The following is a 230,686-nucleotide window of genomic DNA, read 5'->3' as shown; positions in this document are numbered from 1 at the left end:
TTCCCCTGAGATAAAATCTTTATCAATGTTGATAGGAAGCTGATCGTTGTATCTTGTATCTCCCTGAGAAGTAGCATCCAAAGGGTATAGCTTCAGATACTGCTCATAGTAGTTGGAAGCAATAGAGTCCAGGTTGCTGGGCGTTACTTTCGTAAGGGGAGAATCCGATTTTTTGCATGAAGCAAGACCGATCATCAATCCTAGTCCTAGAATACCTTTTGATAAAATGTTTTTCATTTTCAGAATCTTTATGAAAACAAAAATAAGTATTATTGGGGTATTCAGACTTATGGTATGAATTGATTTTGAAAAAATTATTTTTAAAATCCTTTCAACTTTGAATCAATTTTTTATCTTTGTCTAAAACGTTTAACAATCATATTATTACAGCTCTTTTTTAAGAAATAATGAAAGGGATTTTAAAAATTTACCATCCGGAGGAGACGCTAAAATACAATATCAGAAATACTTATTGTAAAGCCATCTACAGCAATCAACAACATTTTTTAGAGGTTGAAGTTATTACGGATGACAGTTTGGATCACGTAGACGATGATTCACTACAGTACAAGTTTCCGCAGCTTTCACTTGAAGTTTTCGATTTGCCTATTGAATCGACGGAAATAGAAGGAAAAACTATCAAAATCAATGACTCTGATGAAGAAACCTACACAGAAGTAGATCTTTTCGATGACGAAGATGCTTATATCTACGACAACGAGCTTCTTTTCGAAAGAAATGACGAAGGAGAGCTTCAGGTCATCTGGAAGGGCACCATTGATGATTTCTATACCGGATCCGATACACCGATTCCTTTTAGATTAAAATGCGAATTCAAGCAGGATGATATTGAGGTAGACGAGGATTAACAGAAGCCTTGTTCCTTTTTTACTATCGAATTTCTTTTCAAAATTATTTTTGGAAAGAAATTTGCTATTGGTAAATAATAACAAATTTTAAGTTGTTTTTAAGCAATTTTTAAGAGTTCAATTCATAATATTCTATTACATTTGTCGTTGAAACTTTAATAAAATTCACATTTAATGCTGTTAACGGAACTTTCTCAGATTTTATTTGCACAAATCGCCACACCTGCAGTTGCTGCAGACAACTTAGAGTTCTCATTCTGGAAAATCATGTTCCATGGGGGTGCATTCGCTAAAATAGTGATGGCCATTGTGTTGCTGTTGGGGATATTTTCTCTCTATCTGTTTTTTGAAAGGTTTTTCTTTATCAAAAGACTCACTTCAAAAACGGATTCCAACTTCATGAACAATATCGAAGACTTTATAAAAGCTGGAAAAATAGAGGCTGCGGCAGATTATTGCAAAACGCAGAACTCTCCGGAGGGAAGAATTTTAGAAAAAGGAATTTCAAGATTGGGGCGTCCTGTTTCTGATATCGTAAGTGCCATGGAATCGCAAGCTCAGGTAGAGGTAGCTAATATGGAGAAAAATCTGAACCTTCTCGCTGTAGTACCAAGTATCGCACCGATGTTAGGTCTTTTGGGTACAGTAATCGGGATGATTATTGCTTTCTTTAATCTATCCCACGCAACAGGATCTTTCTCTCCAAAAACACTTTCAGAAGGTATTTATACTGCTTTGGGACAGACTGCGGTAGGTTTGGCAGTAGCAATTCCTGCTAATTTCTGCTACAACATCCTTTTGACAAGGATTGATAAGTTTGTACTGAAAGCTCAGAATATGTCAGGAGAATTTTTAGACCTTATCAATAAACCTTTATAAAATTTCTTACGATGAAAATTCAGAGAAGAAATAAAGCAAACCCGGAATTCAGTTTAGCAGCGATGACAGACGTTATCCTGTTGATGCTGATCTTCTTTATGATCACCTCTTCTGCCGCCAATCAAAGCGCCATTGATGTGAATCTGCCGAAAGCCGGAGCGGTTGACGATAATATACCCAATCCTGTTACGGTAAGTATCAAGCCGGATGGCTCATTCTTTGTAGATGATAACCCTGCTAATAAAGGAGAACTGGAGAAGATTATTGTTGATAAATTAGCCAGTCAGACGAATAAATCTTTCACGATCAGAGCCGACGAAAATACATTACATAAAGATGTTGTTTTTGTCATGGAAATCGCTGAAAAACATAAATTTAACATTGCTATTGCAACGGTTAAAGATAAATAACAGATCCGGATTTCCGGAAAGAATTACTTTTTAAGATGAAAAGCTATACAGCAAACAGAAACGACGAAAACAAAGATAGGATAAAGAGCGCTGTGCTTTCTATTCTTATCTGGGCTGCCGTTTTGCTTTTTGTTTTTTTATATAAATTAAAACCTGAACTGGATAAAGAACCTGAAGTGGTAACGACTATGTTGGTAAACTTCGGGGATAACAGAAACGGTAAGGGTATTGAAGAGCCTGCTGAGCAGCCAGGAAGTTTTGCTGCAGCTACAGAAGAAGTGACGCCAGAACCAGCAGAAACACCCGTTCCGGAAACAAAAACTGTGGTAAAACCAGAACCTATTCCTACTCCCGCACCAAAGAAAACAGAAGTTAAGGAGAAGGTTATTACCGGAAACAATTCAAAAGCAACAGTTCCTAAAAAGGAAGATTCAAAAAAAGCTGAGAAAAAAGAAGCAACAAGCGCGAGTGCTTCAAAAAATACCAAAAAATCAGGTGCTGCTACGGCCAATTCAAAAACTGGAAACGGGGATGGAAAAGGAAATGCTGCTATTGGAAACCTGATTAAAGGAAGAGGAACAAAAGCAGGAAGCCAGGGGACAGGAGAAGGTATAGGAAATGCAGGAGATCCTTTAGGTGGAGATGGAAACGGAGACAGTAAAGTTGGAATTGATAGAAAGCTCGTTGGCTATATTCCAGGAACAATGGGAAGAGGAGGGGCTCAACCTTCTCACAGCTGTACTGTAAGCGGATCGATTACCATTGCTTATACGGTAGATAAAGCAGGAAATGTGGTGTCTGCAAGAAGAGCCGGAGGGGTTTCAGACCCTTGTGTATCTTCCACGTCCGTGGCCTGGGTGAAGAAATATGTAAAGGCAGAGAAAGCCAATACATCATCAACCGGAAGTTATAAAATTACATTCTAAAATACAAAAGCACTTTATTCAAGTGCTTTTTTTAATTCATTTATTCTGTTGATAATCGGAAGGGCAAAAATACCGCTGGTCTGTAGATACAGCTCATAAAATGTCTTTGCTTTATCCTGAAAATCTTTATTTTGATCATGTCTGCTGTTGAAGTAAAAAAGGTTTCCAAGCATTTCATAATAATCTTTGTGATCCCTTTCCTGTCTTTCGTTAACGATAGCAATTATTTCTTCTTTGGTCTTAGAAGAGACTTCTGTGAAACTTATCTTGAAAATATCTCTCATTAAAGTATCAAAATCCAGTTCTTTCTGCATTAAGCTTTCTTCAGGTTTATCCAGGATCAGTTTTTCTAACGCCTGAGTCAATTGGCGAATAAGTCTTAAAGTAAATTCTTTATCTGTAATCATAATGATTTAAAGTTTTAAGTTTAGTGTTTAAAGTTAATAGCATCGGTTTCAACCAGCAGCTTTTAATTAAGCAAAGAACAAATAAGCCAAGGCAATTGCAGTGATAACACCGACTAAATCAGCCAGAAGCATAGCAATTACCGTGTATCTTGTATTCTTAACAGCAACGGCGCCAAAATAAACCGCGATCACGTAGAACGTCGTATCTGAGCTTCCCTGAAGTACAGCCGCCAGTTTCCCCTGGAAACTATCAGCCCCAAATGTTGACATCGTATCCACCATCATCCCTCTTGCTCCTGAACCGGATAAAGGTTTGATTAAAGCTGTTGGAAGTCCATCAACAAATCTTGGATCCATATTGGCCACGTTGGCCACCCATTTCATTCCGTCAATGATCACATCAAAAACACCAGAAGTTCTTAATAAGGAAATGGCAATCAACATTCCAACCAGATAAGGGATAATCTTGACGCAGGTGGTAAACCCTTCTTTTGCTCCTTCAATAAAGGCATCAAAAACATTGATTTTTTTATAAACAGCTCCAAGTACTATGGCAAGGAAAATAAAGAGAATAAGCCCATTGCTTAATATCTTACTGAAGTCATCCAGTTCATCTTTGCTTAGCTGTACAAGATATACCACTAGTAAAGCAATAACGGCTGAAATTCCTCCTACATAAGCGATAACAACAGGGCGAAGCAGATTGATCTTCTGGTATAAAGAAACAATAATCATTGCAGCCAATGTAGCCGCAAAAGTAGCAATCATACAGGGCAGAAATATATCAGTAGGGGTCTTTGAACCCATGGATGCTCTGATCGCAATAATGGATACAGGAATTAAGGTCATCCCTCCGGCATGGAGACATAAAAACATAATCTGCGAATTGCTGGCGGTATCTTTATTGGGATTTAAGCTCTGTAAACTTTCCATTGCTTTTAGCCCAAAAGGAGTCGCTGCATTATCCAATCCCAGAAGGTTGGCACTGAAATTCATCAGCATATGTCCGAATGCGGGATGGTTTTTAGGGATGTCAGGAAATAATTTGGAGAAAAACGGCTGGATCAGGCGGCTTAGAAGATTGATTCCTCCTGCTTTTTCAGCAATACTCATGAATCCCATGAAAAGCGTCATGATTCCGATAAGTCCAATACAGATCTTTACCGCTGTTTCTGATGTTCCGATCACTCCATCAGCCTCCTGAACGCGATAAACGCTTACGTTTTGTTTTAAAGAATCTGTTTTGTAATGAATTCTGCTGTCTGCAAAATCATTTTTTTTCATCAGGCTGTCTCTGATAACAGGAGAGAGGCTGTTCATCGGTTGAGATACAACCTTCACGGTATCACCACCTTTTCCCACAACCATATCATTGAAAATAGTTTTGTAGTGAGCTGATGAAACGTATTTTATACTGGCAATGGCAATGGCAATAATAATAAAAGCCGACCAAATTCTGCTGAGAACCATCTGATTGATTTAATTGTTTAAACTTATCAAAAATACTTTAAACTACAAAAGTCACAAAAGAATTAAACACTTAAGTTTTCATAAGTAAAATATTATACAGCAGAGAAGAGCATTTAAGTTTTTGAAAATCTATAATTTTCTGCTTATGTGTACTTTTTTATTCAGTATCCTATTAAACTTACTTAAGTGTTCTAAAGTGTTATTCTAAATAAAACTTTGTGGCTGAAAAAAATAGATCTACTCTTCTAAATATACAAGATGCCCCTCAAAATTGTCATCCAAATTCTTCAGAACTTTGGCATCATTCATTTTTTTGACCAATGCCTCTACAAAAAAGCTTTTTTCAAAAAACTGGCGGTGAATGCCTGGCAGGATCTCCATGAAATAGTCCATTCCGATTTTATTGTTGTGGAGGTCCATTTTTGTTTCCAAAGGCTCATTTGGGAATAGTTCTTCATGCATATCCGTAATTCTTTTGCAAAAATCAAGTGCTTTTTTGGGAGAAGAAATCTTGCAGCAGTACATCATAATGAAGCAGCACCACAGAGCATGTCTGAAAGCATTCCCAATTCCATTATTGGAGGCTGTTTGTGGGAATTTTTTCTGTGCAATGGTAAATGCTTTTACAGTAGCGTGAAAACTCAATAGGGCAAAAAGAGGATGGGGAAGGATAAGTGATAAAAGACGCATAATCTTTTTAAAACTCATACTTCTGATGGTATTGAAAAATATCTTAAAAGTCCTCATAAATAAAAATCTCTCCCTAATTAGAGAGAGATTGTATTGTTTTTGTTACAGATACTACGCTTTTACAGTTAATAAATTGACTGTTTTAGCAACCGTATCCTGAATTTCAGTTCTTTTTACGATGAAATCTACAAATCCTTTTTCCTGTAAGAATTCTGATGTCTGGAATCCTTCCGGTAAGTCTCTACCGATCGTTTCACGGATTACTCTTGGTCCGGCGAAACCGATTAGTGCTCCCGGTTCTGCCATGATGATATCAGCGGTCATTGCAAAAGAAGCTGTGATTCCTCCGAATGTAGGGTCACAAAGGTAAGCGATGTATAAAAGTCCTGCTTCAGAAAGCTGAGCTAACTTAGCCTGAACTTTTGCTAGCTGCATCAAAGAGTAGGTTGCTTCCTGCATTCTTGCTCCTCCGGACTGACAGATAATCATATATGGAAGTTTATTAGCAATACAGTAATCTACTGCTCTTCTGATCTTTTCTCCCATTACAGATCCTAAAGATCCACCAATAAAAGCAAAATCCATACAAGAAACCACCATTTCTGTACCCTTTACAGTTCCTACAGCATTTCTGATAGAGTCTGTAAGTTTTGTCTTCGCTTTTACTTCTTTTAAACGGTCTTTGTAAGGTTTTGTATCTTTAAAGTTTAAGATATCAATACTTTCAACATTAGCATCCAGTTCGGTAAATTTACCACCGTCAAAAAGGATGTCAAAAAATTCCGAACTTCCTATTCTTACATGAAATCCGTCTTCAGGAGAAACATAGTTATTTCTCTTTAGTTCATCATGTTCCACAACTTTTCCGGATGGAGTCTGATGCCATAGACCTTTGGGAACGTCCTTTTTTTCATCAGTAGAAGTGGTAATGTTTTTTGCTTTTCTTTTAAACCAGTCGAATGCCATTTTTGCTTGTATTAATGTATAAATGTAAAATGTACCAATGTAAATGTATTTCTTATGAATACTTTTTACATCGGTACAAATGTACAGTTCTTATTTTAAAGTATTTACGTTATTTAAATCTTCAAATGCTTTCACCAATCTTGTAGAGAATGTGTCTTCACCTTTTCTTACCCAAACTCTTGGGTCATAGAATTTCTTGTTAGGTTTTTCCTCTCCTTCAGGGTTTCCGATTTGAGTTCTTAAATACTCAATATTGTTTACCATATAATCTCTAACGCCTTCTGTATATGCAAACTGAAGGTCAGTATCGATATTCATTTTAATTACTCCGTAGTCGATAGCCTCTCTGATCTCTTCTAAAGTAGATCCTGAACCTCCATGGAATACAAAATTAACAGGTTTCGCTGCCGTTCCGAATTTTTCCTGAACATATTTCTGAGAATTGTCAAGGATTTTCGGTGTAAGAACTACGTTTCCTGGCTTGTAAACTCCGTGTACGTTACCGAATGCTGCAGCAATAGTAAAGTTATCAGAAATAGCTTTTAATTTTTCATAAGTATACGCTATATCTTCAGGCTGAGTATATAATTTAGAGTTATCAACGTCTGAGTTGTCAACACCATCTTCTTCACCACCAGTAACTCCGATTTCTACTTCAAGAGTCATCTGAAGTTTTGCCATTCTTTCGAAATATTGAGCTGAAATCTCAAGATTTTCTTCTAAAGATTCCTCAGAAAGGTCCAGCATGTGAGAAGAGTAAAGAGATTTTCCTGTCTGCTTGAAGAATTCTTCGTTAGCATCCATCAATCCGTCGATCCAAGGAAGTAATTTCTTTGCACAGTGGTCTGTGTGTAGAATTACTGTTGCTCCGTACGCTTCAGCAAGAGTGTGAATATGTTTTGCACCAGCGATAGATCCTAAGATGGCAGCTTTTTGTCCGTCATTGTTTAATCCTTTCCCTGCGTTGAATGCACCTCCACCATTTGAAAACTGAATAATTACAGGAGCGTTCAATTTCGCTGCAGTTTCCATCACAGCATTGATGTTGCTTGATCCAATTACGTTTACTGCAGGTAATGCAAATTTGTTTTCTTTAGCATACTGAAAGATATCAGTAACTAGCTGACCTGTGGCAACTCCTGCCGGAAAAATTCTGCTCATGTTTTACTTTTTATTATAAATTTATTAGGTGTTTTAATTTTGTGTAAAGGTAATCATTTTTAAGAAATTACTAATTTCTTTTATCCCTGCCCCAAAGTAGCTTCTGACGGATGGTTTCATAGAAACTCAAACCGTTGGGCTGTACCAGAAGAAGCTGGAATCCTGCCTTTTTGATAATAATTTCCTTATCAGTTTCGATATGGATCAATCGGGAATCCAAAGAAAGGGAGTATTGAGGTACGCGGCTTTCTACCTTGAATTTTATTTCTACTTTATCATTTACTACTAATGGCCTCACATTCAAATTGTGAGGGGCAATAGGAGTGATGACAAAATTTTCGTTGTTCGGAGAAATGATCGGTCCACCACAACTCAAAGAGTAGGCGGTAGAACCGGTAGGTGTTGAAATGATCACACCATCACCCCAGAATACATTCAAAAACTCATCATTGATATAAGAATCCACCGTAATCATGGAGGTAGTTTCTTTTCTGGAAACAGTGACATCGTTCAATGCATAAGGAAAAAAACCTTCCAGATTGGGAGATACGACTTCAATGACAGAACGGCGGCTTGTTTTTACATCTCCTTTTAAGATGGCATCCAGTTCTTTAAAGGCTTCTTCTTTCGTGAAAAAGGCTAAAAATCCAAGTCTTCCCGTATTCACTCCTACAACAGGAATTTCAAGATCTTCAATGAATGTTAATGAGTTTACGATCGTTCCGTCTCCGCCAAAAGTGAAAAACAGATCTACTTCTTTATCCAGAAGATCCTGTTTACAGTTGAATGTTTCGAAGATTTTTGAAAACTGAAGTGCTTCAGCCATTTCATCATATAGAACAGATTTTACATCTCTGGCTTCAAGTTCAGAGATAAACTTGCTTAAATATAAAAAAGTATCAAGATCTTTTTTCTGAGAATATATGGCTGCCTTCATGTTATATTTCTATGAATTTTTGTAAAAAACCAAAACGGTCTTTAAACAGATCGGACTTCTCATCAGAATAATATTTTTCAACAATTCTGTAGTCGTACCGATCAAAAGTTGAGTCTATCGAGGCCAGATTTTCACTACTGATTTTTATGGTCACATGGATCACCTCATCAGACATGAAACTTATAAACCCACCGTAGAATTTAGCATTATTGGTTTCTACAATACTGGCAATTTCCGTCATTGAATATTTTCTGGCGGGAGTTTCTACAGTAAGAATAGCTCCTGATTCTGAAAATAGAGGATAACGGGAAAGGTCCTGAAAGATATCTTCACAGGTAATATATCCCAGATATTTTTCATTCTTATTAATCACCGGAATCACGTTGGAACTGAATGTATAAAACAGACGGATACTGTCCATAATATTATTGTCTTCCAAAATAGCAAACCGCTCAATCTGGCGCTCCAGGTCCTTCAGGGTTCCGCCCTCTTCTTCATACAGAAAGTCCATTGCAATGGCTCCGTAGAAGTGATGGGATTTTTTGATGAAAACATGGGAATATCCGAAATCTTCCAATATGTTTCTGGCCGACTCTATAGAGTCAGACAGGCTAAAACACGGAAAGTCTTTAGAGATATAGTCCTTGATAAACATTGTGCTAATTTATAAAAAATTAAATGAATCTTTTTCTGAAAACACCACTTTTTTTAAGATGAAACAAAAAAAATGCCATCAAAATTTGATAGTAAAGAAAAAAAAAGTACCTTTGTCGCCTTTCATTTTTACTTTTTATTAGATTTATTTCAAACTGCACTGTCTACTAAGGACATATGCAGTTTTTTTATTTTAAGGCTTTTGCAAATTCCCACATCACAATTCCAGCACATACACTTACATTCAGAGAGTGTTTGGTTCCAAGCTGCGGAATTTCTAAGAACACATCAATATTAGGCAGTACTTCATCACTGATTCCTTCTACTTCGTTTCCTAAAATCAGGGCATATTTCTTCGATCTGTCAATCGTAAAATCAGTAATAAGCTTGCTGCTGGTCGTCTGCTCAATTCCGATGATTTCGTACCCTTTGCTTTTCAGATCAGCAATCGCCGTATTGGTATCTGATTCATGAGACCAGTCTACACTTTCCGTAGCTCCCAGTGCCGCTTTATGAATTTCACGATGAGGAGGCTGGGGGGTAATTCCGCAAAGAATGATTTTTTCAATTAAAAAGGCATCTGCCGTTCTGAAAGCTGCACCTACATTGTGCATACTTCTGATATTGTCTAAAATGATGACCAACGGAATTTTTTCAACCTTCTTAAATGTTTCTACATCTATTCTGTTAAGTTCTTCCAGTTTTAGTTTCTGTACCAATTGTATTATTTTGTTGAGATTAATTTTCCTTCTTTATAGACCTCGGTCTTTTCTATGCTTCCGTCTTCACGGTAATGAACCCTGTTGCCATTTCTTTTGTCGTTGACAAGCTCCGTCTCACGTTGTAGTTTTCCAGATGGATAAAACGCTTTCCATTTTCCGGTAGCAAGACCATTGTCATACTGCCCGATATCTTTCAATGATTTTCCATCTTCATGAAAGGTTTTGCTTTCACCCTGTAATTTATTGAATTTATAATTCGAAATTTCAGTTACTTTACCTGCAGGAGAATAAAAAGTAGCCGTAAGACTGTTATCATAAACATTCTTTTCTCCATTTCTAAAAGCTTCTTTAGAGGTGAGTACTCCGTTCTTATCAAAATAGGACCATTCTTTTACTTTGAATCCCTTTTTGTATTCCCCTTTTGACTGTACTTTTCCGCTGTCATAATAAAAAACGGCATCGCCATCCACTTTCCCTTTTTTCCATTCCACGGTATTTTTTACTTGTCCGTTATCATAGAATTCTTTACAAGATCCCTCTTGTAATCCGTCTTTATATCCACAAGGTTTCTGTGCCATAACGATAACAGAAGCGGAAAAGAACAATAGAAACATGTACTTCATAGCTATTTTTATTTCAAAAATAGTAAAATACTTATATTTGACTCAAAAATATACTATGAAAAAATTATTCACATTATTCATACTGATGTTGGGATTTGTGTACCTGGGAGCACAAAATACGTATTATCCTCAAGCTTTTTTTGATAAAAAAATGGCCCGTGATATGCTTGGGTTCGGGAATTCTACCATTGAAGGGGTGGCTTCTACCAAGCAGAAAACAGCCCTGGGTATTAAACCTTTGCTGGGAGAAAAACATTATGCAAAGCAAGGAACAGTAATCATGCTCTTTCCGGTGACTCCTTATTTTGAAGAGTTTTATGACATGAGAAGGAAATATGAGAACAAAAAAAATACGGTGTATATGTCTGAAGAGGCTTTTAAATATAGAGTAGAGGCATTAACGGATGACCGCGGCAGATTTAAGTTTGAAAAACTGAAACCCGGCAAATATTATATTGAAACGATTATCAATTTTACAGCGACAGCAAGTTACCAGAAGCAGACAGGGACCACAGATACTTATAATGGGATGGGAGGATATATGTATTCCTCTCCTATATATAATACATTTTTCTACGGGTATTCTGCGGCCAACAGGGAAAGCAAGTTTGTAGAAATAAAACAAGACGGAGAATTAAAAGAAATCAAGCTTTAAAAGCTTGATTTTTTATTTTCTGTTCATAATCTGATGTACATTTTTTTCAATATTCTGTGCTAATGCTTCCATAGGAATATCGTTTTCATCATTATTGAAAGGGTCTTCAATTTCTTCCGCAATAAGCTCAAGACTCATCAATACATAATAGACAAAAACGGTAAGTGGGATCATAAAAAGGCCGATGGTAATTACATAAGCAATAGGCAGTGCAAAAACGTACAGGATAATAAATTTCTTGATGAAAGAGGAATAAGAATAGGGAATCGGTGTATTTTTGATTCTCTCACAACCTCCACATACATCCAGAAACCCTGACAGCTGAGTGTCTAAATACAGCATTTCAATTTCTGAAATCTTACCTTCCTTCTTTAATAAGTTCAATTTATGGCTCATCAGAATAATCATTTCACTCGGACCATGATTTTTCAAAGAATTCTCTATTTCAGAATAATCTTCATCCAAAGCCAGCCTTGTAGATTCTTTAGAAAGATGTTTGGCTAAAAAGTGAGGAAAAAACTTTAAATATCGTGCAATTTGTTCTGCATCCTGACGATTGTCCCCCAAAATGGTATTGATCTTTATAGCAAAATTTCGGGTATCATTTACCAGTTTCCCCCAAAGTTTACGGCCTTCCCACCATCTGTCATAGGCCGTATTGGTTCTGAAAACCAGTAAAAGAGAAAGAACAAAACCCAGCAGAGAATGTATCATTCCCACATTGCTGATTCCGGATTTTGAAGTAAGATGGAAATATCCTACCTCCAGATACTGAATGCCCGAGGAATACAATCCTACAAGAACCATACTCGGAAAAAGAATTTTTAAGGTATCGCTTTTGTGTAAACTGAAAAGGATTTTAATGAAATGTTTGGTATTGTAGGCTCTCATAAGTTGACTTATTACTACAAATATAAATTTTTCATCTGAGCTCTGCTAATAAAGTAAGGAAGTGTGAAGCTGGGCGATGGGAAGTTATTGAAGCTGAAGAAGAGGTCTAAGTTTCCATAAAAATCTTTTTATGAAATAATCTGTAGACGTCCAGCATCCCTCTTCCAGTTTCCAGCCTTTTAATCTTAATTTTCCCAGGTTTCAAAAAAAGACTATTTTTAGTTCGCACTAAATATAAAATACATGATCCTCGAAAACGTAGATATTGTAAATGATATCAGTAAAGAAGATTTTCAGAAGAACTATTTTAAAAAACAGAAACCTCTTTTAATCAAAAATTTCGCCAGCCGATGGGATGCTTTTGAAAAGTGGAATCTGTCATATATCCGGGAGAGAGCAGGAGATCAGGAGGTTCCGTTGTACAACAATAAGCCTGCTGATGCTGCGAAAAGCTCAGATGCTCCGGTCACCCGTATGAAAATGAAGGAGTATATTGATACTATAAAAAGTAAGCCTTCAGATCTGCGAATCTTCTTTTACATCATCACAGACAAACTTCCTGAGCTGCTGAAAAATTTCACCTATCCGGATTTGGGAATGAAGTTTTTCAAAAGACTGCCTACTTTATTCTTCGGGGGAAGTGAAGCTCATGTTTTAATGCATTATGATGTGGATCTGGGTGATTTTATGCATATCCATTTTGAAGGAAAAAAAAGAATACTGCTATTTGATCAGAAGCAGTCTCCGTTTTTATATAAAGTTCCCTTATCGGTTCATACCATTTATGAACTGGATTATGAGAATCCGGATTATGAAAAGTTTCCCGCACTGAAATATGCGAAAGGGTATGAAATTTTCATGGAACATGGTGATGCGCTCTTTATTCCTGGGGCATTCTGGCACTTCAACAGATATCTGGAGCCCGGTTTTTCACTCTCTTTAAGAGCCCTTCCCAATAAGCCAAATGTCTTTGCTAATATGCTGTATCACGTCTTTATTATGAGATATACTGATAAGATAATGCGTAAGCTTTTCAAAGCCAAATGGATCAATTACAAGCAGAAATGGGCCCATAAAAAGAGCTCAGAAGCTTTGGAGAAACACCTGAAAACAGAAAAATAAAATGGAAGGGGAGAAGGAAGCTTGGGGAGGGAAGCCTCTTTACAGCTTAGTATTACTGGATTTCATTTTTATTTAAAAGATAACCATTACTTAAAACGACCCATCGAAACTTCCATCTTCGTGCTTCCTGCTTATTTATTAATAAGCCCAAAGATTGTGGCATCTACAAATTTTCCTTTTTCAAAAAAGAAATCCTTTAAAGTTCCTTCTTTGCTGAAATTTAAAGAAGATAACAGTCTTTCAGAAGAGATATTGGAGGGATCAATGAACGCATCTATACGGTGTAGCCTCATTGTTTCAAATCCATAGGTCAGAATCGGGAGAATGGCTTCTTTCATATAGGATTGCTGCCAGAATTTGGGATTCAATTCATAGCCGACTTCCGCCCTGAAGTGTTCTCTGTACCAGTTGTGGTAACCGCAGGTTCCGATGACTTTTCCAGTAGATTTCAGTTCCAGAGCCCATCTGAAACCTTTTCCTTTTTCAAATTCACTGTTAAAATGCTGAATAATACGTCGGGAATCCTCTTCTGTTTTAAAAGTATCCAGATCATAATATTCCATCACTTCATCCAGAGAAAAATACTCGAACAAATCTTGGGTATCATCAAAAGTAAGCTGACGTAAAATAAGCCTTTCAGTTTCTAAAACAGGAAATTCCATGAATAATGTGATTTGATGGTGAAAATACGATTAATTGCTGATAAAGGAAAGTATAAAAGATTAACTGATAAACAATTCTCATACCCTGAATTTATTTTTCTAAATTTGGGGCTCATTTTTTACTATGGCAAAAGCAGCGAAGAAAGAAACCCCATTAATGACGCAGTACAATACCATCAAGGCGAAATACCCTGATGCGCTATTATTATTCAGGGTTGGGGATTTTTATGAAACTTTTGGGCAGGATGCTGTCAGAACTTCTCAGATTCTGGGGATTGTGCTTACCAAAAGAGCCAATGGTGATGGGCATATAGAGCTGGCTGGGTTTCCACATCACTCTGTAGATTCTTATCTTCCAAAATTGGTAAGGGCAGGCATGAGGGTCGCGATCTGTGATCAACTTGAAGATCCAAAAACAGTGAAGGGGATTGTAAAAAGAGGCGTTACGGAGTTGGTTACACCCGGTGTTACCTTCAATGACCAGGTTTTAAATTCAAAAAAGAATAACTTCCTTCTTTCTTTACACAAAGAAAAAGAGAAATATGGAATGGCCTTAGTAGATATTTCTACAGGAGAGTTTCTGGTAAGTGAAGGAACTTTGGAAAAACTGTTGCATATTGTCAATACTTTTGATCCCAGTGAGATTATTTTCCAGAGAAGTACACAGATTCCGGAGCAGATAAAAAATAAAAATGCTTTCAAACTGGAAGACTGGGCTTTCCAATATAATTTTGCCTACGAAAAATTAACGAATCACTTTAAAACCAATTCTTTAAAAGGATTTGGGGTAGAAAGCCTTCCACTGGCGATCACTGCAGCAGGGGCTATTTTTGCTTATCTGGTGGAGGATACTCACCATAACCTGCTTTCCCATATCACAAAACTTCAGATCATTCCGCAGGAAGATTATCTGATGATGGATAATTTTACCCTGAGAAACCTGGAAATCGTTTATCCAAGCAATCCACAAGGAAAATCTCTGCTGGATATCATTGACAAAACGTCTACTCCGATGGGAGGGAGATTATTGAGGAGAAGAATTATTCTTCCTTTAAAATCAGTGGATGAGATTATGAGAAGGCTTTCTTTGATTGATTTCTTAAACGAAAATGAACCTCTGAAATATGAGATCTGCCAGCTTTTGAAATCGATTTCGGATCTTGACAGATTAATGGGAAAACTGGCTGCAGAAAAAATTTCACCCAAAGAATTGGGATATCTGCGTCAAAGTTTGATTAATATCCATAAAATCAAAGCGTTATTGCATCCTCATGCAGGAGTGCTGGCGTGGCTGGAACCGCTATTTGATCTGGAAGAATTAATTAAATTCCTGGAAAACCACCTTAATGAAGAACTTCCGGTAAACATTGCCAAAGGAAACATTATTAAAGCTGGTATTTCTGAAGAGCTGGACAGGTTGAGAAACCTGCAGAGTAAAGGACGTGGGTTTCTGGATGATATGTGCCAGAGAGAGATTGAAAGAACGGGAATTTCAAGTCTTAAAATTGATTTTAATAATGTTTTCGGATACTATATTGAAGTTCGAAACACCCATAAAGATAAAGTTCCGGATGACTGGGTAAGAAAGCAGACCTTGGTAAATGCTGAAAGATATATTACCGAAGAGTTAAAGGAATATGAAAACCAGATTCTGGGAGCCGAAGAAAAAATCGGCGTTCTGGAAACTTCATTGTACAGGAATTTATGTGCAGAAACGATGATTTATATCGATCAGATTCAAGGGAACTCTAATATCATTGCACAACTTGATGTGGCTGCCGGTTTGTCTGAACTGGCTGTTTCTGAGAGTTATACAAGGCCTGTTTTGAATGACGGCTATGCGATTGATCTAAAAGAAGCCAGACATCCGATCATTGAGAATGCCCTTCCGTTGGGAGAAAAGTACATTCCGAATGATATTTTCCTGGATAAAGATTCTCAGCAAATCATTATGGTTACAGGTCCGAACATGGCCGGTAAATCGGCAATTCTGCGGCAAACAGCCATTGTATGTCTTTTGGCTCAGATCGGAAGTTTTGTGCCTGCAAAGCATGCTGAAATCGGAATGCTGGATAAGATTTTTACAAGGGTAGGAGCCACAGATAATATTTCTGCAGGAGAATCTACTTTCATGGTAGAAATGAATGAAGCGGCCAACATTCTGAATAACATTTCAGAACGAAGCCTGATTTTACTGGATGAAATCGGCCGTGGAACTTCCACTTATGACGGGGTTTCTATCGCGTGGGCTATTGCAGAATATCTTCATCAGCATCCAACGCAGGCAAAGACTCTATTTGCAACCCACTATCATGAGCTGAATGAAATGACCATCAACTTTGAAAGGGTGAAAAATTTCCACGTTTCTATCCAGGAAAACAAAGGAAATATCATTTTCCTGAGAAAACTGGTGCCAGGAGGAAGTGAGCACAGTTTCGGTATTCATGTTGCAAAACTAGCCGGAATGCCTTCCAAAGTGGTGAACAGAGCGAATGAAATTCTTAAAACACTTGAAGCGAGCAGAACCCAGGGAGGAAATACTTCTGAGAGTATCAAAAGAGTGACTGAGGAAAATATGCAGCTCTCTTTCTTCCAGCTGGATGATCCTGTTCTGGAGAATATCCGTGAGGAACTGACGAAAATAGATATCAATACTTTGACACCGATTGAGGCTTTGATGAAGCTGAACGCGATAAAAAAAATGATTGGAAAATAACCAATCATTTTTTTTGTTATAAAATTAAAGCTTAATTAACAGCAAAATCCATCCTGCATCCCGGGAACTCCAGATCTTTCCTCTCCGGTATTAGGATCTGTACAGCTTATTACTCTTGGGCAGATAGGTCTGTTGGCTCCTCCGCTGATCTCTTTCAGCTCATTTTTACTAAGCTTTCTTTTCTGATTTTTTGAATTTTTCATAATAATTTGAATTTGGTCTCACTAAGATAAGGAAAAATATAATTCAAAATATTGTGAGTCAAATTGTTATGTTTTTTTGTGTAGAAATGATTTCACAAAAAAAGATTGAGGGGTTTCCTCAATCCTTATTTTATCTAACAAGATTACGTGATATTAACAGCAGTATCCGTCTCTACCTACAGGTCCGATAACATATTGGTCATCACCTATTTTGCATAATCCTTCAGGACAAACGATAGGTCCGTTACCTCCGTTGATTTCCTTCAATTCACTTTTTGTCAGTTTTCTTTTCTGAATGTTTGATTTTTTCATGGTAGTTTTAGTTTGATTAGTTTTTTAGTATTAATTTTTGATTAGCAGCAAAATCCATCTCGTCCCACAAGCCCGGGTACCATCTCTCCTGAGTCAGGGAGTGTACAGAATCCGCGGAGACATCTGGGAGGAAGTGCTCCACCATTAATTTCTTTTAACTCAGTTTTGGTTAATTTTCTTTTTTGAATGATTGATTTTTTCATGGTAATTTTAGTTTTGATTCAGAGCTAATATACAAAATCATCCATATAATTCCATGGATTGGGAAAAATTTAACATAGGTGTTAATGAAAACAAAAAGAGAGCATTAAGCTCTCTTTTCTATTATAAATGATTGTATTCGTAAGTATTCAATTCGCTGTTCGTTACCCCTGTGCCGGTCTTATTATAATAAGTTTTGACATTTTTAGTAGGATAATTGCTGGTATTGTATTCGTAAGTAGACTTAAAGATATCCCATTCAGCACTTCCTGAGCCGTTGTTATAATTAAGGAGATTATTATAGCTTAGGATATTGTGGGTAGATCCGTTTTCATCTTCGGTATCAATAATTTTTAAAAATCCTGTTATATTTTTAAAAGGAATGTTCTTAGTATCGTATTGGATAGGCTGTAAAGATCCCGTTGCACTATGAAATCCTCCGGTGTTAGCAGGAACTGATGCTGTTTCTGTCCAGCTGCTCAGTGAGCCGTCTGCATTTAATGTTGCCATTTTCGTACCGGTTCTCATAGCAGGAGACCCTGTAAAGTTTGCAGTATAAGTAATTTTTACACTATTGCTGGAAAGATAGGTATAATTGGTTTCTACTGTAGAAACAGTTCCGGATGAAAGATTATTTTCAACATATATTTTTTTGCTCAATCTGCTGTTTCCATCATAGGTATAATTGGTTTTATAGCTGGTGCTTGAACCGGTAGTTACCTGCTGGGTAATCAGATCTCCTGAATAACTGAATAGGGTAACTTCACTATTGGTGATGTTTTTAATCTGAGAGATTTTTGAGCCATTGTAAGTATACGTTGAAGTGTCTCCGTCAGCAACCATTTTTGTAACTAAGACCGGACTGTTATCATTGTTGTTCCCGTTATTGTTAGATGATTCGTTATCATCATTACTGCTAGAGCAGGATGCCAAAAAGAAAATTGGCAGAAGTAAATAAGCTTTTTTCATGGTTTTAATTTAAGGCAGTAAAAATATCAAAAAAATGAATTGCTGATGAAAATAAATTGTTTATTTGTAAATGATTTATAAAATCTGTAATTTCCGTTCTTGTATGTAATTGAATAATAGTATTTTATTAATTTTGAATATGAAAAAATTATTAATGGTATTAGCCATATTCCTGTTTTGTACGGTTTTCAATGCCCAGCAGACTGAAGTTTCAGTGGTGAAATATGAAAATCTGGAAAAACGAATTCAGGAAGAGAAAGATAAACTTCTTGTGGTCAACTTTTGGTCAACCACCTGTGGCCCTTGTGTAAAGGAGATGCCCCACTTTATGGAGATCAATCATCAATATGCCGCAAATCCTAAATTTAAAATGATCCTAGTTTCTCTGGATAGGCTTGCAGATAAAGAAAGAGTTTTGAAATTCATTAAGAATAAAAATCTTACGGCTGAAGTACTTCTGCTGGATGATATCAAAAGAATGAATACCTGGATCCCAAAGTTTGAGAAAGACTGGGATGGAAATATTCCGGTAACGCTGTTTTATAAAAATGGGGAGAAAATTCATTTTAATGATGGTGAAATGAGCAAAGAAGATCTTGAAAAAACAATTAAAGAAAATCTACAATAAATAATCTATTATGAAAAACCTGAAAATTGTAATGACCGCATTCATTGTTGGGCTTGGGCTACTGAGCTTTACGACAACGGATCACGATAAAGGCAAAAATAAAAAAGAGAATGTCTCATCTGTAAAAGGCTATGAAGTAGGAGATGAAGCTGCTGATTTTAAGCTTAAGAATATTGATGGGAAAATGGTCTCTCTGAGCGATTTTAAAAGTGCAAAAGGATTCATTGTGGTATTTACCTGCAACCACTGTCCTTATGCAAAAAAATATGAAGACAGAATCATTGAGCTGGATAAAAAATACAAAGCTCAGGGATATCCGGTCATTGCCATTAATCCTAATGATCCTAATGCACAGCCGGAAGACGGTTATCAGCAGATGATCGAAAGAGCTAAGCAGAAAGGCTTTACTTTTCCGTATTTGGTAGATGAAGGGCAGAAAATTTATCCACAGTATGGAGCCACAAAGACTCCGCATGTTTTTGTATTGAAAAAGGAAAACGGAAAGAATATTGTAAAATATATTGGCGCTATCGACAACAATTATGATAATCCGAATGATGTATCAGAATATTATGTTCAGGATGCTGTAAATGCTTTAATAAAAGGAGATGCTGTAAAAATGACAAAAACAGTAGCCATCGGATGTACAATCAAAGTAAAGAAATAATATATTTGCTTGCCTACAATAAGATCGGTGTTCTTAGAATACCGATTTTTTATGCCTTAAAACCAATTTGAAATGAAATTACAGTTCAGCCTGAAGTATTTCCTTCTGACCCTTCTTATTTTTCTTGTAGAAATCTTAATCGCTACAAAACTGAGCGGGATTTTCTTTGTCAGAGCCTATCTTGGAGATGTGATTGTGGTGATGCTTATGTACACCTTTGTGAAGAGTTTTGTAAAAGTAAATGACCAGAAGCTGATCCTTGGAATTCTGATTTTTTCATTTCTGGTAGAATTTGCCCAGTATTTCCATATTGCAGAAAAACTAGGCTTCCGTCCTGGAAGCCTAATGTATATTGTCATTGGAAATTCTTTTTCGTGGATTGATAATTTGTGTTATGCCGTAGGCTGCCTAATTCTCTATGTTTTTGTAAGGACGACAAACAATGATGGCTTAACCTCGACCCCTAATACCTAATTCCTGCAACCTAAAACCTTCTCTCTATCTCCCAAAACTATCATATTTATCTTCCGCATACTTGGTAAAGCGGTTCAGTAAAGCCACATTGTCCTTTTCCATAGGAGAAAGATCATTGTCTACATTGCTGGAAACAGGAATATACCAATCTGTCTGCTCAAAGAAGTTTCTGTAGGTTTCTTTTTTAAAAGAATAGCCATGCCTTGCAAATACAGAATTTTTGATGATTTCAAGATCAAGTTTTCTTAAGTTTTTAAGATCTTTTTCTGTCAGCTTCTGCTTGGATGCATTCAGTTTGAATATCGCTTCTGAAGCGATGCGGTTTTTAGAGGTTTTATAGCTTTCTGTTTTTCCGGTTTCTTCATCCTTGTACTTTTCTGTAAACTCTTTAGGGTTTGACCAATCTACCAGATCAGAATCTTTATCCAGCATAAAGTTAGGATTATAAACAAACTCTTTTTTTGTCAGTTTAAGTGTTTTTGAAGGTGCTTTTACCGATGTTTTATTGAAGGCATCCCACTTTCCGGTTAAGCTGTCACCTTTCAGTTTTACCTCGAACCTTCCGTCTGTTTTGTCATTTCCAGGTTCATCCAGGACAAAAGAGACTGCAGCTTCATTGAAAACTCCTTTAAATGGGCGCTGATTGCCATTCACAATACTTTGTCCGTAAACGCTGTCCTTTGTGATTCTGTTGATCTTCAAAGAAATTCTTTTATAATTATTGACATCATACTCCGAACCGTCCGTTTCGTCAACGACCTTTTCCATTCCGGCAAATTCACCGGTATAAATTCCATAGTATTCTTTATGAACTTCAGGAACGACAACAGAATCTTTTTTTGCGGTTAGAGAATCTTTTCCCGATTCATTGGTCTTCCCATCTTTTTTGCAGCTTACCAAAGAAACTGCCAATAAAGAAATAAGAGTGTAATTTAGAATTTTCATATCTGTTTTTTTGTGATTAAATATTCAATAATAAGGAGGTTGGGAACCCAGCCCAGCCATGCAATGATCTGATAGACATCCATAGGATTGGGATGAAATAAATATACAATAATTACTTTCCACATTCTCAGCGTAATAGCAGATAATGTAAAAGCAAAACTCCGCCACATCCATTGCTTGTGTTCTTTAAACCTTCTCTGCCTTGCCAGCTGATACGCTTTAAACGTTGAAAACCACCATAAAAAGCCCAAAATAATAAATGAAACCTTCGATAGAATGCCTCCGTTGGCAAATATTCCCATATAAATTCCGGATGGTGCCGCACAGATCAGAATGAGAAAAATATACACTTTTCCCATATTCCGGTGGAAGTTTTTTAAACCAAAATTCCGTCTGAGAATAGCCAGAAACCCTGAAAGAAGTACAAAAATACTCGTATAGACATGAGTATAGAAAAACGCAAGATATTCTGGCCTATCTACAACTTCCGTCTGTTTGATCATCAGAAAACTTGCTTCAGGATTAAAAGGAATATATTCTAACGTGATTTTCAGCATCAGCCAAAAGAAGTATCCGAATCCTATGATGAGAAGGATTTTAAATAAATAAGAAATATTTTTTTTAGTCGAGAGCATCTCGATTAGTCAAAATTGATAACGAAAGGAAGGGTAAACCAAATCATTACGGGGTTCCCCTTATATTCTCCGGGCTTCCATTGGGTTTTCATAGATTTCATCACTCTTTCTACCTCATGATTAAGAGATTCATTTTCTCCGGTTACGATAATAGTTTCAATATAACCTTTAGCATTGACAGAAAATTTTGCTTTTGAACTTGTTCTGCTTTTAGCCCCTTTTATTTTGTTAGAATTAATTTTTTGAGATACCTCTCGCATAAATACTGAAAGGCCGCCAGGATATTCTGCAGGTTTACTTTGTTCTGGATTATGTTGATCTCCGGAATGATTCTCCACAGGTTGTGTTTTATTTTCTTCTGTTTGAGCAAATGTAAGCCCAAATCCAAGACATAAAATGAGTGCTAGTATTTTTTTCATGTGTTTAGTTTTTAGTGTTTTTTACAAGCTGTTGAGATCCTGTGCAATCAGCCATCCTTCACTCCAGCATGCCTGGAAATTAAACCCTCCCGTTACAGCATCTATATTGAGAACCTCGCCTGCAATATAAAAATTAGGAAGCAGTTTTGAAGACATGTTTTTAAAGTTAATTTCCTTTAAATCAACACCTCCGGCTGTTACAAATTCATCTTTAAAAGTAGATTTTCCGGTAACCTGAAACTTTTTTTGGCAAAGGTTTTCAATGATTTTCTGCATTTCCTTTCCGGAAATATTCGCAACCTGTTTGTTGAGGTCAACTTTTGAAATTTCTAAAATCTTTTGCCAGAATCTGTTTGTAATATCAAAGATTTTGGACTGTCCGATAGTCTTTTTAGGATTGCTTTGTTTGAAATGAGTAAAGATTTCTTCTGCTTCATCCGTTTCTATGGAAATAAAATTAACTTCAATTTCAAAGTTATATTTAAGCTTTGCAAGGCTTATTGCTTCCCATGCAGAAATTTTCAGAACAGCAGGTCCTGAAAGCCCCCAGTGGGTAATAAGTAACGGTCCGCTTTCTTCAGTTTTCAGCTTTGGAATGGAAATTCCTGCGTTTTCAAAACTTGTTCCCGGAAGATCTTTCAGTAAATCATCTTTAATATTAAAAGTAAAAAGGGAAGGGACAAGATCTATAATCTTATGTCCCAGATTCTCAACCATTTTCAACGATTTTGGAGAACTTCCGGTAGTATACACGATATAATCTGCCTCAAAGTCTCCTAAAGAGGTCTTTACAATATATTTTTCATCCTTTTTTTCAATCTCTTTTACCGAACATTTTGTTTGTACAGAGACATTTTTCTTTTGGGTCTCATTCAAAAAAGTATTGATGATGGTCTGTGAAGAATTGCTTTCAGGGAAAGTTCTGTTGTCGTTTTCAATTTTCAAGGGAACATTACGCTGGTCAAACCATTCCATCGTGTCACCAGGCTGAAATTTGCTGAAAACACTCAGCAGTTCCTTGTTTCCACGAGGATAAAACTGAACAAGTTCTCTTGGATCAAAGCAGGCGTGGGTTACATTACAGCGTCCGCCTCCGGAAATTTTAACCTTCTGAAGAACATCAGAGTTCTGCTCTAAAATCGTAATTGTATATTTTTTTTCGTCAAGATTGGATGCACAGAAAAAGCCTGCAGCACCGCCTCCGATAATAATGATCTGTTTCATGTCTATGTAATCCTATGCGGAAGATTATTTTTTCAAAAGTACAATTTTTATAAACCATCTTATTTGAGTATTTTTGAAGATTATAATTTAATCATACCAAAAACGATTTTCAAATGATTTTCTACCATAAATTTGAAGTGCGATGGAGCGATCTTGATGCCAACAAGCACTTAGCCAATTCATCATATGTACAATATTGTGCGCAAGCCAGAATGGCTTTTATGACTAAAGAGAAAATGGGAGTTACCCAGCTAAGCAGATGGGGAATTGGTCCGGTGATCCTGCACGAAAGATATTCTTTCTTCAAAGAGATTTATGCAGATCAGATCGTAATCGTAAGTGTAGAGATTGACGGATGCTCGGAAGATTCTTCTATTTACCGTTTCGTTCACAAATTCTATACTCCAGATGGGTTGCACTGTGCTACAGCAGAAGCCACAGGAGTATGGATCGATATGATGCTTAGAAAAATGACCACTCCGCCGGATGACGTCGTGGAAGCAATGAATAAGTATAAAAGCCCGGAAACCGTTGTATTGTCGAAAGAAGATTTCAAAAAGTTTCCTTTCCACCCACACAATATTGACCCGTCAGAAATTAATATATAAATGATGAACGATGATTGATCGTTTATCAATTGTCACTATAAATAAAAATCATGTTTGAAGATAAATCACAGGAGCTTACGCCCATTTCGAAATTAGGAGAATTCGGTCTTATTAAACATCTGACAGAACATTTTCCGCTATCCAATGAATCTTCGGAACTTGGTGTAGGAGATGATGCAGCAATTATTAATCCGGATAATAAAAAAGTAATTCTTACGACAGATGTGCTGGCGGAGGGAGTACATTTTAATTTAGGATATGTTCCTTTAAAACATTTAGGATATAAGGCTGTGGTCGTAAACCTCAGTGATATTGCTGCAATGAATGCGACGCCTACCCAGATATTGGTTTCCCTTGCGGTTTCAAACCGTTTTCCGGTGGAAGCTTTGGAAGAAATCTATTCCGGGATTCAGGCTGCTTGTTCAAGATATAAAGTTGATCTGGTAGGAGGAGACACTACAAGTTCCAACTCAGGACTGGTAATGAGCATTACGGCTGTAGGAATTGAAAATGAAGAAAACATCGTAAAAAGAAGTGGAGCAAAGCCAAATGATCTTCTTGTGGTAACAGGAGATTTGGGTGGAGCATACATGGGCTTACAGATTCTGGAAAGAGAACATGCTGTATACCTTGCCGACCCTAATATGCAGCCGGAAATGGAAGGCTACGATTATATTCTGGAAAGACAGCTGAAGCCTGAAGCAAGAACAGATGTTAAAAATATTTTGGAGGAACTGGATGTTAAACCCACTTCAATGATCGATATTTCAGATGGCCTGGCTTCTGAAATCCTTCACCTTTCAGATCAGTCAAAAGTAGGATTCAGATTGTATGAGGAAAAAGTTCCATTGGACAACCTTACGATCTCTACTGCAGATGAAATGAATTTGAATCCGGTAATGACTGCTTTAAGTGGTGGTGAAGATTATGAACTTTTGTTCACTATTTCACCCAATGATTTTGATAAAATTAGAAACCATCCTGATTTTTCCATCATCGGATATGCGGTAGAAAATGAAGAAGGAAACTTTATGGTAGCAAGAGGATCTAACCAGCTTGTGGCTCTTACAGCTCAGGGATGGGATGCTTTTTTAGGCCAGTAAAATGTATACATTTACCGTATTACCAGTTTTAGTTATTATTACATTCATAATCGTAACTCTTTATAAACATTACATCAAAAAACGGAATCAGAATCTGAAAGAATCATTTGTTTTTGTTTTTTTCTTTGTAACAGTCTGGAGTTTGATTTATTATTTTGTTTTTAGCTAGAAACAGACTGATAATCATAAGAATGACTTAAAAATCAGTCTGCTGAAATTGAAAAATTATATTTAATTTTAAATATTGTAAGAAAACCGTAGTATTTTTTGCTGCGGTTTTTGTTTATAGTTAATTACTTTATTATATAGTGATGATTACACCAGAAAAAGAAATCCCGGTTCACCATCTTACTTCTGAAAAATTTCAGATGAGTACGCTAAGTGCGGCAGGTCCTGAAAACTTTCATGATGTTCACAGGCATAATTTTTTTGAGATTATCTGGTTTAGAAAGGTGTATGAAAACAGCCGTTTAGAGTTGGATTTTGAAAGCTATACCCTTGAGAACAATCAAATCTGCATCATTGCTCCAGGGCAGGCATTCAATATGAAATTAGAAGGAGAGGAGGGATATGCCATGGCAATAAGCAGGGAAATTTTCAACGAGGCCTGTAATATAGAATCGGTACTTACGGGAGGAGAGCTTCCCTTTTTTTTAAATCCCCAAAATGAAAATACCTGCAGCACAATTATAGCATTAATGGAGCAGGAATATAAAACAAAAGCAAGAACAGAACTCTTAAAGGCTTACCTGAAAGCATTTTGTATCATCATCGGAGAACAAATTAATCCTCAGGAACCTTTACAGAATGACCGTCAACGCATTCAGGAACTGATAGGACTTATTGAGAGACATTATATCGTACATAAAGAAACCAATTTCTATGCTGGCCATTTAAAGATAAGCAGCCATCATCTTAATGACATTGTGCGCCTTTTGAGAGGTACAACTGTAAAAAAAATGATTTCCCAGCGCCTTATCCTGGAGGCCAAAAGAGAACTTAGCTTTGGAGCGCTCACGGTGAAGGAAATTGCTTTTAAACTTGGCTTTAACGATACTTCATATTTTTCAAGATTTTTCAAGAAACATACTGGCCAAAATCCCGACTATTTTAAGAATAATGAAAAAAAGTAATCTTCAATATTTACTATAATGATAAGCTTAAACTAATGTTTTTTATTTATTATTGTACATAAATCTTCAATTTGTGCTATCCTTCCTTCAGTTCTTTTATTGAAAAACTAAGCTTTTTACAGCAACTTTGCAGCTGAAAAATCGCCCGTGAGGGCTTATGTTATTTATGAAGAAGAATTTGAATATTGTAGTGTTTATTTTAGCACTGCTCAACACATTGGAGTCGCTAAGTATAGATCTTTATCTTCCCGCTTTCCCAAGTATGGCCCAAATCTTTAATACCGATATCGGGCATATCCAGATATCCATTTCGGTGTTCTTTGCCGGGTTTGCTTTCGGGCAGCTGCTGTGGGGGCCTTTGTCCGATAAAAAAGGACGTAAACCTATGCTGTATTGCGGGCTTTTACTTTTTATTATAGGAACAGCAGCCATCTATTTTACCTCAGATATTTATGTTTTATGGGCAATGCGTTTTCTGCAGGCGTTCGGAGGAAGTGCCGGAATCGTTATTGGCAGGGCTATCATTATTGATCTTTACGATAAACAGAAATCGGTAACGATCTTTTCCCAGCAGTCTCAGATCAGTGGTATCGCTCCCATTGTCGCACCGCTATTGGGAAGTGTTTTCCTAAAATTCTGGGGCTGGAACAGTTCTTTCGCTTTTTTATGCATCATGGGGCTGATAACGCTTTTCATGGTTTACAAATATGTACCGGAAACCAATAGCAGAATTAATCTTCCGGATGATGAACTGTTGGATGAAAAAGGATTAAAAGATCAGCTGAAAATGATCATTTCCAACAAAGATTTTATCAACAGTACAATGGTAGGAAGTCTTGCTTTCGCATCCCTTATTATTTATATTTCGAATGCACCATTTCTATTTATGGAAATCCATGGTTTCTCAAGCGGTGTGTTCAGTTTTATATTTGCTTTTAACTCCCTGGCCTTGATAACGGCGGCGTATATTACCCCTAAGCTGATCAAAAGAATAAGCAACTCAACGCTTTTATTTACGGCTACCATTGTACTGCTGGTGGTGTGTTCTCTCCATATTCTGATTGCTGCAGAAAACGTCTCTGTAGCCCTGGAAATTGCAATGCTTTATCTGTCATTACTGGCCATCGGTATTTTGTTTCCTATCACATCAGCCCATGCGCTATCTCCATTTAAAGAAGGAAGAGGAACAGCGGCTGCATTACTTGGATTCATGCAGTTGATGGTTACATTCTTAATGTCAGGGCTGATAGGTCTTTTAGAAGCAGACTCTATCATTCCGATGGTGGTGACCCGTTCTGCAATGGCATTAATTGCGGTGTGGTTCGGATACCGTATTTTTAAAGCTCAAAAAGCAACCGCTTAAGTATCTGTTCTGATACAACAAAATAGGGTCTTGAAAAACTAATCCTCTTATTTGATCCTGTTGTCATACTATCCGGACACTTAATCAAGTAATTTTTGTAAAAAAACACCAAAGGGTTCTCTTTGCATAAAATTTAAAATATGAAAAGAACCCTTTCGACAGTTTTATGCTGTTTAATGCCATTAGGGTATTGGGTAAGTGCACAATCCGGACTCTCTGCGGAACTGAAAACAGAATATATTCCGGGCTCAAACTATATCCGCCCTGAAGACAGCACAAAGACGAATTCTAAAAGTGATTTTAAAAGGATTGATCTTAATCTGAGTATTCCGTTATCTGTAAAAAAAGATACTAATGGGAAAGTAAGATCGTGGTCAATGCTGCTGAGCGGGTCTTATGCAAAGATGACACACAAAAATTACGAAACCCAATTATTTCCGGATCAGATGCTGAATGCGCAAGTCGGAATACAGCACATGAGACCTTTGGGCAAAAAATGGAGTATGATGATGACTGCATCCGTGGGAGTTTATACAGACCTTGAAAGAGTCAATTTTGATGATGTACTGGGACAGGGAGGAGTTTTGTTTATCAGACATTTTAACCCTAATCTTTCTTTGGGTGGAGGCCCGGTACTTACTACTGCTTTTGGAGTTCCTATGATTTTACCCTGGATTTATCTTGACTGGAAAACGAATGGAAAAATTAAATTCAGTCTCAATTTCCCGCAAGGTATGGAAGCCGGTTATCTGTTTTCAGACAAATTTGCTTTAAAAGCTGTTGTAGATCTCAACGGGATGACTGTAGAGAGAAATGTAGGCGGAAAATCAATGTTGCTGGGTTACCAGCAGATTACCGCAGGACTTAGACCGGAATTGAAAATCAATGACAGACTTACGTTACGCCTCACAGGGGGAACAGCAATACTGAGAAGCTTCAGCGAAAATGACCGAAAGATCAAAAGTATTTTCAGAGACAAAAAAGTAGCAGATCCAAGATTTGCAAGTACATTCTACGCTGCAGTATCACTGCGCTGGAATCTGCCATAAAAAAATGCCGGAGGCAGGGAATTTGATAACTCCCGGCTTCCGGCTTCTCTCTTTACAGCTACTTGCTGATCAGTTTCTTATATACCACCTGATTAAGCAATTCTTCTTTTCGGGTACGGGAAATAGGAAGCTCAATTTTATTAATGAAAAGCCGCCCTCCGGAGATCATATCGATATGGGTGATATTGATGAGGTATGACTTGTGAATCCTGAAAAAGTGATCTGAAGGAAGCGATTCTTCAATAGCCTTCATCGTTTGATGGATAATCAGCGATTTATCTTTAAAATGAAGCTTAGTATAATTCTGCATACTTTCAATGTAAAGAATATCTACCCAGGAAACCTTAATAAAGGAATCGGACTGCCTCACGTATAGAAAAGGATCATCCAGTGAAGTATTCTTTTTCAGTTTTTCACTGATGATAAACTGCTGTTGTGCCCTATTTACTGCCTGATAAAAACGGTTAAAAGCAATAGGCTTTAAAAGATAATCTGCTACCTGCAGACGGAATCCTTCCAAAGCATATTCGGAATAAGCTGTGGTAAGAATACACAAAGGCGGATTTTCAAGCTGTTCCAGGAACTCCAGACCGGAAAGATAAGGCATATTGATATCCAGAAAAAGGAGGTCTATTTCACTCTCCTTTACTTTGGTGTCAGCTTCCAGGGCTGTGGCACATGTTCCTTCAACCGATAAAAAGTCAATCTGATCAGCCAGTTCTTTAAGATGGAATCTTGCCAGAGGTTCATCATCTATAATCAGGCATTTCATTTTAGGAATAATATTACTCATGATGGTCAGATAGCGTTAGTCGTAAAGTTATTTTAAAGATATGATTATCCGTTTCAATTTTCAGATCATGGGAATCCGGATATTGTAGTTTTAATCGTTTTTTTACATTTTGAAGACCAATTCCTCCTGTTCCGTCTTTCTTTTTATAGGTTGCCATATCTGAATAGGAATTTTCAACATAGAAATAGAGATGGTTGTCTTTCTCTTTACAGGAGATTTTTATATACCCTTTATGACCGGGCAGCCTGCAGACGTATTTAAATGCATTTTCGATAAAAGGAACGAGAAGCAATGGCGCAATAAAGGCTTTCCTATTACCGATTTCCCAGTTTGCTTTCACATCAAGCTCATTTCCCCATCTCAGTTTTTCTACTTCAACAAGGTTTTGAAGATATTCAACATCTTTATCCAAAGGAACCATGGCTTGGTTACAGTGATACAGCTGATACCGGAGAATATCCGAAAATTTCATCAACAGAAAATCTGCAAGCTGCGTATCCGTTTTCATCAGAATATGAATATGGTTCAGAATATTAAATACCACATGAGGGTTGATCTGATCCTGCAAAAGCTTAAGCTGGTTTTCCAGGTGAGCCTGCTGAAGGAGAATATGATCACGTTCTATTCTTCCGTGTTCTTTATAAAACTTGATACCGCATGCGGCTCCATTGATCAGGAATGAAGCGGGCAAAGACATATAAAATCCCTGCCACAGGAAAGGAAGTTGATCTGAAAAACTCTTCGGAAGCTGATTTTTAGGAGCAACTTCAAGATAAGTGAAAACAATAGCGAAAATCAGGCTTAATATAAAAATAACCATCACTGCCTGGGTCAGAAACCGCTTCATTTTTTTTTCCCGTAAAGCTTTTGGAAGAAGTTTATTGGTTAAAAAATGGGTAAATGTAAAAGAAAAGCTCACAATGATAACAGCTTGAATCATTGCGAGATAGTTTTCTGTGGTGGTCTGAAAATTACACCATAATACAATAGCGAGAACAAGCCAGAAAATAAAAGTAAATATATATTCTTTTAAAATAAAAGATTTTGTCATGGAACTGGAAATAGGTTGATAAAAAAATTAGAAACTGCAGGGAAAACAGTTTCTAACAGGTAAAGATAATTTAAGTTTTTTAGAACAGGAAATAACCTATTCCGAGGGAAAAACTATGGGGTTTGGACTTAAATTCTTTACTAATGCTTGTAAGGCCGGTCTCATATCTCAGATCTACCGTGAAATTTTTATAGTCTAATCCTACACCTCCCGTAACTCCAATATTGGATTTGTCAAACTTTTTAAAACCTTCCTGAAGAGCCTGAGAAGTAGATAAATTATTATTAAAAGCATAGCTGTAAACTCCTCCTGCAAATACCCTTACATTGAAATCATTGGCTTTAATGAATTTGTATCCTACCATTACAGGGATATCAATAGCGTTCCATGAAAGTTTTGAAGAGCTTCCGTCTTGGGACTCGAATGATGTTTTCCTTTTGTTGAAGAGTGCTTCTCCTTGTACATACAGGCTTCCCAGGTCTACTCTTGTCATTACTCCTGCCTGATAACCGAAGCCGTATTTCCCTTCCAAGGAAGAAGATTCCGTTGAGGTTTTTGTAAAATTTGTTCCTCCCTTTATTCCGATGTGAAAAGCTGGGGTTTGCTGTGCTTTCATCTCTACGGTGCAGGAAATGCACAATAATAGAGAGCTCAAGGCTAAAAATTGCTGCTTCATAAATTAAGTGTTGTTAAAAATCTGATGCAAAACAACAATTATGAAGCAGGGGGTGAAATTTTATTTGATGAACGGCAGAGATGCTTTGACAAGGTTCTGTTTTCGGATGAAAAATAAAAGCCGGAAGTAGGTATTACTTCCGGCTTTCTATTACTAATAAGGTTGTTCTTCACAGATAGAAGGAGGATTGCATCCACCTCCGCCTCCGCCAGGATTTCCACCTCCTCCTACAGCGATGCATTGTCCCGGACTTCCGTCTTCATACATTTCACAGGCATTTCCCCAGGCACACTGGCAGTCATCCTGACAATTATAGGAATTTCCTCCCATATGACAGCCTCCGCCTCCGCTTCCCAGAATTGCAGATAAGTCTTTTCTCAAAAGTTTTTTCATTTTTTTCATGATTAAATTTGGTATTAAATGTTATAGTTTAAAATTGTACATCCTTGTAAATATAATAAAAATGTCTTAATTGATTGTAAATGAATTATATCTATAGTGTTTTTTTATACTAAAATAAGCCACTTCAAGAGTGGCTTATTGATAGTGAGATAGATGGTCTGCTCTGTTTTAGAAACTGAAATCCTTTTGATACAGCAGATATTCTTTTTTGAAAAGAGGGATAGTCCCTTCATACCTGAGAGGCGCTATTCCAAAACCATAAAACATATCTGCCTGAATTTTGCCTTTTACAGAAAATACTCCTTTTCTTTCAGGAATAAATGTCAATCCTAAAGATGAAAGGGCAGAAGCTCTTCCTCTTAACCCGGAATTGGCAATAGGAACAGAAATAAACAGCAGTCCTACGGCTCCTTTAGCCTCTAAACCTGCTTCAGCAGATAAGTTTCCTTCCACTCCGGTGATGGCGGGATCTGATTTCTTTTGAAGATTAATATTCAGTGCCGGATTTTTGCTTACCAGGAAGTTGGCATTTCCTTCAAGATCCAAAAGCTGTCCCTGCACCTTTCCTGTTGCCTGCACTCCAAGAAATGGTCCCGCAGAAAGGGTAGGGCTTAAAATAAGACCAGTAGGTCCCAAGACAATAGGAACGATAGGAATATTCAGATAATCTGTCGTGCTGGCTGTATAGCCCAGGCTTCCTACAATAGTTGCAGAGCTCTGAAGCTTGAGGTCATCCATGATGAGGTTGACATAAAAATCAGATAAATGGCCCCACGAAAAAGTGATATGATAATCAATTTTTGGAGTAAATCCGCCTTTTACATTTACGCTGGAAGTTCCTGCTGAGGATAAGGGAAATGAAAAGGTTTTATCAAAATCGAAACGGTTGAAAGCAACTACTTTTTGATTTTGGAGGTTCCTGGCTTCAATAGAAAGTATTTTACGATTGATCTCCTGAGAAACCAAACCTTCTACGGGAACGTAATTCACCATTTTTCCATTGATATTAATGGGCGCTTTATCTGATGGATCATACACTCCGCTGAGGGTTCCACTATAGATAAATTCTTCAAGTTTTGCGCTGGAAGTTTGTACGGTGAAGCCGTTATTTGATTTGGAAACAGAGCTCACTTTTGAAAGGATGGTGCTCACCTGATCACCTTCTACTTTTGTACCTACAATAATAGTTCCGGCTGAAATACTGTCTGTTTGTGGAGTTGTACGGCTAAATGTAATTCCTCCTTCATTATGAACAGAAATTGCGTTCACCGATTCATCATTCAGAATGATAACATTTTTCTGTAAAGTCAGTTTTCCTAATGTCTTCATAGGAACAGACTCTGCGGGATTTTCAACAGGAGCATCCAGGGGATCATCCTGAGAACAAGACGTTAAAAGAAGCAAGCAGAAAATAGAAAAAAGAATAGAAAAATAAAATTTTCTGCTGATTTTGAAGGGGCTAGATTTCATTTTCATAAACAGTGATTTTAAGTTTCTATCTAAATTAGATGAATTATTTAACGCTCCCAAAAGAATTACATTAAATTACTGTCAATAACATAATGATTTTCAGGGAGATTTACATTTTGTCCGGGTAATCGTGAATATGAATTTCCAAGATATAGGAAATGAAAAACCCGCTGCAATGAGAGCGGGTTTGTATAGATTATTTTTTTAAAATCAATGCTAAAGGAATAGAAACAGTAGAAGATACCGGTTTTCCTTTATCTTCTGCCGGCTTCCACTTGCCTTTGTCTTTTATACGGTAAAAAGCGGCTTCAATGAATGCATTTACATCTTCATTATTTCCTTTTACGTTGGGGTCAAGAGCATTTCCTTTGGAGTCTACAACAAAAGTGATTGTTGCTTTGTAGGCATCTGAAGAAAAGTTGAGAAAGTCAAGATCCACTGCTTCATTTAAAAGCTTTTGGAAAGCGGCTTTACCTTTATCGTATTCAGCTTCTTTAGTAACCTTTCCTTTTGCAGGTGGATCTGCAGCGATCATTTTCTTATCCTCAACTGAAGCTTTTTCCAAAGCATCCTTGTAGGCTGCAATTTTATCCTCGGTCAGAAGCCATTCTTTCTTGGTTTTTAAATCATTAGGCTTAGGATATTTGTTATACAGAGCCGTTTTCTTTCTTTCATAGCGGGAATCTGCCCTTTGAAATTCAGAAATCTGGGCGCTGCCGAAAATAAAAGTGAAAATGAATGCTGATGCTAAGACCTTTTTCATGATTTATTAAGCTTTTACAATATTAATAATTACTTCAGTTGCTTTTTCCATACTTTCCAATGCTACATACTCGTATGGTCCGTGGAAGTTGATTCCTCCTGCGAAAATATTCGGACATGGAAGCCCCATATAAGAAAGCTGTGCACCGTCTGTTCCTCCTCTGATCGCTTTGATCTTAGGCTCAATACCAGCTTCAGTCATTGCTTTTGCAGCAAGATCTACAATGTGCATTTTACCTTCAAACTGCTGCTTCATATTTCTGTATTGTTCTTTGATCTCCACTTCAGCGGTTCCTTCACCATGCTTCTGGTTGAATTCAGCGATTTTCCCTTCCATGAATTTCTTTCTGGCTTCAAATTTCTCTGCATCATGATCACGGATGATGTATTGAAGTTTTGCTTCAGAGATGTCAGCTGTAATATCCATTAAATGATAGAATCCATCAAAACCTTTTGTCGTTGCAGGAGTTTCGTTGGCAGGAAGTGTTTGAGCAAATTCAGCTGCTAAAAGAGCTGCATTGATCATTTTTCCATATGCATAACCTGGGTGAACGCTCAATCCGTGGATTTTTACTACAGCACCTGCTGCATTGAAGTTTTCATATTCCAGTTCTCCAACTTCTCCACCATCCATGGTATAAGCCCACTCTGCACCAAATTTAGCGACATCAAATTTATGAGCGCCTCTTCCGATTTCTTCATCCGGAGTAAATCCTATAGCGATTCTTCCATGTTTGATCTCTGGATGAGCGATAAGGTACTCAGCAGCAGTTACAATCTCTGCACAACCTGCCTTATCATCAGCACCAAGAAGAGTTGTTCCGTCAGTAGTAATTAAGGTTTGCCCGATGTATTTTTTTAAGCTTTCAAATCTTGAAGGGGATAATGTGAATCCTGTCGCCTGGTTCAAAAGAAGATCATTTCCATCATAGTTTTCCCAAACCTGAGGCTGTACATTTTCTCCACTGAAATCCGGTGAAGTATCATAGTGTGAAATAAATCCGATAGTAGGCCTGTCATCATTTTCAAGGTTAGAAGGAACATATCCCATAATATAACCATGCTCATCAATTGAAACATTTTCCAGACCGATAGTCTTCAGTTCTTCAGTAATATAGTTGGCAATATCCCACTGGCGCGGAGTAGAAGGTGTTGCTTCACTTTCTGCATCGCTGGTTGAATATATTTTTACATAGCTAAGAAAACGGTTCAGTAATTTCTCTTTCCACATTGGGTTGAATTCTATTGTACTCATCAGATTTATCATAAATTTTAACAAAGTTAGCAAATTTGATGCTCAGAATACATTATTTGAGAGTTAATATCAGTTATTGAAATTATAAATCAGATATAAAACTTTGAAAATCAAAATAGTGTTAGATTTGTATGTACAGTATACTAAGTAGTTTAGTTTTATTATATTTGAGAAAATCAAAAAGTAACAATGTTTCTTACCGAATGTCCTAGAGATGCGATGCAGGGATGGGGAGAATTTATCCCTACCGATAAAAAAATCGATTATATCAACTCCTTGATGGATGTTGGCTTTGATGTGCTGGATTGTCTGAGTTTTGTTTCTCCAAAAGCAATTCCACAGATGGCTGACTCTGATGAAGTGGCTGAAAATATTGATAAATCACGTTCCAAAACGAAAGTTTCTGCAATTATCGGAAACTACAGAGGTGCCGAAAAAGCACTGAAACACCAATCCGTAGATATTCTGGGCTTTCCGTTTTCTATTTCTGAAACCTTTCAGCATAGAAATACCAATAAAAGTCAGGAAGAAGCTTTTGAGGAGATTATTAAAATGCTTGAGCTGACAAGAGGCGAGGGAAAACAACTGAATATCTATTTTTCCATGGCTTTCGGGAATCCTTATGGCGAAATGTGGAAATGGGAAGATGTAGACCAGTGGGCACAAAGATTCTCTGATATCGGTGTGAAAGACATTTTATTGTCAGATACAACCGGTGTGGCAACTCCGGAAACCATTGCTCTTTTGTTCGAAAAGATACCTTCAAAATACCCTGAAATCAACTTCGGAGGACATTTTCATAACCGTTATGAAGATTCTTACTCGAAATTAAAAGCGGCTTATGATAAAGGTTGCCGAAGATTTGACAGTGCTATCAAAGGAATTGGCGGCTGTCCTATGGCTAAAGATGATCTGGTAGGAAACATGCCTACCGAGCAGGTGATCAACTTTATGAGTGTTGAAAAAGCAGACCATAAGCTGAACCTCCTGAACTTTGAAAGTTCTTATAACAAGGCGAAGGATATTTTTCATTTTTAAATAGTTATAAAGAATAAAAAAATCAATAGGAGCGGGCTTTAGCCCGCTTTACTATATTAAGATACACATGGCTTTAGCCAAAAGATAATTAAATTAATCCCCAAAATCAACAAAATGTCTCCAATCATCTCACCCTCCGAATTAAAGAACCTTTCCACAGAAAATCTTATCATTCTTGATGCAAGAACAGGAAAAGAGGTAAGGCAAAACTATCTTGAAAAGCATATTAAAGGAGCAAGATTTATTGATCTGGATAAAGATCTGGCTGAGATAGGAGAAGATGCTGCTTTTGGTGGAAGACATCCGCTTCCTTCCGTAGAAAAGTTTGCTGAAACATTGTCAAACCTTGGGATCGCTGAAAACTCTCACGTCGTTGTGTATGACGATAAAAATGCTTCGAATGCTGCGGCAAGAGCATGGTGGATGTTAAGATCTTTCGGCCTTGCAAATGTTCAGGTTCTTGATGGCGGAATGCAGGCAGCCGAAAAAAATAACTTTGAATTTTCTTCAGGAGAAGAAGTCTTTAATAAGGCTGTTTTGATTGAAAAAAATCAGTGGAATCTTCCGATTTCGAGCCTGGAAATTGTTGAAAATGAATTGAAAAACGACTCTTCTACGGTCATTGATGTAAGAGATGCCTATCGATACAGAGGTGAGTCTGAACCAATAGATCTTGTTGCGGGACATATTCCGGGAGCGATCAATATTCCTTTTTCTGAAAACCTTGATGAAAACGGTAATTTTCTGAGTCCGGTAGTTTTAAAAGAAAAATACAGTCAGTTATTAGAAAATAACCCTGAGCATCTGATTATTCACTGTGGGTCAGGCGTTACAGCGTGTCACACTATTTTGGCTCTGGATTATGCAGGTTTTCCAATGCCGGATTTGTACGTAGGATCCTGGAGTGAGTGGAGCAGGAGAGAAGGGAAAGAAATAGCAAAAGATATTTAAAAAACAAAACCCCCGAAAGAATTCTTTCGGGGGTTTATATTGTTAAGAGTAATTAAAGCATTCCCAGCTCAAACTTCGCTTCTTCACTCATCATATCCTTATTCCAGCTCGGTTCGAAAGTAAGCTCTAAATCTACACTTTTTACAAGCTCTACTTCTGCCACTTTATCTTTTACTTCCTGTGGTAGCGTTTCTGCAACAGGACAGTTGGGAGTCGTAAGTGTCATTATAATTTTTACGTCAGCATCATCGGAGATCTGGACATCATAAATCAGTCCTAATTCGTAAATATCTACCGGAATTTCGGGGTCATATACGGTTTTTAGTACACCAATGATTTCCTCACCAATGTCAGCAATTTGATCGTCTGTAAATTTCATTTTTTAATCTAGATTGATATTCCTTTTCAACAAATCCTCCTGACGCATGCGTCGGAAAATATTTGCCAAAGTTAAGACATCTTTTTCACAATAGTCAACAATTCTCTGCAAGTCTTTTTCTATGTAGTAAATTGATGAAACCATTGAGCCGTCAATATCATCTTTCGGAGTTGGAATGCCAAAGACATGAGCCAGTAATTCCAGTGATACAAAACTCTTATAATCCCCGAACTTCCACAGTTCCATAGTGTCTATATGAGGAATCTCCCAGGGCTTTTTTCCAAACATCTGAAACGGAGCCGGGGGCTGCATTCCGTTGATAAGGTATCGTCTGGCAATCCAGGGGAAATCAAATTCCTTCCCGTTGTGAGCACACAGAATGACATTATAGAGTCTGGGACTGTTGAAAATTTCTCCAAATTCCTGAAGCATCTTCTTTTCATCATGTCCGGAAAAGCTTTTTATTTTTAAAGTATCATTCTTTTCAATCATCCCGATGGTGATGCAGATGATTTTTCCAAACTCGGCCATAATACCGGCACGTTCATAAAATTCTTCTGCCGAGACCTCTTCTTTTCTCTGGAATCTGGTCTTCTTGTCCCACAGATATTGCTCTGTTTCGGATAACTCGTCCCAGGATCCTGACTGTGGAACCGTCTCAATATCAAGGAATAAAACTCTTTCTAAGGGTATGGTCTGTATCATATGTGTTTTTGTTGGTATCTATCCTACCTGCATTCCGTTTTTTGTAGGCAATGAAGGAGCTAAAAGAGTTACATCTTTTTTATCATCACCATACAATCCTAAAACAAGACATTCGCTGAAGAAGTTGGCAATCTGCTTTTTAGGGAAATTAACCACGGCTAAAATCTGTTTTCCTATCAGTTCCTCTTTTTCATAAAGAGAAGTAATTTGTGCCGATGATTTTCTGATTCCCAGATCTCCAAAGTCTATTTCCAACTGGTAAGATGGGTTTCTTGCTTTTTCAAAATCATTCACTGAAATTATCGTTCCGCATCTGATGTCTATTTTTTCAAAATCGGCCCAGGAAATGTCTGGTTTTACTGTCATGGTAATTCGTTGATTAAATGTTCTACTTCTATTTTCTGCTCTGCATATTTTTGTTGTAATACTGACCCTTCACCCATTCTTTTGTAATATTCCAACGCTTTTCCGCCGAAGAATTTTTTATGAAAATCTGAAACCTCCGGAATCTGTGGAAATACTTTGTGAAAAAGCATCTCATAATACGCCTGAAATTCTCTTTCATTTTTGTCTTCAATGACCTGTCCGGGAGCTTTTTGTCTTACATGAAGCATTTCGTGTGCCATCATATTAAGGACAAGGTTCAGGTCAAAATCAAATAAATTTCTTGGGATCATTACCGTTTGCGGCCCACCCAGCTCACCTTCTGCCGTAAGAAGCATCGAGGTGGGAGACAGCTCTTCCCTGAATCCAAATCCTGCAAAGTTCTCATGTTCAAGATCAAAAGAATGGATCATATATTTTGCAGCATCCAAAATCTGGTTATGCTCTTTGTAAGCCTCAAGGTGTAAGTTGATCTGCTCGAAATTCATCTGAAATATGTTTAATAACAAATGTATTAAAATATTGAGAATACTAAGACAGTTTGCCCCAAAGGATTAGGATGTCGGAGTGAAAATATTTTTATACGTCACCTTTTGTCGCTTCTGCGATGGATATTTGCTTCAAGAAAAACACAGAAAATGAAACTAGTCTTAAAAACGAAGGGTGGAAATATTCTTGCCGCAAACCACCTAAAAAAATAAGGCTAAAACCTGAAGATATTCTACTAAAAAGAACTTCAGATCTCAATCTATTTTAACCTACACAAAATTACACAAAATGAATAATATGGAAAATGATGCTACAGGCGCTCCTGTAGAAAATACACCTTCACAAACGCTTTTCAGATTTGTAAGTCTAAGAAACCCGGAATTATCTGATGATACGAAACAAGATAAGAGATTCATTGTTATTCCTCAGGATTTAAAAAATAATAATGCTTTTTATGTTCCGGTTGTTAATGGAACCGGTTCGAAACAAAAGCTTCTGCAAACCTGCGCTGCTAGTTATGTAAATAATCCGGAACGAATTTCAACAGACTCAAACAGCCAAAATAGTTTAGAGGGTTTTAAAAGAACATATAAGGCTTACTATACATTTGGAACCTGGTTAGCAAAAAATAAAAATACATGCACCTATGAGGAGGTTATCGCCAAAAGAGGAGTATTAACTGATCCACAGGCAGCTCCTGTAGGACCTATCCTGATTGGTTTATGGAATAATTTAATTTATCAGGTGGTGACCCAAAAAGATTTTTATATCAAGGAAATAGTTATGCAACAGCTGTTGGCTTATCATATTCTTTCTGTATCCAATAAAGAGGAAATGAAAACAGCCCTTGAAGCAAGAGTTGTTTTGCCTAAAGAGCTTATGATGGAAGATGAGACTATCTCTGCGCCACAAGCTGTTTCAAGAATTGTGGCTGACGGTCCTAAAGAAACATTTCCTACAGAAGAAATGAAAAAGCAGCAACTTGTTTCCGCCGCAAAGATTAAGCTGGAAAAATACAGTGCTTTAAAGAAAAATCTTTCTACTATTGAAAGATTGTATAAAACAGAATATCAAAAAGAATACACGGTAAAAGAAGAAATTCACCAAAATGAAATTACTTCGATTATTGAGGAATATAAAAGAGAGCTCGCTGCTCATAAAGAAAATTATTGCCAGGTAAGGAATTCAGAGGTAAAATATGATCCAGCAGATCCTTGTCAGCAAATTTCGAGTATTCCCGCACCGATATTCCCAAAGTTTAATCTTCAGTTCAGACCCGAAATAGAAGCAGACTCTTTATTAAGAGCAATAAAACCCGAAAATTTAGATGCCTTATTTGATGTTCTGGGATATGATTTTCAGACAGATTCAGATAAAGCTCGTTCTGCAGAGCCAAATTCTTTGAATCTCAACGATTTATTAGAAGGTAGAAGCACTTTTTCGGAGATTGATTCTTTATTGAAAGAAGCCGTTGAAAAATCTAATAATATTATTGTTGAAAATACCAATACGGAAAGTGAAACATATACCAGTATAGGAGGGGTTTTGATTCCTATGGCAAGAACAGTGGCGGTTCCTTTTACCTATCAGATCTGTCCAAAGTATGTTCATCAAGGATTTACCTTTGATATAGCACTTACGGTTCCAGATTCATCATGGGAGGTCAATAATATCTCTTATGACCTGACTCCTGCTGACGGTTCTGCAAACATCAATGGTGATTATTATGTAAAATCCAGATCAGGAAATATTATTTTTCTAAATGATCTTTGTATGCCGGGGTTGGATTTTAATACCATTCAGGATGCTTCTTTAAGTGCTAAAATTATGTTCACGAATGGAAAGCTTGCCAATATTTATGTCAGTAAATTACAAGCCAGAAGTTGTTTTTCTGATAACTTTTTACTTGAAGTGGATGAAGAAGAACCCGTAGATACTGAAGATGGAAATAACTTTATTCCATCAGGATTCGGATTTAAACAAATTGGTATTGCAGATTATTTGAAAGTAGAGCAGACTACACATGCCTATGTTGAAGGTGAAGTCGCTAACATTGAGAATATCATGGCAAGAGAATATCGTGAGAAATCTACAAGAAGATTAAGAAGAAGTGAAAATACTACGACTACATCTTCTGATACTGAAAGAGAGCAGCTTACTGATACTACGACAGCTACCCGTTTTGAAATGCAGAATGAGATCGCGAAAATGATGCAGGAAGCATCAGACAGCAATACTCAGTTTGGGGTAAATGCCAGCTATGCCGGAGGTAATTATAATATCAATACAAGTATGGGACTAGGCAATGCCAGTCATAGTTCCAGAGATGAAAGTACCAGACAAGCTGTGACTCAAGCTCAGGATATTACATCGAGGGCTATGGATAGAATTGTCACAAAAGTGCATGAAGAAAGAATCGAGAAAATTATTGAAGAGTTTGAAGAAAACAATTCTCATGGTTTTGATAATAAAAAAGGAGATAAACATGTAGTAGGAGTTTACAGATGGGTGGATAAGCTAATGAAAAATCAGATCTACGATTATGGGAAACGTATGATGTTTGAATTCATGATTCCTGAGCCAGCAAAACTGCATTTGCTGGGAATGGCAAAAAGCAAGTTTGTAAAACCTGAAGATCCGAGGATTTCTGAGACAATGCCAATGAAAGATTTCAGTGCGCTTTCAAATGAGGCAACTTTGAAATACTGGATCAGCAAATACAATGTGGAAATCGAAAAATTTTTGCAAAATAGCATTAAAGTAACCAAAGGTTTTGCATATGGTAGAGATAAAACCCCGGATATGAGCGAGACGGCGGGAGCGTCGAGCGCAATCGGATTACAGGATGTCGTGAAAATTCCGGAGGGATATATCAGTACAGAATATTCAATCAGTGGTGGTGGAAAAGAGTATGTCAGTTCATTATTGAATATTAATATAGCTGATCAGCGCATTGTTAATGGCATTACAACACCAGGTTTTAGCAAAACGGGAAGTTTTGTGGGATACACAGGAGATGTATCAGTAAGTATCTCTACAGACCGATTTTATTCTTTTGAAACATCACTTTCTATTACCTGTATTCTGACAGAAGATGCTAAAAAGCAATGGCAGCTGAAAACTTTTAAAGCGATTATTGATGCCTATGAAGTTGCTTTAGTAGAATATAATAATGCTGTTTCCGAAGAAGAAAATAAAGCAGTTGCGATTAAAGATTCAAATCCAAACTTCTACAGACAGATTGAAAACACAATCCTTCGAAAAAACTGTATTTCTTATATGGCAGACAGAGCCACAAATTCTATCCATGGTTTTGGCCTGTCCGGTTTGACACAAGGAAGTTCATTCACAGATTATGAAACCCGGTTGTCTAAAGATCTTGATAAGTATACCGCTTTTGTAAAATTCATGGAGCAGGCGTTTGAATGGGAAAATCTATCCTATTATCTGTATCCTTACTATTGGGGCAGCAAGCAAAACTGGTCAGATTTATATAAAGCGGAGAATACGGATCCTGTTTTTAAAGCATTTTTACAAAGTGGTATGGCCAGAGTGGTTGCCACAGTACGCCCTGGTTTTGAGGCTGCTGTACAATTCTATTTGGGCACTGGAAAAATATGGAATGGTGGAGAAGTTCCTGTCATCGGAGATGACCTTTATTTATCTATCGTAGATGAAATGAAGCAGCCAAAAGGAAAAAAACATGGAAAAGCATGGATCACACGACTTCCAACAACGTTAAATATTCTTCAGGCTGAAAGTATTGGACTGAAAGTCGCTCATGCATTGCCATTTACCATTGAAAATCCAGCTGACTTTGAAGTGCCTTCCGATGTAATTACTGAGGATAGATTCAACTTTGAATCCAATGATAATCTTCTTGGAGTAGAATCGCTTGAAGGACAGAAAGTTATTTCAGGAGACTGGAAATAAAATAGTTATTAACCTAAAAAATTTAAAAAAATGCCAATTATAGGAAAAATTATACGTGTAAATGAATTACCTCCCATTGGAGAAAGGGAAACTAATGCTATTTATCAGGTAGCAGCTCCTGGTTCCCTATCTTACACAGATTATGCCGTGGATGAAAACGGTGATTTAAAAACCCATGCCGTTGTAGATGGAACCATTCCTCTTGAATTAGCTGATAATCATGTTAGTATTTCAAATGCTGATCTTTTAGCAGAAGGAATAGCAAGCCAGTCTCAATTTAATCTTAATACAAGGGAAAAATTAGCTAAGAAATTAGAAATTCCTCTCACAGACGGAAACGCTCAGGACTACCCTAAAATTATAGGTTTGAATGATAGTGGAAATGTTGCCAAGCTTCCTGCAGGTGATTTGGGAAAAAATATGATGAATGCCAACCTGTCAAACAGTTCAGCAAGAAGTCATACTCTTAATGCTTCATTTTCTATCAATACTTTAGGAAACCCATACGTATTATCCGGTTTGCCAAATAAGAATTCTGATATCGCCAATTTTCAAAAAGTTGTAGTCCAAAATACTAGTGGCTTACATGCGGTGATAGACAGTAAAAATCTACTATTAGAAATACCGAACCAATTGACTGAAGCTGAAAGATCAGCATGGAAAACGAAAATGAACGGAGGCTGGAGTACGGATACCATGAGTGTGGCGGTTATATCACCACCAATTGTGGATAAAACAGACCGTCCATTTTGGATCAACCTGAAGGGAGCAAACCTAAACCTTCCTTCCACTAGCTTTAAAGTGGAGTTATGTACCCAGGATAGTGTTTCTGCTGATACAGCTACTATTGTCGCTGCAATCCCGGGCTCACAAGTTCAGCTATATACGAACGGCATTGACCTGACCTTCTATTATAACTTTAAGAATATTCCAATAGGAGAATATAAAATAAGGTTGTGGAATGGTGTAGCCTGGTATTTGACAAGCTTTACCATCCGTGTGGTTAGTCAGATACAGCGTATCCCTCTGAATAACATTGTTTGGGAACAGAAAATATATAATAATGCGGTATCACCTGTAATTACACAAGCGGGAGCTGCTGTAAGCTACAGTTCTGACGGTAATGTAAAAGCACTTGCCGATGATTCTACTTTTATCGCGGCCAGAAAAACAAATCAATTGATTGGGGCAGATGAAGATTTTTATATGAGTGTTGAAATTACAGGTAAGACTGCAACAATTAGTGGTCCTAATGGTTTTGGAACGATGACCCACTTTGTAGGATTAGTAAATGCTGCCAATGGGCTAGATCTCTTAAATCAAACGGTTGCCAATATTAGACTGGTACAGTCTTACTGGTATCCTATGGGTAAGATATTCCCTGACAATTCAGCTGAAGCAGTAACTACTGCGGAACCGACTTATGCTCTTAATGCAACATTTATAAGACGTGGAGGAAGCTGGACAATTATTGTAAACTTCAATAATAAAACGGTTACCTATACCAAAACAGGGTATACAGGCCCGGTTGCCTTTGGAATGTACAATATGAATACAGCGGGAAATACTGGCGTAAGCGCCAATATTGTTGAACTGTATAAACTATAATATTTACCAAGCTTTGAGATAAATTCAATATAAAAGGCAGAGCCTGAAAATTCTGCCTTTTCATCAAGCAGTGTCTATGAACTGATAGGCACTGTTATTTAACCCAACAAAATTTTAAAACAATGAAAGAAAAATTATTAATACCTGAACAGGTACAGCAACTTTTAAACGAAATTAATACAACAAATTTAAACCTGGGGGAAATCCAGATCTCTGAACATCCTTTACTTCCATCTTTTAACCGATTTATTCGAATCAATAAAATGGTGGTAGACACAGAGCTTCCAAGAACTTATCTTTTTTATCAGCAGGTTTTAAGAGATAAAGAAACCCATGAGATTGAACCTTCAAACCTTCCCACTCCGGAATGGATGATTGGAGAAGAAGAATGGTCAAGCCTGAGAGATAAAAACTTTAACAGAATATTTGTTCCTGTAGTAGATGAAGAAACACAGAACCCTGTTCTGGATGAGTTAGGAAATCCTAAAACCTCTATTATCAAAGTGAATACCCATCATTACATGCTTTGGCTTGTTAAGAATAATAAAATAGGTTTTCTGGATCTTCTGAAAAGTTATTTACAGGAATTTGTTGAGATGAAAAGCAACGAACTCAACAAACTGTCTTAATTACAGATTATTTTGATGAATTCATTAACTGTTCTACTGGCAGGGCCTTAAAGCCCTGCCTTTATTCACCTTAAAAATCACAAAATGAGTTTAGAAATTTTAAATAACCCTCTATTGAGGAACATCACGGATTTCTCTCTTGGGAATGAGAATCCTGGTTCTTCCGGGACAATTTTTCCGAATCAGGAATCTCCTCCGGAATTAAAGCAAAAAACTTCAAGGCAAATTGCCAATACTTACTATGGAGGGAAACCAGTTGTAGACGGTAATGGATTTCAGATATATTCGGATGATCCTGTATTTGGAGGAAATATCGAAGAAGTTGTTGTGTACAAAAGCAGATTCAGCCAGACCATAGCAGGAATTGATGTTGTTCTTTTTGCCAGTAAAAACGGAGCATTTCTTCTTCAGCGCTATATGGAAGCCTTACCCAATAGCAATGAGCTGATCCTTTTCTTAGAAATTGATGACCGCTATAATCACAATACAGTCATGCGTGCAGTAGCAGGAGCTGGGCTTGCGAATAAAAAGGATATGCCTTTTGCAGACATTCTCAGTTTTACAAGAAAACATGAAGCAACAGTTACTCCTAAATCGCTCAAATCCCTTATTGAAAAAGGTATTTACAGAAATAAAGTAGATTTTATAAGCTGGTTTCTGGGTCTGAAAGATAAAAGTATCGGAGAAATATTCAGTTTTTTTAAGCAGGAAGCCTTAGAAGGAGCTTCAACGTTTTTTACAAAAGGAATTGCCGAAAATATTGTCAAACTAAGAATTTCAGAAAACGGATGGAATCCCAATCCGAAAGAAGGAGAGTATGATCCCACCTTTATTCCGGAAGTCTTTTACAAAGAAATAAAAGATTTCTATGAGCACAAAGCTTCTCAGAACCCTTATGAAAATCTTGCAGGCCAGAAAAAACTCAATGCCAAAATTGTAAAATCATTTTTTGAAAGCATCAATGAAGCAAAGGATGATTTTAATAGTCTGCTGAGCAACGCTGAAACTTTCTTTCCTGCTTTTATCTATAAAAGAATCAATAAATCCCTAACTTTCTTTTTTAACCAGATCGACAAGCTGGAGAAATTTATTGCAGACCCACTTACCGGAATGCAGCATATTGTTTACCGAAATTATCAGATTGCCAATGCTTTTCTGTGTGGTATTTATAACAGTCTGGTTGATATTATTGCCGGAATTTTCTCTATCATCGGCTTTATCTTCAAAGCAGTCGCTGCAATGGATAAAGTGAATGACAGAAAAGTGGAATATGGGGAAATGTTCCTTGAACTGATGGAAGACCTGCTGGAAGGCATTCTGACTTTTGATTATTTGGAGTTTTTTAAGCAATGTATTACTTTTCAGCTCGAAACCATTGTCCGTCTGGTAAAATGGGTAGAAGAAAAACTCCCTCAGATCACACTGGAAAAAGGGGCTTATTACTATGGGTATATCATTGGGATTATCATCGATATTATTGTGGAAACACTTCTTACAGGAGGAACGGCGGCAGTAGCCAGGCTTGCCAAATCCGTAGAAAGCTTTATCCTGAATCCACTGGAAAAGATCACCAAGGCAATTACAAAAGCGGAGAACGCTCTCAACAGAATTATAGAATTTATTGGAATGATTCTTCGTGAATTTAAGAAAGGATCAAAAGAAATTTTTTCTAAATTAGGAAAGATTTTAGATGAGGTCTTTGGTTTTGGCGAAGAGGTTGCTGATCATGGTTTGTCTCCTGCAGAGAAAACAGTGAAGGATAAGCAGAAGAGGATACAGGAGAAGCTTGATAGCCAAAACAAAAGCTTAGATGAAAAATGGAATCAGCAAGCGCATAAACAAAATAAAAAGAGGCTTAATGATTTTAAAGAAAAATGGGAAGGAACTTCAATTAAAAATATTCCAAAATCTGAAATAACAAATATTTTAAGAGGATATACGGAACAAGCTAATAGAATAGCTAAAAGTATTGATGAAAATGAAATTTTGGTTATAGTATTAGATGATAACGAGTTCAATTTGATTTGTCAAATGGAATATGGAGATAGCTTAGACAAGGCTAATAGAACTATTGCTTTTGCTGATGGATTAGATATGTATTTTAGAGAGTCTAGATCAATAGATGAATTTTTAGGAGATATAATTCATGAAGGAACACATGCAATTGAAAACTATGAAAAACGAAGAATGATTATCCAAGGTTTGTCAAGAGAAGAAGCAGAAAAACGTTTTGGAAATGTTGCGGCAAAAGAAAAAAGAGCATATTTTCATGAAAGAGCTTTTCAAAAAGCGCTTGGAATAAAGATAAGCTTTATAAGAATAGATGATATGCTTAGACATATTTTTACACTTTATGAAAAATATTAATTATGAATATAGCTATAGAAAAATTATTAAATGAGCTGACTTCTTATGGTGAGCATCCTCTAAGGATTATCATTTTAAAACAAGCAGAGAATAGTCTAGGAATAAATAAGATGATTTCTCTTATAACAAAATTAATGCAGTGGCATAAGAAAGTAATACTATGGTCAAAGAAATCAATAGATAGTCCAAATGAAGATATCTACAATAAAGATTACTATCAACCAATCTCTGCAATGATTGAAAATTATAAAGGCTTATTTGAAAACTGTCCTGAGCTTTCCGAACTTTATGAGCTTAAAAATGATAAAATATATTTTAACTCTTCTCTAACTGATGAAGAAAAGCAGGAAATTTTAGACTATGTAGATGAAAACTATAAGATTGTCCGACATAGTTATGGTAGGAAATCATAATATTTACTGCTTTACATAAACCGCGCCCGCCTTTTAAAGGTGGGCGCGGTTGTTAAACTAAAAAATAAATTAAGGATGTTCATTTCTCGCTTTGATGACCAGATTTACCAAATCTGAGCCTCCGCTTGCAAAATTATCGCTTGGGTTATGAGCACTTTGAGTGGCTACAGCGTATGGGGAACCGTCCCAATATCCCCAGAAAGGACCGCCGCTTTGTCCAGGCCATATATCTGCTTTGTGGCTCATGCTTTCGTTGTCATCTGCACTCCAGAAGTCTCCGTCCAACGCGATACCTGTTTGGTAAGTGGGTCTTTGGGTTCCTGTAAGGTCTCCCGGATATCCTGCGTGAGTCCAGTAAGCACCTCCATCCCAAGAATCGGAATATGATTTTGAACCTAGCCAGCCTGTGCTGTTTCCGATGGGTCTATCTAAGACAATTACTACATAATCATATTGTATCTCTGTAGAGTCGATACTAGGACCTGCTACTTTATACTTGTAATACGTTAATGTACCCCAGGCAGTTCCATAAGGAGCGCTTCCGTTGTAATACATAGGTGTGAATTTCAGCCATCCCGTTGTATTATTAGGCTGCCAGTCTACAATATGAGAGCAGGTAAGAAGGTGTCTGGGTCCGATCATTACGCCGCTTCCTGATCCTAAAGAACTTTCTACTCTGCCCACACATCTCCATGGATAGGCTGTAGAATTATATACTTTTCTTTGATCTGCACCGAAAATAGTTCTTGCATTTTCAGAAGTCAGGAAAGAATCTCTGTCAATAAATTTAGGTTTACGGTCTCTTTTGGGTTCCAGTTTGGGACTGTATTCAAAATCAGCATGGGTAGGGTAGAAATGGTCAGTTTCCAAAGATCTGTTTTCTGCTGTTTTTTCATCCATAGGCATTCCTATTGTTTTCATCCCTTTAGGAAAAGTTCTTCCGTTAATGGTTTCCATAGCAGGAAGCTGGCTGAATAATTTTTCAATTGCTGCCGGTTTTTCAGTTAGTTTTGCTTTAACAGCTCTAAGTCTTAAAACTTCTTCTGCTGTCATTGGGTTGTTGTTTTCGATTTTAGACATGATTATTATTTTTAATTTGGTATATTCCTACTCTTTTGATGGCTTTTCGGATTCCGCCGGTAGTGGTTTTATGATTAAGTGAATATTTTTTGTGAAAATTCTGCCGTGATGCTTTCCGTTTGGTTGATCTGATCGGCTCCCATTGCTGCTAATGCGATAGCAACCTGCTTATCCAGGATTTTTCGGACGATATTTCCATTGGTCGCACGCAATATTTTGCAGAAGTGATACGTGAAATACCCTCGTATCTGACCGCTGATATTTCCTTCCATAGAAACCTGATTGTCTTTCGCTGCAGCCCATAACGTGTGATTCATTCCGGCAACAGGGATCAATGCTTTAGTCAGAACAGTTGATTTTTTTGAACTTTTGGAAGATTCCATTTCACTGGCATACGTCAGATAAAATTCATCCTCAAGCATTGGCGGAATATAACGGGCAGTTTCATTAAGGAGGTCTGCTTCCAGTCCCAGATCCATTTTTCGGGTTCCCGTTCCGGAATAACAGCAGTCGAAGATGACTTCCATATTCACTCCAGGTTTTAGCTTGCTGAGAACGGTTTTAAAATCATCATCACGAATGACCCCATTATTGGCATAGTCGTGCGGACAAATAGCTTCATCCAGACCATCCAGTTCCAGATCTGACCCGATATTAGCCACTCGGGTTCCGTGTCCTGAATAATAAAAAACAAGAGAATCTCCTTTTACACTGGTACTGATGATCGATTTCAGATAGTTTAATATATTCGCTCTTGTGGCATTTTGATTGGTCAGAATTTTAATCTTTGCTGGACTAAAACCACAGATCACCAATGTGTTGGCCATATCCCTCGCGTCATTTACGCAGCCATTAAGATCTGGTCCTCCATATCCGATAGGTGCATAATCATTGATTCCTACGATGAGTGCTTTTTTCATTGTATTAGTTTTAAAATAATCCCTACTCTGTTTCGGCTTTTCGGGTTCTGCCTCCTTTGTTTTTCTATGACAAAATTCCGTCATTCTACAGAACAAAAACAGAGGATAAAACCGTATTTTGAGAAAGGTAAAAGCCCCTTTTTTGATTCTGTATGAGTGTGTTACGTCATAAAAAATCCGGCAGCTTGAAAAGCTGCCGGATGGGTAAGTAAGATGTAAGGATGTTTGTTTTATGAGATAGAATAAGATCAGAAAATTGAAATATTCTATCAACACAGATCGTGTTTCAAAGCAAATAGCACCAGACCGGCTCTGTTTTTTATATCCAGTTTTACAAAAACGGAATCTCTGTAGCCATCAATTGTTTTGGGGCTGAGGCACATCTTGTCTGCTATTTCTTTATAAGTAAGTTCACTGCAGGCCCATCTTATAAACTCTTTCTCCCTGTCTTTCAGTTCCGAAAGTAAAGAGGCGGTTTTTATTTCTTCTGTTTTTACTTTCAGAAGTTTCTGGGCCACAAAATCAGTATAAAAACTCCCTTTTTCAAATACAGTGTCGATTGCCTGAAAGAGGATAGAAGGCTGCATGTCTTTGAGTAAGTATCCTTTAGCTCCTGCCTTTAGCATTTTAATCAATGTTTTTTCATCATCATCCATTGTCAAAGCAATCACTTTGATGTCAGGATAGTGCTCACTAAGCCATTCTGTGGTTTCTATGCCGTTTTTATAAGGCATGTTGACATCCATCAACACGACATCCGGCAATTCGGACGCTTTTTCTATGCCAGCAATAAAATCTTCTCCGTTAGGATGATTCATGATCACCCTATATTGAGGATTTTCTGAGATCATATTTTCCAATGCTTTGGAAATTAAAGTATGATCATCCACGATGGCTATGGGAATGGTTTTCATAATAAATTTTTGTGATAGGTTATCAAAGTTTGTGTTCCTTTGTTCAGTTCTGATTGTATAGACAGTTCAGCATGAATAAGCTTGGCCCTCAATTTCATGTTTTTCAATCCTGAACCGTCCTGAATGTTGCTTGTATCAAAGCCTTTTCCATTGTCTGAGATACTAATGTGTAATTTTTCACAGTCATCTTCCATTTGTATAGAAACATTTTTGGCTTTTGAATGTTTCAAAACGTTATTGATACTTTCCTGGATGATTCTGAAGAGGATCAGCCCATGTTTCGGCGAAATATCAATATCCTGTTTCTGAGTGACGAATTCTATTTTTAATAATTTCAGTTTTTTGATCCTTTGAACCTCTCTTTCTATGGATTCTGCCAGTCCGAAATGAATGATTTGTTCGGTAATCAATGTTTTAGACAAGTTTCTTATATCCTGTATACATTCGCCTAAAAGGTCATTCAGTTCCATCAGATCTTCTTTTTCCGTGTTTTTTAACTTGGTAATCAGTTGATTTTGTCGTAACCTCACCACAGAAAGTTTTTGCCCAAGATCATCATGCAATTCCTGCCCGATATAATTGAGGGTCTGTTCCTTCATTTCTACCTGAGAAGTGGCCAGTTCTTTTTCAAACCGCAGATCTTTTTCCTTTTGCTCTATCAGCAGTGTTGTTTTTTTCTTGATAAAAACAGCATAAATGAAGATCATTGTAAGAACAACGATGAATAAAGTAATGGTAAAGATGATGACCAAGTTATTCTCTTCCATATCTAAGAAGCATTTATCTGTTTCTGTCTTGTTTGTTCCAAATTAAACCCAATATAAGTATGCTGTTGCTGATCAAATTCAACATAAATAAAATGAAGAAATAAATACTCTCCGAAACCGTAGTCCTGAAAAAGAAAATGGGAATACTTCCGATAAAAAAGATCAGTAAAGCCACTGAAATCCAGAAGGGTAAGTAATTTTTGATTTCTAGTATTTTATCTGAATTAAAGGTTTGATACAGGAACAAAATAATTGAAAATAGCAGCAGCAGAATATCTACATACAGCATATTAAAAGAAAAATGATGAAGCAGATCATCTTCCGTGTAAAACATTACCGCAATATTGAGGACAAAAAGCACCAGAATAAGCATCTGTATCTTTTTGAGTAACGGAACATACAACAAATGATAATAATACAGTAAGTATAAAAAAAATACGACCATCAAAAAACCAATGACATAGAATATATCCGTAGGCAGACTCTTCAGCGCAAAGTAGAAATAACAGAAAATATCAATCAGGGAAAACAACAGATATCCGATGATAAAAAACAAATTTTCCTTTCCCGTTTTTCTATATTTTATAATCATTAAAATTATGACTACAATAGAGATGACCATAGATATCTGTTTTCCTATTTCAATATTCCAGTTCATAGTTTTATTTTTTTATGGCATTGTTCCAGACAACGTTTTTGGCGGCGGAGCCAGATTGGTCATATTCATAGATTCTATAGAAGGTACATCTGTATTTTCCTCGGATGTCGCGGATGTTGCGGATCTCGACATGGCATTGTCTCTTTTTTTCTTTTGGGCAGTAGGGGCCAAAAATATGGTTTGATAGCCTGCATATTCAGGTTTTGCCATTCTGTTTTTAGGATGATTCAAAGGATATTTTCCCATGTAAATCCTGATTCCCGGATTTTTTAAATTTTGTTTCTTGGCATTTTCTTTTACGTATTTAATATAGCCTTCCATATCTTCCAGCGAAAACCAATACCATCGGGAATCGGGCTCACCATTCCTGTATTTGGTGAGAGCTTCATGATTGGTTCTCGTGTATTCATCAAAAAGAACCCGGCCTTCACGATAGCTGATCAGTTTCTTTTTATAACTGTTACTAACGGGTTCTTTAGGAGGTTCGGAGCAGCGGGTACAGCTTAGTAAACAAAAAGCGATAACAAATGCTGCACAAAGCGGGCTTAAGATTTTAGTAAAAAAGGAAGTTTTCATTTTTATGGTTTTTAATTTTATTGAACAAAATTAGCGAACGGCATAACTATAGAAAAGAGGGAAAACACTGTTTTTTATCCTTTAATAAATTTACGACTTTTTGATATTCAGAGGGATATGAATCGTCAATTTGTTTTCCTTATCAGAAAAATCCCAATTGTACCCCTCAAAATAGAAAAATCTGTGTCTGAGTTTATTCTTAAGGTTTCCCGAAATTGAGGTTGAAATAAAACTCAAAAACAGAAGCATGAAAATCACAATAGTGGGCTATAAAAAAGAAGAAAGACTCTCGCAGGGAGTGGCCAATGATGAAGATACAGAACTGATTAATTTTTTAATACATAAAGGCTTAGATGTTGTTCCCACCATCTGGAATGATAAAAATGTTGATTGGAGCAGTTTAGATGTCGTTGTCATCAAATCTCCCTGGGATTATCACAATCACTTACATGAATTCCTGAACTGGCTGGACAACCTTGAAAAATTAGGGGTAAAAGTGTTAAACCCTGTTGAGATCATTCAATGGAACAGTGATAAACATTATCTGAAAGATCTTGCAGAAAAACAACTTCCTGTTATCCCTGCTGAATATATTGAAAAAGGGTCCGGATTTGACAACCGTTTCTTTGCATATTTCAATACGGATAAGCTGGTTGTAAAACCCTGCGTAAGTGCAGGAGCACAAAATACAATCACGGTAAGCAAAGATAATTTCAATGAACGTTCTATAGAAATTGAAACCCTTTTGAAAGAGCAGGATTATATGGTACAGCAATTTGTAGATGAGATCAAAAACGGAGAATGGTCTTTCCTGTTTTTTAATGGAAAATATAGCCATTGTTCATTAAAAATGCCTAAAAAAGGAGATTTCAGAGTGCAGCATTATCATGGAGGAAGTATCAGTTATCCTGTTCCGGATCCCTTACACATAGAACAAGCTGGTTCCTATTTGAAAAGCCTGCCACAAGCGACCCTGTATGCAAGAGTAGATGGCGTTGTGATCAATAATTCATTTCAATTAATGGAATTGGAGTTGATAGAGCCGTATTTATTTCTGAATGGAGATCACCGTTTATTGGAAAATTACTACGAGGCGTTAATGGCTCTGGTTTCTTAAAATATTTCATCTGTCACCTCAAGTTCGGGGTGATTTTATTTTGAAGACTATTTTATGATTTCAAATTTAACAACAGGAATGATAGGGGTATCATCTGCCGGATCTGTACTGCTGGAAAAAAACAACCCTTCTTTTGTTGCCTTCAGAATAAAGCCGTTTTTGGGAAAAGTTGCATTGGGATTATTACTTTTTACGGTATAGATTATATTTCCGGATGTGATATTTTCATTCATTTCACATCTGATTTCTTTAATGATAAAGTTGGTTACAGTCTTTTCCTGTTTGTTGGGCTTCTGAATATTAGTAATGATCGTGGAATGAAGCGGATCTATAATTATTTCGGATGGAATTGCCATTTCAAAATTGTTCTTGGTTAACACAATTTTATCTGAAGTAAGTTTCATCTTTTGCATGCATTGCTTGCTGATGTCTTTCTGCCCTTTTAAATCTTGTGCTGAGAACGGGATGCATGTGATAAATAAGAATAAAATAATATACCTGAAATGAGGAAAAAGATAGTCCATAACGGTTTTGTTTTTAGTTAAAGTATATTCAAGATAATCTCTCTGTTTAGTTGGCAATAATATGAAATTAAAATAAAAACAGGACCGGAAACCTCTTTCCGGTCCTGTTAAACAAGATTAAGTGTAAAATTTAGCCTTCAAAGGCAAAAAAGGATAATTCAAATGTGTACAGATTTTTATTGATCTTAATCTACGTTTAGGGGAATTGATAGCAGTGGTATTTTATTTTTATAAGCCATAATAGCTGTTTTGCTTCGATGGAAAAGAGCTTCCACAAGGTTGTATTTATAGGGAACCATGGTCAAAAGATCTGGGCTCGTCAATCTGATTTCCTCTTCAATAGCTTTGATCACCTCGATGGATTGAATCATTTTAAAGCTGTATTTAATATCATCCAGATCATGCCCCGAATTCAGATCGACATCATGGATCACCTCAGCAAAATCTTCCAGCCTTTCACTTACGTTGAATACCTCTACCTCAGCATTAAATTCATTAATGAAATAATAAATGTCATTCATCGCAGACCAGGTCATATTTTTATGATTGTCATAAGCAAAGAGAATTTTCCTGATTCCCGTGTATTCTATATGATCAGGAACAATTAATATCGGTTTTTGTATTCTATGGATAGCCCTTGTTACACTATTGCCCAAAAGCCTTTGTTCAAGGGTCTTTTCTGTCATTCCCATAACAATAAAATCACCCCCGTGAAGCTGTATACAGTTTTCCAGTTCTTCAATGAAATTACCGGAAGCCAGATGATGGTCAGTTTCTATAGTGTATAGCGCCTTAAGTTCAGTGGCTTTATCTTCAAGTTTTTTCTGATTTTTAAAAGTCTGGGAATAGAAAAAATCTGCTGAAGCCTGAGCATTCAAAGCATGAATAGAAATAGTCTGTAGATTAAACAGTACGATTCTGTATTTATTTTCTTTAGCCATAGAAGCTGCATAATGAGTAGCATTTTCAGCTTCAGGGGAAAAATCTGTGCAGACAATTATTGTTTTCATTGTACCGGATTTAATACTGCAAAACTAGGAGAGACCGTTGAGGTCTTATGATAAAAATAATGTGATGTTGCATAAAATGATGATGAAATGTCTTTTTCAGGTGATGAAACGTTAGCCTTCATTCTAAGTCTTCTATTTTACGTTTCAGGGATAGTTTTGGCGGTCTCGGCCAAAATAGGGAACACTCATATAAAATCTATTTCTATATTTACATTCATAAAATCCCGGATATGAATAGGATTTCTACCATCAGGAAAAATATAGTGCGGAATAAGAAGATTCTTTCTACCATGAAGAGAAGGCTCGTGATCTGGGCGGTAGCAGTGGTCACTTTCTGTGTTTTTTCTTATCTTATTGACCCATTCGATCCCGTTTGGAAAGGATATCTGGAAGCTCCGCTGCAAATGATCCTGGAAGATGCCACATGGATTATCTTTTTTTCCATCATTATTTCAGAGGTAAGTATATTTATAGACAGGACCCTTAATAAACTGCTTCCCTGGAGAGACAGAACCATAAAACGACTGCTCATTCAGTGTTTACTGCAGATCGTAGGAAGTGTTATGATTGTGATTATTATTAATGCCATTGTAGACTGTACTTCATTGCAATTACCTGAGATGGATTCCCGCAAAGAATATACGCTTTTGGGGCAGTGGATTGCAACCAATATTGTAATATCTTTGATTATCAGCGCATTTAATACCGTGGATTATTTACTGGAAAACTGGAAAAAAACAGCTGTTGAAGCAGCTCAGCATAAGCTGAGGGCATCCAAACATAAGCAAGTAGCTATGGCGGCAGAGCTTCAGGCGCTCAAGCTTCAGATAGATCCCCATTTTATTTTCAATAACTTAAGTGTATTGTCAGAACTCATTCTGGAAGATCAGCAGCTAGGCTATGACTACTCGGAGAATTTTGCAAGAGTATACCGATACTTACTGGTCAACTCCAAAAAAGACATCATTGCAGTGGAAGAGGAGCTGAAATTTTTAGAATCCTATATCTTTCTGATTGAAAAAAGAATAGGTGAAGGAGTGGTGTTTACAATAGATGTTCAGGAAAAATACAAATCGATGTATACCCTTCCATTGTCTTTGCAGCTGCTGGTTGAAAATGCCATTAAGCATAATCAGACATCAAAGGCAAATCCTTTGGAAATAGAGGTTTACACCAATCCTGAAGGAGAGCTGGTGGTATCCAATACATTCCTGCCTTTGATCAATAAGCCCGATTCCTCTGGAGTGGGGCTTACCAATATCATTGCACGGTACGAAATTTTAGGATATCCTAAGCCTGTTATTGAAAAAACTGAAAATAAATTTATTGTAAAACTTCCATTGATATGAAGATTAATAAAATTTTAATAGTTGAGGATGAAAGGCCCAATGCCGATAGGTTGAAAAGACTGTTGCTGAAGTTAAGACCCCATATCGAAATTCTGTCTGTAGAAGATTCAATTACCTCAACGGTACATTGGCTGGAAAATAATGTGGTTCCGGATATTATTATGATGGATGTGCGCCTGGCAGATGGACTTAGCTTTGAAATATTTAATAAACATGAAATTAAAAGTGCTGTTATATTCACCACGGCATACGATGAATATGCAGTACAGGCATTTAAATACAACAGTGTAGATTACCTTCTGAAACCTATTGAAGAAGAAGAGTTGGATGCGGCTTTAAAACGCTATGAAACCTTTATGGATACTGTTCCGGTATTGGGAACAGCTATTGAAGGACTGCTGAATTATATCCAACCCAAAGATTACAGGAAACGTTTTCTGATTACTCACCGGGACGGATATAAAACCGTATTGGCAGAAGACATCTTATACTTTTATACTGAATTGGGAATCAGTAAAGCGATGCTGACTACCGGAGTGGTGGAAAACCTTCCCCAAACGTTGGAAGAACTGGAAAAACAGTTAGACCCGAAATTCTTTTTCCGCGCCAACAGACAGTTTATCATTCACATTGATTCTGTAAAACAAATTTTCAATCATTTTAATGGAAAACTGAAGTTGGAACTCAGAAAACAACCAGATATAGACGTGATTGTAAGCAGAGAAAAAGCCTCCATTTTCAAATCCTGGATGGATTATTAGTCAACAAAATAAGATAGAGTACATGAAGTTGCCTTTTCAGAGGGCAACTTTTATTGTTCTATAAGATCCATTATAAAAAATGATCTCCTCATAAAGTTTGAGGAGATCAGAAATATACATGTAAAAAGCAGATCAGTAAATTTACTTTTTTATGATTTAGCCTTTTAGCAATCTAGCCTTACAAAGGAATAGCATAACCCAAAGAAACAGTAAAACCTCTGTTTTTCACATCAACTCCTTTTTCATCAGAAATATTGCTTAATCCCAAGTTATACCTTCCGTCGATAATCATTTTACCAGGACCAGCCGGAATTGCTATACCGGCACCCATTTGTACACCGAAATCTATAGTCTTGGTTTTCCCATAGACCGCCTTTATTTTATCACTTTTCCCCATCAGGAAGCCAATAGAAGGACCTGCATTTACATACACCGGACCAAAACTGTATTTAGCCAATACCGGAACCTCAATATAATTGAAATTGTAAGTTTCGTTTCCGAAGCTGTTTTTAAACTTGGTTCCCTTGCTGATAAAGTTAACTTCTGGCTGTATGGAAAAATTTTTCACGCCTGTCTGTATATTTACCCCTAAACCTGCCTGGAAGGATATTTTGGATTTTTCTCCATTCACATTTTTAATAGACTGGTTGGCAAAGTTGATCCCCGCTTTAGGAATCAGTTCTATACCGGACTCTTTTTTCGTTTCCTTTGTCTGTTGTGCCTGTACTCCCAAACCGAATACAAGAGCGGTGATTGCTAAAAACTTTTTCATTTGATAAAAATTTAAATTAATAACTTATTTTTTGTTGTATTGATACTGCGAAATTATGCCCGTAAATACCCTGAGCCGAGAGTTTTAAATGTGAACCGTATAAATTTGAATCTCAACCGTATTTTTGAAATATTCAACCGAAAAAGAGTTTTTTTTATCGTTTTTATACGCTGAAATGCATGTTTTCTTTTCATTTTTAGTATGATACGCTTCACCTGCGATTAACGACACTTCACCCAACTTCTGAATGAATATCACTATAAGATGAAGTTATTTTGCTGCTGTAAAATTTAAAAACCAATGTTATGAATTACAGAAAAGGATATCTGGTACTTTCACTTACAGCTGCAGCGATATTGTACTCGTGTGGTTCGGGGAATGGCCAGGAAAATGCCCAGCAGATGCAGCAGGCTTTTCCAACAGATTTTATTCAGGTGAAATCCGGAGATGCAGATGTATCTACGGGATACCCTGGAAGCATAGAGGGGCAGGACAATGTAGATATTAAGGCACAGGTGACAGGTTATCTGGAGGCAGTATATATCAAAGAAGGACAGTATGTAAGTAAAGGACAGACCCTTTTCAGAATAAATCCATCGGTGTACAATGAGCAGGTAAATACCAATGCCGCAGCTTTGAAGTCAGCTTTGGCAGCCCAGGAAACAGCAAGACTTGAAGTTGAAAAACTAAAACCGTTGGTAGAAGGAAAAGTAGTTTCAGATATGCAGCTGAAAACAGCTCAGGCGAGTTACAAAGCGGCATCAGCACAGGTAGCTCAGGCACAGTCTTCTTTAGGATCATCAAAAATCAATGCCAACTTTACGTACATCAAGGCACCCGTTAGCGGATACATAGGAAGAATTCCGAATAGAGTAGGAAACCTCATCAGTCCGTCGGATGCATCTCCGTTGACAACACTTTCAAGCATAAACAGTGTCAATGTTTATTTCTCGATGAATGAGGCAGATTTTATTGCACACAGCAAAGCAGCAACTTCAGGAAATGCAGCAGAAGATGTAGAGCTTATCCTTGCAGATGGTTCCACCTATTCTCTTAAAGGAAAATTGGAAAACGCCAGTGGAAACTTCGATAGAAATACCGGAAGTATTCAGATGAAAGCTGTTTTCCAAAACCCGGATAAATTATTGAGATCCGGAGGAACAGCAAGAGTAATGATTCATAATGCACTGAACGGAGTGATCAAGATTCCAAAAGGATCCGTGAAAGACATTCAGGACAGGTTCTTTGTCTATAAACTGAACGGTAAAGACAAGGTGAAAATGACCCAGATTACCATTTCAGGAAGTACATCTCAGGATTACTTTGTAAAAGAAGGAGTGAATGCGGGAGATAAGATTGCCATCAACAGGATTGATGCTCTTACAGATGGTGCACAGGTTGCTGCCCAAACAGTTCCTTTGAAATAGTTGTATAACCATTCATAGAAAATTCAAAAATGTTAAAAAAGATAATAGACCGTCCGGTACTGGCGACAGTAATATCCCTTATCATTGTTATTTTAGGGATTATAGGATTAAACCAGCTGGCGGTAACCAGATTTCCGGATATTTCTCCACCTACAATCACTGTTTCAGGATCTTATCCGGGAGGGAATAGTGAGACTGTCATCCGTTCCGTGGTAACTCCGCTGGAAGAACAGATCAACGGAGTGGAAGATATGGAATATATGAAGTCTACTGCAAGTAATGACGGTACCTTCTCTATCTCCATTATATTCAAACAGGGGGTGAATGCCGATCAGGCAGCCGTAAATGTGCAGAACAGAGTACAGCAGGCCACTCCGATACTTCCGCAGGAGGTAGTGAGAATGGGGCTTACCACATCCAAACAGCAGAACAGTATGGTATTGATTTTCAATATTTATACTGAAGATAATAAACAATATGATGAAACCTTCCTGCAGAACTATGCAAATATCAACCTTATTCCACAGGTCAAAAGGGTAAAAGGAGTAGGACAGGCCATGGTTTTTGGATTGAAAGATTATTCCATGAGAATATGGCTTAATCCTCAGAAAATGTCTTCCTATGGACTTGAACCGGCCGATGTTTCCAGAGCAATAGCCGACCACAGTTTGGAATCTGCTCCGGGTAAATTGGGGGAAGAGTCAGATGCAGCCCTGGAATATGTTATTAGGTATAAAGGGAAAAAGAACAAGCCGGAACAATATGAGAATATCATTGTTAAAAATACCGGAAGTCAGGTCATCAGACTTAAAGACGTGGCCCGCGTAGAATTCGGGGCTATTTCGAACACAGGAGATAACCTTTCCAATGGGAAAAATGCGGTGACGGTAGCGATCATGCAAACCACAGGATCCAATGCCAATCAGATTGAAATAGGAGTAAACAAAGCCCTTGTTCAACTGTCAAAATCGTTCCCTCCGGGAATTAAATTTACGAATGTAATGAGTACCAAAGAAAGATTGGATGAAGCGACAGGACAGGTGAAATCTACCCTCATCGAAGCTTTTATTCTGGTATTTATCGTAGTATTTATCTTTTTACAGGATTTTAGATCTACCATTATTCCGGCAGTAGCTGTTCCGGTCGCCATTATTGGTACCTTCTTCTTCCTTTTGGTCTTAGGATTTACCATCAATGTACTGACGCTTTTTGCCCTTGTACTGGCGATCGGTATTGTAGTGGATGATGCCATTGTAGTCGTGGAAGCCGTCCACAGTAATATGGAAGGAACAGACCTTTCAGGACGAGAGGCTACCCACAAAGCGATGAGTGAGATCACAGGAGCGGTTATTTCCATTACATTGGTGATGTCGGCGGTATTTATTCCTATCGGATTTATGTCCGGTTCGGCAGGGTTATTCTATAAGCAGTTTGCCTATACATTGGCCATCGCAATTATTATTTCAGCGGTTAATGCACTGACTTTAACTCCGGCTTTATGTGCTGTATTTTTGAAAAACAACCACGCAGGAGAAGGTAAAAAACCGAAAGGATTCGGGCAAAGATTTGCGGTAGCATTCAATGCAGGGTTTAGTAATATGACCAATCGCTATGCGAAAGGAGTTCGTTTTTTAATCGGACGAAAATGGATTGCAGGAGGATTGGTGATCGCTATTATCGGTGTTGCAGGATGGCTGATGTCAAGCACGCCTAAAAGCTTTGTACCGATGGAAGATGATGGATTCTTCATGTATACCTTAAGTATGCCTCCGGGAACGGCATTGACAAAAACTACGGAAGTTTCCAATAAGATCAATGAAATCTTAAAAGGAGTAGATGCCGTGAAGGAAAATACATCAATTACAGGATACAATCTTCTTAGTAACAGTGCAGGACCGGCTTACGCGATGGGATTTGTTAAGCTGAAACCTAAAAAAGAAAGAGGTGAAGTTCAGGATATCCAGGCGGTTGTAGATATGGCCAATGAAAAGTTGGGTGTCATCAAGGAAGGAAGTGTAATGACCTTCAGAATGCCTCCGGTAGAAGGATATGGAATGACGAATGATGCCGAAATTGTACTTCAGGACCGTATGGGTAGAGATCCTCAGGTTCTTAAAGCCAAAGCAGACGAACTGATCGGTCAGCTGATGAAGGTTCCGGAAGTGGGATTCGCCTACACGATGTTCAGAGCAGATTACCCTCAGATGGAGCTTGAAGTGAATGAAGATAAAGCAAAACAGCTGGGAGTAAGTATTTCAAACCTATTGGGAACTGTTCAGACCTATTTCTCAGGAGACCAGTCTCAGAATTTCTCAAGATTCGGAAAGTTCTACAGAGTCAATATTAAAGCGGACGGAGTTTTCAGAATGGATGAGCAGGCATTCAATGATATTTTCGTAAAGAATGACAAAGGAAATATGGTACCAGTGAATACACTGATCACTTTGAAAAAAGTCTACGGTCCGGAATCCGTTCAGCGTTATAATCTTTACAACTCATTAAATATCAACGTGTCTCCAAAACCAGGAGTAAGTAACGGAGAATTAATGGGTAAGCTGGAGCAGACATTAAGCAAACTACCTTCTGACTACAGTTACGAATGGACTGGATTGAGTTTGGAAGAGAAATCTGCAGGAAATCAAACGATTGCCATCTTTGGATTATGCTTACTATTCGTATACCTGCTGCTGGCAGCACAATATGAAAGTTATATTCTTCCTCTGGCCGTAATGCTTTCCATTCCGACAGGTATTGTAGGGGCATTCTTAGGAATAAAAGCAATTGGACTGGATAATAATATCTATGTACAGGTAGGATTGATCATGCTTATTGGTCTCTTGGCCAAGAATGCCATCCTTATTGTAGAGTTTGCCATTCAAAGGAGAAAATCAGGACTTTCGATTCTGGATTCTGCACTGGAAGGAGCAAAAGCAAGATTACGTCCGATCATCATGACTTCACTGGCCTTTATTGTAGGGATGATTCCGCTGATGATTTCCACAGGAGGGATGGCTTCAGGAAACAAATCCATCAGTACAAGTGCGGCAATGGGAATGCTGAGTGGAGTGGTTTTAGGAGTTTTTGTAATTCCTGTACTATACATGTTCTTTCAGTATCTGGATGAGAAATTCTCTGCCAAAAAGAAGTATAATACGACAGAAAATCAATTGACAAATGAGAATATTTAATATAAAGAATTTCCTTATTTCAGGCGCAATGGCATCACTGCTGATGTCTTGTGCCGTAGGGAAAAAATATACAAGAACAGATCTTCAGGTTCCCGAAACATACAAAGAATCTGTACAGGTAACGGGAGATACAGTAGTGCTGCCGTGGAAGACCTTTTTCAAAGATCCTAAACTGATAGGATTAATAGATAAAGCCCTTTCCAGAAATAACGAAGTAAATGTAGCGCTGAAAAATATAGAACAGCTGGATCTGATTTATAAGCAAGCCAAGCTGGGATTGATGCCAACACTGGATTTCACTGCGGGAGCCAACAGAAGCTGGGCTTCTCCCAATACGCTTAACGGCTCTCTTAACGAACAGTTTGTAGGGACAAAATACATAGATGATTTTAGTGCTGCGTTGAAACTTTCCTGGGAAGTAGATATTTGGGGGAAAGCTAAAATGCAAAAGGAGTCTGCTGCTGCAGAATATTTTGGTCAAAAAGAAAACTTAAATGCCATCAAAAGCAGAATTGTTGTTCAGGTAGCACAGGCTTATTACAACCTTATAAGTCTGGATGAACAGCTGAAAATCGCTGAACAGAATATTGAATTGAGTGATAATACTCTTAGAATGATGAACCTTCAGTTTAAGGCAGGACAGATTAATTCATTGGCCATTCAGCAGTCAGAAGCACAAAAGAAAACAGCTGAACTGCTGATTCCTTTGGCGAAACAGAATATTTCTATCCAGGAAAATGCTTTGAGTATTCTTTGCGGAGGATATCCAACCCAGATAGAAAGAGAAGGAAATCTGAAAACAATGATTCCTGAAAATAAGCTGTCAGAAGGCTTACCGGCACAACTGCTGAGCCGAAGACCGGATCTGAAAGTGGCAGAATTTAACGTAATCAGTTTAAATTCTAAAACCGGACTGGCAAAAGCAGCAATGTACCCAAGTATCAGTCTGAGTCCGCAGATAGGCGTGAATTCCAACAAATTCAGCTCGTGGTTTGATATTCCGGGATCCATTACCAAAGCAATAGCTGCGAATTTAGCGGCTCCGATTTTTCAGAAAAAACAACTGAGAACAGCTTACGAAACTGCTTTGATTGAACAGGAAAAAGCAGGCATCAATTTTAAACAATCTGTAATGACTGCTGTGGGAGAAGTTTCGGATGCGATGGCGAAGTCTAAAGGTTCTTCGGAAAGGCTTCAGCTTTTAGACCAGAGAACAGCCATTCTGGACAAAGGAATCAATGATGCGCTTAAGCTGTATAAAAGCGGTATGGCCACCTATCTTGAAGTAATCACAGCGCAGAATAATAAACTTCAGAATGATCTGGAATCCATTAATGTAACCCTTGAAAGACTAAATGCTGAGGTAGACCTCTACAGAGCACTTGGCGGAGGAGTACAGTAAAATGTAAATGATAAATAATAAAAGGAAGCTATGTGATGTAGCTTCCTTTTTGTTATTGCTGAGGGTAAATAAAATAAAATTTTCACATCAGGTCCGGAATTTGCAGAGAAGTGATGAAATTTTATCTCCATAAGATCAATTGGTTATGAAAAAAAAACATCTTTTTTTCAAGAAATCATGCAAGATTTTTAGAAAGAGAGATTTATATAGATGAGTACTCGAAAATAATTAATGTTTAACGAAAAAGTAATGCAATGAAAAAATTGACAGTACCCCGATTTTTTATAACAGTTTTAATGGTTTTAGCAGGATTTGCCCTATCCGCATGCAATGATAATGAAGGTCCGGATATTCCACCTGTAAAAATGGAAAATTTACCAGGAAATTATAAAGGAAAGCTGGTTATAGTACAGGGAAATAGCAAAAGAGAAGGAGTAAAAGAGTTTAAAGTAAAAAAAGATACCATCTCATTCGCTGAATTTCCTATCGAAGAAATTGTAAAAACAGTAGTGAAAAACCCGGTAAAAGCGGAAGCTGCATTAAAAGCAATGGCAAAAGTGAAGTATGATCTAAAATATGCAGCAGTGATCAATACAGCGAATAATGTAATTGAGCTGACTTTAGCACCAAAAGCTTTGGAACTTCAGATTCCTGTAGATGGTGTTAATAAAAAGACGGTTGTAGAATTCGTCTCTAAGCAAAAAGGATATTATGTAGGACTGGATCAATCGCTGAGGTTTGCTGTCACAGCAGAAAAGATTACCGTAGATGGTACGTTGATTACACCATATGAGGTTATTAATTATAATTTTCCTTTCTGTATAAAAAATTAATTAATAGATATTATCATCAATGGATTGCACTTTATTAATAAGATGCAATCTATTTTTGCTTGACAGTTTTATAACATCCACTGGATACGGCGGCAGCATATATGGAAGAAAGTAAAGAACAGATTTTGGTAAAGCATCTCCTGAAGAAGGAGGAAGCTGCCTGGAAAGAGCTTTTTGGAGCTTATTCCAGAAATCTGTCCTATGTATGCTCTCGTTATGTAGCGGAGAAAGAAGATGTTCATGATGTACTCCAAAACAGTTTTATCAAAATGTTCCGGTCGATAGAATCTTTTGAGTACAGAGGAAGTGGTTCTTTAAAAGCCTGGATGACTCGTATCACCATCAATGAATCGTTGAAGCATATAAAACAGAAGGGCGATTTTAAATCTGCTGTTGAAGTAGATGATCTTCCGGACATTCCCAATGAAGAAGAACCGGATTTTGAAGAGATTCCGCGTGATGATATTATGATGATGATCAAAGCTCTTCCTGAAGGGTACAGAACTGTTTTTAACCTGTATGTGTTTGAGAAAAAAAGCCATAAAGAGATTGCCGGGCTGCTGGGGATTGCAGAAAACTCTTCTGCATCTCAGTTTCACCGTGCAAAAGGACTGCTTGTTCAGAAAATAAAAGAATTTAAAATGTCAAAAAAAGCACAATATGAATAACGAGTGGCTAAATAACCTGCGAAGCAGAATGGATGACCATGAAGAGGACGTTCCGGAAGGGTTGTGGGATGACATCAAAGATGAATTATTCTCCGGGGAAGAAAAGAACAGCATTCCCGGATTTATTCCAGAAATTCATGAAGGGGGAGTGAAGAAAAAAGAAAAGATAGCCGGTGCAGGAAGAAAATCTTTATTCTATCGTATAGGAGGTATTGCTGCTGCTATTGCATTGTTGTTTTTACTGACGAAAATAGGACCACAGAATGACACAGATACAGAGAAAACCTTGTCTCAGAAGCCGGAAGATGTGGAAAAAGCAAAAGGAAGCAATTCTTTAAAACCTATAGAAACTGAGAGTATTTCAAGCAGTGAAGTGAAATCAGGGCCAGATGCTTTTTTAGCCGACAATATGCTGGATGCAAAAGTTCCGCAGAAAATTTTAACCCAAAGATATTCTAATAGCCGAGAAGGAAATGAAGCCGGAAATAATCAGAATGTTCAGGATCTCTTCAGGCTTTCGACAGGAGCAGAGTCTTTTCAGCAGGAAAATAAGATGGCTCAGAAAACAGCTCCTACTGAGGATACAGTAAAAGAAGCGGTTGGAGAAAAGGAAACCGATGCGACTCCTTTTCAACAGGAGAAACCAAAGGAAGTATATGCTGAAAACGCCAAGCGTAATACTGGGAAATCCCGTGATAAAAAGTCCTGGATGCTGAGTATGCTTACAGGAAATGTTGCTTCCAACTCTGCAGAACAGCAGTTTCCGGGGTATGCTTCGATGACGGGAAAAGCAATGAATGTTGAGCAGTTGTGGAGTACTGCCGAATATAATGACGATCCTCTGACAGCAATATTCCTGGCGAACCAGAGTCAGCCGGTAGAAGCGAGAATCAGGCATAAAATACCTGTGACATTCGGATTATCCCTTTACTACAATTTGGGGAAAAGATGGGGAATAGGGACAGGTCTGAATTACACGAAACTGGCTTCTGAGCTGCATTCGGGAAGTGATAACAACTATATAAAAGGAGACCAGACCGTTCATTATATAGGAATTCCTGTTCAGGTCAACTACAATGTTATTCAGAAAGGAAGATTTACAGGATATGTTACGGGAGGAGCACTCATAGAGAAACCCGTATCAGGAAGCATCACAACGACTTATGTTGTCAACGATGAAATAAAAGAATCCTCGAAGGAAAGTCTGGACCACAAACCCTTACAGTTTTCTGTCAATACAGCAGTAGGATTTCAGCTGAAGATCATTGATAAAGTTGGAGTTTATGCAGAGCCGGGAATAGGATATCATTTTAAGGAAGAAGAAGCTCCCAATACAATTTATAAAGAGAAACCGCTTCATTTTAATATGAAATTCGGAATCAGAGTGCTGTTGGATTGAATGTAGATGATTTTATTATAACACCAAACTTAATAATCTATATATGAAAACAAAGCTAATTTTTTTAGTGGTTTTATTATTCACTATTTTGAATGTAAAAGCACAATGTACCCCTACACTTACCAGCCCGAGATTAGGGCAAAAATACCCTGGAACGATTTTATTCTGTGATACGGAAGATGAGATACTTTCCATTACACAGACTTACGCCAGTTACCAATGGTATAAACAGGAATGGACCTGGCAGACCCCCAATAACAACCCTTGGGTGCTCATTCCGGGGGCTACCTCACAACAGCTAACCATCAATGGGAATGATCAGCTGAATTATTTTAAAGTAGTGGTTACAGAGGGAGACTGTACGGCAGAAAGTACTGCAGCAATGGCAGATGGTTTTGTATATGGTCTTCCGGCTATGATGACGACTTATACTCCCGGAACGTATGAGGAAAATGGAGGAATAGTGAATGTATGCAACGGTGCTTCTGTACAGTTTGACAATATCTTTCCTGTAGTATATGGCAAGCATACCTGGTTCAGATGTGTCCCAGGCAGTAATCCTCCGGTTGCGGGAGATACCTGCATTATTCCTGGCGTAATAGGAGATACCTATGTAGCAACAACTTCAGGGAAATATGGATTTTATGCCTGTACAGAATACTGCCCGGATCAATGTCAGATGTTAGACCCCTTCGCTTTTGTAGAGGTGAATTTTGGAAACTGGGAATTCTGCAGCAATCTGGGAACAGGAGAGACAAAAATTAAAGATAACAATCTGAAAATCTACCCGAATCCTACCGCACAGCACCTTTATATTGGGAAAGAATCCGATAAAGTTTATAAAGAAGTTACCATTATAGACATGTCCGGAAAGCTGGTTTTGAAGAAAAATGACCACCGATATAATCAGGCGATTGATGTGAGCCAGTTGGTGCCGGGAAATTATATCATTATTTCCAAAAGCGCAGATGGAAGTGAATACAAAAATAGATTTATAAAGAAATAGGATTATAGAATCTGAAGATGTTTAAAGATTGATTGTGGGAAGGAAGAATGGATGTCAAAGGAGGATGTTCCTTGTATTGAAGAAGGACTAAAGTATTTTTATTCTGGTACTTTACACTCAATAGATAAAGTTCATCCTTGTTAATCTAAGACGGTCATAATTACCCCCAAAGGAGCCCTCTTTTTGGCATCCGTCTTCCTGACTTACATTTTTTTATGCAAAATTCAGATAAAGAATCTTTTCGTTAGTTTTAATAATGGTTGGATCGGTACAAATAAATTTGTACCGATTTTTTATTTCACCCCATTGAAATCAGCTTTCCATGGAAAATTTTGATAGGATTTCTTGACTAAAAATACCTGCCTGTTCTCGTCAATAAAATAAAATTTTAGAAATTTTCAGAAAAATAATTTGATAAAAAAACATATAAATGATAAAAATTGTAACTTTGTTTTGTTGAAAACTTATAACAAAAATATTGGTCACATCCTTATCCTGTGCTTGGTGCTTTTCTTAGTGCCGACTTTGAGTTTTGGCTGTACCAAGAAAAATGTAAAAAAGGATGAAACCTTAGGTTATAAGTGTCAAACCAGAACATTTTCCGATAAATTCTGCTGCCAGCCTGGTTTTTGTAAAAAAGACAGAGACCATAATGACTGCAATGGCAAATGCAAACACAATTCTTGCCGATGCGGAACCGTGATCTCATTAACAGGGCTTCCTGTGATGTCCGATCTAAAAATTAAAAATCATTTTATAGAAGAAAAGAAACTTAAATTTAGTTTCAGCCAAACCTATTATTCTTCAGGTTTTTCTTCCATCTGGCAACCTCCCAAAATAGGGTAACTCCTGGTTTAGCAGCCAGAAATACGTCTTGTCGAAAGCAAAATTTTTGTTTTCGGACAATCTATTGTACTCCAATTCTTAATTTTTAAAAATCAAAAAGTGAAATCAATATCAAAAATATTGGTGGTAATCACGGTATTACTATCATACACCCTAAGTTTTGCACAGATAAAAAATGTAAAGACATCAACCATAAAAGTATATGGCAACTGCGACATGTGTAAAACCAATATCGAAAAAGCAGGTAATCTAAAGAACATTTCATCCGTGGTATGGAATGAAGATACCAAAATGGCTACGCTGAACTATGACATTAAAAAAACGAATGAAGATGAAATCCTCAAGCGCATTGCTTTGGCCGGTTATGACAGCGAAAAATTCTTAGCTCCGGATGATGCCTACAATAAATTAGCAGGCTGCTGCCAATACAAAAGAGAGCTAAAACCTGCCCGCGTGGATAAAGATCAGGGAATGGATATGAATAATGATCATAGCAAAATGAGCCAGCCCAATAGCTCTGAAAACAAGAATGCTTCCCAGCTTAGTGCGGTTTTCGACAATTATTTTGCCTTAAAAGATGCTCTTGTAAATACTGATGCAGCAACCTCATCTGCAAAAGCCACCTCTTTGGTAAAAGCGATCCAGAATGTTGAAATGAGTAAGCTTTCCAATGAAGAACACACCGTTTGGATGAAGGTTTTAAAAGAACTTACAACACAGGCAGAAAAGATGACAGCCATTAAAGATATCTCAAAACAGAGAGACACTTTTGCGCTTCTGTCTGAAAATATCTATGCCCTTACTAAAGTTTCAAAACAGGACAAACCTGTTTATTATCAGCATTGTCCAATGTTTAATAATGGAAAAGGAGCGAACTGGCTTAGTAAAGAAGAAGCGATCAAAAATCCGTTTTACGGTTCCAAAATGCTTACCTGTGGAAGTACTCAGGAAACGATTAACAACAAATAATAAAGAACTTAATAAGTAAATATCAATACAATGAAAAATATAATCTTATCAATCATCATATCAACAAGTGCCGCATTAACAGTAGTTTCCTGCAAAAAGTCTCCAAATAAAAACAGTGAACTAAAGACGCAGGACAGCACATCCATATCTGAAACAAAGACATTACCATTACACGATTCAGCTGCTTCTACTGAACCCGTAAGCGCCCCTGTTCAGAAAGCTGAAACGGTTAAAACAGAGGCTCAATCCCAAAGCTTTACCATTGACCCTATTATTAAAGACTATTTAGCCCTTAAAAATGCATTAATAGCCGATAATGACAAAGGGGCGTCCAATGCAGGAAAGCAATTGCTGAATACCTTAAAGAATGTAGATGTTAAAAACATTCCTTCCGGAAAGCAAAAAGAATATAAAGAAATAGCAGATGACGCCAGAGAAAATGCTGAACATATCAGTGATAATGCAGGAAAGATTGACCATCAGCGAGAGCATCTGGCTTTTTTAAGTAAAGATGTTTCAGACCTTGTTACCTTATTTGGAAGCTCACAAAAGCTGTATCAGGATCATTGCCCAATGTTTAATGACGGTAAAGGAGCGATATGGATCAGTGAAACCAAAGCGATTAAAAATCCATACTATGGAAATCAGATGCTAAACTGTGGTTCTGTGAAAAAAGAGTTCTGAAAATGAAACAAATACTAAAAAGAATTTTGGTATTTGTTCTGTTCATTTTTATTGCAATACAACTGTATCAGCCTGCCCTAAATCTAGATAAAGGGGAGGCTGTTACAAAAGATTTTACAAGGGTTTATAAAATGCCGGATGAAGTAGAAACTTTGTTTCGGCATTCATGCTATGACTGTCATAGTAACAATACCGAGTACGCCTGGTACGATTACATACAGCCCGGAAGAACACTTGTAGAAAATCACATTAAAGAGGCAAAAGATGACCTGAATTTCAGCGAATGGGATACCTATTCAAGCCGAAAGCAGGAAAGATTGCTGAATTCAATAAAAGAACAGATTGTAAACAGAAAAATGCCATTGTCATCATATACTCTAATGCACAGAAAAGCAAAGCTGAGTGATGACGAAATTAAAAAGATAACCGATTGGTTAAACGCACAGAACAAAGTTTATGAATAAAAATAGTACAATGAATATACCTCATAATATCACGATAAGACTACTTCAGGCAGTTTTGATCCTCTTCTGCTGGCAGGGTATTTTTGCACAAAAAGTAGTACGATATGAGTTGTATGTAAAAGATACCCTGGTCAATTATGCCGGGAAGGAAAAAAGAGCCATATCCCGTCAACGGACAGATCCCAATGCCTACTCTTACCTTTACAGAAGGAGATACCGCAGAGATTGTGGTGCACAATCAGTTGAAGGAGAGTACATCATTACACTGGCATGGAATATTTTTACCCAATAAAGAAGATGGAGTGCCATGGCTCACCCAAAAACCTATAAAGGCAGGGGCCACCTATACCTATCGTTTCCCAATTATTCAGCATGGAACACACTGGTACCATTCACATTCCGGGCTTCAGGAACAGATTGGGATGTATGGAAGTTTCATCATGAAAAAAAGAGACGATGACAAAACTTTCAGAAAAGGAATTGATGACCTGCCGACAGTTCCCATTATTTTAAGCGAATGGACCAATCTGAACCCTGACAATATCAACAGGATGCTGCATAACGCCAATGACTGGGCTGCCATTAAGAAAAATGCGACACAGTCTTATGTAGAAGCCATTAAAGAAGGACATCTTAAAACAAAGCTTACCAATGAGTGGAAACGTATGCTGGCAATGGATGTAAGTGATGTGTATTATGATAAAGTGTTAATCAATGGAAACAACAGCACAGATTTAAAAATCGTAGATGGTAAAAAACTGAAAGCGGGAGATAAAGTACGGCTAAGAATATCAAACGGCGGCGCTTCCTCCTATTTTTGGTTACGCTATGCCGGAGGTAAAATTACCGTTGTTGCCAATGATGGTAATGACGTGGAACCTGTAGAAGTAGATAGGCTGATTATTGCTGTTTCTGAAACCTATGATATTGTGGTAACAATTCCTCAGGATGGTGTTGCCTATGAATTTTTAGCCACCACAGAAGACAGAACCCAGTCCGCAAGCTACTTCGTAGGGAATGGTATAAAACAGCTCATTTCTCCTCTTCCCAAACTTAAATATTTTGAAGGAATGAAAATGATGAATGATATGATGAAAATGAACGGGGATCTCAATGATATGGGCATGAAAATGAGCCTCAACCAAATGGATATGAATGTGGTCATGTATCCTGAGATCACCGGAGACGGCAGTAAGAAGGTAGATCACAGTCAGCACAATATGAATGCAGATAAAGGAATGGATAAGGAAATGAACATGGACAGCAACAGGTATAATGCCAATGCTTTAGGCAGCATCAAGACCTTGAATTATGCCATGCTTCAGTCTCCTTATAATACTGAACTTCCCAAAAATGCTCCGGTAAAAGAATTAAAATTTACCCTCACCGGAAATATGAACCGTTATGTATGGAGCATGGACAATAAAATCTTATCAGAAACCGATAAAATTCCTGTAAAGAAGGGAGAGATATTGCGGATTACCATCTATAATAATTCCATGATGAGACATCCGATGCATTTACATGGCTTTGATTTCAGAGTGATTAACGGCAAAGGAGAGAAGTCTCCCCTGAAAAATGTACTGGATGTGATGCCAATGGAAACCGATACGATCGAATTTCTGGCCAATGAAGAAGGTGACTGGTTCTTCCATTGCCACATTCTGTATCATATGATGGCTGGAATGAACAGGGTTTTTGCGGTGGATGATTATAAAAATCCTTATTTACCAGACAAAAAAGAAGCGTATAATATGCTTCAGAAAGAAAGCAATATGCCCCATTTCATGATTCAGAACGATTTTGCAACCAATGGAAATGATGGAGATGCCATGCTTCAGAATGCAAGATGGAACCTCTCTACAGAATGGCGTTTGGGATACAATGATATGCATGGATATGAAGTAGAAACCCACCTGGGAAGATACATCGGAAAAATGCAGTGGTTCATGCCGTTTGTGGGATTTGATTTCCGTTATAGAAAAATGGGAATGGATGAACAGGAGAAAAATATCTTTGGCCAAAAGAACGAAAAAGACACCCGAAGAGCGGTCAGCTTAGGTTTTATATACACCCTTCCGATGTTGGTCAACTTTCAGGCAGAAGTATATCATGATGGGATCGTTCGTTTACAGTTGATGAGAGAAGATATTCCAATATCAAAACGATTGAGAGGAGGCTTTATGGTGAATACCGACAAAGAATACATGACCGAACTAAAGTATATTCTTAATAAAAATGTAAGTATTCGTGCCCACTATGACAGTGATATGGGATGGGGAGCCGGAATTTCTTTAGCGTATTAAATGATTTTTATAAGAAAAGATTCACAATTATTCAATTACAGGAAGCAGCTATAAACAAGCTGCTTCTTTCTTTTAAACTATAGGATGAATATTCTCTAGCAGGATGTTTTGTTCTTCATATGACTTTTTTCATACGGATAAGATAGAGTATCGCGATGTTTTTATATTGATAACTGAATGTAAGCTTGTTACGGTTTGAAGGGAAAATTATATATAAATAACTATTAATTATAATTAGAACAATTAAAAATAAAACCCTTTTTCGTTTGGGAATTTACAAAGGAACCTCTAATTTTGCGCTTTATAATTATAAATAATGAAATTGTATCAGCGTATTTTTATCTTTCTCATTTTTACCCTTACAATTTCCCTCGTCAAAGCACAGGATACTGGCTTTTCGGTTCAGGGAGTTGTACAGGATCACACAAAGCAGGGATTAAATGGAGTAAACATTTTTGTTGAAAACACAAAAATAAAAGCAAAAACCGATCAAAATGGAAATTTCAAAATTAGTTACAAGAAAGGAGAAGCTACATTAGTATTCAGTCTGGATGGCTACAAAAAGCTCAAAAAGAAAATAAACTTCGGTGGCGAAGAATCTCCGGTAAATATTCAGTTAGCTGAGGATCATGCGGCTGTACAAGAAGTTATAGTACACGGCAAAGGTAAAGTAAAAGCACTGCAAGACGGTGCTTTTACTGTTAATGCTATAGATGTTGCTAAATTGGCCAATACCACGGCAGATCTTAATCAGGTTCTGAACAGAACCACTGGGATTAAAGTCCGTCAGCAGGGTGGTATAGGTTCCGATTATAACTTCTCTATCAACGGAATGTCTGGAAAAGCTGTGAAATTCTTTATAGATGGTGTTCCTTTGGAAATGCTAGGAAAAGGAGTGGATCTGAGTACATTGCCTGTAAATATGGCCGACCGTGTAGAGATCTACAAAGGGGTTGTTCCCATCCATTTAAGTACGGATGCTATGGGGGGAGCGGTCAATATTATTACGCCGGGAAGCAGCAAAAATTACCTGGATGCAAGTATAAGTCTAGGTTCTTTTAATACACAGCGTATCAATCTGAATGGACAGTTTAAAGATGATAAGACCGGAATTATCCTGCGTATCAACAGTTTTTATAACCATTCCGATAACAATTATCTGATGAAGGATATGAAAATTTGGAATTCTGCCAAAAATGAATATGAGTTAAGAGACCTGAAACGTTTTAATGACAGATATCAATCTGTTTTTGGAATGGCTGAGGTAGGATTAGAAAACAAAAGCTGGGCAGATTCTTTCTTTGTAGGGATGTCACAATCGGTTTTTGATAAACAGATACAGACCGGTTCCAATCAGGAAGTAGTTTATGGCGGGGTAAAGCAAAACGGAGAAGCTAATAATTACTTTATGAAGTATAAAAAAGCGAACCTGTTCAATGATCATCTTGATGTGAATGTGTATGCAGGTTTCTCAAAAAGCGTTCAGAAAGCTACAGATACCCTTATGCGTAAATACAGTTGGGATAACACTTTTGTGCCTTCTGCAACAAGTGAAAAAGGGGGACGGACTATCATCATGCAGCATGAAGACCGTCTTTACTCACAGGTAGGGGCTACTTACAAAATAGTTGAGCACCACAAGCTTATCTTCAATTATGTACTTGACTATCTTAAGAATACCACATTCAATCAACTTGAAGAGGAAAAAAAGAATGTACCTCCGGCGAAGATGACCAAACAGATCTTGTCTATGGCTTATCAACAGGAGTTTTTCAATAAGCATTGGACTAATATTTTCTTTGCTAAATACTATCAGGTAGGACTTCAGAAAATGGTTTTCGATCCGGTGACCAGAACAGATAATCCGGCAAAGGATCATTTTAGCAGTTGGGGGTATGGTTTTGCTACTACGGTGAAAATTACAAAAGGATTGGGGATAAAAGGATCATTCGAACGTTCTTATCGTTTGGTAGAACCACAGGAAATTTTCGGAGATGGTGTTGCTGTAACCAGTAATATGAATCTGAAGCCTGAAACCAGCAATAATGTAAATGTAGGGTTTTACTATGGCCACCATTGGGGGGAACACGCTTTCCGTGTAGAAGGGGCAGGATACATTCGGGATACAAAGGATTTTATCTATACCGTTCCTAATTTATATAACAGTACTTTCAAATATGAAAACCTGTCCAATATCTTTACTCGCGGACTGGAAGGAGAGATGAGTTACCAATATAAAAGACTCCTGAATGTGCTAATGAATGTAAGCTACAACAAAGCCTCTGACAATACAAAATTTGCCAACAACAGTGATGATGTAGTTTCCGCTACTTACAAAAAAGATGTTCCCAACCAGCCTTGGTTATTTGGGAATGTAAATGTAAGCATTGGTAAAGACGACTGGTTTCAGAAAGACAGCCGGATAGAACTTTACTACGGACTACAGATGACAGAGTGGTTCTACAAAAACTGGAAATCTTATGGAAACCCACGAAACATTCCGATTATTCCACGACAAACCCTTCATAACATAGGGATAAGTTATTCCATGAAGAACGGGAGATATAATTTGGCGTTCGATGTAAGCAACGTTGGAGATGCACTGGCATATGACAACTTCAAACTTCAGAAGCAGGGACGTGCTTTCTATATAAAATTCAGATACCTACTTAAGTAAAAGATCATGACACAATATTTCAAAAACAGTATATTTTTAATACTTGCATGTTTAACCATCATGAGCTGTGAACGAGAACCCGGTTTAGGCGACTCTGAAAGCGGTGAAAAAGACTATAAATACTTTTTACTTTCCGCTTTGGGAAGCTGGCCCAATACTGTGCATTATATGACAGCTACCAACGACCTTACAAAAGGTGAAATGGATATTACCAAAGAAGGAGATGAGATTAACTCCAAAGGAACCTACTCCTACATTGTAAAAAATGGTTTTATCTACAACTATAAAACCGATCAGGGGATCTTCAAAAAATTTAAATATACACAGGATAGGCTGACGACTGTAAAAGAAGTGCCTTATACCTATATCAGTGATATTTCCAGCTATGTTTGGATAGATGATAATACGTTGGTTATCGTTGGAGAAACAGGGGATGGCCAGCATATACGTTATACGGTTTTCAATACTGCCGACCTTAGTATTATCCGTCAGGGTGAGATCGAAGGATTTCAGCCTTTTCCAAATATTTATAATTTCTATTCGGTGGGTGCTATGACCTATATGGATGGGCAGATCTATCTGCAGTACAGCTTCCGCGATGGTAAATGGCTCACTCCTGAATATTACAATTTTGCGGTAATAGATTATAAAACCTTCAAAGTAAAAAATTCTATAACGGATAGCCGAAGTTCTGGTATAGCCAATGGTTCTCCTTATTTCAAAACTACTTTTACAAAAGATAAAGAAGCTTTTTATTATACATGTTTTCCACGTGTAGGAGCCGGAACAAGTGATATTTATCTTTTCAGAGCTCTCAAAGGAGCAACTTCACCTGATGCAGGATATCAGATCAATCTTACCAATGTAGTTGGCGGTAAGCCTCTGGAAACCGTTATAGAATATATTGGGAACAATAAAATGGTAGTTCTGTACCGAGATCCGGCATTAGGAGGCAGTTACAATGGTCGATATGCTATTGTAGATATCGAAACCAAGCAGCTGGTGCGGGTTCTGGACGAACTGCCGGGAGATGAACCTTATGAACAAGGCATGTTTGTTCAGGATAAAAAGCTATATATTGCTGTAAATACCAATAAAGTAGGAAACTATGTATGGATTTACGATCCGCAGACTGATAAAGTAACTAAAGGAATGAAGCTTCCTAACAGTATTTCCGGGTTTGCCCGTTTCGATAAATTATATGACTAATCACAGCCTATAAACTTCGTAGAAAATATAGAATATTTATTTGATTAAAAAAGCGGTTCTCAAAATTTTTGAGAACCGCTTTTTGTTGCTTAATGCATTGTTGTTCATTTGTTTAAAAGAAAGCCTTGTCAAGGTTATAAACCTTGACAAGGATCTACTACAATAATCTGCTCTTTTAAAACTTATAATTGAATGACAGCGTTACCACCCGGCTGTCCAGATTGTATTTTTGTCGGATTGTAGAGCTGAAGTTATTCCCTGTTACCCGGTAATTATTGGTCTTCAATAAGTCCGTCACTGCAAGTTTTACGGTTGCTTTATCCTTTAATAATGTTTTAGAAACCCCTAGTGTCAGGTCAAAGTAAGCATCGCGGATAAACAAGCCAATGTTAGATTTCGAAAAATACTGTGCATTAGCCTCTGCTTTCACTCCTTTTGCAATAGTAAAGCTGTTTTGTGCGTTTAGGGTAAATGCCAGTTGTGAACTGTTGACCGAGTAATTCTGATAATTACCCTTATATTCATTGTTGAATACATTCAGCATAGAGGTCAGCGACCACCATTTGAAAAGCTTTGTAGTGGCGGTAATATTGGCACCATATACATAAGACTTGTTTAGATTGTCCTGAGTTTTTACGAGTATTCCTGTGTCCGGCTGGTAATTGTATACCTCTGTCATTACATCATTTGTAACACTAAAATAGGCCGATGCAATAATGTATTTCCCCCAGGTATATCCCAATTCTGTTGCGTGTGTAAATTCCGGATTCAGATTCGGGTTTCCTTGCCAGTAGTTGAAAGGATCATCATAAAAACGGAACGGATTCAGGTCGAAGTGGCTTGGTCTGTTGATTCTTTTACTGTACGAAGCATAAAATCCATGCTGATCATTCACCTGGTATTTGATGGATGCACTCGGGAAAAGGTTGGTGTAATTTCTTTTTCGCTGTTCCTGGGAAGTTTTCTGGTTGATATCCGTATGGGTCATTTCCGTTCTCAACCCCAGCTGGAATGTCCATTTCGTCAGATTAAGTTTATAGTTGGCGTACAATGCATGTATTTGCTCTTTGTATGCATATTCATTACTTGCTTTATCATCATTGATCCATTCGTCACCCTGCTGTATAAAATACTCCGAAGGATTGTTATTAGACTTTATAGTAGATTTCAACCCTGTTTCCAGATTATGCTTATCGCTAAAAGGCAGGGTAAAATCTACCTTAGCATTGAAGACTTTCAGACGGGATGCAATGCTGCCTCTTCTATTGTTGAATTTCTCTGTTCCCAGATTCACCAATGCATCTGAAATCTGATTCTGGCGGGAAGAGAAACGTGAAGTTTCGTATTCCAGATCCACATCTACCTTATAATCCTTATCGTTGAAGATGTGGGTACCCTTTAAATTGTAGGTATAGTCGTACCAGTTTTCCTTGCTTTTATTATCTGAGAGTACATGAGCAAACAGATTATCTATGGGCTGAAATATTCTGTTTTCCCCTTTCGAAAAATCTTCATATCGCCCTATTTTAGCATCGAATAAAGCACCAATCGTTGTTTTGTCACTCAAAGCATAATCAGCCCCGAATTTAAAATTATTAGAAGTTAAAGGCTCATTGGTTACTGAATTTTGATCAGTTCTCCGAGTCATTTGCTGAGGTTGTTTCTCATCGAAGAAAATCTGACTGAAGTCCCTTCTTTCTTCCTCGCCACGGAAAGTATAACTGTAGTCTCCGTGTAGAGAGAGTTTGTTGTGAGTATAGTTCAGGCTTAATCCTGTATTTACTCTGCTTTTACGGCCTCTTCCTCCGTTTAGATAATAGTTACCACTCAGTCCTTCCGATGAGCTCTTTTTCAGTATAATATTAATGATTCCGGCATTTCCCGCAGCATCATATTTGGAGGAAGGGTTGGCTATAATTTCAATATTTTTTACCAGTGTGGAATTGGTAGAGCGCAACAGATTGGCCAGCTCCTTTGCTGACAGCGAACTGAGCTTCCCGTTGATCATTACACTTACTCCTTTTTTGCCCCGTAAAGAAAGTTCTCCTTCCTGCGAAACGACCACACCAGGTGTTTTGCCCAGCAATTCCAAAACAGTAGTACCATCAGATAATACACTATTCTCTACATTAAAAATCATTTTATCAGCTTTTTGCTGAAAAACGGCTTTACTCCCCTTTACTACAATGCCGCTAATCTCTGAGATTTTATCTGTCTGCAAAGAATCGTTCTGGCTCTCTGTCTGTCCGTAGGCATTCAGGCTCGCCATTAAAGGGAGCCATATATAGTGTTTCTTCATGATAATAGATTTAGGTTGTTGGTTTTTTTTTATTTTTTCTGCCCCACCAGATCATAAATCCGGTTATGGGCAATGAGGCGCAGAATAAACTCATGATAAATGCCAATATTTTTCCAGGCATTCCGAAAAAAGCTCCCACGTGCAGATCGTACGTAGCGTCTGTCGCTCTTTCAGCCATAGGTTTGTCTTTGTGTGGGTGGTTAAATAAAAGCTTCCCTGAATGCTCATCAAAAATCATCATGGAAGACTCAGCATACGTGAATTCTTTATCCTTGATCCAGATGCTTAAATTATCGTGTTTGTGATCTGCTTCCGCATGGTCTTCAAGATCAATTCCAAAAGAATAAGCTTTCGGATAATGAGTTTTTACCTGTTCTATGATACGGTCTATGGTCGTTACGGTCTCCACAGATTCCGGAGCGGTTGTTTTATATTGACTGTAGTCTGGTGTAGCAGAGGAAAACCCGTTGAGTAATGCATATAGCCACATTTGGGTAATACGGAACGAATACATAATACCGGTAATCGCTACTATAATTGCAAGAAAGGAGGCATAAAAGCCAAGGATATTGTGTACATCATAATTCTTGCGTCGCCAGCCTTTTACCTTTTCCCAACGGAACCATAGACGTTGTTTACGCATTTTTTTATTTTTCGGCCACCATAGGATAATCCCGGTAATCAGCATTATTACAAAGATTATCGTGGATACCCCCACAATAGTCCCTCCAATTTTATTACTCAGCAACAGGGAACGGTGCAAAATCATACAGATAAAGAAAGGATTGTTTTTTACATCGTATATGGCGAGAACCTTTCCTGTGTATTGGTTTACATAAACGTTTTTATAAATAATGAAGGTATTGAAGTGATTCCAGCCATCGGGATTCGTTTTAATCAGTCCAAACTGATAGGAGCGGGCAGGGTCTATAGGAATGGTTACTTCATCTGTTTTTACGATTTCATTTTTCAGCTGGGCATTCACCAGATCTTTTAACTCGCGTATAGGAATAGGCTTCTTATGCTGAATATCTTTTTCTCCGTGAAAAGTATTTTCTTTACGCAGGGCAGCGGTAATATCTTCATTGAAAACAAAAAATGCACCCGACAGAGAAACTACCAACACAATGATACCTGAAAACAATCCGAGCCATAAATGAGCTTTCAGAATATATTTTTTGAAGGTACCTTTGGATTTCTTGGTGGCGGTCTGCTTCATTTTTATCTCTATTTAGTCTTATTAAAAATAAATAAGCTGCAAATATAACTTTATTTATACTAATTCTAAACAGCGAGATGGTTTTATTTCTCCTTTAAAACCTGATTTTTATTAGGATGTATGCTATAGGAAATAAAGAGGAGACCGTAAAAGAGGATTTCATTGGGTAGATAATTACTGGGAAGGAATATTTTTTCCTGACTTGAAAGTGATAGAATATTTTGCATAATGTTTCGTCCAAAAATAATTTGGAATAAGTCTCTTATACCGGCCTGATAGCTCTGAAAATCAACTCTCAATGCTCTTTTATTGATATCTTTTTAAATATACTTATTTCTATAGAAAATCATTAGTGTAACTCTCAGATTTTCAAAATAATATATTGATTATTTTTACTTCAAAAACATATCATGCTGATCAAAATTTATGGAAGTGCCATTCACGGAGTGGCTGCCCAGACCATAACAATTGAAGTGAATGTAGATACCGGTGGAGTAGGATACCATCTGGTAGGTCTTCCCGATAATGCTATTAAGGAAAGTAGTTATAGAATCTCTGCCGCCTTAAAAAATGTAGGATATAAAATTCCTGGGAAAAAAATTACAATTAATATGGCTCCTGCAGATCTCCGGAAAGAAGGTTCTGCGTATGACCTGAGTATTGCAATCGGCATTTTAACGGCTTCAGATCAGATCCAGGCAGAAAACATTAAAGACTATATTATTATGGGGGAGCTTTCTCTCGATGGAGATCTGCAGCCTATTAAAGGCGTTTTACCAATTGCTATTCAGGCCAAAGAAGAAGGTTTTAAAGGTATTATTCTTCCAAGGCAAAATGCCAGAGAAGCGGCCATTGTAAGTGATCTTGAAGTATATGGTATCGAGAATATCAGAGAGGTCATTGACTTTTTTAATGAAGGAAAGCCTCTGGACAGAGTTATATTGGATACGAGAAAGGAATTTCAGGAGAAAATCAACGACTTTCCTTTTGACTTCTCTGAAGTTAAAGGTCAGGAAGCTGCCAAAAGAGCGATGGAAGTAGCTGCTGCAGGTGGCCATAATATCATTCTGATCGGCCCTCCCGGAAGCGGAAAGACGATGTTGGCTAAAAGAGTTCCCGGTATTTTACCGCCATTGACATTGAGAGAAGCACTAGAAACAACCAAAATTCATTCTGTAGCAGGAAAGATAGGAACTGAAGCCTCATTAATGACTGTTCGTCCCTTCAGATCACCACACCACACGATTTCTGACGTTGCTTTAGTAGGAGGGGGAAGCTACCCACAGCCTGGAGAAATTTCTCTTGCTCATAACGGGGTGCTATTTTTGGACGAAATGCCTGAATTTAAACGGACAGTGCTGGAAGTAATGAGACAGCCTTTAGAAGACAGGGAAGTCACTATTTCAAGAGCCCGGTTTACCGTAAACTATCCGGCAAGTTTTATGCTCGTCGCTTCAATGAATCCCAGTCCGAGCGGATTCTTTCCTGATGATCCTAATAATACGTCCTCTGTTTATGAAATGCAGCGGTATATGAATAAAATTTCGGGACCTCTTCTGGATAGAATTGATATTCATATCGAAGTTCAGAAAGTAGAATTTGAACAGCTTTCTGAAAAAAGGAAAGGAGAAAACAGCAAAGACATTAGAGAACGTGTATTGAAAGCAAGAGACATTCAGAATAAACGATATCAGGACCTGAATATCAGCAGCAATGCTCAGATAGGCCCCAAAGAAATTGAAGCATTTTGCAGCCTGGATGAAGCTTCTTTCAATCTCATAAAATTAGCAATGGAGAAACTAAACCTTTCGGCAAGAGCGTATGACAGAATCCTGAAAGTGTCCAGAACCATTGCAGATCTTGAAGAATCTCAAAACATCCTTTCTTCTCATATTTCCGAAGCCATACAGTATCGAAGTCTTGACCGGGAGTTTTGGAATGGTTGATCCGGACTTCTATTTCTGAAATTATCTATGTAGTTATTTCAAGATCTGTTTTAAGATTGATTAAAAAAGGATGGTTGTAAACTTTTGGAATCCATTGAAACTGATCGTTCACCTTATTAATATACCCAATACCTGGCCATGGAAGATGAGCAGAGCAGATAAGTGTTCTGTTATGATAACAATTTTCCAGAACCTTTTTACGGGTTTCTACACCTGTTTCAAAATCAACATCCCACTGCGTTCCCCAGTCAGGTTTTGCAATAAGCAGGGGAGAATGGAAGACATCTACTACATTGGTGATTGAAATATCTCCATCATTTACGGTATAAATAATATGTCCTGGAGCAGCCTGTGTCTGAATACATGAGAACAAAAGATCTCCCATCTCAAATGTTGTAAGTCGGCTCCCAATGATGGAAAGGATTTTTCTCACCAATGGAATACTTGGTTTTCCTCCTTCCGGGTTTTTGCTTTTCTGAAAATCGGGTTCATTAGTTATCCAGAAATCGAATTCCTGACGTGAAATATAATAATTCGCATTTGGGAATATCATCTCATCATTCTTAGAAAGAATTCCTCCAATGTGATCCCTGTGGGCGTGTGTAATCAGAATATCCGTTATAGATTCAGGTGCAAATCCAGCTGCCGCAAGGCTGTGCAGCAGTTGCCCTGCATTTTCTTCATCATAAAACCCTTCTCCGGTATCTATTAAAATAATGCGGTCGGCTTTCTTGACAAGCATTACATTAATGGGTGCTTCATAATAAGAATCCGATAAATAAAGATTTCGGAGCTCATTTTTTACCTTGTTTTGAGGAATGCCGGGTGCTAAAATTGGCTGATGGTAACCAATACCAAAATACCCGTCAGAAAGTATAAAAATATCCAGCTCATGACATGGAAGATGTATAAATCCATGCTCTCTCTTCAGTTCGTGATCCATATTAAAATGAAGTGTTTTTTTCTTTCTTGCAAATTTAAAGATTATTCCCATACCTTGATCGATAGGTGGATGGATATTGAATGTTATAGTTGTAATTGGCTAAAATTCAATATTTTATTCTATAATGTTAATTCGCGATTGTGGCAAATAATAGTAATTATGTAACACTTGGTATTGTTTATTATGTTAAGTTTGATTACCAAATTATTTAAAATATTACATTATGAAAATAAAATTCTTAAACACTGTGTAGAGGGTAGGTCTAACTTCTGAAGAATAATGAAAATATATTCTTCCTACTTTTCGATTGCAATAAATAACGTTTTTTAAGTTGTTTACGGTTCTGCTTACTAAGCGGATCAATTTAAAGTCATTGTAAATCAGGTTTTTAATAATCTATTATGAAAACACATTTAGTCAATAAACTGTGCCTATAGCTTGTGCCCGGATGTTTCGTCTTTTCTTATAGTTTAAAATCAGATTCACAGAGAAAGAAATTTGTTGATTACAAAATTTTTAACCAAATCACATCATTAAAATGTCAAATACAATTTCCTCACTTGAAAACTTATCCATAGGTGCTGCTGTATTGCTGTCAGCTGAAGACAGAGAAAAGCTGTTAAATGGATTTAATAAAACCGGTTGGGACTATCACCATGAAGAAACACTGGAGTCTCTTTTCCGGAAACAGGCAATGCTTCATCCCGATAAGCTTGCCGTTATTTATGAGGATCGGGAGATCACTTATAGAGAGTTAGACCGAAGAAGTAACCAGGTTGCCAATACATTATTGAGCCAGGGCATCAAAGAAGGAAAGTATGTTCCTATCTGGCTGGACCGTTCCTTAGAATGGATTGTTGCAGTGCTTGGTGTTATTAAAACCGGAGCAGCTTATGTCCCAATAGATCCAGCCTATCCTGTTAAAAGGGTAGAATATATACTTTCAGATACCGCTTCCGATATAATCATTACCAATCAAAATCTTCAGGGTCTTTTATCTGAAAAAGAAAAGGTAAAAGTATTTGATTTGAGCAGTATGGATCATCTTAACAATTTGCCCTCAGAATATCCGGAAACGAACATTCACCAGAATGATTTGGCGTATACAATTTATACTTCCGGTTCAACGGGAAAGCCAAAAGGAGTAATGGTAAGCCATCAGGCGATACAGCATTTGGTAACATGGCATAATCATCATTTCCATGTAGATCACAGTTCAAAGTTGACCCTTGTTGCAGGATTGGCATTTGACATATCGGTATGGGAGACCTGGTCGGCACTGACCTCCGGAGCAACTCTTTTTATAGCGGGTGATGAAGATAGGACGGATACTCACGCGCTGGTAGATTACTATAGGAGAAATCAGATTACACACGGTTTTGTACCATCTGTTCTGGCTCCGTCTGTGGTCAATTGTACCCGAAACTATAATGATCTGAAATTAAAATATCTTTTTACTGGTGGTGAAAAGCTAAAACCAGTGCTGACTTCTGAATTAAGTTACGAATTGGTAGATTATTATGGTCCCACCGAATGCACAGTATATGCTACTTTCAAAAAAGTGAAAGATACGAATGGTAAATATATTTCCTCAATAGGTAAACCCATTGCCAATGCCAAAGCCTATATTGTAAACGAAAATATGGAATTGTTACCATTGGGAGCGGTCGGAGAGCTGTGTATCGGCGGAAATCTTTTAGCGAAAGGATATCTTAATAATGAAGAACTCACAAATTCTAAATTCATTACCAATCCTTTTAATGAAACAGAAAAATTATATCGTACCGGAGATCTGGCGAAATGGCAGCCGGATGGCAATATTGAATTTTTAGGAAGAATAGATAATCAGGTGAAAATTCGTGGATTCCGGGTTGAGTTGGGAGAAATAGAACGTACATTGGTTCAGCAGGATGATATCATGGAAGCCATAGTCATCAGTAAAGAAACAGAAGGAAGTACTCAATTTCTTATTGCTTTTATTGTCCTGAAACCAGAAGCTGAAAAAGATATAGCATCAGTCCGGAATACCTTGAAAGAAGAACTTCCGGGTTATATGATCCCTGCACAGATTATTTTTATAGATAAATTTCCGGTAACGGCAAATGGCAAAACAGATACTCAGTCGCTGAGAGATCTTGCCGATAAAGAAGCTAAAGAACGTATTTCATTTGAGCCGCCAACCAATGAGACTGAAAGAATTATAGTAGATGTTTGGGCTTCAGCACTAGAACGTCCTGTGATTAACATCACAGATCATTTTTTTGATATTGGAGGAAATTCCTTGCTGGTGGCAACCGTTGCTGTCACATTACAAAGAAAGCTTGATGTAAAAGTATACCTCAGGGATATTTATCAATATCCGGTATTACAGCAGCTATCGGAAGTTCTTATAGAAAGAGCCAGAGAAACCAGGGAAGCTGCTCCCGTGGAAGATATGGAACCGTATGTCGAACTGCAGAAAGATGTTTATCTTGCTCCGGGAACTGTTTTTGCAGGAGGATTTGATCCTAAACAGATAGAGAACCCAACGACAATATTTCTAACCGGAGTTACAGGATTTGTAGGAATTCATCTTTTACAGGAACTTCTGGATACAACAATTGCTGATATTTATTGCCTCGTAAGAGCTCAGGATGAATTTTACGCGATGGAAAAGATTGATAGATGTTTTAAACAATACCATATTCCTCAAAAAGAAGAGCAGAAGTCAAGAATTATCCCTGTAATTGGAGATTTAGCATTGCCTTCATTAGGATTGTCAGAAGAGACATTCAGAAAATTAGCAAAGCAAACCGATCTGATTTACCATTCAGGAAGTTCAGTAAACTTTATTGAGCCTTATTCTTATATGAAAGCCCCGAATGTAGAAGGATTAAGAGAAATCATAAAACTGGCAGGAGCGGAAAGAACAAAATGTCTTGCTTTATTATCTACCATTTCAGTGTATAGCTGGGGACATCTTTTTACGGGGAAAACGGTGATGCTTGAATCCGATGATATCGAACAGAACCTGATGTCAGTAAGTAAAGACATCGGCTATGTAAGAAGCAAGTGGGTAATGGAGGCAGTTGCAGATTTAGCAGCAAAAGAAGGACTGCCATTGATTACTTATCGTCTTGGCTATGCCATGTGCCATAGCGAAACGGGAGCCAGTGCATCCTATCAATGGTGGTCCGGACTGGTGAAAAACTGCATAGAATTCAAATCTTATCCGGCATTGACGGACCTTAGAGAAGGTCTTACCACAGTAGATTATATGACGAAGTCTATGGCTCATATTACAAAGAATAAAGAAGCAATAGGTAAAAAATTCAACCTGATTGCCCGTCCGGAAACCAATCTTACATTGGAAGATTTCTTTGGACTTATGAAAAAATACTATCCTTTCACGCTGAAAGATCTTCCTTATAAAGAATGGAGAAAACAATGGGAAGATGACAGCAAAAATAGGTTGTATCCACTGACGAGTCTTTTCAGGGACAATATGCACGAAGGGTTATCTACTGTAGAGCTTTATCAGAATACCTATATATGGGATTGTTCCAATGTCATTCAGTTTCTGGAAGGCTCAGATATTCAGGAACCTGTATTTGATAAAAAAATATTGGATTCCTACTTAAAATACCTCGGAATTCAGGTTGAATAATATTGATTTAAAAAGCCCAAACAGATTCTGCTTGGGCTTTTCTATTGAAAAATGAATTTTATCCGGATCTGGTTATGGGGGCGTACAAATTTTTAATAGAATAAATGAAGCGTCAAGTTTTGTCGTAATACAAACTGATATTTGTCTCGTAATAAAATGAGGTAACTCCTCTGTTTCCTTATCAACTGAAAGTAAAGAATAATAAATGAATAATTTTATTGTATTGTCTAAAGATTTTGCGGCCAATGAAAGTGCCGTGATTGATCTTAAATCCTGGGGTTTTATAAATCCATTAGGAGCACTCACGTTTCAGAATAAAACAGGACTGTCAGCCAGATTTCTTTGGCAGGGAGATATCATCTCGGGTAACAGAGAAAAAACAGGCTATTTTAAAGAAGTAACCAATGATTTAGGCGTAAAAGTAAGCCATTATGAAGGTTTTATAACCATTACCAATGGTGGCGGAAAACAATATTTGGAAGGGGAATTAAAAGTATAAGAAGGCAATTTTCATTTCCGGAAATCATTATATTTTACCATAAAAAAAGCCAGACATTATGAATGTCTGGCTTTTTCTTTATCTAAAGGTTAATTTTAATTCACCGTTACCTTCACTACATTCTGAACAGAAGGAACCGGATAGTGATTTCCAACTTTGGAAACAGACATATTCTCAGCCTGCGGAGTTCCACCAAACAAAGCCTGGTGATTTCCAGCTCCCGGATATTGGTCAATCCCCGTCCCTGAATCAAATAAAGAGGTTTTTGAGGTAATATCCCCTTTAGTATTCGCGTCAATACTTTGCTCGTTGGCATAGAACCAGTCATTGGAAAAACCAAACATTGTTGCATAGGCAATTTTATCACCCGGATCAGCATTAAAGCTTGTTGTCACTTTACTTCCCGGTGTTACAGGAGCACTCCCCGCAACATAAACACCTTTTACATTCGGTAAAGATTTAAGACTGTTTTGAAGCTTTGCTACATTTCCAAATTGGGCAATGTCTTTCAGTCCCATTCCGCTGTCTGTTTTTCCTAGTTCATAAATAGGATTTTTATCTCCACGGTATACCACGACCAATGCAGGAGAAAGACCAGTCATAATTCCTGTGTTGGCATTCAGTTTAGTCATCATCTTGCTGATATTCCCCATTTGAGCAATATCTGTGATTTCAGGATTGGATAAAGCATTAGGGGTAAAGAAAGGAGCACTGTTCAGCAGCTGAGAACCATTGTAATTGGAAACCGCCCATACTCCCGGAGAAAAAGGAGTCTCGTTGGCTGTTCCGCCAGAAGTATTGGTGATCGTAAGGGTGAATTCAGAAGAAACGTCATTGTAAGACAGATTAAGTTTCATAAGCTGAGCTGCATTTACATTAGCAACCGGCATGATGGGCTTACTTTCCGTTTGCCCGGTTATATCATCTTTCGTTCCGTTGTCCCATAATCGTACGCTTGAAGAAACATCACCGGTAATAGCATTTCCATTGTTGTCAAACAATTTGATACCCGGCTGTTGGGAGGCAAAAAACCAGTCTTTTGAAGCTCCATACATGGTGGCAAACATTAAAGCTTGTGTTTTTCCGGCACTGAATTTAACAGAAACAGATTGTCCCGGCAGAATAATAGGCGGAGTTCCTGTTCCCTGAAAACTCCCGCTTTCTACAAAATCTTTAGGAGTTACAACGTTTTCAAAAGTAATGGTTCTTTGAAAACCCATATCCATCATCACGTCGTTATCCGAATCATTGCATGAAGAAAGAGTAAATGCAGCTAGAGTAGCTGCCGCTAAAACTGATGTTCTGAAAATAAACTTGTTCATAAAAGTAATTTTTTATAGTTATAATTGATATCTGTAACTATAGTCGGCTACTTTTTGAGATCCTGACAAAAAAGAATAAATATTTTTTACCAGATAAAATAATAGGTAAGTTTTGGAGTCATGCAAAAAGGGTTTTACATCAGGAAAAAGGTAGATGTTTTTCAGTTTTTACTTCATATCAATGAGCAAACTTATTGTATGGGCTAAAGATTTTGTGGGGAGTACAGATAGGTTTTTTATATCCCCTTTTTTCCATCCAGAATCATCTGAATCATTTTTATCTTTCTGTTTTCTCTGGTCTCTGGCTTTTTGGCTTCTTCAATCCAGCGGATGTATTCCTTTTTGTGGGTATAACTCATCTTGTCAAATAAAGCTTTTGCTTCGGGGCTTTCATTAAAAACAGAAACAATATCATCGGCAACCTCGACCACTCTTTCTTCTTTATCTTCAGTAAGAGAAACAGAGACATGATCTCCGAAAGTTTTACCAAGCTGTTTTCTGACTTCCTGCGTAAGACCGAGAATGTGGCAGTCCGATTTCATTTTGGCAAGACTTCCACGGTATTCAACTTTACCGTCAAACAGGGCTTTAATTTTTACCTGACCTTTTTTATTAAAAAGTTCTTCCGTAGAAAAAGGAAATTCCACAAACGCAGCATCCATCTCTCCGTTTTGCTGTATAACAGCTGTGAATTTGATAGTTTGAGACTTCATGATGAGAAATTTTAAGAGTCAAAAATAAAAAAAACCGTGAAAGTAAATTTCACGGTTTTAAAAATAAATCAGATAAGATTATTTTTTATTGATTTTCTTAGGGGTTGTAGTAGTACCCGAGTTTTTAGTTTTTGTATCAGCTGGAGTGTTTTCACCTCTTACAAGCTTCAATTCGTCAACTAATCTTCTTGCACCTGCATACTTATCGATTGTCCAAAGAACAAAACGAACGTCTACGTTGATTGTTTTCTGCCATTCAGGCTCGAATACGATATCACCGCTTAATGCTTCACTGTTTCCATCGAAAGCGATACCGATAAGGTTACCGTCTCCATCAATTACCGGAGAACCAGAGTTACCACCCGTAATATCATTGTTAGAAAGGAAGTTTACAGGCATATATCCTGCAGCATCAGCATACTGTCCGAAGTCTTTAAGGTTATAAAGGTCGATCACTCTTTGAGGAAGGTCAAACTCTTCATCACCTTTCTTGTATTTTCCAACAAGACCAGTCATGTCTGTATAATAGTTATCCGTAATACCGAAATAGTTTCTGTCATTTCTGATAGGAAGCTTATCTACAGTACCGTAAGTTAATCTCATCGTAGAGTTAGCATCCGGATAGAATTTTTTCTCAGGCATAGCTTTCATTAGACCAGCTAAGAACATACGGTTCTTTTTAGCAAAATTATCATCTACCTGAACATATCTTTCAGTACTCATCTTTTGATCAGCAGCAATTCCGTTAGCTGCTTTCCAAAGTGGATCAGCATCAAGCTTCAATGCATCTGGGTTCAATAAGAAGTTCGTTGCAGAAGTTTTGTTGGCAAAAATTGAAGAATACGCCAGGTTAGAAACTGTTTTAGCATCAAGACCTAAAATAGTCGCAGAAGCAATGTCTTTATTGGTAACTCTTGTTTGGTATAAGTTAACCATAGAAGTAAGCATTTCTCCTTCTAAAGATGGATTAATGTTTTCATAAGCTGCTTTAATAGCCGCTTCAGTTTTAGCTTTCATAGCCAGTCTGCCTTGCATATCCTGAGCAGCATAAGTCTTAAGGACAGATCCTACTTGCAGTGCAAGTGATATATATTTTGCATTTCTTGAGAACTGAGAAGCGTAGTTTCTTTCAACATTTCTTTCAGAAACCTGCTTGTAGTACATTGCAATATCTTCAAGAATTCCATCATAAGCTTCATTACCAGCTGTCATAGACCATTTTCTGAAAATGTCTTCAGTTTTTTGCTTGTCAGTAATGGTTCCGTTTTTATCTACTGCATCAATAGTACCTTGTCTGTTTTTCCAGTAGTTTGCTACTGAAGCATATTGAGAAGCATAGTTAAGCTGAGTTGCTTTATCCTTGTCCATGTATTTCTTCATTACATCCATAGCAAGTTTAGAAGCTTCCACCCAAGCCGGGTAATCTTTGTTGACCATCTGCTGAATTCCGTAAGAAGTCAGGTAACGGTTTGTTCTTCCAGGGTATCCAAGGATCATTGAGAAGTCACCAGGCTTAATTCCTTTAAGAGAAACAGGAAGGAAGTGCTTAGGCTTCAAAGGAGTATTGCTTGGAGAATATTCAGCAGGGTTTCCTGCAGCATCAGCATACACTCTGAAAACTGTAAAGTCTGCAGTATGTCTTGGCCATTCCCAGTTATCTGTATCTCCTCCGAATTTTCCTAATGATGAAGGTGGAGCACCTACCAATCTGATGTCTTTATAATCCTGATATACGAAATAGTAGAATTCATTTCCGTTGAAGAAATCTTTTACCACTACAGTATATTTTCCGTTTTCAGAGTTTTCTGTCTGGATTGCTTTAGTCTCAGCATCAATAACAGCTTTTCTCTCTGCTCCGGTCATATTGTTGTTTAGTTTAGAAGTGATCCTTTGAGTAGCATCATCCATTCTCACTAAAAATCTTACGTAAAGATCCTTTGCATTGAACTCGTCTTTCTGTTTCATTGCCCAGAAACCGTTCTTCAAATAATCTTTTTCTGGTGTAGAAGCAGCAGCAACAGCACCGTAACCACAGTGGTGGTTAGTAAATATAAGTCCTTTATCAGAAACAATCTCACCTGTACAGAAACCACCGAAACTTACGATAGCATCCTTTAAGCTTGAATTGTTTACCGAATAAATTTCTTCAGGCGTAAGGTGTAGACCCTCTTTTTGCATATCAACACCGTTAAGTCTTTTGATGAGCATAAGCAGCCACATCCCCTCATCCGCCCTCATCTGAGCAAAGCCCAATAAGAAAGTGAATAGTAGAAATAGTCTTTTCATTTTATAAAATAATTTTTGTGTCGCTAATTTACTAATTTTTACGAGATTCTGTCCCGGATTGGTATGAAAATGGGAGGATAACCTCTATGAAAAAGATACTATTACCCCTTTTTGCCGTTTTACTTTTAGGAGTTGTTTTAAATTGCTCCACAATACCGGATAAAAATCCATCCCTTCAAAGGCAATGGATGTTGGTTTCTTTTGATGGTTTTTCAAAAGATCAATTGATAGCCAATAAAGCCGAAATGAATCTGACAGGCAGTATGGATAATGGTAAAATTCAAGCGAGTGTCTATATGGGGTGTAATCAAATGTCTTTTGTATCTGAATTTAAAAAAGGAGGAAAAATGAAAATCTCAAAAGGAGTAAGCACCATGAAAGCTTGTCAGGATATGAATCTTGAAACCTCTTTTCAGAAAAAAATTGAAACCATGACCAGATATTCGGTAGAAGGGCATTTTCTCACTTTATCCGATGATAAGGGAGCCTCAATGAAATTTGTAGCAGCCGATTGGGATTAATGATTTCCGTTTTACAATATAAAAGTCCGCCAGAGCGGACTTTTTTGTTTAAAAAATCTAGTTTGGTTATCAGCTTTTTGAGGGTTACTAGTTCTGAAGATTATTAGTTTTTGAGAATAGTTTTTTTAAGTGCTCGTCTATATTGAGGTTAGTTCAATAAATTTTTTATTTGTGTTTCTAGAATTTATGATAGGCATGCCTGTGGGTCTGTTGGGAATAGTTTTTTTGAAATAGTCAAAATTCAGGATGTTGGAACAACGTTTTCCAAAAGTTTAAATTCAGATATTGGTTTTACATTCCTGCTTTTTACTTCAAGCCCCTGTTTAGAAAACAGGCCTGCGGCTAAAACGGAGAATCAACATGCGGAATTGCAAAAAATGAGAGAATAGATAGATTTTTTTTTCATAGATCGTTGTTTTTAAAGTGTTAGTTTTCAGTGTTATAATGTGGGTATCTTGGGAAGACTAAATTACGATCTATCTTAATCAAATGAAAGGAAAATAGACCAACGGCAGAAATAATCGACCAATGGCATTTTATGAATTATTTGTTGAATGTCCGGTTAGGTTTTTAAGGATTGAAAAAAGAAAGATTATCCTTATATGTCCGGCCTATAGGAAGCTTTATATGATGGGCAAGCTCTATTTCATGACAGTTTTTCCCGCGGATGAGGTGACGTGGTACAGCATAGCTTCTGTGTATTCTGACAAAAGAATCGAAAAAGCTTTTTTGAAGGAGATTTCCCAGAGAATTTAAAATACAGTGATTTTTTTCAAGGGTGATGATCCGGGTATAGTCTTTTAGAGCTTCCAGGTACAGAATATCTTTCATTTTGATTTGAAAAATATTTCCACCCTCTTTTATTTTGATGCAATTTTCTCCTACCATAGCATCATAGCACTCACATTTTTCTTTGACTTCAAAAAAATCGAAAAGCTTCTGTATGGAATAATGAAAGCGCTCGGCAGTAAGAGGTTTGGTGATAAAATCTAATGTATTGACCTCAAAAACCCGGGCAGCCAATTCAGGATGAGAACTTACAAAGATACAGGCGGGGATCTTATGAGCCAGCTTCCGAAATTCAAGCCCGGTCATTCCCTGTAAATTGGTTTCGGTGATCAGAAGATCTATAGGGAGATCAAGATATGGAACCGCTTTTTCTGCAGAATCAAAAGAGGCGACAATCTCAATATTTTGATATTGTCTGATGTAATGCTGAAGAACCAGCCTGTCCAGTTCATCATTATCAATAATCATACATCTAATATGGCTAATCATGATATTCCGGATATTATTTTTAATTTAAATGTTTAAAAATTAGAAATTTATTATATAAAGTTATTGATTTTTGCATAATCTTCCTAGTGTAAACTTAAATTTATATTAAAATATGTTATTAAATAAAAATTGATTTTGTTTTTTTTCTGAAAAATATTAACTTGTAAAAATCATAAACATAGACCGAACTTAATGTTAGAAAAGAAAGAACATAACTATGAGAAAGCTGTCTTGGTGGGTGTTATTACCCAAAATCAGGACGAAGATAAACTGACAGAGTATTTAGATGAACTTGAGTTTTTAGCTTTCACAGCAGGAGCAACCGTAGAAAAACGTTTTACTCAAAAACTGACTCAGCCTGACTCCAAAACTTTTATCGGAAGTGGAAAGGCTATTGAAATAAAAGAATATGTAAAAGAAAACGAGATAGGGACTGTAATCTTCGATGATGAACTCTCTCCTTCACAGCTTAAAAACCTGGAAAGAGATATGGAGGTTAAAATTTTGGACCGTACCAATCTTATTCTTGATATTTTTGCCCAAAGAGCACAGACTTCTTATGCAAGAACTCAGGTGGAACTGGCACAATATCAATATCTTTTACCACGATTGACAAGAATGTGGACCCACCTTGAGCGTCAGAAAGGGGGGATTGGAATGAGAGGTCCCGGTGAAACGGAAATTGAGACTGACCGTCGTATTATCCGTGACAGAATTACATTGCTGAAAGAAAAGCTGAAGACGATTGACAAGCAGATGGCTACTCAGCGTAACAACCGTGGAAAAGTGGTTCGTGCAGCTTTAGTAGGGTATACCAACGTGGGTAAATCTACCCTGATGAATTCTCTTTCAAAATCTGAGGTTTTTGCAGAAAATAAATTATTTGCAACATTGGATACGACTGTAAGAAAAGTAGTTATCGGAAATTTACCATTCCTGCTTACAGACACCGTAGGATTTATTAGAAAATTGCCAACTCAGCTGGTGGAATCGTTCAAATCTACTTTGGATGAGGTTCGTGAAGCTGATCTTTTGATTCATGTGGTGGATATTTCTCACGAAAGCTTTGAAGACCATATAGAATCGGTAAATCATATTCTGATGGAAATCAATGCTCACCAGAAACCTATGATTATGGTTTTCAATAAGATTGATGATTTCAGCTATGAGAAAAAAGATGACGATGATCTTACGCCATCCACTCGTAAAAATATCTCCCTGGAAGAATGGACAAAAACGTGGATGGGGAAATCAAAATATCCAACGGTTTTCATTTCTGCCTTAACGAAGGAAAATTTCCCGGAAATGAAGAAAATGATCTATGACGAGGTGATGAAAATTCATATTTCCAGATTTCCATACAACGATTTCCTTTTCGAATATTTCGATAACGACGAAGAAGACGAAAGCAACAATTAATGAAATATCAATTTTTCCTTTTATTCATTCTATTTTCGGTTTTTGGCTTCGGTCAGAAATCAAAAATAGACTTAAAAGCTATTGAGAAAAGTCTCCAAAATTCTGACTCTCCTTATAATTACGAGAAGCTTATTTTTAAGTATAAAGGATATCCGAAGTCTTTGGATAGTATAGAGTCACAATATCTTTATTATGGAAGGAATTTCAGAAAAGATAAAGTAACCACATCGGAAGATAGTTTTAAAAACCTTGTAGATGCTTTTAAGCAGAATAATTTTGCTGACTGTATCAAGCAAGGGAAAGCTTTGTATAATAAAGATCCAACAAATCTGGATATCCTGCTGATCCTTCTCAGGGCTTATGACTCTGTAAAAGACGGCAACAATTTTATACATCATCTCAATCAGTTCCGTGCGATTACTGAAGGCATAAAAAGTTCAGGGGACGGGAAATCTGAGAAGACGGCTTATATCGTTAATTCCGTAGGGGATGAGTACATTCTGCTGAACATTCTGAACATAGGACAGGATTACAAAAGAAACTCAAAAACGGTTAAAGATGGTATGTTTGATATCTGGGAAAAAGATGATACAAAGATTTACATAAAAATACTCTATTGGGAACTCACCAATTAATCTCAAAATAAAAACACTTAGTGGAATTATATTATTCATTTTCAGCGTTAATCGTATTAGCATCAATATTTGCATATCTCAATTACAGGTTTTTAAAACTTCCAAGTACCATCGGAATTATGGTGATCGCAATTGTGGTTTCTATTTTTCTGGTAATGTTCGGAGAAACAGTGCTTCCGAGAACTTTCGGACACCTGCACAACTTGATGGACAGCATCGACTTTACGGAGGTTTTGATGGGTGCAATGCTTAATTTTCTTCTTTTTGCGGGAGGAATTCATATTAATATTAACGACCTGAAAGAACAATTCAGACCTGTTGTTATATTTTCCACAGCAGGTGTTGTGATTTCTACTTTTGTGGTAGGATTTGGAATGTTTTATCTGCTTCCTTATGTGGGTGTTAAGCTTCCTTTTATCTACTGTCTTGTTTTTGGAGCCTTGATTTCACCTACTGATCCGGTAGCCGTTCTGAGTGTTTTAAAACAGGCTAATGTATCCAAATCACTGGAAACAAAAGTAGCCGGAGAGTCTCTCTTCAATGACGGTATGGCGGTTGTTGTCTTTACAGTGATCTTACAGCTTGCGGTAGGAAAAGAAGTGGATCTGAGTGTTGAAACCATAGGATTGCTTCTGCTTAAAGAAGCAGGAGGAGGTCTTTTACTGGGAGTTTTGCTTGGATGGGTTACCTCAAGGCTTATGCGTGAAGTGGATGATTATATTATTTCCGTATTGGTGACACTTTCTGTTGTGATGGGAGGGTATCTTATTGCCCGCCAAATGCATATTTCAGGGCCATTAACAATGGTGGCGGCCGGACTATTCATGGGGAACTTCAACAGAAGTTTTAAAATGAAATCGGTCACTCAGGATTATCTGATTAAGTTCTGGGAACTGATTGATGAAATTCTGAATGCTGTATTATTCCTGTTCATCGGATTTGAACTTTTGATGATTAAGGATCTGAAACATTTTATGGTACCTGGTTTACTGGCAATTATTGTCGTTCTTTTGGCAAGGTTTATTTCCATCTGGGGCCCTACAAAATTTACCTCTCTGAGAAAAAGTTTCAGCCCACAGACTGTAAAAGTTCTGGTTTGGGGAGGGATTCGTGGAGGAGTTTCTATTGCGCTGGCAATGTCTATTCCTAAAAGCGAATACAGTGAGATTATTTTAAGTATTACCTACTGTGTAGTGGTTTTCTCTATTATTGTTCAGGGGCTTACTATTGCTAAAGTGGCTAATCCTAACAAGATTGCAAAAGAAGAAGAAGAGCAGGAGCAGGAAAGCCTTGCGGTAGAGGAGAAAGCTTAGACGTAACAATCGTTCAGAAATATGAGTATTGTCAAAGAAATACAGGAAGCATTAGCTGTTCTATCCATTCCTGAAAAGGCAGAATTCTTTCCAAGATTTTTTAAAACCGGAAAAGGAGAATATGGAGAAGGAGATCTGTTTCTGGGCGTAAAAGTTCCGGATCAGCGCTCTGTAGCCAAAGAATATTATTCGAAAATCAATTTAAAAGAACTCAGTACTTTACTTTCTTCAAAATACCATGAACATAGGCTGACGGCTCTTTTTATGCTGATTTCAAAGTTTGAAAAAACAAAAGATAAAGCTGTAAAAGAAGAAGTGGTCGCTTTCTATCTTAATCATCTTCCTTATGTCAACAACTGGGATCTGGTAGACTCCACCTGCTATAAAATTTTGGGCAGGTATACTTTTGAAAACCAGAAAGAAAACCTTCTCAGAGAACTTTCGGAATCTGAAGAAATGTGGCATAAGAGAATAGCCGTTGTGGGGACAATGCATTACATAAAAAAAGGGTCGTTTGATCTTACTAAGGAATTCGTAACCAGAAATCTGAAACATCCTCATGATCTGATGCATAAAGCCAATGGTTGGTTATTAAGGGAAATGGGAAATAAAAATGAAGGAGTACTGATCAGCTATCTGAATCAGTATTACAAAGAAATGCCCAGAACCTGCCTTCGGTACGCAATTGAAAAGCTGGACGAAGATCTTCGTCAGGACTATTTGAAAGGACGTATTTAAAAAAGAATAAAGCTAAAAGAGCTGTGTGTAGTTTCCTGTCTTGAAAAAGTACCGGAAAACAGCTATTTATGCTCGAAAAATCAAAGATGATAAGGATTTAAGGCCAAAATTGAGTAATTTTGTGGCTTTAAAACCAATCATGAAAAATTTTCTCAGATTATTTCTTCTATTTTTTCCTTTGCTATTCCTTACAAGCTGTTTCGATATCCTTGATAAAGTGAATGTAAAGGCCGACGGAACAGGGGAATATACTATTATTCTTAACGCCAGTAAAAGCAAAACAAGGCTGGCATCCATCTCCAAAATGGAAACCATCAACGGCAAAAAGGTTCCGAAAAAGGCTGAAATTGAGAATAAGATCAATGAAGCTGCAAAAATTTTCAAAGGGACTCCCGGAATCAGCAATGTGAAAACATCCATGGATTTTGATAATTATATCATTAAGCTGAGCTGTAATTTCAAAAAGATTGAAAATATCAATGCCGGCCTGGAAAAACTGAAAGTTCAGAATATATTGGGAAAAATGGTTCCAACACAAGTGTACAGCCAGAATCTTGAAAAAAAGATGTTGACAAGGAATAAAGTCAATACCTTCAAAGCAGACTACGACAAGATGAGCAAGGCAGATAAGGAGGTTTTTAACGATGCAAAATATACTTCCATTATGCAGTTCGAAAGTACAGTGAAATCACAAACGAATAACACGTATGTACTTTCTCCCAACAAAAAAGCACTCAAACTGGAGGCTGATATCCTGGATCTGATCCTTCAGAAAAAACAAATACAAAACACAATTCTTTTTCAATAAATTTCTAAACTATCGTCATGAAATCTATCTTATTAAAAACACAAAAAATTATTTTTGTACTCTTTGGGTTTACACTGGTTTTTGCCCAAAATAGTATGAAAATCCCGTCTGATGCCGTATTTTATATGGAAGTCAACGGAAAACAGCTTAACAATAAAATCAATTGGAATAAACTGAATCCTTTGCTGCATGAACTTAGCAAAAAGAGCAAAGAAACCCTTTCATGGACAGATTATTCCAAAACAGGAATCAAATACGATGCTGTTCAATACCATTATGCAAGTTTTAATGACTCCATTAAGACCTACAATACCCATTTTATCATTGATAATAAAGAGAAATTTCAGGAATTCGTTAATTCTGTGAAGAAAAAAGGACAGGAAGTTTCTAAGAAGCCCAACTATTCCTACGTTGATATCAATGATGATGTTTTTGTAGCCTGGAACGGCAGCCGTGCAGTGCTTAGTATGATAAGCTATACCAAACCCTACAAAGATCTTTGGGCAACGGAACCTGTTATAGATAGTGCTGTCGTAGCTGTTGATACCGTTTATGCAGAGGCAGGAGATACCGCTTATACCGATGAGCCGGAAAAACCTTTTGATTATAAAGAAGAAATTAAAAGCCTGAAGGAAGATGTTAAATATCTGAAAGAAAGCATTAAAGATAATAACAACGAGATCGCAAGAATCCAGAAAGATATCAAATACCTGCAGAAGCATCACAAATATCCACAGGAAAAGGAAAATGCAGAGCAACATGAGGATGAAAATATGCCTGATGAAGGATATGAAGATGATGGGAAAGCCTTCCAGAAAGAGCAGGATTCTATCCACAGAGAAAACTTCAAGATCGTTAAAAAGAACGCAGAAGATCGTTTTGACCAATACTTCAGTTCAAATTTAGAAATAGAAGTTCCTAAAGAAATGCTGGCTTTCAGAGATGGCAATTCCGATGTTTTTGTCTACACAGACTACGGAAGAATTGTAAATGAAGGAATTTATGGCAAGATGGCGAAGTTCTACAGTTATGGACAGTTCTTCAAAAATATGTACAACTCTAACTATGCGTATAATCTGTATTTTGATAAAGATAAAGTAAGGCTGGTTAACAATTATCAGCACAAAAATGCTGATATTCAAAAGAATATCTCAGCTATTTATAAAGGCAAGAAAAACAAAAAATTGCTGGAACTGATCAATGAAAAAAGCGTTGGCTATTATGCAATGAACGTCAATGGAGCGAAATGTTTTGACATGATGTACAGCCTTCTTCAGAACTCCGGAGAAAATGAGTACAAAAAAGAAATGGAACTGATCATGGAAACCATGAAAATCGTTTTGGATGAAGAAGCCATTACCAAAATAGCACCAGGAAACGGAATCTTTGTTTTAAACGAGCTGAAATCCAAAAAAGTAGAATACACCGATTACGAATACGATGCTGATTTCAATGAAAAAGAAGTAAAGAAAACCAAAGATATTGCTGTCCCTAACTTCACTTTTGCTTTTGCAACGGAGAACGAAGGATATTGGAACCGTATTTTTGATGTGCTTGCTACCAATAAAAAACTGGCTAAAAGATTCTCTAAAAAAGGAAACGTCTATACATTTAAAGAAGAGAAAAACGGAGGATATATTGATCAACTATTCTTTACCGTAAAAGACGGTGTGGTGTATCTGATGAGTTCTGCTGATAATATGTTGCCTGTCAGCCAGTCTGATATTTCCAGAAAATGGGCGAAAGATTCTGCGAAGTATCCTTTATCCGGAAGATTGGATATTCAGAAACTTTTAACAGGCTTAGATAAAGAGTTCAAAAGTCCTAAAGAAAGAAAAACATTAGAGGCAATCAGAAAAAATGTAGGCGAATTATATTATAAAACTGAAGTAAAAGGAGAAAGTATCCAGACTGAAATGAATTATAATATTAAAGATTCTTCTGAAAACAGCCTGATGTATTTCTTTGATGTATTCGAGCAGGTTTTTAAAACAAAAGAAAAAGAAGAGAAGCCACAAATTTTATAAATGAAGAAAAAGAAAATTATTGTCCCGTTACTTTTATTGCTCGCAGTTGCAGTATATTTTGTGGTTTTTCATAAAGATAAGAACCTCAGATATATTCCTGAGAATGCAGATGCGGTTGTTTTAATTGATATCAAGAAAGTAACGGGGCAATATCTTTTCAGTTGGATAACCCATCCTTCACATTGGTCCGGAAGCAAAACAAAGGGTAAAAGCTCCGGGTCATTGAAAGATGCAGGAATCAGAATCCCGGATTTTTTACAGATCTTCCATATAAAAGACAGTAAGTTTTCAGAATGGTACACTCTAATAGAGCTTAAAGATCCACAGAAATTCATTGCTTTTTTAAAGAAGCAAAAATTTACAGATAAAGGGAACAACTGTTTTCAGAAGGACCAGATTTTCATTATGCTAAATGGAGGGCATTGTATTGCAGGAACTTCTGACCACGCTTTTGAATCCATTCAAAAAAAACTTCTGCAAACTTCTTCACATCGTGTTTGGAATGCAGATCAGCTTATTGATAATACATTGGGGAGCCTTTCTTTCATTTCAGGACAGAATATTCAAAACTTTTCGATTGAATTACATGATGATGAGATTGAAATAAAAAATAATGCAAATCAGGAAATCTTTAATTTCATGGCTTCTAAACTTCAAAAGGAAAGCCACTTCCTGACATTGGAATTAGATAAAGAAAACATCAGGAACTTCACGCGGTTTTTCAATAAAAGCATTGCGGATTCCTCACAGGCATCTTACATTCAAGCAACGGTAGATCTTGAACGTGTTAATGACACCATTATCAGTTATGAATATGATGATAATTTCAATGAAGTTGAAAAGAAGACCTTTCAAAAGATAACACAGCCTAATTATATCATCGATATCCAATCTAGAAACCCTGCACAGACATGGGAATACTTTCAGTCTAAAAAGTGGATTAATACAGAAAATCAATTCACTGCAATTCCCTTCCAACCCAATGAAATCAGCCAAAATAATAGTGGAGTTGCCATAAAATCGACCAGAAACCCCGTGATGTTATCGGCTCAATTCAACGAAAACTATATTTTCATCAGAAACAATGCTCTGCTGTATTCTTCTTTGAAAACGCTGAATAATACTGAAAAAAAGATCATTTCCGACATAGATTATGTGCTGTATGGGAATAAGTCGAAGGATTATTGGGTAAAAATAAAAGCCAGGAAAGGAGAATTACCCTTAATTTTACGGTGGTAAGCATAGAAACCGAAAAATAAATACCTATTAATGGCTCCATCAGACATTGCATTGCTCAAAACATGCACACATTATTTTTTACATTTTGTATTTCCAGTCTTTATTGCACTGGTTTTTTATCCTAAAAACTGGAAGAAAGTATATCTTATCCTATTGGCGACAATGCTGGTAGATTTGGATCACCTTTTTGCCAATCCTATTTTTGATCCTTCAAGAGGAAGCATCGGTTTTCATTTTTTACATTCATATTATGCCATTGCGGTGTATTTTTTGATGTTGTTTTTTAAAGGAAATATCAGAATTATAGGAATCGGGCTTCTGTTTCATATGTTGACAGATTTTCAGGACTTTACCTTCTGGCCTCATTAAAATATTATTAATATTTTCTTTTGATATTTAAAATTTCATAGATTTTTTGTATTTTGTAGTCACTTATGAGACCTAAAGAATTCTTACATTATACTTATATTTTCCCTGTCCTTGCGGTAGGTTACTACTTTTCCGGATTGATGGGCGGAGGAGTTCTTTATGATATCATTGCCGGTATTTTATTGATCGGGAGTGTTTTATCGGCAGTACATCATGCCGAAGTAGTGGCTCATAAAGTAGGAGAACCTTTCGGAACCATTATTCTGGCTCTTTGTATCACCATTATTGAAGTCGCGCTTATCATCTCGCTCATGGTTGCCGGCGGAGATCAGGCGATCACGCTGGCCAGAGATACAGTCTTTGCCGCTGTCATGCTTATTCTAAACGGAATTCTGGGAATATGTATTCTTGTAGGCGGTGTTAAATATCATGAGCAGTTCTTCGCAAGAACCTCTGCAACTACTTATCTGGTAAGTATTGTTTCCATCCTGGTGCTTACCCTTGTTCTTCCCAATTTTACGTCAAGTGTAAACGGTCCTTTCTATAACGAAGCACAGCTTATTTTTATATCCATTGCCTGTCTGGTGATCTACGGAATTTTCCTGATGGTACAAACGGTGCGCCACAGAAGCTATTTTATCATTCCTGATGAACATCCTGAAGAACATTATATCCCGTCACTGACAAAAACTCTGATCAGTTTTGCCTTCTTGGTCGTTTGTCTGATTATTGTCGTATTAATGGCAAAAGGACTTTCCGATACTATTGAAGGGATGGTACAAAGTGTAGGAGCTCCTAAATCTTTGGTTGGGGTAATTATTGCCGCCGTAGTTCTGCTTCCTGAAGGGGTAGCTGCGATTCGTGCCGCAAGAGCCAATCAGATCCAGTCTAGTTTAAATCTGGCATTAGGTTCAGCTCTGGCAAGTATCGGATTGAGTATTCCTGCTGTTTCTGTAGTGTGTATTATGTATGATATTCCACTGGTACTGGGCTTAGACAAAAAAGACATTATCCTTCTTTCTTTATCAGTCTTTATTGTAATGCTTTCATTGAGCCGCGGAAAGACCAATATCCTTTACGGAACGGTTCTATTAGTGAATCTGGCAGCCTATATCTTTACGGTAATCGTTCCTTAGAAAGATGTAATGATACAATCGCATTTGCACTTATTTACAAAATAAATCCTCTAAATTTAGAATCCCGGAACTCGCTAAAGTCTTCTTGCCAATTCCATCTTGAAAGCCATTAGTTTTGCTATGTTTTCGGATTTGTAAATCGCCATATCGGCATTTTCTCCGACGAAGTTTTCTTCAATCGTCGTTCGCCAAAGCTCAAGCCATCTATCAAAATGTTTCTGCTCCATAGCTTGTATCTCATTGATGGGGAAATGTACCCCCATCGGGTTGCCTTTATAGGTCATCTGCCCAAAAAGGATAGACTCCCAAAAAGAATACATTTTAGGAAGATGTTGGTCCCAATCTACTTTAGCAACATCATTAAAGAAAAAACCTATGGTTTCATCTTTAACGACTTTATTGTAAAATGCATTGACTAGGTCTTCAATATCTTCTCGTGATTCAAGCTTTTTCATAATTCAAAGTTAGTATAAATCATATAAAAAAATCCAGTCTCAAAATTGATAAATTTCATATAAACAGCATTTTAGAGCAAAATATAGGATAATCAGATGGAAAATTGGGAAACATTAAAATTTGATTAATTCGCAAAAAAGTGGCTTAAAAAAGTTCATTTTTTGTAAATTTAATTATTAAACACTAAAAAATTATTAAAATGATTAAAAAAATCAATTCTTTTTGGTTTCTCTTATTGATGTTTTCGGTGTCATGTTCAAGAGATGAAGTGAGTGCAATTAATGATGATTCAGCAAAGGTAAATTCTGCTGAAGTAAAGAAAGTACAGCTGACAGAGGCTGAGATGCTGCAGAAAGGCTGGAAAATTGGAGATGAGTTTAAATTGCTGGATAATAATAGTCTGGTTGTAAACAGGTTGGACAATGAAGAGCATGAAATTCCTTTCAAGCCTAACCATTTGAAAGACATGGGATATGATATCAATTATTCCGGAGAAAGAACGAGGTTAAAAAATGTTTTTGCATACAATGGCCAGATCCCGGATGGAATTATCTTTAATCCCGATCTTTCTGTAGATGGAGATACCCGGAATACAGCTCCTAATCCTAATGTTTCCATTGTTTTGGGAACTCCTGAGGTAACGATAAAAACAGACGGAATAGATTTGCCGGATAATGCTTATACTACGGAAGCTATTAATAATGGAGACCGTGAAAGCGAAATTACAGTATCCTATTCTTACAAAAAGGGATATTCTACCTCGTGGAAACGTACTGTTTCAGGATCATTTGAAGTGGCGGCATCCGTATCTGTTGATATTCCGTTGGTTGCAAAAGCTTCAGCAAGCACTAAAGTTGTTGTAGGAGGAGATACAACGGAAGGTACGGAAAATTCTGAAGAGATTACTGAAACCAGTACTTATAAGACTATTGTTCCGGCGCACTCTAAAAAGACCATCTCTATCCTGACGAAATTAAAAGGATCTTCTGTAGAATACTTTGTACCCATGAAATTGAATGGAAAATTGCAAGCCAACTTTTCTTCTCCGGTCAACGGCCATTATTATTGGGCTTTTCCTATTGAAGACTTTCCTAATTTTCTTTCTGATATACACGGAGAGTCGGGGACTGTAAAATCTGTCAGCAATGTAAGTGTTACTGTCATAGAATCGCCTGCACAAACGATATAAAGTCACTATAATCAATATTGCATAAACAGTAGGAATCCAGAGATTTCTGCTGTTTTTGTATAGGTTATTTTAAGTAAAAACCTCATAAAGGTCTGTGGGAAAATAATCTGTCATCTGAATGATGAATGTTAAAGAAATGATGACTAAAAAACATAACTTTGCTTTTTTAAATAGTATAAAACAGAAGGGGAGAGCTGATCATCAATCGGCTTGTTTGCAGAGAAAAATCATTATATAACAGAGTCAAAATGATTAAAAAATGACAGGAGGATTCAGAAAAAAAATCCGCCAGAAAAATGCGGAAAACAGTGGTTTTGGAACCAATGCATCCGGAAGATTTATCAATAAAGACGGCCTTCCGAATGTTCAGAGAAGAGGAGTGAATGTTTTCAACAGGCTCAGCTGGTATCATACCATGCTGAATCTCTCTTCATTTCGTTTTATTTCCTATCTGGTCATTGCTTACATTGTGATCAACATTATTTTTGCCATGATCTACTACCTGATCGGGGTGGAGCATCTTACCGGAATTGATAAAAGTGATCCGTTGAATGAATTTATTGATGTCTTTTTCTTCAGCTCCCAGACCTTTACAACAGTTGGATATGGAAGAATAGCTCCTGTAGGTTTTTTAGCCAGTCTTGTGGCTACTTTTGAAGCTTTTCTGGGATTGCTTACCTTTGCCATTGCAACAGGACTTTTTTACGGACGTTTTTCAAGACCGAGAGCATACCTGAGATTTTCTGATATAGCTGTTATTGCTCCTTTTCAGGAATCTTCAGCATTAATGTTCAGGCTTGCTCCTTATAAAAATAATGCATTGACAGATGCTGATGTGATTTTGTCGGCGGCTATTGAAGTAATAGAAAATGGGACTGCTAAAAGTAATTTTTACAGACTAGAAACTCAATTAAATAAGATTAATACCCTGGCACTCAACTGGACCGTTGTGCATAAAATTGACGAAAATTCTCCATTTTATGGCTTTTCTGAAGACGATTTTAAAAATACGGATATTGAGCTTATTGTACAGGTACGGGCGTTTGATGAAGTGTTCTCAAATACGGTGGTTCAAAGGTCTTCGTACACTACAGGTGAGATTATTTATGGAGCCAGATTTATCCCGATGTATTATCCAAGCAGAGAAAATATCACGACTGTTTTGGATCTGGATAAAATCAATGAATACAAGAAAGAAGAACTTCCGGATGCCGTGAGAAATAAAGAATAAATGAATTTAGATTTTTATAAAAAACAAGCAATACAAAAACAGAAAGAGCACAAGAAGTTTCTGGACGGATTAAAGAAAAAACCGCCCAAAAACCTTGATTATATTGTACAGGAAACCCATGAGGAAGTTTTTGATGAAATAGACTGTTTACAATGTGCCAATTGCTGCAAAACAACCGGTCCGTTGTATACTGAAAAGGACGTTGAACGTATTGCCAAGCATCTCCGCATGAAGTCTGCAGACTTTGAAGCCAAGTTTCTAAGGGTAGATGAAGATAATGACAAAGTATTACAGAATCTTCCCTGCTTTTTCCTGAACACTGATAATACCTGCTCTATCTATGAAGTGAGACCTAAAGCCTGCCGGGAATACCCTCATACAGACCGTAAGAAGATTTATCAGATTAATAATCTGATGCTGAAAAATACGGTAATCTGCCCCGCAGCATTTGAATTTGTAGAAAAAATGATGAAAAATATAGCAAAATAATTTTTTGTGAAATCCTCTTAAATAATTATAAAGTACGTTAAATAAGCTTTTTACACATAATTTTATAAATGATGCCTCGTTTAAGTTAAACAATCATTTAAATATTACATTATGAAAAAGTTATTTTTAACGGCAGCGTTTACATTAGTCGGAGTAATCGCAGTATCAGCACAATCTACACCACAAAAGCCAGCTGATACCTCCACTAATAAACCAACGACAACTCAAACTCAACAACCGAATACACAGACTACAAGTCCTTCGGATCCAAAGAATCAACAGGAAAAAACACCTGCTACTACAATGGAGACTTCTCCCGCAGTTGATCCATCGGTAAGTACAACCCCTACGGATGCAACTAAGCCTGCAGATGCTCCTAAAGAAGGAAAGAAAGACAAAAAGAAGAAGAAGTAAAAGCACGTTAGCAAACACTAGTCGGAATCCTGAAATCTTGTATTTCAGGATTTTTTCTGTTCTGTTTCTTTTACTTTGAACTGAACAATTGCATGAATCAAATCCAGCGGAAGATCTTCGGTAATCGGAAACTGTACAGCTCCTTTTGAAAATTTATAATTCCTTTCCTCAAAATCTTTCTCAAAATTACTGATGCCCTCAGCCCCCGGATAGAACCCAATATGCTTTTTATACCCCGCAAAGTAAACTAAAGGTTTTCCTTTATACCTGAAAGCAGGCATCTGGTATCCGATATACTCTTCCAGATCCGGAACCTGTGAGTGAATGGCTTGTCTCAGCTCAAGCAGTTTTCCCTGTACTTCTATGGGGAACAGAAGAATGTATTCATCAATATTTTTAAAAGTGTTTTTCATGACATAAAAATAAAAAAAAAGCGCTGCATATAGCAGCGCTTTCTCCTTTCACTTTTTACTTTTTTCCCATTATCCCGGGAACAGGCTTTATCAAAAAAGGTCGGGAATTTTTCCCAACCTTTATTTTTTTCTGTTACACAACTCCTTGAGCCAACATTGCTTCTGCTACCTTTACGAAGCCGGCAATATTTGCACCCTTTACGTAGTTTACATAACCGTCTTCGTCTTTTCCGTAGTCTCTACAAGCTTTGTGGATACCGATCATGATTTCCTTTAATCTTGCGTCAACTTCTTCAGAAGTCCAGTTAAGACGGATAGAGTTCTGAGTCATTTCTAATCCTGATGTAGCAACACCTCCAGCATTGGAAGCCTTACCAGGAGAGAATAATACTTTATTGTCTAAGAAATAGTTGATGGCATCCAGTGTAGAAGGCATATTGGCCGCTTCAGTTACACAAACACATCCGTTTTCAACTAGTTTTCTTGCATCATCTAAATCTAATTCGTTTTGAGTTGCAGAAGGGAACGCAACATCACACTTCACATCCCAAGGACGTTTTCCAGCGTGGAACTCAGCAGATGGATATTTTTTAGCATAATCTTCAGCTCTGTTATTTCCTGAAGATCTAAGCTCTAATAAATAATCAATCTTTTCTCCGCTGATACCATCTTTATCGTAGATATATCCGTCAGGACCAGAAACCGTTACTACTTTAGCCCCTAGTTCAGTTGCTTTTTTGATAACTCCCCAAGCTACGTTTCCGAAACCTGATACAGTTACTATTTTCCCTTGGAAATTTTGTCCGATAGTTTTAAGCATCTGCTCAGCGAAGTATACAACACCGTATCCTGTAGCTTCAGGACGGATTAATGAACCTCCGTAAGCAAGACCTTTTCCTGTAAGAACTCCAGTAAATTCGTTTCTGATTTTCTTGTACTGTCCGAATAAATATCCGATTTCTCTTGCTCCAACACCGATATCTCCTGCAGGTACATCTGTTTCAGGACCGATGTGCTTACATAGTTCTGTCATGAAAGCCTGGCAGAAACGCATTACTTCCATATCAGATTTTCCTTGTGGATCAAAATCTGAACCTCCTTTACCACCTCCCATTGGAAGAGTTGTCAGAGAGTTTTTGAATACTTGTTCGAAAGCTAAGAACTTAAGAACCGATAAGTTTACAGTAGGGTGGAAACGAATTCCTCCTTTGTATGGACCAATTGCAGAGTTCATCTGAATTCTGAAACCTCTGTTAACCTGAATTTCTCCTTTGTCATCAACCCATGGAACTCTGAAAATAATAATTCTTTCAGCTTCAGCCATTCTTTCAAGCAGCTTCATTCCGGTATATTCTTTTTTAGTAGCAATGAACGGAATTACAGTTACGGCAACTTCTTTTACGGCCTGTAAGAACTCTGGTTCGTTAGGATTTTTTGCTTCAATTTTTGCAATAAACTCTTGGATTTTCTGGTCAATATTATATTGTTCCATATATTAAGGTTGAATATTATTGTCAACAAATTTAATTTTTTTTTCAAGATTCACAACACTATATTTTAAGATTGTTAAAAATTAAATAATAATGTTCCATAATATTATTAAATTGATAATTTGTGTTTAAATTTTATTAAAAATGAAATGTTATGTATGAAATAATGCAATATTAAGAAATCATTAATTCTTAAATTGCCACAAATTGCCTCCCGGAAAATGATTTTACTTTCCCTAAAAGTTCCAATTCTAAAATTATTGGTAAGATTTTGTGAGGAGAGACATCCATTTTCTGTGACAAATCGTCCAGAGAAATCTGAGGATGTTCTCTTATGGATTGATATATTAAATATTGATTATCAGATAATTGTATTGTGGTCTCGCTGTAAGGAAATAACTCTTCAATTTTTTCTTTAGGACCATTAAATCCGAGTAAGCCGATAAGATCTTTTATGGTAGAAATGGCTGTCGCTTTGTTATGGAAAATCAATTGATTACACCCCTGGCTGCAGAGGTCTGTGATTTTTCCCGGTAGGGCAAAAACATCCCGATTGTAGTCATTGGCAAAAGCTGCTGTACTTACAGAACCACCGCCAAAACCGGTTTCCACGACAATAGTGGATGGTGATATTCCTGCCACAATTCTGTTTCTCTGGATGAAGTTTTCGCGGTCTGGTTTTCTGGAAGAACTGAACTCTGTTACTAATGCTCCTCCTTCCTGAAGAATTTTCTCTGAAAGCTTTCTGTTTTTTGCCGGATATAAATATTGAAAACCATGGGCAAGGACTGCTACGGTAGGTTTTTGGTGATGAATAGACTGCTCATGAACCTCTTTGTCCACTCCTAATGCCAAGCCGCTTACCGATATGTATTTTGAAGACTGCGTAGCCTCAAAAAAGTCCCCAATAAACTGTTGACCATAGGCTGTCATATTTCTGGACCCTACTATGCTTATTGTGGAAAGAGTATCATCAAGGCTTCCTTTTTGGTAAAGTATAGCTGGAGCATCCGTACATTCATTAAGGAGAGACGGAGTTTCATTAAGGTGTCTTAGCTTGATTTGGATATTATGCTTTTCGCAAAATTTTAATTCTTCTTCTGCGAATTTCAAATGATCCTTGCTGCCAATATCCGAAACCGTTTTTTGTCCTATTCCTTCCAGTTGTTTATACTCTTTCTTTGCTCTTTTCCATGTTTCCTGAGCACTTCCGAAAGTACGCACCAGTCTGTTAAAATGGATGTCGCCAATCTGGCTGCATTCGCGGAGTGCGATGGCGTAAAAATATTCTTCGGAGATCATGTATGTGTTTTTTCAAATGTAGTGAAATAAGCTTTATCTTTTTCTTAATTCCTCCAAATGATCCCAGATATCATCTCTTTTCTTGTAAGGAAGCTCCATGAAATCTTCCGGGTGATTTTCCTTGTATTCCTGCCACAGTTTATCATCCTTTTCGTTATAATAATTAGGAAATTCCCAAATAAATTTTTTCTTCTTTTCGCCCACATTTCTAAAGGAAAATGCAATAATACTTCCTACTACAGCTCCGGAAAGATGGGCCTGCCATGAGATTTTACTCGGCTCCTGCATGTTATAAAATAGCTCTTCTGGCAACATTCCCCAGATTAAACTTCCATAATACAGTACCACAAGCATTGAAATGGTCAGAAGTTTTGTGTTCCATTTGAATACACCGCTGAAAAAGAGGAAAAATGCAAGAACATATACCACACCACTGGCTCCGATGGTACAGGTGTACATATATTCGCCGGTGAGAATGTCAATAGGAGGAAGTAGCCATACCAAAAGTCCTGTTGCCAGCCAGCCGATAATGAAAACCTTGTTCGCGACTAAAGGATAAAACTGATAGAGCAGAAACATCAATGCCGCTATCGGGATTGAATTTCCTATAATATGATCGATATTTCCGTGTAAAAGGGGAGAGGTAACTATACCCAGCAATCCTTCTGGTAAAAGCGGAATGATGGCTCCAAAACAGCTTTGAAAAAAGCCCTGCATTTGTAAAAAATACCCTAACCACATTGCAGATAACATCAGCAATGGGTATATAACCGCTCTTTTGGAAATTACATTTTTAAACATGAGGATTCTACGTCAAATCAAAAGCCAATGATAAATTTCGGAAAATTTGTCGATGAATATGGATCTATCAAACTGATTTTAAGACAAAAGGTATCAAATTTATTTTTCAAACTTATTATTTTGGCATTGATTTTATAGAAATATAGGATTGAGAAGTAATTCAACTGTAAGGAAATTGGATTCTTTAAAGCAGAATTTACCTTTAAAAAAAAATATATTAATATTTTTGTACTGAAAATTATTTAGAGTAATGAAGAAGTTTTTATTGATTCTTTCCATTTTTATGGGAATTTATGCAAGTGCACAAGAAGAATTGAAAAAAGATTCCGTAGTGGTAGACACAGTAAAATACTGGTCGGTTGTAGGAAAAAATACATTAATGATCAACCAGGCTGCCTTTTCAAATTGGGTAGGAGGGGGAGCCAACAACGTGGGATGGCTTGCCGGAGTCAATTACAATCTGACCTATGAAAAGGATAATGATCTTTGGGAGAATATTATTATACTGGGCTACGGGCAGAATGATACGAAGGGATTGGGAATAAGAAAAACCCAGGATGTTATCAATGTTTCTACCAATTATGGGCGGAAGTTTTCAAAAAGTTGGTATTTCTCTGGAGGGGCCGGGCTTCAGTCACAGTTTGCCGCAGGGTATGAAGACGGAAATAATCCTGAAGCAAAGAAAATATCGAATTTTATGGCGCCAGGTTATGTGAATGTCGGTATGGGTATCACGTACAGGCCTAATGATGATCTTACGGTCACTTTACGTCCTACCAACGCCAGGTGGACTTTTGTATTGGATAAAGACCTTCAGACAGCAGGAAGTTATGGTTTGAAAAGCGATGGTGATACTTCCTTATTACAATTCGGTTTTTTGGGAACGGCAATATATAAACTGAAAATAATGGAAGATATCTACTTAACGAATACAGCTTCTGTCTTTTCAAATTATCTTGACCGCCCGGACAGATTGGTTCTTGCGTATGGAGCACTATTGAACCTGAAAGTAAACAAATATATCTCATCCAATGTGACATTAGATTTGTTGTACGATCACAATCAGATAGAAAAAACGCAGCTGAAACAAACCCTTGGAATTGGATTCGCTTACACACTGAATAATGGAGTGAAAAGATCTGATCGTAAAGACAGCCAATGGTGGATAAAAAAATAATATAAAATCACATATTCAATAGAAAAAACACTTCAGAAATGAGGTGTTTTTTTTGCATTATTGAATTACTGTTAGAAAATATTTCTAATAACCTTTCGGTATACCATAATGAGAAATAAAACCCATCCCTACTTGCGTATAAATAATTGATAAACAATAACTTAACATAAAAAAAATAAATCTCTACTGATATGATTTATTTAATATATTTGAAATGAATTTTTAAAATAGTAATAACAAAAAAACAAATTAATTATGAAAAAAACATTATTAGTAGGCACATTATTAATCGCTGGTGTGGCAAGTGCATTTCCTTTCAGGACTTCTTGTGGGACTGTTGTAAATGTTACACAAACGCAAGGGTATACCATGGAGCAAGTAACAACTTTTTTACAATTTGTTAATTATAACGAATGTGGTACTACTCCAAAAGGGATAACTCTTTATATTCACTAATTAATTCTAATTCAAAACCTCAAGCAAAGTATTAATTATACTTTGCTTGTGTATTTAAACAATGAAAATCTATTACAGTCTATTTTTCTTTTTCTTCATAATTATTATTAAGTCTCAAGGAGGGTTTAATGTTGTATATGAGGCTGATTATAAATTGGTTTATAAAAGCCAAATGAAAAATGCTATTGTTCAAGATGCAGCATTTGCACTTTTGATGAATGAGAAAGAATCTTATTATAAAAATATGAATCAATATGTTGGGGATTCACTTCGTTTTGAAAAAAAGCTTCATGAAAACAGTCCGATTGAAGAACAAATGAAATATACTTCCGAATTTTCTGAAAGTATTGGAACAACAATGGGAAAACTTTATGTAACTTTTAAAACATCTAATGAATATTTTAAATATGAAGAAACGAATAATACCAATTGGCAACTTATAAATGAATTCAAAACAATTGGAAAGTATAAATGTCAAAAAGCCATAACAAAAAAGTATGGTAGAATTTGGATTGCATATTTTGTTAAAGAAATACCTCTCCCTTTTGGTCCATACAAGTTTAGTAAATTACCAGGATTGATTCTAGAAGTGTTTGATGACAAAGATGATTATCATTTTACAATGTATAATTTCAGAAAAAGGAAATATTATTGTAATTCTGCAAATTTGCACTCCAATGCTAGACTAGTGAAAAAAGAAAATATATTTGACTATCGAAGAAAAGAATTAACGAATCCTACTCTTTATAATAAATTTATTGAAGATCCTGATGAACGTCGTTCTCTCCTTAAAAAGGCTCAAGAAAGAGCAAAAAACTACAATCCTATTGAGTTAAATATCAATTAAAATTAATGGTTATTAGTAAGAAAAACACTTCAGAAATGAGGTGTTTTTTTGCTTTTACAATACTGTAGTTTTAAGTTGGTTTAAGTTCATAATGGATGTGGGTTATCTTTAAACGAGTTGTTTTCATGGTGTTATGGGGCTAAAATCGCTTATGTTAAATTCATTTTAAAGTGAATTTTCTTCCGGCGTAAATTATTATTTATACATTTGTAATAAATCGACATTATGAAAAAACTTTTATTGATCAGTTCCATTTCTTTTGGAGCGATAGCTTTGGCGCAAGAGACTAAAACAGCTGCTCCGGCAGCAGACACCGTTAAAGCCTGGTCTATTCAGGGACAAAATACATTAATGCTCAATCAGGCTGCCTTTTCAAACTGGGTAGGAGGGGGAGCCAACAACGTGGGATGGCTTGCCGGTGTCAATTACAACATGACTTATGAAAAAGGGAAAGATCTTTGGGAAAATATCATTATTCTGGGCTACGGGCAGAACAATACTCAGGGAACGGGAGTGAGAAAAACTCAGGATGTCATCAACCTTTCTACAAACTATGGTAGAAAATTTGCTGAAAGCTGGTATTTCTCAGCAGGAGCCGGGCTTCAGACTCAGTTTGCTCCGGGATATGAAGATGGGAACAATCCTGATGCTAAAAAGATTTCCAATTTCATGGCTCCGGGATATTTAAATGTAGGTGCAGGGGTTACCTACCGTCCTAATGATAATTTGACAGTGACTTTACGTCCTGCCAATGCAAGATGGACTTTTGTCTTGGATAAGGATCTTCAAACTGCAGGAACTTATGGTCTTAAGAATAATGGTGATTCATCACTTTTCCAGTTCGGTTTCCTTGGGACTGCTATCTATAAGATCAAAATCATGGAGAATATAAACCTGACCAATACAGCGTCTGTATTTTCAAACTATCTGGATCATCCGGATAGATTGGTGCTGGCTTATGGAGCGATCTTAAATATGAAGATCAATAAATATATTTCATCCAATATTACCCTGGATCTGCTGTATGATCATAACCAGATATGGAAAACACAGTTGAAGCAGACATTGGGCGTAGGTTTAGCCTATAATTTCGATAACGGTAAGAAACGTTCAGATAATAAAGATAACCAAGGCTGGTTAAAGAAATAAAGCGGAAATAAACCTGCTAAAACTATAAAAGCACTTCAAAAGAAGTGCTTTTATGTATCAATATATATAAAGTTTTAAAATTCTATATCTACTCCCAGTTTCTCAGCCAATAGCTTTGAAATTTTCTCTTTTAAAGGCTCTATATCAATATTCTGCATAGCATCATTTGCGAAAGCATATAAAAGCAATGCCTGAGCTTCTTTTTTAGAGATTCCTCTTGCTCTCAGGTAGAATAAAGCATCTTTATTCAGCTGACCTACCGTACATCCGTGAGAACATTTTACATCATCTGCAAAGATCTCCAACTGAGGTTTTGTATCGATGCTTGCTCCTTCACTTAGCAATACATTGTTGTTTTGCTGATAAGCGTTCGTTTTCTGAGCAATTTTATCTACAAAAACTTTTCCGTTGAAAACTCCGTGGGCATTGCCATCGAAGATTCCTTTGTAGTTCTGGTAACTTTCACAGTTCGGGAAGTTATGGTGAACTGCTGTATGGTGGTCTACCAACTGATCTTTTCCGATGATGGTGATTCCGTTCATGAATGAATTGATGTTTGATCCATTATGAATAAAATCCAGGTTGTTTCTTACCAGTTTACCTCCGAAAGAGAATGTATTTACAGTCGTTAAGCTGTCTTTCTCCTGTTTTGCGAAAGTATTGTCAATAAGATAAGTTGTATTGTTGTCATTTTGAAGCTTGTGCCAATCTGCTTTTGCGTTTGGATAGGTAAAGATCTCCGTTACAGAGTTGGTCAATACATATGTGCTGTCAAAATTATGGTGGCTTTCAATCACTTCTACTTTTGCCCCTTCTTCTACGATCAATAGGTTTCTTGTATTGTAGAACGTATTTTCCTCTTGATTTTGAGAGATATAAAAAACATGGATTGGTTTTTCAATCACTACATTTTTAGGAACCTTAAGGAAGAAACCGTATTTGCAGTAAGCTAGGTTTAAGTTGGTAAAAGCCTCGTCTTTAGAAGCTGCAGTGTTGAAATATTTTTCAAAAACCTCTTTATGCTTCTCGTCATTCAATGCGTAATTGAATGAAAGAAACTCTACATTTTCAATAGAAACTTTTGAAAGTTCCTTGTGAAGTTTACCGTTTACAAAAACAATCCAATCAAAATTTTCCTCTCCAAGGTGCAATTCATCAAACTGCTCTTTGGTGATATTGTGGCTCTCTTTCGGGAAGAAGTTATAGCTTTTTTCCGTGATCTCCTTTAGATTGGTATATTTATATTCTTCGTCTTTTTTTGTTGGAACACCAATGTTTGCAAATCTCTGAAGAGCCGCTTTTCTTTCATCATCCAGAAACCTGTGACGAAGACTCTCCAAAAATTCATTATGGTTCTCTATAATTTGTTCTTTTAATGCCATTACTGGTATATCTGTGGTTTGCACCATTTTTTCTTTTTATTTTGAATTAAAATATTGTTATTCCAAACAATGTGGAACCCAACTTTTAATATTAGAGATTCTTCATTTTGTTACGTCTCATGAATAATCGCAGAAAACTTTAATCTCTGAAATAATATATTCTTCTTAGTTAAGAAGCCAGTCGTACCCTTTTTCTTCAAGTTCTAATGCTAAAGATTTATCACCCGTTTTGATGATTTTTCCATTAGCTAAAACGTGAACGAAGTCAGGCTGAATATAGTTAAGCAATCTCTGATAGTGAGTAATCAAAAGAACTGCATTTCCTTCATTTTTAAAGTGGTTTACCCCATCTGCAACGATTCTTAATGCATCGATATCCAATCCGGAATCGGTCTCATCAAGAATAGCCAATTTAGGATTCAGCATCATCATCTGAAAAATCTCATTTCTTTTCTTTTCACCTCCTGAGAATCCCTCGTTCAATGATCTTGAAAGGAAATCTTTCTTGATACCCAACTTTTCAGATTTTTCACGGATCAATGCAAGCATTTCTTTTGCTGGCATTTCTGTCAATCCGTTTGCTTTTCTAGTCTCGTTTAAAGCAGCTTTGATAAAGTTCGTTACAGAAACTCCCGGAATTTCCACTGGATACTGGAAAGAAAGGAAAATCCCTTTGTGAGCTCTATCTTCAGGAGCATCTTCGCTGATGTCTTCTCCTTGGAAAAGAATTTCTCCACCAGTTACTTCGTAATCATCTTTTCCAGCGATTACAGAAGATAGGGTAGACTTACCAGCTCCGTTTGGTCCCATGATAGCGTGAACTTCGCCCGGCTTTATTTCAAGATTAATACCTTTTAATATTTCTGCGCCATCTTCAATTTTGGCGTGAAGGTCTTTAATTTGTAACATTCTTGCTAACTTTTGCTTTTATAATTGTGTGAGCTTCTCCTGTATATACATTATGTCTTTATTTGGAAATTTCTCCAACAGACGGATAGAAGCTTTTTATATTTTATGTTTGTAATAATCTTCTGTGAAGACTAGAACTTATATTTCCGTTTATAACGGTTTTTTGATCTCATAAAAACGCTGAAAACCTTGCCATTATATCAGTTAGTTTTTATCTGAGAGATCCTTTTTTTTAAGGATTTATCCTACTGAACCTTCTAATGAAATTTCTAACAATTTCTGAGCTTCAATAGCAAACTCCATTGGAAGCTTATTTAAAACTTCCTTGCTAAATCCGTTTACAATCAGAGCGATAGCTCTTTCTGTGTCAATCCCTCTCTGGTTACAGTAGAAAATCTGGTCTTCCCCAATTTTTGAAGTCGTTGCCTCGTGCTCTAACTGTGCAGTAGGATCTTTGATTTCAATATAAGGGAAAGTGTGTGCCCCACATTCATTACCCATCAATAGAGAGTCACATTGGGAGAAGTTTCTTGCTCCTTTTGCAGAAGGCATTACTTTTACCAATCCTCTGTATGAGTTTTGAGATTTTCCAGCAGAAATACCTTTTGAAATAATCGTTGACTTGGTATTTTTACCAATGTGAATCATTTTTGTTCCTGTATCAGCATACTGGTGATTGTTGGTTACCGCAATAGAGTAGAACTCTCCAATTGCATTGTCCCCTTTAAGGATACAAGATGGATACTTCCATGTTACTGCAGAACCCGTTTCAACCTGTGTCCATGAGATTTTTGCATTTCTTTCGCAAAGACCTCTTTTCGTTACAAAGTTGAATACTCCTCCTTTACCTTCTTCATTACCAGGGTACCAGTTTTGAACGGTTGAATATTTAATTTCAGCATCATCCATCGCGATCAGTTCTACAACTGCTGCGTGAAGCTGGTTTTCATCTCTTGAGGGTGCTGTACATCCTTCAAGATAAGAAACATAGCTTCCTTCATCTGCAATCACAAGAGTTCTTTCAAACTGTCCTGTTCCTGCCTGGTTGATACGGAAATAAGTGGAAAGTTCCATTGGGCATCTTACCCCTTTAGGAATATAGCAGAAACTTCCGTCAGAGAATACTGCGGAATTCAATGCTGCATAAAAATTATCTCCTCTTGGAACTACTTTTCCTAGATATTTTCTTACTAAATCTGGGTGATTCTTAATCGCTTCAGAGATTGAACAGAAAATAATTCCTTTTTCTGCCAATGTATCCTGGAAAGTAGTTTTCACAGAAACTGAATCTATTACAATATCTACAGCAACACCGGAAAGTCTTTTTTGCTCTTCAATATTGATTCCTAATTTGGCAAAAGTTGCCAATAATTCAGGATCAACTTCGTCTAAACTTTCCAGTTCAGGCTTTGCCTTGGGAGCAGCATAGTAACGGATTGCCTGGAAATCTGGTTTTTGATATTTGATATTTGCCCAGGTAGGCTCTACCATTTTCAGCCAGATTTTGAAAGATTCCAGTCGCCATTCAGTCATCCATTCCGGCTCTTCTTTTTTAGCAGAAATTGCACGGACGATATCCTCATTCAAACCAATTGGGAAGTCTTCATAATCTATCTTCGTTTCCCAACCGAATTCATATTTTTTATTTTCTAGATCGACTCTTAAATCGTCTTCTGTATATTTACTCATTATTTTTTTTTAGATTTCAGATTTTAGATTTCAGAATTCAGAAGTTACTCTGAGATCTGAAATCTAGGATCTAATGTCTTTTCTCTAAAGACTAAATGATTCCCCACATCCACATGTTCTGGATGCATTCGGGTTGTTAAAAACAAACCCCTTTCCGTTCAATCCTCCTGAATACTCAAGAGTTGTTCCTGCTAGATAAAGGATGGATTTTTTATCTATAATAATTTTGATGTTATTATCTTCAAAAATCTGATCTGCGTCTGTTTTTTGGTTATCAAACTTTAAAACATACTCTAAACCAGAGCATCCGCCGCTTTTCACCCCTACTCTTATATAATCTTCAGCAGGGTTAAAACCATCTTCCGTCATCAACTGGATGGCTTTCTCCTTTGCATAGTCTGATACTTTTATCATTGTATTTATTTAGAATGATTTAATGATGCAAAAATACGAACTAATTTCCGCAATCTCAAATCGAAGATGTCTATTTTAATGATTATGATATTAATAGCGATCTTGGAGGGAATATTTATGTTAAAAATAGATAAAATTGTTATCCTTGTGTGAAGATTTTATTTCTAGTTTTAACCTTGAATCGTATTTTCGATCTATAAATAAAATTGGTAATGAAACAAAAAATAACTGTTTTTTTTGTGTTGTTCTTCACCGCAGTGTCTTATGGACAAACGACAAGATTTGTGTATGAAACCCTGGTAAACCCAGATTCCATCAATCTTGTAAGCATGAAAAGTGAAAGAACTTTTCTGGATATTAATGGAGATCGTTCTTTATTTATCAGTGAAAATAAATTGAAAAGAGATTCTCTTTTTACTTCTTTAAGGTCAGAAATGAAAGAAACTCATCAAAAAGAGGAAAAAGATTTTTCAAAACCGGGAGGAGGTAAAAATTTTGAATCTACTTTCTTTGAATATTTTATTACTAAAAGTGTTCCGGATCAGAAAGTATACTACTATGAAAAGGCGGCCGGAAAACAAATTTATTACCAGGAAGACAGGCCCATGCAATGGGAAACGACCAATATTGTTGAGAAGCAAAACGGATATTCTGCTCAAAAGGCAGTCACAGAGTTTGGCGGCAGAGTCTGGACAGCATGGTTTACAAAAGAGATTCCTCTCTCTGATGGGCCGTACAAATTTTCAGGATTACCTGGATTGATTGTAAAACTGGAAGATGACAAAGGGGATTATAAATTTGATCTTGTTAAAAAAATAATAGTCAAAAATGCTTTTGAAGAACAGATCAACGCTGATGCAAAACAGAGTACAAGAGTTAATTTCCATGGAGATAAAGCTGCGCTGGAGATGGAGTTTGGTAAAAACAGAAGATCTATGGCAGGAAATAATGGAGGAGGAAATATGAATCTTGAAGGAGGAAGACACGGAAACGGTATGGGCGGCGGCATGAATGGAGGAGGAATGAGAGGCGGAGGTCACGGAGGTGGCGGAATGCATAGAGGAATGGGGGGAGAAAACCAAAGTTTTCCTACACAGCAGAATTCATCTATAGAAAGTCACTCCTTTACGGGGGTTCAGAATCCAATTGAATTAAAATAAAGAAAAATATAAATGAAAAAATTAGGTATTATCGCATTGGCACTCTTCATCCAGAATGTTTCTGCACAGACAAACAGGTTTGTGTATCAGGTGACCATGAAACCGGATGCAGAAAACAAAACAGATATCAAAACAGAAAATGCATATCTGGATATTTCTTCCGAGAAATCTGTATTTTATTCTGAAAACAGGATCAAAAGAGACTCTATTATGCAAAAAGCATTTCAAGGAGGTGGTGGAAGAGGAAGCATCAACAGAGATCAGATGGAAGGCTTGAGAACGAATATCAACTATTCTATAGAAAAGGATAAAAAGAACCAAAAGACGTATTTTAAAGACAGAATTGGCCGTGATGTTTATTCGTATGAAGAAGACAGACCTCTGAACTGGAAAATTGAGTCGGAGACAAGAAAAATAGGAGAATATAAAGTTCAGAAAGCTGAAGCAGACTTTGGCGGAAGGAAATGGACTGCATGGTTTACCACTGATCTTCCTTATCAGGATGGACCCTACAAGTTTGGAGGTCTTCCGGGATTGATTGTAAAAGTAGAAGATGATAAAGGAGAATATTCTTTTGATTTAATGAAAAACTATAAGATTCCAGAACTTCCGACATTAAACCAGTTTGGAAACACGTTGAAAGTGAAAAGAACAGATTATTTAAAGCAGCAGCAGAAATTTATTAGTGACCCTATGTCATTCATGAATCAAGGTGGTGGCGGACAAGGTGGATTTTCGACTACAGTGAGAATTGGGGGAAGAGGACCCGGAGGAGGCGGAAATCAAAATCCTGGCGATTTTAAGAAAAGAATGGAAGAAAGGGTAAAAGAAGAAGCCAAGAAAAATTCTAACCCAATCGAATTACAATAAATAATAAATGCGGTCTCACTCTGAGACCGCATTTTATTTTGTATGCTATTTAAAACATTAAGAAAATTGATGGTTAAGATTCATTAAGATTCATCTTTCCCAGATGATAAAGCAGATTGCTTATAAATAGCTTTAGCTTTTATCTTGATGATAATTAATTCTTTAACCACTCTTAATGGTTCAGTATTATTTTAAAAGTTGATTGAAAGTATCACCCTGTCTGATATCACCGGTGTTATAGCCTTTCATAAACCATTCTTTACGTTGTGCAGATGATCCATGAGTGAAACTTTCCTGGTTAACATATCCTTGCCCTCTTTTCTGAATATTGTCATCTCCTACAGCTTCTGCTGCATCTATTGCAGATTCAATGTCTCCGGGCTCCAGAATATGTTTGCTGTCATTGGTTCTTTTCGCCCAGACTCCGGCATAGAAATCAGCCTGTAATTCTGTAGCAACGGATACTTTGTTCATCTGTTCTTCGGAATATCTTCCGCTTCTTCTTAACGCATCTACTTTTTGAGTAGTTCCTAAAAGAGTCTGCACATGATGTCCTACTTCGTGAGCCAAAACATAAGCTACTGTAAATTCCGTTACTTTAGCCCCGAATTTTTGCTGTAGTTCACCAAAAAAACTCATATCCATATAAACTTTCTGATCAGCGGGACAATAGAATGGTCCCATGGCAGACTGAGCTGTACCACATGCTGAAGAAGTTGTATTTTCAAAAAGAACAATCCCCGGATCAGTATAAGTCATCCCATTTTCTTTAAAAATCTGATTCCAGGTCTGGCTATTCCATGCATCCATCATTTTGACCATTTGTCCGATTTGTTTTTCACTGGCTGTAAGCTCTCTTTGTTCCCCGGAGTTTCCTGAAGACTGCATACTGCCGGAATTCAGAATACCGGATGGATCACCTCCCAAAAAGAATACGATGGCTGCTATAATTAAAGTTCCAAGTCCGCCACCTACGATCATACCACCACCTCCGCCTCCGGAACCACGGCGGTCATCAACGTTTCCGCCTCTGTCGTCTGTCCATTTCATACTAATAAATTTATTGGTTAATTTAAATATTTTAAGCTAAACTATAGCGGTAAAATATTTAAATCTTTATTTGTTAAGTTGTTTCGTTTTAAGCCAATAAGAGGTAGATTGATACGCAGATACGGCATCATTTACCAGTTTTGGATCTTCTGTTTTTAATAATTTCTCGTCGTAATACAGCTTAAATGCCGGAGCAAGATCACTTTTTTCAAGTTCTAAAGAATATTGCTTCACCTTTTTTACCGGTGAGATAATGGTCAATCGCCCATCTTTTATAAACCCAAGATCCTGATAAGTGGCAACATAAGCCTTGGGCTGGAACTCCTGTTTGAAGACATCCTGACCCAAGAATTTAGATTGATAGCTGAAGTTTAATAATCCGAAAAGGGTAGGCATTAGGTCTATCTGAGACATCAACGCATCAAACTTTTGAGGCTGAATAAATCCTTCTGAAAAAATCATAGCAGGAATTCTGTATTTATCCATCGGAAGCTCGGTTTTTCCGGCACTCGATGCACAGTGGTCTGCAATGATGACAAAAACGGTGTTTTTATACCAATCCTGTTTCTTGGCCATATCGAAGAACAGTTTCAGGGAGTAATCTGTATATTTTACACCTCCTTCACGGGATTTTGCTGTCCCGGGAATATCAATTCTTCCGTCAGGATAAGTAAAAGGTCTGTGATTGGAAACGGTCATCCAGTGATTGAAAAATGGCTTTCCTGATTTAGCTTCAGCATTCATCACCTGAATTGCTTTTTTAGCCATATCTTCATCAGCAACTCCCCAAACATTGGCAAAACTGATTTCTTCAGGTTTAAAGTTGTTTCGGTCTACAATGTCATAGCCATTTCCACTGAAGAAGTCCTGCATATTGTCAAAATAGCTGTAACCGCCATATAAAAATTTAACATCATATCCTTTGGATTTGAAAACACTTCCGGTTGTGAATTTATTTTTGTTATCATCTCTTTTGATGATACTTTCTCCAGCTGTTGGAGGAATACACAATGTTAACGCTTCCAGTCCGCGTACCGTTCTGTTTCCGGTAGCATACAGGTTGGTGAACATCATCGACTTGTCTGCAAGGCTGTCCAGGAATGGAGTGATTTTTTGTGTATTTCCATAATGTTCCATGAAATCTGCAGAAAGACTTTCAATAGAGATCAATACTACATTTTTCTTCATGTCAGGCTGCTCAGCAACAATATTTCTTGTTAAGGTCTGCTGCGGATATTGGCTTAGGAAATTTTTTTCTGCCTGCTGCTGGTTGATCTGTGAATAAAACTGAAAGTAATCCAGCTCATTATGAGTGAAGGCCCAATAGAATTTTGGAATTCCGTTGGCTTCAATTTCATCTGCAAAAACATTATCAGATTTAATCTGCATTAGAGAGGGTATTGCCAGCAAACTAAGAGCACCAAGTACTATGAAGCTTCCCAAAAGAACCATTTTCTGCTTAAAATCCGGAAGTTCCAGCAGTTCATCTTTTGTTCTTTTATAAATAAACCACGTGATGGTAAGGGTAACGATCATGATGCCAGAAAACAATGGAATAACAGGATAGCTTTCCATGATATTTCCAATGACTTCATTGGTATAGATAAGGTAATCTACTGCAATGAAATTATAGCGTACTCCAAATTCATTGTAAAAGAAGTATTCACTTACCCCATTGAAAATAATCAGAAGAACATATAATAATAATGTTATGAAATACAGCGTATTGCGTATTTTGATCCTTTGTGTGGGAAGGAAAAGCATTATTCCAAAGAAAAAAGTCTTTATTCCTACAAAAACAAGGGCTACTTCCGTTACAGAACCACCATATTGCTTGAAAATATTATTGGGAATAAGCCAGATATAAAGAAAAAATAAAACAAGCGCTCCAAAAATAATGTAGCCGTAAGGTTTTTTATATTTTGAATTGGAAAGGAAGAGGAAGTAGAGGGCGAGAATGGAGCTGGCGAGAATGAAAACGAAAATATCATTCACCAGACCTATCAGTAAAACCTTTACGATTTCGAAAAATCCAAAACTAGCTGTTGTAATAGGATGAAAAAAGAATACTGTTCTTATTATCAACGAAATAATAAGATAGAAAACTCCTAAATATAGGAACGGCTTTATTTTTTTTAAAAACATGTATTGACTGTCTATATTAGTTTCACAAAGATAGTTTTTGTACAGAACTTTTGATGGAAAAAAACAAAAACATCCTGTTTATTAATGAGATTTTAGATTTAAAATTATCCCAATAAAAAAGGACTATTAAAAAATAGTCCCTATGTGTTGGTTAAGGTTGATCTTCGGTTAAGAATGTCCGAAACCGATGTTTCCTTTTTTATCAGATAATTTCTTTTTGAAATCAATCATTCTTAGAGCTGTTACAGCTGCTTCTACTCCTTTATTTCCAAGATCACCACCGCTTCTAGCGATAGATTGTTCTTTTGTATCATCTGTCAATACGCAGAAAATAGTTGGAGTATCCGTCATGATGTTACAGTCTTTGATTCCCTGTGCTACTGCAGAACATACATAATCGAAATGAGGCGTTTCTCCGCGGATTACACATCCTATAGAGATTACTGCGTCATATTTTCTCTCTTTGCAAAGCTGCATGCTTGCATAGTTTAATTCAAAAGCTCCGGGAACAGGGAAAAGTTTGATGTTTTCAGGTTTTACGCCTTCTTTTTCAAGAATTTCCAAAGCTGCATCACGAAGATTGTACGTTACAAAATCATTCCACTCAGAAAAAACAATGCCGATAGAAAATTCTTCGGCATTAGTTATATGAAGTGGCTTGTAATCCGAAAGATTAACTGTTGCCATTTTTTAGTAATATTTAGTCATTTCAATATAAGAATCAGACATTCCGTTGTCGTAGTCCTGATATTTCTCGTCAATTGCAGAGAAGTATTTTTTAGCTTCTGCATTTTTCTTTAATCCTAAAGCAACAATACCTGCTTTTCTTGTGAAGTAATAGGTTGTGTAAGGATCGTCAGAAGCTGATGCCGCTTTGTCTAATAAAGATAAAGCTTCGTCGTTTTTGTTAAGACCTGATTTTGCATCTGCCATAGCTCCGAATTTCATTGCTACTAATGTTTTGTTGTCAGATGAAAACTTGTCTAAAAGATCATAAGCTTCCTGATATTTTCCTTCTTTGAATTTTAATAAACCAGCGTTGTAAGAAGAAAGTTTACCGATTTCCGTTGAAGAATATTCATTAGCTGTACCTATAAAACCTGGGTTAGCTGCAGATTTTCCTCCCAAAGCGTCTTTATCTTTACCTTCAGCAAGGCTTTTTTGAGCAGAAAGGAAACTTTTCACAGCTTCAGTGTTCTTCGGAGCAACTACAAATTGCTTGTAAGCAAAGAATCCTAAAACTCCCAAAATCAGTACTCCAAATACAAAACCTAGTGGCTTTGAATATTTTTCAACAAATCTTTCAGTGTTTAAAGCTTCTCTATCAAGGTCTTTAAAGAACTCAACTGTTTCTTTACCTTCTTGCTCGTTTTGAGCACTCTTTCCCAATTTTGCCATAAGTTTTTAAAAATTGAAATGCAAATTTAATTGTTTCTGAGAGATTTACAAAATACTTTATTGCGATTATTGTATAAATGTTGTGAATTTGTTTTTATTTACTGCAAAAAGCATCGACTCCGCTCAGTATGAGAAACAGTTTTGTACTGATTGGCATACTGAGCGGAGTCAAAATATATTGTTAGGGTAAACTCTTAATAATTTAAAATGTGGTAGATCTCTGCACCAAATTTTTTCAGTTTTTCATCTCCATTCAGGCCTTTTAGGCCAATAAGGAAGCTGAATTGGGAAACAGTAGCACCTTGTTTTTCTACCAGTTTTGCTGCTGCTTCAGTAGTTCCTCCTGTTGCTAAAAGATCGTCGTGAATCAAAACTCTTTGTCCTGGTTTTATTTGTCCCTCACGAGTTTCGATAATAGCGCTTCCGTATTCCAGGTCATATTTTTCTGAAATGACAGGGGGTGGAAGTTTTCCTGCTTTTCTGATCAGGATGAACGGAACTTCCAATGCTACAGCAATGGCGATCCCAAACAAGTAACCACGGCTTTCTATTCCGCAGACTGCATCTACTTTTCCTTTACTGAAGGCAACAAGATCTGCAATAACATCTTCGTAAAGTTTTGGGTCTAAAAAGATGGGCGAAATATCCTTGAACTGTATTCCCGGAATCGGAAAATCAGGGATATTTTCAATTGTTTCTTCTAATTTTTTGATCAGTTCTGCTGAAGCCATTTATTAATTGATTTTATAGCTGGAAATTTTCCAGTCTCCGTTTACATTTTTAAGCCCGAAAGTTACTTTTAAAGAAGTCGTCTTACCGCTTTTATCCGTTACATCATAAGTGGCGTTTACACTAGCCCCGTTTGCAGTGGCTCCGTTTGTTGTAATATTTTTCACACTTACATTTTTCACAGATCCGAAACCTGAAGTTGGGTTTGAGAAAGACTCATAACTTCCCCAGCTTGGATTGCTGGCTGTTTCATAAGCTGCTTTCAGGTTCTGTGAACTTACATTGTTCAAAAATTTGTTTACTGTATTTTTAGGATCTGCAGTTGGCTGTTTTGGAGCAGCAGGAGCTGTAGGAGTCGCTGTTGCTGGATCTGTAGTGGTTCCGGGAGTCGCTGATGGATTATTTGGATCTATCACAGCACTTGGCTGTTCCGTTACAGCGGTTGTATCCGTTTTTGGAACTGCAGGAACTTTCAGAGCGGCTGCATTTACATCAAGCCCGATTTTTGACATTTTGAAAGTCTTTGCAGTTGTTTTTACAGAAACTGTGATATCAATTTTGTTGTCCACTACTTTTGCCGCAGGAATAGAGGAGAACTTTAAGTTGAATCCTTTAAAATTATTATCCTGCATCAGGTTCTTTGCCGTAGCAAGTCTCACTCCGTTACTGAAGACTTCCAATGTAGCTTCCAGACCTGCTCCGGTGAAGGCTACAGGTTTTCCAGCCGCATCCACAAGTCTTGGAACAATCTGAATTGCCGTAGCAGCTCCAGATCCATCATCTCCTGTAGGGGTTGTAATAAGGGTTAATGAGCCTGCCTTAACGTCATTAGGATCGCTTTCTTTGGCTTTATCATCCCCGAAGATATTCATTTCTCCAAGCGATGGTGGGTCAGTACTTGCCCATTCTATTCCGTTTTTCTGTGCAACTTCATCTGCAAGTGCCATAACTTCGGGAACTTTTTTCCCGTTGATCAATTTTCCAAGCGCTTTTAGCTCATTGATATCGCCATCAGCTTCTACACCAAATGTTTTAAGGATATAAAGAGCTTCATTAAACTTAATCTGCTTAATGGTAGGTAAACTGGAAGTCATATCATTGATACTTGACTGCAGTGTTTTAGTATTCGTAGCATCTACATGATCTTTCTTACATGCTGTAAAAAGCAACAGACTGAAAACAAGTAGAAAAGAAAACTTTTTCATTTTTATTTGGTTTGTTGCAAATTTAATAAAACCTTTATTAATACTGGATTTTATTTTTTACTTTATGTTTTCAAGCTTATTTTATTATTTCTCCCGGAAATCTCCATGCTGTTTTTATATTCATTTAGAGCGTATTACTGTTTTTTAGGCTGCTCTTTTAGCTCTCCTTTGAAAAAGCTGCTGAAAATAGTCTGCATATTGGGGAATGAAGGATCTTGCCAGTAGGGTATTTTGTAATTGCTGTTGTCTTTATCAAATTTTACTTTCTCAACATCATTGTCATTGCTGAAGCTAAGTTCTGTAGGATAAAAATTGTTATACAGAATGATCTGGTTGTAATCTGGCTCGCTTTTGTGTTTCAGCTTTACAAAAGCTACTTCGTTATATTCCAGGAAATCCTTCAGTGTTTTTTCTGATCCTTTTTCGAAAGACATATTCAGGATGGTTCTGATGTCATAGAATCGAAATCCAAATAATGAAAATTCTTTTTCCTGAAGGGCAGCATCCGTTACTTCGATCTGATCTTTACGTTCGCCTTTTAATTCTTTAATGGTATTTCTCTTTGTTTTATAGTCTTCGGGATTTCCTACATTTTTAAGTTTTGGGAGCTGAAGAGAATTGCCATAATCCCATGAAGAGGTCTCCTTTTTCTCATTTTTAGAATCTGTCAGTCTGAAAACTCTGTATTGTTCAACATTGGTGCTTTTCAGTTTTTTGGATTTATTATCAAAAATATAGGTTACAATTCCATCAGTATAACTATTCAGTTTATTGTTTACCGTTACATAGGCGTTAAAATTTCCTTTGATGAGAATGTATTTAGCCGGTTTATTATTTTTGATAACCACGGTTTCAATTTCCTTTACCTGATCGTTGATTTTAATGACAGGCTGATCAAAGTCTGAATAGGATAGTGTGGCCACTGGAAAATTATTATAAACAAGCTGGAATTTTTCCTGAGCCGGAGATAATGCCTGTTTATCAATTTTTCCGTCGATATCAGAAAAAGCGAGTATGCTTCCGTCTTTTCCAAACACCGAAACTCTTGGAAGAGGCTGATTGTTTTTTTCAGAAACGAAAGTGATTGTCTGAGCCTGGATCAAGCCGAACAGGAATATGAATAGCGAGTAAAGGAAAAATTTTGTTTTCATAATAAGAATTTGGTTTAGTTGGTCATCTCATTATAGAGACGCAAAAAGTTCAGAAAGGTTGCCTGGTGATTAATGTGCAAAAAAAAAGACTGATTGTTTAACAATCAGTCTTTTATAATTTTATTTTGTTACAAGTCCTTAGAAAGGATACTCATAAATTTCAGATTCGTGTAGGTAAGGGTTTCCTGTAGGGATCAACTTCAGTTTAGATAAAGCTGAAAGTACAGTAAACATAAACAATCCTCCAACAAATAATACAGCTCCAACAATTAATAAGAACACTTCAGGAGTTTTCCAGTATGGGCCTACCGTTCCCGGCATTACCATATTGAAGTAATCTAAAAGGTGACCTAAAATAACTACAACAGCCATTACTGTTACTACTTTGTAATTTCTCTTGATGCTGCTGCTCACTAGTACCAATAATGGTAATAAGAAGTTTACAATCAGCATTGGTAAGAATGTAGTACCATAGTGTTGGAATCTTCCGAAGAAGTAATTTACCTCTTCCGGAACGTTTGCATACCAGTATAGCATGAACTGTGCAAACCATGTATATGTCCAAAGCATACTTGTTGCGAAAAGGAAAACTCCTAAATCGTGTAAGTGGTTGTCATTGAACTGTGGTAAGAAACCATTTTTCTTAAGATAAACACTTAATAGAATGATTACAGCAATACCACTTGAAAGGCAGCTAACCATTGAATACCAGATATACATTGTAGAATACCAGTGAGGGTCAATAGACATCAACCAGTCCCAAGCCCAAGCTGCAGAAGCAAATCCGAAGAATGCGATATATCCTACTGCCCATCTGTAAAGGAATTGATATTCAACTTTAGATTTAGTCTCATCTACTTTTTTAGACTGAGCTTTCAATTTCCATGCGAAGAAAGAAGCACCTGCTACGTAAATGATCGTTCTGATAGCATAGAAAGGAATATTTAAGAATCTTTTCTTTTCGAATAAGATCACATCAAAATGCGGAGAATCCGGGTTTGTCAATTCAGGGTCCATCCAGTGGAATAAATGACCATTATGAGTGATGTTTAAGATCATCATGATAATCAAGATAGCCCCTCCATAAGGAATATAAGAAGCGATGGCTTCCATTACTCTTGTGATGATAATTGGCCATCCTGCGTGAGCTGCGTGCTGAATACAGTAGAAAAACAGTACAGCGCAACTTACTCCAAAGAAAAAGACAGCTACAAAGTGCAGCGATGCCAATGGCTGGTTGTGAACCTGAAGCTCAGTATGCTCTAAATGAGCTGCGTGATCCTGAGGTCCCACCATTTCACTTGAGTGTGTAGGAGCGTCGTGACCTGAAGCATGAACAGCTTCCATCATTTGTTCTATTTTCTCAGTAGAAATTCCTTTGTTCAAAAAGAAACCAATACCGAAAAGAACTAAACCTACAACAAGAAGTATTATAGAAGTTGATTTTAATTTTGGTGAAAAACTATACATTTCTTTTCTTATTTTTTAGTTTCGGTAGTCGTTTCAGTTTTTGCTGGTGCCGCCGCTGTAGCTGCTGCCGGTGCTGCTGCTCCTTTTTTGAAGGCACTCATCACATACATTGCTACTCTCCATCTGTCTCCTGCGTTCAATTGTCCCGCATAAGATCCCATTGCATTTCTACCGTTTGTTAATACATAATGAACAGATCCTACAGTAATTTCTCTGTCAGCATAGTTTGGCACTCCGGAGAATGCTCCACTTTGTACGATAGGTCCTTGTCCATCACCTCCTGTTCCGTGACATGCAGCACAAGTATGATCAAACAATACTTTTCCTCTTTCAATATCCTTAGCAGCATTCGCTGGGTTTAGAGGAGAAGCATTAAGCTTTTTAGAAGCATCATATCCTGCGTTGTACTGGTCAACATTCTTTGGTAATAAACTTTCTTCAAAAACTCCGTCCTTATTCTGAGGAACTGATCCTTCTACGGGAGAAAGACCTGTAGCTCCATTATTTTTAACAAAAGCGGGAATTTCATTTTCATGATCTGAATAAGCATCCTGCGCTTTCATCAATGGATCATAAGCTACCGGAAAATACATATCCGGGAAGTATACCAATGGTGTATTTTCTTTTGGACCGCAAGAGTTAAGTAAAACTGTTGTTAAACCTAAAACTGCTGTAATTTTTAATACATTCTTTTTCATTTTAAGCGTCTTTAACAGTTATTTCTTCAACTCCAGTTTCAATAAGCAACTGTTTTACAGATTCTACATCTTCAGTTACAAATTCCATCATGAATTTATCATCAGTAGTTCTTGGATCTGGGTTCTGAGCTGGAGCCCCTGGATACATTTTGTTTCTAACTAAGAAAGTTAAAGACATCATGTGAGCAGCACAGAATACCATCAATTCAAACATAGGAACTACGAATGCAGGCATATTGTGAGCCCAGTCAAAAGCTGGTTTACCACCAATATTCTGAGGCCAGTCATGATTCATTACATACCAGGTAACCGTAGCACCGATCGTAACACCATAAAGAGCATAGAAGAAAGCAGCATCAGAAATTCTCGTTTTCTTTAACCCTAAAGCTTTGTCTAGTCCGTGAACCGGAAACGGAGTATAAACCTCGTTTATTGCGATTCCTTTATCGTTGAATGCTTTAACGCCGTTCATTAAATCGTCGTCGTCAGCATAAAGTCCGTATACAATTTTAGTGGTGCTCATCTCCTTCTTTTGCTTTATAAGTTTCACCTGAAATTTTCAGAATCGATTTTAATTCAGCCTGTGCAATTACAGGGAATGTTCTTGCGTATAGTAAGAATAATACAGAGAAGAATCCGATTGTTCCTAAATATACACCCACATCAATGATCGTTGGCTTAAACATAGTCCAAGATCCTGGTAAGTAATCTCTTGAAAGGTTGATAACGATGATATCAAAACGTTCAAACCACATACCGATGTTAATAATTAACGCGATAATAAATGTAGCAATAATATTTGTTCTTACTCTCTTGAACCAGAATAATGCAGGAACAATCAAGTTACAAGTAATTAGTGCCCAGAATGCCCACCAGTAAGGTCCTACTGCAGCACCTGGAGAAAGATATGTAAAATCTTCAAATCTAGATCCTGAGTACCATCCGATGAAATATTCAGTAGCATAAGCTACCGTTACCATACCACCTGTAAGAACGATTACGATGTTCATAATTTCGATATGATACATTGTGATATATTCTTCTAAGTGACACACTTTTCTAGCAATCAACAATAGAGTCTGTACCATTGCGAATCCTGAGAAGATCGCACCAGCTACGAAGTAAGGAGGGTAGATTGTAGAGTGCCATCCTTTAATAACTGAAGTTGCGAAGTCAAAAGATACGGTTGTGTGTACCGAGAATACAAGGGGAGTTGCCAAACCTGCAAGAACCAAAGAAAGCTCTTCGAATCTCTGCCAGTGTTTTGCTTTACCACCCCAACCGAATGCTAGGAATGTATAGATTTTCTTCGTCCAAGGAGTTTTAGCTCTATCTCTGATCATTGCAAAGTCAGGGATTAGTCCCATGAACCAGAATACAGTTGATACTGAGAAATACGTAGAGATCGCAAATACGTCCCAAAGTAGAGGAGAGTTGAAGTTCCCCCAAAGAGAACCGAATTGGTTTGGTAAAGGGAATACCCAGTATCCAACCCAAACTCTACCCATGTGAATTACAGGGAAGATTGCTGCCTGTACAACCGCAAAGATCGTCATCGCCTCTGCAGATCTGTTTACAGACATTCTCCATCTCTGTCTAAATAATAATAATACTGCTGAGATTAAGGTTCCGGCGTGACCGATACCTACCCACCATACAAAGTTGGTGATATCCCAACCCCAGTTAATAGTTCTGTTAAGCCCCCATGCTCCAATACCTGTCCCGATCGTATAAGCGATACAGCCGAATCCATAGAGAAAGAGAACTAGCGCAGCATATAATGAGATCCACCATAATTTACCTGCTCTTTCTTCGATAGGTCGTGCAATATCTTCTGTGATATCGTGATAAGTTTTGTGACCAATAATTAGAGGTTCCCTTATCGGAGCTTCGTAATGTCCTGACATTTTTTACCTATTTATTATTTAAACTTTATTTTTCTACTCTGTTTCTTACTTTAGTATGATAGAACACATTTGGTTTTGTTCCGATCTCCTCTAGTAAATAATATCTTCTGTTGCTAGAATACAATTCTCTAACTTCAGACTCTTTATCATTCATGTCTCCGAAAGTCATTGCTCCAGTAGAACAAGCAGCAGCACAAGCACAAGAGTTCTTGAACTCAGTATCTGTTACTTTTCTGTTCTCTCTCTTAGCTGCTAAAATAGTAGCCTGAGTTTCTTGGATACACATTGAACATTTCTCCATTACCCCTCTAGTTCTTACAACTACGTCTGGGTTAAGTACCATTCTTCCTAAATCGTTGTTCATGTTGAAATCGAACTTATCGTTTAGGTTATACGTAAACCAGTTGAAACGTCTTACTTTGTACGGACAGTTGTTTGCACAATATCTTGTACCGATACATCTGTTGTAAGCCATATGGTTTTGACCTTGCTTACCGTGTGAAGTAGCCGCTACCGGACATACTGTTTCACAAGGAGCGTGGTTACAGTGCTGACACATTACTGGTTGGAAGATTACATCCGGATTGTCTGCAGGGTGGTTCAATGCACCTCCGTCTCCGAAAGCAGTACCGTACAATTCTGGTACAGCCATTCCTTCTTTCAATCCTTCGTATACTTCTACTTTCTGTCTTGAAGAATAGTAACGGTCAATTCTTAACCAATACATATCTCTAGACATTCTTACCTCTTCTTTACCTACTACAGGAACGTTGTTCTCAGCCTGACAAGCAATTACACATGCTCCACAACCTGTACAAGAGTTCAAGTCGATCGATAAGTTGAAGTGAGGTCCATCTGTATCATCGAAAGCATCCCAAAGGTCAATTTTTCTTGCTGGAAGAGCTCCACTGATTGTGTGGTATTCCAAAGGCTTGTTCCATCCTTTGTGCTCATCATCAAAAGGAACAGAGATGAACTCAGCCAAAGGAACTTCTTTAGCGATTTCATAACGACCCATCAATGTATTTTGAAGCTGGATACCTGCGAATTCGTGGTCTTCTCCTGTTTTTTCAATTTTAACACCTGAAACAGCAAGGTTAGAACCGTCAAATAAAGGATAAGCGTTTACCCCTGTATCTGCAGTTGCTCCTGAGTTTTTCTTACCATAACCAAGTGCAAGACCTACAGATCCTTCTGCCTGACCAGGTTGAATAAATACAGGAACATCTTTTATTGTTACTCCGTTTACAGTAAGGTTTACAATAGAACCATCCAACTGCATTCTTGCATTAAGATCGTTATCAATTGCAAATTTCTCTGCATCTTTAGGAGAAATTGTTAAGTAGTTATCCCAAGACATTCTTGTCAATGGATCTGGTAACTCCTGCAACCAAGGGTTGTTAGATTGTGTACCATCTCCCATTGAAGTCTTAGTATATAATACCAATTCTAATTCAGAAGCTTTGAAGTTTCCTAGTTCAGCAACAGCCTGAGCAGCGTTTCCACCTGCATAAGCTAATGTTGTTGCATTATTAGAAGTAGTAATACCGTTGTACAATGCTTTGTTGAAAGAAGTAGCCCCTAAGATAGAAGCTGAACTTGCTTTTAAATAATCATAGTAATTATTTGCTGCATTGTTTTTACCGTTCTTCCAAACCAATAGAGATTCTTCAATCTGTCTTGATTTATAGATCTTCTGGATCGTAGGCTGCATTAATGAATATACACCAGTCTGTGGTTCGATATCTCCCCAAGACTCTAGCCAGTTTGCCACTGGAATTACAGCTTTCGCTGCTTTGTACATTTCATTTTTCTTATCAGCTACAGCAATAACATAAGAAACTTTTGATAAAGATTTTTTGAAATCTTCACCTTTTGGATGAGAGTAGATAGGGTCTACGTTGTTGGCAATTAATACGCCAACCTGACCTGCATTTACCCATCCTAAGAATTCCTGGTATCTTGCTTTATCAAATTCTTTAAGGAAGTTTGCTTTACCTGTGAAAGCTACTGATCCTAATTTTTGGTTGATTAAGTGAGCTAAAACCTGTGCTCCTTTAGAACCGTCAGCTAAAACAACAGCTTTGCTTCCTTTTGCTTTAAGTTCGTTAGCAATTTCAGTTGCAGTTTTATCAGTAGTACCGCCACCTACGATTGCGTTGTAAACTTCAACTAAAGTTTTGTTTACAGCACTTGGTTTTAATCTATATCTTGAGTCAGAGTTAGCACCAGTTAATGACATGTTAGATTCCACTTGGATGTGTCTCAACATGTTTGCACCAGGCTTTCTAGCTGCTGCATAAGATGTTTCTAAGCTTGAAGCGTTATAATCCCCTAAGAAATCAGCCTGGAAAGAAACTACCAATTCAGAACCTTTAAGGTCATAAACAGGTAATGCTCTCTGTCCGAATACTTCCTGAGCAGCATCTAGAGCTGCAGAATAAGGGAAAGCATCATAAGTTACTAATTCTGCTGTAGGATATTTAGACTTAAACTCAGCAAATAGCTTTTTGAAAGTAGGAGAAGCAAAAGAGTGTGATAAAAGCACAATCTTTTTACCTGACGCTTTAGCTTCTTCTAGACCTTTAAGAACAAAACTATCTACTTTATCGAAAGTTTCGTCTTTACCGTCTAGTTTAGGCTGCTTTACTTTATCATTATCATAAAGAGAAAGTACACTTGCCTGAGCTCTTGCGTTTGTTTTTCCTAAATCACCAGCTGCTGGGTTTGGATCAATTTTGATAGGTCTACCTTCACGGGTTTTTACTAAAACACTAGCGAAATCGAAACCGTCAAAATATGTTGATGCGTAATAGTTAGGAACCCCTGGAATAATATCATGTGGTTTTACCACGTAAGGGATTGTTTTGATTACCGGAGCTTCGCAGGCAGCTAATGTTACTGCTGCTGTAGAGAATCCTAATAATTTAAGGAAATCTCTTCTTGAAGTACTTGATCCGTTTTGTTCAGCATCTCCAAGGAAATCTTCTACCGGAATTTCTTCCTGAAACTCTTTAAGAGCCAGCTTACCATTTAAAGCTGGGTCTTTAAGTTCATGAATACTTCTGAATTGTATTTTGTTTGAAGCCATTTATACTTCTAATTTTTTAGTTATTAATAATGACATTTACCACACTCAAGACCTCCAATTGCATCTACAGTGATCTTACCTCCATCTTGTGGATATTGTTTTTTCAACTTGTCGTGTAGATTTTTGAAGTACTCTTTATTATAACCGTTGTTCATATCAACCTCAGTCGTTCTGTGACATTCAATACACCATCCCATAGTAAAGTCATTAGCCATCTGAACAACATTCATTGTATCAATCTTACCGTGACAAGCTTTACATACAACGTCAATTTTGTTGTTAGGATTCTTTTTGTTGAAAGAATTGATGATCGCTTGTTCACCTGCTACTACGTGCTGAGAGTGGTTGAAGTATACGAAATCTGGCATGTTGTGGATTCTTGTCCATTCAACCGGTTGTGTTTTTCCTGTGTACTGTTGTTTAGCAGCATCCCAACCTGTTGCAGCGTAGATCTTCTGGATTTCTCCGTCATAGAAAGCCTTATCTTTTCCTGGCTCCATGTAGTGATCTTTGTTGTATTCAGAAATTGTTCTGTGACAGTTCATACAAACGTTCATAGAAGGAATCTCAGATACTTTTCCGTATTTAGCACTAGAGTGACATAACTGACAGTCAATTTTCTGTTCTCCAGCGTGAATCTTGTGAGAGAAGTAGATAGGCTGTTCAGGTTTGTACCCTTTATAAACCCCGATCCACATTAACCAGTTCCATACTCCATAAGCTGCTAAAATAGCCAGAATAGCTAATAAGCCCTTACCAATAAAGTGGAACTTCTCATACATTTCACTGAACGAACGAACTCTTGTTTCGTTGAGTCCTGCTAATTCTTCAGACTGACCTAAAGTTACCAATTGTCTTAGTTTAACTAAGATCCAAACCAGTAAACCTGCGATCGCTAAAAGTGAAATGATTACTACGTTTGTAGTAGTTTTGTCTGCAGGAGCTGCCGCAGCAGCGTCAGTTGCAGTTGTTGCTTCCGGCTTTTTCTCTTCCGGAGCAGGAGGATTAGTCGTGAAAGCTAAAATGTCGTCAATATCCTTATCTGTAAGATTTGGAAAGACCTGCATTTCAGTCTTATTAAACTTTTCAAAAATCTCATTGGCGTATTTATCCCCAGAAGCTCTAAGAGCTTTGTTGTCTTTGATCCACTTGTGAAGCCAATCTTTGTCTACACCACCTTCTGTCTTTACTCGTTCCACAACCCCCTTCAATGGTGGTCCAACAACTTGTTTGTCCAGCGCGTGACATGCAGTACAATTCGCTTTGAAAAGTTTCTCTCCGTTTTTAGGATCGCCGTCTTGCCCGTAAAATGAAGCACTGGTTGATAACAATAAACCTATTGCAATCAACGTTTTTTTATAATGCTTTCTCCAACTAATCATTTAAATTATCTTATGTTAGTAAATTATTGAACATTCAATCAATTCCGCAAAAATAATATTTTTAACAGGAATTTAACGGTATATCCAAAAGGGAAAATATCATTTACGTTTAATTTGTATTGATTCTAAATAACTAGTTTGGTATAGTTTTTTAATTTGTATAAATTTGCGCAAACAAGTTTAAATGAGAAATTTGATTAAAATATTTTCGATATTATCATTGTTTTGGTTTTATAATATTGAAGCACAGCAGGTTGTTAAGAAGGACACTCTTTCAGGAACAGAGCTTGTCATGACAATGGATTCCAAAATAAATGCTGCTTTGGAAGGAATCGAAGGAAAGTGTTCTAAAGTTGTCACCAATAATTCTTCTAAAGATATTACGAATATTGATAGTGGAATTTCTACAGGGACAATTACGAAGCCTCCCAAAATTTATATTCCAAACAGAGAACTTACGAATGCTGAAATTTGTAAGAAAAATCCAAGAATTTTAGGATTTAAAATTCAAATTACAACAGTAAAAAGTAATGAAGAGGCCAACGAAGTGAAGTCTTATTTCAGAAAAAGATTTCCCAATCTGAAAGTAGAAACGGATGCTTCTTTAAGACCTAATTATAAAATTTTGGCGGGAAGTTATTTCACTAAACAAAGTGCTGCGGGAGATCTTTCAAAGATAAGAGAGTACTTCAAATCTGCAGTACCAGTACAGTACAGGATTTTCTGTGCAGAAGCAAAATAGGAGAAATTCTTTTTAAAATAAACAAAAAGCCGAGAAATTTTCTCGGCTTTTTTTATTGGTAATAAGTTTCCATAAACCAGAAAAATTCTGACATTCTAAATAGATTGTTGGCCAGAAGATAAACAAACAATATGGCTACTGTCAATGTTAAAAATGACAGTGTTTTTGGTGATGATCTGTATGCATAAAAAAGCCATCCTATGAGAAGAGGATATACAAAAACAAAGTGTCCTCCATAGATGTATGATGTATGAAGCCCAAATCTCATAACACAGTGAATGACAATGTCAACAATGAATGAAAGAGTGATAACCTGAACCCATTTATTTTTGAAATTTTTAAAATAACTCCAACTTATAAGGGCTAATAATATGACTATGAAAAGGTAAGGAAATACTGAAGAATAAACGTCCATATAAAGGCCCTTGAAATGGAATCCCTTCATATTATGCTTGTCCGAAAGAATGAATCCTGGGAAAAGAATATTGCCTCCGAAAAAGAATGAGCTCATCATATCCCATGTCGGCATTGATTCTACATTGGAAAACTTTTCATACTGCTGGTTTGTTTTAGAAAAGATATTCTGGTATTTGAAATCTATTCTGTTTAAGTAAAGGAGTATAAAGCAAATGGTGGCTATAGCTACTCTGAATACGGCATTCCCGAATTTTTTCCAGTCTCTGAAAAGATTTTTTTCAAAAAGAAGGGGAATAAAAACTTTTACAAAATTGGTAATGGTAAGTCCTCCAATGGTAATTCCTGCAAGAGAAAGGGCTGCAGCAGGTGTTTTTTCTTCTTTCCTTAGTTTTATCGCCGCATAATGATTGTATAAGGATAATAAAAATAAAGTATAGGTAAAATTTTCCGGAGTAAAGGATAGGATGATGTTGGTTGAAAATGTTCCAAAGAATAGAATGATCAAAACGTTTAACCACAGTGGAAGAGAGATGATGTTCTTTAAATATTTGAAAACCTGGACAATATTCAAGCTGATAATGATATTGCTAAGCCATGCCAGGGTGAGTCTGAAGTTCACATCCATTTTTCCGCCTGAAATGAATAATGAGAATTCTCTTACCCAGTTGAAAAAATAATAGGAGAGTGGGTGTCTTTCAAAGCTTCCTCCGGTCATAAGGATAGATTTGTTATCAAAGCTAAAATAAGCATCCCACGGTATTCTGTTGTCAAATATAATTCTGTAATGAATAGCAATATAGGAACCTAAAATTCCATAACAGGTAATAAAAAACAGGAAAACAGCCAGCTCGGTATAGGTGGAAGGAAAAATAAGTTTAAAGAAACTGATGATTTTTGTTTTGATAAAAGACACGTGTCAAATTTTTTGCAAAAGTAAAATAAAAAACCACCAAAATTGGTGGTTGTATAAAGATTGTATAAACGTTGTTATTGTTTGATCACTTTTTCTGTGGTAGAAGTTCCATCTGAGAAATCTACTTTCAATAGATAGTTTCCTTTTGGAAGTGAAGAGATATCTATATTTTCGGTATTGCCCGCCTTAATGGTTTTTCCTGACATATCGATCACGGATGTTGATTTGATTTTTTTATCAGACTTAATATTAACTTCTCCTTTTGAAGGATTAGGATAAACAGAAAGGTTATGGGCCTTTGTTTTTGAAATCTCACTGGTGCCGAGAACTCCGTTGGCAACAACCAACACATCATCAATTGAAACGGCATCAGCATCATTGGCAACATATTGGAACCTTACTTTTACATTGGCTTGTCCAATATAGGTGCTAAGACTTTTCTGTACAACAACAGTGTTGTAAAGGTCGGTGTCTATATTGCCGTCACCATCATCGGTAAAAGCAGGTTCGCTATCTTCATTCCAGAGGGTAGTCCAGTTGGTTCCTCCATCTGTTGAGATCTGTGCTACCAGATTACCTTTGTTCAAGCTTATCATGTATCCCCAGCCTACTTTTACTTTGAAGCTGAAGATGGGGCTTGTAGCTCCTACTAAACTGAATGCCGGACTTACAAGATTCGCTGTATTGGCTCCGGAGACCCAGTCAATAGTAGCAGAATTATTTCCGGCAATCGTAAATCTTGCTTTTAACTCGAGAGAATTTGCGGAAGTCCCGGTAAAAACAGTGCTGGTCAAATCCCAGGCTCTTGCCGCGTTTGTATTAGACTTAGTCCATCCTGTTGGAGGGAATGTCGCTCCTTCGAAACTTTCCGAAAGCAAGGTTTGAGCATTGCTGTAAAAGCATGATGCTAATACTAGAGAAAATACAATTTTTTTCATATTAAAGATTTTTCTAAATGTAGTGAAAATATTTAATATGTTGATAATACAATAGATAAGTGTGTTTTTTTGTTGTTGATTTTTTAAGAACTACATGAAAGTGTAGAACATCCTGCAGTATCATCATAGCCAGATGGTCTTTTGACGGAGAGCTCAGGGTATACTTCCTGATAAGGAGATTCTAATGCTTTGGTGAGTTTTTCAAGCATTTCTCTTTTACCATTACTGATCTCCTCAATACATTCGTAAAGGAGATAATTTCTAAGAATAAACTTGGGGTTTGTTTTTTTCATCATCGCTAAAGAATCTTCTCTTGAAATAGAGTTTAAACTTAACCTTTCTTCGTAGTCCTTTATAAAGCTGGTAAGTTTTAAAAGCTTTTCTTCATTAATGGCAACATAAGAAACATCTTTAAAGTGTTCTTTTATATCGGTATCTGGAGTTATTCTTTCCAGTTGGGTGAAAAACAAGGTGTAGTCTAGCTGAAGTTCCTGCATTAATCCCTGCCAATTGGTGAAGAACTCCTCATCCTCTTTTTGAAGTTGATCAAACCCAAATTTTTCACAAAGCATTTGATCATGGGCCTCCCAAAAATATGTTCCAAAACGATTCAGGGTGTCTTCTAAAAACTTTTCATCCTTAATTAATGGATGAAGGGAATTGGCAAGCTGCCAGAGATTCCACTGAGCAATCTGTCCCTGTTTTCCGAATGCATATCTTCTTCCGGGAAGATCGGTTGTATTGGGTGTGAAATTCAAATCATATTCATCCATCATAGAATAAGGTCCGTAATCAATAGTTAGTCCGAGAATAGACATATTATCTGTATTCATAACTCCATGTACAAATCCCACTCTGAACCATTCCACGATCATATTGGCAGTACGGGTGCAAATCCTTTCAAAAAAGTCTCTGTATTTCTGGCTGTCGGTAGATGTAATCTCCGGAAAATAGTTTTCAATGGTAAAATCAGCAAGATCCTGTAAGGTGTTATATTCTCTTTGGGCAGACATCAATTCAAAATGTCCAAAGCGTATAAAACTTTCAGCCGTTCTGATGACCGCAGCGCCTTTTTCAAGTTCCGGATTTCCACTATACATAATATCACGCATCACATCTTCTCCTGTAAATGCCAGGCTAAGTGCTCTGGTTGTGGGAACTCTTAAATGATACATGGCTTCGCTCATCAGGTATTCCCGTACTGAAGATCTTAATACGGCTCTTCCATCAGCATGTCTGGAGTAGGGAGTGGCTCCCGCACCCTTCCATTGAATTTCTGCCTTTTTGCCAGCTTCGTTGGTGATTTCACCTGCAAGGATTGCTCTTCCGTCTCCAAGTTGACCTGCCCAATTCCCAAACTGATGTCCTGCATAGGCTGTAGCATAGGTTTGAACGTTTTCAGGAAGGTTGCTTCCTACCAGGAAATTCAGGTCCTTATCTTCAAATTTTCCCAATCCTATTTCTTCTGATAAAACTTCATTAAAAGCAATCAGCTCAGGTTTTTCAAAGCCTGCAGGTTGAGTGGTGGCAAATAAAACCTTTGGCGTGTTTCTCTGCATAGGATTGTTGGAGAAATCACCCGGAAATTTCTCAATAAAAGGCTGTCTGATACGTTCGATATTCATGCTTCAAAGGTATTAATTATAAAAGAAAAGACCTTCCAAATAATTGAAAGGTCTTGTGTATTTCTAAAAGAGAATTTATTTATTGAAATCTACTTCATCATTGGAATGAAGGTTTTCATTGACGTTGTCCTCTTTCTTTTCTGTAGGTTTTTTAGGAGTAGGATCTGCCGGTCTTGGATTTTTGATCTCATCGATCGTCTGAAGACTTCCATCATCTCCATATCCTCCGCTTAAGCCTTTAAGGTTTGAGCAGCCGTCTTTCCAGTCTGAAGGTTTTACAAATTTATCGTCAGGAGTTATTCCTAAACTCTTATCTGCCCATACTTTCTTCATGAAGATTGCCCAGATCGGTAATGCCATTTTCGCACCCTGACCTTCACCTGTGCCGAAGAAGTGAGTGGCTCTGTCTTCCCATCCAACCCATGCTCCGGTTGCTAATTTTGGAGTGATTCCCATAAACCATCCGTCGGAGTTGTTCTGTGTTGTACCTGTTTTAGCAGCAATTTCTACCGCTTTTGAAATTCCTCTTCTTCCTAATTCTCCAGAAGCGGTTCCGTACTGTGCTACCCCTTTCATCAGTTCAATCATGGTGTAAGCATACATTGGGTTCATCACTTCTTTTGGTTCCACGTTTACTTCCTTAATTACTCTACCATTGGCATCTTCAATTCTCCAGATCATTTCCGGTTTGTTGTGGTTACCATAGTTGGCAAAAGTACTATAAGCTCCTAGCATCTCGTAAATCGTAATGTCTGATGAACCTAGAGCGATTGTATTGTTTCTCGGAATATCTTCTGTTACTCCCAGATCTCTTGCGGTCTGGATGACAGCGTCTACTCCTGTCATTTCAATAAGTCTTGCGGCAACAGGGTTTTGAGAGTGTGCCAATGCATCTTTTAAAGTAAGCATTCCTCCTCTTCCCGGTACATGCCATCCGTTGTGATCATAAGTTCCGTTAGAAACAGCCGAACAAGGAGTCATTCCCAGTTTCATAATAGCGGTTGCATATACAAAAGGCTTGAAGGTAGATCCTACCTGTCTTTTACCTTGCTTGATGTGGTCATATTGGAAGTGCTGCCAATCTATACCTCCTACCCATGCCTTGATCTCTCCTGTTCCAGGAACCATAGACATAAGGCCTGCCTGTGCAATTTGTTTGTGGTATCTGATAGAATCCCAAGGAGACATTTCTACTTCTTCTTCGCCATTCCATGTGAATCTTGAAGTTTTGATAGGTTTCTTGAATTCCATCATAATGGAGTCTTCAGGCATGCCGTCAGCTTTTAAAAGCTTATATCGGCCGGTTCTTTTCATGGCCTGAAGCATTACGCTTTGGATTTGTTTATCGTTCAGATAATAGAAAGGTCTGTTTTTTCTTCCTCTCTGTTCTGCATCAAATCTCTTCTGAAGATCAGTTAAGTGTTCCTTGATAGACTCTTCTGCATACTTCTGCATTTTAGAATCAAGGGTTACATATATTTTTAAACCGTCTTTGTAAAGGTTAAGCTTCTTACCGGTTTCTTTTTCATTAGCATCAAGATATTTGTCAATCTCTTTTCTCAGATAAAACTTGTAATAAGCAGAATATCCGTCAGTAATGCTTTTGATAGGGTGGAAGTCTACTTCGATCGGAGTATTGGCCGCTTTTTCATAGGTAGCAGCATTAATGTATCCGGTCTTCTGCATCTGATCCAATACGACATTCCTTCTTTCTTTTGCCTTTTCAGGATATCTGTAAGGATTGTTTTTTCTTGGGTTTTCAAGCATTGCTACAAATGTTGCAGCTTCGGGTAGTGTGAGTTCCGAAGTTTTTTTGTTAAAATAAACTCTGGAAGCCATTTCGATACCATTAGCATTGAAAAGGAAATCAAATTTATTGAAATAAAGAGTGATGATCTCTTCTTTGGTGTATCTTTTCTCAAGACTTACTGCTACAACCCATTCTTTTAATTTCTGGAATCCTCTTTCAAATTTGTTCTGAGAAGCATTCCCTGTAAAAAGAAGTTTTGCAAGCTGCTGGGTAATGGTAGAACCACCACCACGTCCACCACCATAGGCTATAGCTCTGGCAACGGAATATAAGTCGATTCCTGAGTGTTCTTTGAAACGTTCATCTTCTTTAGCCTGAAGAGCATAAATAAGATAAGGAGGAAGGTCCTTATAAACGATAGGCTGCGTTTTTTCTTTTTCAAATTTACCTAAAGTGACTCCATCTGAAGAAATAATTTCAGAAGCGACAAAGATATCTGGGTTCTCCAGTTCTTTTACATCAGGCATTTCCCCAACGAATCCTTGGGAAACCGCAAAGAAAAGCCCCGAAATTCCCAGCACTACTGCAATGAGTCCAATCCAAATAAATGAAACCCATTTTCTCCAGGAGGTATCTTTCTTTTTTTTGGGAGGCAGAGGAAATGTTTTCCCCTTATTTCCTGCATTTTTTTTGTTTTCTTCCATTTATGGTTACGGTTTAGCCGTTTCTATTTTTACCCCAATATCCTCAATTCCCGGAAGGTTATCGTTTCTCATCGCCTGAGTCAAGCCGATTTCATATTTTCCTTTTCCCGGAAATTTATAATTTAATTTATACTGAAACAATGTTTCCTTTGTATCACCAAAGCCTGTACCAAGCCATTCTCCGTTTGGTTTTGCCAATACATAATTCAAGGTATCGGTTTCCTTTTTTTTGTTTTGGAGATTGGTGAAATTTACAATGAACCTTATATTGCTGTAAGGATAACTATTGTTGTTTCTTACGACAAATATAATATTTTTAGGATTCTGCGGATCTGAAATTTCAAGATTAAATTTTTGCTCACTTTTCTTATTCCATTTACTATCAACGGAATTCATGATAACATCTCCTCCTGAGGAAGAGTTACAGCTAAAGAAAAGGATAAGGGAAAATAATCCTAAAATTTTACGCATCTTTATCTTTTTTTGGGGGAAATTTCTTTTTGAATTTCTTCTTGTTCGGATTGTTTTGTGGCTTATTGTCAGCGTCAGAATTGCCTTCTACTTTTTCCACAGGTCCTTTTTGCTGTGGATGTTGTTTTTGTGGTCTAGGCTGGTTTCCAGACTGAGTATTTGGATTTTCAGCTTTATCAGATCTTTCCGGTCTTTCTTGTCTCTCCGGTCTGGTTCTTTTTTGCCCTTGTCCTTGTCCTGACGGTGCCTGCTGATTGTTATTTTGCTTATTCTGGTTGTTTCTGTTCCTGTTTCCTCTGTTCTTCTTCTCAAAACGATCCACATTATTTTCCTGGATAAGGTCAATATTGTGAGTAGAAGGTTCCGGCTGTTTCAGGTCTTCCAGAGGAAGTATTCTTTCTCCTCTTTTGTTTTTTGCAATCAGCTTTTTCACAAGATCAATGTCAAAATCATACCATGCCATAGAACTATCTACGTAGGCAAACCACATTTTCTTTTTGAAAACATCAATTTTGATACAGAATGCTTTTCCTTTCTCTGTCTCCAACATTGTTGAAGAAGATGGGAAATTGCTCAACGCATCCAAATAACTGTCAAGCTCATAGTTAAGACAACATTTCAGCTTTCCACATTGCCCGGCTAGCTTTTGAGGGTTAATACTCAACTGCTGATATCTTGCAACATTGGTGTTTACAGATCTGAAATCTGTAAGCCATGTAGAGCAGCAAAGCTCACGTCCACAAGATCCTATTCCGCCTACTTTTGCGGCTTCCTGTCTGAAACCGATTTGTTTCATATCGATTTTAGTTCGGAAAGTTCCAGCGTAATCTTTGATTAGCTGTCTGAAGTCTATTCGGTTATCAGCCGTGTAATAAAAAGTGATCTTTGAAGAATCACCCTGATATTCCACATCAGTAACTTTCATTTCAAGGTTCAATCTGTGGGCAATTTTTCTTGCTTCAAGTTTTACACCCTCTTCTTTTTTTCTTGCTTCCTGCCATACCTCAAGATCCTTTTGGTTGGCTTGTCTGTATATTTTGAGTGCAGATTCTTCAGAAAATTTTTTCTTTTTCATCTGAATCTTTACTAGTTCTCCTGTAAGGCTTACAACACCTACATCGTGTCCCGGACTTGATTCTACTGTAATTACGCTACCTATATGTAAAGGAATATTATTTACATTCTTATAAAACGATTTCCTGTCATTTTTAAATCTAACTTCCACAAAATCACACCTGTTAGGTGCCGGATTGTTGATGTCAGAAAGCCAGTCAAAAACACTTAATTTATAACTATTCCCGCAGGTATTTACACTTTCACAGCCACTTGCAGTTTTTTTAGGACCACAAGAATGTGCAGAATCGCCGGATGTTTTACATCCACAACTCATATATTACTATTATTTATAATCTGCAAATTTATGTATTTTTATCTTTATGCAATTCTAAAATACTTAAATAACCTGAATTCGCCATAAAACATTTAAGTATTTTAAGTAAGAATAAGAGCTCGAAACTGGAATAAGGATGTCATAGAAGGGATAAAAGGAGAAGATTTAAAAAAAATAATATCTTTTATCTGACTCCTTTTTTAAATTAACATTTATTATTATTTGCCCTCCTGCTTTATTTTTTTGGAGCAAGATTACTTTATAATTAAACAATTGTTTAAAATTAAACAGTTTGATTTTAATTATTTTACAATGTACTTAAGTGTTTAATAATTAAAATATTGTATTGACTTTATTTCAATGTGTTATTTTAAACATAGTTTTCTTTTAAGATATTGTTTAAAATATTAGGAAATATTAACAGACGTATTCAAAATAATTTTATATTTGACTTATATATAATAGTCTATGAAAAAAATATTAGTATCAACTGCTTTATTGGCGGGAGTTCTATCTTACGCAGGAGGCTTCAGAGTTTCCCTGCAAGGGGTGAAACAATTGGCAATGGCGCATACTAGTGCTCATGCCGAAGACGCGAGTGTGACATTCTTTAACCCTGCGGGTATGTCATTTATCCCTTCCAAACTGAGTGTAGTGGCTGGAGGTTTTGCTGCAAGTAACAAGGTTACTTTTCAAAACTTCAATACTTTACAAAGTACAGAAACAGATAACCCTGTAGGAACTCCTTTCTATGCTGCGATTACTTATAGACCAATAGAAAAACTAACAGTGGGTCTTAGTGTTACAACACCTTTTGGAAGCACAATTAAGTGGCCGGAAAACTGGGAAGGTAAAGAAATGGTTCAGAAACTTGAACTGAAGAGTTTTTACTTCCAGCCGATGGTTTCTGTGAAACTTGCCCCTTGGGTATCTTTTGGTGCAAGTTATATTTATGCAAAAGGAGTTGTAGATTGGGATAAAGCTGTAACACAATTCGGTGGGCAGGTGAATATCAACGATAAAAAAGCAAGCGGACATGGATATGGTTTCGGTTTCTATTTCAGACCTGATCCAAAATTAGACGTGAGTATTGCTTACCGCTCTGCAATAGATATGAAAGCGAAGAACGGTACCGCTACATTCCAATTCCCGTCTCAATCTATTTATACACAGCTGAAGTTGAACGCAGCAGGACAGGATGGCTTCTCAGCAGTTCTTCCTCTTGTTGAAGAATATACAGTTGGTTTGACATATAGAGTAACACCGAAATGGCAGGTTTCTGCAGACTTTAACTATCACGGATGGGAAAGATACAGCAAACTTACTTTAGATTTCGAGAATGCACCTATCGGGAATAATCCATCGGATCCTACTATTCTTACAAGTCCTAAGAACTTCAAAAACTCCAAAACATTCAGATTGGGGACTCAATATGCCTTCACAAATATGATTTACGGACGTTTGGGAGCTTATTATGATGAAGCGCCTTATACTACAGATAACTTTATTCCGGAAACACCTTCATATGATACTTACGTTGTAACAGGAGGTATAGGTATCAAATTGAAGCAGTTTGGAATTGATATCGCAGGAGGATATGCAATGCCTCAATACAGAAATGTAAATAACGCTACCCTAGGTTTCTACGGACAATCGAAAGCAACAGCGTTCTACTTGGGTCTAGGTTTATCTTATAATCCTTTTTAATTTTAGAAGACTATGAAAAAAATTATAATATCGACAATTGCAGTTTCTGCACTTCTTTTTACAGTAACGAGCTGTAATACGGATTTCGATACGGATGTAAAAGATATCCAGGTAACAAAAGGTGATGCAGATTTTACAAAATATATTTCACTGGGGAATTCACTTACTTCCGGATATCGTGATGGAGCATTATACAGCAGTGGCCAAAATGAATCTTATCCAAGTATGATTGCAGGACAAATGAGACTTGCAGGAGGAGGAGATTTTAAACAACCGTTAATGCCTAATGATGTAGGAGGTTTCAATAATCTTCCTGGATTTCCTGGAAAATTAAATCTTCAGGTGGTTAATGGATCTTTGTCTCCAGTGGCAAGTGGTCCGGCAGGGGCATTAGATGTATTATCTGGTGGAGGAACTTATAATAATATGGGTGTGCCTGGTGCAAAATCTTTCCACCTGGTGGCGCCTGGATATGGCAGCCAGGCAGGTCTTGCTACAGGAACGGCTAATCCTTATTTTGTGAGGTTTGCTTCTTCTGCTACAACAAGCGTATTGGCTGATGCTATGGCTCAGAAGGCCACATTCTTTTCTCTTTGGATAGGAAATAATGATGTATTATCATATGCTACCAATGGAGGTACAAACTCTCAGACTGTAGGAGGAGTTACAACTTATACTGCTGCTACTGTTCAGACGGGAAATACAAATCCTACGACTTATAAATCAAATGATATTTCTGATCCTGCGCTTTTGGCTGGATCTATTAAAGCCGTTTTGGATGGCCTTAAAAGTGTAGGAACAACAAAAGGTGTTATTGCTAATATTCCTTCTGTTACTTCCGTTCCTTTCTTTACAACGGTACCTTATAACCCTTTGACGCCCGCTCTTTTAGGTTCGAACCTGACAACTCTTAATACAAGTTTATACGGTCCTTTGAAGCAGGCACTTACCGCTTTTGGTGCTGGAGATAGAATTAATTTACTTTCTGCATCCGGACCAAATCCAGTTTTAATTAAAGATGTTGCTCTTACGGATCTGTCAGCTCAGCTTACTGCTGCTTTGACTCCTTCTTTAGGATTGCCTACAGCAACAGCTTTTGGACAAATCTTTGGACAGGCTAGACAGGCTACTGCAGATGATTATATCTTGCTTACTACGAGTTCTGTGATTGGAAGTACTGCAGCAGGGGTTCCGGCTCCGGTAAATATTTATGGTATTTCTTATCCATTACAAAACCAACATGTTTTAACAAAAACAGAAGCTGGCTATGTGAAAACTGCTACTACGGCATATAATACATCTATAAAATCACTTGCTGACTCTTATGGATTGGCTTTTGTAGATGCAGGTTCTAAAATGCTGGAACTGAACGCGCAATCTGGTATTTCATATGACGGTGTGAAATATACTGCGAAATTTGTAACCGGAGGAGCTTTCTCTTTAGATGGAGTTCACCTTACAGGACGTGGATATGGTATTGTTGCTAATGAATTTATTAAGTCTATCAATGCTAAATATAAATCTACACTTCCACAGGTAGATCCGAACAAATATTCAGGAGTTAAGTTCCCTTAATAATTGATAAAATAAAAACTTAGAAACCACAAGAGTAAATCTTGTGGTTTTTTTTTAAATTTGCAAAATCTTTTAAAAAGTAAAAATGGCCGATCAGTTAAGTTATCTATTTTGTACAAGAACCAGCAGGGACTTGGCAGAGAAAATTGCCCAGAATTATGGGAAAGAATTAGGGAAAATCAACTTTCAGGAGTTCAGCGACGGGGAATTTGAGCCTGTTTTGGACGAATCTGTAAGAGGAGGAAGAGTTTTCCTAATCGGATCTACATTCCCTCCTGCAGACAATCTTTTAGAGCTTCTTCTAATGATTGATGCAGCGAAAAGAGCTTCTGCAAAGAGCATTACCGTTGTAATTCCTTACTTCGGACTTGCCAGACAGGACAGAAAAGACAAACCAAGAGCGCCGATCGGTGCTAAGTTAGTTGCCAACCTTCTTACAGCAGCGGGAGCAACACGAGTGATGACAATGGATCTTCACGCAGATCAGATTCAAGGATTCTTCGAAATTCCGGTAGATCACCTGTATGCTTCAAGTATTTTTGTAGATTATATCAGATCATTGAATCTTGATAATCTTACCATTGCTTCTCCGGATATGGGGGGTGCAAAAAGAGCTAAAAACTACGCTGGTCACCTGGGTGCTGAAGTAGTAATTGCTTATAAGGAAAGAAAAAAAGCAAACGTTGTAGAAGAAATGTTCCTTATCGGAGACGTGACAGGTAAAAATGTAATCCTTATCGATGACATGATTGATACTGCAGGTACGCTTTGCAAGGCAGCAGAAATCTTAATTGAAAAAGGAGCAAAAACAGTAAGGGCAATGGCAACTCACGGAGTGCTTTCAGGAAAGGCTTACGATAATATTGAGAACTCAAAACTCTTGGAAGTTATTGTAACTGACTCAATTCCTGTTAAAAATAATTTGTCATCTAAAATAAAAGTGCTATCTTGCGCCCCATTATTTGCAGATGTTATGACAATGGTTCATGAGCACAAATCAATTAGCAGCAAGTTTGTTATTTAATTGATTTTAAGTGAATTGCAAATTATAATTAGAACAATTTTTTAAATTTTTATAAATGAAATCTATTACAATTCAAGGTACAAAAAGAGAAAGCGTGGGCAAAAAGTCTACAAAAGCTTTACGTGATGCTGAATTAGTTCCTTGTGTTGTTTATGGAGGTGGTGCACCATTGAACTTCTCTGCTGAAGAGAGAGCTTTCAAAGGGTTAGTATACACTCCTGAAGCACACACGGTATCTATTGAAGTTGATGGTCAAACAATTCCAGCAGTTCTTCAAGATATTCAGTTTCACCCAATCACTGACAAAATTCTTCACGCAGACTTCTACCAACTATCTGACGATAAGCCAGTTGTTATGGAAGTTCCAGTAAGACTTGTTGGACGTTCTAAAGGTGTTGTAGCTGGTGGTGTTTTACGTCAGTCTTTCAGAAAGCTAAAAGTAAAAGCTATTCCTGCTAACTTGCCAGATGAAGTCGTTGTAGACGTTACTCCATTAAGAATCGGTAACAAACTTTACATCGGTAGCATCAAAACAGTAGGATATTCTTTCGTTCACCCTGACAACGCAGTAGTAGTTGCTGTTAAGATGTCTAGAAATGCAATGAAAGGTGGTGCAGCACAGGAAGATGATGAAGATGAAGAAGAAGTTGCAACTGAAGAAGGTGCAGCTCCTGAAGCAGCAGAAACTGCAGCAGAATAAGAATTGCTTATTTAAACAATATAAGAACCCGTCAATTTTGGCGGGTTTTTTATTTGGGTAGTTGAAAGATAAATAAATGAAATTTTACTTTCATCCTTCTCAGCTTCCCTTATCTCATTGTTTTTGTCCACCACAAACCATCGAATATTTCTATCAGCTGACAAGTATCAGCATACAACCCCATGCCTTCTTTCAGAAAAAAAACCGTAAATTTGAAGTGTTCTAAATAAGGGCGTTTTAATTTAAAAAATAAATAAATGTTTGACATTCAGGAAATAAGAAGTCAGTTTTCTATATTGAACAGAGAAGTGAATGGTAAGCCTTTGGTTTATCTGGATAATGCAGCTACATCTCAAAAGCCAAATTCAGTTTTGGATGTCTGTCACACATATTATACAGAACTTAATGCGAATGTTCACAGAGGGATTCATACCCTGAGCCAGCTGGCAACAGAAGAAATGGAACTTTCAAGAAGAAAGATTCAGAAATTCATCAATGCTGAGCATGATTTTGAAGTGATTTTTACAAAAGGAACAACAGAAGGGCTGAACCTTATCGCTTATATTTTGACACAGAAACTGCAAAAAGATGATGAGATCATTATTTCATATCTTGAGCACCATTCTAATATTGTTCCCTGGCAGATGCTTTGCGAAAGAACAGGAGCCAAACTTCGCGTGATCCCGATTGATGAAAATGGAATCCTTCAAATGGACCATTTTGATCAGTTTTTAAGTGAAAAGACTAAAGTTGTTTCTGTAAACCAGGTTTCCAATGCATTGGGAATTGTGAATCCTATTGAGGAGATTATTGCTAAAACAAGAAAAAATACGGATGCCTATATTGTTATTGATGGAGCTCAATCTGCACCGCATTTCAATATTGATGTTCAGAAGCTGGATTGTGACTTCTTTGTATTCTCAGGTCATAAAATGTATGCTCCGATGGGAACGGGTATTTTATATGGAAAACGTGAGATATTAGAAGCCCTGCCGCCTTTTCATGGAGGAGGGGAGATGATTGCAACATGTTCTTTCGAAGGAACTACGTATGCAGGCCTTCCATTTAAATATGAAGCAGGAACACCGAATGTAGGAGGAAATATTGCTTTAGGAGCTGCTGTTGATTTTATGAACAAAGTAGGCCATGCTAATATTCAGAATCATGAGAATGCTTTACTGGAATATGCCCAGAAACAGCTTTTGGAAATAGAAGGAATTAAAATCTATGGTGAAAAAGCAAAAAGAACAGGGGTGGTTTCCTTTAATCTGGAAGGAGTAGGGATTGCGTCTGATGTAGGAATGATCCTTGATAAAATGGGTATTGCCGTAAGAACAGGACATCACTGTACACAGCCTATCATGAACTTCTTTAATATTGCAGGAACGGTAAGAGCTAGTTTTGCTGTTTATAATACTTTCGAGGAAATTGACAGCCTGGTAGAAGGAGTTAAGAAAGCACAAAGAATGTTGAGCTAATCATACAATATTCTTTATTATATAAATTAAAAAGCAGCTATTAAGCTGCTTTTTTTATTCCCATGGAATACAATGACATCTGCCATTAATAATAACCTGATAATATCCAATGGCGCATTCAAGGCAGATTTCTCCTCCAGCCATAATACTTTTCATTTTGTCTTTGTTTAATTTTTTCATATTCAATGATTTAAAATGTTATTGGTGACATGAAGATAATTAAAAATATCACGGGAAAACTCATAAATCCTCCAAATTTTGACGAGTTTATGAGTTTAATTCATAGCATATTACGAACCAGTCTGTAAATAATAGACTTTGACAATCTCTGAGATAGGAATTTTTATATCTGCTCGTCTTTCTTCTTGGAGTAATTTTGCCTTAGTCTAAATTTAATTTAATGGAATTAATAGAAAAACTGAACTGGAGATTTGCAACCAAAGCAATGAACGGTCAAAAAGTACCACAGGAAAAAGTGGATAAAATATTAGAAGCTGCAAGACTGGCACCCACATCCAGCGGGCTTCAGCCTTTTGAGATCATTGTGATCACTAATCAGGAGGTGAAAGAGCAAATTAAGCCTCATGCATGGAATCAGCCACAGGTCACAGACTGTTCACATCTTTTGGTATTTGCTGCCTGGGATAATTATACAGAAGAAAGAATTAACAGTATGTTTGATCTTACGAATGAAATTAGAGGCTTTAAAAATGAAGGCTGGGAAAACTACAGACAAATGCTGCTGGGAACATATCCTCAAAGATCTGCTGAAGAAAACTTTACCCACGCTGCAAAACAGGCTTATATTTCCTTCGGGGCTGCCATTATCGCAGCTGCTTTTGAAGAAGTAGATTCTACACCCATGGAAGGGTTTTCACCGGATGCAGTAGATGAAATACTAAACTTAAAAGAAAAAGGGTTGAAAAGTGTTTTGCTGTTACCAATCGGGTACAGAAATACGGAATCAGACTGGTTGGTAAATCTTACGAAAGTGAGAAAACCTAAAGAAGCTTTTATTACCGAAGTGAATTAATTACTCATTTTTTCTTATAAAAAATCCCTCTCAATTATTTTGAAAGGGATTTTATTTTGTATGAAATAAACCTTAAATATTCGGTTTCCAATCTACAACAGCTCTGATGAATGCTTCAGCATTTTCAACAGGAATATTAGGTAGAATTCCGTGTCCAAGATTCGCAATATATCTGTCTTTTCCAAAACGGTTGATCATTTCAGTTACCATCTTCTTGATCGTCTCGGGTGTAGAATGAAGTCTTGCAGGATCAAAATTCCCCTGAAGCGTCATCGTATGGTTCGTTAATGTTCTTGCAAGCTCAGGTTTAATGGTCCAGTCAACACCTAAAGCAGACACTTTAGACATGGTCATTTCTTCAAGAGCAAACCAACATCCTTTTCCAAATACAACAACATGGGTAAGCGGGCTTAATGCTTCAACAATCTGATTGATGTACTGCCATGAGAATTCCTGATAGTCAGTCGGAGAAAGCATTCCTCCCCAAGAATCAAAAACCTGTACTGCAGAAACTCCTTTCTCTACTTTTCTCTTTAAATAAGCAATCGTAGTATCTGTAATTTTCTGTAATAATAAATGCGCAGCTTCAGGCTGTTGGAAACAGAAAGATTTTGCAATATCAAAAGCTTTACTTCCTTTTCCTTCAACACAATAACAAAGGATAGTCCATGGAGAACCGGCAAAACCGATCAATGGAATGTCATTGTCCAGCTTCTGAAGAGTCAGTTCAATAGCATCAAAAACGTAGCCTAAAGTATCATTCACATCCGGAGTTTCAATATTCTGAACCTGCTCCATTGTTCTGATTGGAGTGTCTAACCATGGGCCAACAGATTCCTTCATTTTGAAATCTATTCCCATTGCCTGAGGAACTACCAAAATATCTGAAAACAGGATCGCAGCATCCAACGGAAATCTACGGATCGGTTGTAAGGTAATTTCAGCCGCAAGTTCAGGGGTCTGACATCTTGTAAAGAAGTCATATTGATCTCTTAAAGCAATGAATTCCGGCAGATATCTTCCAGCCTGCCTCATCATCCAGACAGGAGGTCTTTCAACGGTTTCTCCGCGAAGTGCTTTTAAATATAGGTCGTTTTTTATCATAATCTATTTAAACTAATATTACCGGCTATGTTCGGTAACTGATATTCTAAATTTTATTCCTGATTTCTCTTCTTATCAGTTCAAAGATCGAAATCAACGTGTTTTCTTCAGAAGTAAAAATTTCTTCCTGTGTATAATTTCTCAACTCACCAGAAGTGGTTTCGCCAATTGAAAAAAGCGTCATCCCTTCCAGAGAATTTCGCCTTGCAAAACTACGAACTCCGCTCGGACTAAAAAATACTGCAGCATGATATTTTTCAGTTATTAAAGGATTGGTTTCTTCGGTGTTGTAAATCGTAACTTTTTTGTACTTAATGTTTTGTAAAGGAAGTTCCTTGTCCAGAACATTAATGGCAAGATTCCCACAAAAATGGAGAAACTGCTCTTGCTGGCATTTCCCGATAATAAACCTCGAAAGAGTTTCAGCATTTTTCAAAACCTTAAATGTCCCAAACCCATGTTTCCTCAATTCCCTTTTCGTTTTTTCACCCACACAATAGATCTTATTGTAATTTTTTGCAGTGAAATTTTCATTAGGCTTAAACTTGTTTTTAAAAAACGAAATCACGCCGTTGACACTGGTGAAAATCAAAGAATAGTTTTTCAGATCAAAAGGACTGATCATAATAGGCTTAGTCTTAATTACCTCAATACAGTCAACCATGTTATCCTCTCCTAATTCTTTGGATATAATAGTCTGGTCTATATTTTTGGTAAATAAGATTTTCATGTCTGTAGGTAAAATTAAGAAGATGAAAAAATGCGGTTATAAAGAATATAAAATCTATAATAGAGATTTCTAGATTTGGCTTTTGATTTCTGCCATTAATTCTTTTCCACCGTTTTCAAGAACTACTTTTGCATACTTTTCTCCAAAATTCTCTGTTGGAGTATAAACAAAGTTTTCGTCTACGGCAATACAGTTTTTTCCATCCAAAGAGCAAAGTGCTGCCTTGAAGCGGATCTGATCACCGATAATTTCTGCAAAAGCTCCAATAGGTGCCGTACACCCGCCTTCTAAAGTACTTAAGAAATTTCTTTCAATCTCTACACAGACCTGAGTCTGTTTATGATTGATCTGATGTACAATTTCGTTGATCTCAGGTTTGTCCGTATGTCCAGCCACAGAGATTACTCCTTGTGATGGGGCAGGAATCATTAATGGAAGCATCTCATAATCGATTTCCATTTTCATTCTTTTGATACCGGCCAAAGATAAAATGGTCGCATCAAAATTCCCGTCTTCCAATTTTTGAAGTCTTGTCTGAATATTTCCACGGATATCCGAGAAGTCAGTGTTTGGATAATTTCTCAGCCAAAACGCTCTTCTTCTCAAACTGCTGGTTGCCAGTTTAAGCTCATGGAACTCCTTATTCCGGGCAGATTCTTTTCTGATCAGGATGTCTTGGGGATAATCTCTTTCCAGATAGGCGATCATCTCGATGTTCTGAGGCAATAGAGTAGGAACATCTTTTAAAGAATGAACGGCAATGTCAATTTCATCATTCAATAAGGCAATGTCAAGGTCTCTTGTGAAAACCCCGGTAATTCCTAAAGAATATAAAGGTTGATTAAGGTTCTTATCGCCAGAAGAAACGATAGGAACAATTTCCGTTAAATAATTGTTGTTCTGAAGGTGCCTCGCAACCTCTCTAGCCTGCCAAAGTGCAAGTGCGGAATTTCTCGTTCCGATTCTAATGCTTTTCATTGAATTCGTTGTTTGGTTGTTCAACTAATATTTCGTGCATTAATTTACTAATTTCTTCGGCTTTTAAAGGATTGTCAATGATATATTTTGCAAAACGGTTGGTGATTTTCTGGATCATTTTGTCAGAAAGTTCCATGTCCGTGATGTTTATATATTTGTTCTTTCTATAAAAATTATGCATTTCATTGCGTTCCATATTCTTTAAAACGGCTTTGAAATGATGAATATTTGGTGCTAATTTTCTCTTTTTTTCCCACTCAATGAAGTCTTTCATCAGTTCCTTGATAATTTTCTCCGCTTTCGGGATTTCTCTTTCCCGCTGCTGGATGGTTTCCTGGATCTGTTTCGAAAGCTCATCTACATCAATCAATGTTACGTTTTCATTTTCGGTAACGTTCTTTTCAACGTTGTGAGGAATGGAAAGGTCAATGATCAGTGTTTCTTTCCCATTGGGGAAATGAGACTGGTTCACAATAGGATGTTTGGCTCCTGTTGCTACAATAAGAATATCCGTGTTTTTTAATTCCTGGTCAAAATCAGAATAATCAACGTGAGGAATATTGTATTTCTGGGAAATCTTTTCAGCTTTCTCCTGAGTTCTGTTGGCGATTTTAATTTTTGGCTGGTAAACATGTTTTACCAGGTTTTCAACCGTATTTTGTCCAATTTCTCCTACTCCTAAAAGAAGGATGTTCTTTTCGGCGATTCTCTTTTGGCTGTTTAAAATATAATGAACGGCAGCATAAGAAACAGAAGCAGCTCCATTGGAAATACCGGTTTCATTTTTTATTCTTTTCGAAATCTGAATCGCAGCATTGATTGCTCTTTCCAGATAAGGGTTAGAATTCTGCCTTTCTTTTTTGAAACGGCTGTATGCTTTTTTGATCTGTCCGATGATTTCAAAATCTCCGATAATCTGGCTTTCAAGACCTGCCGCTACTCTGAAAAGATGAATCAGCGCTTCTTCCTTGGTAAGGATATTGGCAAATTGAAGGAAATCAGTAAGATGTACTCCAATGGTTTTGCAGTACTCTTCAGCAACTAAAAGATAATTGGGAGACGTGGTATAAATCTCGGTCCTGTTACAAGTGGAAACCACAAATGCATCCCCTAAATCTTCCTGGTGAACCCTGGAAACAAAGTTTTTGATGTTTTCATCAAAGAATGCAAACTTTCCTCTCGTTTCTACGTCGGCTTTCTCGTAGCTTATAGAAAGCACGGCAAAATTTGACGTTTGATGGATGTTGGAATACTGTAACATAAGCAGTCGCAAATTTACGCTTTTTTTAATTAATCATTCTCTGATAGTGTATATGATAATTATCGTAAAAAACTATAGGAAATAGACGGTTTTGTAAGAAGCTAAGAAAACAGGGAAGGACGATGTGACAGTAGAAAGTAAGGGCAAAAGTTAGAAAAGGTACAAAAGTGGATTTTCCTGCAGATCTTGTTAATGAAATTTTAAAAATGAAATACTCTTTTAGTGTTATTTTAAAAATTTGATTTTAAATGAGTTAAATAGGGTTGTTCTTGCATTAGCCGGAAATTGCTGTCCTATAACCCCAAAACAATTTTCAAATTCGATTATTAACTTTCTCGATCATCTTGTTTTCTTTACCGTTTTTCTCATTTGCAATTTTGCTTTTCCGCCCTTTCAACGTCCCATTAATTTTAGTTGAACTCAAAGTCTGTAAACATCTAAATTGAAAGTTAATAAAGAATTGTAAATTTTAATAAAACTTTAACCAAATTAAGTTGGTATGAAATTTCTTTAGTAGTCTTAAATTTATATCTTTGTAAACTTAAAATCAGAAGAAAAATATGAGTTTATTTGATATGTTTACGCAAGAAATTGCGATAGACCTCGGAACGGCTAATACCCTAATCATCCATAATAATAAAATTGTTATAGATCAACCGTCAATTGTTGCAATTGAACGTTCTACGGGTAAACCCATTGCTGTAGGGGAACAAGCTAAGCATATGCAAGGTAAAACTCATGAGGACATCAAGACAATCCGTCCTTTGAAGGATGGGGTTATTGCAGATTTCCACGCTTCTGAACACATGATCAAGGAGTTTATCAAAAAAATTCCTGGGATCAAAGGTAGATTCATACAACCAGCATTACGAATTGTAATCTGTATTCCTTCTGGTATCACTGAAGTTGAAAAAAGAGCGGTAAGAGATTCTGCTCAGAAAGTAAACGCAAAAGAAGTAAGATTGATTTACGAACCAATGGCAGCAGCAATTGGGGTAGGAATAGACGTACAGAAGCCTGAAGGGAATATGATCATCGATATAGGTGGAGGTACTACGGAAATTGCTGTAGTAGCTTTAGGAGGTATCGTATGTGATAAATCTGTAAAAATTGCAGGAGATGTATTTACCAATGATATTGCTTATTATCTAAGAACTCACCATAACCTTTATATCGGAGAAAGAACAGCTGAAAGAATCAAAATTGAAGTAGGTTCTGCAGTAGAAGATCTTGATGTAGACATCGAGGATATCCCGGTACAAGGTAGAGACCTTATTACAGGTAAACCTAAAGAAATTATGGTTGGATATAAAGAGATTGCCCGTGCATTGGATAAATCGATCATCAGAATCGAAGATGCAGTAATGGAAACACTTTCTCTTACACCACCGGAATTGGCAGCTGATATTTACAAAACAGGTATTTATCTAGCTGGGGGAGGAGCGTTACTAAGAGGTCTTGCGGACAGAATCCACAAAAAAACAGGTCTTCCTGTATTTGTTGCTGAAGATCCGTTGAGAGCTGTAGTTCGCGGAACAGGTATTGCCCTTAAGAATATGGACAAGTTCAATTTCTTAATTAAATAATTTTAACTTTTTACGACTTTATATCTGAATGGGATTTTTGCTGAGATTATTTTCGAAGAACACTCTTTTCGTCTTCTTTATATTCCTGCAAATTATTGCTTTGGTTTTGATATTCTCCAGAAATGCAATGCAGAAATCTTGGGTAGCGGGCCAATCGGCTGCGTTCAACTCGTGGGTTTCCGGATATATTGATGAAGGAGTTTCTTATCTGAAGCTAAAACAGATCAACGAAGATCTTGTCGTTCAGAATAAAGCCCTTATGACTGAACTCTATGGAAAAGACGGGACGAAGAATCCTGTTTTCAAAAGAGTTCATGATACCATTGGTGGAGGGCAGATCTATACTTTTGTTGATGGAGAAATTGTTTTCAACAGTATCAACAGAAGAAATAACTATTTTACAATCAATCGTGGCCGAAGAGACGGAGTCTTTCCTCAAATGGGGGTAATGGCACCAAAAGGTATTGCGGGGATTGTAATCAATTCTACAGATAGTTATGCATTAGTTCAATCGGTTTTAAGTGTAAACAAGATCAGAATTAATGCAGCACTCAAAAGCTCAGGATATTTTGGTACTTTAACATGGAATGGAGATAATTCAAGGGTCATGCACCTGGCGGATATTCCGAAATATGTTGCATTAAAAGTAGGAGATACCGTTGTGACTGATGGCAAATCTGCTATTTTCCCTAAAGGTGTTACCATAGGAACCATTGCGGGGTATTCTGTAGACAATAAAACCGGCTTCTGGGATATATCCGTTGAGCTGAGTGAAAAAATGGGAGCGTTGAATAAAGTGTATGTAGTGAAGAATCTTAAGAAAGCAGAAGTGCAGAAGATTCAGGACACTATGCAGGCTGTAATAAAAAAAGAAAATGATTAGCAGGACTTTATTTACTGATATATTGATCATGATTTTTCTTGTGGCATTACAGATATTTGTATTGAACAGGATTACGCTTTTCGGGAAATATACTCCGGTATTATATCCTGTGTTTGTTATGTTCTATCCTTTTTTTAGAAATAAATTTCAGTTCCTGGCATTGAGCTTTTTAATAGGCTTGTCTATTGACGGTTTCCTGTATTCATGGGGGATCAATGCATTTGCGACAACGTTGATTGCTTATTTCAGAACGTTGATCTTCAGGACTTCCACAGATACGTCTACGGACTTTTTCTCTTTTCAGTCCCTTCAATGGGCGCAGTTTTTGCTGTTTTTATTTTCAAGTATTTTCCTGCATCAGCTTTTAGTACAGTATATCGAGTTCTTTAAGTTTAGCAGGTTTTTTGAAATATTATTTAATGTCTTGGTGACAAGTGTAATTTCGTTTATCTTTATAGTCATCTACGCATTAATATTTAAAATCAAACAAAAAGTTTGAACACACGTTATTTTAAAATTTTTTCCATCCTTGTTACCATCGCCCTTATTTTTGTGGCGAGGCTTGCGTATTTGCAGTTGTTTACAGACCGTTACGCACTGAATGCTGCCAATACTTCCATTAAGACTGAGTATGTTATTCCTCAGCGTGGGGTTATTTTTGACAGAAACGGTAAAATCATGGTAGGAAACCAGCCTGCTTATGAGATATCTTTTACGCAGGGATTAATGAGGCCAGATTTTGATACACTGGGATTCTGTAGTCTGATGAGGATCAATAAAGCAGATTTTATCCAAAGAATCAATATTATTAAAAAAGAAAAATATTATTCAAAGCTGACTCCGATGACTTTTCTAAAAGATCTCAGCAGAGAAGATATTGCAAGAGTTCAGGAAATTATTTTTAAATATCCCGCTTTTACTATTGTACAGCGACCTCAGCGTCAATATGAAGTTTCTACTTCTGGAAATCTTTTGGGATATACCAGTGAAGTAAATGAAGCTGAGATTAAAAAAGATTCTGTGTATTATCTTCCGGGTGATTTTATCGGTAAGAAAGGGATTGAAAAATCCTATGAAAAAGAACTTCGTGGAGTAAAAGGAGTAAAGTATATCCAAAAAGATATCAGACTTCGAAACGTTGGTTCTTACAAAAATGGGACTTTAGATAAAGACGTTGTTACCGGAAAGGATATTACTTTAACAATTGATTATGACCTTCAAAGGACAGCAGAAGAAATGCTTGTTAATAAGCATGGAGCCATTGTTGCCATCGATCCGAATAACGGTGATATTTTAACCCTCGCAACAGGTCCTGATGTGGATCCTAATTTATTTACGGGACCCTATAAGTCCAAAAATATTAACATTTTAAATAAAGATACGCTTTACGAAAATAAGCCCATGTTTGACAGGTCTGTTCAGGCAGCGTATCCTCCAGGTTCTACATTCAAACTGCTGACAGCTCTCGCTGCGATGCAAATGGGAGTAATGACCGAAAATACAGTTTTCCCTTGTGGCGGTGGGTTTAATTATCGTGGATTAAGAATTAAAGGACACGGGGGAGCAGACCCCTTAATCCCATCCATTCAGATTTCCAGCAACTGTTTCTTCTCTTATGCTTATTTAGCAATTGTCAATAAATATCCTGGTAATCCTTCCAAAGGGGTTGATGAATGGAAAAAAATCATGAACAGTTTCGGAGTTGGGGAATTTTTAAATAATGATCTTGCTTCAGGTGCAAAAGGAAGAATTCCAAGCGGTGAGTTTTATGAAAGAAGAATGAAATCTATTCTTAAGGCAAGCGGTTCAACAAAAGATTATAAAAACTGGGATCCTTTAGCGACAGGAGCTGTTTTCAACGGAATGGGGCAGGGAGATATTATGATCACCCCTCTTCAGCTGGCTAACTATGTTGCTGCAATCGCAAATAAAGGCTGGTATTATACCCCTCACATTGTAAAAGGTATTGATGGAAAGCCAAATCCTGATCCAAGATTTAAAGTAAAACATAAGACCCTTGTAGATCCTAAGCATTTCGAACCGGTTTTAAAAGGAATGGAAGCGGTAGTTTTGAGAGGTACCGCCCGTGGATTAAAGTCTAATGACTTTACCCAGCTGGCTAAAACAGGTACAGCACAGGTTCCGCAAGGAAAAGATAATTCAATTTTTGTATTGATTGCTCCTGCTGATAAACCCAAAATTGTAGTGGTTGCAGTAATGGAACATGCCGGATTTGGAGCTACCTGGGCAGGTCCTGCTTCTACAGTAATTGCAGAAAAATATATCACAGGAGATCTGAAACGTGAAAATCTTTACAAAAAGATGATCACTTCCAGTTTTATGCCCGAATATAAGAGACAATGGGTGATTGACCTTAAACGTAAAGGTTTATATGTTGACCCTAAACCTGATTCGATTAAACAAAAAAGAATAAAGGATAGTCTGGAGTTTGTGAAACAACAAAAAGCCAAATTGCAGAAAAGAATAGACGACGAAACTAAAAACAATAAATCCGCTAAATCTGTAAAGCAATGAAATGGACAGAAGGAATAGATAAACTGGGCCTTGGGCTGTATTTCCTGCTTTGTATTTTTGCGATTGCAAATATCTACAGTGTTGACCAGAAATTGGGGGAGAAGCAATTGGTTTTCTTCTGTATCTCGTTATTTGTAGGGCTTATTATCTTCGTTGGAAGAAGTAAATTCTTCGAGAATATGTCCGGGATTATTTATATTGGCGGTGTTCTTCTACTGGTAGGGCTTTTTCCGTTTGGTAAGGAGATCCTAGGACAAAAGAACTGGTATAAGTTTGGTAGTTTTACCATGCAGCCGGTTGAGTTCGCAAAAATCGGGACAGCGCTTATGGTGGCCAATTATGTTTCCGGGCCGGATTTTAATCTTAAAAATAAGAAGTCCCTATGGACTACTTTAGCAATTATTGGTGTTCCGGCAGCAGTTGTTCTGGCTATTCCGGATGTAGGTTCCATGTTGGTATTTATTGCATTTTTCATCGCTTTATACAGAGAAGGGCTTAGTGGTCTTTTATTCGGTGTAGGATTTGTTTTTGCCGGAGTTTTTCTGGTGTCATTAGCGATTCCTCCCATCTATGTTGCAGCAGCTGTTCTGCTGATTGCCGGTGTTCTTATTGCCATGAATTATCATAAAATGTCATGGGACGTCATTTCAATTTCAGGAATTGCCGGATCTATTATTTTATTATGCGGACTGGCTTTCGGTTCTCCTTATGTTTTAGAAAAGCTTCCTAAGCACCAGAGAGAAAGAATTGAGGTGCTTTATAAAGGTGAGAAAGCGTTCAGAGATACTTCAGGATACAACTTATTATATTCCAAAACAGCTATTGGTTCCGGAGGGATCTTTGGAAAAGGATACCGTGAAGGATCTGTTACCCAAGGGAAATTTGTGCCAGAGCAGGAAACCGATTATATTTTCTGTACGGTAGGAGAAGAATGGGGCTTTTTAGGAAGTGCCACCCTTATCCTGTGTTATATGGTCTATATCGGAAGAATATACTATCTCGCAGAGAAACAAAAATCTACCTTTAATCGCGTATTCGGGTATTGCTTTGCATCTATTCTGCTGATGCACTTTTCGATCAATTTGGGGATGGTTATGGGGCTTTTCCCTACAGTTGGGATTCCTCTTCCGTATTTCAGTTACGGGGGAAGTTCTTTGCTGGCATTCTCTATCATGACCTTTATCTTCTTTAAGCTTAATTATTCAGATAAGAACAGTTTGGTATAACTGTCTTTGAAGCGAAAATACAAAATCGCAAAAGGGCGAAAGTTTTTACTGTTGTTTAAAAATCGGTCACATGACGGAGTGTATTGTCATTTTATAAATCATAAAAATATGAAAGAAGCTTATATCCTGGATCAGGATTTTGAAAATACAGATGTTTCTCAGTTTGAAAAAGGTGAGTATGAAAACTGTACATTCAGAAACTGTAATTTTGAATATGCTAATCTGTCGGGATTCAGTTTTACAGATTGTGAATTTGTTGAATGCAACCTCAGCATGGCAAAGCTTATCAAAACTGCTTTTCACAATGTGATTTTCAAAGAATGCAAGATGTTTGGGCTTCAGTTTAATGATTGTAATCCATTCGGATTATCTTTTAGATTTGATGCAAGTGCTTTGAATAATTCTGTTTTCTATCAAACATCCGTTAAGAAAACTGTTTTCAAAAACTCTAAATTAATTGAGGTCGATTTTGCTGAATGTGATTTATCCAATGCAGTCTTCAGTAACTGTGATCTGTCAGGCGCTGTTTTCGATAATACAAACCTCGAAAAGGCAGATTTTAGAACCTCGGTCAGCTATTCAATAGATCCGGCTTTAAATAGGCTTAAAAAGGCCAGATTTTCCCTTTCCGAAATATATGGACTGTTATATAAGCTGGATATTGAAATTGATAAGAACAGCTGATGTCCATCGTCATGTACTGGCTATTATAAAAAATATAATATTGATTCAATAGGAGTGGGCTTTAACCCACTTTTTTCTTTAGATATCTATTCCATTGGCTTTAGCCAAAACTTATATAAATAAAGCATATAAAAAAACCATCAGAAATCTGATGGCTTCATTATTTAAATCAATTATTTATAAAATTAAAAATTTGCTGGTGTAGCAGGAGTTACAGATGCTAAGTTGTTGTAAGATTCTCCCTCTTCATTGATTACTCTTTTCGCGAATCTGAACTTAGGTCCCCAGTAAGAATCATTCAGTGAAGAAATCATGACTCCTTTTGAAGTTGCTGCGTGGATAAACTTGATCTCACCTTCTTCAGTAACACTTTCTACAATACCTACGTGAGAAATTCTTCTTCCATGAGAAAAGAAAATTAAGTCTCCTTTCTGTAATTCTCCTTTTTCTATTCTTTCCCCTTCCTGAGCCTGAGATGCTGCTACTCTTGGTAAGCTAAGACCTGCTGCTGCTCCGAATACAGAAAGAACGAAAGCTGAACAATCTATACCGTTTCTTGTAGTCCCTCCGTATCTGTAAGGAGTTCCAAGGTATGTTTCAGCTTCTGTAAGGATACCATCAATGGTTTTATTATGTTTGATTACTTTCGCAATCTCAGAATTCTTAATTGCTTTTTTAGCATTTGCTATAGATGCAGCCTTTTCAGCAAGGAAAGAGTCGATAAGTCTCTGCTTATCCTGCTCCATTTTTTTGTTATCTATAGAAGCTAGTTTGGCATCTGTTTTGTATTCTTTTGCGTAAGTTGCTGGTTTTGAAACCACATAATTTGTAGCACACGATTGCATTGAAACTGTAGTAACTAAAGCAACTAAATAAAACAAAACTCTTTTCTTCATATATATTTGATTATCCGTGTTAAAAAGGAAAATTTATTTTCAAAAGCAATACAAAAGTAGAGATTCCAAATAAAAGACCCCTGTTATGATAATTATCAGGATCTTACTTTAACACATTTTAACATATTGTTTACATATGTTAAAGAAAAATAAACCGCAACAGCCTATTTTTGGTAAGTGTGCGGTTTTTTTTATTAAGATTCTTTAACAAACTTATTTCACTTTATCCTTCATAAGTATGTTTTTTAATTTTTTATATCAGAAAGACAGATTATAATTTTTGTTAATAAACAGATGGTTATGAGCCTATTTTGGGAGCTTAATTCTAATATTCTGCCCATCACGGATTTCTTCCGATGCACTCTTAACAATTACGTCGCTTGATGATACCTGCCCAATGATTGTAGTGATCTCGCCATTTGCAATTCCTGAAGTCACAGGTACCCAATGGGCTATGTTTTTTTCTACTTTAATAACGAATACTCCCAAGGTAGAGTTGAGAACAGCAGAAGTGGGAACAGACAAAGACTTGTTGTTTTCACTCAAAGGAAGGATTACGTTAGCAACCATTCCCGGTAAAAGTCTTTTGTCTTTATTATAAACGTCCATTTCCACCCATTGAGAGCGTAATTTGTTGTCTAAAGCGCCCGCAAATCTTGATACACTTGCTGTGAAGGTTTCACCCGGAATGGATTGAATTGAAAACTTTATAGCTCCGTTTTTATTCAGCAGTCCTGTGTAAGATTCCGGGACATTTACGACCAGACGTAATCTGTCCTGCTGAACCAGACTGAACATCGGAAGATCCGATCCTTTTCCTGATGGTCCTACATACGCTCCTGCACTTACATTTCTCGTTGCAATGTTTCCGCTAAATGGAGCTCTGATCTGCAAATAGTTTTTAACATCAGCCACTTCACGATAGGATGCTTTTGCAGCTTCCAATTGCGCCATGTCAGATTTTTGAGCCGCTAAAGCCTGTTCCAGATCAAGAGCGGAAATTGTTCCCGGAGTTTTGCTGGTTTCTTTTAAACGGTCATATTTTGCCTTACTGGCAATATACAGTGCTTCCTTTGATTTCAAAGCCGATGAAGCAGCACTTTGCTGAGAATTGATCTCAGGAGCTTCTAAAGTGGCCAGCAATTGTCCTGCTTTTACTTCATTTCCAACATCCACGTATAATTTTTTAACAAAACTGCTTACTTTAGCATAGACATCCACTTTCTGATAAGGCTGCAGCTCCCCAGGAATGGCTGTTGATGAAGAAAACTCTTCCTGCTTGGGATTCACCGTTTCAATTTCAGAGGATGAAGGCTCTGCTGATTTTTTTACTTCCTTTTTTTCCTCATGTCCACAGCTCTGCAAGCTGAAAACCAGTATTGCCGGGATTAGATATTTATATAATCGATTCATATTTTATTTTTAATAGCTTATTATTTTACAATTTCGGGCATGAAGTGAATGCTTTCTTCGTCTTCAGGATCAAGGGAAACACTTTGAGTGGTTGCTTTTCCTTGTCCCCATGCAAAGGCTAGCGGAAGAATGAAAAGGGCTGCAAAAGTAGATGCAACCAAACCTCCGATAACAGCTCTTCCAAGTGGCGAAACCTGATCTCCGGCTTCTCCCAATCCTAAAGCCATAGGAATCATTCCCACAACCATCGCTAAAGCGGTCATTACGATAGGTCTTAACCTCAACGCTGCGGCTTCTCTGGCAGAAAGTAAGGCATTTCCATTATGTTTTCTTAATTGCTCTGCATTGGTAATTAATAAGACCGCATTGGAGATTGAAACCCCGACTGACATGATAATTCCCATGTAGGATTGAAGGTTAAGCGTTGATCCACTGATGATTAATAAAGCCAGAGATCCCACTAAAACCGCCGGAGCTGTTGTCAATACAACGGCAGAAACTTTGAAAGACTGGAAGTTGGCAGCCAACATTAAGAAAATCACGACGATCGCAATGATCAGGCTGCTTTGTAAACTGCTTAAGGTTTCATGTAAAGTCTGGCTCAAACCAATCATTTGGATATTAAGTCCTCTCGGAAGCTCTCCGATATTATCAATAACTTTCTGTACATCTTTTGAAGCTGTTCCCAAATCGGTATGATTAAGGTTCGCAGTAACCGTTAATGTAGGCATTGCTCCCAGGTTGTCGGTTTCACCATAAGTAAAGCTGTTTTTAATGGTTGCTACATCTCCCAAATTCGGTCTGTTGGTATTTTTCAGCAATGGAATTCCTGCAATTTCTTCTTTGCTGTTCATTTTATTTTCAGGAATCTGAACCTGTACATTGTAGCTGTAGCCGGCTTTTTCATCCGTCCATATATTTTTCTCCGTGAACCTTGAAGATGATGTAGAAGCCACCAGCGAACGTGAAACATCAGACATATCAATACCCAATTGAGCCGCACGAACACGATCAACATTGATGTCAAGTGCAGGATATTTTATAGATTGCCCTATTTGAACATCTCTTAAATACGGAATCTTTTTAAGCTCTGTTTCTATTTTTTTAGCATACGCTTCGTTCATGCTTTTATCTCTTCCCGATAATCGTACTTCAATTGGCGTTGGAGAACCTTGGCTAAGGATTTTTTCTGTTAATTCTATCGGTTCGAAAGATAATTTCATATCAGGATTAATGCTTTTCGCTTTCTCTCTGATTTTGTCTTTCAAATCATCCATGTTGGTGTGATAATCTTCATGTAAGCCAACCTGTAATACTGTTTCATGTGAACCCGCCATCCAAAGGTAAATCGGGCTTACTGAGAAAAGAGTAGGGTGTGTTCCTACATATGCAGAGGTGATCGAAACATTATCTTTTCCTACAATTTCTTTAATTCCATCCAATAGTTTTAAAGTTTGAAGTTCGTTTTTTTCAATCCTTGTTCCGTCAGGAATACGCGTTCTTACCTGAAATTGATTTCCATTTACCTGCGGTAAAACATCTCGTCCGATACTATTCAGGAATAAGGCAACCATTCCCATCATCAGTATAATATAAGCAGAAACCAATATTTTTCTGTACGGCATGATCCGGTCTAAAAACTTCAGGTAGCGGAATCGGATTTTCTCAAACAAGCTTACTTTTCCATCACGGTTGCTGTCTTCATTTTGAAGCAGAATTTCTTTCTGGCTCCATGTATCACCTTCGTCACTTAAACCTGCTGCCTGTAATTCCTCGGAATCTGTCAGAATATGTCCGTCTTTTGCTTTGTGATGCTTCACTTTCATGATCCAGTTGGCCATGATGGGAACGAAGGTCTGCGCAAGAAAATAAGAAACAATCATACTGAAACCGATTGCCAGCGCAAGAGGTAAGAACAGTGATCCTGGAATTCCTCCCATCGTAAATGCAGGCGCAAAAACCGCCAAAATACAGAATAAGATCAGCAATTTCGGGAAAGCAATTTCTTTACAGGCATCCCAGACCGCAAGAGACTTCGGTTTGCCCATATCCAGATGCTGGTGAATATTTTCTATGGTAACGGTACTTTCGTCGACGAGAATTCCGATGGCGAGGGCAAGTCCGCTTAAGGTCATGATATTAATGGTCTGACCGAAAAGATTTAAAAATAAAACTGCCGATATAATGGAGGTAGGAATGGTGAGGATCACAATCAATGCACCTCTGATATCCCCGAGGAATAGAATGACCATCAATCCGGTGAGTATGGCACCAATGGTTCCTTCACTCAGTAGGCTTTTAACAGAATTGATTACATATGTCGACTGGTCAAATTCGAAACTGACTTTCACATCATCCGGAAGATTGGATTGAATCTGTGGCAATTGTTTTTTCAAATTCTGAACCACATCCCAGGTAGAAGCATCGGCACTTTTAGCAATACTCAGATAAACGGAACGCCGGCCGTTTACCAAAGCATACCCGGAAGTCATATCTGCTCCATCGGTAACTGTGGCAACATCTCTTAAATAAAGATTCTGAACACTGCCTTTATACAAAGGAATATTTTCAAAATCCTTTACATTTTTAATCATCGTATTAGTTGGAGTAATGTAATACTTGTCCCCTATTCTTACGTTTCCGGAAGGTGCTGTCTGGTTGTTCAGACGTAAAGCTTCCACAAGCTGGTCCGGGGTCATATTATGCTGACGGAGCAAATCCGGGTTGGCATTGATGACCACCGTACGGATATTTCCTCCAAAGGGAGGAGATGAAACAATCCCCGGAATGGAGGTAAATGTCGATCGGACGTACACATTCGCGAGATCAAGCAATTCATTATTTGATCTTTTGTCACTACTCAGAACAAGCTGCCCCACCGGAAGGGTAGAAGCATCAAAACGGATGATAAAAGGAGGGTTGGAACCTGGTGGAAAGGCGGCCTGAATTCTTGTGGAAAACGAGTTTAGCTCTGCTGCAGCCTGTGCCATATCGGTTCCGGGATAGAAATTAATTTTCATTAAAGTTAGTCCCTGAATATTTTTGGTTTCAATACTTTTAATCCCGTTTACGAAGAGAAAAATATTGATGTATTGTTTGGCAAAAAATGCTTCCATCTGTTGCGGGGTATATCCGCTGAAAGGGTGAGAAACATAGATTACAGGTAAATCCAATTTTGGAAAAATGTCGACTTTAATAGAGCTTACAGACCGTAATCCGAAGAAAAACAGCCCGGCAACAATCACTAAAATCGTAATGGGTTTTCTTAATGCAAATCTTATTAAGTTCATTGAAATACTATTGATTATAATTGATATTAATCCTACAGTTCGTTTTCGAAAACAGAGAAGTCCCCCATGGCGGCAGCTTTTAACAATAAAGCATTCCACACATTGGTAATTGCGATATCTCTGTCTGTTTCGGCTCTTACCAGTGCATAAATGGATTGAGACAAATCAACGAGATCTGTTAAACCATTTTTGTAGAGAACAGACCTCTGAATGTAAGCGTCTCCGGCAGATTTCAACTGAACAGGAACCTGATCGTAAATCAGGATGGCATTTTTCCATTTATTATCAGATAAATTCAGCTGGGCTTTCAATTGTTGCTCTGCAAGGTCATATTCATGTTGTAAACCCAGGCTTACATACTCCTGAGCGCTTATTTCCTTTGATAGTCTAAAGGTTTGTGTGAAGTTCCATGAAACACCGATCCCAAGAAGATAGTTGCTTCTTGTAGGGTGGATGCCGTCCCAATAGGAGGTCGAATAGTCATTTTGATTTTGTGCATACCCGTTTCCAAATCCAGAACCTCTTGTCTGGAAAATACCAACCATTGAAAATGACGGGTAATATTGTGTTTTCAGGAATTGTTTTTCCTGTTCACTTACATTGATTCTGCTTTTATATAATGCCAGTAAAGGATGGCTTTCCAGAGTAGAACCCTTTCCTGTAGGGAACTCTTCAGGAATTCTTTTTAATAAAGTGCTGTCGAGCACAAACTCCTGAGCCGGAATTCCCAGCAATTGGGCGAGTTTGTTTTCCTGTTCCTGCTCGTTGTCTTTTGCTTTGGTGTAGGTAATCATTGCATTGGCGTAATCTGCTTTTGCAAGGGATAAATCTACTCCCGGAACAATGCCGTTTTTTTCTTTTACCTCAACGATTCTTCTGATGGTATCGGTTCTTCCGAGATTTCGGGCATAGGAAAGCTTTAATTTTTGAGCAGCTAAAACATTCAGATAAGCGGCTGTGACTTTTACTTTGTGCTGGAAAATTTCATCGGACACATCTTTGGTGTCTCTCTGATTTTTAGATTCTGCAACTTTCACTCTTTGTTTGGCTTTTCCAAAAGAGAAAAACTCCCAGTTGACATTGGCTAGATATAAGGCTCCGAAAGAAGCATTCCAGTTTTGATCAGGGAGCGGAAGTCCGGATGAAGCAGCTCCATATCCTCCGAAACCATATAAAGGACCGTTTTGTCCGTTGACTGTTCCGTAATCCTGTTGAATACTGATGTTAAGATTAGGCAGGTATTGCCGTTTTGCCTGCTCCATCGATTCCTTTGATGATTGGCGGTAAGATTCCTTGGCTTTGATAGATCCGTAATTTTGAACGGCCGTTTCCAGCGCAGACTGAAGTGTGAGAACTTCCTGTGCTTTTACGTTGTTGACAAAAAGGACAGATAATAATGCGAGAATAAAAACTCTTGAAAGCATTTAACGTATTTTTCTTTTTTCAAAGTAAAAAATACATTTTGAAGCAAATTTGAAGTTGGAAAAAATAATGAAAGCAGCGGTTATTTAGCAAAATTTACTATCTGTTCTACACTTTCAAAAGCCATTGTGTTTTCAGTTAATATCCTTTTAGAAATTGAAGATTTGTGTACTTTGGCATTGTCGAAATATATGGTAATACTGTGCCATCCGTCTGCAAAATCATAATGAACAGAAAAGTCATTTACCTCACAGATTTGTTTCACAATAGAAAGTCCGAGTCCTATGCTTTCTTGGGACTGATTGCTTTTTTTGAATCTTTTAAACAGTTCCTGTGTGGGAACATGGGGTGGCAGTCCGGTGTTGCTGATCTGAAAGCAATTATGAGTTAAATTGATTTCAATTTTCCCTCCTTCAAGATTATGACGGATTGCATTTGAAAGGAGATTGCTCAGCAAAATCTCTGCTAATGCCGGATGAATTTTGACAAAAACACTCTTTTCGCAATTTCTGTTTAAGGTAATATTCTTCAGGGCGAGATGATCGGCATACATGCATAATGCTTCTCTTTCCACACGGCAGAATTTCAACTCATCATCGGTCAGGAATTCGTTGTTGTTAAGCTTGGTCAAAAGAATTAATGAACGGTTTATTCTGCTCAGTTTATCAATGGAGTTTTGAATGTCGGTTAATAAAATAGCTTGATTTTCATTAATCTCTGTTTGTGAAAGCAATTCAATCTTGTTCTGGATAATGGCTAAAGGTGTCTGAACTTCATGCGAAGCGTTTTCTGAAAACTCTTTCACGGAAGCATAATCCTCCAGGGCTTTGTCTGTCATTGTTTTCAGAAATTCATTTAATTTTTTAAACTCTTTTGTGCTTGTGGGTAAAAGCTGCAGGCGTTCTTTTTTCTGAATACTGAATTGCTGCAATCCATTGATGGCATGGTGAAAAGGTTTTAAAATAAATCGGGATAGAATTCTTGCGGTAATGAAAACAATAGCTGTGATTAATAGTACTTTCCAGAAAAAAGCAACCAGCATTCCGTCCATGATCTGTTGGGTAGCGGTAATATAACCGTATGAAGATATCCTGTAAGTTGTATTGCCAACTTTTGCGTAGGAATTGATCAGGATTTTACATTCATTCTTTGAAACGCCTTTGTTTTCCAGACACGTGTGAATAACCTGAGGTTCTGCGGGGATATTTTTTCCTTTAAATAAACTTACAGAAATTGGAAGTCCCTGGGAAGTTTTTGCGGGAATTTCTCCTTTTTTTATCTGGTTGATGACGTAGTTGTTGACGTTTTTAAGTCTTTCGATTTCAACACTGTCAAGGCGATGTTTTATACTGGTGTACGAAATATACATGCTTACAGGGGTGACAAGCAATACAATAGCGATAAACCAGACTGATATTTTATTCAATAAATTCATGAACCATTATATTTTAAAGCATTAAACTTATAGCCCAAACCGTAGATGGTTTCGATATAATCATTTCCCTGGGCAGCCCCTATTTTTTTTCTCAGATTTTTGACGTGCTGATACACAAAATCAAAATTAGCCAAATTATCTGTATAGTCACCCCACAGATGATTGGCGATGGACTGCTTTGATAATACGCGGTTTTTATTGACAAGAAAATAGAGCAATAATTCAAACTCTTTTTGGGTAACTTCCAGTCTTGCTTTATGAATAGCAACCTCGAATGTATCTGTGTTTAATAGTATTTCATTGAATTTGACTTCACTGTAGCCATCCATTTTTTTCCTGCGGTAAACGGCTCTTAATCTGGCATGCAGCTCTGGGAGATGGAAAGGTTTTGTAATGTAATCGTCGGCTCCTTTTTCCAGTCCGTTTATCTTGTCGTCTAATGCATTTTTAGCAGAAATGATGAGAATTCCGCTGTTAATTTTTTCGGTTTTAATGTAATTTAAAATATTCAATCCGTTTCCGTCGGGCAGCATAATATCCAATAAAATACAGTCATATGAATTGAAGCTCAGGCGTTCCAGGGCTTCACTGTAATGGTAAGCACATTCACAGATATAGTTCTCGCCTTCAAGGTAATATTCCATGCTTTGGGCGAGTTCTTTGTTGTCTTCTACGATGAGGATTTTCATAATGAAAACAAAGGTAAAATTAAATTCTGTATCAATTTTGAAGTTGTGGAAGTCTTTGTCTATTAGTATTTTAAATAAAATAAAAAATTCCCCGGTTTTCCGGGGAATTTGAACTAATATGGAACTTTACAGAGGTTATTTTGTAAATAACATTTCTCTGTATTTTGTCATTGGCCAAAGCTCATCATCTACCATCATTTCCAAAGCATCTGAAGCTTCTCTGATAGGATCGAATAATGGTTTTACTTTGTTGCAGTATTGTTCTGCCTGTTTTTGGCTGTCTGATATATTTTTTGCCGTTTCTCTGGCTTTAAGAAGATCTTCAACACCAAGCTTGATTTTAGAAACATTTTCAGAAATGCTTGTAATTAAGCTCATCTGTTCTTTCGCCAATGGCTTGAAATCTTTATCTCCGAAAATCTCTTTAAGACCTTTTACGTTTTCAATCAATCTGTTCTGATAGTTTAAAGCAGAAGGAATGATGTGGTTTCTTGCGATGTCACCTAGAACTCTTGCTTCAATATCAATAACGGTAGAATATTTTTCTAATTTGATTTCGTTTCTCGCTTCAACTTCTCTATGGTTGAAAATTCCCATTTCCTCATAAAGGTCTAAGAATTTTTTGTCCATTTCCTGTTTAAGAGCTTCCGGAGTCGTTTTCAGGTTGTTCAACCCTCTTTTCTTAGCTTCTTTTGCCCAGTCGTCAGAATATCCGTCACCTTCAAACATGATGTTCTTAGATTGCTTGATGTACTCTCTTAATACATTGAAGATCGCTTCATCTTTCTTTAATCCACCTTCGATAAGGGTATCTACTTCTTTTTTGAAGTCGTTCAGCTGCTTCGCTGCAATAGTGTTCATTACAGTCATAGATTCTGCACAGTTAGCAGAAGAACCTACAGCTCTGATTTCAAATTTATTTCCTGTAAATGCAAATGGAGAAGTTCTGTTTCTATCAGTATTGTCTAATAAGATTTCAGGAATCTTTCCAACTACGTTTAATTTTAATTCTGTTTTCTCTTCCGGAGATAATTTTCCGTTGGTTACTTTTTCAAGTTCTTCCAATACGCTGAACAACTGACTTCCGATAAATACGGAAATAATTGCTGGCGGAGCTTCGTTGGCACCAAGTCTGTGATCATTGCTTGCAGAAGCGATACTTGCTCTTAAAAGATCTGCATATTCATGAACAGCTTTAATCGTGTTAACAAAGAATGTTAAGAACTGTAAGTTTTTCTTTGGATTTTTTCCCGGGCTTAATAGGTTTTCCCCTGTATCTGTTGCCAAAGACCAGTTGTTGTGCTTTCCGCTTCCGTTTACTCCTGCGAAAGGTTTTTCGTGGAAAAGAATATGGAAATGGTGTTTATGAGCGACTCTTGCCATGATGTCCATCAACAAAGAGTTGTGGTCTACAGCAACGTTCACTTCTTCAAACATTGGAGCAAGCTCGAATTGGTTTGGTGCAACCTCGTTATGTCTTGTTGTTGCAGGGATTCCCAATTTCATACATTCGATTTCCAACTCTTTCATGAAGTTCATTACTCTTGTAGGAATAGAGCCGAAATAATGGTCATCCAGCTGCTGTCCTTTTGCAGGAGAATGTCCTAATAATGTCTTACCTGTTAATACAAGGTCCGGACGTGACTGGTATAATGCTGAATCAACTAGGAAATATTCCTGCTCCCAACCTAAAGTAGGAGTTACCTTGGTAACGTTTTTGTCAAAATACTGCATTACATTCGTAGCAGCATCATCCACAGCGTTCAATGATCTTAAAAGAGGTGTTTTGTAATCTAATGTTTCTCCGGTATAAGAGATAAAGATTGAAGGAATACACAATGTGGTTCCCATGATGAATGCCGGAGATGTAGGATCCCAAGCTGTATAACCTCTTGCTTCAAAAGTATTTCTGATACCTCCGTTAGGGAAAGATGATGCATCAGGTTCCTGCTGGATTAGCATGCTTCCACTGAATCTTTCAATCGCTCTTCCTCCCTCAATTGGGGTAAAGAAAGAATCGTGCTTTTCAGCAGTAGTCCCTGTTAAAGGCTGAAACCAGTGCGTGTAGTGAGTTGCACCTTTGCTCATTGCCCAGTCTTTCATCGCTACCGCTACCTGATCTGCGATATGTCTCTGGATCTTAGTTCCTTTTTTAATAGCATCCATAATAGAATTGAATGCTTCTTTTGTTAAATATTCTCTCATTGTTTCTTCTGAGAAAACATTTTTGCAGAAAAGTTCAGATAATTTTGCAGGGATTTCGACAGCGTTGTCTTTTCTGAAATCCTTAAATGGTAGGGTTTCTAATGCTTTGAATCTTAAGGTTGACATATTTGGGTGATTTTTTACAGGGCAAATTTACAAAAAAAATGAATTGAAAACATTTTAACCCTAAAAATTTTAGGGGTGTTTTGAAAATTTATATAATTTAAACACTTGTTTGGTGTTTTTTAAGAGGGGTGGTTTATATTTAAGTTTAAAAATGAATGCCTGTAAATCCAGAAATAGGAACTTTTACTGTAATGTGCTTTTAAAAATAGATCTCTTAAGAGGAATCATATTAATAACAACTTTCATGACCACTTATGCCTGTATAAATATAAGAATAAAACATGGATATTCAATTTTACATTAAATAATTAAACAAAAAGGAGAGCAAATAGATCTTAAAATAGATCTTCTTATCAGTAGGTTTTAAACAACTTATTAAAAGACAGTTAAAATAAGATGGGCAAAGATTTTGTATATTTGTGTGAAATTTATTTTATGACAAATTCTAGAGCAAGAGAGACAACAGAAGCTATTGAAAGATTATACATCTCTATGAGACATTTATTTTATAGAGGATTTTTCAAGCCGGGAGGTGTTTCAGGAGAAAGTATCAGAAGTTTGTTGAAGACGATCAATCCGGAAATTTATGGAACCATGAATATTCCAAGCAAATTGGAACTTGACGGTTTGATGTATGTATTAGACAGACTTCCGGAAGGGATTGAAGAATGTGCTTTTATTCATCTTACATCTGATGAAGGTTTTGATAAAGGAAGTTTCGAACCAATTGTTCCAAAGAAAAGAAGAAGAAACTGTTATAGAATAGACGAACACCAGATGAATATTGAGGTTCTTTTGGGCCGTTCCGAAATTTATGACATTCTTACCCACCTTACCTTTTTATTTATAGAAGCGGATAAAATCCGTAATCTGGCTTTCATTCAGAATGAAAACTGGAAACCGACACGTGCTTTCAAGATTATTGAAGAAGTTGTGAAAGGGGAAAAGAAATTCAGCAGAAAAGAAAAAGAAGTAGCACTTATTCATCTTTCTTCTTTAATAGGAAGATCTTTTGATGAAACGTTAAGAGCTTATAATACTTTTGGTGATGACGATAATCCTGATCGTTTATTCAAAATCATCTACAACTTAGGGAAAGTAAGTCTTGAGGATGCAAAAGGTAGCAGAGAAAGAGAAGTTTATTTCAGCGCTATATTAAAGGAAAGAGTAGGACACCATTATTTTGGTGAGAAATGGGCCAACAAAGTGAAAGAGGTTTTATTTGATAACAACCTTCACATGCGCCCGCTTCATATCATTTCTGCCAACATGCACTCTGTGAAAAATATGCTGTACGCCAACAATGCAGTTAAAAAGAAACAGCATCATGAAATTGACTATAAACTGTACGAAGAGATTTCGAACAAAAAAGAACTTCGTGATAAAGTTTTAAAATATGCGCTGGATGAGGGAATGATTCATATTGCTGACAAGAGTGGAAGTAATATCGATGTTCAGATCATTGACCTCAGCAAAACAGACTTAAAGAATACACCGTTTGCAGACTGCAAGTTTTCAGGAGATGATGTGGTAATGGTATTCGATTATGCTTTTGGCGAGCAGGCTTTCGAAGTGATGGATGAGCTGTTGAGACCTTTTGAGCACAAAGGGGAAATATATATGATGAAGGTGAAGTCTGTGTCTATCATGGGGAAAGCGGGAATTCTTACAGGAGCAAAAGGAGATATTATGATTCCTACTTCTCATATTTTTGAAGGAACAGCAGATAACTATCCATTTGAAAATGCATTAAAGCTTGATGATTTCAATGATGATGAGCTGAAAGCTTTTGAAGGGCCTATGATTACCGTATTGGGAACGTCACTGCAAAACAGAGATATTTTATCATACTTTATGAATACTTCATGGAAGGCAATTGGTCTTGAAATGGAAGGGGCACATTATCAGAAAGCTATTCAGGTGGCTTCTAAAATCAGACACCACATTTCACCGGATCTTTTTGTGATGTATGCGTATTACGCTTCTGATAATCCGTTGGAAACAGGAAGTACATTATCTTCAGGAGGTCTTGGTCTTACAGGAGTAAAACCAACTTATCTGATCACTCTAAGAATTCTTGAAAAGATTCTAAGAAGTGGAAAGAAAGAAGCTTCTGCTAAAAAATAATGATAATTCACTATTATAATATCAACCTCAGATGTATTTTGCATTTGAGGTTTTTTGTTGAGCCATGTCAAGGTTTTAAACCTTGACATGGCTCTTTATTGTGTATCTTAGAAAATAAAAATTTTAACACATGAGTTCAGCATCAGAGTTATCAAAAAGATTTAGGGAAGTATTGTTAGATGGTCTCTGGATTGCCAATACGAATTGTAAAGATCAGCTTTCGGATGTGAGCTGGGAACAGGCAGTGGCGAAGATAGATTCTTTGAATACCATTGCGATGCTCACTTTTCATATCGATTATTATATCGCAGGGATGGTGAATGTTTTTGAAGGCGGTGATCTCGAGATCAAAGATAAATTTAGTTTTGATCTTCCGCCCATCGAATCTCAGGAACAGTGGGAAGACTTATTACGTAAATTATGGAACGATTCTGAGAAGTTTGCTGTACTATTGGAGCAGATGCCGGATTCTAAACTTGATGAGGTATTTGTGGATGAGAAGTACGGAACTTACAGAAGAAATATAGACGGAATGATCGAACACTGCTATTATCATCTGGGACAGATTACTTTAATCAAAAAACTATTAAAAAGCAGATAAAAAGATATACACAATCATTGTAAATAAAGCTCAAAAAAAGAATTTAACAATCAGGCTTAAAATCTATCTAAAACCATATCAAACAGAATAAAATCTCAGAATAACTCCTATTTGAGGTTCTTATTTAAATTACCTAACTTTAGAAAAAATAAAATTTTAAATGAGAAAATCGGCTGCAATCATTTTTGCGTTTATCATTTCACAATTTCAGGCTCAGCAAGGAGCTTATTATCAGCAGGCTGCGAAGTACAAGATGGATATTGATGTAAATGCTGAAAAATTTACCTACCAGGGAAAACAGACTTTAGAATATACCAATAACTCACCCGATGAGTTGAAGGTGGTGTATTTCCACTTATACTGGAATGCTTTCAAGCCCAATTCTATGATGGACCAAAGAGTGGCTTCCCAAGGAAAAAATGGTGACGGAAGACTGCAGAAAGACGGAATCTCAAGATTGGCTTCTATTCCAAAAGATCAGGAAGGTGTTCAGAATATCCACTGGATCAAACAGAATGGAAAAGACCTGAAGTTTGAAGTTCAGGAAACTATTATGAAAGTATATCTGGCAGAACCCATCAAGCCCAATTCTACCACGACCTTTACGATGGACTGGGATTCTGTGATTCCTCAGCAGATCAGAAGAAGTGGACGAAACAACAGAGAAGGAGTAGACATGACGATGACGCAATGGTACCCAAAAATTGCAGAGTACGATTATGATGGCTGGGCAACTTTTGACTATTTGGGAAGAGAATTTCATGCGCCGTTCTCCGATTTTGATGTTACCATTAAAATCAATAAAGATTATGTTGTAGGAGCAGGAGGGATTCTTGAAAACCCAACCGAAGTAAAAGGCTATGATGCCAATGCTAAAATAAAAGCAGAAAAAGATAAGAAAGTAACCTGGAAGTGGACTGCAAAAAATATCCTTGATTTTGCATGGAGTGCAGACAGAGATTATTCTGTAGAAAGCTTCAACGTTCCTGAAGGGCCAAAAGTATACCTGGTGTATCAGAAAAATGATAAAACAAAAGCATGGGGAGAGGCACAGCCTTATATCACCAAATATTTCCAGATCATGAATTCTCACTTTGGAAAATATGTATATCCTACCTACGCATTTATCCAGGGAGGAGATGGCGGAATGGAGTACGGGATGTGTACCATGATTTTAGGTGAAGCTAAAAATGTTAAAGATCTATTGGGATTAATGGCCCACGAAGGATCTCACTCCTGGTATCAGCAGATGTTGGCAACCAACGAATCTGTTCGTCCGTGGATGGATGAAGGCTTTACAAGCTATGCAGAAGGATATACGATGTATCAGTTATTCCCGGAAGATCTTCCGAATCCTTTTATGGAAAGATTGGATGCTTACAGAAAGTTTATTAAAAAAGGAATTGAAGAACCTGCAGTTTGGCTGGGGGATCACCATGATAACGGGAATGCTTATACGTATGCATCTTATGTAAAAGGAGAATTATATCTGGTACAGCTTGGCTACATTATGGGAGAGCAGAATCTTGCAGAAACCTTAAAGCAGTATTATGATCAATGGAGTATGAAACACCCTTCAGACAGAGATTTCCTTCACATTGCACAGAAAGTTTCCGGGATGGATCTGAAATGGTTCCATAACTATTGGATCAATACTACAAAGACGATCGATTACGGAATCAAGGATGTAAAATACGATGCAAAATCTACAACCATTACCTTAGTCAATAATGGTCAGGTTCCTATGCCGATTGATTTTGGGGTGATGACCACTGATAAGAAAATAGTGACTTACCAGATTCCATTGAATATGACCCATACATGGAAAGAAAAAGACATCTATGGTGATTTTAAAACAATGCCTTACTGGCCTTGGACTCAAAAAGAATATACGCTGACGATTCCTTACACAAAATCTCAGCTGTCTGTTTTGGGAATTGATTTTAGCCAGAGAATTGCAGATGTGAATATGGAGAACAATTTTGTTGAAGTAAAATAATTATTATAACCTATAAAAAAAATCCACAGATGAGTCTGTGGATTTTTTTTATTTTATTCCGAATTGCTGTACCATCCAATGATTCGGATGATTTTTAATAAGATCTTGCCTCAAGGCTTCATCTTTCGTGTTTAAATAACTATAAACCTTTAAAGGAACAGAATCAGGATATTCTTTTAATCCGTTTGCAACAGTAATTTTTACTTCTTCCTTTTTTGGACCGCTATCTAAGGCTTCTGCTTTAAAAATGTAAATGATTGCCGGGAGCTTTCCATACACTTCTTTTGTTTCACTTTCCAGAAGACTCATGATTTCAATCTGAAATTCAGGATTGGGACTTTTTCCTTTTGTTACTGCCTGGCTGATATGCTGCTGATACATCAGGAGAAGATATAATAAGTGCATGTTTTTGGTGTTAGTATCAGAGACTGCTTTTTCCATTTTGTGCATAAACTCAGGAGTCATTTCGTCATTTTCAGCCTGAAGATTCTTTTGATAAAGCTCATCCATCAGATCATAAACTACTCTATCATTAGTGTCAATTTTTGATTGATTCTTTATTTTTTGAAAAACGGTTGTTATTGCAGAGCCAGACTGCGCAAAAATAGAGACACTAAGGCATAATAAAGTACCGAGGATCAGTTTTTTCATAAGAGGTTTTGAATAAAGTTGTGTATTTAAATATACTGATTTGTTTTAAAGAAAGAAAAAATAAATAAATCATTGTAATTTAGTTTGATAATGACAGATTCTTTTTTTTAAAATTATTAAATTTATTCCCTCAAAATTAAGTAAGAATCTCAGTTATAGATTATGGGGTTTCTTCTGAAAAATATGTCAATGAATTCAATCGTAATCAACGTAGGGAACAGCAATATCCGATTTGGGCTTTTCAATGGTGATAACTGTGATATTTCGTGGGTCATCAATACAAAACCCTACAGAACGGCAGATGAACTGTATGTACAAATGCTGATGCTTTATCAGACCTATAAAATTGATCCAAAAGATATTGATAAGGTCATTATCGGATCGGTGGTACCCCAGCTTACCAAAGTAATGAGCTCAGGAATCAAAAAAATTCATGGAACTACTCCTGTGATTGTTGACAGAGGAACTCCTTCGGGAGTTCAGGCAAAATCAAAGCAGATGGGGACAGATATCTATGCAAACCTTGTGGCAGCACACAATTTGTATCCAAACAGAAAGAAAATTGTCATTGATTTCGGAACTGCACTTACAGCAAGTTGTGTAACAGAAACGGGGGAGACCTTAGGAGTGATTATTGCTCCGGGAATTGTAACCTCACTCAATTCACTGATCAACCAGACCGCACAGCTTCCGGATATCGAACTGAAAAAGCCAAAATCTGTTTTAGGACTGGATACGGTAACCTGCATGCAAAGCGGAATGGTATATGGTTTCCTGGGTATGGTAGAAGGTTTTGTAGACCGAATCAATGAAGAAGTGAATGATGACTGTTTTGTAGTTGCTACTGGAGGGGTTTCTCATATCTATAAACCTTTGACAGATAAAATTCATGTGATGGATAGGCTTCATACCTTAAAAGGGCTTTATTTCCTTGGAAAAGATTTGTAAACTTAGAGAATTAAGAACAGATGCTTAGCTTGAACCTCAGCTTTACTATTTAATATAATGAAAAAGTTCCCCGTACTAGAAACCGAAAGATTGATTCTCTCCCAATTGGAAGAGAATGATATTCCTTTCATCGTTGAATATCTTCAGCATAGAATTTTTTCTGATCTTACCTCCAATATTCCTTATCCGTATATGGAAAGTGATGCTATATCCTGGGTGAAAATGTCAAAAGAAGTTTTTGATGACAATACCGGTTATACCTTTGCTATCCGGAATAAAGACGGTCAAATTATAGGAGCTATCGGGCTTCATGACAGAGATGATGATAAAGCAGAGCTGGGCTATTGGATCGGAATTCCTTACTGGAATAAAGGATATGTGACTGAAGCAGCAAAAGCGATCGTGGATTTTGGTTTTAAGGATCTGGAGTTCAATAAAATTTTTGCAACTCATTTTCTTCACAACCCTGCTTCCGGAAGAATTATGGAAAAAATAGGAATGGAGCAGGAAGCTATTTTAAAACAGGAAATGAAAAAAAATGGTGAATATTTTGATATTGTGAGGTATTCTATTTTCAAAGACTGATTCCGGAAAAGTATTTTTACCATTTCGGACATTATAAAAACAAAAGCAGAGAATATTGAAAAATACTCTCTGCTTTTTTATGTTATGATTAAAAGTCTATCTTTTGCTTTTAAAAAAATCTTTCACGATAGAAGAGCACTCAGCTTCCATAATACCCGTGATAATTTCTGTTTTCGGGTGCAGAGAAAGATGTTTATTAATAAATCCTCTTTGTTCATCCCTTGCTCCAATCACCACTTTTGAGATCTGAGACCAGGAAAGGGCCCCCGAGCACATGACACAAGGTTCCATCGTCACATAAAGCGTACAGTCCTTTAAATACTTTCCTCCAAGGAAATTAGCTGCTGAGGTGATGGCCTGCATTTCTGCATGAGCGGTAACATCATTCAATGTTTCTGTAAGGTTGTGAGCTCTTGCAATAATGCGGTTATTAGAAACCACTACGCATCCAATAGGGACCTCATCTTTTTCTAAAGCGGCTTCTGCTTCCTGCAGTGCCATTTTCATATAATATTCGTCAGTAAACATTTAATTTAATCAAAGTTTAATGTTAAAGGAACGCTCATATAAGCCCTCTCTGGTTGTCCATTTCTTATCGCGGGTTCCCATTTCTTTTGAATGAGTAGAACTGCAAGCTCAGCTTGTTTGTTGAAATTTTGATTTTCGCCAAAGCCTTTTGCTGTAATAATGCTTCCATCTTTTTCTATAATGAATATTACAATACTTTGGAGTTTCCCTTTCCCATTAATAGCATTAATATTGAAATGATCAATAATCTCTTTTTTAAAGGCCTCCATTCCGTCAGGGTAATTAGGATGATAAACGACCTTACTATCTTTAAAAGATGTTATATTCGCATCAGAGATTGGATAAACAGATTGTATCTTTTTTATCTCTTCTTGATATTCTTGCTCTCTTTTAAGTTCTAGAGAGCTTATGTCACTATCTTTTTTTATAGTTATTTTAGCGCGTTTTCTTAAAGGAACTTTTAAAACTTCATCTAGGTAAATGTTTTTTACTTTCTGAATTTCGAGATCATATTTTTCTTTAATGAGCCTAAGACCTTCTGTCTGCTGTGAAAAATAAAAATTAAGGGTAAAGAGCAGAAATAAACTGCAGTATTTCTTCATTAGTCTGTCATGGTTAAAGTTAAAGGAAGAGTAAAACGATAGATCGCCGGATCACCTTTTATCATGGCTGGAGAAAACTTTTCTGCCAGAGAATACAGTGCAATTTCGGCCTGTCTGTTGAAGGTAAAATTATTTCCCTGCGCATGAACATTGCTGATGGTTCCATCTTTTTCTACAATAAAAGCAACATCTGTTTTTACCATTTTTTCTTCAGAATACACCCCGTCAATGTATAGCAGATTGGCGACTTCCTGTCTCAAAGAATTGAGTCCACCGGGATAATCGGCAACCTTTTCTGCATCCAGAAATTTGTCAGATGCCATGAGTTTGGGGCTCTTGATAGTATTGAGATCTTCCAGGTTTCTAACCCTTAACAAAGCCCCAATCAGTGCATTGTTTTCAATGCTGTCCATTTTTTTCATAAAAAAAAGGAAATCTCCTTTGATCTCTAGCTTCTTTGCAGTATTGGATTCTGCATCAAATTTTTTCTTGAATTCTTTATTCAGCATATTTCTGTGCTGGTTGTAATAATTTTTTACAAGCTTAAATTCTTCTTTCTGCTGTGACAGTAGAAAAGAAGAAATAAAACAGCTGATGCCAATGAATAAAGTTTTCAATAAGGGTATATTTATGTAAATATAACAAAAAATATGACATTTATTTCTTATTCTCAGCTTTCAAGATAACGGTTTAAAGATTCCTGCAGATGATTGCGGATGTCATCAACTAAAGCTTTAGGTTCCAGAACGGTTACTTCTTTTCCGTAAGAAAGAATCTCCTGCATGAAATCGTAGGTATGATGGAGAAAAAACTCAAAATAGATCTCTTCCGGAGTTTCTTTGGTTTCCTTCTGTGATTGATGAAGAGGAAAGCTTCTGATATATTCTCCCTGATGGCGGCTGCATTTCAATACGATATTTTGTGGTTTCTGTTCTGCAAGATTCATCACTCCAAAAGCGTTTTTGAAATGCTCTCTGAAGTTATATTTATACTTCTCTCTGAACTGATTTTTAGCCACATCCAAGTAATTGATTCTATCAAGACCGAATGATTTTAAAATCTTATCTTTTGTATCAATAGCGATTAGGTACCATCTGTCTTTGGATTCTTTTAATGCCAAAGGATGAACCTTTCTGGAGGTCATTAGTTTGTTTTTGTAATTGTAGTGCTCAAAAGTGACAACCCTTTTATTTCGGATGGCAAAAAAGAGATCATAAAAATTTTCCACACCAGTAGGTTTCCGGCTTTCAAAAAAGATAAAATCAGAAAAATTGGGATGGGTATTCATGGCGTTGCTCACCTGAAAAGATTCCAGTAGTTTTTGGTTGTATTCATCCACTTCCATGATCGGGCGGCTCTCAATATAATATCGGTTGTCCCCCTTTTTCTTGTTGTGAATAGAAAGATTGAAAAGGTCAGAAATCTCACGGATATCCCTCTGCAAGGTACGGATAGAGTAGCTCTTGATTTCTGCATCCTGAAATTCAAAAGAGTTTAAAAGATAGTCCTCCAGCTGAGAATAGGTAGCCGGAGAACTTTCTAATCTTTTAATTATTAAGGCATATCTTGTCAGATAAAAGTCTTTCTTCATAGTAAAGTTTTGTAAGACAAATATATGTGCTTAATGCGACAAAAGGTGTCGTGTTTTATTTTTTTGTAAATATGTATTCATTTTCAATATTCTCTTAATTGCATATAATAATGTATATTTTAATTATATACTTTTAAAAGGAAAGTAATTACATAAGCTTATCAATATTGTTTTTTTTAATTACTCCATTTTCTCTCATTTCGTAGACAATATCACCTTGAAAATCAAAAAAATAATCTTCTTTTGGATATATGTCGGTGGTGATTTTATGAATAATTTCTTTTAGCATTTTTTTCCAAGATTGAGGATCTGCATCTTTTTGTAAAAGGTCGAAAGATATTTGAGAAGAGTTCTCCAAGTCGATATCTAAATATTCGTCTTGAAATTTTCCTCCTTCATACCCATGCTTTGTGGAGTATAAATTGGAGACCAATAATATATTGTTTTTATACTTATTGATAAGTTGAGTGAGTTCTTGTTTCTGTTCTAAATTTTTTCTAAACTTTAAATGATATGTAATTGACATGATTTTATTTTAGTTTTAAATAGTTAATATCTCCTTGTTTAGTTATGTAAATAACTTCCTTTAGTCCTTCTATTTCCCAATCTAGAAATTGTTTTTGGAGTTTTGGAATATCTCCGTTCCAATTTTTCAAATTTAAAACAATTCTGTTGGTTTGGTCTTTTTTTACTTTGTCAGAAATTTCAGTCCATATACCTCTAACAGCTTTATTACTGTTGTAAGGAGAATAGCAGTCAAAGATCTTTCCTTCAATAATATAGTCTGGGTTTTTTAATGTTGTTGAGATAGATGGGTTTTGCTCTATATCAAATCCTTTTTTAGATAAAATTTCTGCAGCTTCATTTTCTAATATTAATGATGTTTTTGTTGCATCATCTAAATTATCAGGTATTTTTGTTATGCGTCCTTTTGGTTTAGCATTCGGCATTTCACCTTTACTAGGATTAGTCTTGTTTTCAGTATTTATTATTTCATCTAGTTCCTTTTCTGCTTTTTCAAAGGCTTCTTTACTTTCCTTTTTTGCAGACTGTTCTTCTAGCTTTTTAGCAAAATCATCAGATTGCTTTCTTAGTGCTTCATAATAACCATCCAAGTATTTTTGATATTCTCGTTCTGCTACTAAATCTTTTTCAGCCGCCGCCCCTGCTTTTTTTAATATAGAAGCTTCCTCTGCAGCTTTAGCTGCTCGGCCAGCTTTCAAAGCTGGAACAAGAAATGTAAGTATGTCAGGAGTAAGTTCTCCCAGCTTTTTATACCAATAATATTGGTTGGTGCCGTACTTCAAATACCAATCAGGGAATTCTTTTAATGCTATAACAAGCTTTGTCCAAAGCTTCTTTATAAAATCTTCAAAGTTAAAAACAAGCTCATTTAAAAGATTTTCAAAAGCCTCCCCCAGTGCATCAGTAAGTACAAAGCCAATACCATCTCTTGCGATGATCATTACTAAAGAGACTAAATCTATAAGCCCAGCTACAAATTCTAAACATCCATTCCAAAGACCTACTAAAAAAGCATTGAGATTGTAAATCTCGTTAAGCATTTCTCCCTCGGGTAAAAGTTCATCAAACTTTTTGAGCCCATCATCTAATAAAGAAGAAAATTTTTCAAACAAATATAATAAAACATTATTCAGAATTTCTTTAAATATTTTTTCTACGACTGCATCGTTTTGATTGAATTTTGAAATGTTGTCAATCTGTTGCTTAAACTTATTTTTTATAGATTCCTGTATTTCTTTTCTATTTTGAGGAACGATACCATTAGGCAAAAAGGCAGGAGTGAAGCCTTTATTCAATAAGGCATTCCAGTATTTTTCTTCTTCATATTTTTTGGTCCTCATCCAATGAGAAAATTCCAGAATCTTTTTAGGAATATTTAAGCCTAAATATTTGTCTCCTTGTAAAAAGAGTAAAAACCATGACATATCATCAAATTTCTTTTGATTAAAATCATATTTGATAGCTTTTACTAAAAGATCTTTTAATTCTTTTGTATCAAGTTTTACTTCTTTACTAGCCTGAACAAATTCAAGATTTGGGTTATTTTTCACTTCAAAAGGCCGTTTTAGAAATTCTTCAGCTAATTCTTCCTCATCTGTTTGCCCGAAAAATGGATATTGAAAGTGAAGTTTTTTTATTGCTTCCACTCCTAGTTTTACCCGCACAATTTTTCCAAAATCAAATTTTCCATCATCGGTTTCAATAAAAAATATAATTTCATTATTATCCGGTTTTACTTCAGGATTCGCATAATGTTTTAAAACTTCCTGACCGTCAGGGTTTGCGTAGACTTTAAACTTTATGTCTTCCCAATCCTCGCTAATGGTGTTATTGTAAAGTGCTGATGCTGAATAATTAAATTTTTTGGAAAGATCTATAATACTAAAACTGGATTCATTTAAAATTCTTGCCGGGCCATAATCTGCAATAGCCCAGGAAGGTAATTGCTTTTCCCAATATTGTCCAAAAGGACTATTTTTAAAGGCACTTATTTCCTCAAAAGTATTTTTTTTATTGTTAAATAAACTTTGTTCAAACAATCCATTTTGAATGTTCTCTTCTGAAAGTAGCTTAGACATGGATAGATCGCTGCTCCCTTTATTGTTTAATATATCTAAACTCATTTTGTGATTTTTAGGTTAAAAAAGACGAGAGTTTTACCCCCTCGCCTTTAATTGATTGTTCTATTCAAAGGATCGTTACTTATTGATGAGTTCGTTTTCTGGAAAAATCATCGCAAGTTTATTGTTGGAATAATGCTCTTTTATTGTTTGTTCATCTAGAACAAGAAGATCCAAATAGTAGTCTTGATCAATCAATGCATGAGCATTTTTAAGTTTACATTTAGCTTGAACCAAAACATCCCAGTCTTTTCCTTCCAGCGTATTCCATTCATCAAAGGGAACCCGGCCTCTGCTTCCGAAAAGAAATATCTTTTCCACAGCAGTTATATCATCAATCTTATCCTTTAAGGTCGTGAGGATATAAGGCAGCACTTGATCGTGCTGCCAAATAGCCTCGAGTTTTACTCGGCTCATGGTTATGTTTTAGAGAATTAAATTAAAAATCTTGATAGAGATAGTTTTTCGTGATATTCCTGAGAATCAATAAACTTATCATCTTTGTCAAACAATCTGTTTGAGGAACCGGTGAAAAAGTCATCGGCGAATTTCAGATAATTAATTCCATCAGTAGTAAACGCTAATGTATCTGACATTTCTGAATAAGGAGGTTTAACAAATTTGAAGTTTTTGATTTTGTCAATGTCTACTCGGATTGTAACTCCATTCTTTGGATTGGCAAAGGCTTCAATACCATCTATTTTTGAAAGTCCATCCGCTAAAGTTCCATAAAGTTTCACGAGCGAATCTGTTTTGGACCATTTTGCATCTCTTACGACTTCAATGGTTTGTCCCATACATTCGTATTTTCTAGGAAATTCACCTGCATTATCAAGATCACCGATGGTATCATAAGATCCTACCATGTCTAAATTTTTTAGTGAAAACTGGATCTGCTTAATGCTTGATTTATTTCCCATTAAAGAATTATCTTTCACAAAATTGCTTTCAGTGATAACATCTCCAGGAACTTCAAAATCGTTAGGATCTTCAGCTGTAAAAGGTAAAGCGTGTCCTACTTTTAAGCCGATGCTTTCTGCCTGAAGAATATTTAATGGAGTAGGAAGTCTCGTAATCCAAGCTTTTCCTTGTTTTTCTCCTTTTGGCTGCTTCATTTCATCTACAATAGACAAGTAAAGCTCATCACCAATGACAGGAACTTCTCCACCACTCCAGATTTTTCCTGTTGCCATATAGAACTGGACAGCATCTTCAAATCCCGGGCGAACGGTTGCAACTACTCTTGCCATACCACTTTGTAAGAACGCTCTGAATAATGGATCTACATCTTCGGCCTGATAAAGGTTAGCCCATTCTGTTTTGTTAGCCCAATAATAAGGATACAGATAATAAGAGAGGTTTTCCCATTCAAAAGCCTGTTCCATGAACTTAAGGAAGGCAGTATATTTATCCAGTTTTGATGACAAATCCGTTTCATAATCTGTAAAAGTGCTCCCAGTTGTTAATCCTGCCATACCATATCCTTGCGTAGAATTGGCTGATCTGTTGATCATATAAGATATACAATTTTTACGAAGAACCGTGTTTTCAATCTGACGATAGAATCCTGGGTTAGAGCCTTTAATCTGGATGCCTGTAGCTTTTTCTTCAGCTATTTTCTGCTCGTAAATTGCTAATGCTTTTTCGTAGCTGTCAATGATGGCTTTGAATGTTTTTTGGAACCATGCGTTTCTGGCTTCAGGAGTTAATTCTAAGTTCAGTTTTAGGGTTCCCTGCATAATTGGACTTTCCCCTGTGGCAAAACTAAATTCCAGTTTATTTTTGATGTTAAGGGTAGTAGTCTTTCCACTCATTTGCGTACTGTTGGGTGAACTGATCCAATAAGTACCTTGCCCTCCAATAGTCATGAAAGCCTGATGAGCTCCTTTGAAGCCATGTGGATAAGTCTGGAAAGTATAATCAACATCTTTTAATAAATAACCCTCCGGAACTTCTACTTCTCCGTTACCATTGACGATCTGAACTTTATCATCATCTTTTCCTCCAAAGTTTCCGTCACGTCCACTAAAGGATTTACTGATAGCAAAAGATTCAGCAGGTTTTTCATCAATTTCAGCATTATATTTACTCACCCAGTGCTTTAATGCAGCGTCATTACTTAAGAAGGTATAATTCTCCAAAGGTAAATTGCTTGCTTTTCTAGGGTCTTCAGGCTTTACAAGATCACTTTTTGTTGCTGAATTATCCAGAGTCATACCCAATGTATGAAGTTTAGCCGGCTGAGGAATCATAAACTCAAACATCAGACGTTTTCCATAATTATAGATCTGGTTTTTCATTAGTTTGTCAACCCAACGGAAAACACCGACAACGTGTTTGTCTCCTTTCGTATTATCAAAGCCGTGTTTGTTGTTTTCTTCAAACTCCTCAATGATTTTTTCGATCCTTTCCTCATGAACTTTGGTCACCACTCTGTCTAATGCTCTTGCTGTAACATCTTGTGCCTGAGTGAGTGCTTGTCTTGTACTTTCCTCTTTGGATGAATGACTGGCATATCCTCCTGCAATTCCTGTACTTATAGATCCACCACCTGTCAGCTTCCATTGAGCATCAAAATGTGCCTGTACATTGGTATCCCTGGATTCCTGCATCATTTTGGCAATTTCAGTCTGCATTTCAAATCTGGTAGCAGTCGTTGTATCTGTAAGTTTCTCTCTTTCAGTATCTGAAGAGGTAGTAGTTGTGTTTTCGCTTCTTCTTAGCCTTCTTGTTGCTTTTTCGCGATATTCACGAGCCATTACGTTTTCAATATGAGCGACTTCTCCTTCTACATAAGCATGAGTAGTTTGCTCTACCTTAAGATAATCTGCAATCCCAATTTGTTTGAATCCAAATCCTGAAGGAATGTAGGCATCATCCGGCTCTTCGATAGGGTCCTTAATTTCATTTACAAATTCAAAAGCGGACGTGTAGCAGGATTTCATCGTGATGATCCTTGGATTGAAAGCAGTTACTTTACCATTTGTAAAGGTGATCTTAACATCCATTGTGAAGTTCTCAGTCTGAGGGATGTATACCCCGTCTGTAGTTGCAGATGCTAATAGTTTACTTAAAAAGATCTTATTTCCAACACGGCTTTTTTCAAAATAAGTTCCAGAAATAGGGCCTGCATTGGTGTAAAAAGTATAACTCATGCTGGCTACATTCCAGGAAGCATCAGGTACATCAATAGATAAATCCAGAGAGGTGAGTCTCATTATAAATTTCGGACATAACTGATACGTAAAAGGAATGGTTTCTACTCTGGAAACAGGAAGCAGGACTCCGCCAATACTGGTATAGGATTCAGAATTATCTATGATGTTATCTAAGATAAGCTTGTTGGCTTTTTCCGTTGCATTTGAAATAATATCTTTTACTTCAGAGAAAGTATTCCTGCCTGCCAGTAAACTATCGATGGTCCCTGTATTGTCCATTTTTGCTTTTACTGGTTCTGAAAAATCATAGTCTAAAAGAGACAAAACGGTATCAATGCTACTTGGTTTCAATACATTGACAAGTGTTCTTGCATCAATTTCAGGACGGAATGGGAATTCGAATTTAGGAAGTTTCGGATAAGGAATTACTTCCGGCTGGTGACAAGGGTCTGCAGGGTTATAAGGCTGGTCAGGTTTTCTGATCTCGCAGAACTTTCTTCTTGCTTCTTCTACATGGGCATAATATTCATCAATGATTGATTGATTTTTGTCATTATGCTCTTCTTCACTTCTTTTATATTCCTGTGCATACTCTTTATTATATCCTGTTTCAATAAGAGAGATCTCTTTTGTTAAAACTTCGTATCTGCTAAGTAAAGCTTTCGCTTCCTGAATCTTTTGCTGCTTTTCCATGTAAGAAGAAGGAGCGGTAATTTCTCCTGATTCTCTTTCTGCCATTTTTGAAGCAAGACCAATAGGATTAGCATCCGGAGTATCCAGCATCAGTTCTCTTGGAATTACAACTCTTGCAGATAAAAGCTCCCTCACTTCCTCTTCATTAAATGCTGATTGGTTGGGCTGAAGTGTATGCGCTGCAAGTAGAATCTGCATCAGTCCTTCCTTAACATAAAAGTCTTTTTGAGTGGCAATCTGATAAATTAAGTTATTCCATAAATTGATAAGATTGGGGAAAGTATAAGAAGGAGCGGTTGTTACTTGTCTCGTTTTCTCATTAAACTGATTAGAAGTACAGGTGTTTTTGTTTTTAACAAGCCATAAAGCATAGTCATATACGGGTGCATAAACTTGTTTCAGAGTTTTAGTATCCGGAATGAAATTACTGTTTTGTTTATACAGTTGGGCCCTTTCTTTTAATACTCTTAGTTTAGAACCATTGTTTGAAGCCACAGGTTTGTAGAAAGAATCATCGTTTTTTAAGCTATCCGGAATGGTGATGAATTTTTTGTTTTCCTTTTTTTCATCAGGAAGTTGCGGGCTTCTTAAGCTTACAAATCTGAAAAGTGTTTGTGATGGGGTGTTGTCAGCTGAAGAACCAGCCATTTTGTTTTCAGTATTACTCATTTTGTAATTTTGTTAGGTATTTTATTAATTGAGTTAAAATTTTAAAACTTCTTTTTAATAGATAGGTCTCAGGTTGTAGTCTTATTTTTTTAGGTGGTTTCAGACAAAAGATATCCACCTTTGTTCTTGATTTTCAGATTCATTATTTGTTGTTTTTTTAGAAATTTTCAGACATAGTTCTGGCTGTCCAGCATTTTTGTGAATGGTGAATTCAAAGGTGTTGAGAATGTTTAATGAAACTGCTGTACGCGTATTAGAGAGATTTCAAAGGTAATGTCGGACAGCGTCAGAACTTGTCGTGTTTTAAATTTTTATTTAAAATGTATCTTCTTCAAGTGTGTCTTCTTCAAAGTCTCCTCTGAAGAAATTTTCAATGTCATTGAGATAGTTTTCGTAATCCATCTCAGTATTTTCGATATCGCTCCATTCTATTGTATAGAGATCTTCATCGAAGAGTGTATTGTGATTGGGTGTTTCTATATTTTGTGTTATAAGGTGTTGGTTATATTTTGAACATACTTCAGGCTGTTCAGCATAGGCGAATGTTGAATTCAATGGCTTTTAAAAGTTTTTATAGAGTGTTATTTTGTGTCTTTTTGATACTCCAAAGATAATGGCGCGAAACGACAAAACTTGACGTGTTAAAAAAAGATTTTCTACATTTTTAATATAATCTTTAAAGCTTATATTGACCTGTTATAAGGTTTAAAGCTTATATTTTATTTTTGATGAGTTTTTGAACAATCTGATTCAATGTTTCTCTGTTATCATCAATATAGCTTAATCCGGCTTGTATCAGATTTTCAATATTAGACCTTCTTACATTATCCATTGCCGGAGAGGCATTTTTCAATGAAGGATTCAGTCGGTAATAGTTCTTTTGATTTCGGAGACCTAAAGTCTGAAACATTTGCTCCAGCTGATAATCTACTGTTTCAGCATTCGCAGACATCAAAATGTCAATAATTGGACTTACCCAGCCTATTTTTCCAGATTTTTCAAGTCTTTTAAAAGGATAAGGTCTGGCTTCAATTCCTGTTCCGATAGAAACAATGATCATATCGTTGACACTCGGATGATTGGCTTTCTGATGATTCTTCAAGACTTCTGCAAAAGGAATTTTTCTTGCTTCCGCATACGCACAAAGCGACGGATTATTGGCAAACATCCCTCCATCAATCAGACTGAAAATCTGTCCATACATCGATTTAATCTGAACAGGGCTGAAATAGGTGGGAGCCGCCGAAGTCGCTCTGCAGATGTCCTTTACATAGAAGTTGTCTGTGCTGAGGTTGGCTTTCCATGAGTTGAAAAGTTTTGCCCTTCTGTTTTCTATGTCGTAACTTGTTATCAAACATGGTTTTATTAATTCTTTTAATTCTAAATTTCCAAAAAAATCATTTAAATTTTTTTCAAGCGCTTCCTGAGAAATTCTTTCATTCAATAATCCGAATGGATTGACCAGTTTTTCCCAAAAAGAAACCTGGAAGATGTCGCCGCCCTTTTCAGCATATAATTCCAATCCTTTCTGAATAGAATATTTTGCTTTTCGGGCTTCATCAGGAGATAGAATAATAGAAGCAATCAGACCTCCGGTGCTGCTGCCTGCTACCAGATCAAAATAATCTCCGAGCTTGGCAGCCGGTTTATCATAATACTGGAGCTGCTCTTCTATGTAACGCAGAATAATGCAGGTGATGATTCCCCTTATTCCACCTCCGTCCAAAGAAAGAATAGTTGTCTTTTTCATGTGATATTTTTAATGGTTTTTTAAAAGGACACATGCAATCTTAAATTTGCAGAACCTATTGATTTATCAGAAAAATAATAAGGTTTCATACTTAGATTTCATTGCTTTTTTCGTTGTTTTCTTATAAAGCAAAGGTAGGCCGGGGAAGCGACAGAACGTGTCGTGTTTTAATTATTTTCAAATAAATAATCACTAAAAAACAACATAATTCTGCTTGTCTCTGGGCATCTTCAACAGCGTTCTCCAGCTGGTTTTTACGAGACCTTTTTTAGAAGGAATGTTTTTCTTTTCGAAGTGAGGAAGATCCTTGAAAGTTTTCCAGTTTCCACCCCAATCCCAGCCATGGCGGGCAAAAATCTTTACACACTCGTACCAATCCGCAACTTTGTCATTATCCCAGTCTTTTACGGTATCCCAACTAGCGGTTTTTCCGTCTATCATCAGACAAATATCTACAGCAAGGCCGTAATTGTGAATACTCTGTCCCGCTTTAGCATTGGTTACCTTTTTTCCTGATGTAATTCTGCCGATCGCATAAAGCTTTTCCTGTTCTTCAAAAGATCTTAACCCTTGAGTGATTCGTATCTTGGCTCTTCCGGTAAGTGCTTCGTCACATTCCTTTATAATCTGCTTCACTTCATCTCTTACCAACGGGTGAAGTTTCTGAATTCGTTCTAAGGTTACTTTGTCCATATTTCTTATTGTTATGATACAAAAGTATAGAACGGAAGCGACGAAACTTGACGTGTTTTATTTAAAATTTGTTTAAAATTTCACAATATTCAATCTGAGATAAAAAGATAATATGAAAATAGATTGATGGCATCAAATTCATCTGAAAGCATAAAAAACAAGAAAAAAAATGCTTTTAAATTTTTAAAAATCAAATAGAAGTAGTAAATATGATGGACAAAAAACACAATATCAAATGCATACCATCTTACCTTTTTTACTGGCTATGGTAGCAGCCATCGTACTGCTAAACATGTGGGCTGCCAGATTAAAAATTGCTTATCCGATTTTACTTGTTGTATTCGGGCTTTTCGTTTCTTTTATCCCTGGTTTGCCAGTTGTAAAGATCAATCCGGATCTTATATTTTTTATTTTTTTACCTCCTTTATTATTTGAAGCAGCATGGTCTATTTCCTTTAAAGAGATGAAAAGATGGTGGCGTATTATTGGAAGCTTTGCCTTTCTGGTCGTTTTTTTTACAGCACTGGCAGTGGCGGTAGCCGCTAATTATTTTATTCCAGGATTTACGATTGCTTTAGGGTTCTTGCTGGGAGGAATAGTATCTCCTCCTGATGCGGTAAGTACAGGAGCTATTATGAAATTTGTAAAAATACCAACCACTACGTCCGCTATTCTGGAAGGAGAAAGTTTACTGAATGATGCTTCTTCACTTATTATATTTCGCTTTGCTTTGATTGCCGTAGGAACCGGACAATTTGTATGGCAGGAAGCTTCTTTAGACTTTTTTTGGATGATTATCGGAGGGGCTGGGATTGGCTTGCTGCTCGCCTGGATTTTTGTACAAGCTCACAAACGTCTTCCCACAGAACCCTCGTCAGATATTGCATTGACTCTTATTGAACCTTATCTCATGTATTGGGTGGCAGAGCAGTTTCATTGTTCCGGAGTTTTAGCGGTCGTTTGTGGAGGTTTGTATATGTCTGCCAAAAGGATGATATTTTTAAACAGCAGCAGTCGTATAAGAGGCTACAGTGTATGGGAAAGCTTTGTATTTATTCTGAATGGGATCGTATTTTTAATTATTGGACTTGAGCTTCCCGAAATTGTTGGCGGATTGCGGTCAGAGGGAGTTCCTTTGAGAATTGCCATCCAGTATGGAGTTTTGGTAACGGGTATTCTCATTGCCGCCAGAATAATAAGTGCATACGCTGCCATGTTGGCTACTTTGATTTTTCGGCCCAGTGTAGCACCAAGAGCTTCTTCTGCGAGGAGGCGTTTGCTGATGCCGCTTATTCTTGGATGGACGGGGATGAGAGGTGTTGTTTCATTAGCTGCTGCATTGGCCATTCCGATCACCCTTGAAAACGGACTTCCTTTTCCTAACAGAAACCTTATTCTGTTCATTACTTTTGTTGTGATCTTACTTACATTACTGGTGCAGGGGCTTACGCTGCCATACATTATCAGATATGGACATGTATTTGATGATTTTACAGATGAAGAGAAAGACAAACAGGCCAGAGAAGAAATAAAACAAAAACTGAAGCAGCATGTTTATCATTTTCTTAAAAATAAGCATGAAAGCGAACTGAGCAGCCATGCCGGTATAGAGCGAATGCTGAAACATTGGGAAGAAAAAATACAGTCCGATGGTACAGAATGGATGAATGAAAAGACGAAAGAGGTCTTTTTTGAGATGTTAGAAAGCCAGAGACAATTTCTTTCAGAACTCAATAAAGACATATCCGTGAATGAAGAGATTATCCGTCATCAGCTTTATCAGATTGACCTTGAGGAAGAGCGGTTAAAAATGATTTAATCTGCAGGATAGCTATTAAATAATAATGTTTTTGAAAACAAAATTAATGCACTAATACGACAAAACGTGTCGTGTTTAAAATTTTATTCATTTGTTTTTCAGATTGTTAAATATGGTGTTAATTATAGTCTAAAAGATTATTTTATTCTTTAAAAGCTATAATTTTGTATAGATATTTCTTATACACTTGTCATGTACGCTCTGGTAGATTGTAACAACTTTTTTGTTTCATGTGAAAGGACTTTAGATCCTGCGCTTGAGGGCAAGCCCGTTGTGGTTCTTTCCAACAACGATGGTTGTGTTGTATCCCGAAGTAAAGAAGCAAAAGACCTGGGAATTCCTATGGCTGCTCCGGCATTCAAATATAAAGAGCTTTTTCAGAAACATGATGTGAAGAGCTTTTCCGCTAAATTTGAACTGTATAATTATAAAAGCCAACAGGTCATCAATATAGCCAAATCCTACGTTATTGATCATGAAGTGTACAGTATTGACGAGCTTTTTCTTGATTTAACAGGCTTTAAATATATTGATATGCATGAATACTGCCTCAAAATCAGAGAAGAGATTCTCCACAAAGAAAATATTCCCGTGAGTATAGGAATTGCGCCTACCAAGACCTTATGCAAAGTAGCAAACAGAATTGTAAAGGATTTTCCTGATAATTTTAAGGGAGTTTATATCTTAGATACTCCCGAAAAAATTGAGAAGGCTTTAAAATGGCTCAATATAGGAGATGTATGGGGAATAGGAAGAAGGCTTGCCATTAAAATGAATGACAATGGAGTCTATAAAGCCTGGGATCTTCTTCAGAAACCCGAAATGTGGGTCAGAAAAATGATGGGAATTCATGGAGTAAGGATGATTCATGAGCTGAAAGGAATCCGCCAGCTGGAACTGGATTCTCCTTCTCCTAAAAAATCCATCGCGGTTACCCGAAGCTTTATGCAGATGCTTACTAAGAAAGGGGAAGTAAGAGAAAGGGTGGAAACTTTTGGAATGTACTGCTCAGAAAGATTGAGAAAGCAGAATACCTGTTGTAAAATGATCACTGTTTTTGTACAGACCAACCGATTCAGAAAAGATCTTCCGGAATACAGGAATGCAATGACCCGGATTCTTTCTAATCCTACCAATTCATCCATCTTGATCGGAAGAGTGGTCAATGAGCTTTTTGAGGCCGTTTATAGAGAAGGATTTCATTATAAAAGGGCAGGAGTAATGGTGAATGATTTTGTTCCCGAAGATCAGAGACAGATCGGCCTTTTTGAAGAAGATATACAAAACCAGCATCTTCCTGTAATGAAAGCGATGGATGCCATGAACAGAAAATTCGGGAAGGATAAAGTGCGTCTTGGAAGCATGAGTGGTGAAAATACTTTTGGACGAGCAAAACTGTCTCCCGAATATGAAGCCTTCCTGAAACAGAATACCTTACCGGAAGCGAACTTTAGATTTCATTAGAAGTTATTATAATTCAAAAATTCTGCATATTTTTCACCTCCTTATTTCTTATTGAATGGAAAACAAAACGATTGAGATCAATAATTTAGTACACAAACTTTCCCAGGAAGACTTTTCCGGGTATGAGTTTGTCGATTATTGGGATGCTGATACAACCGCTTTAGGATTGCAGAAAGGGAATGTTGTCATTTATATTTCAACATTTAATCATACTAACACCAATAATTATGATCTCATTATTGAAGAACTCGAAACTGGGAATGTTTTGAAGTCTGAAGATAAAAGATCATACCATGAACTTATTGATGATATCCAACCTTTTCTGAGGTAATCTTTTTCTTCAAAAAACAAAAATTCTTTAAAAATTTCCAATAAAATAGCATCAGGATTTTATTTTAAGTAGTAAAATTCCGTATTTTGATAATGTAAAATAAAGTGTTATTTTGTTTGTTTTCAGTGTTTTATGTGTTTGTGGTTTAAATGGTGCTATTGTATGAGATGGGCTTTTACATTTATCTTTGGCCAAGAATTGTACACGATTTAAAAACCACAAATTACATGAAAAATCTAAGTATTTTGATGAAGGGAATCCTGATTCTCTTATGCTTTACCATAAGCCACTCAAAAGCTCAAGTAGGTATTAATACTTCAAACCCTCAAACTACTTTCCATGTAGATGGGGCAAAAGATAATCCCTCATCCGGAGCTCCATCCTCTACTCAGATAGCCAATGACGTTGCCATCACCTCTGCCGGAGAAATAGGAATTGGAACTTTAACACCAGCTGTTAAGATAGATACACGTTCAGTAGCAAATACAGACAATTCAATCGGAATAGGAGAGACCAGTCAGGCCGCCTCAGCAGCAGGTGGAGGCGCTGTAAGATATAACCCGCTGAATGGAGGTAAGATGCAGTATTCAGACGGGGTTGTATGGCAGGACCTTATTTCTTCCCCTACCAAAGCGGTAGTAGTAGCCAATCTTCAGGCAGCGAACTTTGCTGTTAAAATTCCCTATCAGGTTTCTACAGGTATTGCAGGGTGGACGGAAGTTTCTGACCCAACAGGAAACTTTACTCCCGGAACAGGTGTTTTTACAGCCCCAAGAACCGGAGTATATCTTGTTTCTTTTACATATGATTTTGTAAGAATTCCTATAGCCTCGGGATATTTTTCAGAAGCGAGATATGTTGTAAATGGAAATAGTACCGTAAAAAAATGCGTAAAATCTTACTCAAATATTTCAAAACAGGCACAGGTAGCAGGCTCTTGCGTTGCCGGAGTTCAGCTGAATAAAGGAGATACACTTCAGGCCTATATCTATCAGTCTGTTTATAATGGCAGCCTGAGTTTGAGAACAGATACATCTTCTGCAAGTAATGAATATGGCTTTGTAAATCTTTCTATTTTAGAACAATAACACATTTTGATATGAGAAAAAAATTAGGACTGGCTGTACTCATTTGCTGTGGCTTATGGATGAATGCTCAGATAGGAATCAATATGTCTTCTCCGGAAGGAGCGGTACACATTGACGGACAGAAGAATACGAGTGTTTCAATACCCTCCACTTATTATGATGATGTAATTATTACCCCTTCCGGAAATGTAGGGATAGGAACAAAATCTCCCAAAACAAGACTGGATCTCAGATCAGGAGAACATTTAAACGCAATAGGAATTGGAGGTACTTCACAATCTGCTTCTGCAGCAAAGGCCGGAGCGATGAGGTATAATTCCGGAACTCAGGATCTGAGCTATTCTAACGGAGCGGCTTGGGTAGCCTTGGCTCATAAGGCTCCCAATGATTTTGTGGATGCGGAAAATGCTTCTACACAAAGCTTCAGTGACGGGATACAGACTGCCGTTATAGACTGGACTAAAAAAACGGATGTAAATAGCAGCTTTAATGCAGGGGCAGGAATTTTTACCGCTTCAAAAACGGGTGTATACATCGTATCCTTTACCTTTTCATTGGCTTCGGGAAGCATTGCGGATGATTCAAGGTATGAAACGCTGATTCAAACCAATTCCACATCTTCAGCAACAGGTAAAGTTTTCAAATGTGTAGGAAGTTATCCCGGAAACAATACGATTGGGAATCGCGTTGCAGGGAACTGTTCCGGAATTTTTAACCTGAACCAGGGAGATAATCTTACCGTAAGCCTGAATCAAAAACTGGGAAGTTCAAAAACACTGGATACAGATTCTACACTTACTTCTTTAAGTATTTTCGGATTATAAAAAATAGATGATGAAAAAGAATTGTTTACTGATTTTAATGACCTTAAGCTTCCAATATGCATTTTCACAAATTGGAATCAATACTCCAAATCCACAAGGAATTTTGCATATTGATGGGCAAAAAGATAATCCTTCGTCAGGATCGACATTTACTCCGGCTCAGCAGGCCAATGATGTGCTTGTGAGCAGTGCAGGAAAAATAGGTGCAGGAACTTTGAGCCCGGCGGTAAAAGTAGATGCCAGAAATTCCGGAAACGGAGCCATTGGTTTTGGAACTTCTACACTCACGGCGGTTGCGGCAGATGAAGGGGCAGTGCGCTATAGCAGCGGCGTGGAATATTCCAACGGAAGCGAGTGGCTTCCTTTGCTTACAGCACAACCCGCAAGTAATAAAGTGATTGTTATTGCAGCCAAAACGACGAATAACGTGAAGCTGGCAACTCCCTCTACACCTACGGTAACCGCTGGTTTGCAGAACAGAGCCAGTAATTATCTTGTAGACTGGAGCAAGACCTTTGAAAGTAATTCCGGGACGACTTTTAATGCGGGTGCAGGTATTTTTACAGCCCCCAGAAACGGAATTTATGTTGCTACTTTCACCACAGATCTGGCTCCGTTAGCCATTAATTATACTGCTGATCCTTTAAATCCTATTCAGATAGAAGCGATCTGGCAGCTTTATGATAATACCACAGGGTTGGCTGTCACCAATATTGTCAATACTGTAAAATGTGCCAATACCATGTCCTCAAACAGTGTAGGAAATATTGATGCAGGAAGTAACTGCACCGCTTCATTCTACATGACGGCAGGGCAGAGGCTGATGCCTTACATCTGGTTTAATTTAAATAACTCAAATGTTGCGAATTTTTCGCTCAACAATACGGGAGGTTATAATAACCTGACCATAGCAGAACAGTAATCAGGAGATTTCATCCAGAGTTTTAATAAAAGCAGAAGGATGCAGTCCTGTAATCTTCTTGAACTCAAGAGAAAAAGCACTGTGAGATGAATATCCTGTGATTTCAGCAAGGTGATTGATCTTATACTTTCTGTATTGTGGCTCATTTTTCAACTGATTGACAATGTAATTGATCCTCAGATGATTAATGTATTGGTTAAAATTGAATTTTTTATATCTCTTAATAACCGTTGAAAGGTATTTTGTGTTGATATTCAGCGTGTTTGCAAGATTATAACGAGAAATGTTTTTGTTGTTAAACTCAAGGTTTTCTTCAAAAATTTTTAATCCATCTAGTATGTTTTCCTCTACTTCAGGCGAAATTTTTATTTCAATCGGAGTAGAGGTGTTTTTTGTCTGAATATCTTCAGAAGCTTCCTGTGGGTCTTCTTCATAAACAACAGGAGAAATCCCTTCTCTGTAAATTTTAGCAACAGTTTCTTTATGCTTTTTGCGGAGACGGATGGTATTGAAAATCGCAGCTCCTAAAACAAGAATCAGTGCAAGACATGCTATAATAAGCCCTTTTGAAGTGCTGTGGCTTTCATTAAGCTGTTGATGAAAACTTTCCTCTTTTTTGGATAATGTTTTGTTGACGGCCATGGCTTTATTGTAAGCAATGCTGTCTTTTAATGTAAGATTTTCAATTTTATATTTCTCGGTATTGGAATCATCGTGAAGCAAGGCATACGCTTCTTCAAGATGTTTGGTAACCTCAATCTTTTTTTCATTGAAACCATACTGGTCTACAATCGCCAGGGATTTCTGATAGTAAAGCACAGCACTGTCCGGTTTATTCTGTTTTGAAAACGAAAATCCTATATCATTAAGAATATTGGCCCGGAGATAATAATTGCTTTCTCCTACCAATGAAAGAGCATTTGCGAAATAATATTTGGCTTCCTTGAATTTTTTTACTTCAGATAAATTATACCCCATATTGGTATAAGCGGAAATCAGCAATTCATTTCGTCTGGTTACATTTTTAAGTTTCTTAAATTCCTGAATGGCACCTGTAGAATAGTACTCTTTCTCTTTATACTGGTTCTTATTGAGAAGGATCAGAAAAGAATTAAAGATCATACCTTTCAGCTCATGTCCTTCTTCCGTATTATTGTTTTTTACTTCTGCTAGGGCATTTCGAAGACTTTTTGAAGACTCTTTAAGCAGCCCAAGCTTTGCATATTGAGTTCCCTGCATTCTGTACGCCAGTGCTTTCCCAATGCTGTAGTCACTTTTGATAGATACTTTAAGTGCTTTGTCTGCAAAATCAAGACTTTTCTCCGCATCAGATTTCAAATAGCTGTTGAAAGACTTTAAATAATATGCCTTTGCAAGAAATTCCGGTAGATTTCTTCTCTGCGCAGAATCAATGATCTTATTCAGAACGATTTCCGAGCTGTCCGGATTTTTGGATGAGAGCATTCGGGCATACCTATATTGCCCTTCAAAATCAAATTTTTGAGCAAATGTAAAAATTGAAATAATAAGGAAGAAAAAGTGAATAATTTTTTTCTTCATTGCATATGTGTTTTTATTTTCTCTCATACTTCCAGTTGCGGCCTTTACCTTCAGCGATCCATTCCAGAGCCTGTTCCATTCTCTTATTTCTGGTCACCTCTGTTTTAGCATCAACAATCCAGGAGATGTATTCTTTTCTGAATGATGGTGAAGCTTTTTCAAAAACTTCCAGAGCCTTTGGTTGAGCATCTAAAGCTGATTGAAAATAATCCGGAACTTCCATTTCCGTTTTGGAAGGGGCTGCTTTCTTCATGGTAACTCCCATATCTGTAAGTTCCATGGCTTCTTTAATGGCATTTTTAAGCTGAGGTTTGGAAGGAAGGTCTTCGGGTATAGTGATTTTCCCTAAGCTGAACATTGAGTTTTTTTCAATATCCTGAGTGATTTGCTGCATGGTTTTCATTTCTTTTTCCAGCCAGAACCCAAAGGTACAGTGCTGTTTAAAAGAAGCCATAGCACAAAGATTTTTCCCTTTGTAGATAAAATGGGGAAAACTCCATTTCATGGTTTCTTCTGCTTCCGGACAGAACTCATGCACAATTTCACGGATATAATGCAATATCGGTTTGGCAAAATCCTGTGATTTTTCAATATAAGCATCTATTTTTGAGCTGTATTTTTCCATCATTTCTATGGGAATAAAGATACAATTTCATTCACAAAGAATCTAACCTGGTCGGGTCTTCCTCTATCATTTTTAGGGTTGTTGGAGTAGCTTCCGGTTTTTACAATCACCATATGGTGCTCCGGAACCATAATAATATATTGTCCCTGCAATCCCAGGAAATAATAATGTTTGATTGGATTATCATGATTGATCCAAAGTCCCATTCCATAGATGTTTTCGGATTTTTCTGTAGGAGTTCTCATCTGTTCAATAAAATCAACGTTGAGAATTTGCTGATCCCCAACTTTTCCATCATCCAGAAATAATTGTCCCAGCTTGGCAAAATCTCTTGCATTGGAATGAATACAGCAGTAGGTTTTTTCCATTCCATAATCGTCTGTACTCCATTTGGCATTTTGTTCCATTCCCAAAGGAACCCAGAATTTTTCTGATAAATACCCAGCCAGTGGCTTATCGATTGTTTTTCTAAGGGCAAAACCAAGAAGCTGTGTAGAACCGCTTTGATATTCAAATCTGGTTCCTGGTTCTTCTTTAAAATTTCTTGGAAATACGGCTTTTACAAGGCTCTTTCCGTAATAGGCTTTGGCATTAGGAAAAAAAGGATTGTTGTAATTTTCATTCCAGTCCAATCCGGCTTCCATTTGAGCTAAGTTTTTAAGGGTAACCCGGTTTCCTATTGGCTTATTTTTAAATTCCGAATAAATATCAGAGAACTTTTCATCAATAGAGGGAATAATACCTTCTTCCAGTGCTTTTCCCAAAAGCATGACAGTGACTGCCTTTGCCATAGAAAAAGAATTGGTTTGTGACAGTTGGTTGTACCCGTCCCAATATTGCTCATGAAGAATTTTCCCATTCCGTATCACTACAAAAGATGCTGTTTTGGAGTGTTCTAAGTTTTCAACTAAATGTTTAGGTAGTTCTTTTTTATTGTAATCAGGATCTTCTTCCCACAGCCTGGGTTCTTCTGTAGCAATAGGGTTGCTCGGGAAAAGATTTCCGTCATCAATATAGGCACTTGATTTTCCTTTAAGATAGGTTTTGGAGATACCACTAAATAAATAATCATATCCCAGAAAATAAGCTGCTGCAGCACCTGCTACGGCTCCGCCTATCATATACTTTAGTATTCTCATTTTTTCATGAATGGGTCTCTAACAAATTTAGAATAATTTGGCTATAAAAATTAAAATGAATCATCAAATACGTTATTTTTGTTCTTATTGATGAAAACTATGACCAGAAAACTAATTGTATTGGGCTGCTTCCTATTTTCTATAATGGGAATGTCTCAGATTTATAAACCAATAGATACTGCAGATTACATACAGAGAAAAGCTTTTTTAAATAATTTTGAGGCGAATAATGAAGCGACTGTAAAGAAATTAAGGTCCCAGTATTCAGGAAAAACAGGTTCTCAACTCTCCAAAATTTACAAAGAATTTGGAACTGATTTTGAAAAGCAGGTGAAAAATAAGGATTTTATCTTTAAATCTGAATTTGAAACCAGTATACACTCTATGATTCAACGTCTTAAAAAGAATAATCCTAAAATCCCTCAGGATCTGAAAATTCTGATTGCAAAAGACAATACTCCCAATGCTTATTGTCTTGCTGACGGAACTTTTGTAATCAATATGGGGCTTTACAGCTGGCTCAACAATGAGGAGCAGATTGCTGCCGTGATTTCTCATGAGCTGGGACATAAAATGGAAGAACATTCCCTGAAAACCTTTTTAAAAATTATAGAACAGGACAAGCTGGATAAAGTACTGGTTGAGAATATAAAATCAACCACAACGAGCCAAAGTCAGAGCCAGAATCAGAAAGCTTTTGATATTTTAAAAAATACCGTGTATAAAAAAAGCGTGGAAAGAAGACAGAGTGAAATGCAGGCAGATTCTTTGGGCTATGTTATTTTTAAAAACAGCGATTTTAAGAAAGCAGAATTTGTGAATGCTCTTCAGAGGTTACAGGATTTTGATACGATTTCACCCAGAGAATTGAAGGTAGATACGTATAAAAAACTTTTTAACCTTCCCAAACAGGCTTTCAATGAAAAGTGGATGAAGAAGGAGGATTTTTCACTGTACAATTATAATTTCTACAAAGAAAAGCTGAATAAAGATTCTCTGGCTTCTCATCCTGAAGTGTCCAGAAGAATTGAGATGCTTAAGAAAACGTTTGCAGAACTTAAAACTCCCATTGCTCCGGATAAACCCTCAGATCTGTTTGTATCATTAAAGAAAGCAGCAAGAATGGAGATTTTACCCAACTATTTCCACTCAGAAGATTATGGACTGGGAATTTATACCGCCATGCAGTTTTTACAGGATGAAGAGGAAGAAAAATATTATAAAAGCTGGTTAGGAAGATGTTTTTCCAAAATATATGAAGCGAGAAAAAACTACAACCTGAACCGATATCTGGATAGGATAGAATCCAAAAATCAAAGTGAAAGTTATCAGCAGTTTCTGAATTTTATGTGGAACCTGAGTTTGGATGAAATAAAGAATATTGCAGACTTTTATCAGACGAATGAAACGATAGCGAAAATAAACTGATTATCATTAAAGGATCAATAGGAAAGGGCTTTAGCCCGTTTAAAATAACAAAAAATTCCAATGGCTTTAGCCAAAACATAAAAGAAAGAGGTTGTCTCAAAAGCCAAATTATTTGACTTTTGAGACAGCCTCTTTTGTATTAGTAATTTAATTTCTCCAAACGGATTTTATTAAATTTTTCTTTCTCATTATACTCACGAAGCAGGATATAGCCTTCTTTTCCTACGTAAGGTGTTACTGTATAATTGTCTTTTTCAGAAATAGGAACAATTTCCTGTTTGAATTTCCCATCAATAATGGTATTGATGAATAAATTCCATCTTTTTTGCTTCGTCACTTCATCTTTCTGATAGTCACGATAGAAAAATACCACATCTTTTCCTCCGTTGAGGTATTGTGAAAACAAATAATCACTGTTTACCCATTTTGATTTTTCCTTTTCAAAAACCTGAACATTTTTTACTTTGAAATCTTTATCGGTGTAGATATACACAAGATCAGTGGTTTTAGGAGCCGAATATTGGCCTGCCGGTTTATATTTTTCAGATAGAATCCCTACACTTCCGTCATTCATAAAATACATGTCCTTAGTCTGAAGCATATAGCCGCTTTCCACCATCCCATTTCTATTGAGTTTTGGAAGAAAGGTAGAGATATTAGGTTCATAATTAATCGCTTTGATATCTACTGAAAAATTAGATTTATTAACCATCATTCTAGCAAATCCTACTGATTCAGAATCATCATAGTTTCTTCCCAATAGAACTACTTTATCATCAAAGGTTTTATCATTATCAATCTTTCTGTAATTAGAGTAGAAGGATTCAATATTGTCTATGGTCTCATCTGATAATCCGGTAACGGGCTTATTGGAAGTTTCTTTTCCTGTTTTCATATCAAGAACCAGGAGACTGAATGTTTTCTGCTTCTCATTGACTTTTTTCATGATGCAGTACATATAGTTTTCATCTCTTTCCAAAACAGATAAGGTAGTATAAATTTTCTTGCTTCCGTCTGTATTGTATTTGTATCTCCAGACTTCCTTTTTGTTTGGATCAAACTTTATAAGGCTGTTACTGTTCTCATACTTTCCATAATCTTTGTATTCAACAGCAAAATAACCTCCTTCTTTCAGTTCTCCTACAGCAGAAACGTAGTTGTAACCTTTGTCTTTTTTCTCATCACGGTTTTCCTTCCGCTGTTCTTTCCAGCTCTTAGGTTCATTGATCTCTTTGAACGTCCCATTTTCCAGATAGTCATAATATATTTTTCTGGTAATAGAATTGGTTTTTGGATCGATCACCATAGAAACCGGAGTAAATATTTCTCTGCTTTTTACCAGAGAATAATCCATCATGGAAGGTTTTAAGATAATCTGTCCTTTAAAATCAACATATCCTACGTACGATGCTGCGGTGATATCTCCTTCAAACTCTTTGTTGGCAACAGGGTTGAGGTTTTTGTCTAATACAACGTATTCAAATTTTTTGGTCTTATCACCGGATTTTCCATAAGAATATAGAGAAACGTAACCGTAAAGATTGTCTTTATCATCGAATAGAGCATTCATTCCCACATGGTCCCCGGCAGCTAGTGTCGTCAAATCCTGGGTTTGGGCAAATGCCAATGTCTGGATCACTCCAAACATTATGAGTGTTATTTTTTTCATGGTTGAAATTTGAGGGATAAAAATAATAAATTAACCCATATGTTGATAAAAATAAAAAAGCCCTGCGAACAGGGCTTTTAAATTATAATTTAGAAAGTAAATTTCTGAAGTTGGTTTTCTCATCAATGATTCTTCTCAACTCTGAAACAGGAACTCTTTCCTGCTGCATCGTGTCTCTGTCTCTGATGGTTACTGTATGATCTACAAGAGAGTCGTGGTCTACAGTGATACAGTAAGGAGTACCGATGGCATCCTGTCTTCTGTAACGTTTTCCGATCGCATCTTTTTCTTCGTAGAATAGGTTGAAATCATATTTCAGATCGTTGAAGATGGTCTCTGCATACTCTGCCAAACCATCTTTCTTCATCAATGGAAGAATAGCTGCTTTGATTGGAGCAATCGCTGGAGGTAAAGATAAAACAGTTCTCTCAGAACCATCTTCCAATACTTCATCTCTTAGACAATGTGAGAAAATTGAAAGGAATAATCGGTCTAACCCTACAGAAGTTTCCACTACATAAGGAACATAGTTTTCATTTCTTTCAGGATCGAAGAACTGAAGCTTTCTTCCAGAGAATTCTTCATGCGCTTTTAAATCGAAATCCGTTCTTGAGTGGATACCTTCCAGTTCCTTAAATCCGAATGGGAAGTTAAACTCAATATCAGCAGCAGCATTCGCATAGTGAGCCAATTTTTCATGGTCATGGAATCTGTAGTTGTCGTTTCCTAAACCTAGAGCTAAGTGCCAGTTCAGACGCTTTTGTTTCCACTTCTCGTAGAATTCCAGTTCCGTTCCCGGAGCTACGAAGAACTGCATTTCCATCTGTTCGAATTCACGCATTCTGAAGATAAACTGTCTTGCAACAATTTCATTTCTGAAGGCCTTACCGATCTGTGCGATACCGAAAGGAAGTTTATGACGTGAAGTTTTCTGTACATTCAAGAAGTTCACAAAGATACCTTGTGCTGTTTCAGGTCTTAAATAAAGATCCATTGCAGAGTCTGCAGAAGCTCCCAGTTTTGTTCCGAACATCAGGTTGAATTGTCTTACTTCCGTCCAGTTTCTAGAACCTGTATCAGGGTCTGCAATTTCAAGCTCTTCAATCAATGCTTTTACATCAGCAAGATCTTCATTTTCCAGAGATTTTGCCAGTCTTGAAAGAATAGCTTCTCTTTTTGCTCTGTATTCCAAAATTTTTGGATTCGTTGCAACAAACTGATCTTTATCGAAAGCCTCACCGAATCTTTTCGCAGCTTTTTCGATTTCTTTATTCTCTTTATCTTCAATTTTAGCACAGTAGTCTTCCACCAAAACGTCTGCTCTGAAACGTTTCTTAGAATCTTTATTGTCAATCAATGGATCGTTGAAAGCGTCTACGTGGCCCGATGCCTTCCATGTTGTAGGGTGCATAAGGATCGCCGAATCAATACCCACAATATTCTCGTTAAGCTGTACCATAGCTTTCCACCAGTATTGTTTGATATTATTTTTAAGTTCGGCCCCGTTCTGTCCATAATCATAAACAGCGGATAAACCATCATAGATCTCACTCGATGGGAAAATAAAACCATATTCTTTAGCGTGAGAAATCACTTTCTTGAAAACATCTTCTTGCTTTGCCATAATTTTTACGTCTGATATGCAAAAATAATGTTTTTTATTGGGAAAATATTAATACCTGTAAGATCCTACATTAGAGATGGTCATCAAAAAGCATCCACCCACACCAATAATAAATAAAATACCGGCAATAATAAACAGTAATATCTTTGCTATTCTGTATTTTTTTAATGGGACAAAAAGAATTGTAGCGATCGTTATAACAACAGCGATCACGATCAATTTTACAAAAAAGCCAAAATAGTCTGTCATTTTTTTAAAATTATGGTAAAACTTTATACCAATATAGAGATTTTATTTGAGGTTTAATGATCATCTTATTAAGGAGCCGGGAACCTGCTTTCGCTGCTCGCTTTTTCTGTTATTTTGCGGCGGCGAAGCCGCCGCAAAATAACAGAAAAGAGCTCAAACATACCGCTCAATCAGGGCTAAATCGGTTGAAAATTTCTACTTTTGCCCCATGTTAGAAATTCTTTATCGCGACGAACATCTTATTGCCATTAATAAACCCAGTGGATTATTGGTTCATAAATCTTATTATGCAGGAGAAGCCGATACCTATGCTATTCAGGAATTAAGAGATCAGATCGGGCAGTATGTTTATCCTGCGCATCGTTTAGACCGGAAAACTTCGGGTGTTTTGCTGTTTACTTTAGATAAAGATACATTGAGAGTAATGAACGATCGATTTGCAACACGGCAAGTTGAAAAAAAATACTTAGTCATTCTTAGGGGCTGGGCAAAAGAAGAGGAAACAATTGATTATGATTTAGTCAATGAGGATGGAACCCAGCAAAATGCCATTACTTATTATCACCGTTTGCAGACCTCGGAAATAGATTTAGCTTTTGGAAAACATCAGACTTCACGGTACTGTCTGGTAGAAGCCATTCCGGAAACGGGCAGAATGCATCAGCTGAGAAAGCATTTTAAACATATCTTACACCCTATTTTGGGATGCCGTCCTTATGGTTGTAATAAACAGAATAAACTGTGGCTGGAGACTTTTGACATGAGCAAACTGATGCTTCACGCCCATCAATTGGTCTTTAATCATCCCATTACCAACGAAAAAATAACGCTGAATGCTACAGTAAATGAAGAGTTCAAAAGGGTAGGGAATATCTTAAATTTCGATTTGAGTTCGTATTCTTAATTTAAATAAAAAACCTCTTAGCACATCTTGTCAAGGTTTAAAATCTTGACAAGGTATACACTTTTCTAAATATCCCGTCCTATGAGATATTGATCTCTTTTAGATTTTATATATAAAAGACATTTTGATAAAATATCACAGGATAACCAAAGATTAATTTTAAAATGAGTAATTTTGTAAAACTTTTTTTCAATGTACAAATCGCTCATTCGTCCAATTCTTTTCAAATTTGATCCCGAAGAAGTTCATCACTTTACTTTTTCGATGCTTAAGAATTTTGGATTTCTTACCCAATTATTTTTCCCTAAACCTATTGAAGACAAACGTCTTGAAAGAGAAGTTTTCGGATTGAAATTTAAAAACCCTGTAGGACTGGCTGCCGGTTTTGATAAAAATGCAGTTTTGTTCAATGAATTGGGTGATCTTGGTTTTGGATTTGTAGAAATTGGAACCGTAACGCCTAGAGCTCAGGCAGGAAATCCTAAAAAAAGGCTGTTCCGTTTAATAGAAGACGGGGGAATTATCAACAGAATGGGGTTCAACAATGACGGTCTTGAAGCAGCTATTGAAAAACTGAAATCCAACAAAGGAAAGATCATCATCGGTGGAAACATCGGAAAAAATACAGATACAAGCCCCGAAAATTATACCCAGGACTATCTGGACTGTTTTGAAGGACTTCATCCTCATGTAGACTACTTTGTACTGAATGTAAGCTGCCCGAATGTAGGAAGCCACGCCAAACTTGAAGATGTCGAATATCTGAGAGAGCTGATTACGGAAGTGAAGAAGATCAATCAGTCAAAATCTGTAAAGAAGCCTATATTACTGAAAATTGCTCCGGATCTTAATAACAATCAACTGGACGAAATTGTTGATTTGATTGCAGAAACAAAGATCGATGGTATCGTAGTTTCCAATACCTCCGTCAACAGAGAGGGTTTGAAGACTTCTCCGGAAGTTTTAGAACAAATAGGAAATGGCGGACTAAGCGGAAAGCCTATCCGTGAGAGAAGTACAAAAATGATCAAATATATTTCCGATAAAAGCAACAGAGCTTTCCCAATCATTGGAGTAGGAGGAATACATTCTGCGAAAGATGCTATAGAGAAATTAGAGGCAGGTGCCAGTTTGATCCAGCTTTATACAGGATTTATTTATGAAGGGCCCCAACTGATCAACGAGATCAATCAGGAACTTCTGAAAAGAGCAAGCAGATTACCGAGATAAAAATATAAAGAGAGTTGAGATAGCTCTCTTTTTTATTTTGACTTTACAACTGATGCATTTTTAAGGTCTACGGTAAGGGTATGGGCGGGAGTAGTATCAGATTTAGCTATTTTATATCGTATCGTTTGCCTGTCTTTGGATTTCGTTTTGGTAACGTCATAGACGTTCTCCAGACAACTTTCTATCAGGAATTCCTCATAGTTTTTATAATTCCAGTCTTTTGTAAAGTAAAGAACCCGATAGCCTTTTTCGCCTTCACTTGCTCCACATCTTCCACACGCATTAAGATTCGAGGAATGTTCAAAATACAGCAAAACCCGGTTCCTATTTTCTTCCGATGTATAGGAAACCAGTTCATTTCCTCCATATTGATTGATAAAGTCGAATGTATTGATTTTTTTATTATTAGGTAAGATCAGATAATTGTTGTAGCGGTAAATCATATCATTACCGGTAAAAAGTCTGGCGGGGTGAGTTTTTTTATCCAGATAAATACTTCCCTGAATTGCATTTTCTTTAGCTTCTTGCTGATTAAAGGAAATATATTCTTTGGGAGCCAATAACTGTGCTGTTTCATTTGTTTTTTCTACCGTTTGTGGTGACGTGATCTTTTCTTTAAATATTTTGGAATTTATTTTCTGCTTAGCACCAAAATTATACAATGAGAGTTTACCATAATCATAAACCCCCGTTAGCGGAATTTTCTTCTGATATTTATCGTAATAATACCATCCATCTACAAAATACTGGTAGAGACTGCAATCTGCAATTCCTGCGAAATGAAGCTGCATCGTAATAGGAACTCCTGCGATTTCTCCTTTGAAAATCTGCGAAGAATCTGTTACTTTCTTCAATTCAACTTTTTGACAGAGAAAAAATGTGAGGGATAAGAAAAAGAATACGGTAAAAAGTTTTTTCATGGTTGGGGTATCATTAGTTGTAATTTTTTCAGAGAAAGAAATGGGATATGGTGTAGATGATCAGTCCGACCAGACCTCCAACCAGCGTTCCGTTTACCCGGATAAACTGGAGATCTTTTCCTACTTCCAGTTCCATTTTTTCGCTAAGTTCTTTTCCCTGCCAATTCCCAACGGTAGTACTGATGAGGTTCCCAAACTGATGGGTGTTTTTAAGAATGTATTTATAAGCCGTTACCCGAACCCAGTGGTCAATTTTGTTCTGAAGACTTTCGTCGGTCTTTAAGTTTTGTGCAAACTCATTCAGATTTTTAGAAAGATAGCTTTTCAATGCGGAATGCTCTTCCTGCAATTCTTTCATAAGTGTTTTTTTGATAGAAACCCAGATGTCATTAGAATATTCATCAAGCTTATCATTTCGGAGAAGTCCGTTTTTGATGGTTTTAAACTCGCTATCCCACTTTGGATCTTCTTTCAGATCAACAGCAAATTCATGGATTTTCTGAGTGATCAGATCTCTTACTCCATGTTGGGGATCTTCTTCTACTTCTTTGAAAAAATCAGCAAGTCCGTCTGCAATTTTATCTGCAATCTTATTATCTACAAAAGAAGGAATGAATGTGTAGCTGCCTTTCTTGACACGATCTTTGATCATTTCGTCGTTTTCAATGATGTATTCTTTGATCTGTTTGGAAAGGTTGGTGATGATTCTCTGGTGGTCATTTTTTTCCAGAATATAGCCAATTCCGTTTCCTACGACTTTATTAAGCTTAATATCATCCGTCATTTCAGAAACCTTTTTGCTGATAAATTGGCTTACCGTAGAATCATCAAGTTTATTAAGAATATCAAGAACAATATCTGAAAGATTTTTAATCAAAATCTCCTGGCTCTTTTCTTTACCCAGCCATTCTCCGACAAAGTTCGAAACTTTAAGCTTTTGAATATAAGGCCGTATATTCTGAGGAGAAAGAAAGTTACCCACCACAAAACTGCCCAGATTGTCTCCCAATCTCTGTTTACTGTTTTCAATCAGGTTGGTATGAGGTATCGGAAGTCCGAGAGGATGGCGGAATAATGCGGTTACAGCAAACCAGTCAGCCAGCGCACCTACCATCGCGGCTTCGGCAAAAGCCCGTACATAGCCAATCCAATGAGAAGGGTTAGACTTCTGTGCAATAGTGGTAACGATGAAAATAATGGCCATCAGGACAAATAATCCTGTGGCAAATGCTTTATATTTTCTGAGCTGTTTTCTTTTTGCTTCGTCATTCATATTCTCAAATTTACTAAATTTGGTTATGAAACCGTTTAATCTTAATAAAAGCTTTTACACCACAAAAATTTTTATGGTTAAAGAATAAAATTTACGATGAAATTTTTAGTTTCAATCACCTTATTATTTTTTCTGCAGGCTTGTACGCAGAAATATCAACCTATTAAAAACTCTCCTATGGAAAATACAGAAGCAAAAAACAATCCATACTATTCCAGAACCGATACCGCAAAACTTACTATTTCCAATGAAGAATGGAAAAAAATCCTTGCTCCGGACTTGTATGCAATCGCCAGAGAAGCCGCTACAGAAAGAGCTTTTACAGGAAAATATAACGAGTTTGATGAAGTAGGTGACTATTATTGTGCGGTGTGTGGAAATCACCTTTTCCGTTCCACATCAAAATTTTCCAGCAGCTGTGGCTGGCCGAGTTTCTTTGAGGCCGATAAAGAAGGGGTCTATTATGTAAGAGATCAGTCCTATGGAATGGATAGAGTAGAAGTGCTTTGCAAAAGATGTGATTCCCATCTGGGGCATGTTTTTGATGATGGTCCCAAGCCTACAGGATTGAGATACTGTATGAATTCTGTGAGTCTGGAATTTGTTTCCGATTCTCAGAAATAAATATTGTATGAACGAACTCGAATTTTTGGATGAAAGAAAGGAGGTCTGGTATGCGCTTTCTGACTTATACCTGGATAAAGAACTTCAGGAATCAGATTTTCAGTATATGACCCGGGTTTTCCTTGAAAGTCCTTTTAGCCTTGAGAATATTAAAAAAATAGATCAGTACGAAGTTTTTCCTGTTCTCTTCTCCAATCTACTGAATCCGGCGGGAGAATGGGCAGGATTTGAAGAAAAGAGATTAGTTAAAAATATTATGAACTGGCTGGAATCCAGAAGTCAGCTGGATATTTTTGCAATCAAATGTATTTACTACCTCTATGAACCCATGAACAAGGACTATTGGAAAAGAGTGGAAGAGATCTATAATCAGGCGAATGTATGACTTTGTGGGTAGAGGCTTTTATTGGAAAATAGAGTGAGTGTATGAACCTTGAAATTTTCTCTGGTTTTCCAAAATATGTGCTTTAATTCACAGAATCAAGACGTTAAAATTTCTTAAATAGCGTTAAACTTTTTAGAGTTATAACCCCTTGGTAATTATGTTTTTATAATTTTGCCCCACTAATTTGGATTTATATAGTATTGAATGAAAGGATTTTATAGCGTATTAGGCCTTGTTTACATGGTGACGACTTCATTCTACATTTCCCCAAGAGTAGCGGCGAAAAGTGAGAATGTCAAAACAACGAAAACTGAAAAAGTTGCTGAAACGAAATCTGAGAAGGGTACGACAGCCGTATCTGCATCAGAAGCACTCTACCAATCAATAGCATTTGACCCGGAGCATGAACTTAATTATGAAGTGTTCTCAAAAGCATTGACAGGATATGAAAACTTAAAGAAAGCAGGATTGCTTACTCAGGACTCGCATTTATTAACGATCTGCGATTTTTCTATGTCTTCCAATACCAAAAGACTTTGGATAATTGATCTTGAAGACAAAAAAGTTCTGTTCAACTCATTGGTTGCCCACGGTAAAAATACAGGCGAAGAATTTGCGACGAATTTTTCTAACAGGGAAAGTTCGTTGCAGAGCAGCTTAGGATTTTATATCACAGATGCTACCTATCAGGGAGACAACGGATATTCTCTGAAACTATTGGGAATGGATAAAGGTTTTAATGATGCGGCTTACAGAAGAGCAATTGTAATGCACGGTGCAGACTATGTAAGTGATGCATTCGCTGCAATGCACAAAAGAATCGGAAGAAGCTGGGGATGCCCTGCCGTACCAAGAGATTTGATACAGCCAATTGTCAACACAATTAAAGGTAAAAATTGCCTGTTCATCTATTACCCCGATCAGAATTATCTTTCCTCCTCAGAATGGTTGAAAGCATAAAGATAAAAAGAGCAGTCAGATTTGACTGCTCTTTTATTTTTTGACAGGAAATACGATCGTAAATAGGCTTCCTTTTGAAACCTCAGAATCTACGTAAAGCATTCCCTGGTGAATTTCTACAATTCTTTTGACAATAGAAAGGCCGATCCCATTTCCTTTTTCAAAATTTTTATTAGAACCCCGGAAGAACAGCTCGAAAATTTTTGAAAGATCGTGTTCCGAAATCCCAATACCATGGTCAATAAACCGGATTTTTATATGCTGAGAATTGGTTTCAATCTCTACATGACAGCTTTTATCTCCGGAATATTTACAGGCGTTTTCCAAAAGGTTTGAAAAAGCAACCTGCAGCAGATATGGATTTCCATGAAAATCATAATTATTTTCGTCCTCATCATCTGTATTCCCCACATAATTGATCCCGATTTTGTAATGGGTATTTTTCTGGATCAGAGCAAGTTTGGCTTCTGCAAGGATTTCATCCAGACGTAGATTAGAAAGACTGATCTGAGATACATCATAGCTGGCCCGCGCAAAATCCAAAAGAGCTGACGAAAGTTCCGAAGCATCATTAGCATCCTGTAAAGCATTGTCTATAGAAAGTTTATAATCTTCTAAAGTTACATTAAGCTCTTTTGCCAGTTCAAGCTCAGCAATCAAAGTAGAAAGCGGAGTACGGAATTCATGGGAGATAGTGGTGACAAACTGTTTATGGTTGTTAAAAGATTTCTCCAGCCTGTTAAATGTAGAATTGAAGGTTTCTGTCAGTTCATAAATTTCATCTTTTGCTTTGGGAATATCAAGACGTTTATTCAGGTTGTGTTCTGAAATGTCGCGGATCTGAAGGATGATGTCTTTTAATGGCTTTAAAGTATAATAGGAAAAAAGAAACCCGATGATAAAAATAATGACGATACAGCTGATATAAATGATGATGATATCTTTTTTAAACTCTGCAATATGAGCTTTCCCAGTTACATCTTCTGCACTTCCTATGATGTAGAACTTCTCTCCGCCTGATTCAAATTGAATGGCAATATACTGACGGTCCTTTTGTTGCCAGAATATTTTATTTTTATTCAACAAGATCATTTTATTCAGATACTTTTCATTGCTTTTTGAAGGAGGAATATCTGTGAATGTCAGTTTTTTATTGCTGTTATAAACACTAATGTCAGCCTCATTCAGCAGTTTTTGATTGCGCTGATGAAGTTCGCGGATCTTTTCATCACTGATTCTGGCATCGAAAATAAATTCAGAACGCCATATGACTTTATATCCAAGGCGGTCATTAAACTCATCTTCCCTGTTTTTTTCGGATACGAAATAAAGTACATAGGCAAACAAGAAAAGAATACCTGCCGTAAGTATAGCGTATATTAATGCTGTTCTGGTAGCTATTTTCATAACTGTGAGGCGAAAATAAACCCTACGCCCGGTTTGGTATGGATAAGCTTCTGTTCAAAATCTTTATCAATCTTTTTTCGCAGATAAGCGATGTAAACATCAATATAATTGGTTCCGGTATCGAAATGATTTCCCCATACATTTTCTGCAATCTCTTCACGGGTCAGAATTCTTTCGGCATTGCTTACCAGGAATACTAAAAGCTTAAATTCTTTGGGAGTGAGTTCAATTTCTTTTCCGTTTCTGAATACCCGGTTGATTTTCTTATCAATCTTCAGCTCATGATAGGCTAAATCTGTCAGATACGCTTCTTTATTTTTGATTGATCTTCGCTGTAAAATAGCTTTTATTCTGACATACAGTTCCCTGATTTCAAAAGGTTTTACCATATAATCATCTGCTCCGGCATCAAATCCTTCAATTTTCTCATCAATTGTTCCCAAAGCAGTCAGCATAATAATCGGCAGATCCGGGTATTTCTGTTTGATCATTTTGCAAAGATCTATCCCACTCATTTTGGGAAGCATAATGTCTGTAATGGCCAGATCGAATGTAATTTTATTCAACATGACAATAGCATCCTCCGCATCTTCGGAAATATAAACCTGATATTCCTGACTTTCCAATCCTCTCTTTAAAAGGCTTGAAACGCGTGAATTATCTTCTATAATTAAAACTTTCATAAGGAAATACTAATGGGATAAAGGCTTGAATTTTCAGCTGTAATTTTGTTTTCAAAAGATTGATTATCAGATGACCTCAAAGCCTTGTACAAAGGTATTTCATATTTTTCTTTTATCAGAAAAGATTAACCTTTTTAATAGTTTTCTATAAGGTTTCTAATAGATTTCTAATACCAGTCCCGGCTTTCCCGATCTAATTTTGTCCCGTTGAAATCAACAAAAAGATAAGAATAGAAAAAATATGAAGACTACCTCTTTCAGAAACGGACTTGCTTTATTTTCCCTGTTGGGAATTATGGGAAAATTGGAAGCTCAGAAGAAAAATGATTTTAATAATCCCGGATTGACCCATTATTTCAATGATGAACATTCACGATATATTTCCTTGAGCGGATATGCAGAACTGTGGGCCAGGTATACCCAGCTGAATCCAGGAAGTCTTGTTAATAACGAGGCAAAATCAGATCTGTCTGATCTTTCCCTCCGAAGAGTTCGTGTGAAAATGACTTATAAACCTACTGAAAAACTGATGTTTGTATTACAGGGAGGAACCACCAACGTGAATGCAAATGCTAAAGGAAGTAATTACTTTGATTTGCTGGATGCCTATGCTGAATATTCCTTTAATGACAAAATTGCCTTTGGGGCTGGTCGTTCTACATGGCGGGGGCTTTCAAGGTTTACAACGGGACCTTTGAATACGCTGTTATATGACCTTCCGGCTTATGCCACTTCCAATGCAGGAGCTACAGATTATACGGTGAGAGAGCTAAGTGCCTATATTAAAGGTCAGCTTGGGAAATTTGACTACCGGTTGGTTGTAGCAGATCCTTATACCATGACCACAGCAGATCCGAAATTTAATGTAGCTTCTTTCAGTAAAAACTCTCCTGGTAAAGACTTTTCCGGGTATTTCAGATATGCTTTTTTAGATAAAGAAAATATCTCAACACCTTTTAACTCCGGAACATATGTTGGGAAGAAGAATGTATTGAGTCTGGGAGCCGGTTTTGATTATATCCACAATGCATTATGGCATCTGGATGCAGGGAAGAATACAGTGAATGATGATATGAAGAGCTTTGCAGTAGACTTATTCTACGATGCTCCGCTCAATAAAGAAAAAGGAACATCAATAAGTGCTTATGGGATGGCCATGCATAATGACTATGGCCCGAACTATATCCGATATGTAGGAACCAACAACCCTGCGACTTCTGTGGATGTTGCTCAGGCCAGTCTTAATGGTGCAGGGAATGCAATGCCTGTCATCGGAACTGGAAATACCTATTATGTACAATTGGGAGGAACTCTTCCTTATTTGAATAAAGAAAAGAAAAACCTTCAGCTACAGCCAGCTGTTGGAATGCAGATTTCCGATCTGAAAGGACTTCATGATAATGCGGTGATTTATGACGCTGGAATCTCTCTCCTGATGAACGGGATGTCTTCCAGGCTAACCTTTGATGCACAGAACAGACCTGTTTATGCCAATGAGCCTTCCAATAATGCCGTAGTCTCCGACAGAAAATGGCAGTTTGTCCTTAAATACAGAATCGATTTTAATTAAAATAAGATACTATGGAAAGAAGAAAATTTTTATTCCGATCCGTTCAGGCTTCTGCCCTGCTTTTGGTTTCAGGAAATATGTTTGCCTCTGCTTTACCCATGTTTAACCCTTTAAAAAAGAAAAAAGTGTACTTCCATTATTTATTGTTCTGGCTGAGAAAAGATATCTCTGCGTCAGAAGTAAAAGAATTCGAGAATTTTTTTGAAGGCCTTAAAAAGCTTCCTTATCAGAAAAATCTCCGTTACGGAAAACCCGCAGCATCCAGCCCTAGAAGTGTTTTAGACAGCACATTTACCTATAATGCCTCTATGGAATTTGAGAGCTTGGAAGAACTGGAAGCTTATGGGAAACTTCCCGAGCATCTGGCATTAGTCCAAAAATATAAACCATTCTTTGACAGAATGTTGGTTTACGATACTGTTTATAATTAAAAATAAAAAATTAAATTTATAATGAAAAACTTTATTAAAGGCTTCAGCCTTATTCTAGCACTAAGCACCGTAGGATTTATGAATGCACAGCATAAAAACCATAAAAATGTGAGTGTAACTCCGGAAATTTCCACAGAGTTTATTCCAGCCATAAGATTAATTAATAATCCTGATGGATCATGTTCTTTTGAGAAAGGAAAAATACCAACCCTTAAGCACATGAATACAACTACTTTCTGGATGAGTAATAAAACCGAAGAATGGGAAAAAAATGCTCATCCTGCACCCAGAAGACAATATGTAATTACCATCAAAGGGAATATTAAGTTTAAAGTAACGGATGGTTCTACTTTTATGATTAAACCGGGAGTTGTTCTTCTTGCGGAAGATCTCAAAGGAACCGGACACAGCTGGGATATGGTGAAAAGTAAAGAGTGGGAGAGACTTTACATCCCGATTTCGGAGGATGCCGATGACTTTTTTATCCCGGATGCCCAATAATTTTTACTAGAAATCTCTTTCTAAGAGAATATATAGAATCGTTATGTTTTGAAGCAGTCAGTTTTGGCTGCTTTTCTGCATTCCTAAGGGGTTTGAATATAAATAACATATGAGTATTTATATTCAAAAAAATAAAAAATCCTTGCGCAAAAAACACAAGGATTACAATTTATTTTGATTTCAGGATTAGCTGAACTTCTTGAAAATTAAAGTCGCATTATGACCTCCAAAACCAAAGGCATTACTTAAAGCATACGTAATATCTTTTTCCTTTGCTTGTCCAAAGACAATATTGATATCCTGTGGAATATTCTCATCAATAGAATGAAGATTAATCGTTGGCGGAATAATCCCGTTTTGAATCGCTTTAATGGAAATAATTGCTTCAACAGCACCTGCAGCACCCAATAAGTGGCCTGTCATAGATTTTGTAGCACTGATGTCAAGGTTTTTACTTCCTTTAAATAATTTATTAATTCCATTCAGCTCAACCAGGTCTCCAAGTGGAGTGGAGGTAGCATGTGGATTAATATAATCAATATCATCTACGTTAATTCCTGCCTCATTAAGGGCTAGCTGCATTGCTTTGATAGCTCCAACGCCATCAGGATGAGGTGCTGTCATGTGATAAGCATCGGCTGTCATTGCGGCGCCTACTAATTCTGCGTAGATTTTTGCCCCTCTTGCTTTAGCATGCTCATATTCTTCCAGAATCAAAGTTCCAGAACCTTCACCCATTACAAAACCATCTCTGTTTGCATCGTAAGGACGGCTGGCTGTAGCAAAATCGTCATTTCTTGTAGACATAGCTTTCATAATGGAAAATCCACCGATAGAAGCCGGAGAGATTGCTGCTTCAGAACCTCCACTGACAATTACCTTTGCTTTTCCCAGACGGATGTAATTGAATGCATCCATCAATGCTGTATTTCCGGTTGCACACGCAGAAACTGTTGTGTAATTGATACCCTGAAGACCATATTTCATGGAGATCATTCCCGAAGCCATATTCGCAATGAATTTCGGTACAAAGAAAGGATTGAATCTTGGGGTTCCGTCACCGGCTGCAAAATTCATGACCTCACTTTCGAAAGTCCACATTCCACCTTGTCCTGTTCCCCAGATAACACCTACATCAAATGGGTCCATATTTTCCAGTTCTAGCCCGGAATCTTTTAATGCCTCCGCAGTGGAGTACATTGCATATTGTGAAAATAAATCACTTCTTTTGATTTCGTTGTGTGTTAAATGTACTTTTGGATCAAAATTTTTAACCTCACAAGCGAAATGTACTTTAAATTTTTCTGTGTCAAAATGGGTGATTTTATTTGCTCCACTCACTCCATTGATACTGTTTTGCCAAAATTCTTCGACATTATTTCCCAAAGGCGTCACTGCGCCAAGACCTGTAATGACAACTCTTTTCATACTTAGTTATTGATTTTGAATAAATTAGAGGTTCCTCTTGCGATTAAGCGTGTTTTGTCTGCATTCCATATTTCGCATTGCGCGTTTACAAATTGCTTACCTCTTTTAATGATTTTAGTTTCAGCTACAATATTATCATTTTCTTTTGCAGTTGAAAAATAATCAATGACATTATTTATAGTGGTGATGAAAGAATTTTCATTTAAAGAAAACATGGTGGCTCCAATGACATCATCTACAATAGCCGCTGTAACTCCACCATGAAGATTTCCTATAGGATTCAGCCATTCCGGTCTTACTGTATATTGAAATGCCAATTGTCCTTCTTCTACAGAAAGAACGATGGGGTTGAGCCATTTCATAAAAGGAGATGGTGACTGGTCAAATTCTTTTCCGATGAATTGTTTTAATTGTGCTAATCTATCCATACTTTCAATTTTTATTTTTCTAAAATCATGGTTACTCCCTGTCCACGGGCTGCGCAGATTGATATAAAACCCTTTCCACTGCCTTTTTCATGAAGTAATTTGGCCAAGGTTGCAATAATTCTTCCTCCTGTTGCAGCAAAAGGATGGGCAGCAGCCAGGCTTCCTCCCTTTACATTCAATTTGCTCCTGTCGATCTTTCCAAGTGCTTTTTCCAATCCGAACTTTTTAGCAAGTTCATCATTTTCCCAGATTTTTATGGTGGCTAAAACCTGTGCCGCAAATGCCTCATGAATTTCGTAGTAATCAAAGTCTGACAGACTCATGCCTGCTTTTTTCAGCATTCTTTCTGCCGCAAATACCGGAGCAAGAAGTAAGTCTTGTTTGTTTTCAACATATTCTATTCCTGCCAATTCTGAAAAAGTGATATAAGCTAAAATAGGTAAGTTATTAGCTTTTGCCCATTCTTCACTGGCCAATAAAACGGCTGAAGCTCCATCGGTAAATGGCGTTGAATTACCTGCAGTCAATGTTCCGTTCTGCTTATCAAAAGCAGGTTTCAGCTGTGATAGTTTTTCAATACTGCTGTCACGGCGCAAGTTATTATCCTTATCCAACCCAAAAGCTGGGGTAATCATATCTTCGAAGAAGCCCTCATCATAAGCTTTTGCCATATTCTGATGGCTTCTTAAAGCCAATTGATCCTGCTCTTCTCTTGGTATATTGTAATATTTTGCGGTAATTTCGGTGTGTTCACCCATTACAAGGCCTGTTTTGGGCTCCTGTCCTTTGTAAGGAATAGGCATCCAATCTTTCAATTTTGGGCTTAACAGCTGTTTTAATTTTCCAAATGCTGATTTTTCTTTATTGGCTTTTAAAAGGGCTTTTCTTAATCTTGGTGAAGACTCAAACGGAATATTGCTCATGGCTTCTACCCCGCATGCGATGCCACTTTCAATTTGCCCTAAAGCAATTTTATTTCCAATGTAAATAGCGGCTTCAATTCCTGTATCGCAGGCCTGTTGAAGATCACAGGCAGGAGTAGCAGGGTCTAGTGTTGTATTCATCACGGTTTCCCTGATAAGGTTGCTTTCAGAAATGTGTTTGATAACTGCACCGCCGGCTACTTCTCCAAGTCTTTTTCCTTTGAGGTGATAACGGTCTATCAGTCCATTCAGAGAAGCAAGTAAAAGATCCTGGTTTCCCTGTTCTGAATAAGCGGTATTCATTCTGGCAAAAGGAATTCTGTTGTATCCTACAATAGCCACTTTTTTTGTTTCCATATGAGATAATTTATGATGGAAGAATATTGAGTTCATGATCAATCATACTGGTGATTTTATCTAAGGCGTGGTTTAGAAAACTTTGATCACCCATTGTTTTTGAAAGGAGGATTCCGCCTTCAATAAGCATGATGAATAGAGAGGCGTATTGCCCGGCATTGAGGGTTTTATTAATTTCTCCCTTCTTTTGTCCTTCTACAATGGCTGCTGATATTTTTGCCATCCATTGTTCAAAAGATCTTTTAACCTGAGTTTTTAAAGCCGGAAAGGAATCATCAGCCTCTGTTGCAGCGTTCATCAAAGGGCAGCCTCCGTTTGAAAAGACAAAAAGCCAGTTTTTTTTGTAGAAATCTACAAAAGCATGAAGTTTATCCAATGAAGTAGGATATTCCTCACCAAAAGAACGACTGAGTGTTTTGCTCAATAACCCTGCGTTGTATTTATACACTTCAATGGCCACTTCATCTTTGTTTTCAAAATTTCCGTAGATACTTCCTTTCGTCAATCCGGTTGCCTGTGTAATGTCGGACAGCGATGTGGAAATATAACCCTTTGTGTTAAAAAGAGTTGCTGTTTTCTCGATAATATGCTGTTTTGTTTTCTCCGCCTTCGACATGTATGTTAAGTTTATGATGCAAATATACAAAAATATACCATTCGGTATATTTTATTCAAAAAGTTTAAGTGGGAAAATATTTTGGTCTTTACGTTTTGGCTAAAGCCAATAGAATTGTTTTTAAAATAGAAAACGGGCTAAAGCCCGTTCCTATTGATTTTGAATAAATACTTATGATTAATTCTCTAAAGTAGCATTCAATGTAATTTCAAAGTTGAATGCTGCACTTACAGGACATCCTTCTTCAGCAATCTTAGCAAATTTCTGGAATTCTTCTTCTGATATTCCCGGAACTTTAGCGGTTAAAGTCAGTTCAGATTTTGTAATCTTCCCAATGTTAGGATCAAGAGTGATTACGGAAGTTGTCTTTAATTCTTCAGGATTATACCCTGCCTGTGAAAGCTCTGCATCCAATTTCATGGTGAAACATCCTGCATGGGCTGCTGCCAGCAATTCTTCAGGGTTTGTACCCACACCATCTGCGAAACGGCTGTTGAAAGAATATTGAGTCTCATTTAGAGTAGTACTTTGAGTAGTTAGGTGTCCTTTTCCTTCTTTGATAGTTCCGTTCCAAACGGCTGTTGCGTTACGTCTCATAATGTTTGTTTTTTTTGTTTTAATATTGTTTGATTTTGATAATACAAAGATAGAGTGGTGGTTGGTCTGATTCAATAGATAAAAAGACTTAAATATTGTACTTTTTTCCCGAGGAGTAATTTTTTTTGAAATTTGAAGGAGTGTTTCCTGTTTTATGGGTAAAAAGTCTGTTAAAATAAGCCGGATCTTCATACCCAAGATCATAGGCTATTTCTTTCACAGGCTTATCTGTATAGAATAATAATCTTTTAGCTTCTAATAAAATTCTGTTGATAATAAGCTGATTAGGGGATTCGAGATTTAGATTTTTAAATTTATGAGTTAAAGTTTTCGGAGCGATATGAAGAAGTTCTGCATACTCTGCTACATTGTGTTTTTCCCTGAAATGAATTTCCAGGTATCTGCTGAAATCTCTGAAAACATCCAGCTCATTGCCTGGTATTTTGAGCGTGTCATTGTCTAAATTCTGCTTTTTCCATTTCCGGGTAGCACGTATGATGATCTGTTTTACATAGGTTCTGATCATTTCCTCCGCAGACGAATCTTTCCATTCAAGTTCATCCTGAATGTTCAGGAATAATCCTTTTATAAGAGCAGTCTCGGAATCATCAAGCTCCACGAAAGGAATTTCAAATACATTATGAAAGAGAAGGCCGTCACAGGCCACTTCTTTATCATGTATCTGGATGCAATAGAAATCCCGGTTGTAGAAAAGGAGGATAGATTCTTCTTTTCCTTTTTCTATATTCAGGTGTTGATTGGTCAAAAAAAAGAGAGAGGGCTTCTTTGTTTTATATTCATGAAAATCAACAGTAAGTTCATACCCTGCAGGAATAAAAAAGACTTTGATATCTGTTCTGAACCGATTCCCGTTGAAGCTATTCAGAGTTTCTTCCGAAAAAATTTCCAGTCCAAGTCTTTTATAGTGATCTTCAAAAATAAGCGGTTGCGACATATTTTAACTTTAGTTTAAAGATACAAAAAAGCAGGATTTGAGCCGTATTAAATTATCGAAACCCCAGTTTCTGATGCCGGCATACAGAATGGTAATAAAATAAATCGCAATTATGTTTTTACATTGATTTTATTTTATCATTTTTACAAAGATTTGTACTCCCACCCAATATTATTAACCTTTTTCCAAAACAGCCTGTATGAGCGAACTAGAAAATATTCTTAGAGAAATAACTCCACTATCTCCTGAGGACAGTTTTCTTGTATTTGACAGGATCAAAGCATCATTTGATTTTCCGTACCATTATCATCCGGAAATAGAAATCAATTTTGTGTACAAAGGAAAAGGCTACCGCAGGATGATAGGTGATCACACGGGAGAGATAGGGAATATAGAGCTGGTATTGGTAGGTCCCAATCTGCCACATTGCTGGGCCAACTACAGATGTAAAAACAGAAAAACCCACGAAATTACCATACAGTTCAATCAGGATTTCTTTCACCAATCACTGATGGAAAAAAATATTCTGAAACCCATCAATAACCTGATGAAAGATTCCATCAGAGGAATTCTGTTTTCAACGGAAACGGCCGAAAAACTAAAAGATTCGTTTCTAAATCTGTCAAAAATGAACAGTTTTGAGTCTTTTATAGAAATTATGAAGATTTTGAATGAACTTGCCGTTGCGGAAAATAAGACCCTTTTGTCATCATATAGCATAGAGCTTGAATCTTTTGCAGATAATGATAAAATGAAGGTCATCCATGATTTTGTCCATAAAAATTTTGAGAATAAAATTACGCTGGATAATGTGGCCTCAATGGTGAATATGAGCAATGTGACATTCAATCGATTTATTAAAAAAAGAACAGGGAAAACATTCATCAATTATCTTAACGAAATACGGATCAGCTATGCTGCACGCTGGCTGATGGAAAAGAATCTTACTGTTTTTGAAATTGCTTTTGAGGCCGGCTTCAATAATATTGCCAACTTCAATAAGGTATTTAAGTCAATCAAAAAGACAACTCCCACAGAATTTAAAGAACAGTTTAAAGGAGTTAAAAAAATTGAATAATACCTGTTTTAAATTCACTTTTTACGATAAAACTCAATTAGATTTCTAAATAAAAAAATTCATTTTTATTTTGCCAAAACATCCGAATAAATCCCCTTTTTTTAATTGTTTAAGATGAGGTGTATTTTGTTGATATTTAGTAGATTAATGGCTTTTAAATTTGATGACTGAAAAAATAATATCGTTTTATGATAAAATAGTATTATATCAGACTGGTTACAAAATTTAGATTTGTGAATGTGAATTAAATCTTAACAAAACTTTAAATAATTTAATACATAAACGTTAAAATTTTGCTGAAAAAACAATAATTTTTTTTGTATTGAAAAATAAAGCAATGTAATTGATTCTCAATTAAATCTAACGAATCTAAACCTTATGAGAAAAGCAGTTATACCTGTTCTGTTCGTTTTTTCAATTTCTGCGAATGCACAGGAGAAAAAATCAGCCGACACTACGAAGACAAACAGTATTGAGGAGGTCGTAGTCACCTCTTTGGGGATAAAAAGGCAGGCCCGCTCTTTGACGTATTCCAGTCAGCAGATTGGTGGAGATGAGCTTACTGAAGTGAAAACTCCCAATCTATTAAATTCGATCAATGGAAAAGTTTCCAATGTACAGATCAACAGAACCAATGGTGTAGGTAGCTCCGTAAGGGTGATCATGAGGGGTAATAAGTCTGTATCAAACAGCCAGCCCTTATATGTAGTGGATGGAATTCCCATTATCAATGGAACAGGAAAATCTGCAGATATAAGCCAGTATTCCAATATGCCGGATCCGGGAGATGTACTGAGTTCTATCAACCCTGATGATATTGAGAGCATCAACTTCCTGAAGGGAGCATCAGCATCAGCATTATATGGTTCAGCAGGTGGAAACGGAGCTATTTTGATTACCACAAGAAAAGGAAAAATAGGTAAGAGTTCTATCGCTTATAGCACAAGTTTAACCGTAGAAAGAGCTTACAGTTTACCAAAACTGCAGCATAGCTATTTATCTTATGATCCATCTGTACCTACTCAATCTCCAGGAAATAATATCGAGAGCTGGGGAGCAAAAGGAAGTTCGAAGGACTACCTTAAAGATTTTCTGCAAACCGGAACTACATGGGTAAACAGTCTTTCTTTCCAGTCAGGAAACGAAAAATCAACCAACTATTTTTCTATTGGGAATACTACCAATAAAGGGGTGATTCCAATGTCTTATTTTGATCAGTATAATATTTCTTTCAGGAATTCAAGTAAGTTTTTGGATGATAAACTGACATTGGATGCGAACTTCATTGGTTCCTTACAGGACAGTAAAAACAGACAGACTCCGGGAGCATCTTTCTCTCCTTTAGCAAGTTTATACTGGCTGCCGAGAGGGGTAGATTTTGATCAATATGGAGAGGATAACTATTCTTTCATCGATAAAAAGAGACTTTTGCCTGGTCAGAATTGGTGGGAGGTAAATCAGGACGGAAGCTTCAAAGGAAACCCGGAAACCCAAAACCCATATTGGATTTTAAATAAAAACCAGGTTACCGTTAAAAATAAAAATGCATACAGTGCGGTTTCATTATCTTATGAGATCAATCCATGGTTGACTGCACGAGTAAGAGGTAACTATAGCTGGAATAGCTCAGACAGTCAGCGTGATATTTCTGCTTATTCAGCGCCTAGTTTACTGGCTGTGAAAGAAGGGGTTAATGGAAGAATGCTTAAAAACATATATGAGAATTCCTCTACCTATGGTGATGTTTTGTTGATTGGGAGTCCAAAATTAAGCGAATCAATTTCCTTAGACTTTACAGTGGGGGGAAGTGTGAATACGACAAGTAATAAAGTAACGCAGGTGGATAATGCTTATTTGTCCATTCCTAATTTGTTTACAATAAATAACCTGCAGTGGAATGTAGACCGAAGTCCCGGTGATGGATATCATAATATCTACTGGAACCTGAAAAAACAGGTGCGTTCAGTCTTTGCAAGTGCTTCAGTAGGCTATAAGAATATGTTTTATGTAGATATGACCTTTAGAAATGACTGGGATTCTACTCTGGCATTAACAGGAAGAAGCGGATTTGATTATGAGTCTGTAGGAGCCAATGCGATCTTATCTTCTATCTTTAAACTTCCGGAAGTGATTAATTTCTGGAAAGTAAGAGGTTCTTATGCAACTGTCGGATTGGGATTGCCAGCTAATATTTCTAATGCGATGGTAGCCTATTATAATGCGTACTCTTATGGAGTAGACGCAGGAAATATAGTATATCCAAAAAGTTCATTCGTTACCAGCCGACCAGACCTTATTCCTCGCCCGGAACTTAATAAAACTTTTGAGGCAGGAACTGAGTTGAGAATGTTTAGCAATAGATTAAATTTTGATCTTACTTATTATAACTCTAATGCCAGCAATCAGCTGTTGGAGACTACTATAGGCTCTAACTTTGGAGGAATTCCATCAGGTTCATATTATATTAACGCGGGGAAAATACGCAACACAGGTTTTGAAGCCTCTTTATCATACAAAGTTTTCGGTACAGAACAATTTGGATGGACAACTACAGTAAATG

General features: G+C 37.0%; 211 protein-coding genes (2 of these 211 only partly in view). 97 read left to right on the top strand and 114 right to left on the bottom strand.

The annotated features are described in order from the left end of the window. Positions 1-237: the 5' portion of a DUF885 domain-containing protein gene (locus C1634_RS02625; RefSeq protein WP_103233182.1), read on the bottom strand. 1,560 nt of this gene lie to the left of the window's left edge; 237 of the gene's 1,797 nt are visible here — the first part of the coding sequence; the start codon lies at positions 235-237; the stop codon falls past the left edge of the window. 170 nt (positions 238-407) lie between these two features. Between C1634_RS02625 and C1634_RS02620 the strand changes: the two genes are divergently transcribed. The 4 genes from C1634_RS02620 (at position 408) to C1634_RS02605 (ending at position 3,084) form a co-directional block, all read left to right on the top strand. After that, positions 408-869, top strand: coding sequence for a hypothetical protein (locus tag C1634_RS02620; protein ID WP_103233183.1), 462 nt, complete (start codon positions 408-410; stop codon positions 867-869). A gap of 174 nt (positions 870-1,043) precedes the next feature. Further along, a complete protein-coding gene (locus tag C1634_RS02615; protein WP_109737859.1) occupies positions 1,044-1,748 on the top strand; it encodes a MotA/TolQ/ExbB proton channel family protein in 705 nt (234 codons plus the stop codon). 11 nt (positions 1,749-1,759) lie between these two features. Beyond that, the gene (locus C1634_RS02610; RefSeq protein WP_103233185.1) at positions 1,760-2,158 is read left to right on the top strand and encodes an ExbD/TolR family protein; all 399 of its coding nucleotides are present in this window, start codon (positions 1,760-1,762) and stop codon (positions 2,156-2,158) included. Positions 2,159-2,193: 35 nt separating this feature from the next. Further along, entirely contained in the window at positions 2,194-3,084 is an 891-nt protein-coding gene (locus C1634_RS02605) for an energy transducer TonB (protein ID WP_103233186.1), read from the top strand. 14 nt (positions 3,085-3,098) lie between these two features. Here the strand turns inward: C1634_RS02605 and C1634_RS02600 are convergent, their stop codons facing one another. From C1634_RS02600 to C1634_RS02560, 9 genes are all read right to left on the bottom strand, one after another. Then, the gene (locus C1634_RS02600; RefSeq protein WP_103233187.1) at positions 3,099-3,491 is read right to left on the bottom strand and encodes a hypothetical protein; all 393 of its coding nucleotides are present in this window, start codon (positions 3,489-3,491) and stop codon (positions 3,099-3,101) included. Between the two features lie 66 nt (positions 3,492-3,557). Then, positions 3,558-4,961 (bottom strand): nucleoside recognition domain-containing protein, encoded by a 1,404-nt coding sequence (locus tag C1634_RS02595; protein WP_103233188.1) that lies wholly within the window; start codon positions 4,959-4,961, stop codon positions 3,558-3,560. A gap of 237 nt (positions 4,962-5,198) precedes the next feature. After that, positions 5,199-5,708 (bottom strand): DUF6973 domain-containing protein, encoded by a 510-nt coding sequence (locus C1634_RS02590; RefSeq protein ID WP_103233189.1) that lies wholly within the window; start codon positions 5,706-5,708, stop codon positions 5,199-5,201. 54 nt (positions 5,709-5,762) lie between these two features. After that, positions 5,763-6,617: an acetyl-CoA carboxylase, carboxyltransferase subunit beta gene (accD, locus tag C1634_RS02585; protein WP_103233190.1), complete on the bottom strand. Its 855-nt coding sequence runs from the start codon at positions 6,615-6,617 to the stop codon at positions 5,763-5,765. A gap of 90 nt (positions 6,618-6,707) precedes the next feature. Further along, complete coding sequence (gene fbaA / locus C1634_RS02580; protein WP_103233191.1) at positions 6,708-7,778, bottom strand: class II fructose-bisphosphate aldolase; 1,071 nt, start codon at positions 7,776-7,778, stop codon at positions 6,708-6,710. Between the two features lie 70 nt (positions 7,779-7,848). Further along, positions 7,849-8,715, bottom strand: coding sequence for an NAD kinase (locus C1634_RS02575; RefSeq protein ID WP_109737858.1), 867 nt, complete (start codon positions 8,713-8,715; stop codon positions 7,849-7,851). A gap of 1 nt (position 8,716) precedes the next feature. Then, the gene (locus tag C1634_RS02570) at positions 8,717-9,370 is read right to left on the bottom strand and encodes a CBS domain-containing protein (protein ID WP_109737857.1); all 654 of its coding nucleotides are present in this window, start codon (positions 9,368-9,370) and stop codon (positions 8,717-8,719) included. A 187-nt stretch (positions 9,371-9,557) separates the two neighbouring features. Then, positions 9,558-10,088 carry an RNA methyltransferase gene (locus tag C1634_RS02565; RefSeq protein WP_103233389.1) on the bottom strand — a complete coding sequence of 177 codons (531 nt, stop codon included), beginning with the start codon at positions 10,086-10,088 and terminating at the stop codon, positions 9,558-9,560. A 5-nt stretch (positions 10,089-10,093) separates the two neighbouring features. Next, positions 10,094-10,714 carry a toxin-antitoxin system YwqK family antitoxin gene (locus C1634_RS02560; RefSeq protein ID WP_228409944.1) on the bottom strand — a complete coding sequence of 207 codons (621 nt, stop codon included), beginning with the start codon at positions 10,712-10,714 and terminating at the stop codon, positions 10,094-10,096. Positions 10,715-10,769: 55 nt separating this feature from the next. On the opposite strand from C1634_RS02560, the gene C1634_RS02555 reads away from it, so the two are divergent. Next, positions 10,770-11,369 carry a hypothetical protein gene (locus C1634_RS02555; RefSeq protein ID WP_109737856.1) on the top strand — a complete coding sequence of 200 codons (600 nt, stop codon included), beginning with the start codon at positions 10,770-10,772 and terminating at the stop codon, positions 11,367-11,369. A 12-nt stretch (positions 11,370-11,381) separates the two neighbouring features. Here C1634_RS02555 and C1634_RS02550 read toward each other — a convergent pair whose 3' ends face one another. Continuing rightward, a complete protein-coding gene (locus tag C1634_RS02550; protein WP_103233391.1) occupies positions 11,382-12,260 on the bottom strand; it encodes a bestrophin family protein in 879 nt (292 codons plus the stop codon). A gap of 243 nt (positions 12,261-12,503) precedes the next feature. Between C1634_RS02550 and C1634_RS02545 the strand changes: the two genes are divergently transcribed. After that, the gene (locus C1634_RS02545) at positions 12,504-13,382 is read left to right on the top strand and encodes a cupin-like domain-containing protein (protein ID WP_103233392.1); all 879 of its coding nucleotides are present in this window, start codon (positions 12,504-12,506) and stop codon (positions 13,380-13,382) included. Positions 13,383-13,513: 131 nt separating this feature from the next. Here C1634_RS02545 and C1634_RS02540 read toward each other — a convergent pair whose 3' ends face one another. Then, complete coding sequence (locus C1634_RS02540) at positions 13,514-14,044, bottom strand: GNAT family N-acetyltransferase (RefSeq protein WP_103233393.1); 531 nt, start codon at positions 14,042-14,044, stop codon at positions 13,514-13,516. A gap of 124 nt (positions 14,045-14,168) precedes the next feature. Here C1634_RS02540 and mutS point away from each other — a divergent pair, with 124 nt between their 5' ends. Continuing rightward, on the top strand, positions 14,169-16,760 hold the full coding sequence (mutS, locus tag C1634_RS02535; protein ID WP_109737855.1) for a DNA mismatch repair protein MutS: 2,592 nt from the start codon (positions 14,169-14,171) through the stop codon (positions 16,758-16,760). A 35-nt stretch (positions 16,761-16,795) separates the two neighbouring features. Here the strand turns inward: mutS and C1634_RS02530 are convergent, their stop codons facing one another. From C1634_RS02530 to C1634_RS02525, 3 genes are all read right to left on the bottom strand, one after another. Next, positions 16,796-16,963, bottom strand: a complete 168-nt coding sequence (locus C1634_RS02530) for a bacteriocin (protein WP_109737854.1) — start codon at positions 16,961-16,963, stop codon at positions 16,796-16,798. A 153-nt stretch (positions 16,964-17,116) separates the two neighbouring features. Then, the gene (locus C1634_RS25860) at positions 17,117-17,275 is read right to left on the bottom strand and encodes a hypothetical protein (RefSeq protein ID WP_153816314.1); all 159 of its coding nucleotides are present in this window, start codon (positions 17,273-17,275) and stop codon (positions 17,117-17,119) included. Between the two features lie 324 nt (positions 17,276-17,599). Further along, complete coding sequence (locus C1634_RS02525; RefSeq protein ID WP_109737853.1) at positions 17,600-18,445, bottom strand: hypothetical protein; 846 nt, start codon at positions 18,443-18,445, stop codon at positions 17,600-17,602. Between the two features lie 139 nt (positions 18,446-18,584). Here C1634_RS02525 and C1634_RS02520 point away from each other — a divergent pair, with 139 nt between their 5' ends. The 3 genes from C1634_RS02520 to C1634_RS02510 all read left to right on the top strand — a co-directional run bounded on the left by C1634_RS02520 (position 18,585) and on the right by C1634_RS02510 (position 20,214). Next, positions 18,585-19,073, top strand: a complete 489-nt coding sequence (locus tag C1634_RS02520; RefSeq protein WP_109737852.1) for a TlpA family protein disulfide reductase — start codon at positions 18,585-18,587, stop codon at positions 19,071-19,073. A gap of 10 nt (positions 19,074-19,083) precedes the next feature. Then, the gene (locus tag C1634_RS02515; RefSeq protein WP_103233397.1) at positions 19,084-19,740 is read left to right on the top strand and encodes a thioredoxin family protein; all 657 of its coding nucleotides are present in this window, start codon (positions 19,084-19,086) and stop codon (positions 19,738-19,740) included. Between the two features lie 72 nt (positions 19,741-19,812). Further along, positions 19,813-20,214: a ribosomal maturation YjgA family protein gene (locus tag C1634_RS02510; protein WP_103233398.1), complete on the top strand. Its 402-nt coding sequence runs from the start codon at positions 19,813-19,815 to the stop codon at positions 20,212-20,214. Positions 20,215-20,238: 24 nt separating this feature from the next. Here C1634_RS02510 and C1634_RS02505 read toward each other — a convergent pair whose 3' ends face one another. The 4 genes from C1634_RS02505 to C1634_RS02490 are packed head-to-tail and all read right to left on the bottom strand — an operon-like array spanning position 20,239 to position 23,437. After that, a complete protein-coding gene (locus C1634_RS02505) occupies positions 20,239-21,159 on the bottom strand; it encodes a YARHG domain-containing protein (RefSeq protein WP_103233399.1) in 921 nt (306 codons plus the stop codon). Further along, positions 21,156-21,794, bottom strand: coding sequence for a DUF2306 domain-containing protein (locus C1634_RS02500; RefSeq protein WP_103233400.1), 639 nt, complete (start codon positions 21,792-21,794; stop codon positions 21,156-21,158). The genes C1634_RS02505 and C1634_RS02500 overlap by 4 nt, the downstream gene beginning before the upstream one ends. A 5-nt stretch (positions 21,795-21,799) precedes the next feature. Continuing rightward, positions 21,800-22,213 carry an energy transducer TonB gene (locus C1634_RS02495; RefSeq protein WP_109737851.1) on the bottom strand — a complete coding sequence of 138 codons (414 nt, stop codon included), beginning with the start codon at positions 22,211-22,213 and terminating at the stop codon, positions 21,800-21,802. A gap of 21 nt (positions 22,214-22,234) precedes the next feature. Further along, entirely contained in the window at positions 22,235-23,437 is a 1,203-nt protein-coding gene (locus C1634_RS02490; RefSeq protein WP_185145111.1) for a BaiN/RdsA family NAD(P)/FAD-dependent oxidoreductase, read from the bottom strand. 113 nt (positions 23,438-23,550) lie between these two features. On the opposite strand from C1634_RS02490, the gene C1634_RS02485 reads away from it, so the two are divergent. The 5 genes from C1634_RS02485 to C1634_RS02465 all read left to right on the top strand — a co-directional run bounded on the left by C1634_RS02485 (position 23,551) and on the right by C1634_RS02465 (position 28,693). Further along, positions 23,551-24,045 carry an acyl-CoA thioesterase gene (locus C1634_RS02485; RefSeq protein WP_109737850.1) on the top strand — a complete coding sequence of 165 codons (495 nt, stop codon included), beginning with the start codon at positions 23,551-23,553 and terminating at the stop codon, positions 24,043-24,045. Between the two features lie 50 nt (positions 24,046-24,095). Further along, positions 24,096-25,148, top strand: coding sequence for a thiamine-phosphate kinase (thiL, locus tag C1634_RS02480; protein ID WP_109737849.1), 1,053 nt, complete (start codon positions 24,096-24,098; stop codon positions 25,146-25,148). A 311-nt stretch (positions 25,149-25,459) separates the two neighbouring features. Then, positions 25,460-26,281: a helix-turn-helix domain-containing protein gene (locus C1634_RS02475; protein ID WP_109737848.1), complete on the top strand. Its 822-nt coding sequence runs from the start codon at positions 25,460-25,462 to the stop codon at positions 26,279-26,281. A gap of 166 nt (positions 26,282-26,447) precedes the next feature. Next, positions 26,448-27,644: a multidrug effflux MFS transporter gene (locus C1634_RS02470; protein WP_161990717.1), complete on the top strand. Its 1,197-nt coding sequence runs from the start codon at positions 26,448-26,450 to the stop codon at positions 27,642-27,644. A gap of 140 nt (positions 27,645-27,784) precedes the next feature. Next, complete coding sequence (locus tag C1634_RS02465) at positions 27,785-28,693, top strand: DUF6268 family outer membrane beta-barrel protein (protein WP_103233903.1); 909 nt, start codon at positions 27,785-27,787, stop codon at positions 28,691-28,693. Positions 28,694-28,751: 58 nt separating this feature from the next. Here C1634_RS02465 and C1634_RS02460 read toward each other — a convergent pair whose 3' ends face one another. The 7 genes from C1634_RS02460 to pepT all read right to left on the bottom strand — a co-directional run bounded on the left by C1634_RS02460 (position 28,752) and on the right by pepT (position 35,102). Beyond that, the gene (locus tag C1634_RS02460; protein WP_103233902.1) at positions 28,752-29,486 is read right to left on the bottom strand and encodes a LytR/AlgR family response regulator transcription factor; all 735 of its coding nucleotides are present in this window, start codon (positions 29,484-29,486) and stop codon (positions 28,752-28,754) included. Continuing rightward, complete coding sequence (locus C1634_RS02455; RefSeq protein WP_103233901.1) at positions 29,479-30,537, bottom strand: sensor histidine kinase; 1,059 nt, start codon at positions 30,535-30,537, stop codon at positions 29,479-29,481. Before C1634_RS02455 ends, C1634_RS02460 begins: the two co-directional genes overlap by 8 nt. 79 nt (positions 30,538-30,616) lie before the next feature. Further along, positions 30,617-31,213: a porin family protein gene (locus tag C1634_RS02450; RefSeq protein WP_103233900.1), complete on the bottom strand. Its 597-nt coding sequence runs from the start codon at positions 31,211-31,213 to the stop codon at positions 30,617-30,619. Positions 31,214-31,366: 153 nt separating this feature from the next. Beyond that, positions 31,367-31,606, bottom strand: a complete 240-nt coding sequence (locus C1634_RS02445) for a hypothetical protein (protein WP_123921356.1) — start codon at positions 31,604-31,606, stop codon at positions 31,367-31,369. A 177-nt stretch (positions 31,607-31,783) separates the two neighbouring features. Next, a complete protein-coding gene (locus tag C1634_RS02440; protein ID WP_109737847.1) occupies positions 31,784-33,091 on the bottom strand; it encodes a hypothetical protein in 1,308 nt (435 codons plus the stop codon). Positions 33,092-33,281: 190 nt separating this feature from the next. After that, positions 33,282-33,848, bottom strand: coding sequence for a hypothetical protein (locus tag C1634_RS02435; RefSeq protein ID WP_109737846.1), 567 nt, complete (start codon positions 33,846-33,848; stop codon positions 33,282-33,284). A gap of 6 nt (positions 33,849-33,854) precedes the next feature. Further along, a complete protein-coding gene (pepT, locus tag C1634_RS02430) occupies positions 33,855-35,102 on the bottom strand; it encodes a peptidase T (RefSeq protein WP_103233906.1) in 1,248 nt (415 codons plus the stop codon). Between the two features lie 189 nt (positions 35,103-35,291). On the opposite strand from pepT, the gene C1634_RS02425 reads away from it, so the two are divergent. Continuing rightward, on the top strand, positions 35,292-36,140 hold the full coding sequence (locus C1634_RS02425; protein ID WP_109737845.1) for a hydroxymethylglutaryl-CoA lyase: 849 nt from the start codon (positions 35,292-35,294) through the stop codon (positions 36,138-36,140). Positions 36,141-36,254: 114 nt separating this feature from the next. Beyond that, on the top strand, positions 36,255-37,091 hold the full coding sequence (locus C1634_RS02420; protein ID WP_103235387.1) for a sulfurtransferase: 837 nt from the start codon (positions 36,255-36,257) through the stop codon (positions 37,089-37,091). Between the two features lie 52 nt (positions 37,092-37,143). On the opposite strand, the gene C1634_RS02415 is transcribed toward C1634_RS02420, so the two are convergent. Genes C1634_RS02415 through C1634_RS02400 form a run of 4 tightly spaced genes read right to left on the bottom strand, consistent with a single transcriptional unit; the run spans position 37,144 to position 39,047 of the window. Beyond that, positions 37,144-37,470, bottom strand: coding sequence for an SUF system Fe-S cluster assembly protein (locus C1634_RS02415; RefSeq protein ID WP_109737844.1), 327 nt, complete (start codon positions 37,468-37,470; stop codon positions 37,144-37,146). Between the two features lie 3 nt (positions 37,471-37,473). Further along, a complete protein-coding gene (locus C1634_RS02410) occupies positions 37,474-38,175 on the bottom strand; it encodes a 3'-5' exonuclease (RefSeq protein ID WP_103235385.1) in 702 nt (233 codons plus the stop codon). Between the two features lie 18 nt (positions 38,176-38,193). Continuing rightward, entirely contained in the window at positions 38,194-38,541 is a 348-nt protein-coding gene (locus tag C1634_RS02405) for a tRNA-binding protein (protein WP_109737843.1), read from the bottom strand. Further along, positions 38,538-39,047, bottom strand: coding sequence for a hypothetical protein (locus tag C1634_RS02400; protein ID WP_103235383.1), 510 nt, complete (start codon positions 39,045-39,047; stop codon positions 38,538-38,540). Before C1634_RS02400 ends, C1634_RS02405 begins: the two co-directional genes overlap by 4 nt. Before the next feature lie 289 nt (positions 39,048-39,336). On the opposite strand from C1634_RS02400, the gene C1634_RS26275 reads away from it, so the two are divergent. The 5 genes from C1634_RS26275 to C1634_RS02375 all read left to right on the top strand — a co-directional run bounded on the left by C1634_RS26275 (position 39,337) and on the right by C1634_RS02375 (position 47,998). Beyond that, a complete protein-coding gene (locus tag C1634_RS26275) occupies positions 39,337-42,981 on the top strand; it encodes a hypothetical protein (RefSeq protein ID WP_228409943.1) in 3,645 nt (1,214 codons plus the stop codon). Positions 42,982-43,011: 30 nt separating this feature from the next. After that, the gene (locus C1634_RS02390) at positions 43,012-44,589 is read left to right on the top strand and encodes a hypothetical protein (protein ID WP_103231139.1); all 1,578 of its coding nucleotides are present in this window, start codon (positions 43,012-43,014) and stop codon (positions 44,587-44,589) included. A 122-nt stretch (positions 44,590-44,711) separates the two neighbouring features. After that, entirely contained in the window at positions 44,712-45,218 is a 507-nt protein-coding gene (locus C1634_RS02385) for a hypothetical protein (RefSeq protein ID WP_103231140.1), read from the top strand. Between the two features lie 84 nt (positions 45,219-45,302). Then, a complete protein-coding gene (locus tag C1634_RS02380) occupies positions 45,303-47,585 on the top strand; it encodes a hypothetical protein (protein ID WP_109737842.1) in 2,283 nt (760 codons plus the stop codon). Positions 47,586-47,587: 2 nt separating this feature from the next. Beyond that, positions 47,588-47,998 carry a hypothetical protein gene (locus C1634_RS02375; RefSeq protein WP_103231142.1) on the top strand — a complete coding sequence of 137 codons (411 nt, stop codon included), beginning with the start codon at positions 47,588-47,590 and terminating at the stop codon, positions 47,996-47,998. Positions 47,999-48,067: 69 nt separating this feature from the next. On the opposite strand, the gene C1634_RS02370 is transcribed toward C1634_RS02375, so the two are convergent. The 6 genes from C1634_RS02370 to C1634_RS02345 form a co-directional block, all read right to left on the bottom strand. Next, positions 48,068-49,078, bottom strand: coding sequence for a trypsin-like serine peptidase (locus C1634_RS02370; protein ID WP_103231143.1), 1,011 nt, complete (start codon positions 49,076-49,078; stop codon positions 48,068-48,070). A gap of 74 nt (positions 49,079-49,152) precedes the next feature. Then, positions 49,153-49,998: a caspase family protein gene (locus C1634_RS02365; RefSeq protein ID WP_165835252.1), complete on the bottom strand. Its 846-nt coding sequence runs from the start codon at positions 49,996-49,998 to the stop codon at positions 49,153-49,155. Between the two features lie 269 nt (positions 49,999-50,267). Beyond that, on the bottom strand, positions 50,268-50,912 hold the full coding sequence (locus tag C1634_RS02360; protein ID WP_103231145.1) for a response regulator transcription factor: 645 nt from the start codon (positions 50,910-50,912) through the stop codon (positions 50,268-50,270). Further along, entirely contained in the window at positions 50,909-51,679 is a 771-nt protein-coding gene (locus C1634_RS02355; protein WP_103231146.1) for a sensor histidine kinase, read from the bottom strand. The genes C1634_RS02360 and C1634_RS02355 overlap by 4 nt, the downstream gene beginning before the upstream one ends. A gap of 13 nt (positions 51,680-51,692) precedes the next feature. Continuing rightward, on the bottom strand, positions 51,693-52,337 hold the full coding sequence (locus tag C1634_RS02350) for a hypothetical protein (RefSeq protein WP_103231147.1): 645 nt from the start codon (positions 52,335-52,337) through the stop codon (positions 51,693-51,695). Positions 52,338-52,349: 12 nt separating this feature from the next. Further along, on the bottom strand, positions 52,350-52,913 hold the full coding sequence (locus C1634_RS02345; RefSeq protein WP_103231148.1) for a hypothetical protein: 564 nt from the start codon (positions 52,911-52,913) through the stop codon (positions 52,350-52,352). Positions 52,914-53,160: 247 nt separating this feature from the next. Between C1634_RS02345 and C1634_RS02340 the strand changes: the two genes are divergently transcribed. Beyond that, positions 53,161-54,030 carry an ATP-grasp domain-containing protein gene (locus tag C1634_RS02340; protein WP_103231149.1) on the top strand — a complete coding sequence of 290 codons (870 nt, stop codon included), beginning with the start codon at positions 53,161-53,163 and terminating at the stop codon, positions 54,028-54,030. A 47-nt stretch (positions 54,031-54,077) separates the two neighbouring features. Here the strand turns inward: C1634_RS02340 and C1634_RS02335 are convergent, their stop codons facing one another. Continuing rightward, entirely contained in the window at positions 54,078-54,554 is a 477-nt protein-coding gene (locus C1634_RS02335) for a hypothetical protein (protein ID WP_123921352.1), read from the bottom strand. 185 nt (positions 54,555-54,739) lie between these two features. After that, complete coding sequence (locus C1634_RS02330) at positions 54,740-55,564, bottom strand: universal stress protein (protein ID WP_103231151.1); 825 nt, start codon at positions 55,562-55,564, stop codon at positions 54,740-54,742. Positions 55,565-55,794: 230 nt separating this feature from the next. Here C1634_RS02330 and C1634_RS02325 point away from each other — a divergent pair, with 230 nt between their 5' ends. After that, positions 55,795-56,913, top strand: coding sequence for a sensor histidine kinase (locus tag C1634_RS02325; protein WP_103231152.1), 1,119 nt, complete (start codon positions 55,795-55,797; stop codon positions 56,911-56,913). Further along, on the top strand, positions 56,910-57,674 hold the full coding sequence (locus tag C1634_RS02320; protein ID WP_109737841.1) for a LytR/AlgR family response regulator transcription factor: 765 nt from the start codon (positions 56,910-56,912) through the stop codon (positions 57,672-57,674). Before C1634_RS02325 ends, C1634_RS02320 begins: the two co-directional genes overlap by 4 nt. Positions 57,675-57,852: 178 nt before the next feature. Here C1634_RS02320 and C1634_RS02315 read toward each other — a convergent pair whose 3' ends face one another. Next, positions 57,853-58,446 carry a porin family protein gene (locus tag C1634_RS02315; protein WP_103231153.1) on the bottom strand — a complete coding sequence of 198 codons (594 nt, stop codon included), beginning with the start codon at positions 58,444-58,446 and terminating at the stop codon, positions 57,853-57,855. A 305-nt stretch (positions 58,447-58,751) separates the two neighbouring features. Between C1634_RS02315 and C1634_RS02310 the strand changes: the two genes are divergently transcribed. From C1634_RS02310 to C1634_RS02245, 14 genes are all read left to right on the top strand, one after another. Further along, positions 58,752-59,873 carry an efflux RND transporter periplasmic adaptor subunit gene (locus tag C1634_RS02310; protein ID WP_103231154.1) on the top strand — a complete coding sequence of 374 codons (1,122 nt, stop codon included), beginning with the start codon at positions 58,752-58,754 and terminating at the stop codon, positions 59,871-59,873. 29 nt (positions 59,874-59,902) lie between these two features. Next, positions 59,903-63,061, top strand: coding sequence for an efflux RND transporter permease subunit (locus C1634_RS02305; RefSeq protein WP_103231155.1), 3,159 nt, complete (start codon positions 59,903-59,905; stop codon positions 63,059-63,061). After that, entirely contained in the window at positions 63,048-64,463 is a 1,416-nt protein-coding gene (locus tag C1634_RS02300) for an efflux transporter outer membrane subunit (protein WP_103231156.1), read from the top strand. The genes C1634_RS02305 and C1634_RS02300 overlap by 14 nt, the downstream gene beginning before the upstream one ends. 254 nt (positions 64,464-64,717) lie before the next feature. Continuing rightward, positions 64,718-65,296: a DUF4840 domain-containing protein gene (locus C1634_RS02295; protein ID WP_103231157.1), complete on the top strand. Its 579-nt coding sequence runs from the start codon at positions 64,718-64,720 to the stop codon at positions 65,294-65,296. A 101-nt stretch (positions 65,297-65,397) separates the two neighbouring features. Then, positions 65,398-65,964 carry an RNA polymerase sigma factor gene (locus C1634_RS02290; RefSeq protein WP_103231158.1) on the top strand — a complete coding sequence of 189 codons (567 nt, stop codon included), beginning with the start codon at positions 65,398-65,400 and terminating at the stop codon, positions 65,962-65,964. Next, on the top strand, positions 65,957-67,363 hold the full coding sequence (locus tag C1634_RS02285; RefSeq protein WP_103231159.1) for a porin family protein: 1,407 nt from the start codon (positions 65,957-65,959) through the stop codon (positions 67,361-67,363). Before C1634_RS02290 ends, C1634_RS02285 begins: the two co-directional genes overlap by 8 nt. A gap of 43 nt (positions 67,364-67,406) precedes the next feature. Next, positions 67,407-68,369 (top strand): T9SS type A sorting domain-containing protein, encoded by a 963-nt coding sequence (locus C1634_RS02280; RefSeq protein ID WP_103231160.1) that lies wholly within the window; start codon positions 67,407-67,409, stop codon positions 68,367-68,369. Positions 68,370-69,314: 945 nt separating this feature from the next. Continuing rightward, positions 69,315-70,184, top strand: coding sequence for a DUF3347 domain-containing protein (locus C1634_RS02270; RefSeq protein ID WP_103231162.1), 870 nt, complete (start codon positions 69,315-69,317; stop codon positions 70,182-70,184). A gap of 30 nt (positions 70,185-70,214) precedes the next feature. Further along, positions 70,215-70,868 (top strand): DUF3347 domain-containing protein, encoded by a 654-nt coding sequence (locus C1634_RS02265; RefSeq protein ID WP_103231163.1) that lies wholly within the window; start codon positions 70,215-70,217, stop codon positions 70,866-70,868. A 2-nt stretch (positions 70,869-70,870) separates the two neighbouring features. Beyond that, complete coding sequence (locus C1634_RS02260) at positions 70,871-71,332, top strand: heme-binding domain-containing protein (protein WP_103231164.1); 462 nt, start codon at positions 70,871-70,873, stop codon at positions 71,330-71,332. Positions 71,333-71,342: 10 nt separating this feature from the next. Then, positions 71,343-71,624, top strand: coding sequence for a hypothetical protein (locus C1634_RS26495; protein ID WP_394337092.1), 282 nt, complete (start codon positions 71,343-71,345; stop codon positions 71,622-71,624). Further along, positions 71,518-73,638: a multicopper oxidase family protein gene (locus tag C1634_RS02255; protein ID WP_394337091.1), complete on the top strand. Its 2,121-nt coding sequence runs from the start codon at positions 71,518-71,520 to the stop codon at positions 73,636-73,638. Before C1634_RS26495 ends, C1634_RS02255 begins: the two co-directional genes overlap by 107 nt. Before the next feature lie 316 nt (positions 73,639-73,954). Next, the gene (locus C1634_RS02250; RefSeq protein WP_109737840.1) at positions 73,955-76,315 is read left to right on the top strand and encodes a TonB-dependent receptor; all 2,361 of its coding nucleotides are present in this window, start codon (positions 73,955-73,957) and stop codon (positions 76,313-76,315) included. A 60-nt stretch (positions 76,316-76,375) separates the two neighbouring features. Further along, a complete protein-coding gene (locus tag C1634_RS02245; protein ID WP_228409941.1) occupies positions 76,376-77,524 on the top strand; it encodes a DUF4374 domain-containing protein in 1,149 nt (382 codons plus the stop codon). Between the two features lie 175 nt (positions 77,525-77,699). On the opposite strand, the gene C1634_RS02240 is transcribed toward C1634_RS02245, so the two are convergent. Together C1634_RS02240 and C1634_RS02235 are read right to left on the bottom strand one after the other, a co-directional pair. Beyond that, positions 77,700-79,823, bottom strand: coding sequence for a TonB-dependent receptor domain-containing protein (locus C1634_RS02240; protein WP_103231167.1), 2,124 nt, complete (start codon positions 79,821-79,823; stop codon positions 77,700-77,702). A 10-nt stretch (positions 79,824-79,833) separates the two neighbouring features. Continuing rightward, positions 79,834-81,042, bottom strand: a complete 1,209-nt coding sequence (locus tag C1634_RS02235; protein ID WP_103231168.1) for a PepSY-associated TM helix domain-containing protein — start codon at positions 81,040-81,042, stop codon at positions 79,834-79,836. A 410-nt stretch (positions 81,043-81,452) separates the two neighbouring features. On the opposite strand from C1634_RS02235, the gene C1634_RS02230 reads away from it, so the two are divergent. After that, entirely contained in the window at positions 81,453-82,988 is a 1,536-nt protein-coding gene (locus C1634_RS02230) for a YifB family Mg chelatase-like AAA ATPase (protein ID WP_103231169.1), read from the top strand. 25 nt (positions 82,989-83,013) lie between these two features. On the opposite strand, the gene C1634_RS02225 is transcribed toward C1634_RS02230, so the two are convergent. Further along, positions 83,014-83,931 carry an MBL fold metallo-hydrolase gene (locus C1634_RS02225; RefSeq protein ID WP_165835251.1) on the bottom strand — a complete coding sequence of 306 codons (918 nt, stop codon included), beginning with the start codon at positions 83,929-83,931 and terminating at the stop codon, positions 83,014-83,016. 538 nt (positions 83,932-84,469) lie between these two features. On the opposite strand from C1634_RS02225, the gene C1634_RS02220 reads away from it, so the two are divergent. Together C1634_RS02220 and C1634_RS02215 are read left to right on the top strand one after the other, a co-directional pair. After that, positions 84,470-87,577, top strand: coding sequence for a non-ribosomal peptide synthetase family protein (locus tag C1634_RS02220; RefSeq protein ID WP_103231171.1), 3,108 nt, complete (start codon positions 84,470-84,472; stop codon positions 87,575-87,577). 205 nt (positions 87,578-87,782) lie between these two features. Further along, complete coding sequence (locus C1634_RS02215) at positions 87,783-88,076, top strand: hypothetical protein (protein ID WP_103231172.1); 294 nt, start codon at positions 87,783-87,785, stop codon at positions 88,074-88,076. A gap of 95 nt (positions 88,077-88,171) precedes the next feature. Here C1634_RS02215 and C1634_RS02210 read toward each other — a convergent pair whose 3' ends face one another. The 3 genes from C1634_RS02210 to C1634_RS02200 all read right to left on the bottom strand — a co-directional run bounded on the left by C1634_RS02210 (position 88,172) and on the right by C1634_RS02200 (position 92,397). Continuing rightward, the gene (locus C1634_RS02210; protein ID WP_103231173.1) at positions 88,172-89,398 is read right to left on the bottom strand and encodes a spondin domain-containing protein; all 1,227 of its coding nucleotides are present in this window, start codon (positions 89,396-89,398) and stop codon (positions 88,172-88,174) included. 236 nt (positions 89,399-89,634) lie between these two features. After that, positions 89,635-90,111, bottom strand: a complete 477-nt coding sequence (locus C1634_RS02205; RefSeq protein ID WP_109737839.1) for a YdeI/OmpD-associated family protein — start codon at positions 90,109-90,111, stop codon at positions 89,635-89,637. A 78-nt stretch (positions 90,112-90,189) separates the two neighbouring features. Beyond that, complete coding sequence (locus C1634_RS02200; RefSeq protein ID WP_109737838.1) at positions 90,190-92,397, bottom strand: S46 family peptidase; 2,208 nt, start codon at positions 92,395-92,397, stop codon at positions 90,190-90,192. Between the two features lie 86 nt (positions 92,398-92,483). On the opposite strand from C1634_RS02200, the gene C1634_RS02195 reads away from it, so the two are divergent. Beyond that, the gene (locus tag C1634_RS02195; protein ID WP_228409939.1) at positions 92,484-92,918 is read left to right on the top strand and encodes an META domain-containing protein; all 435 of its coding nucleotides are present in this window, start codon (positions 92,484-92,486) and stop codon (positions 92,916-92,918) included. A gap of 570 nt (positions 92,919-93,488) precedes the next feature. Here C1634_RS02195 and C1634_RS02190 read toward each other — a convergent pair. Then, positions 93,489-94,196 (bottom strand): LytR/AlgR family response regulator transcription factor, encoded by a 708-nt coding sequence (locus C1634_RS02190; RefSeq protein ID WP_228409937.1) that lies wholly within the window; start codon positions 94,194-94,196, stop codon positions 93,489-93,491. A 192-nt stretch (positions 94,197-94,388) separates the two neighbouring features. On the opposite strand from C1634_RS02190, the gene hflX reads away from it, so the two are divergent. From hflX to C1634_RS02145, 9 genes are all read left to right on the top strand, one after another. Then, complete coding sequence (hflX, locus tag C1634_RS02185) at positions 94,389-95,615, top strand: GTPase HflX (RefSeq protein WP_109737837.1); 1,227 nt, start codon at positions 94,389-94,391, stop codon at positions 95,613-95,615. Then, positions 95,615-96,250, top strand: a complete 636-nt coding sequence (locus tag C1634_RS02180) for a DUF4919 domain-containing protein (RefSeq protein WP_103231177.1) — start codon at positions 95,615-95,617, stop codon at positions 96,248-96,250. Before hflX ends, C1634_RS02180 begins: the two co-directional genes overlap by 1 nt. Before the next feature lie 20 nt (positions 96,251-96,270). After that, on the top strand, positions 96,271-97,563 hold the full coding sequence (locus tag C1634_RS02175; RefSeq protein WP_109737836.1) for a cation:proton antiporter: 1,293 nt from the start codon (positions 96,271-96,273) through the stop codon (positions 97,561-97,563). Positions 97,564-97,584: 21 nt separating this feature from the next. Next, positions 97,585-98,301, top strand: coding sequence for a DNA alkylation repair protein (locus C1634_RS02170; RefSeq protein WP_109737835.1), 717 nt, complete (start codon positions 97,585-97,587; stop codon positions 98,299-98,301). 139 nt (positions 98,302-98,440) lie between these two features. Continuing rightward, entirely contained in the window at positions 98,441-99,109 is a 669-nt protein-coding gene (locus tag C1634_RS02165; protein WP_103234976.1) for a hypothetical protein, read from the top strand. A gap of 17 nt (positions 99,110-99,126) precedes the next feature. After that, complete coding sequence (locus C1634_RS02160) at positions 99,127-101,136, top strand: hypothetical protein (protein ID WP_103234977.1); 2,010 nt, start codon at positions 99,127-99,129, stop codon at positions 101,134-101,136. Next, positions 101,137-102,375 (top strand): hypothetical protein, encoded by a 1,239-nt coding sequence (locus C1634_RS02155; RefSeq protein WP_103234978.1) that lies wholly within the window; start codon positions 101,137-101,139, stop codon positions 102,373-102,375. A gap of 30 nt (positions 102,376-102,405) precedes the next feature. Further along, positions 102,406-102,744 (top strand): DUF6122 family protein, encoded by a 339-nt coding sequence (locus C1634_RS02150; protein ID WP_185145110.1) that lies wholly within the window; start codon positions 102,406-102,408, stop codon positions 102,742-102,744. A 65-nt stretch (positions 102,745-102,809) separates the two neighbouring features. Then, complete coding sequence (locus C1634_RS02145; RefSeq protein WP_103234979.1) at positions 102,810-103,880, top strand: calcium:proton antiporter; 1,071 nt, start codon at positions 102,810-102,812, stop codon at positions 103,878-103,880. Between the two features lie 74 nt (positions 103,881-103,954). Here C1634_RS02145 and C1634_RS02140 read toward each other — a convergent pair whose 3' ends face one another. Next, complete coding sequence (locus C1634_RS02140) at positions 103,955-104,335, bottom strand: group III truncated hemoglobin (protein WP_109737834.1); 381 nt, start codon at positions 104,333-104,335, stop codon at positions 103,955-103,957. 200 nt (positions 104,336-104,535) lie between these two features. Here C1634_RS02140 and C1634_RS02135 point away from each other — a divergent pair, with 200 nt between their 5' ends. From C1634_RS02135 to C1634_RS02120, 4 genes are all read left to right on the top strand, one after another. Further along, on the top strand, positions 104,536-105,525 hold the full coding sequence (locus C1634_RS02135; protein WP_103234958.1) for a hypothetical protein: 990 nt from the start codon (positions 104,536-104,538) through the stop codon (positions 105,523-105,525). A gap of 259 nt (positions 105,526-105,784) precedes the next feature. Next, positions 105,785-106,756, top strand: a complete 972-nt coding sequence (locus C1634_RS02130) for an ion channel (protein ID WP_103234957.1) — start codon at positions 105,785-105,787, stop codon at positions 106,754-106,756. Further along, positions 106,757-107,245 (top strand): YkgJ family cysteine cluster protein, encoded by a 489-nt coding sequence (locus C1634_RS02125; RefSeq protein ID WP_103234956.1) that lies wholly within the window; start codon positions 106,757-106,759, stop codon positions 107,243-107,245. It begins immediately after the preceding gene. Positions 107,246-107,356: 111 nt separating this feature from the next. Next, the gene (locus C1634_RS02120) at positions 107,357-107,659 is read left to right on the top strand and encodes a hypothetical protein (protein WP_103234955.1); all 303 of its coding nucleotides are present in this window, start codon (positions 107,357-107,359) and stop codon (positions 107,657-107,659) included. Positions 107,660-107,703: 44 nt separating this feature from the next. Here C1634_RS02120 and C1634_RS02115 read toward each other — a convergent pair whose 3' ends face one another. The 4 genes from C1634_RS02115 to C1634_RS02100 all read right to left on the bottom strand — a co-directional run bounded on the left by C1634_RS02115 (position 107,704) and on the right by C1634_RS02100 (position 111,665). Continuing rightward, positions 107,704-108,072: an iron chaperone gene (locus C1634_RS02115; RefSeq protein ID WP_103234954.1), complete on the bottom strand. Its 369-nt coding sequence runs from the start codon at positions 108,070-108,072 to the stop codon at positions 107,704-107,706. Positions 108,073-108,205: 133 nt separating this feature from the next. Further along, complete coding sequence (gdhA, locus tag C1634_RS02110) at positions 108,206-109,564, bottom strand: NADP-specific glutamate dehydrogenase (protein WP_103234953.1); 1,359 nt, start codon at positions 109,562-109,564, stop codon at positions 108,206-108,208. Between the two features lie 190 nt (positions 109,565-109,754). Beyond that, a complete protein-coding gene (gene dprA, locus C1634_RS02105) occupies positions 109,755-110,864 on the bottom strand; it encodes a DNA-processing protein DprA (protein ID WP_109737833.1) in 1,110 nt (369 codons plus the stop codon). A gap of 33 nt (positions 110,865-110,897) precedes the next feature. Continuing rightward, positions 110,898-111,665 (bottom strand): rhomboid family intramembrane serine protease, encoded by a 768-nt coding sequence (locus C1634_RS02100; RefSeq protein ID WP_109737832.1) that lies wholly within the window; start codon positions 111,663-111,665, stop codon positions 110,898-110,900. A gap of 250 nt (positions 111,666-111,915) precedes the next feature. Here C1634_RS02100 and C1634_RS02095 point away from each other — a divergent pair, with 250 nt between their 5' ends. The 4 genes from C1634_RS02095 (at position 111,916) to C1634_RS02080 (ending at position 115,294) form a co-directional block, all read left to right on the top strand. Then, the gene (locus C1634_RS02095) at positions 111,916-112,842 is read left to right on the top strand and encodes a DUF3078 domain-containing protein (RefSeq protein ID WP_109737831.1); all 927 of its coding nucleotides are present in this window, start codon (positions 111,916-111,918) and stop codon (positions 112,840-112,842) included. A 255-nt stretch (positions 112,843-113,097) separates the two neighbouring features. Then, on the top strand, positions 113,098-113,298 hold the full coding sequence (locus C1634_RS02090) for a hypothetical protein (RefSeq protein WP_103235051.1): 201 nt from the start codon (positions 113,098-113,100) through the stop codon (positions 113,296-113,298). Positions 113,299-113,359: 61 nt separating this feature from the next. Continuing rightward, on the top strand, positions 113,360-114,145 hold the full coding sequence (locus C1634_RS02085; protein WP_103235050.1) for a GLPGLI family protein: 786 nt from the start codon (positions 113,360-113,362) through the stop codon (positions 114,143-114,145). Positions 114,146-114,370: 225 nt separating this feature from the next. Then, entirely contained in the window at positions 114,371-115,294 is a 924-nt protein-coding gene (locus tag C1634_RS02080) for a DUF3078 domain-containing protein (protein WP_109737830.1), read from the top strand. Positions 115,295-115,368: 74 nt separating this feature from the next. Here C1634_RS02080 and sufD read toward each other — a convergent pair whose 3' ends face one another. From sufD to C1634_RS02060, 4 genes are all read right to left on the bottom strand, one after another. Continuing rightward, the gene (sufD, locus tag C1634_RS02075) at positions 115,369-116,676 is read right to left on the bottom strand and encodes a Fe-S cluster assembly protein SufD (RefSeq protein WP_109737908.1); all 1,308 of its coding nucleotides are present in this window, start codon (positions 116,674-116,676) and stop codon (positions 115,369-115,371) included. Between the two features lie 165 nt (positions 116,677-116,841). After that, complete coding sequence (sufC, locus tag C1634_RS02070) at positions 116,842-117,585, bottom strand: Fe-S cluster assembly ATPase SufC (protein WP_103233703.1); 744 nt, start codon at positions 117,583-117,585, stop codon at positions 116,842-116,844. A gap of 240 nt (positions 117,586-117,825) precedes the next feature. Continuing rightward, positions 117,826-119,274 (bottom strand): Fe-S cluster assembly protein SufB, encoded by a 1,449-nt coding sequence (gene sufB, locus C1634_RS02065; RefSeq protein ID WP_103233702.1) that lies wholly within the window; start codon positions 119,272-119,274, stop codon positions 117,826-117,828. Positions 119,275-119,358: 84 nt separating this feature from the next. Next, the gene (locus C1634_RS02060; protein ID WP_045491822.1) at positions 119,359-119,688 is read right to left on the bottom strand and encodes a HesB/IscA family protein; all 330 of its coding nucleotides are present in this window, start codon (positions 119,686-119,688) and stop codon (positions 119,359-119,361) included. 212 nt (positions 119,689-119,900) lie between these two features. On the opposite strand from C1634_RS02060, the gene C1634_RS02055 reads away from it, so the two are divergent. Together C1634_RS02055 and C1634_RS02050 are read left to right on the top strand one after the other, a co-directional pair. Then, on the top strand, positions 119,901-120,848 hold the full coding sequence (locus tag C1634_RS02055; RefSeq protein WP_103233701.1) for a GLPGLI family protein: 948 nt from the start codon (positions 119,901-119,903) through the stop codon (positions 120,846-120,848). A 12-nt stretch (positions 120,849-120,860) separates the two neighbouring features. Next, entirely contained in the window at positions 120,861-121,718 is an 858-nt protein-coding gene (locus C1634_RS02050) for a GLPGLI family protein (RefSeq protein WP_109737829.1), read from the top strand. Positions 121,719-121,904: 186 nt separating this feature from the next. On the opposite strand, the gene ypfJ is transcribed toward C1634_RS02050, so the two are convergent. The 13 genes from ypfJ to C1634_RS01985 form a co-directional block, all read right to left on the bottom strand. Then, positions 121,905-122,768, bottom strand: coding sequence for a KPN_02809 family neutral zinc metallopeptidase (gene ypfJ / locus C1634_RS02045; protein WP_103233700.1), 864 nt, complete (start codon positions 122,766-122,768; stop codon positions 121,905-121,907). Between the two features lie 66 nt (positions 122,769-122,834). After that, the gene (locus C1634_RS02040; RefSeq protein WP_109737828.1) at positions 122,835-124,913 is read right to left on the bottom strand and encodes an LTA synthase family protein; all 2,079 of its coding nucleotides are present in this window, start codon (positions 124,911-124,913) and stop codon (positions 122,835-122,837) included. A gap of 168 nt (positions 124,914-125,081) precedes the next feature. After that, a complete protein-coding gene (ribH, locus tag C1634_RS02035; protein ID WP_103233698.1) occupies positions 125,082-125,600 on the bottom strand; it encodes a 6,7-dimethyl-8-ribityllumazine synthase in 519 nt (172 codons plus the stop codon). A gap of 3 nt (positions 125,601-125,603) precedes the next feature. Next, positions 125,604-126,311, bottom strand: a complete 708-nt coding sequence (locus C1634_RS02030) for a YfgM family protein (RefSeq protein WP_103233697.1) — start codon at positions 126,309-126,311, stop codon at positions 125,604-125,606. Positions 126,312-126,505: 194 nt separating this feature from the next. Continuing rightward, positions 126,506-127,042, bottom strand: coding sequence for an adenine phosphoribosyltransferase (locus C1634_RS02025; RefSeq protein ID WP_103233696.1), 537 nt, complete (start codon positions 127,040-127,042; stop codon positions 126,506-126,508). Between the two features lie 3 nt (positions 127,043-127,045). Next, positions 127,046-128,245 (bottom strand): hypothetical protein, encoded by a 1,200-nt coding sequence (locus C1634_RS02020; protein ID WP_109737827.1) that lies wholly within the window; start codon positions 128,243-128,245, stop codon positions 127,046-127,048. A 134-nt stretch (positions 128,246-128,379) separates the two neighbouring features. Then, positions 128,380-129,396 carry a hypothetical protein gene (locus tag C1634_RS02015; RefSeq protein WP_109737826.1) on the bottom strand — a complete coding sequence of 339 codons (1,017 nt, stop codon included), beginning with the start codon at positions 129,394-129,396 and terminating at the stop codon, positions 128,380-128,382. Positions 129,397-129,534: 138 nt separating this feature from the next. After that, a complete protein-coding gene (locus tag C1634_RS02010; RefSeq protein WP_103232292.1) occupies positions 129,535-130,866 on the bottom strand; it encodes a quinol:cytochrome C oxidoreductase in 1,332 nt (443 codons plus the stop codon). An 8-nt stretch (positions 130,867-130,874) separates the two neighbouring features. Further along, positions 130,875-131,564, bottom strand: coding sequence for a c-type cytochrome (locus tag C1634_RS02005; RefSeq protein WP_103232293.1), 690 nt, complete (start codon positions 131,562-131,564; stop codon positions 130,875-130,877). 1 nt (position 131,565) lies between these two features. Then, entirely contained in the window at positions 131,566-132,087 is a 522-nt protein-coding gene (locus tag C1634_RS02000; RefSeq protein WP_047398786.1) for a DUF3341 domain-containing protein, read from the bottom strand. Then, complete coding sequence (nrfD, locus tag C1634_RS01995) at positions 132,074-133,471, bottom strand: NrfD/PsrC family molybdoenzyme membrane anchor subunit (protein ID WP_034724187.1); 1,398 nt, start codon at positions 133,469-133,471, stop codon at positions 132,074-132,076. Before nrfD ends, C1634_RS02000 begins: the two co-directional genes overlap by 14 nt. Positions 133,472-133,496: 25 nt before the next feature. Continuing rightward, entirely contained in the window at positions 133,497-136,562 is a 3,066-nt protein-coding gene (locus C1634_RS01990; protein WP_103232294.1) for a TAT-variant-translocated molybdopterin oxidoreductase, read from the bottom strand. Positions 136,563-136,585: 23 nt separating this feature from the next. Next, the gene (locus C1634_RS01985; protein ID WP_103232295.1) at positions 136,586-137,944 is read right to left on the bottom strand and encodes a c-type cytochrome; all 1,359 of its coding nucleotides are present in this window, start codon (positions 137,942-137,944) and stop codon (positions 136,586-136,588) included. Between the two features lie 184 nt (positions 137,945-138,128). Between C1634_RS01985 and C1634_RS01980 the strand changes: the two genes are divergently transcribed. After that, entirely contained in the window at positions 138,129-138,686 is a 558-nt protein-coding gene (locus tag C1634_RS01980; RefSeq protein WP_103232296.1) for a sporulation protein, read from the top strand. A 52-nt stretch (positions 138,687-138,738) separates the two neighbouring features. On the opposite strand, the gene C1634_RS01975 is transcribed toward C1634_RS01980, so the two are convergent. From C1634_RS01975 to C1634_RS01950, 6 genes are all read right to left on the bottom strand, one after another. Next, positions 138,739-140,016 (bottom strand): DUF6080 domain-containing protein, encoded by a 1,278-nt coding sequence (locus tag C1634_RS01975; protein ID WP_228409936.1) that lies wholly within the window; start codon positions 140,014-140,016, stop codon positions 138,739-138,741. A 74-nt stretch (positions 140,017-140,090) separates the two neighbouring features. After that, positions 140,091-140,954, bottom strand: a complete 864-nt coding sequence (locus C1634_RS01970) for a T9SS type A sorting domain-containing protein (protein ID WP_103232297.1) — start codon at positions 140,952-140,954, stop codon at positions 140,091-140,093. Positions 140,955-141,037: 83 nt separating this feature from the next. Then, the gene (locus C1634_RS01965) at positions 141,038-142,579 is read right to left on the bottom strand and encodes a protein adenylyltransferase SelO (protein ID WP_109737825.1); all 1,542 of its coding nucleotides are present in this window, start codon (positions 142,577-142,579) and stop codon (positions 141,038-141,040) included. Between the two features lie 75 nt (positions 142,580-142,654). Continuing rightward, complete coding sequence (locus C1634_RS01960) at positions 142,655-145,033, bottom strand: transglycosylase domain-containing protein (RefSeq protein ID WP_109737824.1); 2,379 nt, start codon at positions 145,031-145,033, stop codon at positions 142,655-142,657. Between the two features lie 6 nt (positions 145,034-145,039). Further along, on the bottom strand, positions 145,040-145,504 hold the full coding sequence (locus C1634_RS01955) for a gliding motility lipoprotein GldH (protein WP_103232300.1): 465 nt from the start codon (positions 145,502-145,504) through the stop codon (positions 145,040-145,042). Then, positions 145,497-146,894, bottom strand: a complete 1,398-nt coding sequence (locus C1634_RS01950) for a PSP1 domain-containing protein (protein ID WP_109737823.1) — start codon at positions 146,892-146,894, stop codon at positions 145,497-145,499. The genes C1634_RS01955 and C1634_RS01950 overlap by 8 nt, the downstream gene beginning before the upstream one ends. Before the next feature lie 468 nt (positions 146,895-147,362). Between C1634_RS01950 and C1634_RS01945 the strand changes: the two genes are divergently transcribed. From C1634_RS01945 to C1634_RS01925, 5 genes are all read left to right on the top strand, one after another. After that, a complete protein-coding gene (locus tag C1634_RS01945) occupies positions 147,363-148,601 on the top strand; it encodes an OmpP1/FadL family transporter (RefSeq protein WP_103232302.1) in 1,239 nt (412 codons plus the stop codon). A 12-nt stretch (positions 148,602-148,613) separates the two neighbouring features. Further along, entirely contained in the window at positions 148,614-150,176 is a 1,563-nt protein-coding gene (locus C1634_RS01940) for an SGNH/GDSL hydrolase family protein (protein WP_103232303.1), read from the top strand. A gap of 85 nt (positions 150,177-150,261) precedes the next feature. Next, positions 150,262-151,200: a ribose-phosphate pyrophosphokinase gene (locus C1634_RS01935; RefSeq protein WP_109737822.1), complete on the top strand. Its 939-nt coding sequence runs from the start codon at positions 150,262-150,264 to the stop codon at positions 151,198-151,200. Between the two features lie 55 nt (positions 151,201-151,255). Then, positions 151,256-151,900: a 50S ribosomal protein L25/general stress protein Ctc gene (locus C1634_RS01930; RefSeq protein WP_103235430.1), complete on the top strand. Its 645-nt coding sequence runs from the start codon at positions 151,256-151,258 to the stop codon at positions 151,898-151,900. Between the two features lie 257 nt (positions 151,901-152,157). Beyond that, positions 152,158-153,378: an aminotransferase class V-fold PLP-dependent enzyme gene (locus C1634_RS01925; protein ID WP_103235431.1), complete on the top strand. Its 1,221-nt coding sequence runs from the start codon at positions 152,158-152,160 to the stop codon at positions 153,376-153,378. A gap of 54 nt (positions 153,379-153,432) precedes the next feature. Here C1634_RS01925 and C1634_RS01920 read toward each other — a convergent pair whose 3' ends face one another. Next, positions 153,433-153,558, bottom strand: coding sequence for a GNAT family acetyltransferase (locus C1634_RS01920; RefSeq protein WP_103235433.1), 126 nt, complete (start codon positions 153,556-153,558; stop codon positions 153,433-153,435). 220 nt (positions 153,559-153,778) lie between these two features. Here C1634_RS01920 and C1634_RS01915 point away from each other — a divergent pair, with 220 nt between their 5' ends. After that, on the top strand, positions 153,779-154,411 hold the full coding sequence (locus C1634_RS01915; protein WP_109737821.1) for an NAD(P)H-dependent oxidoreductase: 633 nt from the start codon (positions 153,779-153,781) through the stop codon (positions 154,409-154,411). A 72-nt stretch (positions 154,412-154,483) separates the two neighbouring features. Here C1634_RS01915 and hemE read toward each other — a convergent pair whose 3' ends face one another. The 4 genes from hemE to hemA all read right to left on the bottom strand — a co-directional run bounded on the left by hemE (position 154,484) and on the right by hemA (position 158,484). After that, on the bottom strand, positions 154,484-155,515 hold the full coding sequence (gene hemE, locus C1634_RS01910) for a uroporphyrinogen decarboxylase (RefSeq protein ID WP_103235412.1): 1,032 nt from the start codon (positions 155,513-155,515) through the stop codon (positions 154,484-154,486). Positions 155,516-155,561: 46 nt separating this feature from the next. Further along, positions 155,562-156,245: a uroporphyrinogen-III synthase gene (locus C1634_RS01905; protein ID WP_103235411.1), complete on the bottom strand. Its 684-nt coding sequence runs from the start codon at positions 156,243-156,245 to the stop codon at positions 155,562-155,564. Positions 156,246-156,314: 69 nt separating this feature from the next. Further along, on the bottom strand, positions 156,315-157,223 hold the full coding sequence (gene hemC / locus C1634_RS01900; protein ID WP_103235410.1) for a hydroxymethylbilane synthase: 909 nt from the start codon (positions 157,221-157,223) through the stop codon (positions 156,315-156,317). Continuing rightward, positions 157,210-158,484 (bottom strand): glutamyl-tRNA reductase, encoded by a 1,275-nt coding sequence (gene hemA, locus C1634_RS01895; protein WP_109737820.1) that lies wholly within the window; start codon positions 158,482-158,484, stop codon positions 157,210-157,212. Before hemA ends, hemC begins: the two co-directional genes overlap by 14 nt. Before the next feature lie 560 nt (positions 158,485-159,044). On the opposite strand from hemA, the gene C1634_RS01890 reads away from it, so the two are divergent. From C1634_RS01890 to C1634_RS01865, 6 genes are all read left to right on the top strand, one after another. Beyond that, positions 159,045-160,070 (top strand): rod shape-determining protein, encoded by a 1,026-nt coding sequence (locus tag C1634_RS01890; RefSeq protein ID WP_103231746.1) that lies wholly within the window; start codon positions 159,045-159,047, stop codon positions 160,068-160,070. 28 nt (positions 160,071-160,098) lie between these two features. After that, positions 160,099-160,953, top strand: a complete 855-nt coding sequence (gene mreC, locus C1634_RS01885) for a rod shape-determining protein MreC (RefSeq protein WP_103231747.1) — start codon at positions 160,099-160,101, stop codon at positions 160,951-160,953. After that, a complete protein-coding gene (locus C1634_RS01880; protein WP_002982456.1) occupies positions 160,946-161,452 on the top strand; it encodes a hypothetical protein in 507 nt (168 codons plus the stop codon). The genes mreC and C1634_RS01880 overlap by 8 nt, the downstream gene beginning before the upstream one ends. Beyond that, a complete protein-coding gene (locus tag C1634_RS01875) occupies positions 161,449-163,488 on the top strand; it encodes a peptidoglycan D,D-transpeptidase FtsI family protein (RefSeq protein ID WP_103231748.1) in 2,040 nt (679 codons plus the stop codon). Before C1634_RS01880 ends, C1634_RS01875 begins: the two co-directional genes overlap by 4 nt. After that, positions 163,485-164,714 (top strand): rod shape-determining protein RodA, encoded by a 1,230-nt coding sequence (gene rodA / locus C1634_RS01870; RefSeq protein WP_103231749.1) that lies wholly within the window; start codon positions 163,485-163,487, stop codon positions 164,712-164,714. The genes C1634_RS01875 and rodA overlap by 4 nt, the downstream gene beginning before the upstream one ends. Positions 164,715-164,822: 108 nt before the next feature. Beyond that, positions 164,823-165,398 (top strand): pentapeptide repeat-containing protein, encoded by a 576-nt coding sequence (locus C1634_RS01865; protein WP_103231750.1) that lies wholly within the window; start codon positions 164,823-164,825, stop codon positions 165,396-165,398. Positions 165,399-165,583: 185 nt separating this feature from the next. Here the strand turns inward: C1634_RS01865 and C1634_RS01860 are convergent, their stop codons facing one another. The 7 genes from C1634_RS01860 to C1634_RS01830 form a co-directional block, all read right to left on the bottom strand. Further along, entirely contained in the window at positions 165,584-166,294 is a 711-nt protein-coding gene (locus tag C1634_RS01860) for a C40 family peptidase (protein WP_103231751.1), read from the bottom strand. A 306-nt stretch (positions 166,295-166,600) separates the two neighbouring features. After that, positions 166,601-167,707, bottom strand: a complete 1,107-nt coding sequence (locus C1634_RS01855; RefSeq protein WP_103231752.1) for an efflux RND transporter periplasmic adaptor subunit — start codon at positions 167,705-167,707, stop codon at positions 166,601-166,603. Between the two features lie 20 nt (positions 167,708-167,727). After that, positions 167,728-170,997 carry an efflux RND transporter permease subunit gene (locus C1634_RS01850; protein ID WP_103231753.1) on the bottom strand — a complete coding sequence of 1,090 codons (3,270 nt, stop codon included), beginning with the start codon at positions 170,995-170,997 and terminating at the stop codon, positions 167,728-167,730. A 32-nt stretch (positions 170,998-171,029) separates the two neighbouring features. After that, on the bottom strand, positions 171,030-172,421 hold the full coding sequence (locus C1634_RS01845) for a TolC family protein (RefSeq protein WP_109737819.1): 1,392 nt from the start codon (positions 172,419-172,421) through the stop codon (positions 171,030-171,032). A gap of 80 nt (positions 172,422-172,501) precedes the next feature. Next, positions 172,502-173,854: a sensor histidine kinase gene (locus tag C1634_RS01840; RefSeq protein ID WP_109737818.1), complete on the bottom strand. Its 1,353-nt coding sequence runs from the start codon at positions 173,852-173,854 to the stop codon at positions 172,502-172,504. Continuing rightward, positions 173,851-174,543: a response regulator transcription factor gene (locus tag C1634_RS01835; RefSeq protein WP_103231756.1), complete on the bottom strand. Its 693-nt coding sequence runs from the start codon at positions 174,541-174,543 to the stop codon at positions 173,851-173,853. Before C1634_RS01835 ends, C1634_RS01840 begins: the two co-directional genes overlap by 4 nt. Positions 174,544-174,678: 135 nt before the next feature. Next, the gene (locus C1634_RS01830) at positions 174,679-176,874 is read right to left on the bottom strand and encodes a glutamine synthetase III family protein (protein WP_109737817.1); all 2,196 of its coding nucleotides are present in this window, start codon (positions 176,872-176,874) and stop codon (positions 174,679-174,681) included. Between the two features lie 435 nt (positions 176,875-177,309). Here C1634_RS01830 and C1634_RS01825 point away from each other — a divergent pair, with 435 nt between their 5' ends. The 3 genes from C1634_RS01825 to C1634_RS01815 all read left to right on the top strand — a co-directional run bounded on the left by C1634_RS01825 (position 177,310) and on the right by C1634_RS01815 (position 181,601). After that, on the top strand, positions 177,310-179,001 hold the full coding sequence (locus tag C1634_RS01825; RefSeq protein WP_103231765.1) for a DUF6909 family protein: 1,692 nt from the start codon (positions 177,310-177,312) through the stop codon (positions 178,999-179,001). A gap of 130 nt (positions 179,002-179,131) precedes the next feature. Beyond that, entirely contained in the window at positions 179,132-179,602 is a 471-nt protein-coding gene (locus tag C1634_RS01820; protein WP_103231758.1) for a DinB family protein, read from the top strand. Between the two features lie 160 nt (positions 179,603-179,762). After that, entirely contained in the window at positions 179,763-181,601 is a 1,839-nt protein-coding gene (locus C1634_RS01815) for a M1 family metallopeptidase (protein ID WP_103231759.1), read from the top strand. A gap of 48 nt (positions 181,602-181,649) precedes the next feature. Here the strand turns inward: C1634_RS01815 and C1634_RS01810 are convergent, their stop codons facing one another. Next, entirely contained in the window at positions 181,650-182,252 is a 603-nt protein-coding gene (locus C1634_RS01810) for a hypothetical protein (RefSeq protein WP_103231760.1), read from the bottom strand. A 189-nt stretch (positions 182,253-182,441) separates the two neighbouring features. Here C1634_RS01810 and C1634_RS01805 point away from each other — a divergent pair, with 189 nt between their 5' ends. Together C1634_RS01805 and C1634_RS01800 are read left to right on the top strand one after the other, a co-directional pair. Next, positions 182,442-183,200 carry a type III pantothenate kinase gene (locus C1634_RS01805; RefSeq protein ID WP_103231766.1) on the top strand — a complete coding sequence of 253 codons (759 nt, stop codon included), beginning with the start codon at positions 182,442-182,444 and terminating at the stop codon, positions 183,198-183,200. A 57-nt stretch (positions 183,201-183,257) separates the two neighbouring features. Beyond that, a complete protein-coding gene (locus C1634_RS01800) occupies positions 183,258-183,785 on the top strand; it encodes a GNAT family N-acetyltransferase (RefSeq protein ID WP_103231761.1) in 528 nt (175 codons plus the stop codon). Positions 183,786-183,881: 96 nt separating this feature from the next. On the opposite strand, the gene C1634_RS01795 is transcribed toward C1634_RS01800, so the two are convergent. From C1634_RS01795 to C1634_RS01745, 11 genes are all read right to left on the bottom strand, one after another. After that, positions 183,882-184,313, bottom strand: a complete 432-nt coding sequence (locus tag C1634_RS01795; protein ID WP_047376259.1) for a nucleoside deaminase — start codon at positions 184,311-184,313, stop codon at positions 183,882-183,884. Between the two features lie 5 nt (positions 184,314-184,318). Continuing rightward, positions 184,319-184,915, bottom strand: coding sequence for an energy transducer TonB (locus C1634_RS01790; protein ID WP_103231762.1), 597 nt, complete (start codon positions 184,913-184,915; stop codon positions 184,319-184,321). Beyond that, positions 184,915-185,532, bottom strand: a complete 618-nt coding sequence (locus tag C1634_RS01785) for a hypothetical protein (RefSeq protein ID WP_228409934.1) — start codon at positions 185,530-185,532, stop codon at positions 184,915-184,917. Before C1634_RS01785 ends, C1634_RS01790 begins: the two co-directional genes overlap by 1 nt. 53 nt (positions 185,533-185,585) lie before the next feature. Then, positions 185,586-186,506, bottom strand: coding sequence for a helix-turn-helix transcriptional regulator (locus C1634_RS01780; RefSeq protein WP_103231763.1), 921 nt, complete (start codon positions 186,504-186,506; stop codon positions 185,586-185,588). Between the two features lie 148 nt (positions 186,507-186,654). Beyond that, complete coding sequence (locus C1634_RS01775; protein WP_109737816.1) at positions 186,655-187,032, bottom strand: hypothetical protein; 378 nt, start codon at positions 187,030-187,032, stop codon at positions 186,655-186,657. A 4-nt stretch (positions 187,033-187,036) separates the two neighbouring features. Further along, entirely contained in the window at positions 187,037-189,154 is a 2,118-nt protein-coding gene (locus C1634_RS26270) for a CdiA C-terminal domain-containing protein (RefSeq protein ID WP_228409932.1), read from the bottom strand. Between the two features lie 75 nt (positions 189,155-189,229). Further along, positions 189,230-189,568 (bottom strand): hypothetical protein, encoded by a 339-nt coding sequence (locus C1634_RS01765; protein WP_109737815.1) that lies wholly within the window; start codon positions 189,566-189,568, stop codon positions 189,230-189,232. Positions 189,569-189,585: 17 nt separating this feature from the next. After that, positions 189,586-193,671: a hypothetical protein gene (locus tag C1634_RS26245; RefSeq protein WP_185145109.1), complete on the bottom strand. Its 4,086-nt coding sequence runs from the start codon at positions 193,669-193,671 to the stop codon at positions 189,586-189,588. A gap of 315 nt (positions 193,672-193,986) precedes the next feature. Next, complete coding sequence (locus tag C1634_RS01755; RefSeq protein ID WP_103233127.1) at positions 193,987-194,226, bottom strand: hypothetical protein; 240 nt, start codon at positions 194,224-194,226, stop codon at positions 193,987-193,989. A gap of 157 nt (positions 194,227-194,383) precedes the next feature. Continuing rightward, positions 194,384-195,421, bottom strand: coding sequence for a patatin-like phospholipase family protein (locus C1634_RS01750; protein ID WP_103233128.1), 1,038 nt, complete (start codon positions 195,419-195,421; stop codon positions 194,384-194,386). A 192-nt stretch (positions 195,422-195,613) separates the two neighbouring features. Then, positions 195,614-196,114, bottom strand: coding sequence for a M15 family metallopeptidase (locus C1634_RS01745; RefSeq protein ID WP_103233129.1), 501 nt, complete (start codon positions 196,112-196,114; stop codon positions 195,614-195,616). A gap of 235 nt (positions 196,115-196,349) precedes the next feature. On the opposite strand from C1634_RS01745, the gene C1634_RS01740 reads away from it, so the two are divergent. The 6 genes from C1634_RS01740 (at position 196,350) to C1634_RS01715 (ending at position 202,562) form a co-directional block, all read left to right on the top strand. After that, positions 196,350-197,933 (top strand): Na+/H+ antiporter, encoded by a 1,584-nt coding sequence (locus C1634_RS01740; RefSeq protein WP_103233130.1) that lies wholly within the window; start codon positions 196,350-196,352, stop codon positions 197,931-197,933. Between the two features lie 192 nt (positions 197,934-198,125). Further along, on the top strand, positions 198,126-199,397 hold the full coding sequence (locus tag C1634_RS01735; RefSeq protein ID WP_109737814.1) for a Y-family DNA polymerase: 1,272 nt from the start codon (positions 198,126-198,128) through the stop codon (positions 199,395-199,397). Positions 199,398-199,452: 55 nt separating this feature from the next. Then, positions 199,453-199,728, top strand: a complete 276-nt coding sequence (locus tag C1634_RS01730; RefSeq protein ID WP_103234709.1) for a hypothetical protein — start codon at positions 199,453-199,455, stop codon at positions 199,726-199,728. A 227-nt stretch (positions 199,729-199,955) separates the two neighbouring features. After that, positions 199,956-200,816: a complement C1q domain-containing protein gene (locus C1634_RS01725; RefSeq protein WP_123921350.1), complete on the top strand. Its 861-nt coding sequence runs from the start codon at positions 199,956-199,958 to the stop codon at positions 200,814-200,816. A gap of 11 nt (positions 200,817-200,827) precedes the next feature. Further along, the gene (locus tag C1634_RS01720) at positions 200,828-201,640 is read left to right on the top strand and encodes a hypothetical protein (protein ID WP_103234707.1); all 813 of its coding nucleotides are present in this window, start codon (positions 200,828-200,830) and stop codon (positions 201,638-201,640) included. Between the two features lie 10 nt (positions 201,641-201,650). Next, entirely contained in the window at positions 201,651-202,562 is a 912-nt protein-coding gene (locus C1634_RS01715) for a hypothetical protein (RefSeq protein ID WP_103234706.1), read from the top strand. Here the strand turns inward: C1634_RS01715 and C1634_RS01710 are convergent, their stop codons facing one another. Genes C1634_RS01710 through C1634_RS01700 form a run of 3 tightly spaced genes read right to left on the bottom strand, consistent with a single transcriptional unit; the run spans position 202,563 to position 205,886 of the window. Continuing rightward, a complete protein-coding gene (locus C1634_RS01710; protein WP_165835250.1) occupies positions 202,563-204,122 on the bottom strand; it encodes a helix-turn-helix domain-containing protein in 1,560 nt (519 codons plus the stop codon). A gap of 13 nt (positions 204,123-204,135) precedes the next feature. Beyond that, entirely contained in the window at positions 204,136-204,750 is a 615-nt protein-coding gene (locus C1634_RS01705) for a YdeI/OmpD-associated family protein (protein WP_228409930.1), read from the bottom strand. Between the two features lie 2 nt (positions 204,751-204,752). Beyond that, the gene (locus tag C1634_RS01700) at positions 204,753-205,886 is read right to left on the bottom strand and encodes a serine hydrolase domain-containing protein (RefSeq protein ID WP_103234704.1); all 1,134 of its coding nucleotides are present in this window, start codon (positions 205,884-205,886) and stop codon (positions 204,753-204,755) included. A 99-nt stretch (positions 205,887-205,985) separates the two neighbouring features. On the opposite strand from C1634_RS01700, the gene C1634_RS01695 reads away from it, so the two are divergent. Then, on the top strand, positions 205,986-207,314 hold the full coding sequence (locus C1634_RS01695) for a M48 family metalloprotease (protein WP_228409929.1): 1,329 nt from the start codon (positions 205,986-205,988) through the stop codon (positions 207,312-207,314). Positions 207,315-207,453: 139 nt separating this feature from the next. Here the strand turns inward: C1634_RS01695 and C1634_RS01690 are convergent, their stop codons facing one another. The 3 genes from C1634_RS01690 to C1634_RS01680 form a co-directional block, all read right to left on the bottom strand. After that, positions 207,454-208,983, bottom strand: coding sequence for a hypothetical protein (locus C1634_RS01690; protein WP_109737811.1), 1,530 nt, complete (start codon positions 208,981-208,983; stop codon positions 207,454-207,456). An 82-nt stretch (positions 208,984-209,065) separates the two neighbouring features. Beyond that, positions 209,066-210,607 (bottom strand): glycine--tRNA ligase, encoded by a 1,542-nt coding sequence (locus tag C1634_RS01685; RefSeq protein WP_103231135.1) that lies wholly within the window; start codon positions 210,605-210,607, stop codon positions 209,066-209,068. A 48-nt stretch (positions 210,608-210,655) separates the two neighbouring features. Then, on the bottom strand, positions 210,656-210,856 hold the full coding sequence (locus C1634_RS01680; protein ID WP_103231134.1) for a hypothetical protein: 201 nt from the start codon (positions 210,854-210,856) through the stop codon (positions 210,656-210,658). 208 nt (positions 210,857-211,064) lie between these two features. Here C1634_RS01680 and C1634_RS01675 point away from each other — a divergent pair, with 208 nt between their 5' ends. Together C1634_RS01675 and C1634_RS01670 are read left to right on the top strand one after the other, a co-directional pair. Further along, positions 211,065-211,760: a pseudouridine synthase gene (locus C1634_RS01675; protein WP_103231133.1), complete on the top strand. Its 696-nt coding sequence runs from the start codon at positions 211,065-211,067 to the stop codon at positions 211,758-211,760. Between the two features lie 192 nt (positions 211,761-211,952). Continuing rightward, positions 211,953-212,990: a quinone-dependent dihydroorotate dehydrogenase gene (locus C1634_RS01670; protein ID WP_103231132.1), complete on the top strand. Its 1,038-nt coding sequence runs from the start codon at positions 211,953-211,955 to the stop codon at positions 212,988-212,990. A 32-nt stretch (positions 212,991-213,022) separates the two neighbouring features. Here the strand turns inward: C1634_RS01670 and C1634_RS01665 are convergent, their stop codons facing one another. After that, positions 213,023-213,844 carry a hypothetical protein gene (locus tag C1634_RS01665; RefSeq protein WP_123921348.1) on the bottom strand — a complete coding sequence of 274 codons (822 nt, stop codon included), beginning with the start codon at positions 213,842-213,844 and terminating at the stop codon, positions 213,023-213,025. A 94-nt stretch (positions 213,845-213,938) separates the two neighbouring features. Beyond that, on the bottom strand, positions 213,939-215,183 hold the full coding sequence (locus C1634_RS01660; RefSeq protein WP_103231130.1) for a DUF445 domain-containing protein: 1,245 nt from the start codon (positions 215,181-215,183) through the stop codon (positions 213,939-213,941). A gap of 96 nt (positions 215,184-215,279) precedes the next feature. Between C1634_RS01660 and msrB the strand changes: the two genes are divergently transcribed. The 3 genes from msrB (at position 215,280) to C1634_RS01645 (ending at position 217,152) form a co-directional block, all read left to right on the top strand. Next, the gene (gene msrB, locus C1634_RS01655; protein ID WP_109737810.1) at positions 215,280-215,807 is read left to right on the top strand and encodes a peptide-methionine (R)-S-oxide reductase MsrB; all 528 of its coding nucleotides are present in this window, start codon (positions 215,280-215,282) and stop codon (positions 215,805-215,807) included. A 7-nt stretch (positions 215,808-215,814) separates the two neighbouring features. Further along, positions 215,815-216,192, top strand: coding sequence for a DUF7079 family protein (locus tag C1634_RS01650; RefSeq protein ID WP_103231129.1), 378 nt, complete (start codon positions 215,815-215,817; stop codon positions 216,190-216,192). A gap of 204 nt (positions 216,193-216,396) precedes the next feature. Beyond that, entirely contained in the window at positions 216,397-217,152 is a 756-nt protein-coding gene (locus C1634_RS01645) for a murein L,D-transpeptidase catalytic domain family protein (RefSeq protein WP_103231128.1), read from the top strand. A 33-nt stretch (positions 217,153-217,185) separates the two neighbouring features. On the opposite strand, the gene C1634_RS01640 is transcribed toward C1634_RS01645, so the two are convergent. Next, positions 217,186-218,559 (bottom strand): HAMP domain-containing sensor histidine kinase, encoded by a 1,374-nt coding sequence (locus C1634_RS01640; RefSeq protein ID WP_103231127.1) that lies wholly within the window; start codon positions 218,557-218,559, stop codon positions 217,186-217,188. Further along, complete coding sequence (locus tag C1634_RS01635) at positions 218,556-219,242, bottom strand: response regulator transcription factor (protein WP_103231126.1); 687 nt, start codon at positions 219,240-219,242, stop codon at positions 218,556-218,558. The genes C1634_RS01640 and C1634_RS01635 overlap by 4 nt, the downstream gene beginning before the upstream one ends. A gap of 241 nt (positions 219,243-219,483) precedes the next feature. Between C1634_RS01635 and C1634_RS01630 the strand changes: the two genes are divergently transcribed. Genes C1634_RS01630 through C1634_RS01620 form a run of 3 tightly spaced genes read left to right on the top strand, consistent with a single transcriptional unit; the run spans position 219,484 to position 221,744 of the window. Beyond that, positions 219,484-220,812 carry a porin gene (locus C1634_RS01630; protein ID WP_103231125.1) on the top strand — a complete coding sequence of 443 codons (1,329 nt, stop codon included), beginning with the start codon at positions 219,484-219,486 and terminating at the stop codon, positions 220,810-220,812. Between the two features lie 11 nt (positions 220,813-220,823). Continuing rightward, on the top strand, positions 220,824-221,243 hold the full coding sequence (locus tag C1634_RS01625; protein ID WP_103231124.1) for a Dabb family protein: 420 nt from the start codon (positions 220,824-220,826) through the stop codon (positions 221,241-221,243). 21 nt (positions 221,244-221,264) lie between these two features. Beyond that, positions 221,265-221,744: a cupin domain-containing protein gene (locus C1634_RS01620; RefSeq protein WP_228409925.1), complete on the top strand. Its 480-nt coding sequence runs from the start codon at positions 221,265-221,267 to the stop codon at positions 221,742-221,744. Between the two features lie 186 nt (positions 221,745-221,930). Here the strand turns inward: C1634_RS01620 and fabF are convergent, their stop codons facing one another. From fabF to C1634_RS01590, 6 genes are all read right to left on the bottom strand, one after another. Next, complete coding sequence (gene fabF / locus C1634_RS01615; protein ID WP_103231123.1) at positions 221,931-223,172, bottom strand: beta-ketoacyl-ACP synthase II; 1,242 nt, start codon at positions 223,170-223,172, stop codon at positions 221,931-221,933. A gap of 2 nt (positions 223,173-223,174) precedes the next feature. After that, entirely contained in the window at positions 223,175-223,600 is a 426-nt protein-coding gene (locus C1634_RS01610) for a PaaI family thioesterase (protein ID WP_103231122.1), read from the bottom strand. An 11-nt stretch (positions 223,601-223,611) separates the two neighbouring features. Then, a complete protein-coding gene (locus C1634_RS01605) occupies positions 223,612-224,880 on the bottom strand; it encodes an acetyl-CoA C-acetyltransferase (RefSeq protein WP_103231121.1) in 1,269 nt (422 codons plus the stop codon). Between the two features lie 10 nt (positions 224,881-224,890). Next, entirely contained in the window at positions 224,891-225,496 is a 606-nt protein-coding gene (locus tag C1634_RS01600) for a TetR/AcrR family transcriptional regulator (RefSeq protein WP_103231120.1), read from the bottom strand. A gap of 177 nt (positions 225,497-225,673) precedes the next feature. Further along, positions 225,674-226,093 carry an OsmC family protein gene (locus C1634_RS01595; RefSeq protein WP_103231137.1) on the bottom strand — a complete coding sequence of 140 codons (420 nt, stop codon included), beginning with the start codon at positions 226,091-226,093 and terminating at the stop codon, positions 225,674-225,676. An 88-nt stretch (positions 226,094-226,181) separates the two neighbouring features. Continuing rightward, complete coding sequence (locus tag C1634_RS01590; protein ID WP_103231119.1) at positions 226,182-227,048, bottom strand: helix-turn-helix domain-containing protein; 867 nt, start codon at positions 227,046-227,048, stop codon at positions 226,182-226,184. 199 nt (positions 227,049-227,247) lie between these two features. Between C1634_RS01590 and C1634_RS01585 the strand changes: the two genes are divergently transcribed. Then, positions 227,248-228,126, top strand: a complete 879-nt coding sequence (locus C1634_RS01585; protein WP_103231118.1) for an AraC family transcriptional regulator — start codon at positions 227,248-227,250, stop codon at positions 228,124-228,126. Positions 228,127-228,504: 378 nt separating this feature from the next. Next, positions 228,505-230,686 carry the 5' portion of a SusC/RagA family TonB-linked outer membrane protein gene (locus C1634_RS01580; protein WP_103231117.1) on the top strand. It continues 782 nt past the right edge of the window, so the window shows 2,182 of its 2,964 coding nt (coding positions 1-2,182); the start codon lies at positions 228,505-228,507; the stop codon falls past the right edge of the window.

Source organism: Chryseobacterium viscerum, from assembly GCF_002899945.2.
GTDB lineage: Bacteria > Bacteroidota > Bacteroidia > Flavobacteriales > Weeksellaceae > Chryseobacterium > Chryseobacterium viscerum.
Note: the sequence above shows the minus strand (reverse complement) of the source record. Positions and strands in the feature narration are given on the sequence as shown.

What these genes read in the sequence shown, in the direction of transcription:
- C1634_RS02325 (WP_103231152.1), top strand. Translation starts at nt 55,795, where the DNA reads ATGAATAGGATTTCTACCATCAGGAAAAATATAGTGCGGAATAAGAAG.
- C1634_RS02080 (WP_109737830.1), top strand. Translation starts at nt 114,371, where the DNA reads ATGAAAAAACTTTTATTGATCAGTTCCATTTCTTTTGGAGCGATAGCT.
- C1634_RS02545 (WP_103233392.1), top strand. Translation starts at nt 12,504, where the DNA reads ATGATCCTCGAAAACGTAGATATTGTAAATGATATCAGTAAAGAAGAT.
- C1634_RS02040 (WP_109737828.1), bottom strand. Translation starts at nt 124,913, where the DNA reads ATGTTTTTAAAAAAAATAAAGCCGTTCCTATATTTAGGAGTTTTCTAT.
- C1634_RS02060 (WP_045491822.1), bottom strand. Translation starts at nt 119,688, where the DNA reads ATGATAAAAGTATCAGACTATGCAAAGGAGAAAGCCATCCAGTTGATG.
- mutS (WP_109737855.1), top strand. Translation starts at nt 14,169, where the DNA reads ATGGCAAAAGCAGCGAAGAAAGAAACCCCATTAATGACGCAGTACAAT.
- C1634_RS01840 (WP_109737818.1), bottom strand. Translation starts at nt 173,854, where the DNA reads ATGAATTTATTGAATAAAATATCAGTCTGGTTTATCGCTATTGTATTG.
- fbaA (WP_103233191.1), bottom strand. Translation starts at nt 7,778, where the DNA reads ATGAGCAGAATTTTTCCGGCAGGAGTTGCCACAGGTCAGCTAGTTACT.
- pepT (WP_103233906.1), bottom strand. Translation starts at nt 35,102, where the DNA reads ATGAGTACAATAGAATTCAACCCAATGTGGAAAGAGAAATTACTGAAC.
- C1634_RS02205 (WP_109737839.1), bottom strand. Translation starts at nt 90,111, where the DNA reads ATGAAGTCTCAAACTATCAAATTCACAGCTGTTATACAGCAAAACGGA.
- C1634_RS01645 (WP_103231128.1), top strand. Translation starts at nt 216,397, where the DNA reads ATGAAAGGATTTTATAGCGTATTAGGCCTTGTTTACATGGTGACGACT.
- C1634_RS02180 (WP_103231177.1), top strand. Translation starts at nt 95,615, where the DNA reads ATGAAATATCAATTTTTCCTTTTATTCATTCTATTTTCGGTTTTTGGC.
- rodA (WP_103231749.1), top strand. Translation starts at nt 163,485, where the DNA reads ATGAAATGGACAGAAGGAATAGATAAACTGGGCCTTGGGCTGTATTTC.
- C1634_RS02425 (WP_109737845.1), top strand. Translation starts at nt 35,292, where the DNA reads ATGTTTCTTACCGAATGTCCTAGAGATGCGATGCAGGGATGGGGAGAA.
- C1634_RS01680 (WP_103231134.1), bottom strand. Translation starts at nt 210,856, where the DNA reads ATGACAGACTATTTTGGCTTTTTTGTAAAATTGATCGTGATCGCTGTT.
- C1634_RS02525 (WP_109737853.1), bottom strand. Translation starts at nt 18,445, where the DNA reads ATGAAAAAAGCTTATTTACTTCTGCCAATTTTCTTTTTGGCATCCTGC.
- C1634_RS02000 (WP_047398786.1), bottom strand. Translation starts at nt 132,087, where the DNA reads ATGAGCACCACTAAAATTGTATACGGACTTTATGCTGACGACGACGAT.
- C1634_RS02215 (WP_103231172.1), top strand. Translation starts at nt 87,783, where the DNA reads ATGAATAATTTTATTGTATTGTCTAAAGATTTTGCGGCCAATGAAAGT.
- C1634_RS02010 (WP_103232292.1), bottom strand. Translation starts at nt 130,866, where the DNA reads ATGTATAGTTTTTCACCAAAATTAAAATCAACTTCTATAATACTTCTT.
- C1634_RS02495 (WP_109737851.1), bottom strand. Translation starts at nt 22,213, where the DNA reads ATGAAAAAAATACTAGCACTCATTTTATGTCTTGGATTTGGGCTTACA.
- C1634_RS01585 (WP_103231118.1), top strand. Translation starts at nt 227,248, where the DNA reads ATGAGCGAACTAGAAAATATTCTTAGAGAAATAACTCCACTATCTCCT.
- C1634_RS01620 (WP_228409925.1), top strand. Translation starts at nt 221,265, where the DNA reads ATGAAAAACTTTATTAAAGGCTTCAGCCTTATTCTAGCACTAAGCACC.
- C1634_RS02540 (WP_103233393.1), bottom strand. Translation starts at nt 14,044, where the DNA reads ATGGAATTTCCTGTTTTAGAAACTGAAAGGCTTATTTTACGTCAGCTT.
- C1634_RS01695 (WP_228409929.1), top strand. Translation starts at nt 205,986, where the DNA reads ATGACCAGAAAACTAATTGTATTGGGCTGCTTCCTATTTTCTATAATG.
- C1634_RS01605 (WP_103231121.1), bottom strand. Translation starts at nt 224,880, where the DNA reads ATGGAAACAAAAAAAGTGGCTATTGTAGGATACAACAGAATTCCTTTT.
- C1634_RS02235 (WP_103231168.1), bottom strand. Translation starts at nt 81,042, where the DNA reads ATGAAGCAGACCGCCACCAAGAAATCCAAAGGTACCTTCAAAAAATAT.
- C1634_RS02260 (WP_103231164.1), top strand. Translation starts at nt 70,871, where the DNA reads ATGAAACAAATACTAAAAAGAATTTTGGTATTTGTTCTGTTCATTTTT.
- C1634_RS02245 (WP_228409941.1), top strand. Translation starts at nt 76,376, where the DNA reads ATGAGCTGTGAACGAGAACCCGGTTTAGGCGACTCTGAAAGCGGTGAA.
- accD (WP_103233190.1), bottom strand. Translation starts at nt 6,617, where the DNA reads ATGGCATTCGACTGGTTTAAAAGAAAAGCAAAAAACATTACCACTTCT.
- nrfD (WP_034724187.1), bottom strand. Translation starts at nt 133,471, where the DNA reads ATGTCAGGACATTACGAAGCTCCGATAAGGGAACCTCTAATTATTGGT.
- C1634_RS01965 (WP_109737825.1), bottom strand. Translation starts at nt 142,579, where the DNA reads ATGAATATCGAACGTATCAGACAGCCTTTTATTGAGAAATTTCCGGGT.
- C1634_RS02365 (WP_165835252.1), bottom strand. Translation starts at nt 49,998, where the DNA reads ATGAAAAAAGCACTCATCGTAGGAATCAATGATTATGCACCTATCGGA.
- C1634_RS02280 (WP_103231160.1), top strand. Translation starts at nt 67,407, where the DNA reads ATGAAAACAAAGCTAATTTTTTTAGTGGTTTTATTATTCACTATTTTG.
- C1634_RS01855 (WP_103231752.1), bottom strand. Translation starts at nt 167,707, where the DNA reads ATGAATCGATTATATAAATATCTAATCCCGGCAATACTGGTTTTCAGC.
- C1634_RS02510 (WP_103233398.1), top strand. Translation starts at nt 19,813, where the DNA reads ATGAAATTACAGTTCAGCCTGAAGTATTTCCTTCTGACCCTTCTTATT.
- C1634_RS02300 (WP_103231156.1), top strand. Translation starts at nt 63,048, where the DNA reads ATGAGAATATTTAATATAAAGAATTTCCTTATTTCAGGCGCAATGGCA.
- C1634_RS02190 (WP_228409937.1), bottom strand. Translation starts at nt 94,196, where the DNA reads ATGATTAGCCATATTAGATGTATGATTATTGATAATGATGAACTGGAC.
- C1634_RS01590 (WP_103231119.1), bottom strand. Translation starts at nt 227,048, where the DNA reads ATGTCGCAACCGCTTATTTTTGAAGATCACTATAAAAGACTTGGACTG.
- C1634_RS02550 (WP_103233391.1), bottom strand. Translation starts at nt 12,260, where the DNA reads ATGAGAGCCTACAATACCAAACATTTCATTAAAATCCTTTTCAGTTTA.
- C1634_RS01660 (WP_103231130.1), bottom strand. Translation starts at nt 215,183, where the DNA reads ATGAATGACGAAGCAAAAAGAAAACAGCTCAGAAAATATAAAGCATTT.
- C1634_RS01950 (WP_109737823.1), bottom strand. Translation starts at nt 146,894, where the DNA reads ATGAGTTGTGGATGTAAAACATCCGGCGATTCTGCACATTCTTGTGGT.
- hemA (WP_109737820.1), bottom strand. Translation starts at nt 158,484, where the DNA reads ATGTTACAGTATTCCAACATCCATCAAACGTCAAATTTTGCCGTGCTT.
- C1634_RS02400 (WP_103235383.1), bottom strand. Translation starts at nt 39,047, where the DNA reads ATGAATTTCGAGCAGATCAACTTACACCTTGAGGCTTACAAAGAGCAT.
- C1634_RS01715 (WP_103234706.1), top strand. Translation starts at nt 201,651, where the DNA reads ATGAAAAAGAATTGTTTACTGATTTTAATGACCTTAAGCTTCCAATAT.
- C1634_RS02055 (WP_103233701.1), top strand. Translation starts at nt 119,901, where the DNA reads ATGAAACAAAAAATAACTGTTTTTTTTGTGTTGTTCTTCACCGCAGTG.
- C1634_RS01845 (WP_109737819.1), bottom strand. Translation starts at nt 172,421, where the DNA reads ATGCTTTCAAGAGTTTTTATTCTCGCATTATTATCTGTCCTTTTTGTC.
- C1634_RS02085 (WP_103235050.1), top strand. Translation starts at nt 113,360, where the DNA reads ATGAAAATCTATTACAGTCTATTTTTCTTTTTCTTCATAATTATTATT.
- C1634_RS02560 (WP_228409944.1), bottom strand. Translation starts at nt 10,714, where the DNA reads ATGAAGTACATGTTTCTATTGTTCTTTTCCGCTTCTGTTATCGTTATG.
- hflX (WP_109737837.1), top strand. Translation starts at nt 94,389, where the DNA reads ATGTTAGAAAAGAAAGAACATAACTATGAGAAAGCTGTCTTGGTGGGT.
- C1634_RS02450 (WP_103233900.1), bottom strand. Translation starts at nt 31,213, where the DNA reads ATGAAGCAGCAATTTTTAGCCTTGAGCTCTCTATTATTGTGCATTTCC.
- C1634_RS01740 (WP_103233130.1), top strand. Translation starts at nt 196,350, where the DNA reads ATGCATACCATCTTACCTTTTTTACTGGCTATGGTAGCAGCCATCGTA.
- C1634_RS02390 (WP_103231139.1), top strand. Translation starts at nt 43,012, where the DNA reads ATGCCAATTATAGGAAAAATTATACGTGTAAATGAATTACCTCCCATT.
- C1634_RS01925 (WP_103235431.1), top strand. Translation starts at nt 152,158, where the DNA reads ATGTTTGACATTCAGGAAATAAGAAGTCAGTTTTCTATATTGAACAGA.
- thiL (WP_109737849.1), top strand. Translation starts at nt 24,096, where the DNA reads ATGTTTGAAGATAAATCACAGGAGCTTACGCCCATTTCGAAATTAGGA.
- C1634_RS02165 (WP_103234976.1), top strand. Translation starts at nt 98,441, where the DNA reads ATGAAAAATTTTCTCAGATTATTTCTTCTATTTTTTCCTTTGCTATTC.
- C1634_RS02350 (WP_103231147.1), bottom strand. Translation starts at nt 52,337, where the DNA reads ATGAACTGGAATATTGAAATAGGAAAACAGATATCTATGGTCATCTCT.
- C1634_RS02255 (WP_394337091.1), top strand. Translation starts at nt 71,518, where the DNA reads ATGCCTACTCTTACCTTTACAGAAGGAGATACCGCAGAGATTGTGGTG.
- msrB (WP_109737810.1), top strand. Translation starts at nt 215,280, where the DNA reads ATGAAATTTTTAGTTTCAATCACCTTATTATTTTTTCTGCAGGCTTGT.
- C1634_RS01635 (WP_103231126.1), bottom strand. Translation starts at nt 219,242, where the DNA reads ATGAAAGTTTTAATTATAGAAGATAATTCACGCGTTTCAAGCCTTTTA.
- C1634_RS01985 (WP_103232295.1), bottom strand. Translation starts at nt 137,944, where the DNA reads ATGATTAGTTGGAGAAAGCATTATAAAAAAACGTTGATTGCAATAGGT.
- C1634_RS01750 (WP_103233128.1), bottom strand. Translation starts at nt 195,421, where the DNA reads ATGAAAAAGACAACTATTCTTTCTTTGGACGGAGGTGGAATAAGGGGA.
- C1634_RS02025 (WP_103233696.1), bottom strand. Translation starts at nt 127,042, where the DNA reads ATGGCTTCAGCAGAACTGATCAAAAAATTAGAAGAAACAATTGAAAAT.
- C1634_RS01720 (WP_103234707.1), top strand. Translation starts at nt 200,828, where the DNA reads ATGAGAAAAAAATTAGGACTGGCTGTACTCATTTGCTGTGGCTTATGG.
- C1634_RS01865 (WP_103231750.1), top strand. Translation starts at nt 164,823, where the DNA reads ATGAAAGAAGCTTATATCCTGGATCAGGATTTTGAAAATACAGATGTT.
- C1634_RS02340 (WP_103231149.1), top strand. Translation starts at nt 53,161, where the DNA reads ATGAAAATCACAATAGTGGGCTATAAAAAAGAAGAAAGACTCTCGCAG.
- C1634_RS02330 (WP_103231151.1), bottom strand. Translation starts at nt 55,564, where the DNA reads ATGAAAACAATAATTGTCTGCACAGATTTTTCCCCTGAAGCTGAAAAT.
- C1634_RS02380 (WP_109737842.1), top strand. Translation starts at nt 45,303, where the DNA reads ATGAGTTTAGAAATTTTAAATAACCCTCTATTGAGGAACATCACGGAT.
- C1634_RS25860 (WP_153816314.1), bottom strand. Translation starts at nt 17,275, where the DNA reads ATGAAAAAATCAAACATTCAGAAAAGAAAACTGACAAAAAGTGAATTG.
- sufB (WP_103233702.1), bottom strand. Translation starts at nt 119,274, where the DNA reads ATGAGTAAATATACAGAAGACGATTTAAGAGTCGATCTAGAAAATAAA.
- C1634_RS01920 (WP_103235433.1), bottom strand. Translation starts at nt 153,558, where the DNA reads ATGAAAAAATTAAACAAAGACAAAATGAAAAGTATTATGGCTGGAGGA.
- C1634_RS01805 (WP_103231766.1), top strand. Translation starts at nt 182,442, where the DNA reads ATGAATTCAATCGTAATCAACGTAGGGAACAGCAATATCCGATTTGGG.
- fabF (WP_103231123.1), bottom strand. Translation starts at nt 223,172, where the DNA reads ATGAAAAGAGTTGTCATTACAGGTCTTGGCGCAGTGACGCCTTTGGGA.
- C1634_RS02420 (WP_103235387.1), top strand. Translation starts at nt 36,255, where the DNA reads ATGTCTCCAATCATCTCACCCTCCGAATTAAAGAACCTTTCCACAGAA.
- C1634_RS01725 (WP_123921350.1), top strand. Translation starts at nt 199,956, where the DNA reads ATGAAAAATCTAAGTATTTTGATGAAGGGAATCCTGATTCTCTTATGC.
- C1634_RS02240 (WP_103231167.1), bottom strand. Translation starts at nt 79,823, where the DNA reads ATGAAGAAACACTATATATGGCTCCCTTTAATGGCGAGCCTGAATGCC.
- C1634_RS02575 (WP_109737858.1), bottom strand. Translation starts at nt 8,715, where the DNA reads ATGAAGGCAGCCATATATTCTCAGAAAAAAGATCTTGATACTTTTTTA.
- C1634_RS02445 (WP_123921356.1), bottom strand. Translation starts at nt 31,606, where the DNA reads ATGAAAAAACTTTTGAGAAAAGACTTATCTGCAATTCTGGGAAGCGGA.
- C1634_RS02435 (WP_109737846.1), bottom strand. Translation starts at nt 33,848, where the DNA reads ATGAAAAAGGTCTTAGCATCAGCATTCATTTTCACTTTTATTTTCGGC.
- C1634_RS02530 (WP_109737854.1), bottom strand. Translation starts at nt 16,963, where the DNA reads ATGAAAAATTCAAAAAATCAGAAAAGAAAGCTTAGTAAAAATGAGCTG.
- C1634_RS02015 (WP_109737826.1), bottom strand. Translation starts at nt 129,396, where the DNA reads ATGAAAACAAAATTTTTCCTTTACTCGCTATTCATATTCCTGTTCGGC.
- sufC (WP_103233703.1), bottom strand. Translation starts at nt 117,585, where the DNA reads ATGTTACAAATTAAAGACCTTCACGCCAAAATTGAAGATGGCGCAGAA.
- C1634_RS01815 (WP_103231759.1), top strand. Translation starts at nt 179,763, where the DNA reads ATGAGAAAATCGGCTGCAATCATTTTTGCGTTTATCATTTCACAATTT.
- C1634_RS01820 (WP_103231758.1), top strand. Translation starts at nt 179,132, where the DNA reads ATGAGTTCAGCATCAGAGTTATCAAAAAGATTTAGGGAAGTATTGTTA.
- C1634_RS02405 (WP_109737843.1), bottom strand. Translation starts at nt 38,541, where the DNA reads ATGACAGTAAAACCAGACATTTCCTGGGCCGATTTTGAAAAAATAGAC.
- C1634_RS02155 (WP_103234978.1), top strand. Translation starts at nt 101,137, where the DNA reads ATGAAGAAAAAGAAAATTATTGTCCCGTTACTTTTATTGCTCGCAGTT.
- C1634_RS01915 (WP_109737821.1), top strand. Translation starts at nt 153,779, where the DNA reads ATGGAATTAATAGAAAAACTGAACTGGAGATTTGCAACCAAAGCAATG.
- C1634_RS02465 (WP_103233903.1), top strand. Translation starts at nt 27,785, where the DNA reads ATGAAAAGAACCCTTTCGACAGTTTTATGCTGTTTAATGCCATTAGGG.
- C1634_RS01880 (WP_002982456.1), top strand. Translation starts at nt 160,946, where the DNA reads ATGATTAGCAGGACTTTATTTACTGATATATTGATCATGATTTTTCTT.
- C1634_RS02505 (WP_103233399.1), bottom strand. Translation starts at nt 21,159, where the DNA reads ATGAAAATTCTAAATTACACTCTTATTTCTTTATTGGCAGTTTCTTTG.
- C1634_RS01955 (WP_103232300.1), bottom strand. Translation starts at nt 145,504, where the DNA reads ATGCGTAAAATTTTAGGATTATTTTCCCTTATCCTTTTCTTTAGCTGT.
- C1634_RS02125 (WP_103234956.1), top strand. Translation starts at nt 106,757, where the DNA reads ATGAATTTAGATTTTTATAAAAAACAAGCAATACAAAAACAGAAAGAG.
- mreC (WP_103231747.1), top strand. Translation starts at nt 160,099, where the DNA reads ATGGGATTTTTGCTGAGATTATTTTCGAAGAACACTCTTTTCGTCTTC.
- C1634_RS01625 (WP_103231124.1), top strand. Translation starts at nt 220,824, where the DNA reads ATGGAAAGAAGAAAATTTTTATTCCGATCCGTTCAGGCTTCTGCCCTG.
- C1634_RS01705 (WP_228409930.1), bottom strand. Translation starts at nt 204,750, where the DNA reads ATGATGGAAAAATACAGCTCAAAAATAGATGCTTATATTGAAAAATCA.
- C1634_RS01890 (WP_103231746.1), top strand. Translation starts at nt 159,045, where the DNA reads ATGAGTTTATTTGATATGTTTACGCAAGAAATTGCGATAGACCTCGGA.
- C1634_RS01905 (WP_103235411.1), bottom strand. Translation starts at nt 156,245, where the DNA reads ATGAAAATCTTATTTACCAAAAATATAGACCAGACTATTATATCCAAA.
- C1634_RS01780 (WP_103231763.1), bottom strand. Translation starts at nt 186,506, where the DNA reads ATGAAGAAAGACTTTTATCTGACAAGATATGCCTTAATAATTAAAAGA.
- C1634_RS02200 (WP_109737838.1), bottom strand. Translation starts at nt 92,397, where the DNA reads ATGAAAAGACTATTTCTACTATTCACTTTCTTATTGGGCTTTGCTCAG.
- C1634_RS01970 (WP_103232297.1), bottom strand. Translation starts at nt 140,954, where the DNA reads ATGAAAAAAATTGTATTTTCTCTAGTATTAGCATCATGCTTTTACAGC.
- C1634_RS02115 (WP_103234954.1), bottom strand. Translation starts at nt 108,072, where the DNA reads ATGAAAAACACTTTTAAAAATATTGATGAATACATTCTTCTGTTCCCC.
- C1634_RS01595 (WP_103231137.1), bottom strand. Translation starts at nt 226,093, where the DNA reads ATGAGACGTAACGCAACAGCCGTTTGGAACGGAACTATCAAAGAAGGA.
- C1634_RS02320 (WP_109737841.1), top strand. Translation starts at nt 56,910, where the DNA reads ATGAAGATTAATAAAATTTTAATAGTTGAGGATGAAAGGCCCAATGCC.
- C1634_RS02475 (WP_109737848.1), top strand. Translation starts at nt 25,460, where the DNA reads ATGATTACACCAGAAAAAGAAATCCCGGTTCACCATCTTACTTCTGAA.
- C1634_RS02470 (WP_161990717.1), top strand. Translation starts at nt 26,448, where the DNA reads ATGAAGAAGAATTTGAATATTGTAGTGTTTATTTTAGCACTGCTCAAC.
- C1634_RS01790 (WP_103231762.1), bottom strand. Translation starts at nt 184,915, where the DNA reads ATGAAGAAATACTGCAGTTTATTTCTGCTCTTTACCCTTAATTTTTAT.
- C1634_RS01690 (WP_109737811.1), bottom strand. Translation starts at nt 208,983, where the DNA reads ATGAAAAAAATAACACTCATAATGTTTGGAGTGATCCAGACATTGGCA.
- C1634_RS02305 (WP_103231155.1), top strand. Translation starts at nt 59,903, where the DNA reads ATGTTAAAAAAGATAATAGACCGTCCGGTACTGGCGACAGTAATATCC.
- C1634_RS01935 (WP_109737822.1), top strand. Translation starts at nt 150,262, where the DNA reads ATGGCCGATCAGTTAAGTTATCTATTTTGTACAAGAACCAGCAGGGAC.
- C1634_RS01670 (WP_103231132.1), top strand. Translation starts at nt 211,953, where the DNA reads ATGTACAAATCGCTCATTCGTCCAATTCTTTTCAAATTTGATCCCGAA.
- C1634_RS02265 (WP_103231163.1), top strand. Translation starts at nt 70,215, where the DNA reads ATGAAAAATATAATCTTATCAATCATCATATCAACAAGTGCCGCATTA.
- C1634_RS02385 (WP_103231140.1), top strand. Translation starts at nt 44,712, where the DNA reads ATGAAAGAAAAATTATTAATACCTGAACAGGTACAGCAACTTTTAAAC.
- hemE (WP_103235412.1), bottom strand. Translation starts at nt 155,515, where the DNA reads ATGATAAAAAACGACCTATATTTAAAAGCACTTCGCGGAGAAACCGTT.
- C1634_RS02210 (WP_103231173.1), bottom strand. Translation starts at nt 89,398, where the DNA reads ATGAACAAGTTTATTTTCAGAACATCAGTTTTAGCGGCAGCTACTCTA.
- C1634_RS02610 (WP_103233185.1), top strand. Translation starts at nt 1,760, where the DNA reads ATGAAAATTCAGAGAAGAAATAAAGCAAACCCGGAATTCAGTTTAGCA.
- C1634_RS02140 (WP_109737834.1), bottom strand. Translation starts at nt 104,335, where the DNA reads ATGAAAAAGCTTGAATCACGAGAAGATATTGAAGACCTAGTCAATGCA.
- C1634_RS02595 (WP_103233188.1), bottom strand. Translation starts at nt 4,961, where the DNA reads ATGGTTCTCAGCAGAATTTGGTCGGCTTTTATTATTATTGCCATTGCC.
- gdhA (WP_103234953.1), bottom strand. Translation starts at nt 109,564, where the DNA reads ATGGAACAATATAATATTGACCAGAAAATCCAAGAGTTTATTGCAAAA.
- C1634_RS01825 (WP_103231765.1), top strand. Translation starts at nt 177,310, where the DNA reads ATGACAAATTCTAGAGCAAGAGAGACAACAGAAGCTATTGAAAGATTA.
- C1634_RS02295 (WP_103231157.1), top strand. Translation starts at nt 64,718, where the DNA reads ATGAAAAAATTGACAGTACCCCGATTTTTTATAACAGTTTTAATGGTT.
- C1634_RS01960 (WP_109737824.1), bottom strand. Translation starts at nt 145,033, where the DNA reads ATGGAAGAAAACAAAAAAAATGCAGGAAATAAGGGGAAAACATTTCCT.
- C1634_RS02455 (WP_103233901.1), bottom strand. Translation starts at nt 30,537, where the DNA reads ATGACAAAATCTTTTATTTTAAAAGAATATATATTTACTTTTATTTTC.
- C1634_RS01700 (WP_103234704.1), bottom strand. Translation starts at nt 205,886, where the DNA reads ATGAGAATACTAAAGTATATGATAGGCGGAGCCGTAGCAGGTGCTGCA.
- C1634_RS02410 (WP_103235385.1), bottom strand. Translation starts at nt 38,175, where the DNA reads ATGATACAGACCATACCCTTAGAAAGAGTTTTATTCCTTGATATTGAG.
- C1634_RS02225 (WP_165835251.1), bottom strand. Translation starts at nt 83,931, where the DNA reads ATGGATCACGAACTGAAGAGAGAGCATGGATTTATACATCTTCCATGT.
- C1634_RS02290 (WP_103231158.1), top strand. Translation starts at nt 65,398, where the DNA reads ATGGAAGAAAGTAAAGAACAGATTTTGGTAAAGCATCTCCTGAAGAAG.
- C1634_RS02020 (WP_109737827.1), bottom strand. Translation starts at nt 128,245, where the DNA reads ATGAAAAAGTTTTCTTTTCTACTTGTTTTCAGTCTGTTGCTTTTTACA.
- C1634_RS02095 (WP_109737831.1), top strand. Translation starts at nt 111,916, where the DNA reads ATGAAGAAGTTTTTATTGATTCTTTCCATTTTTATGGGAATTTATGCA.
- C1634_RS02005 (WP_103232293.1), bottom strand. Translation starts at nt 131,564, where the DNA reads ATGAAAAAGAATGTATTAAAAATTACAGCAGTTTTAGGTTTAACAACA.
- C1634_RS26495 (WP_394337092.1), top strand. Translation starts at nt 71,343, where the DNA reads ATGAATATACCTCATAATATCACGATAAGACTACTTCAGGCAGTTTTG.
- C1634_RS01610 (WP_103231122.1), bottom strand. Translation starts at nt 223,600, where the DNA reads ATGGATAGATTAGCACAATTAAAACAATTCATCGGAAAAGAATTTGAC.
- C1634_RS02145 (WP_103234979.1), top strand. Translation starts at nt 102,810, where the DNA reads ATGAGACCTAAAGAATTCTTACATTATACTTATATTTTCCCTGTCCTT.
- C1634_RS02230 (WP_103231169.1), top strand. Translation starts at nt 81,453, where the DNA reads ATGCTGATCAAAATTTATGGAAGTGCCATTCACGGAGTGGCTGCCCAG.
- C1634_RS01640 (WP_103231127.1), bottom strand. Translation starts at nt 218,559, where the DNA reads ATGAAAATAGCTACCAGAACAGCATTAATATACGCTATACTTACGGCA.
- C1634_RS02130 (WP_103234957.1), top strand. Translation starts at nt 105,785, where the DNA reads ATGACAGGAGGATTCAGAAAAAAAATCCGCCAGAAAAATGCGGAAAAC.
- C1634_RS02345 (WP_103231148.1), bottom strand. Translation starts at nt 52,913, where the DNA reads ATGAAAACTTCCTTTTTTACTAAAATCTTAAGCCCGCTTTGTGCAGCA.
- C1634_RS26275 (WP_228409943.1), top strand. Translation starts at nt 39,337, where the DNA reads ATGAATAATATGGAAAATGATGCTACAGGCGCTCCTGTAGAAAATACA.
- C1634_RS02160 (WP_103234977.1), top strand. Translation starts at nt 99,127, where the DNA reads ATGAAATCTATCTTATTAAAAACACAAAAAATTATTTTTGTACTCTTT.
- C1634_RS02355 (WP_103231146.1), bottom strand. Translation starts at nt 51,679, where the DNA reads ATGGAAGAGAATAACTTGGTCATCATCTTTACCATTACTTTATTCATC.
- C1634_RS02520 (WP_109737852.1), top strand. Translation starts at nt 18,585, where the DNA reads ATGAAAAAATTATTAATGGTATTAGCCATATTCCTGTTTTGTACGGTT.
- ribH (WP_103233698.1), bottom strand. Translation starts at nt 125,600, where the DNA reads ATGGCAACAGTTAATCTTTCGGATTACAAGCCACTTCATATAACTAAT.
- C1634_RS01810 (WP_103231760.1), bottom strand. Translation starts at nt 182,252, where the DNA reads ATGAAAAAACTGATCCTCGGTACTTTATTATGCCTTAGTGTCTCTATT.
- C1634_RS01745 (WP_103233129.1), bottom strand. Translation starts at nt 196,114, where the DNA reads ATGGACAAAGTAACCTTAGAACGAATTCAGAAACTTCACCCGTTGGTA.
- C1634_RS02515 (WP_103233397.1), top strand. Translation starts at nt 19,084, where the DNA reads ATGAAAAACCTGAAAATTGTAATGACCGCATTCATTGTTGGGCTTGGG.
- C1634_RS02370 (WP_103231143.1), bottom strand. Translation starts at nt 49,078, where the DNA reads ATGTCTAAAATCGAAAACAACAACCCAATGACAGCAGAAGAAGTTTTA.
- C1634_RS26245 (WP_185145109.1), bottom strand. Translation starts at nt 193,671, where the DNA reads ATGAGTAATACTGAAAACAAAATGGCTGGTTCTTCAGCTGACAACACC.
- C1634_RS01940 (WP_103232303.1), top strand. Translation starts at nt 148,614, where the DNA reads ATGAAAAAAATTATAATATCGACAATTGCAGTTTCTGCACTTCTTTTT.
- C1634_RS01850 (WP_103231753.1), bottom strand. Translation starts at nt 170,997, where the DNA reads ATGAACTTAATAAGATTTGCATTAAGAAAACCCATTACGATTTTAGTG.
- C1634_RS01860 (WP_103231751.1), bottom strand. Translation starts at nt 166,294, where the DNA reads ATGAAGAAAAGAGTTTTGTTTTATTTAGTTGCTTTAGTTACTACAGTT.
- C1634_RS02285 (WP_103231159.1), top strand. Translation starts at nt 65,957, where the DNA reads ATGAATAACGAGTGGCTAAATAACCTGCGAAGCAGAATGGATGACCAT.
- C1634_RS02460 (WP_103233902.1), bottom strand. Translation starts at nt 29,486, where the DNA reads ATGAGTAATATTATTCCTAAAATGAAATGCCTGATTATAGATGATGAA.
- C1634_RS01630 (WP_103231125.1), top strand. Translation starts at nt 219,484, where the DNA reads ATGAAGACTACCTCTTTCAGAAACGGACTTGCTTTATTTTCCCTGTTG.
- C1634_RS01835 (WP_103231756.1), bottom strand. Translation starts at nt 174,543, where the DNA reads ATGAAAATCCTCATCGTAGAAGACAACAAAGAACTCGCCCAAAGCATG.
- C1634_RS02250 (WP_109737840.1), top strand. Translation starts at nt 73,955, where the DNA reads ATGAAATTGTATCAGCGTATTTTTATCTTTCTCATTTTTACCCTTACA.
- C1634_RS01730 (WP_103234709.1), top strand. Translation starts at nt 199,453, where the DNA reads ATGGAAAACAAAACGATTGAGATCAATAATTTAGTACACAAACTTTCC.
- C1634_RS01710 (WP_165835250.1), bottom strand. Translation starts at nt 204,122, where the DNA reads ATGAAGAAAAAAATTATTCACTTTTTCTTCCTTATTATTTCAATTTTT.
- C1634_RS02050 (WP_109737829.1), top strand. Translation starts at nt 120,861, where the DNA reads ATGAAAAAATTAGGTATTATCGCATTGGCACTCTTCATCCAGAATGTT.
- C1634_RS02440 (WP_109737847.1), bottom strand. Translation starts at nt 33,091, where the DNA reads ATGAAAATGAAATCTAGCCCCTTCAAAATCAGCAGAAAATTTTATTTT.
- dprA (WP_109737833.1), bottom strand. Translation starts at nt 110,864, where the DNA reads ATGATCTCCGAAGAATATTTTTACGCCATCGCACTCCGCGAATGCAGC.
- C1634_RS02150 (WP_185145110.1), top strand. Translation starts at nt 102,406, where the DNA reads ATGGCTCCATCAGACATTGCATTGCTCAAAACATGCACACATTATTTT.
- C1634_RS02100 (WP_109737832.1), bottom strand. Translation starts at nt 111,665, where the DNA reads ATGTTTAAAAATGTAATTTCCAAAAGAGCGGTTATATACCCATTGCTG.
- C1634_RS02555 (WP_109737856.1), top strand. Translation starts at nt 10,770, where the DNA reads ATGAAAAAATTATTCACATTATTCATACTGATGTTGGGATTTGTGTAC.
- C1634_RS02135 (WP_103234958.1), top strand. Translation starts at nt 104,536, where the DNA reads ATGATTAAAAAAATCAATTCTTTTTGGTTTCTCTTATTGATGTTTTCG.
- C1634_RS02485 (WP_109737850.1), top strand. Translation starts at nt 23,551, where the DNA reads ATGATTTTCTACCATAAATTTGAAGTGCGATGGAGCGATCTTGATGCC.
- C1634_RS02605 (WP_103233186.1), top strand. Translation starts at nt 2,194, where the DNA reads ATGAAAAGCTATACAGCAAACAGAAACGACGAAAACAAAGATAGGATA.
- C1634_RS01930 (WP_103235430.1), top strand. Translation starts at nt 151,256, where the DNA reads ATGAAATCTATTACAATTCAAGGTACAAAAAGAGAAAGCGTGGGCAAA.
- C1634_RS02500 (WP_103233400.1), bottom strand. Translation starts at nt 21,794, where the DNA reads ATGCTCTCGACTAAAAAAAATATTTCTTATTTATTTAAAATCCTTCTC.
- C1634_RS01685 (WP_103231135.1), bottom strand. Translation starts at nt 210,607, where the DNA reads ATGGCAAAGCAAGAAGATGTTTTCAAGAAAGTGATTTCTCACGCTAAA.
- C1634_RS02335 (WP_123921352.1), bottom strand. Translation starts at nt 54,554, where the DNA reads ATGGACTATCTTTTTCCTCATTTCAGGTATATTATTTTATTCTTATTT.
- C1634_RS02570 (WP_109737857.1), bottom strand. Translation starts at nt 9,370, where the DNA reads ATGTTTATCAAGGACTATATCTCTAAAGACTTTCCGTGTTTTAGCCTG.
- C1634_RS01800 (WP_103231761.1), top strand. Translation starts at nt 183,258, where the DNA reads ATGAAAAAGTTCCCCGTACTAGAAACCGAAAGATTGATTCTCTCCCAA.
- C1634_RS02600 (WP_103233187.1), bottom strand. Translation starts at nt 3,491, where the DNA reads ATGATTACAGATAAAGAATTTACTTTAAGACTTATTCGCCAATTGACT.
- C1634_RS01980 (WP_103232296.1), top strand. Translation starts at nt 138,129, where the DNA reads ATGAGAAATTTGATTAAAATATTTTCGATATTATCATTGTTTTGGTTT.
- C1634_RS26270 (WP_228409932.1), bottom strand. Translation starts at nt 189,154, where the DNA reads ATGAGTTTAGATATATTAAACAATAAAGGGAGCAGCGATCTATCCATG.
- ypfJ (WP_103233700.1), bottom strand. Translation starts at nt 122,768, where the DNA reads ATGAAATGGACAGACGACAGAGGCGGAAACGTTGATGACCGCCGTGGT.
- C1634_RS01735 (WP_109737814.1), top strand. Translation starts at nt 198,126, where the DNA reads ATGTACGCTCTGGTAGATTGTAACAACTTTTTTGTTTCATGTGAAAGG.
- C1634_RS02090 (WP_103235051.1), top strand. Translation starts at nt 113,098, where the DNA reads ATGAAAAAAACATTATTAGTAGGCACATTATTAATCGCTGGTGTGGCA.
- C1634_RS02620 (WP_103233183.1), top strand. Translation starts at nt 408, where the DNA reads ATGAAAGGGATTTTAAAAATTTACCATCCGGAGGAGACGCTAAAATAC.
- hemC (WP_103235410.1), bottom strand. Translation starts at nt 157,223, where the DNA reads ATGAAAAGCATTAGAATCGGAACGAGAAATTCCGCACTTGCACTTTGG.
- C1634_RS02030 (WP_103233697.1), bottom strand. Translation starts at nt 126,311, where the DNA reads ATGGCAAAATTGGGAAAGAGTGCTCAAAACGAGCAAGAAGGTAAAGAA.
- C1634_RS01765 (WP_109737815.1), bottom strand. Translation starts at nt 189,568, where the DNA reads ATGAGCCGAGTAAAACTCGAGGCTATTTGGCAGCACGATCAAGTGCTG.
- C1634_RS02590 (WP_103233189.1), bottom strand. Translation starts at nt 5,708, where the DNA reads ATGAGGACTTTTAAGATATTTTTCAATACCATCAGAAGTATGAGTTTT.
- C1634_RS01600 (WP_103231120.1), bottom strand. Translation starts at nt 225,496, where the DNA reads ATGTCGAAGGCGGAGAAAACAAAACAGCATATTATCGAGAAAACAGCA.
- C1634_RS02490 (WP_185145111.1), bottom strand. Translation starts at nt 23,437, where the DNA reads ATGAAACAGATCATTATTATCGGAGGCGGTGCTGCAGGCTTTTTCTGT.
- C1634_RS01650 (WP_103231129.1), top strand. Translation starts at nt 215,815, where the DNA reads ATGAACGAACTCGAATTTTTGGATGAAAGAAAGGAGGTCTGGTATGCG.
- C1634_RS02615 (WP_109737859.1), top strand. Translation starts at nt 1,044, where the DNA reads ATGCTGTTAACGGAACTTTCTCAGATTTTATTTGCACAAATCGCCACA.
- C1634_RS01795 (WP_047376259.1), bottom strand. Translation starts at nt 184,313, where the DNA reads ATGTTTACTGACGAATATTATATGAAAATGGCACTGCAGGAAGCAGAA.
- C1634_RS02170 (WP_109737835.1), top strand. Translation starts at nt 97,585, where the DNA reads ATGAGTATTGTCAAAGAAATACAGGAAGCATTAGCTGTTCTATCCATT.
- C1634_RS02310 (WP_103231154.1), top strand. Translation starts at nt 58,752, where the DNA reads ATGAATTACAGAAAAGGATATCTGGTACTTTCACTTACAGCTGCAGCG.
- C1634_RS01990 (WP_103232294.1), bottom strand. Translation starts at nt 136,562, where the DNA reads ATGGCTTCAAACAAAATACAATTCAGAAGTATTCATGAACTTAAAGAC.
- C1634_RS01675 (WP_103231133.1), top strand. Translation starts at nt 211,065, where the DNA reads ATGTTAGAAATTCTTTATCGCGACGAACATCTTATTGCCATTAATAAA.
- C1634_RS02120 (WP_103234955.1), top strand. Translation starts at nt 107,357, where the DNA reads ATGAAAAAGTTATTTTTAACGGCAGCGTTTACATTAGTCGGAGTAATC.
- C1634_RS01775 (WP_109737816.1), bottom strand. Translation starts at nt 187,032, where the DNA reads ATGTCAATTACATATCATTTAAAGTTTAGAAAAAATTTAGAACAGAAA.
- C1634_RS02195 (WP_228409939.1), top strand. Translation starts at nt 92,484, where the DNA reads ATGAAAAAGATACTATTACCCCTTTTTGCCGTTTTACTTTTAGGAGTT.
- C1634_RS01830 (WP_109737817.1), bottom strand. Translation starts at nt 176,874, where the DNA reads ATGTCAACCTTAAGATTCAAAGCATTAGAAACCCTACCATTTAAGGAT.
- C1634_RS02375 (WP_103231142.1), top strand. Translation starts at nt 47,588, where the DNA reads ATGAATATAGCTATAGAAAAATTATTAAATGAGCTGACTTCTTATGGT.
- C1634_RS02415 (WP_109737844.1), bottom strand. Translation starts at nt 37,470, where the DNA reads ATGAAATTTACAGACGATCAAATTGCTGACATTGGTGAGGAAATCATT.
- C1634_RS02360 (WP_103231145.1), bottom strand. Translation starts at nt 50,912, where the DNA reads ATGAAAACCATTCCCATAGCCATCGTGGATGATCATACTTTAATTTCC.
- C1634_RS01945 (WP_103232302.1), top strand. Translation starts at nt 147,363, where the DNA reads ATGAAAAAAATATTAGTATCAACTGCTTTATTGGCGGGAGTTCTATCT.
- sufD (WP_109737908.1), bottom strand. Translation starts at nt 116,676, where the DNA reads ATGGCATTAAAAGAACAAATTATAGAGAACCATAATGAATTTTTGGAG.
- C1634_RS02220 (WP_103231171.1), top strand. Translation starts at nt 84,470, where the DNA reads ATGTCAAATACAATTTCCTCACTTGAAAACTTATCCATAGGTGCTGCT.
- C1634_RS02315 (WP_103231153.1), bottom strand. Translation starts at nt 58,446, where the DNA reads ATGAAAAAGTTTTTAGCAATCACCGCTCTTGTATTCGGTTTGGGAGTA.